Source organism: Pseudonocardia sp. ICBG1142 (assembly GCF_020496255.1).
Taxonomy (GTDB): Bacteria; Actinomycetota; Actinomycetes; order Mycobacteriales; family Pseudonocardiaceae; genus Pseudonocardia.
Genome location: NZ_JAHLJC010000032.1, coordinates 172632 through 396571, shown reverse-complemented (window position 1 = coordinate 396571; position 223940 = coordinate 172632). Strand labels below are relative to the sequence as shown.

Sequence of the window (223940 nt, the reverse complement as noted above, 5' to 3'; positions counted from 1 at the left end):
GCCCCCGGCACATCGGCCACGTGTCCGGCTTCGGTGTGCCCTCCGACGTGTTCGCCCGGTACCGGCGGATGGCGGGGGACCGGGTGCTGATGGTGTCCGGCACCGACGAGCACGGCACCCCGATCCAGGTCCAGGCCGACGCCGAGGGGCTGACCCCGCGCCAGCTCGCCGACAAGTACAACGACGTGATCACCGACGACCTGCAGGGTCTCGGGCTGAGCTACGACCTGTTCACCCGGACCACGACGTCGAACCACTACCGCGTCGTGCAGGACATGTTCACCGCGCTGTACAAGAACGGCTACGTCGTCCCGAAGACCCAGCTGGGCGCGATCAGCCCGTCCACCGGCCGCACCCTGCCCGACCGCTACATCGAGGGCACCTGCCCCATCTGCGGCTACGACGGCGCCCGCGGCGACCAGTGCGACAACTGCGGCAACCAGCTCGACCCGGCCGACCTCAAGAACCCGCGCTCGCGGATCAACGGGGAGACGCCGAAGTTCGTCGAGACCGAGCACTTCTTCCTCGACCTGCCCGCCTTCTCCGAGGCGCTCGGGAGCTGGCTGTCGACCCGCACCGACTGGCGTCCCAACGTGCTCCGGTTCTCCGCCAACCTCGTGGAGAACCTCAAGCCGCGCGCCATCACCCGGGACCTGGAGTGGGGCGTGCCCGTGCCGCTCGACGTCTGGTCGGACAACCCGCTCAAGAAGATCTACGTCTGGTTCGACGCCGTCATCGGCTACCTGTCCGCCTCGGTGGAGTGGGCCCGCCGCGGCCCGGACCCGGACGCGTGGAAGCAGTGGTGGACCGACCCGGCCGCCGAGGCCTTCTACTTCATGGGCAAGGACAACATCACCTTCCACTCGGTGATGTGGCCGGCGATCCTGCTCGGGCAGAACGGCGCGGGTGACCGCGGCGGCGAGCCCGGCCCGTACGGGACGCTGGACCTGCCCAGCGAGGTCGTGTCCTCGGAGTACCTGACGATGAGCGGGTCGAAGTTCTCGACCAGCCGCGGCACCGTCATCTACGTCGGGGACTTCCTGCGCGAGTTCGGACCGGACGCGCTGCGGTACCACATCGCCGTCGCCGGGCCGGAGAACCAGGACGTCGACTTCACCTGGGACGAGTTCGTCCGCCGGGTCAACTTCGAGCTGGCCAACGAGTGGGGCAACCTGGTCAACCGGTCCATCTCGATGGCCCACAAGAACGTGGGGGCGATCCCGACGCCGACGGCGCCGCAGCAGGCCGACGCCGACCTGCTCGCGTACTCGAAGGCGGGGTTCGACACCGTCGGCGGGCTGCTCGCCCGGAACCGGTTCAAGCAGGCCGCGGGCGAGGCGATGCGGGTGGTCACCGCCGCGAACCGGTACCTGTCGGACCAGGAGCCGTGGAAGCGCAAGGACGACCCGGAGCGCCGGGACACGATCCTGCACACCGCGCTGCAGGTCGTGCAGGACGCGAACACCCTGCTCACCCCGTTCCTGCCGCACGCCGCGCAGAAGGTGCACGAGGCGCTCGGCGGCACCGGGGTGTGGGCCGCGCAGCCGGAGAAGACAACCGTGGACGACCTCGGCGACGGTCCCGCCTACCCGGTCCTCACCGGCGACTACGCCGCCGAGCAGGCCCACTGGGGCTCCACACCCATCGAGGTGGGGCGCCCGCTGGCCAAGCCGTCGCCGATCATCGCCAAGCTCGCACCCGAGCTGGGGGAGACCGGGCCGGAGTGGGCTCCGGTCCAGAAGTGAGCTCCGCGACGGGCGGGGACGCGGACCGGCCACCGGCAGGCCGGCGTCCCCGCCCCGAGCCGCCCGAACCGCTCGCCGCACCCACGATCGACAGCCACACCCACCTCGACGCCTGCGGCTGCGAGACCGACGCCGACGTCGTCGCCGCGATGGACCGGGCAGCGGCGGTCGGCGTCGTCGGCGCGGTCACCGTCGCCGACGACCTCGACGGCGCCCGGTCCGCGGTCCGGGCCGCACACGCCGACGACCGGGTGTGGGCGGCCGTCGCGCTGCACCCCACCCGGACGGCGCGGGTCACCGCCGGAGATCTCGCCGAGATCGAGCGGCTGGCCGCCGACGAGCGTGTCGTGTCGATCGGCGAGACCGGCCTGGACTACTACTGGGACCACAGCCCGCCCGCCGCGCAGCAGGACGCGTTCCGCTGGCACATCGGGCTGGCCAAGCGCACCGGCAAGCCGCTGATGATCCACGACCGGGACGCCCACGAGGACGTCCTGCGGATCCTGCGCGAGGAGGGCGCCCCGGAGACGGTGGTCTTCCACTGCTTCTCCGGCGACGCCGCGATGGCACGGGAGTGCACCGACGCCGGGTACGTCCTGTCCTTCGCCGGCCCGGTCACCTTCAAGCGCAACGACGAGCTGCGTGCCGCGGCGGCCCTCGTCCCCGCCGGTCAGTACCTCGTGGAGACCGACGCGCCGTTCCTCACCCCGCACCCGCACCGCGGCCGGGCCAACGAGCCCTACGTGCTGCCGTGGACGGTGCGCGGGGTCGCCGCGACCCGCGGGGAGCCCGAGGCCCTGGTCGCCGAGACGGCCCGCCGCAACGCCGAACGGATCTTCCGGCTGCGCACGACCGATTGACGCCGTCCGCCGTGATGAGCGGCGGGGTTGTCGTCACTCACCGTCGATCCCCGGCCGCTCGTCGCCACGCGCGCGTCGGACACGCTGCTCCGGGTCACGGTCCGCTAACGTCCGTCGTCGTACCCGCCGGGACGGGGTCGCTCCCCCGACCCGCGGGACGACGACCGGTCCGCTCCCCAGCGACGGTTCCGCTCCCCGGCACCGCGCCGGTCGTCGTTCCCGCAGGTCATGACTCCTTCCCGGACAGCCGAGACCCCGGGAAGTCATGTCTTCGCGTCACGCCGCACCGCTCGCCGACGACGAGCTCACGCGACCGCTCCCCGCCGTCGCGCCCGCCGGTCTCGCCGGCGACGAGGCCGGGTTCGTCACCTACGAGGGCCGTCACCGCACGGCCGCCGCCCGCTCCCGGGCCGGGGTCCGGACCGCCGCCGCGGCCGCGCTGTTCTCGGTCCCGACCGGTGGGCTCGCCGCCGCGGTGCTCTCCGCCCCCGCCGAGCAGCCCGCCCAGGAGCTCCACGCGGGGCTCGCCGCGAACGCCACCGATCTCGGCACGGCGTCGATGAACCTCGACCGGGCGTCCTCCCCGGCGTCGTTCGCCCCGGTCGCCGCTCCGACCACCGGCTCGGACATCGTGAACGCCCAGATCGTCGAGTCCCAGAAGCTCCCGGTGCCGGAGCAGGAGGTGCAGGACCCGTCGCTCGACGAGGGCACCCGCACCGTCGTCGACCCGGGCCGCGAGGGCGCCCGCAGCATCATCTGGCGGGTCACCTACGACCAGGGCCGCGAGGTCGCCCGCGAGCGCATCGGCGCCGGTCAGGACACCCCGGCCCTGCCGCGCGTGGTGAAGGTCGGCACCAAGAAGAAGGTCGAGGAGATCGTCGAGAAGGCCGGCGCGAAGGCGACGTCCTCGGCGCCCGCCGTCTCCAACGGCGCGACCTGGGACAAGCTCGCCAAGTGCGAGTCCGGCGGGAACTGGAGCATCAACACCGGCAACGGCTACCAGGGCGGGCTGCAGTTCAACAAGCAGACCTGGCAGGCCTACGGCGGCGGGCAGTACGCCCCGACCGCGGACAAGGCCTCCCGCGAGGAGCAGATCGCGGTCGCCGAGAAGGTCAAGGACGACCGGGGCGGGTACAGCGCCTGGCCGTCCTGCTCGTCCAAGCTCGGCCTGAGCTGATCCCGCACGCACCCCGCCCGGGGTGCCCCGCGAGAATGGTTCCGTGAGCGACCACGGGACCGACGGCGGCCGGAGCCGCAGCATCGACGCCGACGGCGACCGGAGCACCACCACCGCACGCCTGCTGGGCCCGGCCGACGTCCGGGTGCTGGCCGAGCGGCTCGGTCTGCGTCCCACCAAGAAGCTCGGTCAGAACTTCGTCCACGACGCCAACACGGTCCGCCGGATCGTGAAGTCCGCCGGCGTCGACGGTGACGACGTGGTCCTCGAGGTCGGCCCCGGGCTGGGGTCGCTCACCCTGGCGCTGCTGCCGGTCGCGGCCCGGGTGCACGTCGTCGAGATCGACCCGGTGCTGGCGGGGCTGCTGCCCGAGACCGTCGCCGAGCGTGCCCCCGGGCTGGCCGATCGCCTCACCGTGACCGGGGCCGACGCCATGCGGGTCGGCGCGGACCGGCTGGCGGCCGACGCCGGGCCCGGGGCGTCGCCGCCCACCGCGATCGTCGCGAACCTGCCCTACAACGTCGCGGTGCCGGTGATCCTGCACCTGCTCGCCGAGCTGCCGTCGCTGCGGACCGGGCTGGTCATGGTGCAGGCCGAGGTCGCCGACCGGCTCGCGGCGGGACCCGGCTCGCGCGAGTACGGCGCCCCCAGCGCCAAGCTCGCCTGGTACGCGGCGGCCCGCCGCGCCGGGCCGGTGCCGCGCGCGGTGTTCTGGCCGGTCCCCGGCGTCGACTCCGGACTGCTGGCCTTCACCCGGCACGACCCGCCCGCCGACGCCGACCGGGCGGCGACCTTCGCGGTCGTCGACGCGGCGTTCGCCCAGCGTCGCAAGGTGCTGCGCGGGGCGCTGTCGGGCTGGGCGGGTTCGGCCGCGGCGGCCGAGCAGGCCCTGCGCGCCGCCGGCGTCGACCCCACCGCGCGCGCCGAGACCCTCGCGGTGTCCGACTTCGCCCGGATCGCCCGGAACCGCCCCGCAGGGGACCCTCCCGCCTGAACCGACCGGCCCCGGGGCAGCGCATGATGGCGTGGTGACACGGTCGAGGGAACAGGTGGTCAGCGCCGACGGGACGAGCCCGTGGCCCGCGTTGTGGGCCCTGGTGATCGGGTTCTTCATGATCCTGGTCGACGCCACGATCGTCACCGTCGCGACGCCCGCGCTGCTGACGTCGCTGGACGCCGACGTCAACTCCGTGGTCTGGGTGACCAGCGCCTACCTGCTCGCCTATGTCGTCCCGCTGCTGGTCACCGGCCGGCTGGGGGACCGGTTCGGGCCCAAGCGCGTCTACCTGTGCGGGCTCGCGGTCTTCACCCTGGCCTCGCTGTGGTGCGGGCTCACGTCGACCGTCGGCGCCCTGATCGTCGCGCGGATCGCCCAGGGGCTCGGCGCCGCGATGATGACGCCGCAGACCATGGCCGTCATCACCCGGACCTTCCCGGCGGCCCAGCGCGGACGCGCGATGAGCCTGTGGGGCGCCGTCGCCGGCGTCGCGACCCTCACCGGGCCGATCGTCGGCGGGCTCCTCGTCGGCGGCCTCGGCTGGGAGTGGATCTTCTTCGTGAACGTGCCGGTCGGGGTGATCGCCTTCGTCGCCGCGTGGCGGCTGGTCCCCTCGCTCGAGACCTCGCGCCGCCGGTTCGACGTGGTCGGCGTGGTGTTGTCCGCCGTGGGCATGTTCCTGCTGGTCTTCGGCATCCAGGAGGGGCAGAAGTTCGGCTGGAGCGTCGGCATCTGGGCGCTGATCGGCAGCGGGGTCGTCGTGCTGGTCGCGTTCGTGTGGTGGCAGCGGGTCACCACCAGCGAGCCGCTGGTCACGCTGCGCCTGTTCCGGGACCGGAACTTCTCGCTGGCCAACATCGCGATCTGCACCGTCGGCTTCGCGATCACCGCGCAGGGCTTCCCGCTGATGATCTACGCGCAGAGCGTGCGCGGCTTCACCCCCACCGAGGCGGCGCTGCTGCTCGCACCGCTGGCGATCTTCTCCGGCGCACTCGCCCCGTACACCGGGCGGTTGACCGACCGCGTCCACCCGCGGCTGATCGGCGGATTCGGGATGTCGACGTTCGTCATCGCGCTGGTCTGGCTGGCGGGGGTGATGGGCCCGGACACCCCGGTCTGGCAGCTGCTGCTGCCGCTCACCCTGCTCGGGATCTCCAACTCCTGCGTCTGGGCGCCGATCTCCACCAGCGCCACCCGCAACCTGCCGATGGACCAGGCCGGATCCGGGTCGGGCGTCTACAACACGACCCGTCAGGTCGGCGCGGTGCTCGGCAGCGCGGGCATCGCCGTGCTCATGGAGTCGCGGATCGCCGCGCTCGTCCCGGGCACGTCGACGACCGGCGGTTCCCCGGAGGTCGCCGCGGCCGGCGGGCCGCTGCCCGAGGCGCTGCGCGATCCCTTCGCGACGGCGATGGCCCAGTCGATGCTGTTGCCCGCGGCCGTGCTGGTCATCGGTGTCGTGGCCGTCGCCTGCTTCGCGACGCCGCGCCACCTGTCCGAGCGCCGTGCCGCCGCCGCGGAGCGTGCTGTCTCGGAGGACTCCCTCACCCGGTAGGCGCAGGCAGCACCGTCGTGCCACTCGCCGGGAACGGGCGTCGGCGTGGGCCGGGCGTCGGTCCTACCGGGTGCCGGTCGTACGGATTCGCTTACCCGGTAAGCGAGTTCGCAGGAGAGACGGTGTCGGTGTCGGGGGCGTCAGGTGGGGCGGTGGCCGGCCTCCCGGTCGTCGCGGGTGCCGGTCCTCCGAGTTCGCTTACCGGGTAAGCGAGTTCGCGGGAAAGGGGGTGCTCGTGGCGGGCCGGCCCGCCCCTGCCGCCTGGTCGGGGGCGCGTCGCCCGGAACCGGTGAGCCCGGCCACCCCGAGCGCCGGGCGGCGGCGGTCCGTCCCGTGCTGCCCGTAGGGTTGAGCAGTGCTGTCCGCCGTGCCGCGACCGGTCACCGTCCGGGTTCCCGCGAAGATCAACCTGCACCTCGCCGTGGGCGGGGTGCGGCCGGACGGCTTCCACGACCTGGTGACGCTCTTCCACGCCGTCAGCCTGTTCGACGAGATCTCGGTCGAGCCGGCGCAGGAGCCCGCGTTGGAGGTGCACGGCGACGGGGTGGCCGAGGTGCCGCTGGACGCCACCAACCTGGCCTGGCGGGCGGTCGAGCTGCTCGCGGAGCGGGCCGGGCGGGCCCCGGACGTGCGGGTGACCCTGCGCAAGGGCATCCCGGTCGCGGGTGGGATGGCGGGCGGCTCCGCCGACGCTGCGGGCACGCTCGTCGCGCTGTCGTCGCTGTGGCGGTTGGAGCTGGGCCGCGACGATCTGTCCGAGCTGGCCGCCGAGCTCGGATCGGACGTCACGTTCGGTCTGCACGGCGGCACCGCGCTCGGCACCGGCCGTGGCGAGAAGATCATCCCGGTGCTCGCCCGGCACCGGCTGCACTGGGTGATCGCGCTGGCCCGCGGTGGGCTGTCCACCCCGGCGGTGTTCGCCGAGCTGGACCGGCTGCGTGGCGACGGCCCGATCACCGAGCGGCCGGTCGAGCCCGTCCTGGAGGCACTGTCCTCGGGCGACCCGCGCCGGCTCGCGCTGAACCTGGGCAACGACCTGCAGGTCGCCGCCGTCTCGATGGCCCCGGATCTGCGCCGCACCCTGCGCGCCGGGGTCAACGCCGGAGCGCTCGCCGGTCTGGTGTCCGGCTCCGGGCCGACGTGCGCGTTCCTGTGCGCCGACGCCGACTCCGCCGTCGAGGTGGCGACCGAGCTCGCCGGCATGGGGGTGTGCCGCACGGTGCGGGTCGCCCACGGCCCGGCCGGCGGCGCCCGCATCGTCGACACCTCGGAGACGGGCGGCGACCACCCCCCCGACCGCGGCGGCCCCTCGAGCTCCGGCTCATGGCCCCCGGTCCGTGCCTGACCTTCCCGACGGTGGAGACGTAGTTGCCCGAGAACCTGCTCAACCTGGAGAACGTCACCGCGCACGTGCCCGGTGACGCCTCCCGCGTCCTGCTCGACGGCGTCTCGCTCGGCGTCGAGCGCGGCGACCGGATCGGCGTCGTCGGCCTCAACGGCGGCGGGAAGTCGACCCTGCTCGACGTGATCACCGGCGACCGCCCGGTCGAGGGCGGCCGGGTCAGCCGCCTCGGTGGCCTGCGGATGGCGCACCTGGTGCAGCACGACCGCTTCCCGGCCGGGTCGACGGTGCGTGACATCGTCCTCGCCGAGTACGGCGCCGACCACGAGTGGGCCGCCGACGCCCGGGTCCGCGACGTCCTCGACGGGCTCGCCATCTCCGACATCGAGCGGCCCGCCGACGGCCTGTCCGGTGGCGAGAAGCGCCGGGTCGCGCTCGCCGCGGCGCTGATCGGGGAGCTCGACCTCGTCGTCCTCGACGAGCCCACCAACCACCTCGACGTCGAGGGCATCGGCTGGCTCGCGACGCACCTGACGTCGCGGCGGATCGCACTCGTCGTCGTCACCCACGACCGCTGGTTCCTCGACACCGTCTGCACCCGCACCTGGGAGGTCGCGAACGGCCGGGTCGAGTCCTACACCGGTGGCTACGCGGACTGGGTCTATGCCCGGGCCGAGCGCGGCAGGCAGGCCGACGCCGCCGAGCAGCGCCGCCGCAACCTGGCCCGCAAGGAGCTGGCCTGGCTGCGCCGTGGCCCGCCCGCCCGGACGTCGAAGCCCCGGTACCGGATCGAGGCCGCCGAGGCCCTGATCGCCGACGTGCCCGCGCCGCGCGACACCGTCGAGTTGATGGCGTTCGCGACCAACCGGCTCGGCCGCACCGTGCTGGAGCTGGAGGACGCGACCGTCTCCGTCGCCGGGCGCACCCTGCTCGACGGCGTGACCTGGCGGCTCGGCCCGGGCGACCGGGTCGGCATCGTCGGGATCAACGGCTCCGGCAAGACGACGCTGCTGCGCGCCCTGTCCGGGGAACGCGCGCTCGACTCGGGCAGGCGCATCCAGGGCAGCACCGTGAAGATGGCGCAGCTGTCCCAGGAGCTCGTCGACCTGCCCGCCGAGATGCGCGTGCTGGAGGCCACCGAGGCCGTCGCCAAGTACGTGCGGTTCGGCAAGCAGGAGATGACCGCGTCGCAGGTGCTGGAGCGGCTCGGCTTCCCCGCGGCCCGCCAGTGGACCCCGGTCGGACGCCTGTCCGGTGGCGAGCGACGGCGGCTGCAGCTGACCCGGCTGCTGATGGACGAGCCCAACGTCCTGCTGCTCGACGAGCCCACCAACGACCTCGACGTCGACACCCTCGCCGGGCTGGAGGACCTCCTCGACGGCTGGCCGGGCACGCTGGTGGTCGTCAGCCACGACCGGTATCTCACCGAGCGTGTCTGCGACCAGGTCGTCGCCCTGTTCGGCGACGGCCGGCTCACCCACCTGCCCGGCGGGATCGGTGAGTACCTGACCCGCCGCGCCGCCATGGGGCGTGGGCCGGCCGGGGCCGCACCGACCGCGCCGGTGCCGGCGGGAGCGCCCGTCGCGCAGGCGGCAGGGCCGAAGGCGAGCGCCGCGGAGCAGCGGGCCGCCCGCAAGGACGCCCAGCGCCTGGAGCGGCGGATGGGGCAGCTCACCGCGCAGGAGGAGAAGCTGCACGCCAAGCTCGCCGAGGCCGCGACCGAGCCCGGCCGGCTGATGGAGCTGGACCGGGAGCTGAAGGCCGTCGTCGCCGAGCGCGAGAGCGTCGAGCTGGAGTGGCTCGAGGCCGCCGAGCGCGCCGAGGGGTGAGGGGTCTCTCCTACCCTGGTAGGAGAGACCCCGGGTAAGAGATCGGTAGTTCGACCGATCCGCGGCCCCTGGCGTGCCGATACCGTCGTACTCGCGTCACGGCGGGCTGGGGAGCCTCGCCGGAGGCGCGGGGGGATGGACGGGCCGGTTCCGTCGCCACGGTCGGGGGGTGGCGACGGGACCGGGCCCGTGCCGACACCACCCGCAGCCCAGGGTCCGCGGCCGTCGCCGCGATGCCACGGTTCTCTGCCGTCGCCTCTCTGCCGCCGACGCGGTGCCACAGCCGTGCCAGCGCCGTGCCAGCGCCGTGCCAGCGCCGTGCCAGGGCCGTGTCAGCGCCCGGGCGCACGCTCGGCGGCATGAACACCCCCGCAATCGAGGTCGACGGCCTGGTCCGGACCTTCGGTGAGGTCCGCGCCGTCGACGGGATCTCCTTCTCCGCCGGGCGCGGACAGGTCCTGGGCCTGCTCGGCCCCAACGGCTCCGGCAAGACGACGACCGTCCGCATGCTGGCCACGCTGCTCCCGCCGTCGGCCGGCCGGGCCGCGGTGCTCGGCCGCGACGTCGTCGGCGACGCCGCCGGGGTCCGCTCCCTGATCGGCCTCACCGGCCAGTGCGCCGCCGTCGACGAGGCCCTGACCGGCCGCGACAACCTCTACCTGATCGGCAGGCTGCTCGACCTGCCGCGGTCGGCCGCCCGGGCCCGCGCCGCCGAGCTGATCGACCGCTTCGGGCTCACCGACGCCGCCGGGCGCCGCGCCGGCACCTACTCCGGCGGCATGCGCCGCCGGCTCGACCTGGCAGCGAGCCTCGTCGGACGCCCCGAGGTGCTGTTCCTCGACGAGCCCACCACCGGGCTGGACCCGCTGCACCGCAACGAGGTGTGGGACGCCGTGCGGCGACTCGCCGAGGACGGTGTCACCGTCCTGCTCACCACCCAGTACCTGGAGGAGGCCGACCAGCTCGCGCACGACCTCGTCGTCCTGGACCACGGGCGGGTCATCGCCTCCGGCACGGCCGCCCAGCTGAAGTCCCGGGCCGGCGGCCGACGCCTGCACGTCCGTGCCGAGCTGCCGCGCGAGGTGCCGCTGGTCGCCGCCGTCGTCGCCCAGGAGACCGGCGCCGAGCCGACGGTCGAGCCGTCCGGGGAGGTCACCGCGGCCGTCGCCGACCACGGCGCGCTGCGCCGCACCGAGGACCGGCTGGTCGCCGAGGGCGTCGCCGTCGCCGAGATCGGCCTGCGGCTCCCCAGCCTCGACGACGTCTTCCTCTCCCTCACCGGCCACGCGGCCGAGACCACCTCCGGAGGCCCCCGATGACCGCCACCCTCGACACCCCGCCCACCACCCCGAGCTCCGGCCGGGCGTCCACCTCGGCCCCGCTGCTGCCCTCGACGCTGCGGCACGGGCTGTCGCTGGCCCGCCGCGGGATCGTGAAGACGATCCACTCGCCGGAGGCACTGATCGACGTCACCCTGCAGCCGGTGATCTTCCTGCTGCTGTTCGTCTACGTCTTCGGCGGCGCGATCGCCGGCAACAGCACGGAGTACCTGCACTACGCCCTGCCCGGTGTGCTGCTCCAGACGGTGGTGTTCGCCTCCGCGGGCACCGGCGTGGGATTGGCCGAGGACCTCAAGACCGGGATCTTCGACCGCTTCCGCAGCCTGCCGATCTCCCGCGCCGCCCCACTGGTCGGTGCGATCGGCGCGGACCTCGTCCGCTACCTGACCTCCGGGGTGATCATGCTGGCGTTCGGGTTCGCGCTCGGCTACCGCACCCCGGCGGGTCCGCTCGGGATCCTGGCCGCGTTCGGGCTGGTCGTCGCGTTCGCGTTCGGCCTCTGCTGGGTGTTCACCGCACTCGCGATGGTCGTGAAGCAGCCCCGCTCGGTGCAGGGCCTGTCCGCGCTGATCATGCTGCCGCTGACCTTCGCCAGCTCGGTGTTCGTCCCGACGCAGACGATGCCCGGCTGGCTGCAGGGCTTCGTCGCGGTCAACCCGGTCTCGCGGACCGCGGACGCCGTGCGCGCCCTGCTCGACGGCGCGCCGGCGGGAGGCGCGGCGACGGTGTCGCTGCTGACCTCCGCGGGCCTGGTCGTGGTCTTCGCGCCGCTGGCCGTGGCGCTCTACCGGCGCCGCACCTGAGCGCTCACGGCACCGGGGGTGCGTCCCGGCTCCAGGCCCGGCCACGGTCGAGCGCAGCGTCGGCCGCGGCCGGGCCCAGCCGCGCGCGGACGCCCTCCAGCGTCGCCACGACCTCGGGCAGCCCCAGGTGCAGCGCCCCACGGCGGGCCAGGGCGACGCCGAGCAGCTCACCGGCCCGCTCCGCGTCCCCCGCGTCCAGGGCCCACCGGGCGGAGGTCTCGGCGACCACACCGAGGACCGGCCCGTCGTCGGCGGCGACGGCGGCCTTCCCGGCCTGCTCCAGCCGCTCGCGGGCCTCGTCCGGGCGGCCGAGGGCCATCAGTGCCGACGCGATGAGCGTGTGGGTCGCGGCCTCCCGCTGGAACCGTCCGGGGCCGGGCAGGACCGGCACGTCGCACTCACGGAGCAGCTCCAGGGCCTCGTCCGGGTTCCCGAGCCGCAGCTCGACCTCGGCCCGTCCCCACCGCAGGCCGAAGCTCGCGCGGATGTCGTCGGGGATGTCCTGGGCGAAGGCCAGGCGCAGGTGCTCGCGGGCCACGATCTCGTCGCCGCGGCGGGCGGCGAGCCGGGCCAGCTGCAGGTGGAACTGCGGGACGTCGTCGGCGTTGCCGAGCTCCGCGGACAGCGCCACCGCCTCGGACCAGGCCCGGCGGGCGGCATCGGTGTCCCCGGCGTAGTCCTCCAGCTCGCCGAGTGCGAACGTCGTCATCCCGAGCCCGAAGCGGTCCCCGGCCCGGGCGAACAGGTCGCGTGCGGCCCGCAGCCGGACTCGCTGCACCCCGAGGTCGCCGGCGTTCTCGGCGTGCGCGGCGATGATCTGTGACGCCGCCGCCCGCAGCCAGGTGTCGCCGTCGCCGTCGGCGATGGCCGCGAGCGCGGAGCGGTCCCCCTCGCCGAACAGCAGCCCGGTGGGCGGGGCGAGCTCGACCACCGGGTGCCGTGGTTCGGGCAGCTCCGGCCACAGCGCGACGACGGCGTCCAGCTCCGCCTGGGCGGCACCCTGATCGTCGCCGAACCCGATGTGGACCATCGCCCGGATCGTGCGGGTGAGCGCGACCGCGGCGGCCGGCGCGGCCGCCGGGAGCGTCGCGATCCGGTCGGACCAGGGTTTCAGCGAGCCGAGGTCGCCGCGGACCATCCAGCTCCAGGCCAGGGCCGCGAACAACCGGTGCGCCCGGGGGCCGTCGCCGGCGTCGACGGCGCGGTCCAGCGCGCGGACGGCCTCGCCCTCCACCCGCCGCACGACGGCGAGCTGGTCGAGCTGGTCACCGCCGCGCAGCCGCGGCTCCCCGGGCTCCAGCACCGCGAGCAGGTGGTCGGCGTGCGCCGCGGTCACGGCGTCGTGGTCCGGCGCGTCGGCCAGCCGCGCGGCCGCGTACTCGCGGATCGTCTCCAGCATCCGGTAGCGGGTCGCACCGTCCTCCGCCCCGTCCACCGGGACGACCAGCGACTTCTCCACCAGCGCCGGGAGCAGGTCGAACGCGTCGTCGCCGCAGACGGCCTCGACGGTGCCGGCGTCGACCGGGCCGGCGAACACCCCGAACCGGGTCGCGAGCGCACGCTCGGCGGGGGAGAGCAGATCCCAGCTCCAGTCGACGACCGCCCGCAGCGTCTGGTGGCGGGGCAGCACGGTCCGGGCACCGGACACCAGCAACCGGAAGCGGTCGGCGAGCCGGTCGGCGATCTCGGCCGGGCTCATGCTGCGCACCCGGGCCGCCGCGAGCTCGATGGGCAGCGGCTGACCGTCGAGACGACGGCAGATCTCGGCGACGGCCGGGGCGTGGTCGGCCGGGTCGAAGTCCGGCCGGACGGCGACGGCGCGCTCGGCGAACAGCCGCGTCGCCTGCGCCGGATCCAGCGACCCGAGCGGGTGCAGGATCTCGCCCGGTACGCCGAGGGGCTCCCGGCTGGTCGTCAGCACCCGCAGCCCGGGAAGCCGGGCGAGCAGCTCGTGGACCAGGCCCGCGACGTCGTCGACCAGGTGCTCGCAGTTGTCCAGCAGCAGCACCAGCTCGCGACCGGTCAGCGAGGACACCATCCGCGCCAGGGCGTCCGGCCCGTCCCGGTCCGCGACCGACAGCTCCGGCCCGCCGACGGCGTGCAGCGCGGCCGGAACGACCTGGTCCCCGCCGGTCAGCGCGGCCAGCTCGACCACGGCGACGGCCGGGCCGACGTCGCGGACGGCCTCCTGCGACAGGCGGGTCTTCCCGGCCCCGCCCGGCCCGACCACGGTGACCAGCCGCGCCGAGCCGAGCAGCGACCGTACCCGGGCCAGGTCCGTCTCGCGGCCGACGAACGAGGTGAGCGCCACCGGCCGGGGCCGGTCCGGCAGGGGAGCCGGTCGCCGTACGGGGATCGCGGTGGCGGGCGGGTCGTCGCGCAGCAGCTCGGTGCGGGTCCGCAGCAGCTCCGGGCCCGGGTCGACGCCGAGCTCCTCGGCCAGCGCGGCCCGGGTCCGGTCCAGCACGGTCAGCGCGTCGGCCCGCCGCCCGGACCCGTGCAGCCCGCGGGCGAGCGCGACGGCGGTGGTCTCCCGCAGCGGCTGCTCGGCGAGGACCGCGGTCAGCGCGTCCAGACCCGCGGTGGGGGTCCCTGCCGCGAGCCCGCGGGCGGCCAGCTCCTCGGCGGCGCCCGCGCGGGCGTCGGCGAGCCGGGTGGCGGCCGGCCCGGTGAACGCGAGCCCGTTCAGCCCGCCCAGCGGCGGACCGTGCCACAGGCCCAGGGCCTCGGTGAGCAGGGCGCCGGCGCGGCCGTCGTCGGGCTCGGCCGCCGCGGCCCGGCGGAGCGCGGCGAACCGCAGCGCGTCGACCTCGTCCGGGTCGACGGCGAGCAGGTAGCCGCCGGTCGCGGTCCGCACCCGATCGGCGCCGATCGCGCGGCGCAGCCGGGTCGCCAGCGACTGGAGCGCGTTCGCCGTCGACGGTGGGTCGTCGCCCCACAGCGCGTCGACCAGCGTCGCGGTGTCGACGGGGTGCCCGGCGTCGAGCGCGAGCCGGGCGAGCAGGCCCCGTACCCGGGCACCGGCGGGCAGCAGGTCGCGCCCGTCGGTGTCGGTGACGGAGACGGGGCCGAGCAGCCGGATCGACATCACCGGCCATTCTGCCCCGCGACGGCTACCGGTTTCGGCCGACCGTGGTCAGCCCGACCGCCGGACCACCTGCGCCAGCTCGTCGAGCTTCGTGAGGGTCTCGGACTCCGGCAGGGTCGGGAGCAGGAAGGTGACCCGCTCGACGCCTGCCTCGGCGTACCCGGCGACGACGTCGGGGTCGGGCTTCCCGCCGAACACCGTCGTCGGCACGTCCGGCTTGCCACGCTCGGCCAGGTCGGCGCGGACCCGGCGGATCTCGTCGACGGAGGTGTGGGAGCGCGGCAGCCAGGCGTCGCCGACCTCGGCGAGCCGGTTCAGCGCGGCCTCGCTCTCGCCGCCCAGGTAGATCGGCGGGGTCCGGACCGGCTTCGGCCAGCAGTACGAGCGCGCGATGTCGACGTGCTCGCCGTGGAACTCGGCCTCGTCCTCGGTCCACAGTGCTCGCAGCGCGTGGAGCTGCTCGGTCATGAGCGGCCCGCGGACCCGGGGGTCGACGCCGTGGTTGCGCATCTCCTCGCGGTTCCACCCGGCCCCGACGCCGAACAGCAGCCGTCCACCGGACACCAGGTCCAGGCTCGCGGTCTGCTTGGCGGTGTGGATGACGTCGCGCTGGGGCAGCAGCGCGATGCCGGTGCCGAGGAGCAGGTCGGTGGTCGTCCCGGCCATCGCGGTGAGCGCGACGAACGGGTCGAGCGTGCGGTAGCAGACCCGCGGCAGGTCACCCCCGCCGGGGTAGGGGGACTCGCGGCTGGTGGGGATGTGCGAGTGCTCGGCGAGGAACACCGAGTCGAAGCCGCGCTCCTCCAGCGCACGGCCCAGCGGTCCGGGGCGGATGCCCTCGTCGGTCACGAACGTGGCGATGCCGAACTTCATGACCGCGGGTACCCGCCCGGCGCGGCCCGCACGCGGGGCGCGCGCCTCAGCCCGACGACACGGCAGGCGGACCGCTCCCGCCGAGCCGGGCGGAGAGCTCGTCGGACGCCTCGCGGAGCATCGGGACGAACCCGACGAGCTCGTCGCGCCCGGCCCGCACGGCCGGCACCGACACCGACAGCGCGGCGACCGCACCGGTGTGGTCGAAGACCGGCACGGCCACGGCCACGACCCCGGGGACGCGCTCCTCCAGCGAGATCGCGTAGCCGTCGTGGCGCACCTGCTCGATCTGCCTGTCCAGCCGTTCCTGCGCGGACGGGTCCCCGGCGAGCCGGCCGCGGGCCGCGGCGAGCCGGCCGGGGTCGACGTGGGCGAGCAGCGCCTTGCCGGGCGCGCCTTCGTGTGGGGGCCGCGGAGCACCGAGGTCGGTGTAGATGCGGCGCAGCGGTTGCTGGGACTCCACCTGGGCGATGGTCCGGCGGCTGGGCTCGGCGTCGAGCACGTGCAGCCCGACGGTCTCGCCGGTCCGGTCGCGGAGCCTCGTCATGATCGGGACGGCCTGTGACTCCAGCGACAGCTGCTCGCGGGCGACCTCGCCGAGTCCGAGCAGCCTCGGGCCGAGGGAGTAGGCGGTCGACCCCGGCGCCTGGGCCATGAAGCCGTGGCTGGCGAGCGCGCTCACCAGGCGGTGGGTCGTGCCCCGGGTCAGTCCCGTGAGCCGGGCGATCTCGGTGATCCCGGCGATCGGCCGGGCACGGGAGAAGACGGACAGGATCGCGACGGCCCGGTCGATCGACTGGACCCCGCCCCCGGTGGCCTGCTCCCCGGCGTCGTCGCGTCGTGCCTCCACGGTGCCGGAGCTTAACGACGTCCCGCAGGGCCGACCGTTGCCCGGGCGCCCACCCGTCGTCTACGGTGCCCGTATTACGAGACATCGTTCCGGAAGGTGGGCACTATGGCAGTGCAGTCAGGGCCTCGCGCCGATGCGGCGGAGGCACCCGAGGCGGACCGGTCGACCGGGACCAGCCGTTTCGACACCGTGCGCGCCCGGATCGGGCTGCCCGTCGGGCCGCTCGGGTTCCTCGCGGTCCTCCTGCTCGCGGACGGGCTCGTCTGGCCCCAGCGGGCACTCGCGGCGGTGTTCGTGCTGGTCATGGTCTGGTGGGTCACCGAGGCGCTGCCGCTGGCGGTGACGGCCGTCTTCGCTGTCCTGCTGTGCGTCTTCCTCGGCGTCGCCGACGAGGAGACCGTGCTCGGGGCCTTCGGGACCGACACGATCTTCGTGTTCCTCGGCGGCTTCGTGATCGCCCGGGCGATGAGCGTGCACGGGCTCGACCGCCGGATCGCCCTCCGTGCGCTCTCGGTCCCGGGCATCGCCGGGTCCCCGGTGCGGACCATGATCGCGTTCGGCGTGCTGGCGGCGGCGATCTCGGCGTTCGTGTCCAACACCGCGACGGTGGCGATGCTGCTGCCGATCGGGATCGGCATCGTCCGCTCGGTGAGCACGGTCAGCACCCGCGAGGGCGGCCCGGACCTGTCGCGCTCGCGCTGGGCGACGTCGGTGATGCTGATGATCGCCTACGGGGCGTCGATCGGGGGTCTCATCACGCCGGTGGGTGCGCCGCACCAGCTGATCGGCCGCGACCTGATCGAGTCGCAGACCGGCCGCACCATCGGCTTCGTCGAGTGGGTGACGATGTTCCTGCCCATCGTGCTGGTCATGTTCGTGGTGCTGGCCGTGCTGTTGCTCCTGCTCAACCGGCCCGAGGTCACCCGGCTGGAGGGCGCCGCCGAGTTCGTCGCCGAGCAGCGGGCGTCGCTGGGCGGTGTGACCCGCGGGGAGAAGAACACCGTCGTCGCGTTCCTCGTCGCCGTCGTGCTCTGGACCACCCCGGGTGTCCTCGGGGCCGTGATCGGCGAGGACACCGCGCCCGTGCTCTGGCTCACCGAGCACGTGACCGAGGGGGTCGCGGCCGTCTTCGCGGCCACCCTGCTGTTCCTCCTGCCGGCGCGGTCCGCGCACGGTGGTGGCCTCGTCCCGACGCTCACCTGGGCCGAGGCGGTGAAGATCGACTGGGGCGTGATCCTGCTCTTCGGCGCCGGCACCGTGCTCGGGTCGATGTCCTCGGAGACCGGCCTCGCGCGGACCTTCGGCGACGGCATCGCCACCGGGCTCGGGGTGTCGTCGCTGGTGGCGGTGACGGTGCTGGCGGCCGTCATGGCCCTGCTGGTGTCCGAGACGACCAGCAACACCGCGAGCGCCGGGATCGTCGTGCCGATCGTGGTCCCGATCGCGGTCGCCATCGGCGTCGACCCGCTGATCCCCGGGCTCGTCGCGGCCGCGGCGGCCGGGTACGGGTTCATGCTCCCGGTCTCGACCCCGCCCAACGCCATCGTCTACGGCTCCGGCCTCGTCCCCCTCACGAAGATGATCCGCAGCGGCGTCGTCTTCGACATCGTCGGCGTGGCGGTGCTCGTCGTCGGAGTCCTGCTCATGGCCCCGCTGGTCGGACTGTGACCGGCCGCCCCACCCCGCACCCCACGACCCAGGAGAGAACCGTGTCCCACCCCCTGCAGACCCTCGTCCGGCGGATCCTCGACCGGACCGGTCCGCTGCCGGACGAGGTGCTCGCCGCCGCCCGGCGCACCGTCGCCAACGTCGTCGCCACCGCCGTCGGCGCGGCCGGCGCCCCGGCCGTGGACGCGGTCGTCGCGGCGTCCACCGCGATGGCGCCGGGCGGCGACGCGGTCGTCCCCGGCCGTCCCGAGCGGCTCCACCCGCTCGACGCCGCCCTGGCCACCGGGCTCGCCGCGCACCTCGACGACTTCGACGACACCCACCTGCGCACCGTGATCCACCCCGGCGCCGTCGAGCTGGCGACGCTGGTCGCCCTGCAGGACGGGCCGGCAGCCGGCGACGCCGACGAGGTGCTCACCGCCGTCGCCTGGGGCGTCGAGGCGCAGCTGCGGCTGGGCAACGCGATCTCGCCCGAGCACTACGCCGCCGGCTGGCACATCACCGGCACCTGCGGCCCGGTCGGCGCCGCGGTCACGGCGGGCCTGCTGCGGGGGCTCGACGCGGACCGCCTCGCCGTCGCGGTGGCGCTCGCGGCGGGCGGCCCCGTCGGCAACCGGGAGGGCTTCGGGTCGATGACCAAGCCGTTCCACCCCGGGCAGGCGGCCGTCGTCGGGCTGCGTGCGGTGCAGGCCGCCCTCGACGACGCACCGTGGCCGGGTGACGTCCTCACCGGCCCGGCGGGACTCGCGACCCGGCTCGCCGCCGGGGTGTTCCGGCCCGGCGAGCTCCTCGACGACCTCGGCACCCGGTGGGAGCTGTGCGCGAACACCTTCAAGCCCTACCCCTGCGGCATCGTGACCCACCCGGCGATCGAGGCCGCCGAGGCCCTGCACGCCGGGCTCCCGGGCGGCGCCACCCGAGCGATCGAGGAGATCGAGCTCGTCTGCCACCCGCTCGTCCCCGAGCTCACCGGCAACCCCGACCCCGCCGACGGGCTGCAGGCCCGCTTCTCCACCGCGCACGGCATCGCGGCCGGTCTCCTCCTCGGGCAGGTCGGCCTCCCCGCCTACGACGACGACCTGGTGCGCAGCGACGAGGCCGTCCGGCTCCGCTCGCTGGTCCGCTTCGACGCCGTCGACGACTGCGCCCGCGACGCCGCCCGCCTGCGGATCCGGATCGGGGACGCATGGCGCCACCACGACGTCGAGCACGTCCGGGGGAGCCTGGCCCGCCCGATGACCGACGACGACCTGGCGGCGAAGGCCAGGGCGCTGGTCGAGCCGGTTCTGCCCGGGCGCGCCGCGGAGCTGGAGCGGGCGTGCGGGGCCACCGGCCCCGGCTGGGTGCCCGCGCTGCTGGCCGCGACCACGCCCGACCGGGAGCTGCCCCGCCGGGCACCGGAGTCCGTGGTCCCGGTCGTCGGGGCCGACCCGGCGCTGGCGCAGCTCGTCGCGGAGCGCGCGGTCCGGCCCGGTCCGCGGGCCGCGGAGCTGCTGGGTCACCTGGCCGACCGGGGACGGTCCGCCCTGGACGACACCCCGCACGAGGCCGACCCGCGCCGCCGGGCCCTGGTGGTAGCGCGTGCGCTGGGGAGCGAGCACGACCCGGCGGTCACCGCGGCGGTGGCCGCCGCCCTGGCCTGCGGGGACGGCACCGACGCGGTGGCGCCCGCCGTCGCCGGGGCCGGCGTCGCCCTCGACCTGGCGCGGGTGCTGGAGGTGCCCTCCCGCGCGGTCGTCCGGGTGGCCGCGGCGCTGGCCGCCGCCGTCGCGGCGGGCTCGTCGCCCCGGGTGGTGCTGCACGCCCTGGGGCTGTCCGCCACCCAGGTCACCGGGGTGGCGGGCGACGCCGGGGGCGACGTGCTGCACGCACGGTCCCAGGCCGACGCGGTGGTCGACGGCGTCGCCGCGGCCAGGCTGGCCGCGGCCGGGGTCACCGGCCCGGCGCAGCCGTTGCACGGCAGGCGCGGCGTGCTCGCCCTGCTGGGCGCCGGGGACGCGGGGCGGTGGGAGGCGACCGCGTCGGCGGCGCTGGAGGCGGCGGCGTCGCCGGTCGCGGCCCCGCTGTGACGGGTCCGGGCGCGGCTCTCAGCCGCGCCCGCCCAGCCGCGCCAGCAGCAGCGCCTCGGCCAGCACCCCGCGCCCGAACATGCCCAGGTGCAGGCTCTCGTCGATCCCGTGCCAGCGGCTGGCCGGGTCCCCGACGCCGGTGACCAGCACCGCCGCGCCCGGGAACGTCCTGGCGAACTCGGCGATGAACGGGATGGACCCGCCGATGCCGGTCTCGACCGCGTCGTTGCCGTAGGCGGCCGAGAACGCGGCTCGGGCGTGGTCGTAGACCTCACCGGTCGAGGACAGGCTGAACGGCTCCGCGACCCCGCCGCCCGGGGTCACCGACACGTGCGCGCCCCACGGCACGTTGCGCTCCAGGTGCCCGGCGAGGGCCTGCTGTGCCTCGCGGGCGTCCTGGCCGGGGGCCAGCCGCATGCTGACCATCGCCCGGGCCCGGGGGAGCAGCACGTTGGAGGCCTCGGCGACCTTCGGCGCGTCGATCCCCAGCACCGCGACGGCGGGGGCGTGGTTCACCCGGTCCGGGATCGAGCCGGTGCCGAGCAGCTCGACACCGTCGAGCAGGCCGGCGTCGGAACGGTAGGTGGCCTCGTCCGGGTCGGGGGCGTCGGAGCTGCCGCGCACCAGGCCGGGGACGGCGACCTCGCCCTTGTCGTCGTGCAGGGTGGCCAGGGTGCGGCACAGCGCGGTGAGCGCGTCGCCGATCGGGCCGCCGTAGACACCGGAGTGCACCGGTCGTTCCAGCATCGACACCTCGACGACGACGTCGACCAGGCCGCGCAGGCTCGTGGTCAGTGCCGGGACGTCGACGGCCGGGTTCGCGGCGTCGGCGATCACGATGACGTCGGCGGCGAGCTTCGCGTGGTGCTCGGCGAGCAGCGCGGTCAGGGTGGGGGAGCCGGACTCCTCCTCGCCCTCGATGAACAGCACGACCCCGACCGGGGGCTTCCCGTCGTAGGCGCGCAGCACGGCGAGGTGGGTCATCACGCCGGCCTTGTCGTCGGCGGCGCCGCGACCGTAGAGCCGGCCGTCGCGCTCGGCCGGGGTGAACGGCGGGCTGGTCCACTCGTCGTCGCCGCCGGTGGGCTGCACGTCGTGGTGGGCGTAGAGCATGACCGTGGGCGCGCCCTCGGGTGCTGGCCAGTGCGCGACGACGGCCGGGGCCCCGCCGTCGGCGGACAGGATCTCGACCGAGGCGGCACCGGCGTCACGGGCCAGCGCGGCGACCGCGTCCGCCGAGCGCCGGGTGTCCTCGGCGTGCGCCGGGTCGGCCCAGATGCTCGGGATGCGGACCAGCGCCTCGAGATCCGTGCGCGCGCCCGGCAGGACGGCGTCGACGGCAGCGGAGAGCGCTGCGGGAGCGGGGTCGGTCTGCGGCTCGGCCATGCGTTCGGATGCTACGCGGGCCCGGCGGGGCCGCACCGGTCGCCGATCGTGCCGCCACGCACGGGCGGTTCGTCGCTACATTCGGGCGCATGTCCCGATTCCTGGCGACGTTGCTGGAGTCCGCGACCGGTCCCGACGGGTCCGCCCGCGGGATGACGACGGGGGAGCCGCGCGAACCCGTGCGGCGTTCCTGGGCGGAGGTGCACGGGACGGCCCGCGGGATCGCGGACGCCCTGCGACGCCCCGGCGACGACGGTGGCCCGGCCCTCCCGTTCGGCGGCGCGGTCGGGGTGCTGGCCGGGGAGCCCGCGGCGATCGCCCCGGCCGCGCAGGCGGTGTGGCTGTGCGGCGGCAGCGTGACGATGCTGCACCAGCCGACCCCGCGCACCGATCTGGCCGAGTGGGCCGCCGACACCGTCGCCACGCTGACGATGATCGACGCCGCGATGGTGCTGCTCGGCCCGCCCTTCGACGCCCTCGCCCCGGTCCTGACCGAGCGCGGCATCCCGTTCCGGATGCTCGACTCGCTGACCGGCGACCCGGCGGCGTTCGTCGCGGACGCCGCCGTCGCCGACGAGGGCGACACCGCGTTGCTGCAGCTCACGAGCGGTTCCACCGCGGCCCCGAAGGCCGTGCGGATCACCCACGCGAACCTGCACGCCAACATCGGGGCGATGGTGACCGCGTCGGCGCTGGACGTCGCGACCGACCGGATGGTGTCGTGGCTGCCGCTGTTCCACGACATGGGCATGGTCGGGTTCCTGACCGTCCCGATGACGGTCGGGCTGGACCTGGTCACCGTCACACCCGCGGACTTCCTGGGTCGCCCGCGACTGTGGGCCGAGCTGATCTCGTCCTACGGCGGCACCGTCACCGCGGCCCCGAACTTCGCCTACGCCGTGCTGGCCCGCCAGCTCGCCCGGGTCGACGACGGCGCGCTCGACCTGTCCACGTTGCGCATCGCCCTCAACGGCGCCGAGCCGGTCGACCCGGCCGCGGTCGCGGCGTTCACCGACGCCGGCGCCCGCTTCGGGCTCCGGCCGGAGTCGGTGCTCTGCGCCTACGGGATGGCCGAGACCGCGCTCGGGGTGTCCTTCGCGCCCGTCCACACCGGACTGACAGTCGACCGGGTCGACGCCGAGTCGCTGGAGGCGCACCGGCGTGCCGAGCCCGCGGGCGCCGGTCCGGTGCGGGAGTTCCCCGAGCTCGGACCGCCGCTGCCCGGGATCGAGGTGAAGGTCGTCGGCAGCGGTGGTCGCGTGCTGGGACCCCGGGAGGTCGGGGTCCTGCACCTGCGCGGCGACGCCGTGACACCCGGCTACCTCACCGTCGACGGCCCGGTGCCCACCCAGGACCGGGACGGCTGGTTCGACACCGGCGACGAGGGCTACCTGACACCCGAGGGCGCCGTCGTCGTGTGCGGCCGCACCAAGGACGTGATCATCATGGGTGGGCGCAACATCTACCCGACCGACATCGAACGGGCCGCCGGTGCGGCCGAGGGCGTGCGCGCGGGCAACGTCGTCGCGGTCCGGATGGCCGCGGGGCAGGGGCGGCACCGGGAGTCGTTCGCCGTCGCCGTCGAGGCCCGTGGGGACACCGATGCCGACACCGTGCGCGGGATCCGCGACGACGTGATCCGCCGTGTCGTCTCCGCGGTGGGGGTGCGACCCGCCGAGGTCGCGGTCCTGGCCCCGGGGAGCCTGCCCAAGACCCCGTCCGGGAAGCTCCGCCGCGCCGCGACGGCGGACCTGCTCACCGCCCGTCGCTGACCCGGACGCACGAGAGCCCCGATCCCATCGGGACCGGGGCTCTCGTGGAGGACGGGCTCAGCCCGACAGCGGGTGGAACCGGTTCTGCGCCGGCTCCAGGCCCTCGGACAGCAGGGCCTCGGCGGCGTCCGCGGCGAGGTCCAGGCCGAGGTCGAGCTCCTTGTTCTCCACACCGGAGAACCGCTTGAGCACGTAGTCCGCCGGGTCCTGACGACCCGGTGGCCGACCGATGCCGAACCGCACGCGCAGGTAGTCCTTCGTGCCGAGCGCCTTGCTGATCGAGCGCAGGCCGTTGTGCCCGCCCTCGCCGCCGCCGCGCTTGAGGCGGATCACGCCGAAGTCGAGGTCCAGCTCGTCGTGGACGACGATCACCTCGGTCGGCGGGATCGAGAAGTACTGCACCAGCCCGGCGACCGGGCCCCCGGAGAGGTTCATGTACGTCCGGGGGACGGCCACGGTCACCGGGCGACCGGCCAGCCGGCCCTGCGCGATGTCGGCGTTCGACCGCTTGTGCGCGGAGAACCGGCCGGCGCCGGCCCGCGTCGCCAGCAGCGCGGCGACGCGGGTACCGACGTTGTGCCGGGTGCCCTCGTACTCCGGACCGGGGTTCCCGAGTCCGACGACGAGGGCCGGCCCCGGCACGGGGCTCACTTGTCGGAGGACTCGGAGTCGCCCTCGGAGTCCGCGGAGCCCTCGGCGGAGTCGCTCTCGCCCTCGGCGGCCTGCTCCTCGTCCGACGGCTCCTCGACCACGCCGGCACCCTCGGTGTCGACCTCGGCCTCGAGGTCCTCCTCGGTCGGGGCCGCGACGACCTGCACGACGAGGTACTCCTCGTCGGTGCGCAGCTCGACGCCGCCGGGGAGCTTCAGGTCCTTGGCGAAGTACTGGGTGCCGATCTCGGCGTCCTCGACGGAGATCTCGATGTTCTCCGGGATGTTCAGCACGTCGGCCTCGACCAGGACGGTGTTGAGGTCCTGGGTGACCAGCGAGCCGGGGGCGGCCTCACCGGTGACGACGACGTCGAGCTCGACCTCGACCTTCTCGCCACGCTTGATGACGAGCAGGTCGACGTGCTCGATGTAGGGGCGCAGCGGGTGCACGACCACGGTCTTGGTCAGCGCGAGCTGCGGCTGCGCACCGTCGACGTCGAGCTCCAGCACGGCGTTGCGGCCCTGCTCGCGGACGACCGCGGCGAACTGCAGCGACGGCAGCGACAGGTGGACGGGGTCGGTCCCGTGGCCGTAGAGGACGGCGGGGATCTTGCCGGCACGACGGGTGCGACGGGCGGCGCCCTTGCCGAACTCGGTCCGGGTCTCGGCGGGAATACGGGTCTGGGCCACGGCTGCTTGCTCCTCGAAAGACGTTCTGCGACAGGTGCGCGCGGCGAGGAGCCGACCGGGATCGGCCCACGTCGATCACGGCGGGTCTAGGTGCACCCGCCCTCGCCGCGGAGATGCCGAGAAGAGTACGCCAGGCCCGTGGGCGTCCCGGGGTCAGCCCCCCGCGACGACCACGGGCCCCGCTGGTCAGGCCACCGAGTGGGGGACTCCCGGACCCGGGTCGATGCGGTGTGGGCCGTTCTTGCCGGGCTTGACGTCGAAGTCGAAGATCCCGGTCGGGAGGTAGACCGTGGAGCAGGAGTTCGGGATGTCGACGACGCCGGAGAGCCTGCCCTCGATCGGTGCGGCCCCGAGGATCATGTAGGCCTGGATCGGGGAGTAGCCGAAGTTCGTCAGGTAGTCGATCGCGTGCAGGCAGGCCCGCTGGTAGGACAGGTGCGAGTCGAGGTAGCGCTGCTCGCCGTCGAGGGTGACCGAGGTGCCGGAGAACGCGATCCACTCGCTGTACTGCGGGTCGGTGTTGCCGGGCACGAAGATCGCGTTCTCGCTCACGCCGTAGGTCGCCATCCCGCCCTTGATGACGTCGACGTGCAGGTCGATGAAGCCGCCCATCTCGATGGCGCCGCAGAAAGTGATCTCACCGTCGCCCTGGGAGAAGTGCAGGTCGCCCATCGACAGGTCCGCGCCGTCGACGAACACCGGGTAGAAGACCCGGCTGCCCTTGGTGAGGTTCTTGATGTCCTGGTTGCCGCCGTTCTCCCGGGGCGGTGCGGTGCGCGCGGCCTCCGCGGCGGCCCGGTCGAAGTCGGCTCCGGTCAACGAGCCGAGGATCGCCGAGCCGGGGTTGGGCGGCAGGGCCAGCGGCGGCACCCGGTCCGGGTCGGTGTCGATCAGCGCCTGCTCGCGGGCGTTCCAGCGGCCGAGCAGCTCGGGCGAGGGCGCGGTCCCCATCAGTCCGGGGTGGACGATCCCGGTGAACGACACCCCCGGGACGTGCCGGGAGGTGGCCGTCCCGCCCCGGAAGTCCCAGATGACCTTGTAGGCGTCGGGGAACTGCTCGGTGAGGAAGCCGCCGCCGTTGCGGGTGGCGAACACGCCGGTGTAGCCCCAGCCCTGCCCGGCCAGCGGTCCGGAGTCCTCCTGGGGGATCGGGCCGACGTCGAGGATGTCGACGATCAGCAGGTCACCCGGCTGAGCCCCCTCGACGGCGATCGGCCCGGACAGCACGTGCACCCCGTCGAGCGGGGCGTCGAGGATGTCGTCGGCGGAGTCGTCGTTGTGGATGGCGCCGTCGAACCACTCGCGGCAGTCGACGCGGAAGGTGTCCCCGGGCTTGACGTGGACCTGCGCCGGGATGTCGGGGTGCCATCGGTTGTGGCCGGTCAGCTGCTGGTCGGTGAAGGACCTGGTGCTGTCGAGGGGGAAGACGTTCCTGGGCATCGGGCACTCCCGGGGTCGGTGCGGACGCGGGCGGGGCGGTCAGGGTCGCGGCAGGCCGCGGGTGGCGGGGTGCAGCGGTGGCCCGCCGGGGCGCAGCGGGCGCGGCGGCGGGGCGGAGACGACCTGGGGCTCGTGGGCCGTCGCCGTCGTGCGGTCGATCAGGGCGACGCGGCCGCGGTCGGCGAGGCCGAGCATCGGCGCGGTGATGACGCGCGGGGACGCCTCCCCGCAGGTGGGGCAGCGCGCCGTCGCGGGGGCGCTGCCGATCGGGTGCCGTTCCTCGACGGGGCCGTCGGCCCCGCACCGGTAGACGTAGAGCGCCGCGGTCGTACCTCCCGGCACGTCGGGCGACCCGACATGCATCCGAGGAAATAGTTTCCTGGGAAAGTACGACCGACGGGCCGGGGTGTCAACGCGGGCGTCAGAGTTGCTCGACGACGTCCCACGCCACCCCGTCGGCGACGGCGAGGAACACCTGCTGGCGCAGGTGCCGGCCGTGCACCTCGACGGTCCCGCGCGGGCTCTCGTAGGCCAGCCCCTCGGCGACCGCGGTCATCGCCGGCACCTCCGGCGACCCGGCCCGGCGCATGAGCTCGGTCAGCAGCCGGACCCCCTCGTAGCAGGACTCGCCGAGGCTGTTGAGCACCGGTGCGTCCGGGCCGAAGCGGTGGGCGTGCGCGGCCGCGAAGTCCAACCCCGACGCCGTCGCCAGGTCCTCGAAGTAGCCGGCCGAGGTGAGCAGGCCGCGGGTGTTCTCCGGGCCCGAGGCGAGCAGCACGTTCTCCTCGATCAGCGAGCTGAAGCGCAGGATCTCCCGGTCCAGCCCGACGGCGCCGAAGGCCCGGTTGAACTCGACGGCGTCGTTGCCGATCAGGAGCATCAGGACCGCGTCGCAGCCGCTCGCCTCGACCCGGTGCAGCACACGGGAGAAGTCCTCGGTGCCGAGCGGGACGTACATCTCGTCGCAGACCGTCCCGCCGATCCGGCGCAGGTGCTCGGTCGCGACCCGCGCGGACCGGCGGGGCCACACGTAGTCGTCGCCGACGATCGTCCAGCGGCGCACCCCGGCGGCCTCGGCGAACCAGCTCAGCGACGGGCCCAGCTGCAGGTCCGGGGTCTCCCCGGTCAGGAACAGCCCCGGCCGCTGCTCGCCGCCCTCGTACAGCGCGGTGTAGGCGTAGGGCACGCGCCCGCGGATCCGGGGTGCGACGGCCTCGCGGACCGCCGAGATGTGCCAGCCGGTGACCGCGTCCACGGCCCCCGCGCTGACCAGTGCGTCGAGCTCCGCGGCGACGACGGCGGGTGGCGCACCGCCGTCGACCGGCACCAGGTTCAGCTCCCGGCCGAGCACCCCGCCCGCGGCGTTGACCTCCTCGGCCGCGAGTGTCGCGCAGGACTCGCACGACGGGCCGAAGATGCCGGCCGGACCCTGGAGCGGGACGACCAGCGCCACGTTGAGCACCTCGCTCCCGCGCGCCGGCACCGCCGTCGCGCGCCCGGGGGCCGGGGTCGGAGTCATGCAGGTGACGCTATCCATCGTGGCCTGGCCCACCCACCCCCTCGGGCGAAAACGTCCGGTTACGATGCGCTCATGGCGGAGCCCGCGGAGCACGTGCGGCCGTCCGGGGACGAGTCGCTGCGGCTGCTCTGCGCGGTGGGCCGGGCCCTGGACCAGGAGCTCGACGACGCGCTGCAGGCCTGTGGCTCCGAGGTCGAGCAGTGGCGGGTCCTGGGCTTCGTGGCGCGGGGCGGCGCGACGATGAGCGCGCTCGCCGAGCACGCACTGCTGCTGGCGCCGCGGGCGACCAAGCTCGTGGACCGGATGACCGCGGCGAACCTCGTGCACCGCAGGCCGGACGCCGTCGACCGGCGCCGGGTGCTGGTCGTCGCCACCGAGCGGGGCCGCGCGGCGCTCGCGGAGTGGGACGCGGCGGCGGCCGGTGTGCTGGAGCGCTACCGGGACCTGCTGGGCCCCGACGCCGCCCTGTTCGACGACGTCCTGGGCCGCCTGCAGGGCGCGACCGGTCGGCCCGGTGCGCCGGGGCAGGCCGGGCTCGTCGCGACCGAGCGCTGACCCGGACGACCGACGGCGCCCCACCCGGAGGCGGAGCGCCGTCGGCGGACGTGCGGGGTGCTCAGGCGTTGCCGTCGAACAGGCTCGTGACCGAGCCGTCCTCGAACACCTGGTGGATCGCCTCGGCCAGCAGCGGGGCGATCGGGAGCACGGTCATGCTGTCGAAGCGCTTCTCGTCCGGGATCGGCAGCGAGTCGGTGAAGATGACCTCCGACGCGCCGCAGTTGGCCAGGCGCTCGGTGGCCGGGCCGGACAGCACACCGTGGGTGGCGGCCACGATCACGTCCGAGGCGCCCTCCTTGAGCAGCACCTCGACCGCCTTCGCGACGGTGCCACCGGTGTCGATCATGTCGTCGATGACCACGCAGCAGCGGCCCTCGATCTCACCGACCACCCGGTTCGCGACGGCCTCGTTCGGCTTGCGCGGGTCCCGGGTCTTGTGGATGAACGCCAGCGGGGTCCCGCCGAGGGTCTCGGCCCAGCGCTCGGCCAGGCGCACCCGGCCGGAGTCGGGGGAGACGACGGCGAAGTTCCCGTTCGGCCGGGTGCTCTTGATGTGCTGGGCGAGCACCGGCAGCGCGAACAGGTGGTCGACGGGGCCGTCGAAGAAGCCCTGGATCTGCGACGTGTGCAGGTCCACGGTCAGGATCCGGTCGGCACCGGCGGTCTTGAACATGTCCGCGACGAGGCGGGCCGAGATGGGCTCGCGACCGCGGTGCTTCTTGTCCTGACGGGCGTAGCCCCAGAACGGCATGACCGCGGTGATCCGCTTGGCCGACCCGCGCTTGAGCGCGTCGACCATGATCAGCTGCTCCATGATCGCGTCGTTGATCGGGGCGGAGTGCGCCTGGATCACGAACGCGTCGCTCCCGCGGACCGACTCCTCGAAGCGGCAGAAGATCTCACCGTTCGCGAAGGAGTAGGCGGACTGCGGGGTGACCGTGACGTCGAGCTCCTTCGCCACGTGCTCGGCGAGCTCCGGGTGCGCCCTCCCCGAGAACAGCATCATGTTCTTCTTGGGAGTGCCTGCGATCGCGCTCACCGTGCGGTGCCTCCTCGGCTGAGGTCTCTCGGGTCTGTCGTACCGGCGGAGGTGGTGTGACCTGCGCCGTCGCTGCTGGTCGTGCCGTTCGTGGACGGGTCGCTGCCCGCCCGCTGTGCCGCCTCGGCGGCGGGGGTGCCGGGCCGCTTGCGCGGCACCCACCCCTCGATGGTGCGCTGTGGCCCACCGGACACCGCGAGCGCCCCCGGTGGGACGTCGGCGCGGAGCACGGTCCCGGCGCCGGTGTAGGCGCCGTCCCCGACCGTGACGGGGGCGATGAACATGGTGTCCGACCCCGTCCGCACGTGGGATCCGATGACGGTCCGCTGCTTGCGGACGCCGTCGTAGTTGACGAACACCGACGAGGCGCCGATGTTGCTCATCTCGCCGATCGTGGCGTCGCCGACGTAGGTCAGGTGCGGGACCTTGGTGCCCGCGCCGATGTCGGAGTTCTTGACCTCGACGAACGTGCCGATCTTGCCGCGCTCGCCGAGGACGGCGCCCGGGCGGAGGTAGGCGAACGGCCCGACCGAGGCGCCGGGGCCGATCCGGGCCTCCGACCCGTGGGTGCGGACGACGCTCGCGCCGGCCCCGACGACGGTGTCGGTGAGCGTCGTGTCGGGACCGATGACCGCGGCCTCGCCGACCTCGCACGCACCGTGCAGCTGGGTGCACGGGTGCAGCACGACGTCGGGCGCCAGCCGCACGTCGACGTCGACCCGGGTGGTGGCGGGGTCGACCACGGTGACCCCGGCCAGCATCCACTCGCGCAGCACGCGGCGGTTCAGCTCGGCGCCGAGCTCGGCGAGCTGGACGCGGTCGTTCACGCCGCGCACGCGCCACTCGTCGTCGCAGCGGAGGGCGTGCACCGTCCGGCCCGCGGCGACGGCGGCGGCGGCCAGGTCGGTGAGGTAGAGCTCCTGCTGGGCGTTGTGCGCGGCCAGGCCCGTGATGCCCGCGCGCAGGAACTCTGCGTCGAAGGCGTAGACCCCGGAGTTGATCTCGCTGATCGCGCGCTGTTCCGGGGTCGCGTCGGCGTGCTCGACGATGCCGGTGACGGAGTCCCCGCTCCCGCGCACGATCCGGCCGTAGCCGGTGGGGTCGGGGACCTCACAGGTCAGCAGGGTGACCGCGGCGCCGTGGTCGGTGTGCTCGGTGACCAGCGCGGACAGGGTCGCGGTGTCGAGCAGCGGGACGTCGCCGTAGGTGACCAGGACGGTGCCGGCCAGGTCCGCGGGGAGCGGGGTGAGGCCGCTGCGGACAGCGTCGCCGGTGCCGAGGCGCTGCTCCTGGACGGCGGTGGTGGCGGTGCGTCCGAGGGTGGCGGAGATGTCGCCGACGGCCCGCTCCACCCGTTCGCGCTCGTGTCCGACGACCACGACGAGGTGCTCGGGGGCGGTACAGGCCAGTGCGTGCACCGCGTGGCCGAGCATACTGCGCCCGCCCAGCTCGTGGAGCACCTTCGGCGTCGACGACCGCATCCGCGAACCCGCACCCGCCGCGAGGACGATGCCGGCCGCGACCGCCGCCGTTCCGGGGGCCGGTCGGTCACCGGTGCCGGCCCGGTCGGGTTCGGGCATGTTCGGTTCCTCCTGCCGGACTCGCCGCCCGTGCCGGGCGGAGGACGCGGGACGCGCCGTGCCGGTACGGCATCGTACGGGGACGGCCCCGGGGAACCCGGCGGGCCCGTCGCGCCGGTGGTGACGGCGTCCAAACCCAAGATCAACCCTTCGGGTGGTAACCGGTCGGCGATGCGGATGAGCGGAGTGCGATGACGCGCGAGGTCGAGGGACGCCGTCGGCGGCCCCGGGTGATGACGGTCCTGGCCACGGTGGTGGCCCTGGTGCTGGCCGGGCTGACCGCCGGAATGATCGGGACCGCGTCCGCGGCGCCGACGGAGTCCGACGCCGGGCCGGGCCGCACCGAGGGCACGCCGTGCTCGGCGGCCGCGCGTGCCTGCGTCGACCTCGCGAACAGCACGGCATGGCTGATCCGCGACGGGAAGATCGAGGCGGGACCGGTGCCCGCGTCGTTCGGCAAGAAGGGGCAGCGCACCCCGGCGGGGGTCTTCCAGGTCCAGTGGAAGAACAAGGACCACCGCAGCAGGGAGTTCAACAACGCGCCGATGCCGTTCGCGGTCTTCTTCGCCCCCGGCGGCATCGCCTTCCACGAGGGCAACACCGAGACCGAGTCCGCGGGCTGCGTCCGGCTGTCGCGGGAGAACGCCGAGCGCTGGTTCAACTCGCTGCAGGTCGGCGACCGCGTCGAGGTCACCAACATTCCGCAGTGACGTGTGGTGTTGTTTCCGCCCCAGGGGTGGCGGGAACGGCTCGGGCGGAGAACACTTCCGACTGATCGGTTGTGCAAAACCGATTCTGACGACACGGAGGACTCATGCCCACGCGCAGCGCCCGCACCGCCTGGAACGGCACCCTGGAGCAGGGATCCGGCCAGGTGGAGCTGTCCAGCTCCAAGGTCGGCACCTACGAGGTCAGCTTCCCGAAGCGTGCCGCCGACGAGGCCGGCGGCACGACCAGCCCGGAGGAGCTCATCGCGGCGGCCCACTCGGCCTGCTTCGCGATGCAGCTCTCGGCGAACATCGCCGAGGCCGGCGGGACCCCGGAGTCGCTGGAGGTGTCGGCCGACGTCTCGCTCGGCCCGGACAAGGACAACGGCGGCTTCAAGCTGACCGGCATCACCCTGAAGGTGCGCGGTGAGGTCTCCGGCCTCGACGCCGACGGCTTCGCCAAGGCCGCCGACGCCGCGAAGGCCGGCTGCCCGGTCTCCAAGGCACTGACCGGCGTCGACATCACGCTGGACGCCGCTCTCGAGAGCTGAGAACACCCCCGCGACGTCCCCGCCCGGACCTCGGACGGGGGCGTCGTCGTGCCCCGGGCGGTCGCCGTCGAACATCCGCCGCAGCACGGCGACCGCGCCGGCGGGCTCCCCGGGGCGGGCTCAGCGACTACGCAGCAGTCGGCCCAGAGTGCGCAGGCCCAACCTGCTCAGCGCCGGGGCGGAGGTCCGGTAGTACCAGCCCAGGCCCATCGCCTGCGCGAACGCCCAGGCCCGTCCCCGCGCCCACTCGACGGGGCCGCAGCCCAGCTCCGCGCGCAGCAGCTCCCGCGGCCCGTCGTCGAGCAGGTGCCACGCCGCGACGAGGTCGAGTGCCGGGTCGGCCGGGCCGAATCCGCCGCCGTCGAGGAGGCCGGTGAGCCGGCCGTCGGCGACGACCACGTTGCCGGGGATCAGGTCGCCGTGGGACATCACGTCCGGCCCGGCGCGGGGCAGCACCCGGAACTTCGCCCACATCCGACGGAGCGGGCCGACGTCGAGCAGGTCGGCGGACTCGGCGAGACACGTCGCCATCCAGGCGTCCTGGTCCGGAAGGTGCCCGCCGCGGCCGTCACCCGCGAACCGGCGCCCGCGGGTGTCGGTGGCGCGCAGGCGGCGCAGCAGACCGGCCAGGTCGACGGCGAATGCGGCCGACCGGCCGGGGTCGTCGGCGTCGGCGGTGCGGCCCGGCACCCAGGTCTGGACCGACCACGGCAGCGGGTAGCCGTGTCCGGGGTTGCCGATCCCGACCGGCTCGGGCGTCGGGACCGGGCTGCAGGCGGCGAGCTCCCGTGCTGCGGTCGCCTCGGCCACCAGACGCTCGCGCACCGCCGCGGTGTCGTGGCCCTGCAGCGGGAACCGGGCCGCGAGGCCGTCCCCGACCCGGTGTATGGCGTGCACGGTGCCGCGGCCGGGGGCCGGGCGCACGGGCAGGTGGCGCAGCGTGGGGAAGGAGTCGTCGACCAGGCGGCGGGCGGTGGCGGCGTCCACCCGCATCTCGTCGATGTGCATCATCGCGGGGGAGTGCACCACCGGGACGGTGCTTCGGGCGAGCGGATTGCGTCCGCGAGCGGAGGCGTGGGGGTGCGGCTGCTCCGCCGCCAGGATTCGAACCTGGACCATCGGAACCAAAATCCTGGCTGTGCTCGACGCTGATGCACGTCGGGGCAGGTCAGGGCGTGGGGTTCGTCCGGGGCAGTCCGCGGCGGACCGGCTCAGGACTCGGCGACTGATGTCGGTCGGTGATGTCAGCCTGCGCCTGCCCCGCTTGCCAGTGCCATCCCGTCGACCTGCTGCAAGCCGACCGCGCGGGCGGCCGTGGGCGGCCCTCGACGCAACCGCTGGCCGACGTCGTCAGGCTCCGCCCACGGTCGTCCGTGTGGTAGCCCGGAGGGAGGTCGGCGGGATGGAGGCTTATTCAGGCTCCGTCAGGTAAGTGTGTAGAAGATGAGTCCGATGACTGCCGAGATTGTCGTTTTAAATGTGGCGTAGGGCCGCCGGTAGTCTGTGTGGAGAACTTTCCACGTTTTGATATGGGCGATGACTCGTTCGATGGTGGCGCGTGTGTGGTTGAGGCTCTTGTTGAATGTTTTTTGCCAGTCGAGAAGTTCCCGGCCGGGTGGTTTTTTGAACGGGGTGAGCATGCCGCGCCCGATGTATCCTTTATCGCCGATCGGGGGGTATGTGGCGAGGTGGTCGAGGGCGCCGGATTGGTCGAGGCAATATAGGTCGTGTCGGGAGCCTGGGGTCGGGTCGGAGATCCACGACAGCTGCCCTTCCAGGGTGGCTGCGACCTGGACGACGACGCCGGTGGTGCGATGCTTGCCCGACCACAGACCCGGCACCGCGGCCCATGACCAGCAGGGCAGCAAGGTTCCATCGATGATGTACTGCCGATCGGCACGAAGCTCCTCTGCCGTCGGAACGACACTCCGCAGCGCCTGTGCCAGCAACGGTGTCACCCCCGTGATCGCTCGACTAACCGTCGACTGCGACACCCCATAGGTTTCCGCCAACTCCCACTGCACACGATTCCCGCGCAGATACGCCAACGTGATCACCACCGACCAGAACAACCCCAGAACCGGCGGCCAAGACAAACGTGCCTCCGTCGCGTCCCGCTGATCCTGCTCATACACTATAGCGACAAGATCCTGAATTTCATCACGCCGGAAACCAGTGGTATAGTACATACTGCGGCAGCCCGTTCATCTCGGATTGATTCGGCAAACCAATATTCGCGATGGACGGGCTGTCGCCCAACCCGACACGCCGGGCTAGATCGTTATTTCACGGGGCCTGAATAAGCCTCATGGCATGTCCACCATCCCGGAGACCTGCCCGCCCGGCGAGGGCCCAGTCGTAGACGCTCTTTCGCCAGGAACTGGCATGGGTCTAGCTGGACCGAGGCCGGCTTACCTACGGGGTCAGATACTCATGACTGAGTCGTCTCCGTTCGTCCGGTATAGCAGACGTGGAAATACGTCGTGCAGTCCGTAGCTAAGCGGGTCAGTCGTAGGTACGTCACTCCTGGCCAAGCGTGCGGCGAATGCACTCGCTCAAGCAGCTAGGTACCTGATGGCACGTTACGCGAAGACTGTACTATTGAATCCCAGTGAGCAACAATAGTTCGTTGCGACAGTACAGTGTGGGGAGATCGTATGGCTGATACGCCAGTTAATCCGGCTTCCTCGGTTCGTGCTAATGTTTTTTTGAGTTATGCATCCGCAGACTACGGGATTGCCTCCGAAATAAGGGCGGCACTTCGGAAGCGCGGCGTTAGCGTGTTCGACGACAAGAATCTTAGGGCGGGGGGCTATTGGGCCGGTCAGCTTCAATCTGCTTTGGCTGCGGCTGACGTTGTCTTAGTTGTAGTATCGGCCAACCTCGTCAACTCGTCGTCTGTGAACCAAGAATGGATCACTGCCCTGGCGCAAAGAAAGCCAGTTGTGCCGATTGTTGTTGAACAAGGAGTAGAGGTCCCTGCCATACTTGCGTCTTACGTCGGAATGGATATCAGCGATCCGGGAACGCGAGGTGGCAAGCTTGAACAGCTCGCGCAGCAGCTGTCGGTCGTGCCGTCGCACACGGCCGATACGCAAGCCGAAGCGGTTGATTCTGCCGAACGTCTTCTAATCGAGTCGCGAGCGGCGTGGAACGCGGAGTTGAAGATGCGCTCTCTGTAGATATCAGAGTCCTTCGCCTATAGGCGTTTGGTGGCAGTGCTAGTTGCAATTTGCTTGCTAACGGCCATCGTCGTTATCGCAGTATACGGGTCTGCGCAGAACGCCTTTAGTTTGATTGCAGTAGTATTGCCGATAGCGACCGGGGTCCTTGGTTGGGTCGTTGGGGCACGATCCGCAGCGTCAGTAAGACCGAAAGATCGCAAGGGCTACACGAACAGAAACGGTACCCCGAAGAAGTCGCAGCGATGACATCTGAAGACGCGTCGCAAGCTGACGCGGTAGCGCGTTTCAGTGACGAGGCCGCAATCCGGCTCGGACAGGCAAATCAGCGACTGCAACAAGAGCAGCGCATTTTCGAGCATCAGCTAGAGAAGCAGAAGGAGATCGCCAAACTCCAGCAGTATATGGGTTGGGTGATTCTGGTGATGCTTCCGTTGGTTGCAGTGGTGTGCGTTGTGATCTTTTTCAACCACAGTGCTCTGCCGACCCAGGTGGTTGTCGCAGCAAGCGGAGCATTCTTTGTGGATGTAGTTGGCGCGACACTCGCCGGCTATAAGGCATTGCTGCCAGCCCAAATACACTCCGCGTTGACAGCGACGACTCGTGACCCGTTTGAACCGGTCGATGTCTCAGGTGATCCGGCACCAAGCGGCGATCCGTAGTCTGAAGATCCTGAGATGCAGAAATCGGTAAGTGGTGAAGGCTGGTACTGCTGGTGCTGCCCATCGCCTCCATGGCCTGACCCAGTCAAGAAACGCGGTTCCGAGCCGGTCCTCAGATCCAGATTTCTCCGGCCGGTTAGTGATTCTGTTCGGGAACTGGGCATGTGCCGCCGTGCGGGAGACTCGCAGTGGCCTGAGTGCGCTGTCGACGCGTGTCTATCTGCTGACGTACTATCTGCCTCGTAGTGCTAATCCTAACCGTCGAGGACGTGACACTCGGGCCACTCTATGGCTTGCTCTACGGTGGGTGCATCTTGTTCAGGCAAAGTTGGCTGGATCGGATATGATGCTGTTGCCTTAGCTGCCGAACCGAGTAGTGAGACCTCAGTGGATTACACAAAGTACGATCTTGGTCGCTTAGAGTCTGGTGCGACTGTTGTCGTCACGCTAAAGGGAAATGCTGCGAATGTTCGGTTAATGGACTCGTCGAACTTCTCTTCCTACAAGAACGGTCGCAAGCATAAGTATCTTGGGGGTCTCGTAAAGCGATCGCCAATCCGACTGCAGGTTCCTAAGAGTGGCCACTGGTATGTGACTGTGGACATGGCGGGAATGAAAGGAACTACGAGGTCATCGGTTAATGTTGAGCCGCCACCTCTGCCAGTCGCTAGGCAGGGCCCAATGCGAGCGCCTCTTGACGGTGTCGCTCATGAACCCCCGCCTGCCATTTATGGCAGCGCCAAGACCTGGGATGTGTTCGTCTCCCATGCTAGCGAGGACAAGGAGGCTTATTCAGGGTGATCATGAAGTGCGGTGTTTCTCCAGGTCGGGACCGCAGCGAGGTAGCCCGCCAGGCGGCCCTGAATAAGCCTCAAGGTAACGGTGGTAACCCCACTTGTGAGTGCACTTATGGGCTACGGGCTCGAAGTATGGGTTGATGAGCGGGAGCTGAAGATTGGAGACAGTCTCCGCCAGCGAATCGATCACGGATTGGCTCAGAGTTCATTCGGCGTCGTCATCCTGTCGCGGTCGTTTCTGAGGAAAGGGTGGACAAACTACGAGCTAGATGGAATTGTCAGCAAGACGATCGCTGGAAAGCAGCGAATGCTGCCGATCTGGCACGAGATCACGAAAGACGAGATTGTTGAGTACTCGCCCACTTTGGTGGATCGAATTGCTCGGAGTACCGCGACCTATACGCTCGATGAGATTGCGACTGAAATCGCTAGCGTTGTGCGCGGCGACGTTGCCCAGGATGAATGAAACTTTTGGGTTTTGGCCGTTGGTGAGGCGGGGCCGTGCAGGTTGACCTCCTCTGCCTCGGCGTCGGTCGACGCCTCGTTCTGCGAAGCGCTGAACCAGATTGAGTGCTAGGCGATGCAACGTGCCCTGAAGATAATTATGAGCAACTCTGTTATCTACTTTAAGGGCGAAGGGATTGTGTATGCCTGCTAGTGAGTCCTAGTGGAACCGCATCGTTTCGGGCACATCGCAGGCATTGGCCATCGCCGTCACGAATTCTCGCATGCTGACCTGGAGCTCGGCGAGAGCTTCCCTGAACTCGAGATCTCGCTCCCAGCTTCTTTCGTGATCTCGGATTGACACGTCAAGGGCTCGGCGGGTCTCCCAGCTCGCTAGCTCTGGGTGCCAGGAGGCTTATTCAGGCCCCGTGAAATAACGATCTAGCCCGGCGTGTCGGGTTGGGCGACAGCCCGTCCATCGCGAATATTGGTTTGCCGAATCAATCCGAGATGAACGGGCTGCCGCAGTATGTACTATACCACTGGTTTCCGGCGTGATGAAATTCAGGATCTTGTCGCTATAGTGTATGAGCAGGATCAGCGGGACGCGACGGAGGCACGTTTGTCTTGGCCGCCGGTTCTGGGGTTGTTCTGGTCGGTGGTGATCACGTTGGCGTATCTGCGCGGGAATCGTGTGCAGTGGGAGTTGGCGGAAACCTATGGGGTGTCGCAGTCGACGGTTAGTCGAGCGATCACGGGGGTGACACCGTTGCTGGCACAGGCGCTGCGGAGTGTCGTTCCGACGGCAGAGGAGCTTCGTGCCGATCGGCAGTACATCATCGATGGAACCTTGCTGCCCTGCTGGTCATGGGCCGCGGTGCCGGGTCTGTGGTCGGGCAAGCATCGCACCACCGGCGTCGTCGTCCAGGTCGCAGCCACCCTGGAAGGGCAGCTGTCGTGGATCTCCGACCCGACCCCAGGCTCCCGACACGACCTATATTGCCTCGACCAATCCGGCGCCCTCGACCACCTCGCCACATACCCCCCGATCGGCGATAAAGGATACATCGGGCGCGGCATGCTCACCCCGTTCAAAAAACCACCCGGCCGGGAACTTCTCAACTGGCAAAAAACATTCAACAAGAGCCTCAACCACACACGCGCCACCATCGAACGAGTCATCGCCCATATCAAAACGTGGAAAGTTCTCCACACAGACTACCGGCGGCCCTACGCCACATTTAAAACGACAATCTCGGCAGTCATCGGACTCATCTTCTACACACTTACCTGCCGGAGCCTGAATAAGCCTCCAGTAAGACAGAAATGGACGCAGCAGTACATTGAGCATTCCGACAGCAAGGTAGCCAAAGCTGAGTCTATTGTCGTTTTTTGGACGAGCGACTGTCGGACCGTTGCGCACGAGGATCTCGCGAGTGACGCGGAATAGTGAGTACAGGCTATCTAGCGCTTCTCGGGACAGGCCATTGAATAACGGAGCCACGCCCACTCGCGTAACGAGTTCGACGTAAAGTTCCCAAGCTGCAGTCCGCTCGGCGGTATCTGGCTCCCAGGTGCCGGCCACCTTTAGAATCTTGAGGTCAACGGTGGCCTGTATCAATTTCGGGGTATTCACTCGAAAGCTCCGTTCGGGCAGATGCGGTAACGGCGAGGATAGAACAAGGCCGTGGTCGTGGGCGGTTCAAAACTAGGTGGGCACGCAGCGGCGCCGTAGGCGCCATCTTGATACTGAGTGGAGAATCTAGACACAGGGAGCGCTGTGGCCGCCCGACGGTGCGGTTAATGCAGGTAAAGCGGGATGAGCGATGGGTCCGTCGTGGACCCGTGAACGGCGTTCTGTGGTGAGCATGTCGAGGGCTCGGACAGCGTAAGCGGGCATCATGCGCTCTTCGACTTCGCTGGCCATGAGCTGCTCGGCTCGCTGTGATTGCGCGGTCGCCGTCGGTGCGCCGGAGACGAAGCGGCAGCGGTAGACGATCTCGACGACGACGCCGACGGTTGTGTTCTTGTAGACCCCGCCGAGGTCGTCAACGACGGCAGTCACGCCGGTCTCTTCGCAGATCCCTCCGACGACGCCTTGCTCGAAGGTCTCGTCCGGTTCGAGGAGTCCAGCAGGTGCTTCCCGGCGGCCATTGCGCCGGTGCAGCTTGGCCAGGTGCTGGCGATCATGGTGGTCTGCACTGCCGCGACGCGCCCTTGCCCGTCGTGTCCGGGCTAGGGCGGATCGGGCGCAGATCCACCCGTCGAGGATCACGAATGCCGTCCAGTCTGCGACATCGATTGCCCGGGCGAGGGGCGGGGCCATCGCCCAGAAGAACCAGAGCTGCTTAGCGTAGGAGCTCACGTAAAGTCGACAACTATAGCTCACATGGTTGACGTCACTAGCCCGTATAGGTAATGAGCATTCTGCCTCTATTGCGCCGGTTACTGAAACCGGTCCAATGTCGTCGTCGCAACGACATCCCTCCCAGCCAGGGAACGGGCTCCTGAAGACCCGCTTGCAGGCAGGGGCCCGTCCAGGGCCAGTAATCTCGGGCCGAAGGATTGGTAACGATGCGCAAGTGCACCGGAATTCTGCTGACACTGACCTCATCAATGGTGCTGGGCTTTTCAGTGCCAGCTCAGGGAGATGAGCCCCAGCCTCCCAGTGAACAGGTAGAACTGACCAAGCCGGACGGCACAACGTTCATCGCCACACCCCGGGGTGATCGGTATATCGTGGACAAGTCGGTCGATCCTGACGGCTTCATCATGAATCGGAACCCCTCCGGCAAGCAGGCTCGGACAGAGCAAGCGCCTCCACCTGCGTGCGTCGACGTTTCCCTCGACAAGGAGGGACTCGTAACACAGACGTCCGGGCCACCAACAACTGCGCGGTAACTCAACGCGTCAAGTTCCTGATTGCGTTCGCTCCGGACAGCGAGTGTCTTATCGCCAAACCCGGACAGCAGGTTTCTCACGCCTTCCCAATCCAGGGGACTCCGGGCCGCTTCGATGGCGTCGAATCCTGTTAACGCAGCCCGATCTCATGAACCACATTCCGAGCAGCAGGCCGATCAGATGGATTAGTCGAACTGGAGGAGTTTCATGAAGACGACAACTTTGAAGCACAAGCTTTCCTTGTCAGCAGCTGTTATCGTGCTCATGACGTCCGGCCTGCTTGTAAATGCATCGAATGCTATGGCAGCCGCTAATGACGCCGTCGTCGCCTGTGGTGCAACCAACGTTGCCCCGGGGCAGGGAGCCACTGTTCCCCGAGACGTGCAGGATAAGTTCTTTCAGTATGTGCCGGCCCGGCGAGACCCTGCTCCGATCTTGAGGCTTATTCAGGCTCCGTCAGGTAAGTGTGTAGAAGATGAGTCCGATGACTGCCGAGATTGTCGTTTTAAATGTGGCGTAGGGCCGCCGGTAGTCTGTGTGGAGAACTTTCCACGTTTTGATATGGGCGATGACTCGTTCGATGGTGGCGCGTGTGTGGTTGAGGCTCTTGTTGAATGTTTTTTGCCAGTCGAGAAGTTCCCGGCCGGGTGGTTTTTTGAACGGGGTGAGCATGCCGCGCCCGATGTATCCTTTATCGCCGATCGGGGAGTATGTGGCGAGGTGGTCGAGGGCGCCGGATTGGTCGAGGCAATGAGGCTTATTCAGGGACGCTCAACAGACTGCTGCGTTGAGACGCTGGCCTGGGGAAGCGCCTTGCTTCATGATCATCCTGAATAAGCCTCAATATAGGTCGTGTCGGGAGCCTGGGGTCGGGTCGGAGATCCACGACAGCTGCCCTTCCAGGGTGGCTGCGACCTGGACGACGACGCCGGTGGTGCGATGCTTGCCCGACCACAGACCCGGCACCGCGGCCCATGACCAGCAGGGCAGCAAGGTTCCATCGATGATGTACTGCCGATCGGCACGAAGCTCCTCTGCCGTCGGAACGACACTCCGCAGCGCCTGTGCCAGCAACGGTGTCACCCCCGTGATCGCTCGACTAACCGTCGACTGCGACACCCCATAGGTTTCCGCCAACTCCCACTGCACACGATTCCCGCGCAGATACGCCAACGTGATCACCACCGACCAGAACAACCCCAGAACCGGCGGCCAAGGCAAACGTGCCTCCGTCGCGTCCCGCTGATCCTGCTCATACACTATAGCGACAAGATCCTGAATTTCATCACGCCGGAAACCAGTGGTATAGTACATACTGCGGCAGCCCGTTCATCTCGGATTGATTCGGCAAACCAATATTCGCGATGGACGGGCTGTCGCCCAACCCGACACGCCGGGCTAGATCGTTATTTCACGGGGCCTGAATAAGCCTCCTGCTACCCGACACACAGAGGCTTATTCAGGGCCGCCTGGCGGGCTACCTCGCTGCGGTCCCGACCTGGCTGCGGTCCCGACCTGGAGAAACACCGCACTTCATGATCACCCTGAATAAGCCTCACAATCTCGTGAGGACTGGTAGCAGTGAACAAGCGTAGTAGCTCTGCAACTCGTATGAACGGCCCGGCTCGGACCCATGTGGGTCGTGCGTCTCGGCCGCCGGGGCGGGAGTTCCAGGCGCTGGCCTGGACTGCGCGGCATCCTGGGTTCGTCGCCGTCCCGCTGGTCGTCCTGGGGCTGGCGCTGATGCTCGGCCCGATTGTCACCGCGGTCTTCCTGACCGTCCTGGTCGTCTCTGTGGCGGTGTGGGGCCGTGCCCACCCGGCCAGCTTCGACCGGTTCGCCGCACCGGCTCTACGGGCGACCTGGCGCCGTTGGACGGTCTACCGCGGCCGTCGCTGGGCGCAGCTCATGTCCGACTGCGGACTCACGAAGGAGCACCGCCACACCTGCGACCTGCTCGTCCCGCGGGTGCTGCGGGTCCGGTCGTCGTCGCGATCGATCGACACCGTCTACGTGCGCATGGTCCGCGGGCAGGACGTCGCCTACTGGCAGGAACGCTCCTCGATCCTCTGGGAGGCCCTGATCGCGCACCGGGTCGCGATCACCCGCCACCGACCGGGCGTGGTCGCGATCGTCATCGAGTGGGAGCTGCCGTTCACCCGCACCATCCCCGCCCCGGACATCCCCGAGCAGGTCGACGACGTGGACCTGGGTGCGGTGGAGATCGGGGACAACGAGCGCGGCGAACCCTTCACCGCACCCGTCATCGGCGGACACCGTCTGGTCGCCGGCGCCTCCGGAGCAGGCAAGGGCTCAGTCCTGTGGTCGACCCTGCGCGGGGTCGGGCCGTGCATCCGCGACGGCATCGTCCGCGTGTGGATGGTCGATCTCAAGGGTGGGGTGGAGACCGAGCAGGGCGCGCCGCTGTTCCACCGCTACGCCACCACCATGCCCGCCGCCCTGGAGCTGCTGACCGAGTTCCGGGACGCGATGCGGGACCGGCAGGACGACATGCGCGACCAGAACATCCGCGCCTGCACCCCCAGCCCGGCGACGCCGGTAGAGCTGCTGGTCATCGACGAGATGGCCATGCTCACCGCCTACGGCGACCGGTCGAGTGTGCGGGATGCGCTGCGACTGTTGGCGGAGGTGATGACGCAGGGGCGGGCGTCGCTGTTCGCCGTCCACGGCTACCTACAGGAGCCCTCCAAGGACGTCGTGGACGTGCGGGAGCTGTTCACCCAGCGGATCTGCCTCGGCGTCACCGCCGCCTCCCACGTCGACATGGTCCTCGGGGAGGGGGCTCGGGAGCGGGGTGCGCTGGCCGAGGAGATCCCCGGCGACGCCCGGCATGCGGGGATCGGGTTCGTCATCGACAAGGGGTCGCGCCTCCCGGTCCGGTTTCGGGCTGCGTTCGTCTCCGACGACGACATCACCGAGCTGGTCCAGCGCTGCACGCCCCCGCCGGACGCGGACGTGATCGACCTCGACACCGAGCGGGGGGCCGCCTGATGGGCACCACCACCGCATGGGTACTGCGGACCTGGCTCAGGTTCACCCTTCTCTTCGCTCTGATCGTCGGCGGGACCTGGCTCTATCTCGGGTCGGCGTCGGGCTGGTTCTGGGTCGTCCTCGCCGGGGCGGCCGTGGCGGAGTGGTACGTCGTGCGTCAGCTCGCCCGGGAATGGTCATGGGAGGCCCGAGCCACCTGGTGGTGGTCGGCATGACCGCCCACACCGAGACCGTGCAGGGCGCGTTGTTCGGGGACCCGGCCGTCATCGAGACCACCGACCACGGGCCCGTCGCGACGCAGGACCCGCGGGAGGTCGCCCGGGTCGTCGCCCTGGCCCAGGATCCGGGCCTGTTCGTCATTGAGCGCACCGGCCTGGTCCTGCGGGCGGACCCGGCCCGTCCGGGCTGCGCCGATGGACTGGCCCGGCATGACGGGGACACCGTGACACAGCTCCTCGACACCGGACACCTGCGCCTCGGCGGCACCCACCACGTCCACCACGCCGGTTCCGAGGGCCCGGCTCGCTCCGTGCTCGTGCCCAAGGCGACCCGGGACATGGTGTCGCGCTGGGACCACCTGCGGCCCATCCCGGAATCCACTCGGGCACCAGAGCCCACCAAGGCCCCGCAGCGCTCCACCGGGCTGATCGGCGTCGACGTGGTCGAGCCCGGTAAGGCGCTGGTCTGCCTGGGCACGACCGGGCAGGGCGGGACTGTGCTGCGCGATGGCGGCCGCTACCGGGTCGAGAACGACCACGGCGCACTCGTCGGCCACGCCTCCAGCTACCGGGCCGCCGCCCGCCTTCTGGCCCGCTACCACGGCTACACACCCGGCCCGGTCGAGATCGAGCACGAACACCGCCTCCACCGCCGCTGACCCCGGTGATCCGGCCCGGCTCCGCCGTTGTGAGTCCAGCTCCCGGCGGGGCCGGCGCCACCCCACACCCACTCACTCGTCCCTCGGAGGGGTGCCGTGATGACGGCTGCCACCAGCACCCCACACGACCACGACCTGTCCCACCTGCTGCGCTCGGAGAACTTCCAGACCTGGCGCCGGGAGGTCACCGCCATCGGCGGATGCGCCGCCCCCATCCACCTCACCGGCTCATCCCGCATCTACGACCGGGCCACCGGCACCGTTTTGGCCGAGCGGGAAGGCGAGATCCTCGCCCCGTGCGGCAACCGACGGGCGTCGGTGTGCCCGGCGTGCTCGGACCGCTACGCCTCCGACGCCTACCACCTCCTGCGCTCCGGAATGGCCGGCGGAAAGGGCGTCCCCGACACCGCGGCAGCGCACCCGCGGCTGTTCGTCACGCTGACCGCGCCCTCGTTCGGGCCGGTCCACACCCGCCGGGTCACCGCCCGCGGCCTCGTCATCCCCTGCCGCTGCGGCGACAAGCACCACCGCGACGACCCCCGCATCGGCTGCGCCCTCGACCCCGACACCCACGACTACATCGGCGCCGTGCTCTGGCAGGCCCACTCCGGAGTCCTGTGGAACCGCTTCGCCATCCGCCTCCGCCGCCTGCTCGCCCAGGTCCTCGGCGTCCGGGTCCGCGACTTCCGGGATCACGCCCGGCTGTCCTACGCCAAGGTCGCCGAGTACCAACGCCGCGGACTGGTCCACTTCCACGCCGTCGTCCGCCTCGACGGCCCCGACGGCCCCTGGACCGCACCACCAGCCGGGATCACCGCCGACGCGCTCCACGCGGCCATCCGGGACGCAGCACACGACGTGTCGCTCACCGTCGACCGGCCCGACGGCACCCGGCAGGTGCTCGCGTGGGGCACGCAGGTCGACATCCGCCCCATCACCAGCACGACCGCGGCCGCGCTGGAGAACGACGCCGGCGAGATCACCGACTCAGCCCTGGCCTCCTACGTCGCCAAGTACGCCACCAAGGGCACCGGCAAGTCCGAGGCCACCGACCGACCGATCCGCGACATCGCGCACGTGAAGCACCTCGACATCACAGCGCACCACCGGCGCCTGATCGAGACGGCGTGGGAGCTCGGCGGCCGGGAGGAGTACGAGGGGCTGAACCTGCGCCGGTGGGCGCACATGCTCGGGTTCCGCGGCCACTTCCTCACCAAATCCCGCGCCTACTCCACGACCTTCGGCGCGATCCGCGGCGACCGGCGCACCTACCGCCTCGGCGAAACCCTCGCCGCCCTCGACACCCCCACCGACGCGGATGCGGTGCTAGTGGTCAACGACTGGGCCGTCGTGCACATCGGCCACCGCAACGACGCCGAACGGGAGATCGCACTCGGCATCGCCGAACGACGACGCGAGCAGAGGCAGAGCCGGACGACACGAGCGGGGGAGGGGGCGTGATGGAACGCGTGCTGCTGACCGTCCAGGAGGTGGCGGAGGCGCTGCACGTCGGCCGCTCGAAGGTCTTCGACCTGATCATCGCCGGGGAGATCGACTCGGTGAAGATCGGGAAGCTGCGTCGCATCCCGGTGAGCGCCGTGCACGAGTACGCCCTCCGGCTGGTCCAGGAGAGCCGGGAGGCGTCCTGATGGCCGGCCGCGAGCGGCAACGGCATGGGCACCGTGGTCAAGCGCTCGGACGGGCGCTACCAGGCCGCGGTGTACGTCCTCACCCCGACGGGACAACGTCGCCGGAAGTTCGTCTACGGCCGGACCTGGGACGAGGCCAACGACAAGCGGCTGGAGCTGCTGGACAACAACCGCAAGGGGGTCCCGTCGGAGTCCTCGGCGATGCGGCTGGACGAGTACCTGACGTACTGGCTGGACCACATCGCGGTGCACGACCTGCGCCCGTCGACCTTCGCCCGGTACCGGGTTCTGGTCAGGGACTACATCACCCCGCACCTCGGCCGGAAGAAGCTCAACCGGCTCAGCCCGTCCGACGTCCGCGGCCTGATGGCCACGCTCGCACGGACCAAGGGCAAGAGCGGCCGTGTGCTCTCGCCTCGGACGATCCAGTTCATCCACGCCGTGCTGCGCAGCGCGCTGCAACACGCCGTCCGGGACGAGCTGATCGGCCGCAACGTCGCCAAGCTGGTCAGCCCGCCGCGGGCGACCCCGCCGGAGATCACGCCGCTCTCACCTGAGGTCGCGCGGAAGTTCCTGCGGGTCGCCAACACCCACTGGCTCGCGGCGCTCTGGCTGATCCTGCTGACGACCGGCCTGCGGCGCGGCGAGGTGCTGGGGCTGTGCTGGTCGGATGTCGACCTGGACGCGGGAACGCTACGGGTCCGGCGCACGGTGCAGAAGCTCGACGGCGTGTTCGTCTTCGGTGAGCCCAAGAGCGCCCGGTCGCGGCGTGTCCTTACGTTGCCGTCCGTGTGCGTGGCGGCCCTGCGTCGGCAGCCCGACATCAACCGGGGGAGGGCTGCCGGTGAGCAGCGTCGGGTGGCCGGTCAGCCCAAGGACCTGGTCTTCGTGTCGACGTCCGGCCAGCCCGTGGACCCCCGCTCGGTGAACCGGGCGTTCGACCGGCTGCTGACCAAGGCGGAGGTGCCGCACTCGCGCGTGCACGACCTCCGGCACACCTGCGCGACCCTGCTGCTGGCGGAGGGTGCGTCGGACCGGGAGGTCATGGAGCTGCTGGGACACAGCTCGATCGGCATCACGATGAACACCTACGCCCACGTCCTCGACGACTCGAAGCGCCGGATGGCCTCGCGGATGGACGGCCTGTTCGGCGAGGGCGGTTGATGTCAGAACCGGATGTCAGGGGCGGACCGCGGCCCGGACGGGGGAGACCCTGCCGGGCCGTTTCGCATGTCAGCGGCTTGCTCCGCCGCCAGGATTCGAACCTGGACCATCGGAACCAAAATCCGAGGTGCTGCCGTTACACCACGGCGGATCGTGGGGCCCCGCCATCGTGACACGTGGGCGACGGCGTCCTCGCAGCGCACCCGCCCCGCGCGCCGCGCGCAGGTGGTCCTGATCACGGACAAACACCCACGAATGGGTGACATTCACCCCGGGCGTGCCGCCCGCGCGTCGAGTTGTCAGACTCGCTGCGTGCTGAACACGGATGCTTCCGGGACAACGTCGTCGATCGGGTCCGGAACCGCGTTGTCGTGCCGCCTCTGCGGCACGACCGACCTGCGCAGCTTCTGCGACCTGGGTGCGACGCCGCCCTGCGAGCTGTTCCTCACCGAGGAGACGGCACAGCAGCCCGAGCAAACCTTCCCGCTGCACGTGCGGGTGTGCAACTCGTGTCTGCTCGCCCAGCTGCCGCCGGAGATCAGCCCGGAGGAGACGTTCTCCGAGTACGCGTACTTCTCCTCGTTCAGCTCGTCGTGGGTGGAGCACGCCCGGCGCTTCGTCGACTCCGCGCAGCAGCGGGCCGGGCTGGACTCGGGTTCGTTCGTCGTCGAGGTCGCGTCGAACGACGGCTACCTGCTGCAGCACGTCGTCGCGAAGGGCATCCGCTGCCTGGGGGTCGAGCCGAGCGTGAACGTCGGGGAGGCCGCCCGGGAGAAGGGCGTGCCGACGCTCACCGCGTTCCTCACCCCGGAGACCGGCGCCCGGGTGCGTGCCGAGCACGGCCCGGCCAACCTGGTCTGCGGCAACAACGTGTTCGCCCACATCCCCGACGTCGTCGGCTTCGCGCAGGGCCTGCGCGCCATGGTCGCCGACGACGGCTGGGTCTCCATCGAGGTCCAGCACCTGCTCACGCTCGTCGAGCGCAAGCAGTTCGACACGATCTACCACGAGCACTTCCAGTACTACACGCTGCTCACCGGGCAGCGGGCGCTCGCCGCGGGCAGGCTGGCCCTGGTCGACGTCGAGCTGCTCGACACCCACGGCGGCTCGATCCGCATGTGGGCGCGCCCGACCGAGATCGCCGGCGAGCCGAGCGCGAAGGTCCGCGAGGTCCTGGCCGCCGAGGCGGCGGCCGGGCTGCACACGCCGGAGGGCCACGACGGGTTCGCCGAGGCCGTCTCCACCATCCGCGACGACCTCGTCGCCTTCCTCATCGACGCCCGCCGCCAGGGCAAGCGCGTCGTCGGCTACGGCGCCCCGGGCAAGGGGAACACCCTGCTCAACTACTGCGGCATCCGGCCCGACCTGCTCGAGTACACCGTCGACCGCAACCCGTACAAGCACGGGCGGCTAACGCCGGGGACCCGGATTCCGATCTCTGCCCCGGAGCGGATCGCGCAGGACCGCCCCGACCACGTCCTGATCCTGCCCTGGAACCTGCGCACCGAGCTGATCGAGCAGCTGTCCTACGTCCGTGAGTGGGGCGGCACGCTGGTCTTCCCGATCCCGTCGCTCGAGGTGGTCTGACGTGAAGGTCGTCCTGTTCTGCGGTGGCTACGGCATGCGGATGCGTGACGGCGCCTCCGACCTCCCGAAGCCGATGCACCCGGTGGGCCCGCGGCCGCTGATCTGGCACGTGATGCGCTACTACGCCCACTTCGGCTACACGGACTTCGTCCTGTGCCTGGGCTACGGCGCGCACCACATCAAGAACTACTTCCTCCACTACGACGAGACCGAGTCCAACGACTTCGTGCTGCACCAGGGCGAGGTCGAGCTCATGGGCAGCGACGTCCAGGACTGGAACATCACGTTCGTCCACACCGGTCTGGACTCGCCGATCGGTGAGCGCCTGCGCCGGGTGAAGGCGCTGGTCAAGGACGAGGAGATGTTCCACGCGAACTACGCCGACGTCCTCACCGACGCCCCGCTGGACCGGATGGTCGAGCAGTTCGCCGGCACCGACGCCGTCGGGCAGCTGATGGCGGTGCCGCCGCAGTCGGCGTTCCACTGCGTCGACGTCGACGACAACGGCAGGCTCGAGTCGATCACCACGCTGCAGGAGATGCCGATCTGGGAGAACGGCGGCTATCTCATGTTCCGGCCGGAGGTCTTCGACTACCTGGAGAAGGACTGCGACCTGATCGCCGACGCCGCCGCCCCGCTCGCGCGCAAGGGCCGCATGTCGGCCTACCGGCACCGCGGCTTCTGGCAGCCCGCCGACACCGTCAAGGAGCGCAACGCGCTGGAGGCGGCGTACCAGAGCGGTGCGCGGCCGTGGATGCTGTGGGAGTCCCACGAGGCCGACCAGGACCCGCTGCAGGCAGCCATCGCCCAGATGCACCGCAGCAGCCACCAGCGCGACTGAGCGAGACGTCGGTACGAACGACCACTGCTCGCGGAACTCCGGGGGGAACGAGAGACCGTGCTGAACCTGCTGCCCGAGCGGTTGGACCGCATCCTGCTGCTCGGCGCCCACTGTGACGACATCCCGATCGGGGCCGGCGGGATGCTCCTGGAGCTGTGCCGTGCCTACCCGGGTGTGCACGTCACCGCGCTGGTCCTGACCGGTGCGGGGTCGCTGCGCGAGGAGGAGGAGCGGGCCGCGCTGGCCGCGTTCACCCCCGGCGCGCACCTCGACGTCATCGTCATGGACCTGCCCGACGGCCGCGTCCCGCAGCACTGGGAGCGGGCGAAGATGGCGCTGGAGGACCTGCGCAGCCGCAGCGAGCCGGACCTGGTGATCGGCCCGTCGCCGCACGACGCCCACCAGGACCACCGGACGCTGTCGCAGATGATCCCGACCGCGTTCCGCGACCACCTGACGCTCGGCTACGAGATCCTCAAGTGGGAGGGTGACCTCGCCCAGCCGACGGTCTTCCTCCCGCTGTCGGAGCCGGTGCTCACCGAGAAGATCGCCAAGCTCCACGAGCACTACGGCAGCCAGCGCGCCCGGACCTGGTTCGACGACGAGACCTTCCGCGGCCTGGCCAGGGTGCGTGGCGTGCAGTGCCACGCCCGCTACGCCGAGGGCTTCCACGTCCAGAAGCTGACGCTGTCGCCGGCGCCGATGGTCGGCTCCGAACCCGGCGGCTTCTGACCCCGCACACACTCCGAGAAAGGGACATACATGCGCGTACTGCTCACCGGGCACCAGGGCTACCTCGGGACCGTGATGGCGCCCCTGCTGGCGGCCGCGGGTCACGAGGTGACCGGCCTGGACTCCGGGCTGTTCGCCGACTGCGTGCTGGGTTCGCTGGACACCCCCGACGTCGAGGGCTTCAGCACCGACCTCCGTGACGTGACCGTGGAGCAGCTCTCCGGGTTCGACGCCGTCGTCCACATGGCCGCGCTGTCGAACGACCCGCTGGGCTCGCTCGCGCCGGAGATCACCTACGACATCAACCACCACGCGTCGACCCGGCTGGCCCGGCTGTCGAAGGAGGCCGGCGTCGGCCGCTTCGTCTACGCCTCCACCTGCTCGGTCTACGGCGCCCAGTCCGGCGACGACCTCGTCGACGAGGACGCCCCGCTCAAGCCGGTCACCCCGTACGCGATCTCCAAGGTCCGCGTCGAGGACGACCTGGCCGAGCTCGCCGACGCCGACTTCGTGCCGGTCTCGATGCGCAACGCGACCGCGTTCGGGTTCTCGCCGCGGCTGCGCGCCGACATCGTGCTGAACAACCTGGTCGGCCGCGCGATCCTGACGAACGAGGTCACGGTGCTCTCCGACGGCACCCCGTGGCGCCCGCTGGCGCACGCCGAGGACATCGCCGGCGCCGTGGTCGCCGCGCTGGCGGCTCCGGCGGACGTCGTCCGGGCCCGGGCCTACAACGTCGGCACCGAGCGGAACAACCGGACCGTCGCCGAGATCGCGCAGGCCGTGATCGACGCCGTCCCCGGCTCGACGCTCAACATCACCGGCGAGGCCGGCAACGACCCGCGCAGCTACCGGGTCGACTTCGCCCGGGCCCGCAAGGAGCTCGGCTTCGAGGCGTCCTGGACGATCCCGGCCGGTGCGGAGCAGCTCGCCACCGAGTACCGGAACCGCGGACTCACCCAGGACGCGTTCGACAACTCCTTCACCCGGCTCGCGGTGCTCAACCGCCGTCAGGCGGCGGGGGAGCTCGACGGGTCGATGCACGTCGTGAAGTAGGACCGCTCGGCCGACGGCCCGTTCCGCGCTACGGTCGCGGGGCGGGCCGTCGACGTCTCCAGGGGGAGCCATGTGCCGCAACATCCGGACCCTGCACAACTTCGAGCCGCCGGCCACGCCCGACGAGGTGGATGCCGCCGCGCTGCAGTACGTCCGCAAGATCTCGGGGGCGGCGAAGCCCTCGCAGGCCAACGCCGAGGCGTTCGAGAAGGCGGTCGCCGCCGTCGCCGAGGCGACCAGGGAGCTGCTCGACGGGCTCACCACCAGCGCCCCGCCGAAAGACCGCGAGGTGGAGGCGGCGAAGGCCCGGGCGCGGGCGGAGCTGCGCTACGCGCGCTGATCCAGCGCGAGGTCGAGCAGCAGGCCCGTCTCTGGGGCACGACCACGCCGGCCGTCGTGTTCCCGTGGTCGTCGGCACGGGTTCGCAACGCTCGACGCACGCGAGACGCACGTTTCCGCCCTGCCGGGGGCGAGAACGTGCGTCTCGACGAGCACTACGCGGCGGGAGCGGCCAGGGCGTCGATCTCCACCAGCATCTCGGCGTGGGGCAGGCCCACGAAGACCGTCGTCCGCGCGGGGAGCGCGGCGCCCTCCGGGACGTAGCGGGAGACGAACTCGCCGTAGGCCTCGTTCATCGCGGTGAAGTGCTCCCGCTCGGTGAGGTACACCCGGAACATCAGGACGTCGCCGACGGACGCGCCGCCCGCCTCCAGGATGGCACGGACGTTCTCCAGGGTGCGCAAGGTCTGGGCGTGCACGTCGCCGGGCGCGATGTACTGCTTCGTGGCCGGGTCCATCGGGCCCTGGCCGGAGACCTGCAGCAGCCCGCCCCGGCGGACGCCCTGGCTGAAGGTGTGCGCCGGCGCGGGCGCGTCGGGGGTGGAGACGGCGCCGTCGGCGGTCGTGCTCATACGGGGGGTTCCTCTCGGGTCGGGCGCCAGCCGAGGTCGCGGGAGATCGTCCCGGTGACGGCCAGCAGTGACGGGACCAGCTCCATCAGCTGGTCGTAGCCGGCGACGATGGTCGGTACGGACACCGACACCGCCGCGACGACGGTTCCGGCCGGTCCGCGGACCGGCGCCCCGATGCAGTTGATCGAGGCCTCGTTCTCCTCGCGGTCCTGCGCCCAGCCCTGCTCGCGCACGCGGGCGAGTTCGGCCAGGTAGGTCTCGCGGTCGGTGATCGTGTTCGGGGTGCGGGTGGGGAAGTCGATCTCGTCGAGCACCCGGTTCCGCTCGGCGGCGGACAGGTCGGCGAGCAGCACCTTCCCGGCGGCGGTGGAGTGCACGGGTCCGCGCAGACCGACCCGCGACGCCATGCGCACGTTGTCGAGGGACTCCAGCTTGTCGATGTAGACGATCTCGTCGCCGTCGCGCTCGGACAGGTGCACGGTGTGGCCGTGGGCCCGGTTGAACGCCTGCAGGTGCGGTGCGGCGACCGTGCGCACCTCGCGCTGGTCCAGCCCGCGCGAGGACAGCTCGAACAGCCGCGAGCCGAGCCGGTAGCGGTGGTGGTCGTCGCGGTGCACGAAGTGCTCGTCGGCCAGGGTGCGCAGCAGGCGCAGGACGGTCGTCTTGTGCACCTCGAGCGCCGTGGCGAGCTCGTCGAGCGAGGCCGGGCCCTCGCCGAGGAGCACCAGGATCCGCAGCGCCTTGGTCAGGCTGGTGCTCACCCGGCCCACCGGTCGGCGGTCACGCGCAGGGCCGCCCAGGCGTCGTCGTCGAGGTCGAGCAGATGCTCGGGCAGCGGAGCGGCGGAGTCCCCGGGGACGACGAGCACCGCGGCGGCGCCGAGGTGGCCGCGGCGCAGGCAGCGGCCCACGTCCTCGCCGCGGACCAGGCCGGTGAGCAGACCGGCGGCGAACGCGTCGCCCGCCCCCACCGGCTCGACGACGTCGACGACCAGCGCCGCGCGCTCGGTGACCGCGCCGTCGCGGTGCACGGCCAGCGCGCGCCGAGGACCGTCCTTGACCACGACCAGCTCCGGATCGGGCAGCAGTGCGCGCAGCCGCGCCGGGTCGTCGGTGCCGAACACCCGTTGCGCCTCGTCCGCGCCGACCAGGACGACGTCGGCCCGGCCGGCCAGCGCGACCACCGGGGCGGGGTCGCCGTCGGGCCACATCTGCTCGCGCCAGTTCACGTCGAACGACACCCGGTACCGGCGCGGGTGGGCCAGCAGCGTCTCCAGCGTCGCGGCACAGGACGGCGACACGGCCGCGGTGATCCCGCCGACGTGCACCCAGTCCGCGTCGGCGATCCGGTCGCGCACCGCGGGCGTCTCCAGCAGCTCGGGGCCGGCCGCCGAGGCCGCCGACCCGGCCCGCCGGTAGGTCATGACGGTGCTGCCGTCGGGGCCGGGGGACTTGGCGTAGCGGCCGGTCGGGTGGTCCGGGTCGACGCCGATCCCGCCGGTGTCGACCCCGGCGGCGGCGAGCGTGCGCGCCACCAGGTCGCCGTGCGGGTCGGCGCCGAGGCGACCGACCCATGCCACCGTGACTCCGGCGGCGGCCAGGTCGAGCGCGACGTTGACCTCCGCGCCCGCGGCCTGTGCGGGGGCCCGTGGGTCGTCGACGGCGGCCGCGTCGGGGACCAGGGCGAGGGCCTCGCCGAAGCACACCACGGCGCTCCGGCCCGGGATGTCCACTGCTGGGTTCTCCTCCGCCGTCGTTGACCGATCTGTCGCGGCGATGCTAGAACAGCCCGACCAGAATACGCAACTAGCGCTGCGAAATACGCAACGCTACTGCTCGTAGGGGGAGAACGGGATGCTCCGGTACGCGTCGCTCGGCGCCGAACGGCCCGGACCGTACGCCAAGTCCGTCCCGCCGCTGCCCGGCACCGTCGACGAGTGGCTCGCCGGTGGGCCGCGGCTGTCGGACCTGGCGACACCCGTCCTCACCCTCGACCGGGCGGCCCTGCACGCCAACGCCGAGCGGATGGCCGGCTGGTGTGCCGCGCACGGCGTCGACCTCGCCCCGCACGGCAAGACGACGATGGCCCCGGCCCTGTGGGACCTGCAGCTGCGCCACGGCGCCTGGGGGATCACCGTCGCCACGCCGTGGCAGGCGCGGATCGCGATCGACGCCGGCGTGCGACGGGTGCTGCTGGCGAACGCGCTCGTCGACCCGGCCGGGGTGCGCGCCGTCGCCGCCGCCCGTGACGCGGACCCGGACCTGGAGGTCCTCAGCTGGGTCGACTCGGTCGACGCCGTCGCCGCGATGACCGCCGCGGCGGGATCACCGGCACGGCCGCTCGCGGTCGCCGTCGAGCTGGGGGCCCCTGGCGGGCGGACCGGTGCGCGGACCCTCGACGAGGCCGAGCGGGTCGCCGCGGCCGTCGTCGCGAGCCCGGCGCTGGTGCTGGCCGGGGTCGGCGGCTACGAGGGGGCACTCGCGCACGACCCGTCCGCGGAGTCGCTGGCGACCGTCCGCGCCTACCTCGACGACCTCGCCGCGCTGCACCGGCGGCTCACCCCGTCCTACGGGACCGACGAGGCCGTGGTCACCGCGGGCGGCAGCGCCTACTTCGACCAGGTCGTCGCCGCGCTTGCCGGGCTCGCCGACGCGCGCACCCGGGTCGTGCTGCGCTCGGGCGCCTACCTCGTCCACGACGACGGCTTCTACCGCGGCATCTCCCCGCTGGCCCGCGACGACGAGCAGCGCCCGTTCCGCTCGGCGATGCACGTGACCGCCCGGGTGGTGTCCACCCCCGAGCCCGGCCTGGCGCTGCTCGACGCGGGCAAGCGCGACGTCCCGTTCGACGAGGGGCTGCCCGAGCCGCAACGCATCGCCGACGACCTCGGGGCGCCGTCGCGGCCGCTGACCGGCACCGTCACCGCCGTCAACGACCAGCACGCGTTCCTGCGCACCGAGGAGCCGGTCCGGATCGGGCAGGTCGTCCGGCTCGGGCTCTCGCACCCGTGCACCGCGTTCGACAAGTGGCGCTGGATCCCGGTGCTGGACGGTGCGGATCCGGACCCGCAGGTCGTCGAGCTCGTCCGGACATTCTTCTGATGGGCACACTGCTGCGCGGCGGCACCGTCGTCGACGGGACGGGTGGGCCCCGGTACACCGCGGACGTGCTCGTCGAGGGCGACCGGATCGCCGCCGTCGGACCGGACGCGGCCGGGCGGGCCGACCGGGTCGTCGACGTGGCCGGACTGGTCGTCGCCCCCGGGTTCGTCGACATGCACGCCCACTCCGACCTGCGCCTGCTCACCGAGCCCGCGCACCTCGCGAAGGTCTCGCAGGGCGTGACCACCGAGGTCCTCGGCCAGGACGGGCTGTCCTACGCCCCCGTCGACGACGCCGTGCTGCCCGTGCTGCGCCGCGCGATCGCCGGCTGGAACGGCGATCCCGGCGCGGACTTCCTCACCTGGCGCACCGTCGCCGAGTACCTGGACCGGCTCGACGAGGGCATCGCCGGCAACGCCGCCTACCTGGTCCCGCACGGCACGGTCCGCGCGCTGGTCTGCGGCTGGGACGACCGGCCCGCCACGCAGGCGGAGATCGCCCGGATGGCCGACGTCGTCCGCACCGGCATGGCCCAGGGCGCGGTCGGTCTCTCGGCCGGGCTCACCTACACCCCCGGCATGTACGCCGACGGCGCCGAGCTCGCCGCCCTGTGCGCGGCGGTGGGGGAGCTGGGCGGCTTCTTCTCCCCGCACCACCGCAGCTACGGCGCGGGCGCGCTGGAGGCCTACGCCGAGATGGTCGACGTCGCCGAGCGGTCCGGGTGCGCGCTGCACCTGGCCCACGCCACGCTCAACTTCGGCCCCAACAAGGGCCGGGCCGGGGAGCTGATCGCGCTGCTCGACGCCGCCGTCGCCCGCGGCGTCGACATCACCCTCGACACCTACCCCTACCTGCCCGGCGCGACGACGTTGTCGGCGATCCTGCCCAGCTGGTGCCAGTCCGGTGGTGTCGACGCGGCCCGTGAGCGGCTGCGCGACCCGGCGGCGCTCGCCCGGATCCGGGAGGACCTGGAGGTCCACGGCTCCGACGGCTGCCACGGCGTCGTCGCGGAGTGGGAGACGATCGAGATCAGCGGGGTCACGAATCCCGAGCTCGCCGGGCTGGTCGGGCGGACGATCGCCGACATCGCGGCCGCTGCCGGACGGGACCCCTTCGACACCTGCGTGGACGTCCTGCTCCGCGACGACTTCGGGACCGGGATCCTGCAGCACGTCGGGCACGAGGAGAACGTCCGCGCGATCATGCGCCACCCGCGGCACACCGGCGGCAGCGACGGCCTGCTCGTCGGCGCGAAGCCGCACCCGCGGGCCTGGGGGACCTTCCCCCGCTACCTCGGCCACTACTGCCGCGAGCTGGGGCTGTTCTCCCTGGAGGAGTGCGTCCACCACCTCACCGGACGCGCCGCCGACCGGCTGCGCCTCGCCGACCGCGGCCGCGTCCGGCCGGGCCTGGCCGCCGACCTGGTGGTGTTCGACCCGGACACCGTCACCGACACCGCCACCTTCGCCGAGCCGGCCCAGCAGGCGGCAGGCATCCCGTACGTGCTGGTCAACGGGGCCTTCGCCATCGACGGCGGGGAGCGCACCGCCGCGCTGGCCGGCCGCGCGCTGCGCCGCCGGGCCGACGGCCGGACAGCACCGGGCACCCATCCCACCGGAGGACACCGATGGCCTTCCTGAACTGGCTGCAGAACGACACGGCCGGCCTGCTCACCCTCGCCGCCGTCAGCGTCGCGCTGCTCCTGGTGCTGATCATGCGGCTGCGGCTGGAGCCGTTCATCGCGCTGATCGTGACCGGGGTGCTGGTCGCCCTGGTCGCGGGCGTGTCGGTCACCGAGTTCGTCGGTACCCCGATCAAGGCGTCGGACTCGCTGTTCGAGAAGGGGTTCGCCGGGATCCTCGGCCACATCGCCCCGATCATCGGCCTGGGCACCGTGCTCGGCGCGATCATGGAACGCTCCGGCGGGGCGGACGCCCTGACCGAACGGCTGCTCCGGCTGTTCGGGCCGAAGGGCGCGCCGCTCGCGATGGGCATCACCGGGCTCGTGCTCGGCATCCCGGTGTTCTTCGACATCGGCATCTTCGTGCTCGCGCCGCTGGTCTACGTGGCCGCGCGCCGTGGCGGCCGCTCGCTGGTGCTCTACGCGATGCCCATGCTCGCCGGCCTGTCGATGACCCACGCGTTCCTGCCGCCGCACCCCGGGCCGGTCACCGCGGGCGGGCTGCTCGGCGTCGGCATGGGCTGGGTGATCGCGATGGGCCTGCTCTGCGGCATCCCCGCGTGGCTGGTCAGCGGCGTCTGGTGGGGCTCGTTCATCGGACGGCGGGTCCAGGTCGACGTGCCCGAGGACCTGCCCGGCGGGAGCGGTCCGGCCACCGGCCCGTCCGGTCCCGCCGGTACCGCGGTCGCGGTGACCGCGCCCCCGTCGGTCGCGCTCATCTCCTCGATCATCGCGGTCCCGCTGGTGCTCATCCTCGCCGCGACCGTCGCGGGGGTGGCGCTGCCCGAGGGCACGGTGCTCCGCGACGTGCTCGTGCTGCTCGGCACCCCGGCCATCGCGCTGACGCTGTCGGTGCTGCTCGCGCTGTACCTGCTCGGCATCCGGCGCGGGACGTCGATGGCCGAGCTCGGCCGCATCTCCGGCGAGTCGCTGCGCCCGGTCGGGATGATCCTGCTCGTCGTCGGAGCGGGGGCGTTCTTCGGCAAGGTCCTGCAGACCACCGGCGTCGGCGACGCACTGGCCGGCTCGATGACCGCGATCGGGCTGCCGGTCATCGCCTCGGCGTACCTGATCAGCGCGGCGCTGCGGATCGCCCAGGGCTCGGCGACCGTCGCCATCGTGACGACGGCGGGCATCATCGGCCCGACCGTCGCCGCGGGCGGCTACAGCCAGCCGCAGCTCGCGCTGATCGTCGTCGCCGTGTCGGCCGGGTCGATCATCGCCAGCCACGTCAACAACGGTGGGTTCTGGATCGTCGCCAAGTACTTCAACATGACGGTGAAGCAGACCCTGATGACCTGGACGGTGCTGGAGACGATCCTGTCCGTCGTCGGGTTCGCCGCGGCCGCGCTGGTGTGGGCCCTCGTCTAGGAGCGCAGCGGGTCGGCGTCGAGCGTGACCGGCGCGCCGTGCGGGGTCGCGACGGCGGCGCGCAGCCAGGCGCCGGTCCGCTCGTCGACCGCGCCGCGGTCGGCGACGCCGAGCCCGTCGAGCAGGCGCTCCAGCGCGGCGAGCCAGGCGTCCCAGTAGTCCAGGCCGGTGTCCAGCTCGGCCCCCAGGGTCTCGGCGAACTCCTGCCGGTCCAGCGTTCCGGCGTCCTGCAGGGCCACGGCCAGCGCGAACGCGTTCGCCTGCCAGGGCTCGTCGAAGACCGGGCCGTCAGACGGGCTCAAGGTAGGACTCCCAGGCGTCGACGGAGACGGTCGTGGTGGGGTCGGCGTCCGGGCCCCACAGCTCGGGACCGGTGAACACCACGGTGTAGAGCGGCTCCGGGCACTCGCCGAGGCCGTGCGCGCGGGCGTCGGGCAGCACGTGGGTCCCGCGGTGCGTCTCGACGGTCCCGCTGCGGCCGCGGACGTAGCGGGGGAGCCGGGTGTGCCCGCGCGGGTGCATCACCCGGGCCCGCACCCGGTCGCCGGGGGCGAACCGCGGCGGGCCGGCGGCGTCGCGTTCGGTGGGGGTGCCGGTCGCCAGCACCCGGGCGACGGACCCGGCGTCCAGTGCGGCGGGCGCGTCGGCGCGCGGGCGCAGCGGGCGACCGGCCTCGAGCTCGTCGGCACCGACCAGGCCGTGGGTGACCAGCAACTTCTCGGTCGCCGCGAGCCAGATCTCGTAGTAGGTCAGCGTCAGGTAGATCGGCGGCGGGAGCGACTCGCGGGCGTGCCGGGACTCGTCGATCGACCAGCCGCCCGGGCGGGCCGCGGCGAGGGTCAGCGCGAGCACCAGCGGTTCCCAGCCGGCGTGGAACCGGACGTCCTCCGGCTCGGGCTCGACGGGCCCGAAGCCCATCGCGCCGCCGAGGTCGTGCGCGCCGTTCACGCCGACACCAGCCGGGTTCCGATCATGGCGTCCCGGGAGACGATCGCGGCGAGCTCGTCGACCGACCAGCCGTCGGTCCCGGCCGGGCGCTGCGGGACGACCAGGTAGCGCAGCTCGGAGGTGGAGTCGTGGACCCGAATCGCGACGTCGTCGCCGAGGGTGGTCCCGAAGTCGGCGAGCACCCCGCGCGGGTCCAGCACCGCCCGCGACCGGTAGGCCGGCGACTTGTACCAGACCGGCGGCAGACCGAGGACCGGCCACGGGTAGCAGGAGCACAGCGTGCAGACGACGAGGTGGTGCTCGCCCGGTGCGTTGAACACCGCCGTGAGGTGCTCGCCGCCCCGGCCGCCGTAGCCGAGCTCGGCGACCGCCGCGGTCGCGTCCTCGGCGAGCCGGGCCGCGAAGTCCGGGTCGGTCCACGCCCGGGCGACGACGCGCGCGCCGTTCCGCGGGCCCACCCGGTGCTGGTAGGTCTCGATGATCTCGTCGAGCGCGGCCGGGTCGACGTAGCCCTTCTCGACCAGGATCGACTCCAGGGCCCGGACGCGGGCGTCCACCGGCCGCAGCTCACCGCTCATCGGGCCGACGGTAGCCAGACCCGGTCCGGCCGTCGAGAGCACGACGGCCCGGCACCCACGCGGGGCACCGGGCCGTCGGACGGGCGGGGTCAGGCGTTCGTGAGCGCGTCCTCGAACTCCTCGACCTTCAGCGGGGCCAGGTCGGAGACCCGCAGGAAGTCGCCCAGCGTGGTGCCGGTCGCGCCGGAGTCGACGTTCTTCGGTCCGCGGCCGGCGCGCACGTCGTCGAGGTTGATCGTGCGCAGGTCGTAGGAGAACCGGGTGACGTCGGAGGTGTTCGGAGCCGACGCGTGCAGGTGATTCGAGGAGAACATGAAGACGTCCCCGGACTGCGCGGCGATCCGGATCTCGCCGCGGGACTCGAAGTCCTCCAGCGGGAGGGGGTGCGGACGGGTGTCGGTGGTCTTCTCACCGGCGGCCGCGGTGCGGTGCTTGGCGACCCACTCGTCGTAGTCGTACTGGTTCGAGCCGTTCTTCACCGGGCGGTCGAAGTAGTCGGTGTACATGCTCATGACGTTCTCGCCGACGACGTCGTACACCGGGGTCCAGTAGTTCACGAGCTGCTGCGGGTGGCCGTACCACATGTCGCGGTGCGCCTTGTAGTTGTAGGACACGCCGGCGGTGAGGAACTGGTCGGCCGGGATGACGCGCAGCCGCGGGATGTCGAAGTAGGTCCGCTCGGGGTCGACACCGAAGTCGACGGCGAACTGCTGGCAGAGCGACTTGGTCTTCTCACCGTTGGTGAACTCGTGCTTGAGCGGCTCGACGCGGCGGATGAACTCGTCGACGTCCATCTCGTACTGGGCGCGCTCCGGGTCCATGCCCTCGAAGGCCTGACCGATGAGGTCCTTGGCGTGGTCGGCGAGGGCGTTCGCGCCACCGATCCCGGTGTAGAGATGGAAGTCGCCCCGGAACGGGGACTCGCGGCGCGCGTCGTCGTCGATCCGGCGGTTCAGGTAGACCGTGATCACCGCTTGCTCCTCCGTGCTGACTCGGGTTCGACACCCGTCTGACACCCGCTGACGCTAGCGGACACGATCGGGTGGTTGTCCACTATGCAACGTAGTAGAAGGGACTCTGCGACACCGTGACCGAAAGGTCCGGTTGATGCCACCCTCCTCTCTGTGATTAGGTGAGCCTCACCTATGGGGAGGTGGCGATGTCGGTCGTGACCGAGGACCGCGCGGCGGTCCGTGTGGTGGGCCTGCAGCGGGTCTCGGACGTCTTCGTCCGGGCCCGGCTCGAGGGGGAGGCGTTGGCCGGTCTCGACCTGCCCGGCGTCCCCGACGAGGCCTGCGTCTTCCACTTCCCGCTGCCCGACGGCGGCCGCGACGACCACGGTCGCTGGTACACCCTGCGCGAGGTCAGCCCCTGCCGCACCCGGGCGTCCATCGACCTGGTCTGCCACCCCGGCGGGGTCGGCGCGGGCTGGGCGCGGCGGGCCCGGGTCGGCGACGAGATCGAGGTCTCGCACGCGAACAGTTGGTTCAAGCGCCCGGCCGGGGTCGGCTGGCAGATCCTCGTCGGCGACGCGGCGGCCCTCCCGGCGCTCGCCCGGATCGTCACCGAGACCCCCGAGGACATCGACACCGAGGTCGTCCTGGAGGTCGACGAGGTGCCGGCCGACTTCCCCGCGCGGGCCCGGGTGCGTCGCGAGCCCGCGAGCGAGACCGGCAGCCGGCTGGCGGAGATCGTCGCCGGGCTCGTGCTGCCGGAGGGGCCCGGCTACGTCTACGTCGGCGGTGAGGCGTCCGCGACCCGGGCCGCCCGCAAGCACCTGCGCCACGAGCGCGGCCTGCCGCCCGGCGCCTACGGCGTGCTCGGCTACTGGCGGCGCGACGCCGACACCTTCCGTCGCACCTGGCGGGCCAACCAGGAGCGCTTCGAGAAGGCCTACGCCGACGCGGCCGCCGCCGCCGAGGGCGACGACGAGCGGATGCTCGACCTCTACGAGGCGACCCTGGAGCGCGACGGGCTGATCTGAGCCGGGCTCACCCCTGGGCCGTCGGCCGGACGACGACCTGGTTGACGTCGACCCCGGCGGGCTGTTCGAGCGCGAAGACCACCGCGCGGGCGATCGCGGCCGGGTCGAGGGCGATCTCGTCGCGCTGTGCCCGGTAGTCCGCGCGCAACCGCTCGTCGCCGATGCCCTCGACGAAGTCGGTCGCGACGAACCCCGGCGATACCTCGGTGACCCGCAGCGCGGGTCCCGCCTCCTGGCGCAGCCCCTCGCAGAGGGTCCGGACGGCGTTCTTCGTCGCGGCGTAGACGACCTGACCGGGGACGACCCGCAGGCCGGACGTGGAGGCGACCACGACGAGGTGGCCCGCCTGCTGGGCGCGGAAGACCGGCAGCGCCGCGGCGAGCCCGTACAGGACGCCGCGCAGGTTGACGTCGATCATCTCGTCCCACTCCTCGACCGGGAGCTCGTCGAGCGGACGGACCCGGCCCACCCCCGCGTTCGCCACCAGCACGTCGAGCCTGCCGAACTCGGCCCGTGCGCGGTCGACCAGCGCGGTGTGGTCGGCCCGGTCGCGTACGTCCATCGGCACGGTGACCGCCGTCCCGCCCGCGGCGCGCACCCGGTCGGCAACGGCCTCCAGCCGGTCCGCCCGACGCGCCCCCAGGACCAGGTGCGCCCCGCGGGCCCCGAGCTCGACCGCGGTCGCCGCGCCGATGCCCCCGCTCGCGCCGGTGACGGCGACGACCCTGCCGGTGATGGTGTCCTGCGTGTCCACGGCGTCTCCCGACTCGAAGTGATAACCCACTTACACGCTAATGTGATAGCCCGATCACAGCAAGGAGGGCGCATGGCCCGGCGGGCGAGGTTCCATCACGGCGACCTGCCGGGCGCACTCGTGCGTGCCGGCGTCGACCTGCTGGCCGAGGTGGGCGTGCGCGGGTTCTCGGTCGCGGTGCTGGCCCGCAGGCTGGGGGTGAGCACGGCTGCCCCCTACCGGCACTTCGCCGACCGCGACCGGCTGCTGGCCGCGGTGGTGACCGCGGCGGCCGGCGAGCTGGCGGACCAGATGGAGACCGCGGCCGCGCGGGCCGGGGACGACCCGGTCTCGCGACTCGCCGCCGTCGGCGGGGCCTATGCCGGGTTCCTCACCGGGCGCCGGGTCGGGCTGGACCTCGTCTACGGCGCCGAGCTGCGGGCACTGGGCGACCGCGACCTCGCGGCCGTGGGACGGCGGATCGGGGACGTCCTGCTCGCCCCGGCCCTGGAACTCGCCGACCCGGCCGCGGCGGTGTCGCTGATGGAGCGGGTGGTCACGACCGCCCACGGCTACGGCGCCCTCGACGTCGACGGCTTCCTCGCCGGCGCCGCGGTCGGCGGCGGCACGGTCGCCGAGCGGGCGGAGGCGGCCGTCGCGGCCGTGGTCCGCGGCACGGTGGGCACCCCGGGACCGGCGGCGGGCGGTCCGTGAGGCGGGCCCGTACCGGCGTGCCGTGGCACACCGACGGTGCGGTCGGCGGCCGCGCGGGCCAGGCGTAAAGTCGAGGGTCGGCACCCCGACCGGGTCGGGAGCCCTACCGCGACCCGGGCAGGGGTCTGCCCTGCCCGCGGTCGGCCCCCGCCGCCGCGCGCACCGCCAGCCCACCTCCACCGAGGAGCCAGCGCCGTCGTGGCCATCCTGTCCGGTCTGCTCACCTCCGCCCTGTCCGACGCCGGTCTCCGTGCCGCCGTCGATGCCGCCCGCGCCGCGGACACCCGCGCCGGTGAGACCCCTGCCGTGCAGGTCGAGGGCCCCTCCGCGGTGCGCCCGCTGCTCGCCGCCGGGCTCGCCGAGACCTCCACGGTGCTCGCCGTGACCGCCACCGACCGGGAGGCCGAGGACCTCGCGGCCGCGGTGTCGGACCTGCTCGGCCACGGCGAGGCGCCGGGCGCCGCCGCCGACACCGTGCACGACTGCTCGGGCGCACCCGTCGTCGTGCTGCCGAGCTGGGAGACGCTGCCGCACGAGAAGCTGTCCCCGCGCCCGGACACCGTCGCCCGCCGGCTGACGATCTTCCGCCGGCTCGCCTCGGCCGAGACCGCCCCGCGGGTGGTCGTGACCGCGGCGCGCAGCCTGATCCAGCCCGTCGCGCCCGGGCTGGGCACGCTCGACCCGGTCTCGCTGGCCGTCGGCGAGGAGCACGACTTCGAGCAGCTCCTCGTGCGGCTGGTCGAGCTGGCCTACAGCCGCGCCGAGATGGTGACCACCCGCGGCGAGTTCGCCGTGCGCGGCGGCATCCTCGACATCTTCCCGCCGACCGCCGAGCATCCGGTGCGCGTCGAGTTCTGGGGCGACGAGGTCTCCGAGGTGCGGTCGTTCTCCGTCGCCGACCAGCGTTCGGTCGGCGAGGTCACCCGGATCGACGTCCCGCCGTGTCGCGAGCTGCTGCTCACCACCCCCGTGCGCGAGCGGGCCGCCGAGCTGGCCCTCGAACAGCCCGAGACCGCCGGGCTCAACCGCAACCCGCTGCGCGAGCTGCTGGAGAAGCTGTCCGAGGGCATCCCCGGCGAGGGCATGGAGTCGCTGATCCCGGCGCTGGTCGGCGGGGAGATGCAGACGCTCACCGACCTGCTGCCGGACGGGACGCGGGTGCTGCTCGCCGACCCCGAGCGCATCCGGACCCGCTGCGCCGACCTCGTGCGCACCGGGCAGGAGTTCCTGGAGGCGTCCTGGCTGGCGTCCGGCTCCGGGGGCGAGGCCCCGATCGACGTCTCCGGGTCGGCCTACCGCGACCTGCGCGTCACGCTCGACCACGCGACGGCGACCGGCCGCCCCGTGGTGTCGCTGTCGCCGCTGCTGTCGGGTGCCGACGACGTCGTCGTGGCGGGCGTGCACGAGATCGAGCCCTACCGGGGCGACACCGACCGCGCGCTGACCGACCTGCGCGCCCACGTCGCCACCGGCGGTGCCGCGGTGCTCGTGCTGGCCGGGCAGGGCACCGCGGACCGCTCGCTGGAGCAGCTGCGCGAGGCGGAGGTCCCCGCCGCGGCCGTCCCGGTGCTGGCCGACGCCCCGGAGAAGGGGATCGTCACCGTCACCTGCGGGCGGGTGCTGAACGGGTTCACCGCGCCGGAGGTGGGGCTGGTCGTCGTCTCCGAGCCCGACCTGACCGGCAGTCGCGCCGGTCTCGACACCGCGCCGCGCCGGACCACCCCGCGCAAGCGCAACGCCGTCGACCTGGCGGTGCTGCAGCCCGGCGACTTCGTCGTCCACAACCAGCACGGCATCGGGCGCTTCGTCGAGATGAAGGAGCGCACCGTCCAGGGCGCCACCCGCGAGTACCTGGTGCTGGAGTACGCCAGCTCCAAGCGCGGCCAGCCCGCCGACCGGCTGTTCGTGCCGACCGACGCCCTCGACGAGATCAGCCGCTACGTGGGCGGCGAGCAGCCCGCGGTCAACAAGCTCGGCGGCGGGGACTGGGCCAAGACCAAGAGCCGCGCCCGCAAGGCGGTCAAGGACATCGCGGCCGGTCTGGTGCAGCTCTACGCGGCCCGCCAGGCCTCGCCGGGGCACGCGTTCGGCGCGGACACCCCGTGGCAGCGCGAGCTCGAGGACGCGTTCCCCTACACCGAGACCCCCGACCAGCTGTCGGCGATCGACGAGGTCAAGCGGGACATGGAGCGTCCGGTCCCGATGGACCGCGTCATCTCCGGCGACGTCGGGTTCGGCAAGACCGAGATCGCGGTGCGGGCGGCGTTCAAGGCGGTGCAGGACGGCAAGCAGGTCGCCGTGCTCGTCCCGACGACGCTGCTCGCCACCCAGCACCTGTCGACGTTCTCCGAGCGGATGCGTCAGTTCCCGGTGACCGTGCGCGGGCTGTCGCGGTTCACCGACCCGGCCGAGGCGCGGGAGACGATCGAGAAGCTCGCCGACGGGCAGGTCGACGTAGTCGTGGGCACGCACCGGCTGCTCCAGACCGGCATCCGCTGGAAGGACCTCGGCCTGGTGATCGTCGACGAGGAGCAGCGCTTCGGCGTCGAGCACAAGGAGCACATCACCGCGCTGCGCGCGCACGTCGACGTGCTGACCCTGTCCGCGACGCCGATCCCGCGGACCCTGGAGATGAGCCTGGCCGGCATCCGCGAGATGTCGGCGATCACCACCCCGCCCGAGGAGCGGCACCCGACCCTGACCTACGTCGGCGCCTACGACGACAAGCAGGTCGCCGCCGCCGTGCGCCGCGAGCTGCTGCGCGACGGCCAGGTGTTCTACGTCCACAACCGGGTCAGCTCGATCGACCGCGCGGCCAAGAAGATCCAGGACCTCGTCCCCGAGGCCCGGGTCGCCGTCGCGCACGGGCAGATGAACGAGGACCTGCTGGAGCGGACCGTCAGCGCGTTCTGGCACCGCGAGTTCGACGTGCTGATCTGCACCACGATCGTCGAGAACGGCCTGGACATCTCCAACGCCAACACCCTGATCGTCGAGCGCTCCGACACCCTGGGGCTGTCCCAGCTCCACCAGCTGCGCGGCCGGGTCGGGCGTGGCCGCGACCGCGGCTACGCCTACTTCCTCTACCCGGCCGACCACCCGCTCACCGAGACCGCGCACGACCGGCTCGCCACCATCGCCCAGCACTCCGAGCTGGGCTCCGGCGCGGCCGTCGCGATGAAGGACCTGGAGATCCGCGGAGCGGGCAACATCCTGGGCGCCGAACAGTCCGGCCACATCGCCGGTGTCGGGTTCGACCTCTACATCCGCCTGGTCGGGGAGGCCGTCGCCGCGTTCCGCAAGCAGGCGGGCGGGGAGATCGGGGCCGAGCCGGAGGAGCTGCAGGAGGTCCGGGTCGACCTGCCGGTCGACGCGCACGTCCCGCACGACTACGTCGACGGCGAGCGGCTGCGTCTGGAGGTCTACCGCAAGATCGCCGAGGCGCCCGACGACGCCGCGCTCACCGCGATCGTCGAGGAGCTGACCGACCGCTACGGCGAGCCCCCGACCCCGGTGCGCAACCTGCTGGAGGTCGCCCGGTTCCGCCAGCTGTGCCGCCGCCTCGGCATCCGTGAGGTCGCCTCGGCGGGCACCCAGCTGCGGATCGGGCCGATGCAGCTGCCCGACTCCGCCCAGCTGCGGCTGCGCCGGCTCTACCCGAAGGCGCAGTACAAGGCGGCCGCGCAGATCGTCACGGTGCCCAAGCCGATGCAGGGCAACCGGATCGGCGGGGCGGCGCTGCGCGACGTCGAGCTGCTCGGCTGGTGCGCGGAGCTGCTGCTGCAGATCGTGCCGACCTCCACCCCGGTGCACAGCTCGGCCTCCTCCTGACACGGTCCTGACGCGATCCTGATGAACACCCGGTGTACCGCCGGGGAACTTCGGGTGTCGGCGTCTGTGCTGTTTCCGGGACGTAACGGGACGGACTCCGGCGAACCGGTCGTCGGAGTTGTCGGGATCAATCGCGCGACGTGGGTTCCCATTCTTTCCGGTGATCCACAGCACTTCGCGGACGCGGTCCACACTGTTTTACGATCAGGTCAACGGCGCGTGAGAAGGCCGTTTCCGTCGTGACTCCCCGTTTCTGGGAAAGAGGTGTGTCCGATGTCCGATCGCCGGCCAGACTCCACCGATTCCGCCGATTTCTGCACTCCGTGCCTGGTGTTGGACATGGACGCCGTCCGAGAACGGTATGCCGAATTCGGTGACGCGCTTACCGGCGTGGACCTGTTCTACGCGGTCAAGGCGAATCCGGACCCACGGCTCGTCGCATTCCTGGTCGGTCTCGGCGCACGATTCGACGTCGCCAGTCGGCCGGAGCTGGAACTGTGCCTGGCGGCCGGTGCCCGGCCCGCGGACATCTCCTACGGCAGCACCGTCAAGAAGGAACGCGACATCGCGTTCGCGCACCGCAGCGGCGTGCGCCGGTTCGCCGTCGACTCGGCCGCCGAGCTGGCGAAGATCGCCCGGTGCGCGCCGGGTGCCGAGGTGTTCGTCCGGGTCGCCTGCAGCGGCGCGGGCTCCTGCTTCCCGCTGGACCGCAAGTTCGGGTGCTCGCCCGCCGCGGCCGCGTCGCTGCTGCTCGACGCCGACGCGGCCGGGCTGCTCGCGGCGGGTGTGTCGTTCCACGTCGGCTCCCAGCAGCTCGACCCGGGAGCGTGGCGGGCCGGGATCGCCGACGCCGCGGAGGTGTTCCGCAGGGTCCGCGCCCGTGGTCTGCGGCCGTACCTGCTCAACCTCGGTGGCGGCTTCCCCGCGCACTACGACGCGCACGTCCTCCCCCTGGCGGACTACGGCGTCGCGATCCGGGACGCGGTCGCCGCGGAGTTCGGCGACGACCGGCCGGAGCTGATGATCGAACCGGGCCGGGGCCTCGTCGCCGGCGCGGGGACGCTCTACAGCGAGGTCGTGCTCGTGTCCGACCGGGACGGCGACGCCGGTCCGCGCTGGGTCTACCTCGACATCGGCCGCTTCGGCGGGCTCGCCGAGACCGAGGGCGAGCTGGTGCGCTCCCCGATCCGCACCGCCCACGACGACGGTCCCCGCTCGCCGGTCGTCCTGGCCGGACCGACCTGCGACAGCGCCGACGTGCTCTACCGCAGGCACCCCTACCTGCTCCCCGACGACTTGTGCGCCGGTGACGTGGTCCGGCTGCTGCACACCGGTGCCTACACCACCAGCTACTCCTCGGTCGGCTTCAACGGGTTCGCCCCGCTGCGCTGCGTCTGCACCGGGGACCCCGCCACGGGCGGGTCCGGAACGTCGGTGCGTGCGGCTAACGTCGCCGTGTGAGCTTCCTGCGCCATCCCCACCTGTCGGGTGACACGCTCGTCCTGGTCGCGGAGGACGATCTGTGGACGGCTCCGGTCGCGGGCGGGCGGGCCCACCGCCTGACCGCGGACGGGGTGCCGGTCACCGCGCCGCGCTTCTCACCCGACGGCGGGTCGATCGCCTTCGCGTCCCGGCGAGACGGTGCGCCCGAGGTGTACCGGGTCGACGCCGAGGGCGGCACGCCCACCCGGCTCACCTGGTGGGGCGAGGCGACGACCCGCGCGGCGGGCTGGACCCCCGACGGGGCGGTGGTCGCGTTGTCGGCGCACGGGGACGCGACCTCCCGGCTGTGGGCGTACGCGGTCCCGGCGACCGGCGGCACACCGGAGCTGCTGCCGCACGGCACGCTCTCCGCGCTCGCCCACCAGCCCGGCGGCCCCGCCGTGCTCACCCAGGTCGAGGGCGGGCGGGACGCGGCCCACTGGAAGCGCTACCGCGGCGGGCGCGCGGGCCGGCTCTGGCTCGACGCCACCGGAACCGGGGAGTTCACCCGGGTCCTCGCCGGTCTGGCCGGGCAGCTGGAGTGCCCCATGATCGTCGACGACGGGTCGGGCCCGCGGCTGGCGTTCGTCTCCGACCACGAGGGCTGGGGGAACGTCTACTCCGTCCCGCTCGCCGACCCCGGCACCGACCTGCGCCGGCACACCGACCACGGCTCCGGGGGCGGCACCGACTTCTACGTCCGGCACGCGAGCACCGACGGGCGCCGGGTGGTCTACGAGTCGGCAGGGGAGATCTTCCTGCTCGACGACCTGTCCGCCGCCTCGCAGCCGCGCCGGATCGACGTCCGGCCCGGCGGGCCGCGGCGCGCCCGCGAGCCCTACCGCGCGTCGCTGCCCGCCGACCTGGGCCCGGTCCGGCCGGACCGCACCGGACGGGCGAGCATCGTGTCGGTGCTCGGCACCGTGCACCGGCTCACCCACCGCGACGGCCCCGCCCGCGCACTGCTCGCCGAGCCCGGCGTGCGCGCCCGGCTCGCGCACCCGCTCGGCACGGACCGCGCCGTATGGGTGGACGACGCGACCGGCGAGGACGCCGTGGTCGTGGCCCCGCTCGACGCGCACGCCCCGGCAGCCCCGGAGCGGGCGCGGTACGCCGCGGGCAGGCTCGGCCGGGTGCTGGAGCTGGCCCCTGCGCCGGACGGTTCCGCCGTCGCGCTCACCACGCACGACGGCAGGCTGCTGGTGCTGCACACCGGCGCCGACCCCGTGCCGGACCCGGTGTCCGGTCCCGACGAGCGACCCGACGACGGCGTGGTCGACGAGGCCGTCCCGGCCCGGCCGGCGGGGGAGCTGCGCGAGCTGCACCGCGGCACCGCGGGCGAGCCGTCGGACGTGTCCTGGTCCCCGGACTCCGCCTGGCTGGCGTGGTGCGACCCGACGCCCGAGGGGCTCTCGCGGATCGTGCTCACCCGGGTCGCCGACGGCGAGCACGCCGAGGTCACCCCGGCCCGCTTCCACGACAGCGACCCGGTCTTCACCGCCGACGGCAGGCACCTGGCGTTCCTGTCCCGGCGGGTGTTCGACCCCAGCTACGACGAGCACTCCTTCGACCTGACCTTCGGCACCGGATGGAAGCCGTTCCTGGTGCCGCTGGCCGCGCGGACGCCGTCGCCGTTCGGGGCAGGGCCGGACGGCCGCCCGGTGGACCCGGCCGACGAGGGCCCGGACGACCAGCCCGCCACCCCGCCGACGCCCCCGGCCCCGCCGGAGCCCGGCGACGAGCCCGACCCGCCCGGCGATGCCGCGGTCGGTGCCGCGGTCGACGGGGCGGTCGACGGGGCGGTCGACGGGGCCTCCGACGGCGCGCGCCGCGCGGTGGCCGCGGCGACCGGGGCCGGGGCGCCGGCCCGGGGCGGTGCGCGCGGCGGCCGCCGCGGGTCCGGGCGGGACGCCGACGAGGGGCCGCCGGAGGTCGTGGTCGACGTCGACGGGCTGGCCGACCGGGTCGTCGGTGTGCCGGTCGAGGCCGCCCGCTACACCCGGCTCGCCGCGGTCCGGGGCGGCCTGGTGTGGCTGCGGCTGCCCAGCGGCACCGGCGTGCTCGGCGACAGCCTCCCCGACGACGACGCCGAGCCCGACCGCGCCGTGCTGGAGCGGTTCGACCTGGCCCGGCGCACGGTCACCGTCGTCGCCGACCCGGCGTCGTCGTTCGCGGTGAGCGGTGACGGCACCCGGCTCGTCGTCCGGGACCGGGGCACGGTCCGGCTGCTGCGCGCCGACCGTGGCGGGTCCGCCGCCCCGGAGGACGACGCCGGCGGCGACGAGTTCACGATCGACACCCGTCGGCTCGTGGTCACCGTCGACCCGGTCGCCCAGTGGCGGCAGATGTTCGACGAGACCGCCCGCCTGATGCGCGATCACTTCTGGGTCGAGGACATGGCCGGGGTCGACTGGGCTGCCGAGACCGCCCGGTACCGGCCGCTGGTCGACCGGGTCGGCAGCCACGACGACCTGCTCGACGTGCTGTGGGAGCTACAGGGCGAGCTCGGCACCTCGCACGCCTACGTCATCGGCGGCCGCGCAGGCGGCGACCCGACCGGGCGGCCCGGGCTGCTCGGCGCCGACCTCGAGCCGGAACCCGACGGCGGCCCGGGATGGCGGATCCGGCGCGTCCTGCCGCCGGAGACCTCCGCGCCCGCCGCACGCAGCCCGCTGTCCGGGCCCGGCGTCGACGTGCGGGCCGGTGACGTGCTGCTGGAGGTGAACGGGCGCCCGCTCGACCCGCACTGGGGGCCCGCGCCGCTGCTCGTCGCGACGGCCGGGAGCACGGTGGAGCTCACCGTGCGCTCCGGACCCGACCGGCCCGACGCGGGCACCGTCCGCCGCGTGGCGGTGCGCCCGCTGCACTCCGAGGACGAGCTGCGCTACCAGGACCGGGTGGCCCGGCTGCGCGCCGAGGTCGCCGAGCGGTCCGCGGGGCGGCTGGGCTACCTGCACGTGCCGGACATGATGGGTTACGGCTGGGCCCAGCTGCACCGCGACCTCGCCCGCGAGACCGCGAAGGACGGCCTGCTGCTCGACGTGCGCGGCAACCGTGGCGGACACACCTCGCAGCTGGTGGTGGAGAAGCTCGCCCGCCGCGTCATCGGGTGGGACCTGCCCCGGCACGGCGCACCCGCGACCTACCCCGAGCAGGCGCCGCGCGGCCCGGTGGTGACCCTGGCCGACGAGCGCTCCGGCTCCGACGGCGACATCGTCACCGCCGCGATCAAGCGGCTCGGGGTCGGCCCGGTCGTCGGGACCCGCACCTGGGGCGGGGTGATCGGCATCGACAGCCGCTACCGGCTCGTCGACGGCACCCTGGTCACCCAGCCCCGCTACGCCACCTGGTTCGACGACGTCGGCTGGACGATGGAGAACCACGGAGTGGACCCCGACGTGGAGGTGGTCGTGACCCCGCAGGACCGGGCGGCCGGACGGGACCCGCAGCTGGACCGGGCGATCGAGATCGCCATGGCCCGGCTCGACGAGCACCCGCCCGCACGGCCGCCGGACCTCGCCGGGCGGCCGTCGGTGGCCCGGCCCGCGCTGCCGGGTCGGCCGGGTGGGGGAGATCGGCACCACATCGCGTGAGAGGCTGACCGCCGTGCGCACTCGCAGGATCACCGCCGCCCTGCTGATCGTCGGGGCCGTCGCCGTCACCGGGGCCGGCTGCGGCGCCGGACCGAGCCGGGTCGACTCCGCCGCGATCGTCGGCGAGAGGTCGATCCCGCTCGCCACCGTGCAGCCCGCGATCACCTCCGTGCTCACCCGGCCCGGGCTGGTCGACGGTCTGAAGGCCCAGGGCGGCTCCCAGGCCGACATCGGTCGGGCCGTGGTGTCCCAGCTGGTGATCCGCGACCTGATCGGCCTGACCGCCCCGGAGCAGGGTGTCACCGTGACCGACCAGCAGGTCACCGCGGCGATCGCCCGGCAGGGCGGCGAGCAGGCGGTGCAGGAGTCGTCGCTGGCGGTCGGCGGTGTGCAGGCCGCGACCCGGGACGAGCTGACCCTGACCGAGCTCGCCCGGCGCGAGCTGCCGCGGCTGTCGGTGACCGCGGACGTCGCGGTCGCCCAGGACCGGGCCCAGGCCACGACGCTGGCCCGCGAGGTCGCCGCCGGCGGGCAGCGGGCCGAGGCGGCGCTGGCCGGTGCCGGCACCACCCAGCGCGGGCTCGCGATCCGCCCGGCCGAGACCCCGCAGGCCGCGCTGACCCCGCTGATCGGCATCCCGGCCGGCTGGGTCGCGGCGTTCCCGCTGGGCAGCGGCCAGGGCTGGGTCGTGGTCCGGGTGACCGAGCGCGACCTCGGCGCCCCCGCCCCGGGCAACGCCGTCGGCCAGTTGGACCAGCGGTCGCTGTCCGAGGCCGGGATCCGGATGCTCACCCCCACCGCGCTGCGCACCGGGGTGCAGCTCAACCCCCGCTACGGCGTGTGGGACCCGATCCAGATGCTCGCCGTGCCGACCGCCGAGGACGCCTCCGTGGTGTTCCCGGTCGCCGCCGGCAACCCGACCCCGCCCGCCCCCTGATGGCCGCGACGATCGTCGTCTGTCCCCGTCGCGGGGCCGCACTCCCGGCCGCGGCGCTGCCGGCGCTGCGCTCCGCGACCGAGGTGCTCGCCGTGCCCGGTCTCGACGCCGGTGCCGCCGCCGGGTCCGTCGACTGGACCGGCACCGACCCCGCCGAGCTCGCCGACGGCACGGTGCTGCTCGTGCCGGCGGGCCACCCCGCCGCCGCGCACCCCGGCGCGGTACCGCCTCCCACCGGACATGCGGTGCTGGACGCCGTCGCGGTGATGGACCGGCTCCGCTCACCCGGCGGCTGCCCGTGGGACGCCGAGCAGACCCACACGTCGCTGCTGCGCTACCTCATCGAGGAGTGCTACGAGCTGTACCAGTCCATTGAGGACGGTGACCGCACCGAGCTGCGCGAGGAGCTCGGCGACGTCCTGCTGCAGGTGCTGTTCCACGCCCGCGTCGCCACCGAGCACCCCGACGCCCCGTTCGGGATCGACGAGGTCGCGACCGGGCTGGTCGACAAGCTCGTCGGTCGCCACCCGCACGTGTTCGCCGCGGGGGAGCAGGTCGCCACGGCCGCCGACCAGGACCGCCGCTGGGACGAGCTCAAGCGCGCCGAGAAGCAGCGCGAGTCCAGTGTCGACGGCGTCGCGACGGTCCAGCCGGCCGTCGCGCTCGCCGCGAAGCTGACCTCCCGCACGGCGAAGGCGGGGCTGCCCGTGGACCTGCTGCCCGCCGGCGACGACGCCGGTGCGGCACTGTTCCGGCTGGCCGCGGCCGCGCAGCTCGGCGGCGGCGACCCGGAGGCCGCGCTGCGCACGGCCGCCCGCGAGTTCGAGGCACGGGTGCGGTCGGCGGAGAAGGCCGCCGCCGCGGACGGGCTCGATCCGCACGCGCTGACCGCGCAGGACTGGCGTCGTTACTGGGCAGGCCCCTGACCCAATCCCCGATCGGGTGATACCCGTCGGTAACGTGTGAGCGTGCGCACTCAGTCGCTCCTCGTGGCCATCGGCGGCATCGTGGCCCTGATCGTGGTCGTCTCGCTGGCGACCGGCCCGGACTTCGGGCCGTCGCTGCCCCGGACCCCGGTCGACCGGCAGTCCGCCCCGCCCGCGTCCGCGCCGCTGCCCGCGGGCACCGACGTCGTCGCATGGGCCAGGGCCACCGCGGCCGAGGCGGACATTCCCGAACGGACCCTGCAGGCCTACGCGAACGCCGAGCTGCGCCAGCGCGAGCGCACCCCGGCCTGCCGGTTGAGCTGGGCGACGCTGGCCGGGGTCGGCCGGATCGAGTCCGGGCACGCCACCTTCCGCGGCGCCGAGCCCGGCCCGGACGGCCGCGTCGACCCGCCGATCATCGGCATCCCGCTCGACGGCACCAATGGCACCCGCCGGGTCGCCGACACCGACGGCGGCCGCCTCGACGGCGACCCGGTGCTGGACCGCGCGGTCGGGCCGATGCAGTTCCTGCCCGGGACCTGGGCGCGCTACGGCGCGGACGGCAACGACGACGGCGTCGCCGACCCCCAGCAGGTCGACGACGCCGCGCTCGCCGCGGCCGGCTACCTGTGCGCGAACGGGCGCGACGTCGCCGAGGCGGGGGACTGGTGGCGCGGGGTGCTCGCCTACAACGCCTCCCGCGAGTACGCCGGCGACGTGTGGGCCGCCGCCGCGGACTACGCGCAGCGCACCGCCGCCCCCGCACCGCCCGCCCCCTGACGGGGCCGGCCCCGGCGTCGCAGGGTCAGGCGAGCAGCGCGCGGCCCCAGTGGTCGTCGCCCTCGGCGAGGCCGGGCGGGACCGCGAACAGCGCCGAGCCGCTGTGCTCCAGGTACTCGCTGAGCGCGTCGGAGCGGGCCAGCCTGCGCTGCATCGGCACGTACTGGCGCTGCGGGTCGCGCACGAACGCGATGAAGAACAGGCCGGCGTCGAGGTGCCCGTGCCCGTCGGAGCCGTCGACGAAGTTGTAGCCGCGCCGCAGGATCCGCGCCCCGCCGTTCGCCTGCTCGGAGGCGAGCCGGATGTGCGCGTCGTCCGGGATGACCGGCCCGAAGGCGTCGGTCGCGGCGAGGTCGGCGGTGTCGAACTCGGCCGTCCCGGTCAGCGGCGCGCCCTCGCCCTTGTCCCGTCCGATGGTGCGCTGCTGGTCGTCGAGGTTGGAGCGGTCCCACACCTCGATGTGCATCCGGATCCGGCGCGCCACCAGGTAGGAGCCGCCGCGCAGCCACTCCGGGCCCTCGTCGCCGACCCACACGTGACGGTCCAGCAGGTCCGGTTCCTCGGCCTTGAGGTTGTTGGTGCCGTCCTTGAAGCCGAACAGGTTGCGCGGCGTGGCCTGCCCGGTCGACGTCGACGACGTCCGTCCGAACCCCAGCTGCGACCAGCGCACCTCGGTCACGCCGAAGCCCTCGCGGACCAGGTTGCGCACCGCGTGCACGGCGACCTGCGGGTCGTCGGCGCAGGCCTGGATGCACAGGTCCCCGCCGGAGCGGGCCGGGTCGAGCTGGTCGCGCTGGAACCGCGGCAGCGCGGCGAGCCCGGCCGGCCGCCGGTCGGTGATGCCGAGCTTGTCGAAGAACCCGGAGCCGACGCCGAAGGTCAGCGTCAGCGACGACGGCGGCAGCCCGAGCGCCTCGCCGGTGTCGGCCGGGGCGGTGTAGCGGTTGCCGGGCAGCGCGCCGCCCTCGGCGGTCTCCCGTCCGGCCGTCATCCGCTCGGCCGACGACGTCCACCGGGCCAGCAGGTCGCGCACCGCGTCCCGGTCGGTGGTGGTGAGGTCCAGGGCCACGAAGTGCAGCCGGTCCTGGGCGGGGGTCACGATCCCGGCCTGGTGGGCGCCGCGGAAGGCGACGGTCCCGTCGCCCGCCGCGGCGCCGTTCCCGGACAGGCCGTACCCGGCGGCGACGCCCGCCCCGGCCAGGGCCACACCGGCGCCGGTCAGGCCGAACAGTCCCCGCCGGGAGACGTGCAGCGGGCTCATGCGGTGACGGTGCCCGCGACCTTGCTGACCGGCTCGGCCAGCGCGTCGACGGCCGCGGCCATCTTCTTCGTGTCCTCGGGCGTCAGCTGGGTGTAGAGCTTGTAGCCGTCGCCGACGCGGTAGCCCTGCAGCAGCGTGTCGACGGCCTCGAAGCGCTGGTCGAGCAGCGGGCCCAGCGCCGGGTCCTTCTGGTCGATCACCGGGCGCAGCGCGGCGACGGCGGCCTGCGAGCCCTCCACGTTGGCCTGGAAGTCCCACAGGTCGGTGTGGGAGTAGCGGTCCTCCTCACCGGTGATCTTGCCGGTGGCGACCTCGTCGAGCAGGCTCTTGGCGCCGTTGGCGAGCTCGGCCGGGGTGAGCTCCAGGCCGGGGATGCGGCCCTGCAGGTCCTTGGTGTCGGTGACCAGGGTCGCGGCGATCTGCGGGGAGTCGGCCTTCAGGCCGTCGACCCAGAGGTCCTTCTCGAGCCGGTGGAACCCGGTCCAGGCGACGCCGGGGTCGCGCTCGTCGTCCTCACGGCCGTCCAGCTTCGGGTCGAGGTCGCCGAAGGACTCGGCGATCGGCTCGATCCGCTCGTAGTAGGTGCGGGCGACCGGGAACAAGGTCTTGGCCTTCGCGACGTCGCGGGCCGACACGGCGGCGGCGAACTCGGAGGTCTTGGTGACCAGCGCGTCGGGCTGGGAGGACACGTAGCGCAGGTAGCCGGCGGTGGCGGCGGCGAGCTCGGCGTTGGTGTCGGTGGCGCGCTGTGCGGACCCGGTGACGGTGAACGGGGCGCGGATGCCGTCGCCGGACATGCCGGGCTTGCACGCGGTGGTGTAGGTGCCGCCGTCGGGGACCTCGACGATCAGGTCGCGGGACAGGCCGGGGCCGATGTTCTCGACCTCGCCCATGATCCGGTCGCCGGTGGCGTAGAGGTAGAACTCGGTGACCTTGCTGCCGGCGTTGGTGATCCGGAAGGTGACGTTGCCGGCCGGGGCCTGCGTGGTCGACACCTGGCAGGCGGTGTCGGTGGCGTTCACGGTGATCGGGCCGCCGTCGCCGGGTCCCTGCGCCGCCGGGGCGGTCGAGGTGCAGCCGGCCAGCAGGGCGGCGGCGACGGTGAGCGACGCCAGGCCGGCGGCCGTGCGCGTGACGGGGGACATCGTGCGTACTCCTAGAGGGACGGACACCGTGGACGGTGCAGGGTTCAGGCGCCGGTGGCGGCGGGGGTGCGCCGGCGGGCCGGGCGCAGGAACAGCGCCAGGACCAGCACGACGTAGAGCGACCAGACGACGGCCTGCAGCACGGTCGTCTGCGGGGAGAAGTTGAAGATCCCCTTGAGGAGCGTGCCGTACCAGGAGTCGGCGGGGACGACGTCGCTGACGTCGAAGGCCAGGGTGTTCAGGCCGGGCAGGATCCCGGCCTCCTGCAGGTCGTGGACGCCGTAGGCGAGGATCCCGGCGGCGACGAAGATCAGCAGGAAGCCGGTGACGGTGAAGAACCGCCCCAGGTCGATCTTCAGTGCGCCGCGGTAGATCGCGTACGCCAGCGCGACGGCGACCGCGATGCCGATCAGGAACCCGACCAGCGGTCCGGCGGTCTCGCCCGCGGCCTGCGCGGCGGCGAAGAAGAAGATCGCGGTCTCCAGTCCCTCGCGGCCGACGGCGAGCGCCGCCATCACGACGACGGCCCACGGCCCCATCGACACGGCCCGGTCCAGTGCACCCTCGAGCTCGCGGGACAGGGTCCGGCCGTGCGAGCGCATCCAGAAGATCATCCAGGTGACGAAGCCGACCGCGATGATCGAGAGGGAACCGCCGAGCGCCTCCTGCGCCTGGAACGTCAGCGCCTGCTGGGTCAGGGTCAGCCCGAGCGTGACACCGACGCTGACGGCGACGGCGAGCGCGCCGCCGGCCCACACCCGGGGCAGCTCGGACCGACGCCCGGTGCGGACCAGGAAGGCCACCAGGATCGCCACGACGAGCGCGGCCTCGAGTCCTTCGCGCAGCCCGATGAGCGCGTTTCCCAGCATGCGACCTCCTGCGGCACGGACACCACGAGCAGTCGCCAGGTGAGGGTGAGCTGCCGGGCGGGAAGGCTAACCTCACCCGATCGAGGAGGGAAGTGTCGCGAGGCATTCGCCCCGGAAGATCCGTTTTCGCAGTTCAGGGGCGGTCGGGCGCGAGTGCGATGCGGGCCCGCACCTCACCCAGCGCCTCCTGGTACTCCGGGCGCGGGTCCATCGCCGAGGCGATCTTCAGCTGGGTCTCGGCCTCGCCGAGCCTGCCCTGCCGTTGCAGTGTCTTGCCGAGCGCGAACCGCGCGTAGTGGTCGGCCGGGTCCATCTCGACGACCCGCACGAACGCGGCCTCGGCCTTCCGCAGCTGCGCCGAGTCCAGGTAGGCGCGGCCGGCGAGCAGGTGCACCGAGGCGTCGCCGGGTTCGTCCGGACCGTGCGCGTCGAGGACGGGACGGAGCGCGTCGAGGGCCTCGAGCGGGCGGTGCCGGGAGAGCAGCCGGTCGGCACGGCGGAACGCGGCGACCGGGTCCTGGTGGTTCGCACGGGGACTGCTCATGGTCACCCCCACGTTAGGTGCGATCCGGGCGGGATGCGAGGCCTTGACAGACCACCGGTGCGGAGCAGGGTGACGCAAGCGTCCCCCGCCGGGGGCCGACCGGTGACTACGCTGACGCACCGGACGACACCCGCGATCAGAACAGGAGTCACGGTGGCGGTCATCGAGCAGGTCGGGGCACGCGAGATCCTCGATTCCCGGGGCAATCCCACGGTGGAGGTCGAGGTCGCGCTGGACGACGGCACGCTGGCGCGTGCCGCGGTCCCGTCGGGCGCCTCGACCGGTGAGCACGAGGCCGTCGAGCTCCGGGACGGCGACAAGAACCGCTACGGCGGCAAGGGCGTCGAGAAGGCCGTCGCGGCCGTCCTCGACGAGATCGGGCCGGAGCTCGTCGGCGTCGAGGCGGTGGACCAGCGACTGGTCGACCAGCGCCTCGTCGACCTCGACGGCACCCCGGACAAGTCGAAGTTCGGCGCGAACGCCCTGCTGGGCGTGTCGCTGGCCGTCGCGAAGGCCGGGGCGGAGTCCTCGGGCCTGGAGCTGTTCCGCTACGTCGGCGGCTCCAACGCGCACGTCCTGCCGGTGCCGATGATGAACATCCTGAACGGTGGTGCGCACGCCGACACCTCCGTCGACGTGCAGGAGTTCATGGTCGCGCCGATCGGTGCGGAGACCTTCCGCGAGGCGCTGCGCTGGGGCGCGGAGGTCTACCACGCGCTCAAGTCGGAGCTGAAGGACAAGGGCCTGTCGACCGGCCTCGGCGACGAGGGCGGCTTCGCCCCCGACGTCAAGGGCGGCACCCGCGGCGCGCTCGACCTGATCGCCGCCGCCGTGCAGCGCGCCGGCTACACGCTGGGCACCGACGTCGTGCTGGCGCTCGACGTCGCCGCGACCGAGTTCCACGAGGGCGGCAAGTACTCCTTCGAGGGCAAGAAGATCACCGCGGACAAGCTGTCCGAGGTGTGGGCCGAGCTGGTGGCCGCCTACCCGCTGGTCTCGATCGAGGACCCGTTGGACGAGAACGACTGGGACGGCTGGGTCGCGCTCACCGAGTCCATCGGGGACAAGGTGCAGCTGGTCGGCGACGACCTGTTCGTCACCAACCCGGAGCGGCTCGAGGACGGCATCGCCCGCGGCGCTGCGAACGCGCTGCTGGTGAAGGTCAACCAGATCGGCACCCTGTCCGAGACCCTCGATGCGGTCACGATGGCGCACAACGCGGGCTACCGCTGCATGATGAGCCACCGTTCCGGGGAGACCGAGGACGTCACCATCGCGGACCTCGCCGTCGCGACCGGCTGCGGCCAGATCAAGACCGGCGCCCCGGCCCGGTCCGAGCGGGTGGCGAAGTACAACCAGCTGCTGCGCATCGAGGAGCTGCTCGGTGACGCCGCCCGCTACAACGGCGAGCTGGCGTTCCCGCGCTACCAGGTGCCCGGCCAGGGCTGACGCTCCGGTCGTTCCCCCGTCGGTGACGGCGGTGCCGCCCGGATCGTCTGCGGACGGTTCGGCGCGGCACCGTCACCGGTGCCCGATCGGGCGGCATGCTGGACGGGCCGCCACGCAGCGGCACCGAGCAGCACTGGCGGGTGAGGGAACCCGGTACGGACGGGAGGGTGCATGGCGGACCGTCGGGGACGTGGACGGGACGCCCGCGCCCGCACGACCGGCACGGGGCGTGGCCGGGCCGCGGCGAAGCCACGGAGCACGACCGGGCGCTCGGCGCGGGCCCCCGCGTCGACGGGCGGCTCCGGTGCGCGGTCGCGTCCGGCCGGCCCCCAGGGCGCCCGGCCGCGTCTCACCCGTGCCCGGTCCCGCGCCGGCGAGGTCGTCGCCCGCACGACCGGCCTGCTGGGCCTGTCGTCGACGAAGCGGGCCGCCATCCTGGCGATCGTGGTCTGCGCACTCGCGCTGACCGTCGCGGTGCCGCTGCACAACTTCGTCGCCCAGCGCCAGGAGCTGTCCGACGTCTCGGACCGGCAGCAGGCGCTGGAGGCCGACGTCGCGCGGCTGGCCGCCGACCGTGCCCGGCTCTCGGACCCGGCCGAGGTCGAGGCCCAGGCCCGGGCCCGGCTCGGGATGGTCGAGCCGGGGGAGACGCCCTACGTGCCGCAGTTCCCGGCCCCGCCGGCGCCGGTCGTCGAGGACGGTCAGGCCGAGCCCGGCGTGCCCTGGTTCCACACCCTGTGGAACGACGTCGTGGGCGACCCGCGACGATGAGGGCGTGAGCAGCACTCGTTCCCGTCCGCCCGGTCTGGAGCCGGGCCCGGTCGCCCAGGCCGACCTCGACGCTGTCGCCGACCAGCTCGGTCGCGCCCCGCGCGGGGTCCTCGCGGTCGCCTACCGCTGCCCCTCCGGGCACCCCGCGGTCGTGCAGACCGCCCCGGGGCTGCCCGACGGCACCCCGTTCCCGACGCTGTACTACCTGACGTGTGCCCGGCTCGCCTCGCGGATCGGGACGCTCGAGGCCGAGGGCCGGATGAAGGAGATGGAGGAACGGCTCGCCGTCGACGACGAGCTGGCCGCCGCCTACCGCCGCGCCCACGAGACCTACCTCGCCGAGCGCGACGCGATCGAACCGCTGTCCACGCACCCCGACGTCACCGCCGGGGGCATGCCGGACCGGGTGAAGTGCCTGCACGTGCACGTCGCGCACGCCCTGGCGGCCGGGTCCGGGGTGAACCCGTTCGGCGACGAGGCGCTCGAGGAGATCGGCGAGTGGTGGCGGTCCGGGCCGCCCTGCCTTTAGTTTCCCGTCTCTAGTTCCCCGGCGTCGCCCGGTCCAGCAGCACCCCGACGCTGTCCTTGCCCGGCCGGGTCCCCGCGGTGCGCAGCGGCCCGTCGGCGTCGAGCCGGGTCGCGAGGAAGACGTCCGCGACGGCCGTCGGGGCGTGGCGGACCAGCAGTGACCCCTGCAGCGCCAGCGCGGCCAGCTCCGCGAGACGGCGGGCCCGCCGTTCCTCCGGCGCGGCCAGCTCGGCGCGCAGCGCGGTGACCGTCGCGTCCAGCCGAGGATCGGACCCCGCGGCGAGGTCGATCTCGGCGAGCAGCGCCTCGACGGCGTGCGGCTCGCGGGCGATGGCACGCAGGGCGTCGAGCGCGGTGACGTTGCCCGAGCCCTCCCAGATCGAGTTCAGCGGCGCCTCGCGGTAGAGCCGGGGCAGGTCGGACTCCTCGACGTAGCCGTTGCCGCCCAGGCACTCCAGCGCCTCGACGACGACGGTCGAGGCCCGCTTGCACACCAGGTACTTCGACACGGGCAGGGCCAGGCGCAGCAGCGCCGTCTCACCCCGGTCGACGGCACCGGCCAGGCGCAGCGCCAGGACCGTCGCGGCCTCGGTCTCGGCGGCGAGTTCGGCGAGGACCTCGCGCATCAGCGGCTGGTCGGCCAGCCGGGCGCCGAAGGCAGACCGGTGCGCGACGTGGTGCGCGGCCTCGGTGACCGCGGCCCGCGCGGTCGCCGCGGAGCCGAGCACGCAGTCGAGCCGGGTCATCGAGACCATCTCGATGATCGCGGACGCCCCGGCCCTCGTCGCCGACCCGCCACCCGACGGCGCCGGTGTACTCGATCTCCGACGAGGCGTTGGACCGGTTGCCCAGCTTGTCCTTGAGCCGCTGGAGCCGGATCGCGTTGCGGGTGCCGTCGGGCAGGACCCGGGGCAGGACCAGGCAGGTCAGCCCGCCGGGTGCCTGGGCGAGAGTGAGGAACAGGTCGTTCATCGGGGCGCTGGTGAACCACTTGTGCCCGGTCAGGCGGTAGCTGCCGTCGGGCTGCGGGGTGGCGACCGTGGTGCCCGCGCGGACGTCGGAGCCGCCCTGCTTCTCGGTCATCGACATCCCCGCGAGCAGCCCGTCCTTGTCCGTGGGGACGGCGAGCCCGGGTGCGTAGGTCCGCGCGGTCAGGCCGGGCTCGTAGGCGGCGGCGAGCTCCGGGGCGTGGCGCAGTGCCGGCACCGACGCGTAGGTCATCGAGATCGGGCACAGGTGGCCCTGCTCCACCTGCGAGGTCAGGTAGAAGCCCGCGGCCCGGGTGACGTGCGCGCCGGTGCCGGGTGCCGCGGCCCAGGGGGTGGCGGCGAGACCGTGCTCGACGCTCGTGCGCATCAACGCGTGCCAGGACGGGTGGAAGGCGACCTCGTCGACGCGGTGCCCGGTGCGGTCGTGCGTGCGCAGCTCCGGCTCGTGGGCGTTCGCGGCGCGGGCGTGCTCGCGGTGCTCCGCGGTCCCGACGGCCGCGGCCACCGCCTCCAGCGCCGCCGCGTCCCCGCCTTCGCGCGCGAGCGCCTCGGCGACGGCCGGGTCCGCGGAGAGCAGATCGCCGTCCGAACGCGGCGGGACCTGGTTGAGGACCACGTGGGTGCCGAGGTCCGACACCGGGGCGGGGATGTGCGTCGTCGCCATTACCGGAGGGTAACCCGGACCGGCGGCTCCACCGAGCGATCGCGACTACGGTGAGGACCGACGGTCGCCGAGAACAGGGAGTGCCGATGTCGCGGGTCGCCGCCATCGACTGCGGAACCAATTCGATCCGGCTGCTGGTCGCCGACGTCACGGAGGCGTTCGACGGCCAGAAGGAGCTGCGCGACCTGCACCGCGAGATGCGGATCGTGCGGCTCGGCAAGGGCGTCGACGCGACCGGCCGGCTCGACCCGGAGGCGCTGGAGCGGACCCGGGTGGCACTCGTCGACTACGCGGTCGCCGCCCGCCGCAAGGGCGCCGAGCGGGTCCGGATGGTCGCGACGTCGGCGACCCGGGACGCGTCGAACCGCGAGGACTTCTTCGCGATGGTCCGCGACACCCTCGGCGCCGAGGCGGAGATCATCTCCGGCGACGAGGAGGCGCGCCTGTCGTTCGTCGGAGCCGTCGGCGACCTCGACCCCGACGACGGCCCGTTCGTCGTCACCGACGTCGGCGGCGGGTCCACCGAGGTCGTCGTGGGCGAGCTGCGCGACGGGGTCGCGGTGGTGACCGCGGCGAAGTCGGTCGACATGGGGTCGGTGCGGCTGACCGAGCGCTGCCTGCCCTCCGACCCGCCGTCGGAGGCCGAGATCGACTCCGCGCGTACGGTCGCCGGTGAGGTGCTGGCCGAGGCGTTCGCGTCGGTGCCGGTCGAGACCGCGAAGACCTGGGTCGGGGTGGCCGGGACGATCACCTCGCTCTCCGGGATCGCCCAGGAGCTGCCCGCCTACGACCGCGAGCAGGTGCACGGCTCGACGCTGACCCGCGAGGACCTGCACCGGGTCGCGGACCTGCTGATCCGGTCGTCGCGGTCGGAGCGGGAGAAGCACGGTTCGCTGCACCCGGGCCGCGTCGACGTCATCGGTGCCGGATCGCTGGTCGTGCAGGCCCTCGCCGACGAGCTGCACGCGCGCGCCGGGATCGACCGGGTCGTCGTGTCCGAGCACGACATCCTCGACGGGATCGCGCGATCGATCGCATGAACCTGGCGGTCCTGGACCAGCGGATCACCGAGTGCCGGGCCTGCCCGCGGCTGGTCGAGTGGCGCGAGCAGGTGGCCCGGGAGAAGCGGGCCGCGTTCCGCGACGAGACCTACTGGGGTCGGCCGGTACCCGGCTTCGGCCCGCCCGACGCGCGGATGCTGATCGTCGGCCTGGCTCCGGCCGCGCACGGAGCGAACCGGACCGGGCGCATGTTCACCGGCGACCGCAGCGGCGACGTGCTCTACGCCGCGCTGCACGCCGTCGGGCTGGCCTCGCAGCCGACCGCCTCGCACATCGGCGACGGCCTGGAGCTGTACGGGGTCCGGATCACCGCGCCCGTGCACTGCGCGCCGCCGGCGAACAAGCCGACCCCCGCCGAACGGGACACCTGCCGCGGCTGGCTGGAGCAGGAGCTCGACCTGCTCGCCCCGACGGTCCGCTCGATCATGGTGCTCGGCGGCTTCGGGTGGCAGGCGCTGCTGCCGGTGCTCGCCGGGGCGGGGTGGACGGTCCCGCGGCCGGCCCCGAAGTTCGGGCACGGGGCGTCGGTGACGCTGGCCCCCGCCCGCCCCGACCGGGAGCCGCTTGAGCTGTTCGGCTGCTACCACGTGAGCCAGCAGAACACCTTCACCGGACGACTCACCCCGGCCATGGTGGAGCAGGTCCTGGCCGACACCGCATCTGCCGGCGGATTGACGCCGATCCGACGATAAGTCTCGTCGTCGCTGGTCAGGGGTGAGATCCGGGATGGCTCTGCTCTGCTCACCGCTACGCAGCACCCTCCCCACCGCGCCGCTGCCGTCGTCGAGATGCAGCTCAGCGGGGTTCCGGCGCGCGGCGCCACCCGCTGAGCTGCATCTCGGCGGGTGTCCCGGTACCGGGGCTCAGTCGGTGGTGAAGCGGTGCAGCCGCATCGCGTCCTGCATGGCGGGGACGTGCCCGGCCGCCGACAGCAGCGGACGCAGCCACACCCGCGGCTCGCGCAGGGACACCTCGTCGTAGATCGAGACGTCGTCGCGCTCGGTCAACGACGGGTGCCGGTGCGCGAACTCGGCGGGGTTCCACGACCACCGGAACTCGGTGCCGACCGCGCGGAACGTCGGGGTCCAGCGCGAGGCGCGCACCGTCCACGGGGCGACGGCGTCGAACGCCAGCGTGGCCGCCGGGGTGCCGGCCACGACCCGGTCGACGGTGGCGTGCACGGCCTCGGCCGGGAGGTACATGAACAGCCCCTCGGCGACGACGAGCGTCGGCAGCGCCGGGTCGACGGCGGACCACCAGTCGTCGTCGACGACGGAGCCGGAGACCTGCTCGACGTTGTCGGGGAAGTCGTAGAGCCGACGACGGACGTCCATGACCTCCGGCTGGTCGACGTCGATCCAGCGGCACGTCGACGGCACCCCGACCCGCAACGGCCTGCTGTCCAGCCCGCAGCCCAGGTGCAGGACCTGTCCGGCGGGCTCGGCGGCGAGGAACTCCCGCGTCCAGCCGTCGAGGATCGCGGCGCGACACACGATGGTCGAGACGTCGCCGGTGAACTGCCAGAGGCCGTGGACGTCGTGCTCGACGCGGTCCCAGACGGGCTCCGCCCACTGGTCGCCGAGGATCGGGCGGCGGGACCGAGCGTCCAGGCGTCGCATGTAGAGGGTCATCAGCAGGGTCGCCGCGGCGCCCCGGAGGTCGACCTTCTCGGTGCTCGGCATGAGTTCTTCCCGCCCTGGCTACGCTGTCGCGGCGCCCCCGTAGCCCAACGGCAGAGGCAGGCCCCTTAAAAGGGTCCCAGTGTCGGTTCGAGTCCGACCGGGGGCACCCCGCTTCCACGTCGAGACTACCCCTCTGACCAGCCGTTACGCTCGCCACGGCCACGATGATGTTGTCCTGCGGGAACTGGTGCCGACCGGGGTTCACCGGGTGCCTGCGCTGAAAGGGCGCTGAAAGCTCAGGCACCGGAGTCGTCCCCGAGCGCCTCTGCGATCCGCTCCCGTTCCTCGTCCTCCTCGCCTTGATCCGAGAGGATCCGGTCATGGCGGACGCAGACGCCCGACGGCTCTGGGAACAGGAGCGACCGCAGAACCTCGTCGTCGACGGCGAGCGGTTCACCGTCCGGCCACGCTCGGCCGAGCCAGGCACCTACGACTTCGCCTGGGAGACCGGACCGAACCCGGGCTATGGCTTCTCCCAATTCGGATGGCAAGGCAGACCCGCGACGACCGAGGAACTCCACGTCTGCATCCGCGACTTCCTCGGCATGGTCGACCCCGACACCGGCTACATCGAGGACTGATCTCCAACAGCGCGTCCGGCGGCCGGCTCCGCCCGAACCCGACACCGCTCGGAGATCGGGGAGTCGTGGTGGGCGGTGCTCTCGTCACAGTGCCCGAACCGGCAACCAGGGGTGAACCCACGCCGCGAGGGATCACCTCAGCGGGCGGCAGGAGGGGACAGCCGGCGAACGATCAAGAACGATGACCTCATGACCGACGGGTGGTTCGGGCCGTTGACCTACAACGACGGCGAGGCCGAAGGATCGCCGTTCCTGGAAGCAGTGCGCAGACTCGCGCCAGACAGACTCACCGGCTTGATCGAGCCCGACGCAACGGTCGTCAGCTCCTACCCTGTTGCACCGTTCGTGCTGCTCTGCCTGGACGTCGCCCTCACCGAGGACCCGGGCGAGATCACGCTCAAGGTTCTCTTCGATGGTCGTGGAGGCCTCTCGGGCACCTGGGGCGGCGATGACATCTGGGACGGCTTCGACCGGAAGCACCCCGACAACCTGCTCGTTCACGCTCGATCCTTCTCGGATGAACGGCACGCAGTGATCGCGCTCGATTGGGTCGCCGCCCAACTCAACCGACCTCTTGTCGAGAAGCAATGGGTACGGCGGGGAAAGATTGTTGCGAGAGTCTGGGCTACAGGGGACACCGGGGACGTTCTCGAGGTGTCGGGTCGGCGGCGGTTCCGTGGTGAGGCGGACATCGTAAGAATCGTCCGGACAGGCGCCTCTCGCTGAGCCGGGACCGCCCTCGGTGCGGCTGCCGACCGGACGAGCGCGCTGAATACGCGCCGAAGCTCGGCTGGCGAGACGCCGAGTGCGGGCATCCAAGCAGCTCAGAGGCCATGATCGGCGGGCAAAACGGCTCCCCCCAAATGAGGAGGGGCGTCTGACTCCAGAGGGGGATCGTCAGCGATCGCGAGCCTCGCCAGGACACGTCGACGCAGCAAGAGGTACTCGTCGACGCATCGACGGAGCTCGCTGGTTGGCGGTCGTTTGAGAGCCCCGCGTTCCGCAGTTGATGGGCACATGAGCGGGGTCCGCGGGGAGTAAGGCCTGGTCAGCGTGCTGCGCCTGCGTGAGAGTGCTCGAAAACGTGGGCACACGTTTTGGCGGGTTGAGGCTTGTGTGAGCTGCCCGGAGTGTGATCGGCTGCGGTCATGTATCTGCGGACGACCGAGCGGCGGAACAAGGACGGCTCGGTCGTGCGCTACCTGGCCCTGGCCCACAACCAACGCGTCGGTGCCACCACGAAGGCGAACGTGCTGCTCAACCTCGGCCGGGAGGACCGCCTGGACCCCGACGGGCTGCGCCGGCTGGTCCGCTCGATCAACCGCTACCTGGGCGAACCCGGCACCGACGCCGGCACGGACGCCGCTGAGTCCGCGGGCGCCGGTACCGCGGCCGAGGGGCTGCGGTTGATCGCCTCCCGCCCGGCCGGGGCGGCGTGGTTGCTGAACGGGCTGTGGAAGGCCCTGGACGTCGAGGCCGCCCTGCGCAAGGTGCTGGGTGGGCGCCGGTTCACCACCGATGTCGAGCGGGTGCTGTTCGCGCTGGTGGCGAACCGGGCGATCGACCCGTCCTCGAAGCTGGCCGCGGCCGAGTGGGTCGGCCACGACGTGGCGATCCCCGGCCTGGACGCGCTCAGCGAGGATCAGGCGTATCGGGCGATGGACCTGCTGATCGAGGCCGACACCGACGCGAAGGTGCAGGAGGCGGTGTTCTTCGCGGTCGCGGACCTGCTCAACCTCGAGGTCGACCTGCTGTTCTTCGACACGACCAGCACCTACTTCGAGCGCGACACCGAGGACCCCGACCCCGCCGAGGGCACCGACAGCAGCACCGACAGCAGCGTCGACGGATCAGACGCAGTGGCAAGCCCAGGCGGCCCGGGCGGGTTCCGGCGCTACGGGCACTCCAAGGACCACCGCCGGGACCTGCCGCAGATCGTCATCGGGCTGGCCGTCACCCGGGAAGGCATCCCGGTCCGGTGCTGGTGCTGGCCCGGCAACACCAACGACCAGGCGATCCTGCCGCAGGTCAAGGACGACCTACGGGGGTGGCGACTGGGCCGCGTGGTCACCGTGGTCGACCGCGGGTTCTCCTCCCGGGACAACCTGGCCTACCTTCAGCGCGCGGGCGGGCACTACATCGCCGGCGAACGGATGCGCGACGGCAGCCCGCACGCCGCCCAGGCACTGTCCCGCCAGGGCCGCTACCAGCAGGTTCGGGACAACCTGCGCGTCAAGGAAGTCCGGATCGACTCCACCCCCGGCGTCCGGTGGATCATCTGCCACAACCCCGACGAGGCCGAACGCGACCAGGCCGCCCGCGAAGCCGCGATCGCCAGGATCTCCGCCGAGCTCGACCGCATCGCGTCCGCCCGCACCCGAGCCCGCGAGGCCGCCCGCACCCGCCGCGCCGCCACCACAACCAGCAAGGCCGCGTGGCGGCACGCCGCCCGGGCCGCCGAACGTGAGGAGGCCGCGCACGTCAAGGCCGAATGCGCGCTGCGTGAACACCCGGCCCTGGGCCGGTGGCTGCGCCAGACACCGTCCGGGCGGCTGCAACTGGACCGGACCAAGATCGCCGCCGAAGCGAAGCTGGACGGGAAGTACCTGCTGTCCACCTCCGACCCGGACCTCTCGGCCGAGGACGTCGCCCTGGGCTACAAGAACCTGCTGGAGGCCGAGCGCGGGTTCCGCGACTTGAAATCCACCATCGAGCTGCGGCCGGTGTTCCACCGCCTCGAACTCCGCATCCGCGCCCACGTCCTGCTCTGCTGGCTGGCGCTGCTGCTGATCCGGGTCGCCGAACGCCGCACCGGCCGCACCTGGCGCACCATCTCCCGCGAGCTGGGCCGGCTGCACACGATCACCCTCACCGGCCCGGCCGGCACCGTCGTGCAGACCACCGAGCTCACCACCACCCAGGCCGGCATTCTTCGGGCCTGCGGGGTCACCCCACCACCCCGGATCACCACCCTCGACCCCGCCTAACCAGCCCAAACAGCGCCAACAGGCACCGCGGCGGGCATGGACACACGCCCACCCCGCTCCCACACCAGCGGTCCTGCAGGTCAACCCCCGAATTCAGCCCTCACATCTGCCCACGAACTGCGGAATCCGGGAGAGCCTCTCCGCCCACAACGACCTCATGGGCGGTGAACTGTTCGCGAGTCAGGTCGACGTCCACGAGGCCAAAGCGGTTCCACCAGTGGTAGTCGACGTGCGTGCCGTCTTTGTGTACTTCGCCGACGACCAGGTCTCCGCCGAGCAGATCGTTGACCACCAAGGCAGTGACGCCGCACTGATCGCGAGAGGGATTGCTGGGGTCCCATTCAGCCTGACACTCGGGAGGCCGCGTCTCGTCGCACCAGCTCTCACGTACCGCGCGCTCGACGTCGGCAAGGGTGTAGGTGGGCATGAGGCGAACGTGCCACGAAGCACCGACAACTTGGCCGACAAGCCCCGGACTCCGCCAGACCCGGTACCGCTCGATGACCGGGGGAGAGTGCGGTGGAGCTGGTGAACTCCTCGCGGCGCGCCGAGACGGCAGCCGGTCTGGCAGGGACGAGCCCACGTCGCGAGAAGATCCCAGCGGGACCGGACGTGGAGAAAGCGGTCAGGACGGCAGCAGGACGAGACCGTCGTGTCCGGCGACGTCGGCGAAGTCTCTGGTGTTCAGCGTCGCGAGCGGGACGTCGTTCGCGATGCAGGTGGCGGCGATCCATGAGTCGTCGCCGGGCGTGCGCGTCCGCGGAGCCGCGCGGCAGCGTTGATCCGCTCCCGGACCGGGAGACCGTCTCGTCGGAGTCCAAGACGACGACGTGGGCGAGCCAGTCGTCGAGCTGGTCGTGGGTCCGGCTACCCCAGCGTCGGATCTCGGCCCGCTGCCACAGCTTGGCGCCGGTCACGAAGGTGACGCACCACGTGGCCCCGATCAGCTTGGTGTCCACTGGTCCGGCGAGCCGGTTCTTGATGGCTCGGGAGGCGACGTCGGTGCCCAGAACGACGGGCCGCATCGGTTACCCGAGCCCCGTTTGTCGGTCGGTGTGGACGAAGGTGAGGAACTCGTCGAGGTCGTCGTCGGAGGCGAACACGTCGCGGGCCATGTCATCGAGGGACTCAACGGGGTGCACGCCTTGCGTCGGGCCAGCTCCTCGATCGAGACGCCGGGGATGGACGGGGCGCCGGCGTGTCTTCGTCTGCGCTGTCGGGCGACATGATCGCCTCCTCTTGCGCTCGGGACCGAGTCCCGCATCCTTCTCGGTCGAGCAGGTGTTGCGACCCGATGCGGACGATACTCGGACGTGGATGGCACACGGACAACGAAATCGCAGTTCAGGGGGATTTTCGTCAGCGGACTGTGAATCCGTCGGCCCGGTAACGGAATACTCGTCCGATGGATGACATCGACGCGTTGGTGCGACGTCGACTGCGCGACGCTGAGATTGCGTGGCTGACGACTGTGCGCTCCGATCGGACCCCTCATGTCACCCCGGTCTGGTTCATCTTCGACGGCGGAGTCTGGTGGATCGGTTGCCGCGCAGGGTCGGCCAAAGCCCGGAACTGCCGGGTGCACTCGGCCGTCGCGGTGGCCCTCGACGGCGGTCGCGCTCCTGTCGTGGCTGAGGGCGACGCATCCGTCGTGGCCGCGGAGTTCCCTCCTGAGGTCGTCGCGATGTTCGGTGAGAAGTACCGATGGGATGTAGAGGCGGATGACGGCTCAGGTCCTCGCGCTCTCATCAAGGTGACGACCACTCGGTGGCTTTTATGGGGGACGGCTCAGTAGGGCTGCACCGAATACGCGTCGAAGCCTCGATCGACTAATGCCCAGGTACCAGCGGGCGCGCGGTTCCCCTTAGAAGGGTCCCGGAAGGAAAGCGTGAACGAGAGGCTTCAGATTCCTACAGCGTTGCTGCGATGACGTCCGCAGCCGGTGTCACCAGGCATTCCGACGCCGCTCGACCGGTCTGCGCGAGATAGGCGTCCACGAGCTTGTTCCCAGCTGCGTAGCCTGCACCCGTCGGAAGCCCGACCGGCTCACCGCCGAATCTCTTTGCGTGCGCATCCCCGAGCACCCAGGCAGTGAAGTTCTGCATCCCGGTGACATCGAGCCCGGTGAGAACTCGACCGATCGCCTCATCGTCGTCAAGCGCGGCCACCCCGATCCGGGTCCGGCCGTGTTCCTCGCCGTAGAGCTCGCGTGCGAAGGCGTCCGCCAGGCCCTCGGAGACCACGTACTCGCCGACGGTGACCGTGGCCGGGTCCCACACGACGTTGCCGGGTGCGTACCGGACATTGTGGTGCAACTCGTGCACGGCGGTGGCCTCCAGGCGGGCCAGGTTCTCCAGTGACGGCCAGACGTTGAGGTAGATGTAGCCGGGTACCGAACCGTTCGCGTTCATCCCCAAGCTGGTGGTCTGGAAGAACTCGTTAGTCGGGTCGCCCACGACCAGGAGCACCGTCGCGTCGGGAACCTGGACCCCGGGGTTGGCCCGCTCCAGAACCTTGGTCGCCTCTCGCAGGGCGTCTACGGATCTCTGACACTTATGGACACCCGAGTGGATGTCTGTCGGTGTGAGTGATCGGTAGTCACACGGGTGTTTCGGCAGGTCAGGGTGACTTGCTTCTTCTGGTCCGTGCCCCGCGGCGACGCTTCAGCGCGGGTGATCGTCGGCGTTGTGGCTGGTGTAGTGCGGCGAACTCTGCGGTGTCGCCGTCGCTTGGGAGTGGGAGTTGTTTTATCCCGGCACCGGATGACTGGCCTGTGTTGTTGCCGGGTTACCCGTTGACGCTGAGATCCTCGGCGCCGCGTAACCCGCTCGGCAGCTAATGCGCGTTTCGCAGTGTTCACCGCGCCGACGTCATCTCGATTGACCGTAAACATGCACGTGGCGCATGCTGCGCTGTGGTATCCCCCTGGTCGACTAACGAGGTTATCACATGTTGGGCAATTTGCCGATGTTCCTCGGGGTGGGACATCCACGACAGTGAGACCATCGCGGGTCGCGATGTGTTCGATCGCGTTTGCGGCGACGCGACGCGCTGATTGAGCTACTGTGTTGTTGACATCTTTACCCAACCCTCGGGCCTCTAGAGTGGCAAGATCTTCCAGTGCAATGATCGATGCACCGGAGGCTCGGGCGATTACCGTGACATACTGCGCGGCCAGATAAGCTAAATCTCGATTGATGCGTGCCCGTTTCTGCCCACAGGAGAGCATTTCTGCCTGCAGCGCAGACATCTTCCCCTCAAGGCGCTGTCGCGTGGGTATCGAGGCTTGAGGAATAAGCTGTTCAAGGCGAGCGATTTTACGGCGGAGGAACTGTCCTTGTCGCTGAAGTCGAGCTAACTTGACGGAGAGTCCATGGTCATCGAAACGGCGCCCGCGAAAATCGCTGCACATGGCGTTGCTCTGAGTGTCACGAACTACAGTCGCCGCAACGACCATATCCTTAGGTGACCAATCAACCCCGACTGCAGACGCTGCGTCCGCAACGGTCGGTGGCCGAGGCACTGTTTCAGCGAAAGCGAAACGGAATAGTGCCCCGCGCCGATCAAGGGTCACCTCGGGGAGATGCCATCCGGTGATTGACCGATGATGTAAATGTTGAGGAATCGGGATATCGAGTTGAACCCAACGCCAATCGGTCCGAGAATCTGGATGTTGACGTACAGGAAGTTTGATCCGCAGTGTCAGCTCGGTGGCCGTACTGGTAACAAGCGTCGCCAGCTGGGCGTCAACGGCTCCGAGACGGACCCGGCGAGCGACAGATGGAACGGGTTGGAGCGTCGTGATCCGCAAGCCTGCCGGATCGACCCCGGGATGCAAGCGCACCCACCGAGCGATCTGCCTATGCACATTCCTCGCGAACGCACCCCCGAGGCCCGCAGTGCCGTCTGACGCACCACCGGACACCTCTGCTGCAATGGCGGCATCCCGAGAAGCCAAGGTTCGCAACGTTGATATCACCTGTGCCGTCACGATCCGCATCACACGAGATGGAACGTACATATCCTGCGGAAACTGAGGTCGCCATCCGCAACGCTGCCCCACTACCGCTGCAGCCGCAGGCAATCGACGGCCGCCCCCATCCACACCGGAATGTATACGGTCAAAAGTTTCCGGAACCCACAACTCGGAGAGCAGATCGCGTGCGGCGCCCTCCACAATGTCGAGCAGCCAACGCACCCGCTCCGTCAAGTCATCTCGCGACACGACAGCACCAGACACTTCACACACTGCTCGTGAAGCTCGAGATGTCGTTGAAGACGTCAATACATTGGATTTCTGCCAACCCGTCACGTCGGAGGTCCCTGCTCCTGCAGGCGTGCCTGCGCGGCATCAAGCAGTCGTTTCTGATTCGTCTTTGACCGCAACTGATAGAACCGACCAGAAAAGGACGCAAGTAACGCCATGAAGTCATCCATCAGCTCTTCAAGCAGCGACTTGTCCGCATGAGCATGAACAGTCTCAACTGCAACTCCGACCTGCGCCAGATACCGCTCAATTATAGGCGACACCAAACCGAGCCAGTCGGTCACGCCACACTACGCGAACTACCGTGAACCGCCCAGCAGCGGCGTCATCAAGTAGCCGAGTCAACCCCTTCCGATTTTCTCGCAAACCGGACGCGCGATCACGATACACTCGGAATACTGTCCCCCTGGACGTCTCCCGCAACACCGATTCCTGGTTCGCCAACGACGACTCCTGACCCGTCGAACCAGAAACACGGCAATACAACGCCTCAACCCGCTCCGCCGCTTCCGGCTGAATCGGTTCGCGCCCAAGGAAGACATCAAGATCAGCACGATCAAACAAACGCTGACCAGAGGCTGAAACTCGACACGGCAGCCGACCCTCTCGGGCAGCCTTCCGAACACCCACCACCGACATGCCCATGTACTCGGCAGCTCGCGCTATACGCATCTAAAGCAGTATGAGCTAGTACCGGATACTTTGTCAACAGTCGATGAGCCTCGCCGATCCGCTCCCAGGCCCGTGCTTCCTCCAGCCGTCGAAGCCCTTCCAGGGAAAGGTCGATATCGCGGTCAAGGGGGAAGCCGGAGCCCATCGTGTGCATGTGAACCAGATCGGGCTTCCCGGGGAAATAGCTGTACATCCCGGCCGCCGGTTCCAGCGCCCTACGCAGCAGCTCGGCTCTGTCCGGCTCGGCCGCCTGCAGGATCTCCCGCATCGCCGGCCCGGTGTTCAGCACAGTGAAAGTCATGGGCCCGACCCTGCTGTCTCCAGTGGGTGGAGGTGCAAATGAGATCACCAGCAGACCGGACGTATGGGGGAGGAACCTCTTTTCGGCACAGCTCACGGGCGATACGCGGCCGCGGGTGGGGTACTGGCTGCCTCGCAGGTCAGAGCCGGTCTGGCAGCTCTCTGTAGAACCGCCACCCGCTTGCGCGCGTGGCACGTACGCGACTCGGTCGCCTACCGTTGACCTGTGGAAGAGGTGGCTGCCCGTCTCGGTGTTCGTGAGGTCGACCTGACGGACTGGCGGTGGCTGCTGGGAGCGCTGCACGCCCGCTTCGACACTCGTTCGTTCGGCGACGGGGCAGCGTTCATCGATGCGGTTGCGCAGGCCGCCGGTGCGGACGATGACCATCTCAATGTGGACCTGCGTGTCGGACACGTCCGAATCGCGCTGCGCACGACCGACGTGGGTGGGGTCACCCAGCAGGACGTCCTCCTGGCCGAGTCGATCAGTTTCCTCGCTCGTGACCGGTGTCTGGTAGCGCGCCCACAGCGTGTGCAGGTGGTGGAGTTGGCTTTGGACACTCCCGTCGCCGACTCGGTGCGACCGTTCTGGGCCGCGGTTCTTTCCAGGCGCGACGGGGGAGGTGACGTTGTCGATCCCGCCCAGGAGTTCCCGTCGTTGTGGTTCCAGGCAACGGACTCGACTGCCCGCGATCGGCAGCGCTTCCATCTCGACGTCACCGTCCCTCCGGAGGTCGCCGAGGAGCGGATCGCTGCGGCGATGGCGGCGGGTGGACGCATTGTCGACGACGGTCGTTCTCCGGCCTTCGTCGTGCTCGCAGATCCCGACGACAACGCTGTCTGCATCTGTACCGAAATGGGCCGAGAGTGAGCCTTCCCGATGGAGCTCCCGTCGCCGACGTTCATTGCCCATCGAGCTCGGCGAGCTGAGCGGCAGCGCCCTCGACAGCCCATGGACGCTCGTTCTCGTCGACCAGGCGCAGCGTCGGGGTCGGGTCATCGAAGATCTCCAGGATCGAGCTGAGTACCTCGTCGACGATCAACTCGGGGTGCCGTGGTCTCGGTCGAGAACGTGCCGAGGGGACCCTCGATGACCGCGATCCAGCGAGTCGGTTCGATCGGGAAGACCTCGATGTCGTACGCGGTTACGAGATAAGAGCTTGCCTGGCCACGGTCGCGATGAACAAGCACGGCTCCGCCCGGACTCGACACCGCTTGGAAACCCGAGGTGCACCGCTTCCAGTGACGACGCCCGTCTCGGGCACCGGCGCCGTCGTCGAGCGCTCCGGCAGCCAAGGGCCGGTCGTGAGGGGGCATGTTCTCCTGCTGTCCGGCAGGCTGGCGCCGTGATCGACCTCAGCCCGTGGCCCGGTCTCAGCGTGACTGCACCACTCGGTGGTGGCCATCGGAACGATGTCTACGAGGTGCGCGGTCGGGACCGCCTGGTCGCGCGGCGCACCAGGCGAACAGCGCCGGCCCTGGACTGGGAACTCGATCTACGGGAGTTCCTGGAACACCACGGGTTCGTCGTGCCGCACACCGTCCCCACAGCGGACGGCCGACGCTCGGCGGGCGGCGTGATAGTGCAAACCTGGCTGCACGGGCGGGAGCCCCTGGACGGTGACTGGGCCCTTGTCGCTTCCGAGCTGGAGCGGCTGCACCGACTGACTGCGGGGTGGGCGAACCAGCGCCCCGGCTTCCGGTCGACCCGGGAACTCCAGCTAGAGTCACGCGGAGGAGACGTCGACCTTGAGGCCATGCCCGATCACGCCGTCCACCTCTGCCGGCAGGCCTGGGTAGCACTCTCGGCCGGCCCGGACTGCGTCATCCACGGGGACCCCGGCCCCGGCAACGTCCGGATGACTGGCGGCCGTGTCGGCTTCCTCGACTGGGACGAATCGCGGGTCGATCACCCCGACCTCGACCTGGCCGAGATCCCCGGAGGGCCACTGCGAGGTCACCGTGCCGCCATCGCGAGCAACGCGATCGACGCGTGGGAGGCTGCCTGCGGATGGGCCAGTGAACCCGCCTACGCCCGCCGACGCCTCGATCGACTTCGTCAGAAGCTCAGCTAGACCTCCTGGATCCGTCGCGATCCGACGAATCCGGGACAGAAGCGACGCGACGAGGGCCGGAATCGATCGTCAGCGACCCCGATCACGCTGACGGACATTCCCAGCCCGAACCGGGCTCGACGTTCTGTTGCCATCACCTCGCTGCGATCCGCGGGTTTGGCGGGGGTTGCCAACTTCTCGAGGCTGGACGGCGACCACTACCGCGAAGCCTGCCGCGCCGCCGACTCGATCCGGCTGACGTACTGCTCCCACCACACACGGTCCCCGGGAGGCAGCGACGACGAACCTTCCTGATGCCCGGTCGCGCCGTCGAAGCCCTCACGGATGACGTCCGCCTGGCCCGCATGACGGTTGGTCTCCGCGATCATCCGGATGAGGATGTGGTGGAGCGTCACGGTTGCCAGGTCCTCGGGCCAGTGAAGGACACGCCCCGTGTCGTCCAGCGACAGCTCGGTGACGACGTCGTTCGAGTGCGCACAGACGCGGCGGTAGCGCTCGACCAGGTCTGCCCGGTCCTCGTCCGCCCGGGCCCACATGTCCTCGTTCTCCCACGGGGCGAAGGTGTCGAGGTAGGCGAGGTCCCTGGTCGGGCGGTCGAAGGTCTGGGCGAAGTAGGTCAGCTCGCAGCTGGTCAGGTGCTTCACCAGACCGAGAAGATTGGTGCCGGTGTCGGTCGCCGGCCGGCGAGCGGTGTACTCGTCGAGCCCGTCGACCTTCCACACGACGGCATTGCGCGCCTCGTCGAGGTAGCGGACCAGATCGTCCTTCGGGCTGCTCATGCTCGGGATGCTGACAGGGGCCACCGACAGCTTGGCCCGCTGTGCCTCGACCCGGCCGGTTCCGGCCACAGGGTCTCTACCCTCGGACCGTGACCGACGGATTCCGCATCATCTGCGAGATCGAGCCGCCGACCAGGCCCGACCTGACGCACGCCCGCCACCAGATCGGCGTCCTGACTCCGGTGTCGGATGCGTTCCTGATCCCCGACAACCACATCGGACGGGCCACGGTGTCCAGCATCGCGGTGGCCAACGAGGTCCGGGCGATGGGCGGGGCCAGCATCGCCTGCGTGAACTCCCGTGACCGCAACCTGTTGGGCTTCCGCCGGGATCTCCTGACCGCCGCCGCCTACGGCGTGGACCAGTTCCTGTTCGTCCAGGGGGACAAGCCGTCGGTCGGAGATCGCACCGGCGAGCTGACCGTGCGGACCATGATCGAGGAAGCGCGTGCGGCGACCGGTCAGGATGCGTTCGCGGGGGTCGCGCCCTTCCGCCTCGGCGTGACGGCCGGCCACCGTCGTCGGATGGCGGCCTGGAAGCAGACGGCCGACTTCGTGTTCGTCCAGGTCGGCTACTCGGTGGAGGCGTTCCTGCGGTGGCGCGAGGCCAACCCGACGGACCTGCCCGTCTACGCCGGTGTGATGGTCCTCGCGAGCGCCGGAATGGCGACCAGGCTGCGGGCGTCGATCCCGGACATCGACATTCCCGACGAGCTCGTCCACCGGGTCTCGGACGAGCCGGCCGCGGGGGTCGACGCGGCGTGTGAGCAGATCCGGGCCCTGCGCGACACGGGAGCCTTCGCCGGGGTGCATCTCGTCCCGGTCAGCCGGTTCCGTGAGGTGGCCGCCCGCCTGGAGCGCGAGCGACGGTGACCGGCCGAGCGTGACGAAGCCCCGTGAGTCGGGCTGTTCCTCGCGCACGGTCTGGCCGTCCAGGAACGGCTGCTGGCCGAGCGTGCTGCCGACCGGGCCGGACCAGTTCCCCGGCTGGACCGCGGACACCCGAAGCGGCGGGTCGTGTAGATCCGCACACCACACGGGGTGCTGCTCGGGGATCGTCAGGCTGAGTCCGTCGTTGGTCAGGTGGTAGATCGCCGCGGCGGCCGCCCGGCCTGCGGCGTCGCCACGCGGTGGCTGCGCCACGCCGGCCCCGGTCACCACGACGAGCGTGTCCCGAGCGCCCCGGCCGCGATCCACGCCGGGGGACCGGTCGGTGCCTGCTGTCGCGATACTCCGGGGATGGACGAGCTGGATGCGACGGCCCGACGTCCCCGACGCGCGGTTTCCCGGCCGGCGTCGTCGCGTTGTTCGACCGGAGGTACGAGTGGGACGTCGAGGTCGACGACGGCACAGGACCTCGTGCCCTCTTCGAGGTGACCATCACCCGGTGGCTGTACCGGGGACCGCCCGGTAGCAGTACGTCGCAGCGTCGCTCGGATGTGAGCTCCGGAGCGGCCCGGCTTGTACGTGACCGCGTCGGCGATGTCCTGCTCCGGTCGGCGACGCCGGCCCAGGACGGACAGGTCGGTGTCACCCCGGCGGTCCGGTAGGCCGGTCGGGCTCGGGCGCCGGGACACAGAAGCGTCGGCAGGGCCCGGCTGCCCGCTCAGCGGGACGAGACGACGAGCCGGTAGCCCACGTCGAGGTGCTCCAGCCCGTCGAGGTCGGTGTGGCGTTCCTGCCACCGTCCCGTGTCGAGGTCGTCGGCGAGTCGGGCCATCGCGGGCCCGACGACGTCGAGGGGGAGGCCGGCAAGTCCCGAGGCCGCTGCGCGGACTGCAGGGTCGAGGTACGCGCGCGGACGCTTCCAGTGCGCGGCGAGCAGACCGTCGACGCAGTCGGCGGGCACCGGGACGGGAACGATCTCGATCGTGGTGCCGTGCCGCCGGAGAAGCCGGGTGACCGTGTCCAGGCAGGCCAGGTGCCGTTCCCGGTGACCGATCTCGGGGAGGTACTCCGCCACCAGCCAGAAGGTGCGTGCGAACAGCACCGGGTCCCAGGTCAGGACGACCTGCCGCCGCGCGATGCGGACGAGCTCGGCGACGCCTGCCGCCGGGTCCCGCCAGTGGTGGGTGGTGAGTACCGCCAGCGCCGCGTCGGCCGCGTCGTCCCGGAGGGGCAGGGCCTCGGCCGCCGCGAGCACCGCGGGCGCGGCGCCGGCGGGTCGCTGGGCGAGCATCGTGGCGGACGGGTCGATCGCCAGCACGGTGCCGGGTTGCTCGTAGGAACCGGCGCCCGCACCGACGTCGACGACACGACCGCACCCACGCAACGCCTCCCGGATACGGCGGTCGATGTGCGGGTCGGTGCGACGCTGCAGGGAGTAGCCGGTCCCGAGATTGGCGTAGGGGTCCGTGCTCATCGCCGACCGCCTCCCGTGTGATCGGGTCCAGCATCGCGCTGACGGCGTCGACGGGGAAGGGGCGCGTCATCCGGTCGCCGCCGTGCATGGTCGTGCCCAGGACGTTCGCGATGTCGCCAGTGTGGATCCGGCACTCGGCGGTCCGCGTCGTCGCGAGGGTTCGGGAGGGCGACGCCGGCAGGCAACCGGACCCGCGTCGACCGATGAGTTCCGCCGCCCCCGCCGGTCGACCATCTGAGCCACGTCCACCGAGGAGCCCCCATGTCCCGCACCCGGGTGCACAACCTGTTCGTCTCCCTCGACGGCTACGCCGCCGGCCACCACGTGAGCCTCGACGCCCCGATCGGCGACGCCGGGGCGCTCTTCGCCGGCTTCGACGGGCGGTTCATCCACGGGATCGGCGGTGTGGACGCCCCCGTCACCCTGGACCGCGCCCTGACCAGCACGTGGGCCCAGGGGATCGGCGCCGAGATCATGGGGCGGCGCAAGTTCGGCCCGCAGACCGGCCCCTGGACCGACGACGGCTGGCAGGGCTGGTGGGACGACGAGCCCCCGTTCCACGCCCCGGTGTTCGTGATGACCCACCATCCGCGGCCGTCGATCGAGTTCGTGAACGGCACGAGCTTCCACTTCGTCGACGGGTCGGCGCAGGAGGTGCTGACGGTCGCGCGTGCGGCCGCGGGCGAGCTGGACGTCCGGCTCGGCGGGGGACCCTCGACGATCCGGCAGTTCCTCGACGCCGACCTGGTCGACGTCATGCACGTGGTGATCCTGCCGATCGTCCTCGGCCGTGGGGTGTCCCCGTGGGAGGGGCTGATCGGTGTCGAGGACCGGTTCACCGTCGAGTCGGTCGCCTCGCCGAGCGGGCGCATCCACCAGTTCTGGAACCGGAAGGGCTGACACCCATGGGCCTGGTCACCTACTCCATGAGCATGTCCCTCGACGGCTTCGTCGAGGACCCCATGGGCAGCATCGCCTTCGGCGACCCCGACGAGGAGGTGCACCGCCTGTCCAACGACCAGACCCGCGCGACGTCGGTGTTCCTGTTCGGCCGTGGGCTCTACGAGATCATGGAGGACTTCTGGACCGCCCCCGAGCGGGCCGACGGGCATCCGGTGGAGGCGGAGTTCGCCCAGCTCTACACCGCCATCCCGCGGGTCGTGTTCTCCGACTCGCTGACCTCGGTCGCGCCCGGGTGCCGCCTCGTCCGCCGAGCCGGCGCGCTGGACGAGGTGTCCCGGCTGAAGGCGGAGAGCGACGGCGAGCTGGCCGTCGGCGGGCCGGGGCTGGCGGCGTCGTTGCTGGACCTGATCGACGAGTTCCGCCCGCGGGTGGTGCCGGTCGTCCTCGGCGGCGGGAAGCCGTTCCTCCCGCCCGGTGCGGACCTGCGGCTGCGGTTGGTCGAGCAACGCGTGTTCGACGGCGGGACCGTGCACCTGCGCTACGAGCGCGTCCGCTGACCCCGGTCGGCGCGCGACCCCGGGCGTGGTCGCCGGGCGGCCGGACGCCGTCGCGCGGATCCGGCTCGTGGCGATCGCCGACCGGATGCCCTGATCCGGACGCCGGAGATCCGCACTCGGACCTGTCGTCGACAGATACGCGACGCCACGTCGGTTGTCTGTAGTGTTTCCGCGGCGGATGGACGACGGAGGGCGCGACGATGCGGATCCCGGTGCACGGCACGACCCTGGCCTGCGACGAGTACGGCAGCGGCGCGCCACTCGTGCTCGTGCACGGGACAGGGGCGCAGGCGTCGTCCTGGGGCGGGACGGTGCACGACCTCGCCGCGGGCGGCCACCGGGTCCTCGCCTACGACCGTCGCGGTTACGGCCGCTCGACCCACCCGCCGGTGCGCGACTACCGCGTCCACGTCGCCGACCTGGCCGCGGTGATCGAGCACGTCGGCGCGCCCGTGCACGTGCTCGGCTGGAGCTCCGGTGGCAACACCGCGCTCGCCTGTGCCGTGGAGCGGCCCGAGCTGTTCCGGTCGCTGGTGGTCGCCGAGGCGCCATGGCACGGGCTGCGCGGGGCGACGCCGTCGCTGCTCGCGGCGCTCGCCCGCGCGAAGGTCGACCAGGCCCGCGGACGTCGACCGGAGGCGGCGGCGGCCTTCTTCCGCTGGGCGGCGGGCTGGGCCGACGGCGGCAACGGCTTCGACCCGCTCCCGCCCGAGGCGAAGGGGGAGCTGTACGCGAACGCGCCGAGCGTCCTCGCCGAGCTGGGCGTCCACCCCTACGGGCTGATGATGGAGCACGTCCCGACCGCACGGCTCGCCCGGATCCCGGTCCCGGTGACCTGGTTGCTCGGCGGGCGGAGCATCGGGTGGTACGCCGCCCTGCACCGGCGCGTCGCCGCGGTCGTCCCCGGACTGCAGACCGAGATCGTCGACGGCGCCGGGCACCTTCTGCACATCGAGCAGCCGGAGGCGTTCGCGAAGGCGGTGCTCGCGGGGGTGGCCCGCGGGGCGTGATCGTCAGGCGTCGCCGTGGGGCCCCGGACTCATCGGTCGCGCAGCGCGTCGTCCAGTGCGGTCGTCAGCGCGGCGACCCGGCTGCGACCGGGAGCCGCGCGCGGGTAGCGGCGCAGGACGTCGACCAGCTCCGGGGTGGCGCGCCGCCGGGCCCGGTCGAGCTGCGCATCCCCGCTGCGGGGAGCGTCGCCGTCGGCCAGCTCGACGGCGTGGGCGGCGTGCGCGGCCGCCCGCAGGATGTGGCCGACCTGGGTGGCCTTCGCCAGTGGGTGCAGGTAGGCGGACGCGGCGGCGTCGGCGGCGGCCAGCGCGGCGTGCCTGCCGGCCGGGGTGCGGGCGTCCTTCGCCGCCCGCGCCGCGTCGACGGCGGTCACCCGCTGCAGCCGGGACCGCTCGGCGCCGTCGACGAAGGCCCGTGCCGCGTCGAGCGCCGCGCGGGGGCGGGTGTCGTCCGGGGCGTCGAACAGGGGCAGGACCTCGGCGGCGCACTCCGCGGCGAACCGGGTCACGACCCGCAGGTCGGCCATGGTGAGGGCGACGTCCCCCGGTCCGATCCGTGCCACCCCGGCACCTTCCCGCAGCGGGCGCGTCTGCGCCAGGACTGCCTGCGCACCCGGCGGCGGCCCGTCGCCGGCGCGTGCCCGTTCAGACCGGCCGGTACCGGTAACGCCCCAGGTACACGCAGTACCCGACGATCCCGACGACCAGCAGGACGAGCACCACCCAGACCGGCCCGACCGGCAGCCGCGGCGGGTCGCTGCGGGTGGCGTACACCGCCGCCACCGGGACGGCGGCGAGCAGCAGCAGCGTCCCGCCGAAGGTCCGTCCCATGTCCTCGGCGAGCATGTGGCGCAGCCTCCCGACCCGCTGTGGCGCCGTCCAGTAGTCGCGGTGCGGCACCGACACCCGCGCCAGCGACCCCGTCGTGACCAGGCGGTAGAGCCCCGCCCCGATCCCGGCGACGAGCAGCCCGAACAGCGTGCCGAGCGCCAGGAACCCGGCGCGGGTGCCGAACGCGGTCGGCACGCCCGCGGGGTCGAAGTGCAGCGGCACCCCGTCCTCCGGCAGCTCCCCGGCCGCCCACACCAGGGCGAACGCGTAGAACACCGAGCCGACGAGGAGCGGGAACCAGGGTCGCACCGCTCGGATCATTCCGGGTCGTCGGCCGGTGCGCGCGCCGTGGCGGGGGCGAGCCGGTCGAGCATCGCGGTCAGGGTGCGCCGGGCGCGGTCGACGGGAGCGCCGTGCAGCGCGACCTCGGTGCTGAGCCCCGAGGTCAGGGCGAGCAGCGCGTGCGCGTCGGTGTCCGGATCGGCCGATCCGGCGTCGGCGACGACCCGGACGGCGAGAGCGCGGATCTCGTCGTCGCCGTCGGTGAGGATCGCCCGCGCCCGCTCGTCGACCTCGCGGGTGGCGAAGGCGGCGTGGATGCGCAGCGCGTCGCGGGTCCGCGGGTGCTCGCCGAGCAGCTCGTCGAGGATCGTCGCGAGGACGGTCCGTTCCCCGCCGCCCACGGCCCGGGCCCTGGCCTCGATCCGTTCCTCCATCTGCCGGTGCGACCGGTCCAGGGCGTGCAGCAGCAGCGCGTCCTTGCTGGCGAAGTAGTGCTGCACGCGGCCCATCGAGATGCCCGCCTCGGCTGCGACCGAGCGCAGCGAGACCGCCTCGGTGCCCGACCGCGCGACGAGCGCGAGCACGGCGTCGGCGATCTCGGAGCGTCGGGCGTCGTGGTCGACGGAACGGGGCACGACGCCATCGTAGCAATGCGGTCGCATTGACAAGACCTGGTGGGGCTGTTGCAATGCGAGTGCATTGCTACAGGGGAGGGCATGTGAGGACAGCACAGAACATCGCCGGGATCCTCGGGGTGCTCCTCGGAGCGATCCCGTTGCTGCAGTACCTGATCACCGGCGGGATCGGCCTGTGGACGGTCCTGCTCGGCGACGCACCGGCGCTGCCGTGGGCCTACCCGGCGGTCGTGCTCGTGGTCACCGGGGTCGTGGTCGTCGCGCTGGACCGGCGGGAGAGAGCGGGCTGAGCGCGTCAGTCCTGCAGCGGCGAGCCGTAGCGCAGCAGGTTGTTGTCCGGGTCGTGGTGCGCGCCCTCGCGCAGCCCGTAGGGGGTGTCGACCGGGGCCACCTCGCGGCCGCCGGCCACGGCCGACCAGCGGGCGTGCAGTGCGTCGGCGTCGTCGACGTGCAGGTAGGCGCAGCCCGCGGTGCGGGCCGGGTCGTGGTCGGGCAGCACCGAGACGTGCAGCTCCACACCGCCGAGGGCGGCGAAGCCGTAGCCGTCGTCGTAGCGCTCGACGGTGAACCCGAGCGCCCGGTAGTGGTCCAGCCACCGGTCGAGATCGGTGGTGGCGAAGACCGGGGCGACCGAGCGCAGCGTGGACACCGAGGCAGTCTGCCCGCATGCTCGGCGCCGTGACCAGTCGCCACGACGAGCTGAACCGGGCACTCGTGCACGGGATGCGTCCGGTCGTCGTCGAGCTCGCCGAGCCCGACCCGGCCTGGCCCGCGGCCTTCGACGCGGCGGCGGCCCGCCTGCGCGCGACGCTGGGGGAGCGTGCGCACCGCATCGAGCACATCGGCTCCACCTCGGTGCCCGGGCTCGCGGCGAAGCCCGTGATCGACATCGTCGTGGCGCTCGACGACCCCGACGACGAGCCGGCCTACCTGCCCGACCTGCTCGCCGACGGCTACGACCTGCGGGTGCGCGAGCCCGGGCACCGCTGCCTGCGCGGCGCCGTCGGGGACCTGCCCGTGAACCTGCACTGCTACCCGCGGGGCAGCCCGGAGATCACCCGCTACCTGGTGTTCCGCGACCGGCTCCGCGCCCACGACGACGAGCGGGCGCGCTACGAGGCGCACAAGCGCGGGCTCGCCGGTCGAGAGTGGGCCGACATGAACCTCTACGCCGACGCCAAGGGCCCGGTCGTCGAGGAGATCATCGGCCGGGCCGGTGGCCCGCCCCGGCCCTGACCCGGTCGGCTCAGCCGCCGGGGCGCTCCGCCCGCTCGGCGAGCATCCGCTCGGTCGCGGCCCGGACCTCGTCGACGCCGATCTCCTCGACGCCGTCGGCGGTCACCGTGATCAGGTTCGGGAAGATCGCGCGGGTGAGGTCGGGCCCCGCGGTGGCGGTGTCGTCGTCGGCGGCGTCCCACAGCGCGTTGACCGCGAGCGCGATCGCGCCGGCCCGGTCGACGCCCGGGTCGTGCCGCTTCTTCAGCGACGCCTCGGCGAACTGCGAGCCGGACCCGATGCCGACGTAGCCGGACCGGGCGCGCTTGACGCTGCCGGTCGGGTCGTAGGTGACGATGCGGGCCGGGTCGGGGTCGGTCGGGTCGTAGCCGACGAACAGCGGCAGCGCGACGAAGCCCTGCATCGCCGCGCCCAGGTTCTCCCGCACGATGCTCGACAGCCTGCGGATCTTGCCGTCCTGGCTGATCGGGGCGCCCTCGATCTTCTCGTACTGCTCCACCTCGGCCGCGAACATCGTCAGCATCTGCAACGCGTGACCGACCGACCCGGCGAACCCGGCGGCGGAGGTGTCGTCGATGCCGGCGACCTTCACCAGGTCCTTCTGCGCGATCAGGTTGCCGGAGGTCGCTCGCCGGTCGCCGGCCAGCAGCACCCCGTCGGCCCAGGTCAGCGCGATGATCGTGGTGCCGTGCGGGACGTCCATGTCGGCGGGGACCCGCTGGGCGGGGTCACGCGGGAGACGCGAGGGCAGCAGCTCGGGGGCGTGCGCACGCAGCTGCTCGAGGAACGAGGGTCCGGTCATGAGGGGGAGCGGGCTCCTTCGCACTGCGGGACGGGGTCGGGGTCCGATCCTTCCTGTCCGCGCCGCCCCGGCCCACCCGCGGTGCAGTGGCACACTCGCGACGGTGAGCGCACGGAGCCGGGCCGAGTCCTTCTGCACACGCCACGGGCTGCGGGTCCCGGTCCTGGAGGCCCCGATGGCCGGGGCCTGCCCGCCGGAGCTGGCGGCCGCGGTGGCCGCGGCGGGCGGTATGGGTGCGGCGGGCGTCGTCAACGACACCCCGGAGGCGATCGCCGACTGGGCCGCCCGCTTCCGCGTCCTCGCCGGGACCGCTCCGTTCCAGCTCAACCTGTGGATCCCCGACCCGCCCACCGACGACGACGTGGGCCTCCAGACCGCCTATCTCGACTCCCTGGGCGGTGCGCCGGCTCCGCCCGGCGGCCCCGGACCGGCGTTCTCCGACCAGCTCGCCGCCGTCCTGGCGGCCCGGCCGGCCGTCGTCTCGACGATCATGGGGCTGCTCACGGCCGAGCAGGTCGCCGCGGTGCACGGTGCGGGCTGCGCCTGGTTCGCGACGGTCACGACCCGCGCCGAGGCCCTCGCGGCGGAGCGGGCGGGGGCCGACGCCGTCGTCGCGCAGGGGATGGAGGCGGGCGGGCACCGTGGCACCACCGATCCCGCCGACGCCGAGGCGGTCTCGGTCGGGCTGCTCGCGCTCGTCCCGTGGGTGGCCGACGCCGTCGATGTCCCGGTGGTCGCCGCCGGGGCGATCGGCGACGGCCGGGCCCTGGCCGCCGCGCTCACCCTCGGCGCGAGCGCGGTGCAGGTGGGGACGGCACTGCTGCGCAGTCCCGAGGCCGGGATCGACGACGGCTGGTCCGCCCGGCTCGACGGCCTGGACCCCACCGGTACGACGACCACCCGCGCCTACACCGGCCGGCTGGCCCGCGGCATCGCCACCGACTTCGTCCGGGCCTGGACCGTGCCGGGCGCCCCGGCGCCGGCGCCCTACCCCCACCAGCGACGCCTGGTGGCCCGCTACCGCGCGGGTGAGCCCGGCGCGGTCGACCGGGTGAACCACTGGGCGGGCCAGGCCGCCGGACGCGCGACGACCGACCCCGCGTCCGAGGTGGTCGCCCGGCTGTGGCGCGAGGCGGACCCGCTGCTGCCGTGAGCCCGGCTCAGTCGCGGAAGGGGTCGACCATGTCGTCGAACTCGCCCTTCTTGGCGCCGTCGACGAACGCGGAGATCTCGGCCGGGGTGTAGACGAGGACCGGGCCCTCGGGGTCGCGGGCGTTGCGGACGGCGACCTGGCCGTCGTCGAGGACGGCGAACTCCACGTTCTGCCCCTCGGCGGCCCCGCCGGCCGGGCGACGCCACGTCACCGGGCCGAGATCTGCTGCGCGCGTGCCGTTCGAGTGGGACATGGGGGACCTCCGGATGTGTCCGCGGCGTCCGTTTGACTGCGGAGAGTGTCGAAAGACTGTGGAAGGGATCTTGCATCCGCAAGTGTGATCCGTGACGATGGAACAACTGACACGCTGAGGGGGCCAGAGAAATGCGCCGGTCGACGCACGGATCTGCCGTCGTGTGGGCGTCGTCGTGACCGCCGGACGGACGAACGACGCCGGCTGCCCCGATGTCCTGACGCTGACGTCGGTTCTCGACGGTCGTGCACACAAGGTGACCGACGCAGAACTCTGTGCGCCGCACTCGGTGCGGACCGGCCGCTACGCGGCGCTGTGCGGCCACCTGGTGTCCCCGGCCCCGCTGATCGACGTCGCCGGGGTGCCGTGCGGCCGCTGCGGACAGCTCGACCCGACGCCCCCGGCGGACGAGGCACCGCGGCGGCGCCCCGCCCGCCGGCGCGGCTGGGGTCTGCGCCGGTTGCTGCCGGCCTGAGCCTGCGGCGCCGGCGCGGGAGTCGTCAGCGGGCGAGCCGCTCGGGGTCGGTCTGCTCGTGGCGGCGCAGCGGTCCCCGGCTGCGCCGCTCCAGGTAGCGGCGGCCCGAACGGATCAGCTTGGTCAGGGTGTTGGGGCCGCGGCGGCGCTCGACGGCGTCGCCGATCTTGCCCAGGAGCCAGGCCAGCAGCGGTGCACCGACCGCCAGCAGCAGCCACACGCGCAGGTGCCGGGAGAGCAGGGCCCACATATCCGGACCGTCCTTTCACTGGAGGGGCGACGGAGGCGCCGTCGCGAACGCGCCGACAGTAGTGCGGCCCGCCCGGGTCCGCCCGCTGCACGGTGACGGCCCGTGACCGACCCGCCACAGGATCGTTGTACGACGCGAGGGTGGGTCCGGCTGCCCCCGGCCGGGCGCCCGCTTCTGCGAGGAGGTACGCCCGTGTTCGCTCCGGGTTCCAGCGGCGTGGTCGTCGCCGTCGCGTTGGTCGTCGTGGTCGCCGTGCTGGTCAGCCCGGCGGGACGCCGCGCCGCGGTGGCCGCGCTCGGTTCGGTCGGGCGCTGGCCGGCGTTGATCCGCGCCGAGATGCGTGGTGACGCGCCGCTGGCCGACGGGCGTGCCGACTCCGTCGACACCGTCGACTCCCTCGGCACCGTGGACGACCGGCACGACGACACCACGCCCGAGATGCCGGCGGTGCGTGCCGAACCGCTGCCGGTGACGTCGACGTTCCCGCAGGTGAGACTCCCGGGGCGGTGATCACCGCCCGTTGTGGGGGACAGGACTGACGCCGGACCCCCGGACGCGGTAAATTTTCTTTTACCAGCGGGAACCCCCGGCTCTCCCTCGGCGTTGCACACGTGTGAGGGCCTGCCAGAGGTGGGCCCCGCACACGTCCGTCGAGGAGGATCCAGGTGCGCTCCACGAGCAACCCGGCGTTCCGCAACCTGCCCACACAGCAGCAGGGCGGCTACGCCACGTTCGACCGCTCGGGTGGCGGCATGATGGGCGGGGGCGCCGCCATGGCCGGCTCCCAGCCGTCCTACGTCGACCCGACCCAGGCCACGCAGGAGACGGGTCGCCCGATCACGGTCGACGACGTCGTCCAGAAGACCGCGATCAGCGCGGGTCTCGCGCTGGTCGCCGGCATCCTGACCGTGATGTCGGGGCTCTACATCCTGGCCCTGCCGGCGTTCCTCGTCGGCCTGGTCGTCTCGCTGATCGTCATCTTCAAGCAGAAGCCCAGCGCCCCGCTGACACTGATCTACTCCGGCGCGATGGGGGTCGCCCTCGGCGGCATCACCGGGATGATGCAGCAGAGCCCGGCCCTGCAGGGGATCGGCATCCAGGCCGTCATCGGCACCGCCGGTGTCTTCTTCGGCATGCTGGTCGTCTACAAGACCGGTGCCGTCCGGGTCACGCCGCGCTTCACCAAGTGGATGATGGGCGCCCTGATCGGCGTCGTCGTCCTCATGCTGGCCAACCTGGTCGCGAGCTTCTTCATGGAGGGCGGCTTCGGCCTCCGTGACGGCGGCCCGCTGGCCATCCTGTTCAGCATCGTCGTGATCGGTGTGGCGGCGTTCAGCCTGCTGATGGACTTCGACGCCGCGGACAACGCGGTCAAGGCCGGTGTCCCGGCGAAGTACTCCTGGTACCTCGCCTTCGGCCTCATGACCACGATCGTCTGGCTCTACATCGAGATCCTGCGCCTGCTGAGCTACCTGCGCCAGGACTGACCGGTCACCCACGACCCGGCCCGTGAGGGCCGGGTGCGGCCGGAATCGCCCCCTCCGGTCGCGCGCGCCGCGGACACCTCCGGTGTCCGCGGCGTCGTCGTGTCGGGGGTGGTCGGGCGGAGCCGGGAGCCGTAGCGTCGGTGCCGTGCCCGGGAACGACCCGGTCGTCACCGGGATCACCGTCTTCCTGGCCATCGCCTTCGGCCCCGTGGTGCTGGTGGGACTGCTGGTGCATCTGTCCCGGCTGGCGCGCCGGGCCGCCGCGCGGCGAGGCCGTCCGACGCCGCGCCCGATCGGGCCGCCACTGGAACGGCTCGTCGCCGACCTGCGCCGGCTCGACCGGCTGCGCCGCGGGCCCCGGCAGGCCACCCGGGTCCGGCGGCTGGCGCTGCTGGCCGCGTACGACGACGTGCTGCTCGACGTCTGCCGGGCCGTCGGCGTCGAGGACCCGCCGCTGCGCGCCCACGTCGAGGCGGGTGGCACCCAGGGCGCGCTCGACGCCGACCGGGAGTTCGCCCGGTTGCGGACCGAGGCCGCGATCGAGATCACGGGTGTGCGCATCGACCCGCCCGGCCACGCGGCCTGACCTCGTCGCGCGGACGGGCCGGCCCGCGCGGGTCGGGCCGGCCCGTCCTGAGGACGCCGTGGGATCAGGCGAGGTTCTCGATCACCAGCGCCATGCCCTGGCCGCCGCCGACGCACATCGTCTCCAGCCCGTAGCGGCCGCCGGTGCTGCGCAGACCGTTCATCAGGGTCGTGGTGATCCGGGCGCCGGTCATGCCGAACGGGTGGCCCAGCGCGATCGCGCCGCCGTGCACGTTCAGCTTCGCCTCGTCGATGCCGAGGTCGCGCGCACTGGGCAGGACCTGGGCGGCGAACGCCTCGTTGATCTCGACGAGGTCGATGTCGTCGATCGTGAGTCCCGCGCGCCGCAGTGCCTGCTGCGACGCCTCGACCGGGCCGTAGCCCATGATCTCCGGCGAGAGCCCGGTGACGCCGGTGGACACGACCCGTGCGAGCGGGGTGACCCCGAGCTGCTCGGCCTTGGTGTCGGACATGATCACCAGGGCGGCGGCGCCGTCGTTGAGCGGACAGGCGTTGCCCGCGGTGATCCGCCCGTCCGGACGGAAGACCGGCTTGAGCTGCGAGATCTTGTCGTAGGTGGTGCCCGGACGCGGGCCGTCGTCGGTGTCGACGACCGTGCCGTCGGGCAGCGTCACCGGGGTGATCTCACGGGCGAAGAATCCGTCGGCGATGGCCTGCTCGGCGCGGTTCTGCGACTGCACCGCGAAGCGGTCCATGTCCTCGCGGGACACGTCCTTGTACCGGGCCAGGTTCTCCGCCGTCTGCCCCATCGCGATGTAGGCGTCGGGCAGCAGGTTCTGGTCGCGGGGGTCGGTCCAGGTCTCGGCGCCCTTCTCCGCGGTCTCGGCGGTACGGGCCTCCGCGTCGGCGAACAGCGGGTTGTGCGTGTCCGGCCAGGAGTCCGACGTGCCGCGGGAGAAGCGCGAGACGGTCTCGACGCCGGCGGAGACGAAGACGTCGCCCTCGCCCGCCTTGATCGCGTGCAGCGCCATCCGGGTCGTCTGCAGCGACGACGAGCAGTACCGGGTGATGGTGGTGCCGGGCAGCGAGTCGTAGCCGAGCTGGATCGCGACGATCCGGGCCAGGTTGTTGCCCTGCTCGCCGCCGGGCAGGCCGCAGCCGAGCATCAGGTCGTCGATCTCGGCCGGGTCCAGCTGCGGGACCTGGCCGAGGGCGGCGCGGATCATCTGCACGGTCAGGTCGTCCGGGCGCATCCCGGCGAGGGAGCCCTTGTTGGCGCGGCCGATCGGGGACCGGGCCGCGGCGACGATCACGGCTTCGGGCATGGGACGTCCTCCTCCATCGCAGGTACCACTCCCATCGACCCTACTTGCCGGTAACCGATGATCGGGAGACGGCGTGACGAAACCGTCAGGGGTGCGCGGCATGCTCTCGTCCATGACGACGTGGGGAGACTTCCGGCGGGCCGAGCCCGCGTTCGCCGAGCTGTCCGAGCGGATCCTGCGGCGGGGGATCGCGCTCGTGATCGCGACGCTGCGGGCCGACGGGTCACCGCGCGTCTCCGGGATCGAGGTGGTGCTGGACGACGCGGCCGGTGACACCGAGCTCTCCTTCGGATCGATGCCGGGCGCCCGGAAGGGCTCCGACCTGCGGCGGGACCCGCGGTTCGCGCTGCACGCCGCGCCTGCCGACCAGTCTGGCGGGGATCTCGGCGACGGTGACCTGAAGGTGTCGGGCCGGGCGGTGCTGCAGGGCCCGCTCTCCGGGCCGGTCACCGGCGACGCGTTCCGCGTCGACCTGACCGAGGTCGTCTGGACCGGGCTGAACGACGCGCGGAACCGTCTCGTGGTCCGGTGGTGGACCCCGGCAGGCGGGATGCACGAGGTCTCGCGCGAGTGAACGGTGCGAGGATGCATGCATGCGTTACGTCGAGCACGTCGTCGACCTGGTCGGGAACACGCCCCTCGTCCGGCTGGGAGCGACGGCGGAGGGCATCGCCCCGCCGGTCCTGGCCAAGGTCGAGTACCTGAACCCCGGTGGATCGGTGAAGGACCGCATCGCCCTGCGGATGGTCGAGGCCGCCGAGGCCTCCGGTGAGCTGCGTCCCGGCGGCACGATCGTCGAGCCGACCTCGGGCAACACCGGCGTGGGGCTGGCGATGGTCGCCCAGCGCAAGGGCTACCACTGCGTGTTCGTGTGCCCGGACAAGGTCGGGGAGGACAAGCGCAACGTCCTCAAGGCCTACGGCGCCGAGGTCGTGGTGTGCCCGACGGCTGTCGAGCCGGACCACCCGGACTCCTACTACCAGACCTCCGACCGCCTGGTCCGCGAGATCGAGGGCGCCTGGAAGCCCAACCAGTACGCGAACCCGGCCAACCCGGAGTCGCACTACCACTCGACGGGCCCGGAGATCTGGGAGCAGACCGAGGGCCGGATCACGCACTTCGTGGCGGGGATCGGCACCGGCGGCACCATCTCGGGCATCGGGCGGTACCTCAAGGAGAAGTCGAACGGCGCCGTGCGGATCATCGGTGCCGACCCGGAGGGCTCGGTCTACTCCGGCGGGACCGGCCGTCCCTACCTGGTCGAGGGCGTCGGCGAGGACTTCTGGCCGACCACCTACGACCGCGACGTCTGCGACGAGATCGTCGCCGTCTCCGACGGCGACTCCTTCGAGATGACCCGCCGTCTCGCCCGCGAGGAGGCGCTGCTCGTCGGCGGTTCCTGCGGGATGGCGACCGTCGCCGCGCTGCGGGTGGCCGCGACGCTGCCCGCGGACGCGGTGGTCGTCGTGCTGCTGCCCGACGGCGGCCGCGGCTACCTCGGCAAGGTCTTCAACGACCGCTGGATGGCCAGCTACGGCTTCCTCCCCCCGTCGCAGGGCACGACCATCGGCGACGTGCTGCGGCGCAAGGACGGCGCACTGCCCTCGCTGGTGCACGCCCACCCCAATGAGACCGTCGCCGACGCCGCGCTCTACCTGCGCGAGTTCGGCGTCTCCCAGATGCCGGTGGTCAAGGCGGAGCCGCCGGTCATGGCGGCCGAGGTCGCCGGCTCGGTCAGCGAACGCGACCTGCTCGACGCGCTGTTCACCGGGCGGGCCAAGCTCTCGGACCGGCTCGAGGACCACATGTCCCCGCCGCTGCCGACCCTCGGCGCCGGCGAGTCGGTGCAGGACGCGATGGAGGCCTTCGCCAAGGCCGACGCCGCGCTGGTCCTGGAGGACGGCAAGCCAGCGGGCGTCGTCACCCGTTCCGACGTGATTGCCTTCCTCGGCGGCAACGCCTGATCCGGCCCGCACGGGCGCCGGGAGTAGCCTCGGCGCCCATGCAGGGCTTCTCCACGCGCGCGATCCACGCCGGCCAGGTCCCGGACCCGACGACCGGCGCAGTGACGACGTCGATCCACACCAGCTCGACCTACGCCCAGGACGGCGTCGGCGGGACCCGCGGGGGGTACGAGTACTCCCGCAGCGCCAACCCGACCAGGACCGTGCTGCAGGACCAGCTCGCCGCCCTGGAGGGCGGCCGGCACGCGCACGCGTTCGGCTCCGGGATGGGGGCGACGGACACGCTGCTGCGGATCCTGCTGGGGCCCGGTGACCACCTGGTCATCCCGCACGACGCCTACGGCGGCACCTTCCGCCTGGTCGACAAGGTGCTGTCCGGGTTCGGTGTCGAGCACACCCCGGTCGACCTCGCCGACCACGACGCCCTGCGCGCGGCGTTGCGCCCCACGACGAAGGTCGTGTGGTGCGAGACCCCGACCAACCCGCTGCTCGGCATCGCCGACATCGCGGCGCTGGCCGGGGTGGCGCACGAGGTGGGCGCGCGGCTCGTCGTCGACAACACCTTCGCCTCGCCCTACCTGCAGACGCCGCTGGCGCTGGGCGCCGACGTCGTCGTGCACTCCACGACCAAGTACGTCGGCGGCCACTCCGACGTCGTCGGCGGCGCGCTGGTCACCGACGACGACGCGCTGTCCGAGCAGATCGCGTTCGTCCAGAACTCCACCGGCTCGGTGCCCGGCCCGTTCGACGCCTGGCTGACCCTGCGCGGCGCGAAGACCCTCGCGGTGCGCATGGAGCGCCACTGCGACAACGCCGAGCGCGTCGCGGAGATGCTCTCCGCGCACCCCGCGGTGGCCTCGGTGCTCTACCCGGGCCTGCCCGAGCACCCCGGCCACGAGGTCGCGGCCAAGCAGATGCGTCGGTTCGGCGGGATGGTGTCGTTCCTCGCTGCGGGCGGGCGCGACGCGGCGCTGCGGATCTGCGCGGGCACCCGGCTGTTCACCCTCGCCGAGTCGCTCGGCGGGGTCGAGTCGCTGATCGAGCACCCGGGCGAGATGACCCACGCCTCGACCGCGGGCTCGATGCTCGAGGTGCCGGACTCGCTGGTCCGGCTCTCGGTCGGCATCGAGGACGCCGACGACCTGCTCGACGACCTGCGGTCCGCGCTCGACGCGGTCCGGTAGCGCCGCACGGGCTCAGCTGCGCGACTGCTCCGGCGACGGCGCGGGGGGCTGGACCACCGGCGGAGGCGGAACGACCAGGTCACCCGGGTCCACGCAGCCACCGACCAGCGACCACGTGCCGTCGCCGCGGGCCTCGTAGCGGCCCGGGTCGGCGCAGCCCGCGTCGTGCACGGTCGCCACCGCGAGCGCCGCCAGTCCGGCGGCCAGCAGCAGCGGTGCCGTCGTGCGCAGACGCGTCATTCCCGAGTCCCTCCCGACACCGGGCGCGCAGGGGACGTCACGCCCGGTGAGACACCGGCGAGGTTACCCGGGGCGGTGCGAGACTGCCGGTATGGCCGCCCCCGTCATCCCCCCGGTCACCGCCGACGACGTGCTCTCCGCCCGCGAACTGCTGTCCGGCGTCGTGCGCACCACGCCCGTCGCCGGTGCCCGTGCCCTGTCCGACCTGACCGGCTCCCGGGTCGGTCTGAAGTGCGAGAACCTGCAGCGCACCGGGTCGTTCAAGATCCGCGGCGCCTACACGCGCATCGCCCGCCTCTCCGACGACGAGCGCGCGGGCGGTGTCGTCGCGGCGTCGGCAGGCAACCACGCCCAGGGCGTCGCGCTCGCCGCGCGGCTGCTGGGCGTGCGCGCCACCGTGTACATGCCCGAGCGGGCGGCGCTGCCCAAGGTCGACGCGACCCGCGGCTACGGCGCCGAGGTCGTGCTCACCGGCCGCACCGTCGACGAGGCCGTCACGGCCGCCACCGAGGCCGCCGAGCGGTCGGGCGCGGTGTTCGTGCACCCCTTCGACCACCCCGACATCATCGCCGGGCAGGGCACCGTCGGCTGCGAGATCCTCGACCAGGTCCCCGACGCCGGCACGGTGCTGATCTCCGCGGGCGGTGGTGGGCTGCTCGGTGGGACCGCCGCGGTCCTGCGCGCCGCGCGGCCGGACATCCGGATCGTCGGGGTGCAGGCCGCGGGTGCCGCGGCCTGGCCGTCGTCGCTCGCGGCGGGGGCTCCGATGCCGGTCGGCGGGATGCGCACGATGGCCGACGGGATCGCCGTCGGCCGCCCGGGTGACGTCACGTTCGCCCAGGTCAGTGCCCTGATAGACGAGATGGTCACGGTGTCGGAGGACGCGTTGTCCGCGGCGCTGCTGCACTGTCTGGAACGGGCGAAGATGCTCGTCGAGCCTGCCGGGGCCGCGTCCGTCGCCGCGCTGATGGAGCACCCCGACCGGTGGCCGGGGCCGGTCGTGTGCGTGCTGTCCGGCGGCAACGTCGACCCGCTCGTGCTGCTGCAGGTCATCCGGCACGGCCTGGTCGCCTCGTCCCGCTACCTCACCCTGCACCTGCGGATGCCCGACCGGCCCGGCGCGCTCGCCGAGCTGCTGGCCCGGGTCGGGCGGCTCGGGGCCAACGTCACCGACGTCGCGCACTCGCGGATCAGGGGTGCGCTCGCGGTCGGGGAGGTCGACGTCGAGCTCAGCGTGGAGACGCGTGGGCCCGAGCACCGCGACGCCATCGTCGCCGACCTGCGCGAGGCAGGGCACGCGGTCGCCACGCCGTGACCCGCCCGGACACGCGAACGGGCCCGGCCGACCGGCCGGGCCCGTTCCGCGGGTGGGTGTGGATCAGCCGGTGAAGGCCTCCACCGACACCAGCGTCACCTTCATGGTCCCGCCGTCGGGCAGCTGGTACTCGCGGGTGTCACCCGGCTTCGCACCGAGCAGCGCCGCGCCGAGCGGGGAGTGCGGCGAGATGACCTGCAGGTCGCCGTGGCTGCCCTCCTCGCGGGAGCCGAGCAGGACCCGCTCGGCCTCGTCGTCGTCCTCGTAGCGGATCTCGAGCACGGTGCCGGGGGAGGCCTCGTCGGAGCTGGACGGCGCGGTGCCGACCTGGGCGGTGCGCAGCAGCTCCTGCAGCTGACGGATCCGGGCCTCCTGCTGGCCCTGCTCCTCGCGGGCGGCGTGGTAGCCGCCGTTCTCCTTCAGGTCACCCTCCTCGCGGCGGGCGTTGATCTCCGCGGCGATGACGGGCCGGTTCTCGATCAACCCGTCCAGCTCGGCCTTCAGCCGGTCGTAGGCGTCCTGGGTCAGCCAGGTGGCCTGGGTGTCCGTCACCGTCATCAACTCCTCCAGGAAAGCAGGACGTGTCGCCGCCGGGACGCCTGGCGCCCGGCGGGCACACGGGGGTGGCGGCTCCGAGCAGCACGCCCCGAGTAAGGAAAAACACGACCCGCCTGCGGGTCGTGTGGGGCTCACCTTACCACGGAGCGTGCCGCTCGTCGCAGCCTTTCGGTGAACGGGTGCGGGTCCCGGATAGTTCCCGCGGGAGGAGTATTCGCAGGTAGTGGGGTCGACGACGGCAGGGCCGCCGTACCGTCCCCACCGGCGGCAACCGCCCGTCGCAGACGGGTCCACCGGCGGGAACAGATGGCGCCGGCGACGGCGTTGCGGATTCCGGTGCCCGTGCTCGGCGCGGTTCCTGTCGGTCCTCTCTGCCAGGATCGTCCCTGAGCACGCCTCGCCGCCCGCCGCCGGCAGACCACCGGCGCGGGACCCGAGTCCGGTGACCGTGGAGGAACCCGCCCCGATGGCTACGCAGTACACCCCGTCCGCCCCGCGCCCGGTCCAGCTGCCGGCGCCCGGCGAGCGTCCCCGGCTGATGACGGTGCACGCCCACCCCGATGACGAGTCCTCGAAGGGCGCGGCGACCACCGCCCGGTACGTCGACGAGGGGCACGAGGTCATGGTCGTGACCTGCACCGGTGGCGAGCGGGGCAGCATCCTGAACCCCGCGATGGAACGGCCGGACGTCCTGGAGAACATGACCGCGGTCCGCAGGGACGAGATGGCCCGTGCCGCCGAGATCCTCGGCGTGCAGCACGTCTGGCTCGGCTTCGTCGACTCCGGCCTGCCCGAGGGCGACCCGAAGCCCCCGCTGCCCGAGGGCTGCTTCGCCCTGGGTGACGTCGAGGAGCAGACCGCGGCACTGGTGAAGGTCATCCGCGAGTTCCGCCCGCACGTCCTCGTCACCTACGACGAGAACGGCGGCTACCCGCACCCGGACCACATCCGCACCCACGTGATCTCGATGGCCGCGTGGGAGGCCGCCGGCGACCCGGCGCGTTTCCCGGAGGCGGGCGCCCCGTGGCAGCCGCTGAAGCTCTACTACGGCCACGGCTTCTCCAAGGCCCGGCTGGAGGCCTTCCACAACGCGATCGTCGAGTCCGGCCAGGAGTCGCCGTACGCGGAGTGGCTGGAGAACTGGACCAGCGACCGGCCCGACCCCGGCACCCGGGTGACCACCAGGGTCCCGTGCTCGGACTGGTTCGGCCGGCGGGACGACGCGCTGCGCGCGCACGCCACCCAGATCGACCCGAACAGCAGGTTCTTCTTCACCCCGCTCGAGGTGCAGGCCCGGGTCTGGCCCACCGAGGACTACGAGCTGGTCCACTCCCTGGTCGACACCGAGATCCCGGAGGACGACCTGTTCGCCGGCATCCCCGTCGAGGTCGGCGGGGAGCGCCGCCGCGCCGGCTGAGGGCGCGGGCCCCGCGGGTAGCCTGGCCACCGGACCGTCCCGCAGCTCCGGGACGGTGCCGGTGACCCGGGAACCGGAGTACGGAGGCGCGTGGCGGTGCAGGTCGAGAACGTGACGGCTGTGGTGAACCAGGTCGTGATGGGCCTGCTCGTCCCGATGCAGGACCGTCCCCCGCCCCCCGGGCAGCTGCCGGAGTTCGGCAACGCGGCGCCGGCCGGGCTGGCGATCGTGCTGCTCCTGCTGCTCGCGACGGTCTTCCTCATCCGCAACATGAGCAAGCGCATCACCCGCCTCCCGGAGTCCTTCGACGGCGAGGGGACCGCCGAGGGCGGATCCGACCCGGCCGCGACCGACCGGGGCGAGCCCGGACCGGCCCGCTCCTGAGTCGCCGACCCGCGGGAGCGCGGGTCAGCGCAGCAGGACCAGCCAGATCGCGACGTGGTGGCACGCCCAGGCCAGGACCGTCGCGGCGTGGAAGAACTCGTGGTAACCGAACGTCGCGGGCCACGGGTCGGGCCGTCGTAGCGCGTACATGACCGCGCCGACGGTGTAGAGCGCCCCGCCGGCGAGCAGCAGGACGAGTGCGGCGACCCCGCCTCCGGCCAGCAGCCCGGGCAGCACGAACACCGCGACCCACCCGAGCGCGATGTAGATCGGCACCCCCACCCAGGCCGGCGCGGTCGGCCAGGCGAGCTTGAGTGCGACCCCGGCGAGTGCCCCGCCCCAGACGACGGCGAGCACCCAGGTGGCGGTCGCCGCGGGGAGCGCCAGCACCGAGACCGGCGTGTAGGTGCCCGCGATGAACAGGAAGATCATCGAGTGGTCGAGGCGCTTCATCAGCCGTCGCCGGGCCGGGTCGGCCCAGGTGTGCCGGTGGTACAGCGCGCTGATCCCGAACAGGCCGAACGTGGTCAGCGTGTAGACGGCCGTGGCCACGGCCGCGGAGGTCCCGACGAGTGCCCCCGCGACGCTGATCAGTGCGGCGCACGCGAAGACGGAACCGACGAGGCTCCACAGGTGCAGCCAGCCCCGCATACGGGGCTTGAGCGGGACGGACGGGGCGATGCTCACGCGCCCCGACGTTACGGGCCGAGACGGCGGGGGTCCCGTCCGGCGGACGAACGCCACACGCGGGACTAGGCTCCGTGTACGTGGCCCTCCGAGACCTGCTCTACACGGTGTACGAGCGCAGGATCCTGCGTCAGATCGCCGGGGCCGAGCGGCCCAGGCACGTCGCGCTCATTCTCGACGGCAACCGCCGCTGGGCGCGGGAGGCCGGCCTGGTCGACCCCGCGGAGGGGCACCGCGCCGGCGCGGCCAAGATCGCGGAGATGCTCGGCTGGTGCTCCGAGGCCGGCGTCGAGGTCGTCACGGTGTTCCTGCTGTCCACCGACAACCTGGACACCCGCTCCCCGGAGGAGCTCAAGGACCTCCTGGAGATCATCGCCGGGGTCGTCGACGACCTTTCCGGCCCGGACACGCCGTGGCGGCTGCGGGTGGTCGGCGCGATGGAGCTGCTGCCGAGCAGCCTGGCCGACCGGCTGACCGCGGCGGTCGCCCGTACCAGCGACCGCGGGGGCATCCAGCTGAACGTCGCCGTCGGCTACGGCGGCCGGCAGGAGATCGCGGACGCCGTCCGCAAGATGCTGCTGACCCAGGCGGAGGCGGGACGGACGATCGAGGAGCTCGCGGAGTCGCTCGACGTCGACCACATCGCGGAGCACCTCTACACCTCCGGTCAGCCCGACCCGGACCTCGTCATCCGGACCAGCGGTGAGCAACGTCTGTCGGGGTTCCTGCTGTGGCAGTCGGCCCATTCGGAGTTCTGGTTCTGCGAGGCCTACTGGCCCGAGTTCCGCCGCGTCGACTTCCTGCGCGCCCTGCGCGACTTCGGCGCGCGACACCGACGTTTCGGCGGATGAACTCGGATCGACCGTGCTCACCCGCGAACGCGAGCGGGCTCAGCGCACCGCCCTGCTCCGGCTCGGCTTGTTCCACCTGTCGGGCGTGTCCGGTGTCCGGCGTGCGGCGTGCGTGGCCCGGTGTCCGGCACGTCCGGCACCGTCGTGCGCTCGGGAGCGTGTCGGGAGGAGGACGGCCGCCGCATGTACGGAGCGTGATCACGCCACTGGTGAATCGGATCGGTATCGGTGGCCTCGACACGACGGAGTGAACACGGCCGCGCGGACGCGGTGAACGGTGACCCGGCGGAATTCCGGTCACTCCGGCGGGTGTCCGGGGGTGACACACGAGAATGCCTCGGAGCAGAAGCTCCGGGGCATTCTCAGATCTGCGAGGAGATCAGCCGATCGAGTCGCCGGCGCCGGCCTCCTGGCCGCAGTTGTCGGACTGGTCGGTGACCGAGTCGCCGGACTTCGCCTTGGCGTCGCCCAGGATGCCCAGGGCACCGGTGAGGCCGTTGAGGGCGGAGGCGTCCTCGACCGGGACCTGCACGCCCAGCACGTTGACCGGGATGTTGTTGTTGCAGGCCTGGATCGGCACGTTGAGGTTGTTGCCGTTCAGGCCGGCGATGAGGCCCTTGGCGTCCTTGTCGATGACGTTCTCGGCACCGTGGTGGCCGCCCTTGTGGCCGTGGTCGCCGTCCTTGTCGCCGGCGAAGGCGAGCGGGGACAGGGCGAGCAGGGACGCGGCGGAGGCCGCAACCACGATTCCAGCCTTCTTCAGCACAGTTTTCTCCTGTTGAGTCTCGAGTCCGCCCGAAGCCGGTCTCACGCGTGCCGGCACGCTGACGAGGGGGAGCCCGTACCGACTGCCTGAAAAGCTACCGGTGTTATTCCGACGAAACAAATCTCGTGACCCTATCGAGGTACACTTTCACTGACGGTTCCGATACTCCCCAAATAGGTTGTTCTGGCCCCGCGCGTCTGAGCCGTCGCCGTCCGCGGATTGTGCACCCTGCGTGGCCGGATACGTCCGAACGGACGCGTTACCGGCCGCCCTCGCGGTCGTTCGGTTCCGGGCCGCCTACGCTCCGGGGGTGGACCTGCTGCACGCGACGGCGGAGCTCGCGTCGCGGCTGGACCGGCTGCGGCCGGGGGTGCTGGACGGGCCGCCGCCGTACCCGTCGATCGCCCGGCGGGTGGCCGCGGAGCCGCTCCAGGACCCGGCGGCCCTGGTCGTCACGGCCGGACGGCTGCGTGCGGAGGTCGCGGCCGCGGAACTCCCGGCCGGCCGTCGCCGGTACCTCGAGGCGCTGCTGGTCGCGCTGCGGTGCCGGGCCCGGCTGCTCGCCGGCGACGACGTCGGCTACCTCGAGCAGGTCCGCGACCTGTTCGGGGTGGTCCCGCGCCGCAGCGAGCCGGACGAGCTGTACGAGGCGCACCGCAGGCTGGCAGCGGTGCTGCCCGGGCGCGGACCGCTGGCCGCCCGGATGCGGGACCACCGGGCCGCCGACGTCGTCCCCGCCGACCGGCTGGCCGACGCGGTCGCCGCCGTCGTCGCGGAGCTGCGCGGCCGCACCCGCGACACGCTGGGGCTCCCGGCCGGCGAGCACGCCGACGTCGGCCTCGTCGGCGCGCGTCCCTGGACGGCGTTCACCCGCTACCGCGGCGGGCTGCACAGCCGGGTCTCGGTCGCGACGACCGGCCGGGTGCGCGCCGGGTCGCTGCTGCCGTTGCTCGCCCACGAGGTCTACCCCGGCCACCACCTGCAGTACTGCCGGGCCGAGATCGCGTCGGCGCGGCACCCGGAGCTGGCGCTGCGACTGGTCCACAGCCCGCAGGGGCTCGTCGCGGAGGGTGCGGCGGAGGCCGCCGTCGACGTGGTGCCCGGCCCCGGCTGGGGCCCGGTCGCCGAACGTGTCCTCGCGGGCGTCGGCGTGCACCTCGACGGCCCGGCCGCCGAGCGGATCGAACGGGAGCTGGACCTGCTCGGCCGGGTCCGGCTCGACGCCGCACTCATGCGCCACGTCGACGGCGCCGGCCCCGCCGCGGTGCTCGCCCACCTGGCCCGATGGTTGCTGGTCGACGACGACCGGGCGCGGCGGATGCTCGACTTCCTCGACCATCCCCAGTGGCGCACCTACCCGGTCACCTACGCCGAGGGCGGCCCGCTCGTGCGCGCCCGGCTCGCCGCGGCCCCGGACGGTCCGGCCGCTGCGCTGGCGGCCCTGCTCGACACCCCGGTCCTGCCGTCGGATCTGGTCACCGACGGTGGCAGCGGACGCGGTCCGGATCGAGTCGGACCACCCCCGGCAGCGGTCGGATTGCTCCGTACGCCGGTCCCTGACTGAGCCGAACGGCTCGCAGCCGAACGAGGTGTCTCTACCCGACTCGACGCCGGACGGTACTGATCACACGATGAACGGCACGTTACGACTGTTCCATCAGGGGTCAACGTCGCGATCCGACGGAGCGTTGCTATTGACCGCACGAGGGTGACCACTAGTAGCGTCCATGTCGACGGGCTGTACCCGATGCGGCCCGTTCGGGAGGCCCTGGAGTGGTGTCACACGCACCCGAGAGGGCCGGCACCCGGCCCTCGCGGGCGTGCCGGCCGGAGGACCGCCATGGTCCCTCCGCGTCGTCGCGGCCCGCACCAGGGCCGGCCGGCCCGACGCAGAGCAGGTGCGGTGCCGCGCCTGCGAGGGAGCACCCGTGACCGATCGTCGTCCCGCCCTCACCGACCCGACCCCCGCACCGCAGGGGTCCGTCGGGGACGCACCGGCAGGTACCACCCGCTGCTACGTGCTCGACACGTCCGTGCTGCTGTCCGACCCGTGGTCGCTGCAGCGCTTCGACGAGCACCAGGTCGTCCTGCCGCTCGTCGTCATCAGTGAGCTGGAGGCCAAGCGTCACCACCCCGAACTGGGCTGGTTCGCCCGGACCGCGCTGCGCCAGCTCGACGAGCTGCGCGTCAGGTACGGCCGTCTCGACGCACCCGTGCCGATCGGGGAGTCCGGCGGCACGTTGCACGTCGAGCTGAACCACTCCGACCCCACGGTCCTGCCGGCCGGGTTCCGCACCGACTCCAACGACTCGCGGATCCTGGCCTGTGCGCTGAACCTGAAGGCGGACCCGTCCGTGCCGCCGGACGTCACGCTGGTCACCAAGGACATGCCGTTGCGGGTCAAGGCCGCCGCGGTCGGTCTGGACGCCGACGAGTACCACGGCCAGGACGTGCTGTTCTCGGGCTGGACCGGCATGACCGACCTGGAGGTGACCGCCGAGGACGTCGACGCGCTGTTCCGCGACGGCGTCATCGACCACGACGAGGCCCGCGACCTGCCCTGCAACACGGGGTTGCGGCTGATCGGGGCGTCGAACGCGCTCGGGCGGGTCACCGCGGACAAGCGGGTCAAGCTGGTGCGCGGGGACCGGGAGGCGTTCGGGCTGCACGGCCGTTCCGCCGAGCAGCGGATCGCGCTGGACCTGCTGCTGGACAACGAGGTCGGGATCGTGTCCCTCGGCGGACGCGCCGGGACGGGCAAGTCGGCGCTCGCGTTGTGCGCGGGCCTGGAGGCGGTGCTGGAGCGACGGCAGCACCGCAAGATCGTGGTCTTCCGGCCGCTCTACGCCGTCGGCGGACAGGATCTCGGCTACCTCCCGGGCAGCGAGGTCGAGAAGATGCAGCCCTGGGCGCAGGCCGTCTTCGACACCCTGGGGGCGATGGTCAGCCAGGACGTGATCGACGAGGTCATCGCCCGCGGCCTGCTCGAGGTCCTGCCGCTGACCCACATCCGCGGTCGGTCGCTGCACGACACGTTCGTGATCGTCGACGAGGCACAGTCGCTGGAGCGCAACGTGCTGCTCACGGTGCTGTCCCGGCTCGGGACGGCGTCGCGCGTCGTGCTCACCCACGACGTCGCGCAGCGCGACAACCTGCGCGTCGGACGGCACGACGGCGTCAACGCCGTCATCGAGAAGCTGAAGGGCCACCCGCTGTTCGCGCACGTCACGCTGACCCGCAGCGAGCGCTCGCCGATCGCGGCGCTGGTCACCGAGATGCTGGAGGGACCCAACTCCTGACGACGGCACACGGCCCCCGTCGGCAGTCGCCGACGGGGGCCGTGGTGTGTCTCAGTCGAACAGGTCCGGGTCGGTACGCACGACCTCGTCCCACAGCGGCTGGTAGGAGAACCAGCCGGCGTAGGGCGTGCCGGTCTGCTCGGCGGTGAACCGCGCGTTGGCGTGGTCGACGAGTGTCGGCGTCCCCGCGGCCTCGGCCAGCAGCTGCGCCTGGCAGTTGCGCTCGGTCGAGATGAACCACCAGGCGGCCTCCGCGACCGTCTCGCCGACGGAGAAGATCCCGTGGTTCTGGTGGAAGACCATCCGCCGGCCGGTCAGACCGCGGGCCAGGGCCCGGCCCGCCTCCGGGTCGAGCACGACCGCGCCGGCACCCTCGTGGACGACGCCGTGGTTCTCGTAGAGGGCGCAGGCGTCCTGGGTGATGGGGTCCAGCGGCCGGCCCAGCGACGACCACGCCTTGCCGTACACCGAGTGGGCGTGCGCGGCCGCGACCACGTGCGGGTGCGCCTCGTGGACGGCCGAGTGGATGATGAACCCGGCCTGGTTCACCGGGCGGTTCCCGTGCCGGACCGTGCCGTGGTGGTCGACCATGATCAGGTCCGAGACCCGGATGTGCCGGAAGCTCATGCCGAACGGGTTGACCCAGAACATGTCCGGGTCCTCCGGGTCGCGCACGGTGATGTGCCCGGCGACGCCCTCGCCGAAGCCGAAGCGGCCGAAGATCCGGAACGCCCCCGCGAGCTGCTGCTTGCGGTGCAGGCGCTCCTCGGCGGAGGTGGCGAACGTCGGTGGGACCGGCAGACCGCCGGTACCGCCGCCGCCGAGGGCGGCGGTACCGGAGCTGCTGGTGGTGGTGTCCTGCGTGGGGGCGGCCATGACCCGACCGTGCGCCGGATCACGCGCCGGGTCAAGGGGTGGCTCAGAGGCCGTGCGGGGTGCCCTCGGTGAACCCGGCGGTGGTCTGCACCCCGACGACGGAGCGCTCGTGCAGCTCGTCGACCGAGCGGGCGCCGGCGTAGGTGCACGCGGAGCGGACGCCCGAGCAGATCTCGTCGAGCACGTCCTCCACACCGGGGCGGTCCGGGTCCAGCCGCTGACGCGAGGACGAGATGCCCTCCTCGAACAGCGCCTTGCGGGCCCGGTCGAACGCGTTGTCGCCCCGGGTGCGTGCGCTGACCGCGCGCTTGGACGCCATCCCGAACGACTCCTTGTACGCGCGGCCGTGCTCGTCGCGCAGCAGGTCTCCGGGGGACTCGTAGGTGCCCGCCAGCCAGGAGCCGATCATCACCGACGCCGCGCCGGCGGCCAGGGCGAGTGCCACGTCGCGCGGGTGGCGCACCCCGCCGTCGGCCCAGATCACGGCGCCGCGCTCGCGGGCCGCGGCGGCGCACTCGGCGACCGCGGAGAACTGCGGGCGCCCGACGCCGGTCATCATCCGGGTCGTGCACATCGCGCCGGGGCCGACGCCGACCTTGACGATGTCGGCGCCCGCCTCGACCAGGTCGGCGACACCCTCGGCGGTGACCACGTTGCCGGCGGCGACCGGGACCGTGGCCCCGGCCTCGTCGACCACACGGCGGACCGCGCCGAGCGCGTCGGCCATCTTCTCCTGGTGGCCGTGCGCGGTGTTGACGACGAGCACGTCCACCCCGGCGTCGAGCAGGGCCTTCGCCTTCACCGCGACGTCGCCGTTGATGCCGATCGCGGCCGCGGTGCGCAGCCGGCCGGCGCCGTCGAGTGCGGGGGAGTAGATCCCGGCGCGGATCGCGCCGAGCGGGGTGAGCAGGCCGGCGAGGCGGCCGTCGCCGTCGAGGCCGAGCGCGACGGCCTTGCGGCGGGCGTCGAGCTGCTCGAACACCTCGCGCGGCTCGGTGCCCAGCGGCAGCGCCAGCGGGTCCGGGTCGAGGACGTCGGCGAGGCGGGTGAAGCGGTCCACCCCGGCGCAGTGCGCCTCGGACACGGTGCCGACCGGGCGGCCGCCGTCGTCGACGACCACGACGGCGTCGTGGGCCCGCTTGGGCAGCAGGTTCAGCGCGTCGGCGACCGCGTCGGAGGTGCGCAGCACCAACGGGGTGTCCCACACCGGGTGCCGGGACTTGATCCAGGACACGATCTCGGCGACGGCATCGGTCGCCACGTCCTGCGGGAGCACGGTCAGCGCGCCGCGCCGGGCGAGCGTCTCGGCCATCCGGCGTCCGGCGACGGCGGTCATGTTCGCCGCCACCACGGGCACCGTGGCCCCGGAACGGTCCGGGGCGGTGAGGTCCACGTCGAAGCGGGACGTCACGGTGGAACGGCGTGGGACGAGGAAGACGTCGTCGTAGGTCAGGTCGTGCTCGGGCCGGCGGTCGTCGAGGAAGCGCACGATATCGGGATGCTACGCCCCGGGGCGTTGTCACGCGTCCGTCATGTGAGGGGAACCGCCGGGCAACCCCGTGTGCCTACCGTCGGGTACATGCCGGTGCCGTCGCCGAACCCTCGTGTGCGTGCCGCAGACGTGCGCCGGCTCCGTGACCTCCTGCGCATCGCGGTGGCCGGGGGCGGGCGCCCCGGGGGCCTGCTGCCCGGCGAGGACGAGCTGATGGTGCGCCACGCCGTGCCGCGCGCCGTCGTCCGGGCCGCCCTGGGTCTGCTGGGCGAGGAGGGGCTGCTGCGGCCGGGGCCGACCGGGTACCGGATCGTCGCCCGCCCGCACTACCCCGGACGGGCCGCCGTCACGGGCACGGGCACCCGCCTCCCGCGCTGGCTGGAGCGCACCGGGATCGCCGCGCCCGACGTGCTCGCCGAGTGGCTCGGTGTGCCGGTCGGGGCGCCGTGCCTGCGCACCGAGTGCGTCTCGGCGACGGCCGGCGGCGGCGCGGTGCTGGAGACCCACTACGTGACGACCACGGCCGCGGCGCGGCTGCTCGCGGTGCCCGGGACCGGCCCTTTCGACCTGCAGCTGACCGAGGCAGGACTGCACCCGGTGTGGGCGGACACCCGCTCCGGCCCGGTGCCCGCCGACCCGGACTCCGCGGCGCTGCTCGGCGTCGCCGCCGGTGCCCCGCTGCTCGGCGCCGAACGCACCCTGACCGGCGGCGACGGTCGGGTCCTCGCCGTCAGTGTGCTGCGTGCCGACCCGACCGGGACGGTGACCGCGGCCCGCGACGGCGCCGGGTCGGCTCAGTCGGACAGCAGCGCCCGCACCGCGTCGAGGGAGTCGGCCTCGGCCGGGGTCTTGTCCGGCCGGTAGCGCAGCACCCGGGCGAAGCGCAGCGCCACACCGCCCGGGTAGCGGGTGCTGCGCTGCGCGCCGTCGAGCGCGATCTCCACGACCAGCTCCGGGCGCAGGTGCACCACCCCCGGCTCCCGGGACGTCTCGTAGTCGGGGAAGGTCGCGGTCTGCCAGGCCAGCAGCTCGTCGGTCATGCCCTTGAACGTCTTGCCGACCATCACCGGCTCCCCGCCGTCCGGGTCGCGGGCGCCGAGATGGATGTTCGACAGCGACCCGGTGCGCCGCCCGTAGCCCCACTCGGCGCCCAGCACCACCAGGTCCAGGGTGTGCACCGGCTTCACCTTCTGCCAGGCCTTGCCCCGCCGACCGGCCGCGTACGGCGCGGCCAGGTCCTTCACGACGACGCCCTCGTGCCCCGCCGTCAGCGCCTCCTCGAGGACCGCGGCCGCCTGCTCCGGCGACGGCCGCCGGACCCCCGGCATCCGCAGCGCGGCGTGCACGTCGGCGGCCAGCAGCCCGGCGAGCGCGTCGAGCCGCACCTCGGTGGGCTCGTCGACGAGGTCGCGGCCGTCGAGGTGGAGCAGGTCGAAGAAGAACGGCGACAGCATCACCTCGCCGCCGGACTCCTCGGTCCCGAACCGGCTCATCGTGTCCTGGAACGGGCGGGGGCGGCCGTCGTCGTCGAGGGCGAGGGTCTCGCCGTCGAGCACCGCGGTGTCACACGGCAGGCCACGGACCAGATCCACCATCTCGGGCACGCGGGCGGTGATCTCGCGCAGCGTCCGGGTCCACACCCGCACCTCGTCGCCGTGGCGGTGCACCTGGATGCGGGCGCCGTCCAGCTTGTGCTCGACGGTCACGTCGGCGCCGAGCCCGGCCAGCGCGGCGTCGAGCGAGTCACCGGGGGAGGCGAGCATCGGCCGGACGGGCCTGCCCACCTCCAGCGCCACCCCGGCGAGTGCATCCTCGCCGCCGGTCAGCGCGGTCGCCGCCGTCTCGGGGAGCCGTCCGGACAGCATGAACGCCCGCCGCACCGACGCCGCCGACACCTCGGCCGCGGCGGCGACGGCGTCGACCATCAGCCCCTCCAGCGCGCCCTGGCGCAGCTCGCCGGTGAGCAGGCGGTGCAGGAACCGCTGCTCCTCGGCGGTGGCGGCGCCGTACAGCTCGGTGAGCAGCTCACGGCGCCGGGTCGCCGAGCCCGCCCCCGCGGTGCCGGCCAGCTCGTCGAGGAGGGCGTCGACCCGCTCCACCGTCAGCGACGGCTCCGCCGCGGCCGGCACGTCGACGCCCGACAGGGTCCGCCAGCCGGTGCCGATCCGGCCCTGCCGGGGCACCCCGGACAGCCAGGCGACGACCGGCACGACCTCGGCCGGCGCGGCGGCGCGCAGCAGCCCCGCGAGCGCGGCGGTCTTCTCCTTGCGCGCGCGGGTCGCCCCGACCGCGGCCGAGGTGGTGACGACGTCGGTGAACAGCACCGGGCCAGTGAAGCAGCGACCCCCGACAGCCCGCGCGTCGTCGGGTCAGGCGGTGCGCACGACCTGCGGTGCCGGGGTGGGACGCGGGCCGCCCGCGGGCGGCAGGATCGCGCGGCGCCACAGCTCGGCGACCGGGACGACCCCGCGGCAGGTGCCGTCCGGTGCGACGACGACCAGGTCGTCGTAGCCGCGGGCCGGGTCGCCGGCCAGACCGATCTCCATCGCGCGGTGCAGCGGGGTCCGCTCGTCGACGGTCCGCGGCGGGTCCGCCAGCTCGGCCGCCGGCTTCTCGGCCCACAGCGCGTGGCCGAACCTGCCTGCCAATTGGAGCAGGACGCGGCTGCGGTCGAGGTAGCCGACCGGCCGGTGCGCCCGGTCGACCAGGACGATCCCGGCCGACTCGGGGCGGGCGCGCAGCACCTCGCGGGCGGTGTCGCCGACGGCGTCGTCGGGCAGGGTCACGGCCGGGACGGCGAGCCCGCGCACGGGGGGACCGGCCGGCCGGGGTGTCGCGGGGTGCTCGGGGACCGACGGCGTGACCCCGGGCGGTGCGGCCACGGGCGGTGTGGACCCTGGCGTGAACGGCTGCGGCACCGCGCTCAGCAGGCCGAGGAGCTCCGCACGGGTCGCCGGGTCGGCCTCGGGGACGGCGCGCGCCCCGCCCAGCAGCGGGCCCTGGGCGAGGGCGACGCCGGTCACGAACAACCCGACCAGCCGGCCCGCGTCGTGGACCCCGGTCGCGGCGACCGGTGCCCCGGCCGTGCGGGACACCTCGAGCACCGCGCGGACGGCCGCCCCCGTGCCCGCGTCGAGCACCCCGCCGCAGAGGTCGGGCTCCAGCTTCACCACGTCCGGCCGGACGGCGGCCACCACCTCGGGCCCGAATGCGCGCCCGGCCCCGTCGAGCCCGATCCGGAATCCCCACCGCCGCAGTTCGGCCAGTGCCGGGACGAGGTGCTCGGCCGGCGCCGCGGCGGCGATCGGCGGCCCCACCTCCAGCAGCGGGGCCACCGGGTCGGTGGCGTCGCCGAGCATCCCGCGCAGCCGCTCCCGCGCGTGCAGGACGGTGTCCGCGGCGACGTCGACCTGGATCGGGACCGTGCCGCCGTGCGCGCGGGCCGACGCGACCGCCGAGACCGCGGTACCCGCGTCGAGCTCGGCGATCCGGCGGGCGTCCCAGCCGCGGTCGCGGGCCACGACGGCCACCGCGTCGTGCTGCTGGCGCGGCACCACCTCGACCCCGGCGACGCGACCGGTGCGCAGATCGTGCACGGGGACGTACGCGAAGCGCTGGTCGGCCATGATGCGGTCCGTTCGAGTGAAAGTGATCGACTGGCGCTCACACAGTGTCACGTCGATGTGGACCGAACGGGGACCGGAGATGAACAGCGGGTGGACTGACCCGGCTGCGCCCGGCCGGTGACCGGGCGCAGCCGGGTCAGGAGCGCTTCTCGCCGCGGGTCATCGCCAGCACGTCCAGGGCGCGGTCCAGCTCGGCCTCGGTGAGCGTCCCGTTCGCCACGTGCCCGCGCTCGATCACGACCTCGCGGATGGTCCGTCGCTCCTTCAGCGCCTGCTTCGCGATGGCCGCCGCCTCCTCGTAGCCGATCTTCGAGTTCAGCGGGGTGACGATCGACGGCGAGGACTCGGCGTACTCGCGGGTGCGCTCGAGGTCGGCCTCCATCCCGTCGACGACCTTGTCGGCGAGCAGCCGCGCCACGTTCGCGATCAGTCGCGCGGACTCCAGCACGTTGCGCGCCATCACCGGCATCATCACGTTCAGCTCCAGGTTGCCCTGGCTGCCGGAGAAGCCGACGCACGCGTCGTTGCCCATGACCTGGGCGCAGACCATCATCGTGGCCTCGCAGATCACCGGGTTGACCTTGCCCGGCATGATCGAGCTGCCCGGCTGCAGGTCCGGCAGGTGGATCTCGGCCAGCCCGGTCCGCGGTCCGGACGACAGCCAGCGCAGGTCGTTGGCGATCTTGTAGAGCGACACGGCGACGGTGCGCAGCGCGCCGGAGGCCTCGACCAGGCCGTCACGCGAGCCCTGGGCCTCGATGTGGTCGGCGGCCTCGGCGAGCTGCTCCAGACCGGTGGTCTCGCGCAGCTTCGCGACGACGGCGGCGCCGAACCCGTCCGGCGCGTTCAGCCCGGTGCCGACCGCGGTCCCGCCGATCGGCAGGACGGCGAGGCGGGGCAGCGCGTCGCGGACGCGGTCCGCGCCGTAGCCGGCCTGGCTGGCCCAGCCACCCGCCTCCTGGCCGAGGGTGATCGGGACGGCGTCCATCAGGTGGGTGCGGCCGGCCTTCACGACCTCCGACCAGTCCGCGGCGCGGCGGCGCAGCGCGGCCTCGAGGTGCTCCAGCGCCGGGACGACCTCGGTCGCCAGCGCCTCGGTGGCGGCGAGGTGGATGGTCGTCGGGAAGACGTCGTTCGACGACTGCGAGGCGTTGACGTGGTCGTTCGGGTGCACGTCCGTGCCGGCGCGGGCGGCCAGCGAGGCGATCACCTCGTTGGCGTTCATGTTCGACGACGTGCCGGAGCCCGTCTGGAAGACGTCGACCGGGAAGTGGTCGTCGTGCCCGCCCGCGGCCACCTCGTCGGCGGCCGCGGCGATCGCGCGGGCCCGGTCGTCGTCCAGTACGCCCAGCTCGCCGTTCACCCGGGCCGCGGCCGCCTTGACCAGGCCGAGCGCGCGGATCTGGGCGCGCTCCAGGCCGCGGCCGGAGATCGGGAAGTTCTCCACCGCGCGCTGGGTCTGGGCCCGCCACAGCGCGTCGGCGGGGACCCGGACCTCGCCCATGGTGTCGTGCTCGATGCGGAAGTCCTCGCTCATGGGCGAAGGTCTACTCCTCCGCGACCCGTCCCGCAGTGTTAAGTGAGCCTAACCTCACGGCAGCGGCGGGGCCTCGCCCTCGACGCCGTCGAAGTCGACGGAGGAGAACTCGCGCAGCTTGGTGAGGCGGTGGTAGCCGTCGATCAGCCGCACCGTGCCGGACTTGGACCGCATCACGATCGACTGGGTGGTCGCGCCGCCGCCCCGGTAGTGGACGCCGCGCAGCAGCGGGCCGTCGGTGATGCCGGTGGCGCAGAAGAAGACGTTCTCGCCGCGCACGAGCTCGGCGGTGGTCAGGACCTTGTCGAGGTCGTGGCCCGCGGCGAGGGCCTTCTCCCGCTCGGCGTCGTCGGTGGGCCAGAGGCGGCCCTGGATCTCGCCGCCCATGCACTTGAGCGCGGCCGCGGTGATGATCCCCTCCGGGGTGCCGCCGACGCCGTAGAGCATGTCCACGCCCGAGTTGGGACGTGCCGCGGCGATGGCACCGGCGACGTCGCCGTCGGAGATGAAGGAGATCCGGGCGCCGGCCTCGCGGATCTCGGCGACGATCTGCTCGTGTCGCGGGCGGTCGAGCACGCAGACCGTCACGTCGGCGACGTCGGTCTCCTTGGCCCGCGCGACCCGGCGGATGTTCTCCGCGACCGGCGCGGTGATGTCGATGACGTCGGCCGAGTCCGGGCCGACCGCGATCTTCTCCATGTAGAACACCGCGGACGGGTCGAACATCGCGTCGCGCTCGGCGACGGCGAGCACCGCGAGCGCGTTCGGCATGCCCTTGGCCATCAGCGTGGTGCCGTCGATGGGGTCGACGGCGACGTCGCAGAACGGGCCCTCGCCGTTCCCGACCTCCTCGCCGTTGAACAGCATCGGGGCCTCGTCCTTCTCGCCCTCGCCGATGACGACGACACCGCGCATCGACACCGACGAGATGAGCTGGCGCATGGCGTCGACGGCGGCGCCGTCGCCACCGTTCTTGTCGCCCTTGCCGACCCAGCGCCCCGCGGCCATGGCGGCGGCCTCGGTGACCCGGACCAGCTCCATCGCCAGGTTGCGGTCGGGCGCCTCACGACGGCGGGGGGCGGCGGGGCTGGCGGACTGGCTCACGGATACGTCTCCATTCACGGGCGGCGTGCTCGTCGGCGACGTCCCCTCGCCCGGGTGGTGACCGGCGTACGGGGAGGCGCCCGGCGATCCTCGCACGTGGGGCGCCGGGGGAGCAGTGATGAGCGACCGACGCCATGCCTGGGACGATGGACACGTGAGCGCCCGACCTGACCCGGGAACGCCGTCCTCGGAGCGCCCGGAGGCCTCGGAGCCCGGCGGGTCCCCGGCGGCCCCGAACCCGGCGGCCCCTGACCCGGCGGCCCCTGACCCGGCCGCGCCTGTTTCCCCAGCCGCGGACCCGGCTGCGGCTGCGGACTCGGACCCGGCTCCCGCTGCGGCCCGGGCTCCGGCCGCCGCGCCCGCGGGTGCGGCCCGGGCCGGACGGCCGCAGCCGCCGCCGGTGACCCGCCGGATCCCGGAGGCCGGCCCGCAGGCGATGCACAAGCCCGGCCGCGGCGACGCGTCGGTGCGCGACCTGATCTGGGCCTGTCTGATCCTCGTCCCGGTCGCCCTGCTGATCTTCTCGGTCGGCGGGTCGTGCTCGTTCTCGCCCGGCGGCCCGGCCGAGGACGCCGCGTCGGCGCCCAGCGTCGACGCCCCGGCCCGGATCGCCGAGTACGCCCGCGGCTCGACCTTCCCGCTGCGGCTGCCGGACGTGCCGTTCCGGGCCAACTCCACCGATCGTGGCCCGGTCGAGGGCGGCGGCACCGCCGTGCGCATCGGCTTCGTCACCCCCGACGCGGACTTCCTGAGCCTGGTCCAGACCGACGGGTCGGTCGAGGGCGTCCTCGCCACCGAGTCCGGCTCCGCGGGCCGCGGCGACGGCCCCCCGACGATGCGCGGCACCGTGCAGGCGGGCGGCCTGACCTGGGAGGTCTACGGCGCCGAGGGCGGCGAGCCCTTCCGGGTCGCGACGCTGCCCGGCCGTCCCGAGGTCCGCGTCCTGGTGACCGGCTCGGCGTCGGAGGACCAGTTCCGAACCCTCGCCGATGCCCTCACCACCGCCCGAGTCTTCCCACCCGGTTCCTGACCCCGGTCCCACACGGAGTCCGACGTCCCACACGGGATCCGATCCCGTGTGGGACGCCGGAACCCCTGTGGGACGTGGTTGTCCACATTGCGGGGAGTTATCCACAGGGTTCGGTTCGGGGGCGTCGGCCGGGGTGTTGCGGGGCAGGGTCGGGGCATGGACCTTCTGCCCGGTACGACGCCCGTGCGGCGCTCTGAGCTGCTCGCCGCGAGGATGAGCGAGGCCGAGATCCGCCACGCCGTCGGCTCGGGGGCGATCGTGCGGGTCTGCCGTGGGATGTACCGCGGTGCCGTGCCGCCGGGGCCGCCGGGCCCGCCGGGGCCGCGGGGGACACCGGGGCCGTCGGGGGCACCGGGGCCGCCGGGTTCGCTGGGGCCGCGGGGGGATCCCGGTCGGCACTGGGAGGAGCTCGTCGCCGGGCACGAGCGCGCCGTGCGCGGGGTGGTGCGTCGGCTCGAGTCGCCCGCGGTCGTCAGCCACGTCTCCGCCGCGGTCGTGCACGGCACCGAGATCTGGGACGTGCCGCTGGACCGCGTCCACGTCACGCGGTCGGCGCCGACCGGGGCTCGCCGGGGACACGACCTCGTCCTCCACACGGTGCCCCTCGATCCCGCGGAGACGCTGTGGGTGCGCGGGATCCTGGTGACCGCGCCCGCCCGCACCGTCGCCGACGTGGCCAGGACGGTGCCGTTCGGTCAGGCGGTCGTCGTCGCGGACGGTCTGGCCCGGCGGTACGGGCTCCGGACCGCGGAGCTCCTGACCGCGGCGCGCCCGGAGCGTCGTCGCCGGGGGACGGCGGCCGCGGTGCGCGTCGCGCGGTTCGCCGACGGGCGCGCCGCGAGCCCCGGCGAGTCACGGAGCCGCGTGCTGTTCCACGCGGCCGGGCTCCCGGCCCCCGACCTGCAGCGCGAGGTCCGGGACGCCGGCGGCCGGTGGTGCGCGACCGTCGACTTCTGGTGGGACGGCAGCCCGCCCGTCGTCGGGGAGTTCGACGGCGAGGTGAAGTACGGGCGTCTGCTCCCGCCGGGGAGGACGGCGGGTCAGGTGATCACCGAGGAGAAGATCCGCGAGGACCGGCTCCGTGACCTGGGCCTGCACGTCGTCCGGTGGACCTGGCGCGACCTGGACGCCCCCGCTGCCCTCCTGACCCGCCTCCGCACGAGGCTGCCGCCCCGGTGACCTCCCACACCGGATGCGGCGTCCCACACGGGTTCGGAATCCGTGTGGGACGCCGCATCCCGTGTCGGAAGCTCAGGCGTCGTCGGGGTCGGCGTCGGCGTCGGCGAGCTTTTCCTCGATGCGGGTGCGGGCGCCGGCGAGCTGGGCGTCGCAGCGCTTGGCCAGGGCCTCGCCGCGCTCCCACAGCGCGACGGACTCGTCCAGGCCGAGGCCGCCGACCTCCAGCGCGCGCACGACCTCCATGAGCTCGTCGCGGGCCTGCTCGTAGCCCAGGGTCTCCACTGCCGGTCGGTCGCTCATCGGGTCTCCGGGTCGGGGGTGGTGGTCACGGCGCCGTCGGCGACCCGGATCCGCAGGCCGGTGCCGGCGGGCGCGTCGGCGACCGACCGCAGGAGCGGGGGCACGTCGTCGGTGCGGTCGGCGAGCTGCACGATCGCGTAGCCGCGCGCCAGGGTCGCGGTCGGGCCGAGCGCGGCGAGTCGGGCGCCCAGGTGCTCCAGCTCCGACGACGCCCGGTCCAGCCGGCGCAGCACCGCGCGGTGGGCGGCGGCGCGGGCGTCGGCGATCTCGGCCTCCCGGGCGGTGACCATGCGCAGCGGGTCGGCGAGCACCGGCCGCCGTCGCAGGTCGTCGAGGCGGTGCTGCTCGCGGTCGACCCAGCCGTGCAGGGCTCGGCGGGCCCGGTCGCGCAGCCCGGAGATCCGCGCGGTCTCCTCGGCGAGGTCGGGGACCAGGCTGCGTCCGGCCTCGGTCGGGGTGGAGCAGCGCACGTCGGCGACGTGGTCGACCAGCGGGGTGTCCGGCTCGTGCCCGATGGCCGACACGACCGGGGTCCGGCAGGCGGCGACGGCGCGGCACAGCGTCTCGTCGGAGAAGGGCAGCAGGTCCTCGACGCTGCCGCCGCCGCGGGCGAGCACGATGACCTCGACGTCCGGGTCGCGGTCGAGCGCCCGCAGCGCGCCGACGACCTGCTCCACGGCCAGCCCGCCCTGTACGGCGACGTTCTCGATCCGGAACCGCACCGCGGGCCAGCGCGCGGTCGCGTTGCGGACCACGTCGTGCTCGGCCGCGGAGTCGCGCCCGGTGACCAGGCCGATGGTGTGCGGGAGCAGTGGCGGGCGCCGCTTGAGGGACGGGTCGAACAGTCCCTCGGCGGCGAGCAGCCTGCGCAGCCGCTCGATGCGGGCCAGCAGCTCGCCGAGACCGACCGCGCGGATCCGGTCGACGCGCAGCGACAGCGTGCCGCGGCCCAGGTAGAACGACGGCTTGCCGTGCACGATCACCCGGCTGCCCTCGGTCACGGCGGCGCCGGCGTCGCGCACCAGCGACGACGGCGCCGTCAGCTGCAGGGAGATGTCGGCGGCCGGGTCACGCAGGGTCAGGAACGCGGTCCCGGAGCGGGCGTTGACCTGGGCGAGCTGGCCCTCGACCCACACCGCGCCGAGCCGGTCGACCCACTCGGCGATCTTGCGGGCGACCGTGCGGACCGGCCACGGGTCCTCCTCGGAGGTCGTGGCGCTCAACGGTTCTCGGACACCGTCGCGATCCGGTTCGTCAGCATCGTGACGTACGGCGGCCGGTTCTCGTGTGCGGTCTCCCAGGCGAGGAGGTCCGCGAGGTCGTCGAGGCTCAGCGTGCGGAGCTTGCCGCGCAGCTGGGGCACGGTCATCGTCGGGTACTCGGGCAGCACGGCCGGCACGGTCGCGCTCGCCTCGGCCCGGTTCGACGCCGCCGCCGGCCGGGACGACGGGGACCGGTCGATCGGGATGCCGGTGCGGGCGGGCCGCAGCGACGACACGGTGCCGTTGCGGCCGGCCGGGGCGGCGGGCGGCAGCGGCGGGGCGATCGGCTCCGGGTCGGGCAGCGAGAGGTCGGCGCCGTCGGCCAGGTCGTCGTCGAAGGTCGCCCAGCTGGGGACGTCGTCGGCGGGACGCAGGGTGCCCAGCGCGCGGTCACCCTTGATCGCCAGCTCGGTGATCCGCTGCTGGACCCGCATGGACACCTGCAACGCCTGGCTGACCGCGGTCACCGGCAGCTCGACGGCGTGCCGCGGCAGCTCTCGGGCCTGCTCGACGGCGGTCACGACGAGGCCGGCGGCGATCCGCACGGGGAACGGCAGCGGAGACATGCACGCCATTGTCCCCTGATCCGCGGTCGCCTGTCGCGCCGGGCGCCCGGTCGGGCCGGTCACGTGCGGCTGCCCGTTCCCGGGGTGGTCCGTACCCTGGGGGCATGTCCGGTTCTGCCAAGCAGGTCCTGCTCGCCAAGCCCCGCGGCTACTGCGCGGGCGTCGACCGTGCCGTCGAGGCGGTGGAGCAGGCACTCGACCAGTACGGCGCCCCCGTGTACGTCCGCAAGGAGATCGTGCACAACAAGCACGTGGTGGAGACGCTGCGCGAGCGCGGCGCGATCTTCGTCGACGAGGCGTCGGAGGTCCCGGAGGGTGCGCACGTCGTGTTCTCCGCGCACGGCGTCTCGCCCGCGGTCCGCGCCGAGGCCTCGGGCCGGAACCTGCAGACCATCGACGCGACCTGCCCGCTGGTGACCAAGGTCCACCAGGAGGCGAAGCGGTTCGCCCGCGAGGACTACGACATCCTGCTCGTCGGGCACGCCGGGCACGAGGAGGTCGAGGGGACCTCCGGTGAGGCGCCCCAGCACATCCAGCTCGTCGAGTCCGCCGCCGACGTCGACTCCGTGACCGTCCGCGACCCGGAGAAGGTCGTGTGGCTCTCGCAGACCACGCTCAGCGTCGACGAGACGATGGACACCGTGCGCGCGCTGCGCGAGCGGTTCCCGAAGCTGCAGAACCCCCCGTCGGACGACATCTGCTACGCCACGCAGAACCGTCAGGTGGCGGTGAAGACGATGGCGCCGCGCTGCGACCTCGTGCTGGTCGTCGGGTCGCGGAACTCGTCGAACTCGGTGCGTCTGGTCGAGGTCGCCCTCGGCGCCGGGGCCGGTGCCTCGTACCTGATCGACTACGCCCGTGAGATCGACGAGTCGTGGCTCGACGGCGTCACGACGGTCGGGATCACCAGCGGCGCGTCGGTGCCGGAGATCCTGGTGCAGGGCGTCGTCGAGTACCTGGCCGAGCGCGGCTTCGGCTCGGTCGAGGAGGTCGACACCGCCGAGGAGACGCTGACCTTCTCGCTGCCCCGTGAGCTGCGCCCGCCGCGTGGCCGGTCGCTGGGCCTGACCCCGGTGAACTGAGCCCGTCACGCACGACGCAGGCCCCGGACCGACTCGGTCCGGGGCCTGCGTCGTACAGGGGGTGGGGCGGTCAGCCCGCCGCGCGGTCCGCCTGGACCTGCTTCGCCGACACGACCTGCACCTGGTCACCGATCTGCAGGGTGTCGAACCAGAGCTTCGCGTTCTCCGGCGCGAGCCGGACGCAGCCCGCCGACGGGGTGTCGGTGCGGCCCTCGTGGAAGGCGATGCCGCCGTCCTGGAAGAACACCGCCCACGGCATCGGGGCGGGCTCGCCGTTGGTCATCGTGTACTCGCCACTCTTGTGGAGCTGCTCCTTGCGGTACACCCGCAGGGAGTGGCCGATCGGGGTCTCCTTGCCCGGGCCGCCGATGGCGACCGGGACGGGCCCGTGGGTGATCTTCCCGTCGGTGAACAGCCAGGAGCGCTGCGAGTCGAGGTCGACACAGGCGCGGGCCGTGACGGTGCACGGGGTGCCCGCGACGAGCGGCTGGTCCCGGAAGGCCTGGGCGGCCGGGGTCCCGGCGATCGCGGTGCCGACGCCGATCAGCGCGACGGCCGCGGTGACCAGCGCGACGACGATCGCGGGTCGCGTCCTGCGGGGGCTGCGGGTGGTCGACATGGCTCTCCAGTGGTTCCGGCGTGCGTCGGGGGGAGCGGCGGGGTCACGCCGTGCCCCCGATGGGGAAGACGTTCGGGAGGGCAGTGGGTTGCTCCCATTGTCCGGTCCGTCGTCACTCGGGCGGTCTGCGGGGTACGTTCCGGCCGTCCACCTGGGCGGATGCATGCGGGGCGCCGGTTCCGTCGTCAGCGGGTGTCGCGGCGTGTCCGGCCGGTCGCCCCGCGCGTCGACCCGCGGGTGGGCTCGGAGCGGGACGGATCGACACGGGGGGACTCCGCGCGGGAGGAGCCGGAGCGTGCGGACCCGGTGGAGCGTGCCGCCGAGCCGGTGCGCGAGATCCCGGTGGATCGCGCTGCGGAGCCGGTGCGCGAGACCCCGGTGCCGGTGGAACCGGCGCGCGCGGTGGACCCGGTGCGGGCCGCGTCGCGTCGGGCGGAGCCGGTCGGGGTCGACCCGGTGGCCGACCCGGTGCGGGCGGTGCCGGACGTGCGGGACCGGGCCGCGGTCGCCGTGCCGGGCGTACCCGCACCGCGCGGCGCCCGGGTCCGCCCGCCGGGCCCGTCCGGGTCGTACCCGCCCGGGTCGCGGCCCAGGCGCTGCCGCAGCCGGCCGACCGCGTCGTCCGGGCTGAGCCGCTGGCGCAGCACCCGCAGGCCGGCGACGAGCAGCACGACCAGCGTGGTCACCGCCATCGCCGGGAACGCGTTGATGAGCGGTGCGCCCGCCATGAGCAGGCTCTGCGCCGCGCCGCCACCGGACGGCGCGCCGATGAGCACCGCGACCAGCGGGACGACGACGGCGAGCAGCAGCGGCGGCTGCACGGCCGGCAGGAACAGGCTGCGCCGGCGGACCCAGGACACCGCGAGCACGCAACCGAGCAGGTAGCAGACCTCGAACACCCGGCCGACGGTGCCGATCCGCAGCAGGTCCACCAGGACCCCGAGAGCTGTGGTGCCGACGGCCAGGCCGGTCGCCGCCAGCGGCGGGATCCCGAGGACCGGGGGGAGCAGGGACCGCTCGCGCACCGGCCAGCCACCGCGCGCGGGGGCGGACCCCCGGCCGGGCCGGCGGGCCGAACTCGATCGGGCCGTGGTCACCCGGTCAGCCTAACCCCTCCCGCCACGGTGTCCCGGCCGCCTCGTCGTGTTCCGTGTCGCCGTCGCCGAACGTGCCCGGATGTGCGCCGTCGGGTCGGCCACCGCCGGATCGGGTGCCGTCCGTCCGGTTGTGGTCGGGCCGCCCGAGGTCCTCCAGGGACACCAGCGAGTCCCCGGCGGAGGCGACCAGCTCGGGTGCGGAGACACCGCGCGGGGTCCGGTCGACCGTCGCGGGGGTCTCCAGCTCGGTGTCGGACACCTGCAGCTCGGTGAACTTCCGGGCGCTCACCAGGACCCGGGCCTCCAGCGAGGAGACGGTCCGGTTGTAGCTGTCCACGACCGCGTCGAGGCTGCGGCCGAGCTTCGCGACGTGGGTGCCCATCGTCGCGAGGCGCCCGTGCAGCTCGCGCCCGAGCCGGTGCACCTGGGCGGCGTTGCGGGCCAGCGCCTCCTGCTTCCAGCCGTAGGCGACGGTGCGCAGCAGCGCGACGAGGGTGGTCGGCGTCGAGAGCACGACGTTGCGGCCGAAGGCGTACTCCAGCAGCCCCGGGTCCGAGCGGAGTGCGGCCTCCAGGAACGGATCGCCGGGCACGAACAGCACCACGAACTCCGGTGTCGGCTCGAACGACTCCCAGTAGGCCTTGGCGGAGAGCTGGTCCACGTGGGTGCGCAGCTGCCGGGCGTGCGCGGCGAGCCGCTCGGTGTGCACGTCCGGGTCGGAGGCCTCGACCGCCTGCAGGTAGGCCGCGAACGGCACCTTCGCGTCGACGACGACCTGCTTGCCGCCCGCGAGCCGGACCAGCATGTCCGGGCGGACCCCGCCGTCCTCCCCGGCGGCGGACACCTGGGTGGAGAAGTCGCAGTGCTCGAGCATCCCGGCCATCTCGGCGACCCGCTGCAGCTGCATCTCACCCCAGCGGCCCCGCACCTGCGGCGCCCGCAGCGCGTTGACCAGCGCTTTCGTCTCGGTGCCGAGCCTGTCCGAGCTCGCCGCCATCGCCCTGACCTGCTCGCGGAGCCCGGCATAGGCGGACTCGCGTTCCTTCTCCACCGTCCGCAGCTGCCCCTCGACCCGGCCCAGCGCCGCCGAGACCGGGTCGAGCAGCTGTTCGACGGCCTTCGCGCGGGCCGCCTGGTCGCCGTCGGCCCTGGCCGCGAGCGCGGCGGTCGCCTCCTTGATCCGGCTCTCCGCCAGCGCCACGAACGCCTCGTTGTTGCGGGCCAGCGCGTCCTGCGACAGCGCGGCGAAGGAGTCCTTCAGCTCGGCCTCACGGCGCGTCGTCGCGGCCTCGGCCTGCGCCCGGGCCTCCCGCTCGGCGCGCAGCGCGGCGGTGGCCCCGGCGGCCTCGGACTCGGCGCGCCGGGCCCGGTTCGTCGCGTCGTCGAGCGACTCGTGCAGCTCCTCGACCCGCTCGAGCAGCGCGGTGCGCTCGGCGCGCAGGCCTGCTGCGTCCGCCCGGGTGGTGGCGGCGGTGTTCGCGGCGGCGCGGGCCGCCTCGGCCGCCTCGGCACGGAACCGGGCGGCGGCCACCGACCAGACCACGGCGGCGGCAACCGCCGCACCGAGCATCGATCCGAGGAGCAGGCTGAGGACGTCCACCCCCGCAGCGTGCACCGCACCCCCGACAGTTCCGCGTCGCCGCAGGTCGGCGGCGTGTCCGGAGTCCGGTGTGGCGCACCGGATCGCAGGGGGAGGCCTGCGGCCGGGCGGGTTGCCCCGGCGAGACGGATGCCACGCGGGGCGAACCGGTTCGCTATGCACACGTCTTCTCCGGTGTCGGACCTTCGGGGGCCGACGGTCCGGGCCGGGGGGCCCGGGCGCCGCGAGAGTGAGAGAGGTACCTGTGATGACCACCCGACTCGCCCGCACCATCGGCCGTACGGCCGCCACGACCACCGCCGCCCTGGCCGTCGCCGCCGCGGCCGTGCTCGTCCCGGCCGGGGTCGCCTCGGCCGCACCCGCGACGCCGGCGGGGGACCCGGCGCCCAGCGCCTGCCGACCGGCGAACCAGCAGGCGACCATCCACCCGGCGCCGGCGAGCGCCGGGCACCGTCACTACTCGGTCGTGCTCAGCGCGGCCCCGGGCACCGCGCCGTGCCTGCTGTCCGGATCGCCGTCGGACCTGGTGTTCAGCCTGAACGGCTCGCCGCGCGCCTCCGAGGTCGCGGTGCCCTACGGCGACCAGACCCGCGCCGTCGAGTTCGGGCCGGGGGAGCCCGTGCAGTTCGACGTGCAGATCCGCAACTCCGCCGGGCCCGCCCCGGCGAACGAGCTGGAGTTCTCGCTGCACGGTCCCGGCGGTGACATCCCGGGCAGCTTCCTGGCCCGGGGACCGATCGGCGTCGACGCCGGGATCCAGGTCGGACCGGTCACCGAGGGCTGACCCGGGGCACCGGTGCCGGGGCACCCGGCGACCGCGGTGCGCGATCCGCGGTCGCCGGGGACGGTCTCAGACCGCCTCGTGCTCCAGCAGCCACCGCTTCACGGCCAGGCCGTAGCGGAACCCGCCCAGGGTCCCGTCGCTGCGCAGCACCCGGTGACACGGGACGAACAGCGCCGCCGCGTTGGACGCGCAGGCGCCGGCCGCGGCACGCACCGCCGCGGGGCGGCCGGTCTTCTCGGCGTAGCCGGTGTAGGTGACCGGCGCCCCCGCGGGCACGGTCCGCAGCACGTCCCACGCCAGCTCCCGGTAGGGGCCGGACCGCTGGCGGACGGGCACGTCGGCGATCACCGACAGCTCGCCGTCGTGGTAACGGTCGACCGCCTCGCCGACCGCGCCGAGGTCGCCCTCGACCACGGTCGTCGGGGCCAGTGAGCGGTGCACCAGGGCGAGCAGCTCGTCGACCGAGGCGGTCCAGCCGGAGGCGAGGACGTGGCCGTCGTCGTCGACGACCGCGGTGAACGGCCCGGCCGGGGTGTCCCGTGTGGACCACGTTGCTGTGCTCATGCGCTCCTCCGAGCGGTGGTGGTGGCGGACGTCGCGGCCCGCCAGAGATGGGTGGCGGCGTAGGACCGCCAGGGGGCCCAGGCGCGGGCGCGCGCGGTGAGCGCGGCCCCGTCGCCGGGCAGTCCGAGCGCCTCGGCGCCGCGGCGCACCGCGAGGTCGGAGGCGAGCAGCTCGTCGGGGTCGCCCAGGACCCGCATGGCCAGGTAGCCGGCGCTCCAGGGTCCGATCCCGGGCAGCGCGCACAGCTCGGCGCGCAGGTCGTCCGGGTCGCGCCCGGGGTCGAGGGCGAGCGTGCCGTCGGCGAGCGCGGCACACAGCCCGCGCAGCGACGACGCCCGTCGGGCCGGGCCCGCGAGGTCGGCGTCGACGAGGGTTCCCGGCTCGGGGAACAGCAGGTGCGGTCCGCCGTCGTCGCACAGCTCCGCGGGCAGCGGCGTCCCGTAGGTGGCCGCGAGACGGGCCGCGGCGGTGCGGGCGGCGGTGACCGACACCTGCTGGCCCAGCACCGTGCGGACCGCCGTCTCGGCCGGGTCGACGGTGCCCGCCAGCCGGATCCCGGGCGTCGCGGCGACCAGGGGGGCGAGTGCGTCGTCGGCTCCCAGCACGGCGTCGACGGCGAGCGGGTCGGCGTCGAGGTCGAGCAATCGGCGCAGCCGGTACACCGCGGGGCCGACGTCCCGCGGGTCGGACGCCCGCAGCGTCGCCACCACGGCCCCGGGCCGCGCGGTCAGGTCCAGCACGACGGCGGCCGGTCCGTGCGGGAGCCGCAGCGTGCGGCGGTAGGTGCCGCCGTCGACGGTCTCGACACCGTCGACCGCGCGGGCCGCGAGGTGGTCGAGCAGACCGTGCGGGTCGAACGGGGACCGGTAGGGCAGCCGCAGCACGAGCGCCCCGGGCGGGCCGGGTTCGCGGTTGCGCGTGCGGCGGGCGGCCTCGGCGCGCAGCTGGGAGGGCGGGACGCCGTAGACGGCTCGGACGGTGTCGTTGAACTGCCGGACGCTGCCGAACCCGGCGGCGAACGCGACGTCGGCCAGCCCGAGCGGGGTGGTCTCGACCAGGATGCGGGCGGTGTGCGCGCGCTGCGCGCGGGTCAGGGCCAGCGGCCCGGCACCCACCTCGGAGGTGAGGATCCGGCCGAGCTGGCGGGGCGAGTAGCCCAGCCGCGACGCGAGCCCGGGGACCCCGTCGCGCTCGACGACGCCGTCGGCGATCAGGCGCATGGCCCGCCCCGCGGCGTCGGCACGCAGGTTCCACTCCGGCGAGCCGGGGACGGCGTCGGGCAGGCACCGCCGGCAGGCCCGGTAACCCGCGGTCTGCGCGGCGGCCGCGGTCCGCAGGAACTCGACGTTGCGCGAGCGCGGGGGCGGTACCGGGCAGGACGGACGGCAGTAGATGCCGGTGGTGCGCACGGCCGTGACGAACTGGCCGTCGAACCGCGCGTCCTTGGCGGCGACGGCGCGGTAGCAGGAGTCGTGGTCGAGCAGCACGGTGCCGACGATGCCACTGGGCGGCCGTCGCCACTGGCGGGAATCGGTCACCGGTGTCCGGGGCCGGTCCAGGGCAGGCGCACGACGTCCCCTCGGTCCCGGTCGTCGGAGCTCGGCCCGGACGGGTGTGGTGCTCGGCCGTCCGGGTGGTGGCAGCCGTTCGACGATGTCCGTGTGTCACCTGTGCGCCGTACGGCGGAGCGTGCCTTACTCCCAACGGAGCTGTATCGACGACCGACGGTGCTCATCCGTGCCGGGTGTCGGCACGAGAGCGCTGCCCACGGTGCGCCCGTCCCGCAGCGGGTACGGGATCATGGTCACCGGCACGGACGAACTGGAGGCGATCATCGCGACCGAGGCCGTCGGGTCCGGCCCCGGGCCCCGCCGCGTCGGTCGGGCGATCGGGGCCCGCACCCGCATCGTCGGGTGGGTCGTGCTGCTGGGGCTGGCCTCGCTGGGCGTCGTCACGCTGCTGACCTGGATGCTGCTGATCGACGAGACCGACCGTCGGATCGACGGGGCGCTGAACTCCGAGATCGCCGAGTTCGCTCGCGTCACCGAGACCGGCATCAACCCGACGACCGGCCGGCCGTACTCCTCGGTCGACGAGATCCTGCGGTCGGTGATCGCCGCGAACGTCGCGCGGCCGAACGAGAAGTTCCTCGGCTACCTCGACGGGCGCTTCCGCTGGGAGTCCCGGCGGACCAGCCCGCGGGTGCTGCTGCGCGAGGACCCGGCGTTCACCGCGCTGGTCGCCGACGTCCGTCGTCCCACCCGCGGGTCCTACGAGAGCTCGGCGGGCGAGGTGCGCTGGTCGGCGTTGCCGGTCGGGCTCGCCGGCGACCCGCAGCGCGGCGTCATCGTGATCGGCTACTTCACCGACCGCGAGCACGACTTCGCCCACGAGGCCGCGCGGTTGATGGGGCTGGTCGGGTTCGGTACGGCGCTGCTGTCCGCGGTCGGGGCGTGGCTGGTGGCCGGGCGCATCCTGCGCCCGCTGCGCGACGTCGCCGCGACCGCGAACACCATCACCGGGCGGGACCTGTCGCGCCGGGTGCCGCAGCGCGCGCAGGCCCGCGACGAGATCGCCGAGCTGGCCATCACGCTGAACGCGATGCTCGACCGGGTGCAGAGCGGGATGGAGTCCCAGCGGCGGTTCGTCGACGACGCCGGCCACGAGCTGCGCACCCCGATCACCATCGTGCGGGGGCACCTCGGGGTGCTCGACCCGCACGACCCCGACGACGTCGTCGAGACCGTCGCCCTGGTCGACGACGAGCTGGAGCGGATGAACCGGCTGGTGTCGGAGATGCTCGCGCTGACCCGGGCCGAACAGCCGTCGCTGCTCCGGACCGAGCTCGTCGACGTCGGCGCACTGACCCGGGAGCTGTTCGAGAAGCTGACCGGCCTCGCCGACCGGGACTGGCGGCTGGAGGCGGTGGCCGCGGTGTGGTGCCGGATGGACCCGCAGCGGATCACCCAGGCCGTCGTCGCGCTGGCCGACAACGCGACCCGCTTCACCGGCGACGGCGACCGGATCGCGCTCGGCTCGGAGGCGGTCGACGGGCGGGTGCGGATCTGGGTGGCCGACACCGGACCGGGCGTCGCGCCGGAGGACCGGCAGCGGGTGTTCCGACGCTTCGCGCGCGGCGACGACGCACCCCGCTCCGACGGCGCCGGGCTCGGGCTGTCCATCGTCGAGGCCATCGCGACGACGCACGGCGGTCGCGTGCTGCTCGAGAGCACGCCCGGGCACGGGGCGACCTTCACGCTGGACCTGCCGAGGAGCGAGACGTGACCAGCCGGATCCTGGTGGCCGAGGACGAGCCGCGCATCGCGTCCTTCGTGAAGAAGGGCCTGGTAGGAGCCGGGTTCGAGGTCACGGTCGTCGCCGACGGGGCCGGCGTGCACGACCACGCCGTGTCCGGGGGGTTCGACCTGCTGGTGCTCGACATCGGGCTGCCCGGGATGGACGGCTTCGAGGTCCTGCGACGACTGCGGGCGGCCGGCAGCAGCCTCCCGGTGATCATCCTGACCGCGCGCGACAGCGTGCACGACACCGTCGCCGGGCTGACCGGCGGCGCCGACGACTACATGGCCAAACCGTTCCGGTTCGAGGAGCTGGTGGCCCGGATCCGGCTGCGGCTGGAGCGCGCCCGCCCGGTCCCGGACCCGGATCTGCTGACCTTCCACGGACTCGAGCTCGACCCCCGCACCCGGCACGTGAGCGTGCACGGCCGCACCGTCGAGCTGTCCACGCGCGAGTGCGCGCTGGCCGAGACGTTCCTGCGCCACCCGGGCCAGGTGCTGTCCCGCGACCAGCTGCTCCGGCTGGTCTGGGGGCCCGCCGAGTCGGGGGCCTCGTCCAACGTCGTCGACGTCTACGTGCGCTACCTGCGTCGTAAGCTCGGCGCCGGTTGGATCGCGACGGTGCGCGGCGCGGGCTACCGGCTCGAACCGGGCTGAGGAGTCCCGACTACCCTGGTCGTCCGTGTCCCTCACCCTCGGCATCGTCGGCCTGCCCAACGTCGGCAAGTCGACCCTGTTCAACGCGCTGACCCGCAACGACGTGCTCGCCGCGAACTACCCGTTCGCGACGATCGAGCCCAACGTCGGCGTCGTCCCGCTCCCCGACGAGCGCCTGGGGAAGCTGGCCGAGATCTTCTCGTCGGAGAAGATCATCCCGGCGACGGTGTCGTTCGTCGACATCGCCGGCATCGTCAAGGGCGCGTCCGAGGGCGCGGGCCTGGGCAACAAGTTCCTCGCGAACATCCGCGAGTCCGACGCGATCTGCCAGGTCGTCCGCGTCTTCGACGACCCGGACGTGGTGCACGTCGACGGCCGCATCGACGCCGCGAGCGACATCGAGACGATCGCGACCGAGCTGGTCCTGGCCGACCTCCAGACGCTGGAGAAGGCGGTGCCGCGGCTGGAGAAGGAGGCCCGCACGCAGAAGGACCGCAAGCCGGTCCTCGACGCCGCGAACGCCGCCGTCGCGATCCTCAACGAGGGCAGGACGCTGTTCCAGGCCGAGGCCGACACCGAGCTGCTGCGCGAGCTGACGCTGCTCACGACGAAGCCGTTCCTCTACGTCTTCAACGCCGACGAGGCCGTCCTCACCGACGACGCCCGGCGCAAGGAGCTCACCGAGCTGGTCGCCCCCGCCCGGGCCGTGTTCCTCGACGCCAAGGTCGAGGCCGAGCTGCTGGAGCTCGACGACGAGTCCGCCGCCGAGCTGCTGGAGTCGATCGGGCAGGACGAGCCGGGACTGGCCCAGCTGGCCCGCGCCGGGTTCGCCACCCTCGGGCTGCAGACCTACCTGACCGCCGGGCCCAAGGAGTCGCGGGCCTGGACGATCCCGCAGGGCGCCACCGCGCCGCAGGCGGCCGGGGTCATCCACACCGACTTCGAGCGGGGCTTCATCAAGGCCGAGATCGTCTCCTTCGACGACCTGGTCGCCGCGGGGTCGATGAACGCCGCGAAGGCCGCGGGGAAGGTGCGGATGGAGGGGAAGGACTACGTCATGCACGACGGCGACGTGGTCGAGTTCCGCTTCAACGTCTGACCCGGCCCGCCGTCGCCACCGCACTGCGCCCGTGACCCCGCTGCATCCCGACCTCGCCCGAGCCGTACACGCGCGATGGCCCGACCGCGCACCCGCCTGGATCGAGGCGCTCCCCGTCGAGCTGGCCGAGGTCTGCGCCGCACTCTCGGTCACACCGACCGGCACGACGTTCGCCGCCGGGTCGGCCCACGTGGTGGAGGCGACGACCAGCGCCGGTGCTCGGGTGGTCCTGCGGTCGAGCCCCGACCCGGACGCCGTTCACCAGGCCGCGGTGCTGGAGCAGCTCTCGCGTGCTGGTCTGGCGCCTGCGGTCCATCTCCTGCGGAACACGCCCACGAGCACGTGGACCGCACTGGACGCGGTCGAGCCCGGGGCATCGTTCGCCGAGCGGGAGCCGCGGCCGCGCGACCTCGAGGGCGCAGCCACGATGCTGCGCACCCTCGCCGACGAGGACGGCGTGCCCTCGGCGCCGAGCATCGTCCCGTGGCTCCGGGCACGGCTCACCGATCCGGCCGCCGACGTGGTTCTCGACCAGCTCGCCACCGACATGCCGGCCGGACTGTGCCACGCCGACCTCTCACCGCCCCACGTCCTCCACGGCCGCGGTCGGCTGTGGTTCATCGGCCCGCGCGGGATGAACGGCGAGGCCGCCTACGACGTCGCCGTGCTCGCTCTGAAACTCAGCTACGACGACCTGGAGACGGCTCACCTCCTCGGTCGGAGTATCGCCCGATCGGCCGGTGTCGACGCCGATCGCGCGGCCGCCTGGGTGACGGTGGCCGACGCAGCGGCCGTCTGATCATCGCCGCTCGACCGCATCGCAACACTCTGCTACGTGCTCATGCCCACCGTCAGCTGAGAGGCTGAGGCATCCAGCCGGCGAGAGCAGGGGAGCCTCGGCACGATGAGCACACGCCAGCTCAAGATCGGCCTGCGCGTCTCCGATCTCGCCCGATCCACCGAGCTGTACCGCGCAGCAGGCTTCCGCGAGATCCCCAACCACGAACAACCGAACCTGCGGTACCTGACGTTCGGGCACACCTGGCTGATCCTCAGCGACCTCCACGCTCACGGGTTCCACTCACGGGAGAGCGCCCTGGCTGCGCAACAGGGGCCTCGTGGCGCCGGTGTCGTCATCGCGATTCCTACGACCGTCCTCGACGAGATGTACCGGCTGTGGACCTCTCACGGCCTGCCGATCACGCTCGAACGAGAGGACACCGGCTGGGCGAGGATCTTCTACGGGGCCGACCCGGACGGTTACGAAGTCATGTTCGAGCAGTTCCATGACCAGCGAACAGCCTGACCACCTGCGTCCCCGCTCATCAGAAGGGGTGACGATCCGGCGCCCACACTGACCGTCGTCGCGCCAGCCACGACACTGTGCGCGAGGCCTCGGCGAGCGGGGCCGGTGTGACCGGCTGGGGGAACGACGATGGGCATGGGCCGCTTCGCCGTGGCAGCCGTCGTCGCCGCCGTGTTCGCCACCAGTGCGTGCGCCGCGGCGTCCGGGGCCGAGCCGAGCACCGTCCCGGAACCCGCGGTCGCTCCGGTGTCCGCCCGGTTCGCACCCGCCACCGGTGTTCTGCTCCGCGTCGGTCCGGCGGCGTCCGTGCCGGGCGCGGCGGTGGACGGCGCGATCACCGCGGCCCGCCGGGCGATGGACCGGGCTGCGGCGGCCGAGGCGCGGGAGGCCGAGCGGAGCAGGGCGACGACCTCCGGTGCCGACTGCGCGGAGCGGGCGATGGCGGCCGGCCGGTTCGACCCGTCGTGCTCCGCCTACCAGGGGTACCTCGACCCGGGTACGTCCGCGGGTCGGGCGCCGACCAGCGGCGAGACCCAGATGCAGTACCTGTGCGAGCGGGGCCTGGTGCCCCGGAGCGACTGCTGACCTGCTCTGACCGCCCCGTCGCGACACGGGCGGCGCCGGCCGCCCGCGGCTACGCTGGCGGAGCGTGAACCTCCTCCAGCGCATGGCCCGGGTCGTCAACACCGTCGTCGCGCCCCTCGCGCGCTCGGGCAGGCTCGGTCCGTTGACGGAGATCAGCTACCACGGACGCCGATCCGGCACGGAGTTCCGGCTCCCCGTGGCCTTCCAGCCCGCCGGCGACGGCGGCGTCATCCGTGTCGAGCTGCCGGACCGGAAGAACTGGTGGCGCAACTTCACCGGCGAGGGCGCACCGCTGCGGGTCCGGGTCGACGGCGAGGAACGGCCGGGCCACGGTGTGGCGGTGCGGGACGGACGACAGGTCCGGGTGGACGTCCGGTTCGACGGGGCCCGGTAGCGACCGATCTTCCGACAGGTTGTCTCATATCGCGACGTCGGAGTGTGTCGTACGCCACTACCGGCCGGGTCGGCCGTGACGATCACCCGGGATCCGGGTCCGTGACGGTTCCGCGCCCGTCTCCGGTGAGGCGGCCCGACCGACACGGGGGAACCACATGGCCGAGCAGGTCCACAGGCTGATCTACCGCAGCCACAGCACCGTGCCCAGCGACCGCCGCGACGAGGTCCTCGCCGAGATCTTCGACGTGGCCCGCTCGAAGAACAAGAAGGCCGGCGTGACCGGTGCGCTGCTGATCTCGGACAACTGGTTCGTCCAGACCCTGGAGGGCGACGAGGCAGTGGTCACCGGGCTGTTCGAGAAGATCGAGGCAGACGACCGGCACACCGACGTGTCGGTCCTCGAGTCGACGACGGTGGACTCCCGGGTGTTCTCCCGCTGGTCGATGGCCCGGATCTCCGCGATCGGGCGCTCGGACATCCCGCTGCACGACGTCGACGGCCGCATCCGGCCCGCGGCGCCGGACCAGCCCGGGCGGGAGCAGCAGGATCTGCTCACCCGGATGCGGAACACCATCGGCGCGGACACGGTCTGACGTCGCTCACTGCAGCGGGATGTCGACACCCCGCTCGGAGTCGGGGCGCGGGCCGTGGATCCGCCGCTCCGCCTCGGTGATCGGGACGTCGTTGATGCTGGCCTCCCGCCGCCGCATGAGCCCCAGCTCGTCGAACTCCCACAGCTCGTTGCCGTAGCTGCGCCACCACTGGCCGTCGGCGTCGCGGGACTCGTACTGGAACCGGACGGCGATGCGGTTGTCGTCGAACGCCCACAGGCTCTTGCGCAGCGCGTAGTCCTGCTCGCGCTGCCACTTCGCGGTCAGCAGCTCGACGATCTCCTGCCGGCCGGTGGCGAAGGTGTCGCGGTTGCGCCACACCGAGTCCGGTGTGTACGCGCCCGCGACCCGCTCCGGGTCACGGGTGTTCCAGGCGTCCTCGGCGGCCTGCACCTTCTGTCGCGCGGTCTCCGACGTGAACGGCGGGTAGGGCGGACGGCCTTCGGCCACGGCTGCCTCCTCGATGGGTCGAGAACCATCGTTCTCGATGCGTTCCGGTAACGTAGGGAACGACCGTTCTCGATGTCAAGGAGGTCATCGGTGCCTGCGGCCATCACCGAGGAACAGGCCCGTCTCGACCGGGACGGCCTGCTGGAGGCGGCGGAGCTGCTGTTCTACGAGCGCGGCATCCGGGCCGTCGGGATGGACCAGGTCAGGTCGGCGTCGGGGCTCCCGCTCAAGCGGATCTACCGGGACTTCGCCACCAAGGAGGACCTCGTCGTCGCGGTGCTCCGCCGGCGCGACGAGCGGTGGCGCGCCGACCTGGCGGCGTACGTGACCCGGGTCGAGGACCCGCGGCAGCGGCTCCTCGCCGCCTTCGACTGGCTGGGGGAGTGGTTCGCCCGGCCGGGGTTCCGCGGCTGCGCCTGGATCAACGCCTACGGCGAGCTCGGCAGTACCTCGGTGCCGGTGCTGCGTGAGGTGCGCAGGCACAAGGAGCTGTTCCACCGGGAACTCGGGGAGTGGGCGTCGGCGGCCGGGGTGGACCCCGTCGAGCCGGTCTGCCTGCTCGCGGAGGGGGCGATGGTGACCGCGGCGATCGGCGGTAGCCCGGAGCCGGCGCGGCAGGCGCGGGCGGCGGTGGCGGCACTGCTGCTCTGACCGACGGTCACTGCGACCAGGCCGCCGTCATCACCGTGGACAGCGGCTCCAGCTCCGCGACCAGCTCGTCGAGCTCCGCGTCGGACAGGACCGCGTACGGCGGTGCGGCGAGCTCGTCGGTCAGCGCCTCCACGCGTGCCTTGACCTCCCGGCCCGGGTCGGTGAGCCACCCGTCGTCGTCGATCAGGCCGCGTCGCCGCAGCCCGGCCATGACCTCGGCCAGCCGGGCCGCCGGCAGGTGGTGCACGCGCCCGAACGTCTCCGGCGGGTGGATGCCCATGTCCAGCGCGGACAGCAGATGGGCCTCGGTGCCCCCGACCCGCTCGGCGAGCAGGGCGGTCACGTGCCCGTCGCCGCGGTGCTCGCGCAGCGTCGTCGCGGACTGCCACAACCGGGTCAGCGGGTCGGCGGGGACCTCCAGGGCGCGCATCCCGGCGTACATCACCCGGCCCTCGACGGGCGCGCCCGTCGAGGCGGTGGTGAGCAGGTCGGCGGCGCGGGCCACGCCGGGGGAGTCGGACACCTCGGCGCCGAGGATCCGGCGCAGCGCCGCGACGCTTCCCCGTCGCCACGCGGCGAAGGACTCCTCCGGCGGGGCCGTCGCCCAGGCGCTCGGGATGTGCCGGGCGGCCTCGCCGTCGGCGAAGCTGTAGAACGCCGCGTGCACGACCTCGGCCGGGACCCGGCCCAGCGGCGCGGCGCGGCTCGCGAAGTAGCCGTCCCAGTAGGTGCGGTGGCCGAGTGCGGCCAGCTCCTCGTTCGGCTCGTCGGCGAGGTAGGTGGCCAGGCAGATCGGCTCGAGCAGCTCGAACATGCGGCGGGCGGTGTGTGCAGCGGACATGACCGGTACGACCCGGCGGGCGTCGGGAACTGAGCGGTCACCCGGGCCCGGGTGGTGAGCACCGGCCGCCGCTCGATCCCGGTGTGCCGACGGCGAGGGTCCAGCCGTCGACGTCGCAGCGGCCGCCGGTGCGGTCGCCCGCGGCGACGACGGTCCCGTCGGCCCGCAGCCCGAGCGTGTGCGCCGATCCGGCGGCGACGGCCACCACGTCCCGCCAGGTCCCGACGGCGCACTGCCCGAGGTCGTCGTCCCCGGCGGCGACGACCGTCCCGTCCGCGAGCAGTCCCACCGTGTGACCGCTGCCCGCGGACACGGCGGTGACGTCGTGCCACCCCGCGACGTCGCCGCCGCCTCGACCGGTCGATACGACCGTGCCGTCGGCGCGCAGCCCCACGGTGTGCAGGTATCCGGCGGACACCGCGACCAGGTCGTGCCATCGGTCGACCGCGCACTGGCCGTACCGGTCGTTGCCGGTCGCGACCGCGGTGCCGTCGTCACACACGCCGACGGAGTGCCAGTCGCCGCAGCTCAGGGCTCGGATCCCGCGCCACCCGGCCGCCGCGCACGCGCCCTCGGCGGCGCGGCCGGCGGCGAGCACGGTGCCCTCGGCGCACAGCCCCAGCGTGCGACGCCAGCCCGCGGCGACCGCGACGACCCCACGCCAGCCGCCGACGGCGCACTCGCCGTCGTTGTCGCGGCCGGTGGCCAGGACCGTGCCGTCGGCGCGCAGCCCGACGGTGTGGGAGCGGCCGGTGTTGCGGGCGGTGTGGACGTTCCCCACCGCGACGGCGACGACACCGGTCCAGCCGTCGACGGCGCACTCACCCGCGCGGCCGTCCCCGACCGCGACGACGGTCCCGTCGGCCCGCAGCCCGGCCGAGTGCCGTCGGCCCGCGGCGAGGACCGCCCTGCCCGCGTCGCTGCCCGGCCGCCCGTCGGCCCGGCCCCACCGGGCGTGCACGGCGTCGCCCTCGACGGTCACGCACGCCCCGAGTCCGCGCAGCACCGCGACCGCCGCGCCGTTGTCCGCGATGGTCTCCGCGACGACCGGTCCGTGGGCGCGTTCCACGAGCATCCGCAGCACGGTGGCACCGACGCCGCGGCCCCGCCACGGCCGGGCCAGCCAGATCCCGGCCTCCTCCCCGCCGTCGACCGGTTCCAGCCGCGCCGCCCCGGCCACCTCCCCGTCGACGACGACCGCCCAGGTCCGTTCGACCGGCCTCGGCGCCGCGACCGACCGCTCCCGGTGGAACGCGACGAACGCCGCGCGCCGCCGCACCGTCCACCCCGGCGGACCGGGCGCCGGCGGCATCACCTCGAGCGGGTCCGCCCCGGCGGCCGCCGTGTCGCACAACGCCGCCAGCAGGGGCTCGTCGAGGCGCCGCAGTCCGATGTGCACCCGCCCAGAATCGCGGTCGTCCGTCCCGCGCGACACCGGGTTTCCGGCCCACGACGGCCGGGCGCCGCCGGTCCCCGCCGACAACGACCCTGGCTCCGGGGGCGACGTCGTCCCCCGGACAACCCGTCCGGGTGTGGATCCACCCCGACAGCGTTACTCCGGACGGACCACGTCGTTGACCATCCTGAGGGAGCCGGCCGCCCCGCGACAGTCTGGTGCGAAGCGCTGTCCAGTCCCGTTCCGGGCCGCCGTTCGGCGATCGATACACACCCCGCACCCGTTCCCCGCGCGACGAACGGTCGAGTCCCGTCCCGCCGTCCGGCCCATTCCTGCAGGTGGATGCGGGTATCTCGAGGTGTCCGCCCGGTCCGGGCGGCGACTCCGGGAGCTAGAGACGCTCGTTCGCCCTCCTCGTTGCGCATCTGTGATTCATGCCACTTCCAGGACGCTTTCCGTAACGATCGGCGAGCTGCCGATTCTGTACGGAGAGTAGCTAAACGACACCTGGCGGATAGCACTGTGTGTAGCTGGTCGGCGACGAGCGGTCGGTTCGGGTGCAGCGAAACGGACATAACGCCGCCCGAACGAGGGGGTGCTCTCGCTTGAGGGATCAGGCTCCGTACGTTCTGCGGCACCGGCCAGTGACGGAGTGTCAGTAGGACGGCCGGATCACATCGCCACAGAAGGAGTGCCATGAACGCCCCCGAGACGACTCCCGCCCGTCGCAACGCCCGGCGGATCGCCGCCGCCGGCGCCCTGTCCGTCCCGCTGGTCCTGGGCTCGGCCGGCATGGCCTTCGCCGGTGACTACGGCGACGGCGGCAAGCACCACGACAAGGGTCGCGACTGCGCGCCGTCCTCGGCGTACCAGAAGGGCGGTTTGCTCGGCCTCGACGCCGCGGTCGACCCGCAGCTGAACGTCGGCGGCATCCTGAACCAGGGTGCGGTCTCCCAGCAGACCACCAAGCTCGACCGGTCCAACTCCGGCATCGTGCAGAGCGGCTGCGGCGCGGGCGACGCCGTGCAGGTCGACGACCTGGTCGGGCTGGGTCTGGACGTCAGCCCGTCGGCCAACATCGGCGGCATCCTGAACTCCGGCCCGGTGCAGCAGTCGACCACCACCGTCGACGACTCCAACAGCGGGATCCTGCAGTCCGGCGGCAAGCACGGCGGTGGCGGGCACGCCTCGCAGCGCGGCGGCCTGATCGACATCGCGGCCACCGTCAACCCGTCGATCAACATCGGCGGCCTGCTGTCCGGCGGCCCGGTGTCGCAGTCGACCACCACGGTCGACCAGGGCAACTCCGGCATCGTGCAGGGCTGAGCGCCGCGGGACACCCGTGAGGCGCGTACCGCCCGGGCCGCTTGACCCGGCCCGGGCGGTACGGCCGACCGGTTCCTCCGAGCGGAGCTCAGAAGTCCCGGCGGACCAGCATCCGCCACGCCCACCCGGCGGCGACCTCGGGTGGGGGCAGCGGATCGCGTTCCAGCCAGCTCGCCGCGACGCCGAGCAGCGTCCAGGTCAGGCCGGCGGCGAACACGTCCAGCGGCATGCCGAACGCGTCCTTGGAGACGCCGAGCCCCACCGTCGTGTCGGCGACGACCGACTGCATCCGCCGGCGCATCCCGGCCGCCGCGTCCGGCGCCGCGGCACCGCCGAGCGCCTGCCGGTACAACGGCGCGTGCTCCGCGAGGTGGTGGAACCAGCGCAGCAGCGCCGCCGGCGGCTCGGGCCCGATGTCGTCGATCGACAGGTCCGACAGGTCCGCCCCGGCGTCCGCCGCCCGGTTGGCGAGCGCGTCGGCCAGCAACATCTCCTTGTCGGTGTAGTGCTGGTAGAAGCTGCTGCGGTTCACCGACGCGTGCTCCGCGACGTCCGCGATCGTGATCGACTCGAGGGAGCGCTCCCTGGCCAGCGCGAGCAGCGCGTCCTGGAGACGCCGTCGCGTGCGCACCGCCCGGGGATCCACGCTCACCATTCTGCCGAACGGGTGACACCCGGTTGCGGCGACCCGGCATCGCGTCGCCCGCCGGGCGGGATCAGGGACATCCGGCCGCGGTCCAGGCTGCGGAGCAGTCCGTGCCGGCGGAGGCGGGCCCGGCGACCACGGTCCCGAACAGGGCGATCACGAGGACGGCCCCGGCCAGCAGCAGGCGGGGCCCGGCGGGACGGGTACGGCGGTGCGGCGCGGTCATGCCGGTCCTCTCGCCGGACGGCGGGTCGATGTTGCGCCGTGCGGACCAGGCTCATCAGGATCGACGATCGCCGGACGGGCGGCGGGAGCGCTCCGGGGCGCTGCTAGGTTCGGCGCCTCCGTCCGTCCGGGAGGCCATGCGTGATCACCGTCCGGGAGCTGGGCCCCGACGACTGGGAGACCTGGCGCGACCTGCGCCTCGCCGCCCTGGCCGAGGCCCCCGACGCGTTCCACAGCCGGCTCACCGACTGGCTCGGCGCGGGCGAGCAGGAATGGCGCGACCGGCTGGCCGCGCCCGGTCGGTACCTGGTGGTCGAGGTCGGCGGCCGACCCGCCGGGCAGGTCGTGGCCGTCCCGCCGGACGACGACGGGGTCGCCGACCTCATCGCCCTGTGGGTCGCCCCGCACGCGCGCGGGGGCGATGCCGCGACCGCGCTCGTCGACGCGGTCCTCGACCGCACCGCCGTGTGGGGCGCGCGGACGCTGGCGCTGCACGTGGTGGTCGGCAACGACCGCGCCGCGGCGTTCTACCGGCGGCTCGGGTTCGTCGACCGGGGCGTCGTCGAGCGCCCCGACGGCATCAGCGAGACCCGGATGGACCGGCCCGTCGGCCGTCCGGTCTCGCGGTGCTGACCGTCCGGCCCGCGGCGCCCGCCGACGACCCCGAGCTGACCCGGATCGATGCCCTGACCTGGACGGCCGAGGTCAGCCCCGCCCCGCCGCGGCCCGAACCGTTCCTCGACCGGACCCCGGTCGGGGACGTGCTCGTCGCCGACGACGACGGCGCCGTGGTCGGGTACGTGATCGTCGGGCCCGCGCCGCCCGCCGTCCCGGCGCACGACCACGTCCACTACATCGGGGGTCTGGCGGTGCACCCCGGTCACGCCGGTCGCGGCGTCGGCCGCGCGCTGGTGGACGCCGCGGTGGCCCGGGCCCGTGGCACCGGCGGCCGCAAGGTCACGCTACGGGTCCTCGGTCCGAACACCCGGGCCCGGGAGCTGTACCGCCGCTGCGGCTTCGTCGAGGAGGGCGTGCTGCGCGCCGAGTTCGTGGTCGACGGGGTCGCCGTCGACGACGTCCTGATGGCCCGGCACCTCGGCCTGCCGGACCGCTGAGCTGCGGCGACGCGGAACTGTCGGGGGTCGCTCGTAGCGTCGGAGCCATGACCACCGCCCCGCCGTCGCCCCCGGCCTCGCCACCCGTCCCGTCGCGGGTGGTGGCCGCGCTGCGCGCCTCCTGGAGCCGCGACACCTGCGACGTCGCGGACGTCGGCGCCTGGACGCCGGACCGTCCGTCGCGGGGCCAGTGCGGGGCGACCGCACTGGTCCTGCACGACCTGTTCGGCGGTGACCTGCTGCTCGCCGAGGTGTGGCACGCCGACGGCACGCTGCAGGGCTACCACTGGTGGAACCGGCTGCCCGGCGGCGCCGAGGTGGACCTGACCCGGGACCAGTTCGGCCCGGGCGAGACGGTCCACCCGCCCCGGGTGGTCGTGCGGCCGACAGGCCCGCCGCGCCGTTGCCGCGCGCAGTACGAGCTGCTGCGCCGTCGGGTCCTCGACCGGCTGGACGGCCCGGGGTGAGCGGCCCGGGCTCAGCGGCGGCCGCGGCGCACGGCGTCGGCGAGCGTGCCCAACAGCTCGTCGGTGGTGGGCCAGGACATGCAGGCGTCGGTCACCGAGCGGCCGCGGACCATGTCCGGGCCCAGCTCCTGGCGTCCCGCCTCCAGGAAGCTCTCCATCATCAGCCCGGTCACCGCGCGCTCGCCGCCCGCGATCCGCTCGGCCAGCTCGGTGACGACGCCGGCCTGCCGCACGTGGTCCTTGCCGCTGTTGCCGTGGCTGGCGTCGACGACGATCCGCTCCGGCAGGCCCGCCGCGCGCAGGGCGTCGGCGGTCGCGGTGACGTCGGAGGCCGAGTAGTTCGGGGTGGCACCGCCGCGGAGGATGACGTGGGTGTCCGGGTTGCCGATGGTGGTGACCAGGCCGGCGAGCCCGTCGGCGTTGACCCCCATGAACACGTGCGACGCCGCGGCCGCCCGCATTCCGTCGATCGCCGCGCGGATGTCGCCGTCGGTGGCGTTCTTGATCCCGACCGGCATCGACAGGCCGCTGACCAGCTGGCGGTGCACCTGGCTCTCCGCGGTGCGGGCACCGATCGAGCCCCAGGTGACCACGTCGGCGATGTACTGCGGGGTGATCGGGTCGAGGAACTCGCAGCCGACCGGCAGCCCGAGCGCGGAGATGTCGAGCAGCAGCGTGCGCGCGGTCCGGAGCCCGCGGTTCACGTCGAAGGTGCCGTCCAGGCCCGGGTCGTTGATCAGGCCCTTCCAGCCGACGGTCGTGCGCGGCTTCTCGAAGTAGGTCCGCATGACCACGCACAGCTCGCCGGACAGCTCCTCGGCACGGGCGGCGAGGCGGTGGGCGTAGTCCAGGGCGGCCTCGGGGTCGTGCACCGAGCACGGCCCGACGACGACGAGCAGCCGGTCGTCGTCGCCGTCGAGGATGTCGGTGACCGCGGCGCGGCCACGGGTGACGGTCTCGGCGACCCGGGGATCGCAGGGCAGGTCGTGGCGCAGCAGCGCGGGCGAGATCAGCGGGCTGATCCGCTCGATGCGGCGGTCGTCGGTCGGGGCGACCTGCAGGGGGGTGGTGCTCGCACTCATCGGAGACGGTGGTCCTTACCCGGCGGACCGCCCCGGATCACCTCGACCGAGCCGGTCTGGAATGCCGGCTCGAGGGGATGGAGGTCAGCGCGCTACGGCACCTGCCAGCCCATCCCGGGCCGGCCGGCGAAACCAGTAGTACGCGTTCAGCACGCCCAGACCGTACCCCACGCGCGGGACCGGCGTGGTACGACCGGCACATGCGGATCGCCCTGGCCCAGATCGTGTCCACCCCGGATCCCGAGGAGAACCTCGCGGAGGTGGAGCGCAACACCCGCGCCGCCGCCGACGCCGGCGCGCAGCTGGTGCTGTTCCCCGAGGCCACCATGTGTTGTTTCGGGGTCCGGCTCGGCCCGGTGGCGCAGCCGCTGGACGGACCGTGGGCGACCCGGGTCCGGGAGCTCGCCGCGGCGGCCGGGACCACCGTCGTCGCGGGGATGTTCACCCCGTCCGGGGACGGCCGGGTCCGCAACACGCTGCTGGCCACCGGCGGCGGTGTCGACACCCACTACGACAAGATCCACATGTTCGACGCGTTCGGCTTCGCCGAGTCCGACACCGTCGAGCCCGGGAACGATCCGGTCGTGGTCGGGGTGGGCGGGGACGATCCGGTCACGGTCGGCCTGTCCACCTGCTACGACGTGCGTTTCCCCGGGCTGTACCAGCGCCTCGCCGACGACGGCGCCACCGTGCTGCTGGTCCCCGCCTCCTGGGGCACGGGCCCGGGCAAGCGTGAGCAGTGGGAGCTGCTCGTGCGCGCCCGTGCGGTGGACACCGGCTCGTTCGTCGTGGCGTGCGACCAGGCCGATCCGACCACGGTCGGCCGCGAGCACGGCAAGGCCCCGACCGGGATCGGGTACAGCCTGGTCGCCGGCCCGCGCGGCGAGGTCGTCGACGCGCTCGGTGCCGAGCCCGGGCTGCTTGTGGTCGACGTGGACCCGGCGGAGGCCGCGACCGTCCGCGAGCAGATCCCGGTGTTGGCCAACCGGCGGTTCTGAGCCGCGCGCGGCCGCGTCCGGTGGCTCGGCGGTCGGGCGCCGCGTCGGGGCGCTGCGCCGGCGGGCATCGCGGTGGGGGAGCGGCGCGTGGCCCGGCCCGGCCGTGGGCGGTTCAGCCGCCGGCGGTGCTGAGACGGTCGGAGATCTGCGCGGCGAGGTCGACGTCCTTCGCGGTCAGTCCGCCCTCGGAGTGCGTCGACAGCCGGAAGGTCAGCGTGGCGTAGCGGATGTCGATGTCGGGGTGGTGGTCGGCGGCCTCGGCGTCCTCGGCGACCCGGTCCACCACCGCGATCGCGGACTCGAAGTCGGGCAGGGTGGCGGTGCGGACGATCGAGTCGCCGTCGCGGTCCCAACCGGGCAGCTTCTGCAGGGCGTCGGCGATCTCGGCGTCGGTCAGCGTCGGGGTGGGCATCGGCCCATCGTGGCGCAGACGGTGCACCCCGTCGCGATGGAGGGTGTCCGGATCGTCCCGGAGCGCTCAGCCGTCGCGGCGGGTCAGGGCGAACACCACGACCCCCGCCCCGGCGACGGCGAAGCCGGCCGCCCGCGCCGTGGTCGCCCACAGCGCCGACGGGTCGGCGGGCACCGCGAGGATCCCGGCCAGGACCTCGTGCCAGTGTCCGGACGGCAGGACCGGCGCGACCGGCTCCCACAGCACGGTCGCCAGCGGAGCGACGGTCAGCGCGGCCAGACCGGTCGCGACGACCCCGGCGGGCCGCCGGACCAGCGCCGACATCGCCAGCAGGAGCATCCCGAGCCCGCACAGCTGCGCCGCGGCCCAGCCGGTGAGCACCACCGCGCGGAGCAGGGTGTCGCCCACCCCGAACGGGCCCGCGCCCAGGGCGAGCCCGCCGCAGACCAGGGCGGACACGACCGTCGTCGTCGCGGCGAGCAGCGAGGTCACCGCGACCGCGGCGGCCTTGAGCCCGAGCAGTCGTCCCGGGCCGACGGGAGAGAGCCGCAAGGCGTCGAGGGTGCCGCGGGCCCGCTCCGCGGCGAACGCGTCGGCCGCCACGAGCACGACGGGCATCCCGAGCGCGAACGCCGCGGGCTCGGACAGCGCGACCGTCAGGGTCCCGAGCGCGAAGGACAGCCGGCCGTCGTCGGTGGCCAGCGCGATCGTCGCCAGCAGTGGGACGAGCGCCGCCGACGCGAGGACGACCGCGGTGCGCGGACGGAGCAGGGCGAGTTCCAGCTCCGAGCGGAGCAGCCGGCCGAAGGGGGCCGCGGTGGGGCGGCGCGCCGGGCGACCGGTCCTCGGCCCGGAGCGCGGGCGGGGGGAGCCGGCGGACCGCGGCCGTACCGGTGCCTGCGAGTAGGCCGCCCCGTGGGGGATGACCGCCCGGGCCCCGGTCGTCGCCGGGGAGCCGCCGGTCCGGTCGCGCGGCGCGGGAGCGACCGCCGGGTCGCCCGGGACGGCGCCGGGGGAGCCGTGGGGTGCGGCGGCCCAGTCGTCGCCGGGGCGGGGGTCCGGGGCGCCCCAGGTGTGCTCGGGACGCACGATCGCGCTCACCGCCCCGCCCCGTACCCGGCGCCCGTCGGGGCCGGTTCCTCGGTGAGCCGGGCGAAGAACTCCTCCAGCCGGGCCGCGGGCCGCGTCACCCCGTGCACGGCGACGCCCGCGTGCACCAGCGTCGCGACGACGTCCGGCGTGGCGGGCCCGGCCGGCACGAACACCCGGTCCCGGGTTCCCTGCTCGGCGTCGATGCCCCGGGCCAGCAGGGCCGTGACGGCGCGCTCGCCGTCCGGCGTCGTCACCACCAGCGCCGACGGGCCCGAGTCGACGAGCTCGTCGAGCGGGCCCGCGCACAGCAGCCGCCCGGCCCGGAGCACCGCGACGTGGCTGCAGGTCGCCTCGATCTCCCCGAGCAGGTGCGAGTTGACGATCACCGTCGCGCCCGCGGCGTTCATCTCCGCGATCAGCCGGCGCACCTCCCGGGTGCCGGCCGGGTCGAGCCCGTCGGTCGGCTCGTCGAGGACGACGAGGCGCCGCCGGGTCAGCAGCGGCACGGCCAGCCCGAGGCGGCGGCGCATCCCGGAGGAGTACTCGCCGGCGCGGCGGTCGGCCGCCTCGGCGAGCCCGACCCGGCGCAGCACGGCGTCGACGGCGGCCGGGATCCGCGCCGAGTCCAGCAGAGGCTCGGCGGCCGCGGCCCGCAGCAGGTTCTGCCGACCGGTGCGGTGCGGGTGCAGCGCGGGCGCGTCGACCAGGGCGCCGACGTGCGGCAACACCTCCGACGCGCGGTGCGGCAGCCGCCGTCCGAGCAGCTCGACCTCGCCGTCGCTGGGGGCGAGGAGCCCGAGCAGCATCCGCATCAGCGTCGTCTTGCCCGCGCCGTTGGGGCCGAGTAGCCCGAGGACCGCGCCCATCGGCACATCCAGGTCCACCCCGTCGACCGCGCGCACCGCGCCGAAACCGCGGGACAGGCCGATCGCGCGCACCGCCGGTGGGCGCGGCGCCGGGGGCGGCTCGGGAGGGTCGAGGGGAGCGGACGTCGGGTACACGGCACCCAGCGTGACCGTGCGGCGGCGCGAGCGGGCCGTTTTCGCCGAGTTCGGCCACTCCGGCCGGGTGCGGGGCCGGCGATCGGCCGCCCCGGGCGGCTGCGGGACCGGCTGCGAGGATCGACGGCGTGCCGGTGTTGAGCCTGGACCATCACGTGGACGGACCGCCCCGACTCGTCGCGGGGGTGCTGCGCGAGTCGGCCCCGTCGGCCCGCGCGGTGGCGCGGGTGGGAGCCCGGTTCACCGCGCCGTCGGCGTTGCTCGTGGCCGGGGACGAGGTCCGGGTCGCGCTGCCCGGCGGGTTCCTCGCCTGCCGGACACGGATCACCCGCGCCGGCGCCGGTGGGGTGTGGTCGGAGCTGGCGGCGGGGCCTGCGGCGGTGCTGCGGCACTCGACCCGGGTCGTGGCCGCCGCCGGGGGTGGCAGCCATGTCCGCGACGAGCTCACCTGGCAGCCGCTCCTCGGTGTGCTCGGCCGGATCTCCGACCCGGTGCTGCGCCGGTTCGGTGCGCGCCTGCTCCGGGCCCGCCGCGAGGTGCTCGCCGAGCGGGTCGCGGAGCTGGGCCGGGCCGGGGTGGTCGTCGGGGCGGCGATCGTCCGGGACGGCAGGCTGCTCGTCGCCCAGCGTTCCTACCCGGCCGAACTGGCCGGCCGCTGGGAGCTGCCCGGCGGCGGCGTCGAGGACGGCGAGAGCGGGCCCCGGGCCCTGGTCCGGGAGTGCGCCGAGGAGCTGGGTGCGCGGGTGGTGGTCGGGGAGCGGCTGGGCACCGACCTGCCGCTCGGGCGACGTGTGCTGCAGATCCACACCGCCCGGCTGGAACCCGGCTCCCCGGAGCCGGAGGCCCGCGAGCACCGGGCGCTGCGCTGGGTGGGGCGCCGCGAGGTGGCGGCCCTGGGCTGGCTCGACGCCGACCGGGCCGTCGTCGCCGAGCTGGTGGAGCTGCTGCGGACCTGACGCGCGGTCCCCGGTGCCGGAACGACGATCACCGACGGATCCGGTGGAACCGATCCGGGTCGGGCGTCGTCCAAGCCACATGAACCGGAACGCCGCCGCGCCCCTCCCGTCCGTCATCCCGACCGCTGCGCACGGGTCGGCCCGCCGCTCCCGGACCGCGCGGGGCACCGACCCGCTCGCCCGACTGTTCGCCGCGCAGGACGGCCTGGTCACCCGGGCCCAGGCGCTCGCCCACGGCCTGTCCACCGACCAGGTCGACCGCAGGCTGGCCGCCCGGCGCTGGATCCCCGTGCACCCCCGCGTCTACCGGCACGCCGCCCACCGGCCGAGCGAGCGGTCCCGGGTCCGGGCCGCCGTGCTCTGGGCGGGGGGGGGGGGGGGGGGAGGAGGACGCCGTGCTGACCGGGGCCGCCGCGGCCTGGTGGTGGGGGCTGCTGCCCGGCGCTCCCGCGGTCGTCACGGTGACCGTGCCGCGCCGGCGGGCGCCGCGCTCGCGTGCGGGGGTCCTCGTCCGGCGCCGCGACCTGGACCCGCTCGACGTCACCACCCACGACGGGGTGGTCGTCGCCCGGCCGGCGGCCGCGGTGCTGGACGGTGCGGCCGATCCGGCGGTGCCCGGGGACGCGCTGCTCGACCACGTCCTCTCCACGGGCTCGGTCGGCGTGGCCGAGCTGCTCGAGGCGCATGCGCGCAACCTCGGGGCGCACGGGTCGGGTGTGGTCGGCCGGATGCTGGCCGGGGCGTCGCGCCGGATCGCCGTCCGTGCCCGGCACGGGCTGCGGGCGTTGCTCGCCGCCCGGGGGGTGCGGGCCTGGCGCACCGACGTCACCGTGGCCGGGGTCCTGCTCGACCTCGCGTTCCCCGCAGCCCGGCTGGCCGTCGAGGTGCACGACCCGGTCGACGCCGGAACGGGCGCCGACGGCTGCGGCTCCGCGTGGCGCCGGGCCGTGCTGCGCCGGCACGGGTGGCGGACACTCGTCGTCGAACCGGCGGAACTCCGGTGCCCCGAGGACCTCCTGGCGCGCCTCCACGAGGCCGTCACCGGGCATCCGGCCGGCCCCGGCGGTTCCGCGGGGCGGGCCGCGGGGTGAACGACCGGCGAACCCCACCACACACGGGGGCGTCGGGCCGCTCGGACGACTGTGATTCCGGCCATGTCGGGTCCGGGTGCCGGACGCGTCGTCACGGCCCACGGGGTGATCACGAAGGCCGGTCCGGGGTCCGGGCACACGAAGGACCGGACCTGTCGGACCACGTCGACCGACCTTCCGCCGCATTACCTGAACGGCGGTGCACACGCAACCCGGACCGCGACGTCGTCGCAGGTCAGCGGGTCATACGTCCGTTCAGTAGATACGCGCGATCTTGATCGCGCGCGCGAGTGCCTTGCCGCTCAGATCGTCGGCACCCGCCTTGCGCAACCGCAGCGCGACGACCGGACAGCTCTTGCACCGCTTCGGCTTGGACCGGCAGCACTTCTTCTTGACCTTGCCCATGATGAGGTCAGGCTAACCTGCGCCCGGGGCGTGGTGAAGGACTTGCAGCGGATACCGTTGAGGTGTGACCATCCCTCGTTCCGCCTCGGCCCTCGATGCCCGTTCCTCGATCGAGAGCGACGCCGTCCCCGATCGGGCCGGCCGACCCGAGCTGCGCAACGTCGCGATCGTCGCGCACGTCGACCACGGCAAGACCACGCTCGTGGACGCGATGCTCCGCCAGTCCGGCGCCTTCGCCGAGCGCGCCGAGCTCGTCGACCGGGTCATGGACTCCAACGACCTGGAGCGCGAGAAGGGCATCACCATTCTCGCCAAGCACACGGCGGTGAACTGGCACGGCACGACGATCAACGTCGTCGACACCCCCGGCCACGCCGACTTCGGCGGTGAGGTCGAGCGCGGCCTGTCCATGGTCGACGGCGTGGTGCTGCTCGTCGACGCCTCCGAGGGGCCGCTGCCGCAGACCCGGTTCGTGCTCCGCAAGACCCTGACCGCCGGGCTGCCCGTCATGCTCGTGGTCAACAAGACCGACCGTGGCGACGCCCGGATCGCCGAGGTCGTCGACGAGTCCCTCGAGCTGCTGCTGGAGCTGGCCGACGAGCTGGAGCTCGACGAGTCGGTCACCTCGCACCTGCTCGACCTCCCGGTCGTCTACGCCTCCGGCCGCGCGGGCAAGGCCTCCCGGATCCGGCCCGCCGACGGCGAGCTCCCGGACTCCGACGACCTCCAGCCGCTCATCGAGACCCTGCTCGACGTCGTCCCGCCGCCCGCCGACGACGTCGACGCCCCGCTGCAGGCCCACGTCACCAACCTCGACGCGTCCAGCTTCCTGGGCCGCATCGCGCTCTGCCGCGTCCGCGCCGGTGTGCTGCGCCGAGGGCAGCAGGTCGCGTGGTGCCGCGAGGACGGCACCACGCCGCGCGTCAAGATCACCGAGCTGCTGCGCACCGAGGCGCTGACCCGCGTCCCCGCCGACGAGGCGCGCGCCGGTGACCTGGTCGCCGTTGCGGGCATCGCCGACGTCACCATCGGCGACACCCTCGCCGACCCGGAGAACCCGGTCGCCCTGCCGCGCATCCACGTCGACGAGCCCGCCATCTCGATGACGATCGGCACCAACACCTCGCCGCTGGCCGGCCGGGACCCGCACCCGGGCAAGAAGCTGACCGCCCGCCTGGTGAAGGGCCGGCTCGACGCCGAGCTGGTCGGCAACGTGTCCATCCGCGTCCTGCCGACCGAGCGCCCCGACGCCTGGGAGGTCCAGGGTCGTGGCGAGCTCGCGCTGGCGATCCTGGTCGAGACCATGCGTCGCGAGGGCTTCGAGCTGACCGTCGGCCGCCCGCAGGTGGTCACCAAGACCATCGACGGCAAGCTCCACGAGCCGTTCGAACAGCTGTCGGTCGACGTGCCCGAGGACAGCCTCGGCGCCGTCACCCAGCTGCTCGCCGCCCGCAAGGGCGAGATGGGCGACATGGTGCACGGCGACGGCCGGGTCCGGATGGAGTTCCGCGTCCCGTCCCGCGGCCTGATCGGCTTCCGCACCGAGTTCCTGACGATCACCCGCGGCGCGGGCATCGCCAGCCACGTCTTCGACGGCTACGGCCCCTGGGTCGGCGAGATCCGCACCCGGAACAAGGGGTCGCTGATCTCGGACCGTTCCGGGCCCGTCACCCCGTACGCGATCGACCAGCTCGCCGACCGCGGCACGCTGTTCGTCGGCCCGACCACCCTGGTCTACGGCGGCATGGTCGTCGGCGAGTACACCCGCAACGAGGACCTCGAGGTCAACATCACGCGGGAGAAGAAGCTGACCAACATCCGCTCGTCGACCTCCGACGTGCTGGTCAAGCTGATCCCGCCGACGATCCTGAGCCTCGAGCAGTCGCTGGAGTTCTGCGCGACGGACGAGTGCGTCGAGATCACCCCGGAGAACGTCCGGATCCGCAAGATCGAGCTGGACCCGAACCTGCGGGCCCGCGCCCGGTCCCGTGCGAAGGCCGCGGCCAACGCCACGAAGTGACCCGCACGGCTCGTGCGCTGCGGTGTTGCGTATCGGTGAGCAGAGCAAAGCCTCGCCGACACCCGGTACCGCTGCGTATCGGTGAGCAGAGCGCAGGCGCCCGCCGGACCCCGTCCGGCGGGCGCCTCCGCGGCGGTGGGGATACTGCGGACGTGAGAGCACGTCGACGCTTCCGGGCGCTCCCGGCGCTCCTGCTGGTCGCCCTGCTGGCGCTGACGGGCTGCGCGGCGGACCCGCAGCCGGCACCCCCGCCGGAGACGAACCGCCCGACCGAGCCGGTCACCGCACCCCCCCGGGTGGTGGTCGGTGTCGACGACCTGGGGCCCGGGTTCAACCCGCACCTGCGGTCGGACCAGTCGCCGGTCACCACGGCGATCGCGTCGATGACCCTGCCGTCGGTGTTCCGGCCCGACGACCGGGGTGTGCCGCAGCTCGACACGACCGTCGCCACGTCCGCGACGGTCACGTCGCAGAGCCCGTTCACCGTCAGCTACGAGCTCAACCGCGATGCCGGGTGGTCCACCGGCGCCCCGATCGCCGCCGAGGACTTCGTCTACCTCTGGCAGCAGATGCGCAGCCAGCCCAACACGATCGGCGCCGCGGGCTACCGCGAGATCACCGACGTGCGCTCGCGCGCCGCGGGCAAGGCCGTCGACGTGGTGTTCCGCGAGCCCTATCCGCACTGGCGGGAGCTGTTCGGCGATCTGCTCCCCGCGCACCTGCTCAAGGACGCGCCGGGTGGCTGGACGGCCCCGTTCGCGGGCGGCGTGCCCGCCTCGGGCGGTCCGTTCCGGCTGATGCAGGTCGACCGTCTCCGCGGCGAGGTCCTGCTCGCCCGCAACGACCCGTACTGGGCGACCGCCGCGGTCGTCGACGAGATCATCCTGCGTCGCACCCCGGCGAACACCCTGCCGACGGCGCTGGAGAGCCAGGGCGTCGACCTCGCCCTGCCCGACGCCCGGCCGGAGATCACCCAGGCTCTCGATGTCCTGGCCCGGGGTCCGAAGCCCCCGACGGTGCAGCGCGGGCCGCGACCGGCCGTCGAACAGCTGGAGTTCCGCACCGCCGACGGCCCGCTGGCCGATCCCCGGGTCCGCGAGGGCATCGCGGCGCTGCTGGACCGCGACGCGATCCGGGAGCGCGTCAACCCCGACGCCGTGGCCGTGAACGCCTTCGGCGCCGCCCCGTCGGACCCCGGCTACGTGGCGACCGCGCCGGCCGGTGCACCCGGCAGTCCCGACGCTGCAGCGGCTGCGGCCGCGTTCACCGAGGCGGGATACGTCCGTGGTCAGGACGGCCGGTGGACCCTCGGCGGGCGCCCGCTCAGCGTGGTCATCGGTGCCGGGGCCGAGCGGACCGAGGACGTGAACGTCGCCCGCGTCGTGGCCGAGCAGCTCAAGGCCGGCGGGATCGGCGCCACGATCGTCGCCCCGCCGGCACCGGACCTGCTGACCGACCCGAGCGTCGCTCCGACGACGCCGACCCCCACCAGCACGCCCGCCCCGGGCGCGGGCCCGGTCGGCGGTGGCGCCGCGCCGGTCACCACACCTCCGCCCGCGACGACCACCGTTCCGACGACGTCCGGTGCCCCGGGGTCCGGTGCTCCGGTCGCGGTCGACGTGCTCGTCGCACCCCGGGCCGCCTACGGCGCGATCGGGCCGCGACTGGACTCCGACTACGGCTGCCCCCCGGACGCGGTGTCCGGCGAGCTGCCGGGCGTGGCCTGCTTCCCCGCGCTGCAGCCGTTGCTCGACGAGCTGTTGGTCGCCGACAGCCCGGACCCGGCCGTCGTCGCCGAGGCCGAGCGGGTGCTGTGGCGTCAGCTGCCCGCGCTGCCGCTCTACCAGGCGCAGGGTCTGGTCATCAGCAACCCGCAGACCGACGCGGCCACCCGGGTCACCCCCGGCCCGATCGCGACCGGTCCGATGTCGAGTGCCCGGACCTGGGCCGAGCCGGAGGGCTCGGGCGAGCGCCCGACCGGCGAGGACGACCCGAACTGACACCGTCGGATGCGCCCGTTCGGGCGCACTCCGCTGCTGCATGGTGACGCCGAGTGGTACGTAAGTACCAACTATGTTTCGGCGTGCATCGAGGGCTGTGCGACGCAACGCTCCGTTGTTACTGTCCGGTTCGGCTGCGAGCCCGTCACGTCGTTCAAATGGTCACCGTTTCGCCACGATCGGCGTCGGACCTCGCTGCTGGAGGGCCGCGATTCCTAGCGTGCCTTCCTGACGGGCCCCGGCACACATCCGGTGGTCCGTCGCGTCCCGGACGGGTGCGACAACGGCGTGCACCCACGACATCTCGAGAGGCACGGCAGATGAGGGGAAGAAGGGCGGCCGCTTCGGCCATCGCCCTGACCGCGGTCGTGGGGCTGGTCCTCACGGGTTGCAGCCAGCAGAGCAACACGGGAGGCAGCGGCAACACCGCCGCCGGGTTCGAGGAGACCCCTGACCAGCCGGAGGTGCCCGGCAAGCCGGGCGGCACGTTCCGGCTGGCGATCACCGAGCCGACCGCGATCGACCCGTACAACACCCAGGAGTCCGAGGGCACCCTCGTGAACCGGGCGCTGTTCACGGGCCTGATCCGGGTCAAGCCGAACGGTGACGTCTACGACGGCGTGGCCTCGAAGTGGACGCCGAACCAGAACTGCACGCAGTGGGTGTTCGACCTCAAGCCGGACCAGAAGTTCTCCAACGGCGAGGCGCTGAACTCCACCTCGTTCAAGCGGGGCTGGGAGCGCACCGCGGCGAAGGCCTCGGCGTCGGAGGTCTCGTACCACCTGGACGAGGTGCAGGGGTACGACCAGATGCAGGCCGGGACCGCCAATGCGCTGTCCGGCGTGGACGCGACCAACCCGAACCAGCTCAAGGTGACGCTGTCCAAGCCCGACTGCGAGTTCGAGCTGCGGACCTACCACCCGGCGCTGAGCCCGGTCCCCTCGACCGCGGGCGCGGCGGACAACAAGACCTACAACGACCTGCCGATCGGCAACGGCCCGTTCAAGATGGACGGCCCCTGGCAGCACGACCGCGGCATCCGGCTGGTCCGCAACGACACCTACACCGCGGGGACCAAGGCGAACCTCGACGCCGTCGAGATCACCATCGTCCCGTCCGGTGAGGGCGGCGGCGTCACCGCCGAGTACAACGGTTTCCAGAACGGCCAGTTCGACTGGGCGCGCATGCCCACCCCCGTCCTGAACCAGGCCAAGTCGACCTACGAGCCCCAGGGCAAGTGGCTGAACAAGAAGACCAACGGCAACAACTACCTGCTGGTCTCGGTCACCACCAAGCCGCTGAACAGCGCGGATGCCCGCAAGGCCGTCTCGATGGCGATCGACCGCAACGCGATCGTGCAGGGCGTGCTGCAGAACTCGACCTCGCCGGCCGACGCGCTGATCCCGCCGAACTTCCCGGACGCCTACACCCCCGGTGTCTGCACCGCGTGCACCTACAACCCGGACGAGGCGAAGCGGCTCGTGCAGCAGGCCGGTCTCACCCCCGGCACCGAGGTGAAGCTGCAGTACAACACCGGCGCCGGTCACGAGGAGTGGACCGCGGCGGTCAAGCAGCAGCTCGAGCAGAACCTCGGGTTGAAGGTCACCTACACCGGTGTGCCGTTCCGTGACCTGCTCGACAACGAGCAGCAGCCCGAGGCTTCCGGCCTGTGGCGTGCGGCGTGGAGCGCCGACTACCCGACCCCGGGCAACTATCTGTTCCCGCTGCTCGCCACCCAGTCGATCGGTGCCGCCTCGCCGAGCGAGCCGGCCCAGGGCGACAACCGTGGCCGCTACTCCAACCCGGAGTTCGACAAGCTGCTCGCGCAGGCCGCGCAGACCCAGGACGAGGCCGCCCGCAACGACCTCTACAAGCGGGCCGAGAAGATCGCCATCGGCGACGACCTCGCGCTGATCCCGCTCTGGTTCCGCCAGCAGTCCCGCCTGGTCAACACCGAGAAGTTCGGCAACGTGAACATGGACTTCTCCGAGGACCCGACGTTCGACACGATCACCCTCAAGTGACGTCCCGCTGACGCGGCCCGCGTCCCGGCGACCCCGGGACGCGGGCCGTCGTGCGGCGTTCCCACCACACGAAAGTCCGTGCATCCATGGGCCGATTCATCCTTCGGCGGCTGCTCCAGGGGATCCTGGTCGTCGTCGTCACCGCTTTCCTGATCTTCATCGCGACGTTCTCGCTCGGGGACCCCTTCGCCTCCACCGGGGAGAAGGTCGTCCCGCCGGAGGTCGCCGCGATCAACCGCGCCAAGTTTGGTCTCGACCAGCCGCTGCCGGTCCAGTTCGTGAACTACCTCGGCAACATGGTCACCGGCGACTTCGGCCTCGACTTCGACCAGCGGCGTCCGGTCTCCCAGCTCCTCGCCGAGACCGTCCCCAACACGATCCTGCTCGCCGTCGTCGCGCTGCTGTTCCTCGTCCTGTTCGGGGTGACGGCCGGTGTGATCGCCGCGGTGCGCCGCTACTCGTTCTGGGACGTGTTCGTCACCGTCGTCTCCACCATCGGCATCGGTGTCCCGGTGTTCGTCGTCGCGATCTTCCTGGTCGCGAACGTCTCCGGAGTCGGGCCGTTCCCGCCGGTACCGCGCAGCTTCCTCGAGGAGGTGCCCTGGTACTGGGACGTGATCCTGTCCGCGTTCACCCTCGCGATCATCGAGTCGGCGTTCGTCGCCCGGCTGATGCGGGGGTCGATGTTGGAGGTTCTGCAGGCCGACTACATCCGCACCGCGCGCGCCAAGGGCCTGTCCGAGCGGACGGTCATCGGCAAACACGCCATGCGGACGTCGCTGCTGCCCGTCGTCACCTTCGTCGGGCTCACCCTGGGCACCTACATCGGTGGCGCGATCGTCACCGAGACGGTGTTCCAGTACAACGGCGCCGGGTTCCTGCTGGCCCGCGCGATCACGAACAACAACGCGCCGGTCATCATGGCGGTGGTCGTCTACAGCGTGGTGGCCTACGTGCTGCTCTCCATGCTCGTCGACATCCTCTACGCCTACCTCGACCCGCGCATCCGCCTGAGCTGACTGAGTGAGGCGATCCCTCGCATGAACCCACCACCCACCCCCGGCGCGCCGGCCACCGATCCGGCCGCCGCGCTCGGACTGCCCGGCGGCGACCCCGCCGAGGCCGTCACGCCGGTCCCCGACGGCCGCCGCCGTGGACGGTCCAATGGCCAGTTCGCCGAGATCTGGCGGCGCTACCGCCGCAACAAGCTCGCCATGGCCGGGCTTGTCATCGTCGCGTTCGAGATCGTCATGGCGATCATCTCGCCGTTCTCGACGCCCTACGACCCGTTCGAGCAGAACCTGCTCAACACGCTGCAGCCGCCGTCGTCGGCGCACTTCTTCGGCACCGACGTCCTCGGCCGAGACCTGTACTCCGGGATCATCTACGGCGTCCGGCTGGCGATGATCGTCGGTCTGTCCGTGGTCTTCTTCTCCCTCGTCCTCGGGCTGACGCTCGGTGCGCTCGCCGGGTTCAAGGGCGGCGCGTGGGACGCGGTCATTGCCCGGATCATCGACATCTTCCTTGCGTTCCCACCACTGGTGGGTGCCCTGGTGATCGTCCGCGCGGTCGGCGGTGGGACGCTCCCGGTCGTCATCGCACTCGTCGCGCTGGGCTGGATGACGACCGCCCGGCTGATGCGTGGCCAGGTGCTGGCCCTGCGGGAGGCCGAGTACGTCGAGGCGGCCCGCTCGATCGGGGCGGGCACCCGGCGGATCCTGACCCGGCACATCCTGCCCAACGCCGTGGCACCGGTGCTCGTGTACTCGTTCACCTCGATCGGCGTGGTCGTGGTCGCGATGGCGACCCTGTCCTACCTCGGTGTCGGTGTCCCGCCGGACGTCCCGGAGTGGGGCCGGTTGATCTCGCAGGCCTCCCAGTACCTGTCGGTGCCGGGCAAGAGCTTCCTGTGGATCTTCCCGTCCGCCGCCATCGCGATCACCACGCTGGGCTTCGCGTTCGTGGCCGACGGCCTGCGCGACGCCCTCGACCCCAAGCTGCGCGGGAGGAACTGACCCGTGACCGAGAACCGAAGCGAGCACATGCTCGAGGTGCGCGATCTGCGGGTGCACTTCTCCACCGACGCCGGCGTGGTCAAGGCCGTCGACGGCGTCAGCTGGCACGTCGACCGGGGCGAGACCCTGGCGATCGTCGGTGAGTCCGGCTCCGGGAAGTCGGTGTCGGCGATGAGCCTGATGGGCCTCGTCCCGACCCCGCCCGCGACGTTCCCCAGCGGCGAGGTGCTGCTGGAGGGTCGCTCGCTGCTGACGATGTCGGAGTCCGAGCAGCGCAAGCTGCGCGGCAAGGACATCGCGATGATCTTCCAGGATCCGCTGACCGCGCTGAACCCGGTCTACAAGGTGGGCGACCAGATCGCCGAGATGATCCGGGCCCACGACCGGCAGGCGGGCAAGGTGACCGCCCGCCGTCGCGCCGTCGACCTGCTCGGCGAGGTCGGCATCCCGAACCCGGCCGCGCGGGCGTCGCAGTACCCGCACGAGTTCTCCGGCGGGATGCGCCAGCGCGCGATGATCGCGATGGCGCTCGCGAACGACCCGAAGGTCCTGCTGGCCGACGAGCCGACAACCGCGCTCGACGTCACCGTGCAGGCCCAGATCATGAACCTGCTCGAGAAGCTCCAGGAGCAGCGTGAGACGGCGATCGTCCTGATCACCCACGACCTGGGCCTGGTTGCGGCGCACGCCGACCGGATCATGGTCATGTACGCGGGCAAGGTCGTCGAGACCGGGACCAACGACGAGATCTTCGCCGAGCCGCGGCACGCCTACACCTACGGGCTGCTGTCGTCGCTGGCGCGGATGGACCAGGCCCGGCCGGAGAAGCTGGAGCCGATCCCCGGGCAGCCGCCGAACCTCGCGCACGTCCCGTCGGGCTGCGCGTTCCACCCGCGCTGCCGGTTCGCCACGTCGTCGTGCGCGGAGAAGACCCCGGAGCTGGTCCAGATCTCCGACCGGCCCGGCCACCTCCACGCCTGCCTGCACCCCGACGAGGTGGGCCAGGCCGCCGCCACGCCGCGGGAGCCGGCCGTCCCGGGATCCGAGGCGCGCGTCGCGGAGACGTCGGACGGCGAGCCGATGCTGCGCACCGCGGGGCTGACCAAGTCCTTCCCGATCCGCTCCGGGGTGCTGTTCCAGCGCACGGTCGGCGTGGTGCAGGCCGTCGACGGCATCGACCTGGAGATCCCCGAGGGGCAGACGCTGTCGCTGGTCGGCGAGTCCGGCTGTGGCAAGTCCACCGCGGCCCGGGCGATCCTGCGGCTGCACGAGCCCACCGCGGGCAGCGTGCACGTCAACGGCCGCGACGTAACCGCGCTCGGACAGGGGGAGCTGCGCGCGGCCCGGGAGGACATGCAGATCGTCTTCCAGGACCCGTACGCGTCCCTGAACCCACGCATGACCGTCCGGTCGATCCTGTCGGAGAAGTACGAGCTCCTCGGCGGTGAGCTCACCGACTCCACGATCCCGGAGCTGCTCGAGACCGTGGGGCTCTCGGCCGAGTACGCCGAGCGCTACCCGCACGAGTTCTCCGGTGGGCAGCGCCAGCGTGTCGGCATCGCCCGGGCGATCGCGCTGAACCCGAAGTTCGTGGTGCTCGACGAGCCGGTCTCGGCCCTGGACGTGTCCATCCAGGCCCAGGTGCTCAACCTGCTCGAGCAGCTGCAGCGCGACTTCGGGCTGACCTACCTGTTCATCGCCCACGACCTGTCGGTGGTACGCCACATCTCCGACCGCGTCGCGGTGATGTACCTGGGCAACGTCGTCGAGGTCGCCGACCGCGACGACCTGTTCGACCGGCCGCAGCACCCCTACACCCAGGCGCTGATCTCGGCGGTGCCCGTCCCGGACCCGCAGGTCGAGCGGGTGCGGGAGCGGATCGTGCTGACCGGGGACGTGCCCAACCCGGCCGACCCGCCGTCGGGCTGCCGGTTCCGCACCCGGTGCTGGAAGCACCTGGAGCTGTCCGACACCGACAAGGCGCGCTGCATCGACGAGAAGCCGGTCCTGGAGATCGCGTCCGGGCCGGGGCACCGGGTGGCCTGCCACTTCGCCGAGGAACGCGCGCTGCTGCGGACCTGACCGAGCGGTCCCGCCGGACCAGGGCCCCACGGCCACGACACGCCACCCGGTGCGAAACTGGGTGGCGTGTCGCTGGTTCTGGGGATCGAGACGTCGTGCGACGAGACCGGTGCCGGTCTCGTCCGGGACGGGGTGCTGCTCGGCGAGGGGCTGGCGTCGTCGGCGGACGAGCACGCCCGGTTCGGTGGTGTCGTCCCGGAGGTCGCGGCCCGTGCCCACGTGAGCGCGGTGACCCCGATGGTGCGCGCGGCCGTCGAGGCGGCCGGGGTGTCGCTGTCCGACGTCGACGCCGTCGCCGTCACCGCGGGGCCGGGGCTGTCGCCGGCGCTGCACGTCGGTGTCGCGGCGGCGAAGGCGTACGCGGCGGCCCTGGACGTGCCGCTCTACGGAGTGCACCACCTCGCCGGGCACGCCGCCGTCGACGTCCTGGAGCACGGGTCGCTGCCCGACCGCTGCGTCTGCCTGATCGTCTCCGGCGGGCACACCTCGCTGCTGGCGCTGGGCGACCTGGCCCGCGATCCCGTCGAGCACCTCGGCGACACCGTCGACGACGCCGCGGGGGAGGCCTTCGACAAGGTCGCCCGGCTGCTCGGCCTGCCCTACCCGGGCGGCCCGTCGGTGTCGCGGGCCGCCCTCGACGGGGACCCGGCCGCGATCGCGTTCCCGCGCCCGATGACCGGCCCGCGCGACGCCGCGTTCGGCTTCTCCTTCTCCGGGCTCAAGACCGCCGTGGCCCGGCACGTCGAGGCCGCCCAGGACGCGGGCCGCGCGGTCCCCGTTCCCGACGTCGCCGCATCGTTCCAGATGGCCGTCGTGGACGTCCTGGTCCGCAAGGCGCTGCGGGCGTGTGCCGAACGCGGCGCGGACACCCTGCTCATGGTCGGCGGGGTCGCGGCGAACCGGGTGCTGCGCACCGAGATGGAGCGTGCTTGCGCCGTCGCCGGGATCACCCTGCGGGTACCCGCGCCCCGGCTGTGCACCGACAACGGCGCGATGATCGCGGCCCTGGGCGACCTGCTGGTCCGCGACGGCGTCGCACCCGCAGGGCTGGCCGGAACCGCCGTCCCGACCGTCCCGCTGACCGGCGCGACGATCACGTTCCCCCCGGCGACGGGCGAGGCGGCGGAGTACCCGCTGCCCGTGGTGCCCCACGCCGCGGCGGGGCCGATCATCGACCCGTAGGCTCCCCGGGTGCCTGCTCGTCGCCTCCTGCTCGTCCACGCCCACCCGGACGACGAGACCCTGACCACCGGCGGGACCATCGCCCGCTACACCGCCGACCCCGACTGCGAGGTCACGGTGGTGACCTGCACCCTCGGTGAGGAGGGCGAGGTGATCGGACCGGAGCTGGCCGAGCTCGCCCCGGACCGCGGTGACCAGCTCGGCGGTTACCGCATCCGCGAGCTCGACGCGGCGCTGGCCGCCCTCGGCGGGCCCCGGCACCGCTGGCTCGGGGGCCCCGGGCGCTGGCGCGACTCCGGCATGGTGCTCGCCGGGCACGGCACCCGCGCGGCGCTGCCGCCGCAGCTGCACCCGCGGGCGTTCGCCGCCCCGGAGCCGTTCGGCACCCAGCTCGCGCAGCTGCTGGAGATCATCGACGAGGTCCGCCCGCAGGTGCTGGTCTCCTACGCCTCCGACGGCAGCTACGGCCACCCCGACCACGTCCGCGCGCACGAGCTGGTCGCCGCCGCCGCCGGGGCGCGCCCGGACGTCGTCGCCAAGCTGTACTTCGCGGTCCGGTCGAGCGCGCTGCTCGACGCCGGGCTCGCCGAGCTGCACTCCGCCCTCGGCGGGGACCCGGACCGCACCGGGCTGCGCTGGCCGGAGCCCGACGAGCACCCCGGCCACGACGTCGGCGCCGTCACGACCCGGGTCGACGTCGACGCCCACGACGACGCACGCGTCGCCGCGATGCGGGCACACGCCACCCAGATCGACGTCCGCACCGGCGACGGCTGGGTCGCGTTCGCGATGAGCAACGGCATCGTGCAGCCGCTGCTGGGGGTCGAGGAGTACGTGCTCGCCGGTGCGCCGCCCGGCACGACGGAGTCGGACCTGTTCGAGGGGGTCGACGGATGAGCGACGTGACGAGGCTCCCGCTCGCGCTGGTGCTGCTGGTGATCTCGGTGCTGTTGGTGGCCTTCGAGCTGATGTTCCAGATGCTCTACATCGGGCCGGTCCCGGTCCCGGTGCCGCTGGGCACGCTGATCGTGGTCGTCTCGCTGCCGTGGCTGATCCACACCACGGCCACCGAGATCCTCCCGAGCCCGGCGGGTGCCGCCGCCCCGCTGGTCGTGTGGTTCGCGGCGGTGCTCGTGCTCGGCTTCTTCGGACCGGGCGGGGACCTCCTGCTCCCGGTGAACTGGGAGTCGCTGCTGCTGCTCGTCGCCGGGGCCGTGACCGGTGTCGTGTCGTTCCGCAGGGCGCTCGACCGGCTGGCGGACGGCCGCGACCGTAGGGTCAGCTGATGACGATCTCCGACGACGACCTGGTGCGGGTCCTGCGCCCGTTCGTGCGGGCGACCCGGCCGGTGCTCGACGGGCTGCGCGAGTCCGACCCGTTCGGCCTGCGTGCCCGGGTGACGCCCGGCTCGGACCGCGCGGCGGACACGAGCGACGAGGAACGCTCGTTGGCCGACAAGATCCTCGACGCGCTGGCCTCGGTGAAAGTTCCCGGCACCTCGGCCTGGGCGGCGATGGACGTCCCCGCCCGCAGCGACTGGTGGGTCTACCGGGTCGGCCGGTTCACGACGCTGATCGCCGCGATCCCGGGCCTGGGCGGGGCGCTGGCGCGCACCCTGCCGGTGTCCGACGCCGTCGGCGCGGCGGGGGAGGGGCTGCTGCTCGTCGCGATCGCGGGCGAGCACGGCGTGCGCTCGGAGGACCGGCTCGTCGAGTTGCTGGCGTCGGTGCTGTTCCAGCGCGAACTCGACCTCGCCGCCCGGGAGCTCACCGCGGCCGAGGACGCCGCGGCCGACGCCCGCGCCGAGGAGCTCACCGGTGACCTCGCCGGCGACGGCGGCAAGCGGGCCACGCTCAAGCGCGTGGGCAGCGCCGTCTGGCGCCTCGGACGGGCCCTGTGGGGTGTGGAGGACGAGCTCGACAAGCGCCCGCACGGCCGCTTCTACCACCAGTGGCTCGGGCTGCTGCCGGTCGTCGGCGTCGTCGGGAAGTACCTGGGGGAGTGGTCGGGGCTCAAGCGTGCCGCCAAGCAGGCCCGCGCCTGGCTGCTCGACCGCGGGTTCGCCTGACCTGTTGATCCTCCGGTCAGGCAGGCTCCGGGGGAACCAGGTAGTGGTAGCGGTGGTGGTCGGTCCAGCCGGTGCCGCGGTAGAGGGCGAGCGCGGCGGTGTTGTCGTCGGCGACGTCGAGCATCCCGTGCCGCGCACCGTGCGCCGCGCCCCAGGCCAGAGCCTGTCCGGTGAGCCGGGACGCGAGCCCGCCCCGCCGCGCGGCCGGGACGACCCACAGCCGTGACACGTAGACGTGCTCGTCGACGACGGCGGCGCGCACCGACGCGACCGGCGTCCCGTCGGCGTCGGCGAGCGTGCCGAACCCGACCTCGACGGGGTCCGTGCTCGTCGCTCTGCTCTGCTCACCGGGACGCAGCACCCCGGCAGACGCCCCGGTCAGCACCGCCCACGCGGGCGCGCCGGGCGCGGGTTCCGGCTCGCCCTGCGCGGCCCACCAGTCGGGTCCGGGCGTCGCGGGCCATCGCGGTGCCGGGGCGTCGGACGCGGCGCGGGTGACGAGCACGCTGCAGGTCCCGGGGCCCTCGTCCCGCATCCAGCCCCCCTCGATCACCCGGTTCGACCAGGGCGCGTCCACCGGTGCCTGCACCACCGGGACGATGCCGTGCCGCCCGGCGAACTCCCGCACCCGTTCCAGGGCGCGTTCCACCGGCATCCCCGGGTCCCCGAGCGCGAGCGCGGAGTTCGCCCGCCGGGTCCAGCCGCCCGCCGCGCGCAGCAGCCAGCCGCCCAGCTCCTCGACGACCGGTGCCGGCCAGGCCGTCGCCCGCACGCGTTCCAGCCGGTCCACCGCCGCACGCGACGCCCGCCGGGCCGGGGCGGGCGGCACCTCCCGGACGGCGACGACGGCGTCGCGCCGCACGTGGACCGGCCCCGACCGGGTGTGGACGACGACGGCGTCGGGCCCGTCGGGCTCCAGCTCACCGACCGCGTCGGTCAGTCCGGGGCCCGGCGCGTCCTCCGGCGCGATGCGGTGGCGCAGGGCCACTCGCCGTCCTGCCAGCTCGTCGAGCATGAAGCCGACCACCTCACTCCTGCCCCGCCGGGGGCCGCGGGTTAACCTGCGAGCGTCCCAGTTTGACCGGGCACCCCACCACCACATGATCGCCGGGTGCCCGCTGCTCCGAGTGGAGGACCACCGAAGTGACCTACGTGATCGCCGAACCCTGCGTCGACCTGCTCGACAAGGCGTGTATCGAGGAATGCCCGGTGGACTGCATCTACGAGGGTGGACGGATGCTCTACATCCACCCCGACGAGTGCGTCGACTGCGGTGCGTGCGAGCCGGTCTGCCCGGTCGAGGCCATCTACTACGAGGACGACGTCCCCGACCAGTGGGCCGCCTACACCAAGGCCAATGTGGACTTCTTCGAGGAGCTGGGCTCGCCCGGCGGGGCGTCGAAGCTCGGCAAGGTCGACCGTGACGTGGAGCCGGCCAAGAGCCTGCCCCCGCAGGAACACGACGAGTGAGCAGGCTCGACCTCCCCGACTTCCCGTGGGACTCGCTGACCGGCGCGCGCGAGCGCGCGGCGGCGCACCCCGACGGCATCGTCGACCTGTCGGTCGGCACCCCGGTGGACCCGGTCCCCGGGGTGCTGCGGGAGGCGTTGGCCGGACCGGCCGCCGCAGAGCCCGGCTACCCGACGACGCACGGCCCGGCGTCGCTGCGTGAGGCGGTCGTCGCCTCGTTGCAGCGGCGCTTCGGCGTGCCCGGGGTCGACCCGGCCGCGGTGGTTCCCACGATCGGCTCGAAGGAGCTGGTCGCCTGGTTGCCGACGCTGCTGGGACTCGGCGCGGGCGACACGGTCGTCATCCCGGAGCTCGCGTACCCGACCTACGAGGTCGGGGCCCGGTTGGCGGGGGCCGAGCACGTCCGTTCCGACGGCCTCACCGCCGCCGGTCCGGCACGGGTCCGGCTCGTCTGGCTGAACTCGCCGTCGAACCCGACCGGCCGGGTCCTGCCGGTCGAGCACCTGCGCAAGGTCGTGACCTGGGCCCGGGAGCGGGGCGCGGTCGTCGCCTCCGACGAGTGCTACCTCGGTCTGCCCGGCGACGCCGAGCCGGCGCCGCGCTCGGTGCTGCACCCCGACGTCTGCGACGGCGACACCACCGGCCTGCTGGCGGTCCACTCGCTGTCGAAGGTGTCGAACCTGGCCGGGTACCGCGCCGGGTTCGTCGCCGGGGACCCGGCGCTGGTGTCGGGGCTGCTGGAGGTCCGCAAGCACGCGGGCATGATCGTGCCGCGTCCGGTGCAGGCCGCGCTGGAGGCGGCCGTCTCCGACGACGCGCACGTCGCCGAGCAGGCTGCCCGCTACGACGCCCGTCGCACCCGTCTGCGTGCCGGGCTGGAGAAGGCCGGGCTCACGATCGAGCACTCGCAGGCCGGGCTCTACCTGTGGGCGAGCGCGGACGAGCCGTGCCGCGACACCGTGGACCGGCTCGCCGGTCTGGGGATCCTCGTCGCTCCCGGCGAGTTCTACGGGCCGGCGGGCTCCCGGCACGTCCGGGTGGGGCTGACCGCGCCGGACGAGCGCATCGACGCCGCCGTGGATCGGCTCGGGACCGCCTGAACCCCCGACTGTCGTTGCGATAGGCAAGGACCCGGGAGAGGATCGGCGGATCAGTCACGACGCCGGTGGAGCGATCCGGCAGGCGAAGGAGCCGTCGAATGCAGGCACCGCGTCCCGGCAACCCCGGTGGCGCCGACCCGTCCGCGTCGTCCGGTCCCGGCACGCCCTCCGGGCCGGCCGCGCACCGCGACCCGGGTCCGGGGTCGGGGCGACCGGCCGGGAGGCACTCGGCCGTGCGACCGGCACTGGTCCTGTTCGGGGTGCTCGCCCTCGCGGTGAACCTGCGGGCCGGGCTCGCCGGCTACCCGCCGCTGCTGGAGACCGCCCGCGCCGACCTCGGGATCGGGGCGGGCGCGGCGGGTCTGGTCCAGGCCGGTGCGGTGCTGATGATGTCGGCGGGCTCGTTCGGCGCGGCCGCCGTCGCCACCCGGGTCGGCCGTGAACGGCTGCTGGGTGTCGCCGTGGCGACGATCGGGGTCGGCAGCCTGCTGCGGTCGGTGGCGGCACTGCCGGCCCTGGTCGGCGGCTCGGTGCTGGTCGGGCTCGGCATCGGGGTGTCCGGGGTGCTGCTCACCGGGGTCGTGAAGGAGCACCTGGCCGAGCGGGCCGGCGCGGTGACCGGCGCCTACGTCGTCTCGATGATGATCGGCGCAACGGTCGCCTCCGCCGTCGCGGTGCCCCTGGGCGTCGCGCTGGGCGGATGGTCCTTCTCGCTCGCGGTGTGGGCGGTGCCCGCGGTGCTCGCCGTCGCGGTGTGGGCACCGGTGGCGAGCCGGATCGGTCGTGCCCGTCCGGACACCTCGGACGCGCGGGGAACGTCCGACGACGGCCCGTCGGTCGCCGAGGAGGTCCGGGTCCGCCACGACCCGTTCGCCCGGCGCATCGCCTGCTACCTGGCGGGCTCGTCGACGATCTTCTACGGCTGGCTGACCTGGCTGTCCCCGTTCTACGAGTCCCAGGGCTGGTCACCGCAGGCAGCAGGGCTCCTCCTCGCGGTGTGGAGCATCGCGCAGATCCCGGCGGCCCTGCTGTTCCCGGCCGCGGCCGAGCGACGACGCCGGTGGCGGTTCTGGGCGGCCCTGACCGTCCTCAGCTCCGCCGCGGGGACGCTCGGGGTGCTGCTCGCCCCCGCGCCGGGCTCACCGCTGCCGTGGCTGTGGGCGGTCCTGATCGGCGTCGGGGTCGGCGCGGGGTTCCCGCTGGGGCTGACGGTGATCGCCTGGCGGACGCCGACCCCGGCCCGCAGCGCCGCCGTCAGCGGGTTCGGCCTCGGGATCGGCTACTTCTGCGCCGGGATCGGGCCGCTGGTGATGGGGGTGGTCATCGACGCCGCCGGGTTCCCGCCCGCGATCGGGCTGCTCCTGATCGGTGCCGTGCTGCAGGGCGTCGCGGTGGTCCGGATCGGGGACCGCCCGCGCTGAGCGGTCGGCTCAGAGGGCCTCGGCCTGCTCGGCCAGGTGCTCCCATGCGGCCCACCACTGCTCGCGCAGCGCCTCGGCGCGGGTCCGTTCGCGCTCGACCAGCCGGCCGCCGACGAAGACCTCGTGGGCGTCGGGTCCGGGGCCCAGCTCGTCGAGCAGGGCGCGGATGCGGTGCTCGGCGACGCAGGCGTCCTGGTGGTCTCCCAGGACCTCCTGCAGCCCGGCGGCGGCCTTGAGCATCCGCCGGACCTGGCGGGCGTCCTCGGTGCGGGACCCGTCCTCGTCGCGCATCGCCGGCTCGACGAGCTCACCGGTGTAGCGCAACCGCTTGGTGCGGATCCGCAGGTCGTGCAAGGTCATGTCCGGCGGGTTCGGCCCGGCGCGACGCACCGCCTTCACGAGCTTGCGGGTCTCGGCCCGGACCAGCTCGATCAGCTCGGGGCGGGCGACCTCCGCCGGCGGCTCCGGCAGCGGCGCCGAGACGGCCTCGACCAGCGAGCGACGCAGTGCGGCGTACCGGTCGGAGTCGAGCTCGTCCAGCATCTCGGCGCGGGCACCGACCCGCTCGGCCTCCAGTACCGCGACCAGCCGCTCACCGGCGGCCAGCTCGGCCGGGGGCAGCGTGGACACCTCGCCGCGCAGGCGGTCGATCATCACGTCGAGGTCGCGCACCGGGCCGAGCGCCCGGCCGAGCCGGCCGAGCTCGGCCCGCAGCAGGTCCGCCCAGGTCTGATCGAGCAGGGGGCGGGCGGCCTTGAGCGCCGCCCGCATCCGCCGCACCGAGACCCGCATCTGGTGCAGGTCCTCGATGTCGGACCCGTCGCGCACACCGGGCTCGTGCCGCAGCATCGCGCGCAGCCGCTTGTCCAGCAGCGCACGGACGTGCGCCACCGCCGGGTCCTGCGGCCCCGCGGTCAGCGGCTCACCGAGGTCCGCGGCGCCGTAGAGGTCGTTCCCCGGAGGCTGCGCAGCCCCGTCCGTACCCACCATGTCCCTGCCGTCCTGCTTCTGTGGGTGTTCCGCCGTGAACCGCTGCCGGGCCGTCAGTTGGCGTGCAGCGCGGCGTTGAGGGCGATGCCGTCGCCGGTGCGGGCCAGCACCTCGACCGCGCCGGACACCGAGTTGCGACGCAGCAGCAGCCCGTTGCGGCCGGACAGCTCGCGTGCCGCGGTGGTGCTGCCGTCGGGCAGCGTGACCTTGGTGCCCGCGGTGAGGTAGAGGCCGGCCTCGACCACGCAGTCGTCGCCGAGGGAGATGCCCAGGCCGGCGTTCGCGCCGAGCAGGCAGCGGCGGCCGATCGAGATGACCTCCTTGCCGCCCCCGGACAGCGTCCCCATGATCGAGGCACCGCCGCCGACGTCCGAGCCGTCCCCGACGACGACCCCGGCCGAGATCCGGCCCTCGACCATCGACGCGCCGAGGGTGCCGGCGTTGAAGTTGACGAAGCCCTCGTGCATGACGGTCGTGCCCTCGGCCAGGTGCGCGCCGAGCCGGACGCGGTCGGCGTCACCGATCCGCACGCCGGCGGGGATCACGTAGTCGACCATCCGCGGGAACTTGTCGACGTGGGTGACGGTCACCGGTCCGCGGCCGCGCAACTTCGCCCGGGTGAGCTCGAACCCGGGGACCGGGCACGGGCCGTGGTTGGTCCAGACGACGTTGGCGAGCAGCCCGAACTGGCCCTCGAGGTTCACCTGGTGGGGCTGGACGAGGCGGTGGCTGAGCAGGTGCAGCCGCAGGTAGACGTCGGCGGCGTCGGCCGGTGCGTCGGCGAGCGAGCCGATCTCGGTGCGCACGACCTCGGTGCGGACCCCACGCAGCTTGTCCGTCCCGACGAGGGGCTGCAGCTCGGCACCGTCGTCGGACGCGTCCCCGCCCAGCACCGGAGCCGGGTACCAGACGTCGAGGACGGTGCCGTCGGTCGTGACCGTGGCCAGGCCGGTTCCGGAAGCGCCTTCGCGGCGGTACTCGGTGCTCACGGGCCCCGAACCTACCGTCCCGCCGTCGCCCACGGCACGCCGCGGTGGGTGCGCCGGGACACGTCGGCATGCTCGGCGGCCCGCACCGCGAGCAGCACCGCGGCGGCCTGCAGGTAGCGGAGCACCGCGGCCGGCGCGAACGGCGGCGGTGGTGGGTCCGGGAGCCGCCCGCACGCCCGGCACCGGGCCTGCAGCACCATCCAGTGCTCGACCGTCGGCGGTGGCGGCGCGGTGCGGAACTGCGCGACCCGCACCTCCCACACACTGCGCCGACGCATCGCGTCGCGCAGCGCCCGATCCCGGTGGAACGTCTCCGGCGGGCGCGCGCAGCCGTACCGGTCGCCCCACCACTCACCGGGCAGCGGATCGAGGATCACGTCCAGATGCGACGGGAACCGGCGGCCCGCCCCGTCACGCAGGTCACCCGGCGGGTCCTCCATCGGCGGCACTCGCCGGTTCTCCGCGTCCACGACGACCATCCGCAGCCCCGCGACCGCCAGGATCGCCGCCAGCGTGTCCAGCGCCGGCGCGAGCGACCGGCTCTCGATCCGAGCGATGGTCGACGGCGCCAGCCCCGTCCGCTCCGCGAGCTCCCGCTGTGACAGGTCCGCGCTGCGCCGCACCCGCCGGACGAGCCCGGACAGATCGGGCACGACGACGTCGACCGGCGCCGGCGGCGGCTCCTCGGGCAACCGGTCGCCCTCGATGATGTCCATGCCTCGACCCTGCGCCCACGAGCCCGGGATGCACCGGTGACCTGCGAACCTGTGGACAACTCGCCCGCTTGTGGACAACCGCCCGTCAGCGGTTCCGGCCACGGGCGACGCAGCGCCCGCGGCCCGGGCGGCCGTCCCGGCGGTGGTCGTCCGTGCCTCGCTTTGCTCTGCTCACCGATACGCAGCGGGCGCCCCCGGGGACGCCCCTGGAGGCGGCCGGAGACCGTTCGCAACCCCGGTCGTGCCCGGCGACGGTAGGGGCGTGCGAAGCGCTCGTGGGCCCGTGCTGCGTATCGGTGAGCAGAGCAAAGCGACGACCGAGGAGCCCTCCCCGGCGGCGCGCCGGCGGGCCGGACCGCCGACCCGGCGACGCGCGGGACCGGTCCGGGGCTCCCGGGTGCGGGCGGGTCGCGGGTGAGGGCTGTCCTGGTGGAGGGCTGTCCTGGTGGGTCGGTAGCGTCGGGCCGGTGACGACGACGCTGCCCGCGCTGGACCTCACGTCCGACCCGGTGACCCTGACCGCTGCGATGGTAGACATCGCCAGTGTGTCCGGGGACGAGCGGCGGCTCGCCGACGCGCTCGAGGTCGCGCTGCGGTCCCAGGCGCCGCATCTGGAGGTGCTGCGGTCCGGTGACGCGGTGCTCGCGCGCACGAACCTGGGGCGTCCGCACCGCGTGCTGCTGGCCGGGCACATCGACACGGTGCCGATCGCGGACAACGTGCCGTCGCGCCGTGCCGACGGGATCGTGCACGGCTGCGGCACCTCGGACATGAAGTCCGGCGACGCGGTGTTCGCGCACCTCGCGGCCACGCTGGCCGCGCCGCGCCACGACCTCACGCTGATCTTCTACGACTGCGAGGAGATCGAGGCGGAGCGCAACGGGCTCGGCCGCATCGAGCGCGAGCACCGGGACTGGCTCGACGCCGACCTCGCGATCCTCGGCGAGCCCACCGACGGCGCGCTCGAGGCCGGCTGCCAGGGCACCCTGCGCGTCGAGCTGCGGACCGCGGGGCGGCGCTCGCACTCGGCGCGCTCGTGGCTGGGGGACAACGCGATCCACCGGGCCGCGGAGATCCTGTCGCGGCTGGCGGCCTACCGGCCGCGGTGGGTGGACATCGACGGCTGCGAGTACCGCGAGGGGCTGCAGGCGGTGCGGATCGGCGGCGGGGTCGCGGGCAACGTCGTCCCCGACGAGTGCGTCGTCACGGTGAACTTCCGGTTCGCTCCGGACCGGTCGGCCGAGCAGGCCGTTGCGCACGTCCGGGAGGTGTTCGACGGGTTCCCGCTCGTCGTGACCGACCTCTCGCCGGGTGCGCTGCCGGGCCTGTCCGCACCGGCGGCCGCGGAGTTCGTCGCCGCGACCGGGGCGGTGCCGCGGGCGAAGTACGGCTGGACCGATGTATCGCGCTTCGCCGCGCTAGGCATCCCGGCGGTCAACTACGGGCCCGGCGACCCGAATCTCGCCCACACCCGCGAGGAGCACGTCGCCGAGGACGCGATCACCGCCTGCACCGCGGTGCTGCGCCGCTACCTCGCGGGCGACTCCGCCTGATCGGAGCTTGCCTGATCGGAGCTCGTCTGACCGGAGCTCCTCTCGCGGGAGCCCCTCTGGCCGGAGCCCTCTGGCCGGAGACCGTCTGACCGAAGGCGCCGGACGGCCCGCACCGGGCGACACCGCCGCCGACACTGCTGCGGGCACCCCGTCGGGCCGGCCGACACCGCCCACGACCCCACCGGCGCGGCCCAGTCGTCGCGGCCCGAATACCGTGATCACCATGGCCGACGAGAACGCCGATCCCCGGACGCTGCACGAGAAGCAGCCCGAGAAGCAGCGAGGCCCGGTGGTGCTGCGCGGCGAACGCAGCATCGAGCCGACCACCACCGACCAGCGGCTGCTCGACTCGCGCGGCCCGGCGGACTGGGTGCACACCGACCCGTGGCGGGTGCTGCGCATTCAGGCCGAGTTCGTCGAGGGGTTCGGGATGCTCGCCGAGCTCCCGCGCGCGGCGACCGTGTTCGGCTCGGCCCGCACGAAGGTCGGCTCCCCGGAGTACGAGCTGGGGCGCGAGCTCGGGGCGCGGCTCGCCGGAGCCGGGTTCGCCGTGATCACCGGCGGCGGTCCGGGCGCGATGGAGGCCGCGAACCGCGGCGCCTCCGAGGCGGGTGGGCTCTCGGTCGGGCTCGGCATCGAGCTGCCGTTCGAGCAGGGCCTGAACCCGTGGGTCGACCTCGGGATCAACTTCCGCTACTTCTTCGCCCGCAAGACGATGTTCGTCAAGTACTCGCAGGCGTTCGTCTGTCTGCCCGGCGGGTTCGGCACGCTCGACGAGCTGTTCGAGGCGCTCGTCCTCGTCCAGACCAAGAAGGTCACCAAGTTCCCGGTCGTCCTGCTCGGCAGCGACTACTGGGGCGGTCTCTACGACTGGATCGCCAGTACCGTCCTGGTCGACGGCAAGATCAGCGAGAAGGACCTGGACCTGCTGCACGTCACCGACGACATCGACGACGCCGTCGACGTGGTCAACGAGGCCTACCACGCCTGGGAGGAGACGCACTGATGGCCGGTCCGGAGCCCGGGTTCGCCGTCTGCGTCTACTGCGCCAGCTCCGACGGCGTCGCCCCGCACTACCTCGACCTCGCCCGCGAGGTCGGCCGCGCCGTCGCCGCCCGCGGCTGGACGCTCGTCTCCGGTGGGGGCCGCAAGTCGATGATGGGCGCGGTCGCGGCCGGCGCCCGGGCCGGCGGCGGCCGCACCGTCGGGGTCATCCCGCGGTCCATGGTCGAGCGCGAGTGGGCCGACCACGACAGCGACGAGCTGCTCGTCGTCGAGAGCATGCGTGAGCGCAAGCAGCAGATGGAGGACCGCGCGGACGCGTTCCTCGCGCTGCCCGGCGGCATCGGGACCTGCGAGGAGCTGTTCGAGGTCTGGACGGCCGGGACGCTCGGCCTGCACGGCAAACCGGTCGTGCTGCTCGACCCCGACGGCCACTGGGACGGCCTCGTCGAGTGGGTCGCCGGGCTCGTCGACCGCGGGTTCGCCTCGCGGGCCCCGATCGAGCGGCTGCGGCAGGTCCGCGGTGACGACGCCGCCCCGGCCGACCCCGCGGGGCTGGCCGGCGTGGCGCTCGACGAGTGCGCCCGTCCGCTCGTCTGAGCACGTGACCCTCGCCGCCCGGCTCGCCGCCCGCAAGGACGGCCGTCGCGTCGCCGTCGTCCTGCCCGCCCTGGACGAGGAGGCGACGGTCGGTCCGCTCGTCGCGGGGCTGACCCGGCTGTGCGAGGGCGACCCCCCGCTGGTCGACGACCTCGTCGTCCTCGACTCCGGCAGCACCGACCGCACCGGGGAACGCGCCGCCGCGGCCGGGGCTCGGGTGCTCGGCCGGGAACGGGCGGTGCCCGGTGTCCCGGTGCTGCCGGGCAAGGGCGAGGCGATGTGGCGCGCCGTGGTCGCGCTGGGGAGCGGGCCACGCCCCGCCGACCTGGTCTGCTTCGTCGACGCCGACCTCGTCGACCCGCACCCCGAGCTCGTCGAACGGCTCCTCGCCCCGCTGCTCACCCGGCCCGGGACAGCGCTGGTCAAGGGCTACCACCGGCGGCCGCTGACCGGCCCCGGCGGCTCCGTAGGCCCCGGCGGCAGCGACGACGCGGGCGGGCACGAGGGCGGCCGTGTCACCGAGCTGCTCGCCCGCCCCCTGCTCGCCGCGCTCCGGCCCGGGCTGCGGCACGTCCGCCAGCCCATCGGCGGTGAGTACGCCGCGACCCGGGAGCTGCTCGACCGGCTCCCGTTCGCGACCGGCTACGGCGTCGACATCGGCCTGCTGCTCGACACCGACGCCGACACCGTCGTCGGCGGGACCGCGGCCATCGCACAGGCCGACCTGGGCGTGCGCCGGCACCGCAACCGTCCGCTGCACGAGCTCGGCCGCACCTCCCGGGAGGTCCTCGCCACGGCCCTGTCCCGGTGCGGGGTCGACGACTCCGGTGCAGGCCTGACCGCGTTCCTCCCCGACGACGTCTGCTCCGACGACGCCCGTCCCGGCCACGGCGTGGAGACGGGATGGCGCGCCGAGACCCGTCCGCTGCGCCAGGTGGACCGGCCCCCACCAGGGCGGGTGCGCGACGGAGGGTCCGCCGAGCCGGTGGTCGCGCCCGCCGCCCGCGTGGGGTGGGACCCGTCGTCGGACCGGCGTGATGTGATGGCGGCATGGGGACCGCCCTCGCGTACGTGATCGTCCTGGCCGGCGTCGCCGCGCTGGTCTTCGTGTTGGCGGCCGCGGTCTTCGGCCGTGGGGAGGAGCTCGCCCCGCTCGCCCCGGACGCGACGCCCACCCGGCTGCCCGCCCGCGAGGTGTCCGGCGCCGACGTCCGCGACCTGCGTTTCCAGCAGGTGCTGCGCGGATATCGGATGGCCGAGGTGGACTGGGTACTCGACCGGCTGGCCGGCGAGCTGGACCGGGTCCGGTCCGACCGGCACGAGCTCGCCGACCGGGTGGCCCGGTTGGAGGCGACGATCGCGCGGATGCGCGCCGAGGAGGACCCCGGTGACGGGCAACGACAGCAGTGGTGACCGCGGGACCGCAGGCGGGGTCGGCGACCGGACCCCGGGCGTGCGGCCGGCCGGCGGCGGCCGGGTGGAGCTGACCGTCCCGGTCGACGTCAACGTCCCCGCCGACGTCCTGTGGGAGGTCGTGTCCGACCTCGAGGGCCAGTCGGACTGGATGCTCGGCACCACCGTCGAGATCACCGCGGGAGACGGTCGCTCGGTCGGCACCGAGCTGCGCGCGGTCACCGGGGTCGGGCCGCTCGGCGTCGCCGACACGATGCGGGTCACCGAGTGGACCGAACCGCCTGTGGGGACGACGGGGGAGCGGCGGATCGTCGTGACCCACACCGGCACCGTGATCCGCGGCGACGGCGTGTTCGTCGTCGTCGAGCTCGGCCCGGCCCGGTCGCGGTTCCTGTGGACCGAGCTGCTCGACCTGCCGCTGGGGGCGCTCGGCCGGTTCGGCTGGCCGCTGGTGCGTCCCGCGTTCCGGGCCGGGGTCGCGCACTCGCTGCGGCGGATGGCCGAGGCGACCGAGGACCGCTACCGGGCTGGCCGGTGACCCGATGACGACGCCGGCGATCACGCCCCCCGACGACCGCGGCCGCTGCGACTGGGCGCTCTCGGCCCCCGACTACGTCGCCTACCACGACGACGAGTGGGGCCGGCCCGTCCATGGCACCGCGGCGTGGTTCGAGCGCCTCACCCTCGAGGGTTTCCAGTCCGGCCTGTCCTGGATCGTCGTGCTGCGCAAGCGCCCCGCGTTCCGGGAGGTCTTCGCCGGTTTCGACCCGGAGACCGTCGCCCGCTTCGGCGACGACGACGTGGCCCGCCTGCTCGGCGACGCCCGGATCGTGCGCAACCGGCAGAAGATCGAGGCCACCGTGGCGAACGCACGCGCCGTGCTCGACATGGCCGACGCCGGCGACGACCTCGGCGCGTTCCTCGCGTCCTACGCGCCGGACCCGGCCGCGCGCCCGCGTCCGGCGACGCTGTCCGAGGTCCCCGGGTCCACCCGGGAGTCCACGGCGCTGTCGAAGGCACTGAAGAAGCGCGGCTTCCGGTTCGTCGGCCCCACCACCTGTTACGCGCTCATGCAGGCGACCGGTCTGGTCGACGACCACGTCGCGTACTGCTGGCGGGCCGGGGCCGTCCCGGAGGGCCCGCGGGGTACCGGACCGGGGTCGTCGTAGGGTCGCCGGGCCGTTGCGCTGCGTGAACGCCGCGGGTATCGCTCCCGAGCCGTGATCGCCTCGGTTGCACCTCGACGCCGGTGATGAGGGACAATGTGGTCTCACGGGTCGGCGCGCGCCCCGAGCGCGCACCCGGGGAAACGACAGTTGTGGATGTTGACGGAGGACGGACGAATGGCCGCGATGAAGCCCCGCACCGGCGACGGGCCCATGGAAGTCACCAAGGAGGGCCGGGGCATCGTCATGCGCGTCCCGCTCGAGGGTGGCGGGCGTCTCGTCGTCGAGATGACCCCGGACGAGGCCACCGACCTCAGTGAGGCGCTGAAGTCGACCGTCGGCTGACGGTGGACGACACGGACACGACGCGGCGGGGCCGGGGGACCGGCCCCGCCGTCGGCGTCTCCGGGGGTCCCGGCGACGGGCCTCAGGCCACCGACTCGTAGATCTCCAGCGTCCGACGGGCCATCTCGGCCCAGGCGAACTCGGCGACCGCGCGCTCCCGGCCCCGCTCGCCCATCGTCGCGGCCCGCTGGGGGTCCGCGATCAGCGCGTTGACCCCGTCGGCCAGCGCCGCTTCGAACGCGGCGGTGTCGGCCGGGTCGTAGTGCGCGAGCAGGCCGGTCACGCCGTCGTCGACGACCTCCGGGATCCCGCCGACGTCGGAGGCGACCACCGCCGTGCCGCAGGCCATCGCCTCCAGGTTCACGATGCCCAGCGGCTCGTAGACCGAGGGACACACGAACACCGTCGCCGCCGACAACAGCTGGCGGACCTCGGCGGTGGCGAGCATCCGCTGGATCCACACGACGCCCTCGCGCGAGGCGGACAGCTCCGCCACCGCCCGCTCGGTCTCGGCCGCGATCTCCTTCGTGTCCGGGGCGCCCGCGCACAGCACGACCTGCGCCGACGGGTCGAACCGGTGCGCCGCCGCGACCAGGTGCCCGAGGCCCTTCTGCCGGGTGATCCGCCCGACGAACACCACCAGCGGCCGGTCCGGGTCGACGCCGTGCGCCAGCAGCGCGTCGCGCGCCGGGTCGGGCGCGTAGAACTGCGTGTCGATGCCGTTGTGCACCACGTGCACCAGCTCCGGGTCGATCGCCGGGTAGGCGTTCAGCACGTCGCGGCGCATGCCGTGCGACACCGCGATGACGGCGTCCGCCGCCTCGTAGGCGGTCCGCTCCACCCACGACGACAGCCGGTACCCGCCGCCGAGCTGCTCGGCCTTCCACGGCCGCAGCGGCTCCAGCGAGTGCGCCGTGACCACGTGCGGGCGCCCGTGCAGCAGGCCGCCGATGTGGCCGGCCATGTTGGCGTACCAGGTGTGGGAGTGCAGCACGTCGCAGCGCTCCAGCTCGGCGGCCATCGACAGGTCCACGCCGAGCGTGGTCAGCGCGGCGTTCGCCCCGTCCGGCAGCGGCGGCGCGGAGTGTGCGCGGGCGTCGGCCGGGGCGTCGCTGCCCGGCTCGGCGAAGCAGTGCACGTCGACGTCGACGAGCTCCCGCAGGGCGGGGACGAGATGTCCCACGTGGACTCCGGCACCGCCGTAGACGGCGGGCGGGTATTCACGGGTGAGAAGGCCGACGCGCACGGGCCGGGACGCTACCGGGGCGCCCGGACGCCGCGCGAGGAGTTCGTGCGCCCGATCCGGTCCGGTCGTGTCCGGGGTCGCGCACGGCGCGAGCGGCGCACCCGGCGCGGCCGGACGTATGGCCCCACCACCGAGCGGCCACTAGTGTTCACGCCATGCGACCGACCGCGCCCGGACGTCTTCCCGGCAGGGTTCTCGGCATCGTGCTGGCGGGCGGTGAGGGGAAGCGGCTCTGGCCGCTCACTGCGGACCGCGCCAAACCGGCGGTGCCGTTCGGTGGCAACTACCGGCTCATCGACTTCGTGCTGTCCAACCTCGTGAACTGCGGGATGGACCGGCTGTGCGTGCTGACCCAGTACAAGTCGCACTCGCTGGACCGGCACATCTCGACGACGTGGCGGTTGTCGTCGGTGCTCGACCAGTACATCACCACCGTCCCGGCCCAGCAGCGGCTCGGCCGGCGGTGGTACACCGGCTCGGCGGACGCGATCTTCCAGAGCCTCAACCTGGTCTACGACGACCAGCCCGAGTACATCGCCGTGTTCGGCGCCGACCACGTCTACCGGATGGATCCGGCGCAGATGATCGCCCAGCACGCCGAGTCCGGCGCGGGCGTCACCGTCGCGGGGATCCGGGTGCCGCGGGCCGAGGCGAAGGCCTTCGGCTGCATCGCCTCCGACGAGTCCGGTCGCATCACCGAGTTCCTCGAGAAACCGTCCGACCCGCCGCACGTGCCCGACGACCCGGACGTCACGTTCGCCTCGATGGGCAACTACGTGTTCACCACCGAGGCCCTGCTCGACGCGCTGAAGGCCGACGCGGCGAACGCCGACTCCGACCACGACATGGGCGGGGACATCATCCCGGCGCTGGTCGCCAAGGGTGACGCGCACGTCTACGACTTCGCCGACAACGTCGTGCCCGGTGCCACCGAACGGGACGCCGGCTACTGGCGTGACGTCGGGACCATCGACGCCTACTACGACGCGCACACCGACCTCGTCTCGGTGCACCCGATCTTCAACCTCTACAACCAGCGCTGGCCGATCCGCACCGCGGTGCCCGCACTGCCGCCGGCGAAGTTCGTCGAGGGCGGCATCGCGCAGGACTCGATCGTCGGCGCGGGCACGATCATCTCCGGGGCGATCGTGCGCCGGTCGGTGATCAGCCCGAACGTGTCGGTGTCGGGCGGCGCGGAGGTCTCGGACTCGGTCGTGCTGCCAGGCGCCCGCATCGGCCGGGGCGCGGTGGTGCGGCGGGCGATCCTCGACAAGAACGTCGTCGTCCCCGACGGTGCCCTGATCGGGGTCGACCTGAACCTGGACCGCAGCCGCTACACGGTCTCCAACGGCGGCGTCGTGGTCCTGGGCAAGGGCGTCACCGCCCACTGAGCTACCTGCGGTGTGGATGCCGCGTTCGCTCCGCTCACCTGCGGTGTGGATGCCGCGTTCGCTCCGCTCACCTGCGGTGTGGATGCCGCGTTCGCTCCGCTCACCTGCGGTGTGGATGCCGCGTTCGCTCCGCTCACCTGCGGTGTGGATGCCGCGTTCGCTCCGCTCACCTGCGGTGTGGATGCCGCGTTCGCTCCGCTCACCTGCGGTGTGGATGCCGCGTTCGCTCCGCTCACCTGCGGTGTGGATGCCGCGTTCGCTCCGCTCACCTGCGGTGTGGATGCCGCGTTCGCTCCGCTCACCTGCGGTGTCGATGCCGCGTTCGCTCCGCTCACCTGCGGACCGCGCAGAGCATCCCGTCCGCGACCGGCAGCAGCGCCGACAGCAGGCGCTCGTCGTCGCGGACCAGGGCGGCGGTCTCGCGCAGCGCGGCCGTGCCCGGACCGTGCTCGGCGCCGGGCTCGGCGACCCGGCCGCCGTCGAGCACCCCCTCCAGCACGAGCACCCCGCCGGGGCGCAGCAGCCGGATCGCCTCGGCCAGGTAGCCGGGGTACTCGGCCGGGACGGCGTCGGCGACGACGAGGTCGTAGCCGCCGTCGGTCAGCCGCGGCAGCACCTCCAGCGCCATCCCGTTGATCAGCCGGGCCCGCCCCGGCCCGTACCCGGCGGCGAGGAAGGTCCGCCGGGCCGAGCGCTGCAGCTCCGGGTCGACGTCGATGGTGGTCAGCGTCCCGTCACCGGCCATGCCGCGCAGCAGGTACAGCCCGCTCACCCCGGCCCCGGTCCCGATCTCCACCACGGCCCGCGCGGAGATCGTCGCGGCCAGCACCGACAGTGCCGCCCCGCCCGCCGCGGAGATGGGGTGCGCGCCCGCCGCCGTGCCCAGTGCGCGGGCCTCGCCGCACGCGTCGTCCTCGGCGAGGTAGCCATCGGCGTACGCGGCCGCCCCCGCGGGTGTGCTCATGGAACAAGATTATCGCCGGACGATTTCACAGACTTCTCTCAGACGGGTTTCACATCCTCCTCATGGGTGGCAGGCAGGCTGTGCTGCAACGAACGAAGCCTCGCGGCCGATCGACTCCACGACACGGTCGCGACTCACGGAGGTGCCCCGCCCCGATGTCCGCCCCTCGCGCAACCGACGACGCCCCGTTCCGGGACGCCGCCGCCGGTACCCGCCCCGGTGAGGGTGCCGACTGGACCCCGCCCACCTGGGACGAGGTCGTCCGGGAGCACGCCGACCGCGTCTACCGCCTCGCCTACCGCCTGTCCGGCAACCAGCACGACGCCGAGGACCTCACCCAGGAGACGTTCATCCGGGTGTTCCGGTCCCTGGCGTCCTACAAGCCGGGCACCTTCGAGGGCTGGCTGCACCGCATCACCACGAACCTGTTCCTCGACATGGTCCGCCGCCGCGCCCGGCTGCGGATGGAGGGCCTGCCCGAGGACACCGACCGCCTGCCGGGCGGTGGCCCCGAGCCCGAGACCGTCTTCGCGATCAACCACCTCGACCCGCACCTGCAGGCCGCACTGGACGAGCTGCCCCCGGACTTCCGGGTCGCCGTCGTCCTGTGCGACGTCGAGGGCCTGTCCTACGAGGAGATCGGCGCGACCCTCGGGGTGAAGCTCGGCACCGTCCGCAGCCGTATCCACCGGGGCCGGACCGCGCTGCGGGCGTCGCTGGAGCGGCACCGTGCGGCGGCTGCGGAGGAGCAGCCGGTGGCATCCGACCGTGGTCCGGTGGCAGAGTTGGTGCCGTGACCGAGCGACGGCGTTTCCAGGTCGTCCCCCCGGACTGGGGGGAGACGCATCTGACGCTCGAGGCGGTCGTCGCCTTCGTGGACGACGAGTTGGCCGCCGGTCCGCACGACCGTGCCGCCCGCCACCTCGAGCGCTGCCCCGACTGCGCGGTGGAGGTCGCCGAGCAGCGGCGGGCCCGCACCGCGCTGCGAGCGGCCGACGCCCCCACGCTCCCGCCGTCGCTGATGTCGGCGCTGCGCGCCATCCCGCAGGACCCCGAGCTGCCCCCGCCGCCGGCGGGCCTGTCGCTCACCCCGGACGGCCAGCTCGTGTCCGTGCTGCGCCCGGCACCGGTCGAGGGCGACCACGGCCGTCGCGCCAGCCGGTCGCGACGCGTACGCCTCGGCACCGGAGCCGCCGTGTCCGGGCTGGCGCTCGGCGCACTCGCGCTCGGTCTGCCCCCCACCACGACCGGCACCCCGACCGCGCCGACCGTGCCCGGCCCGGGTGCCGCGGCCGTCGCCCGGTTCGCGGCCACCCCGGTGCCCGCCTCGTCGCGGCGGACGGCCGTCCCGGCGGTCAGCACGACGACGGGCTCGACCGGCGCGTCGCTGTCGCCGACGACCTCGGCCACCCCGACCGGCGACGCCGGCATCTCCCCGACGCCCTGACCCGTCACCGATACACCGACTTCACCGCGCGCCGAGCAGGCTGTACGGGTGTACTGGGTGGACGCCGTGCCGGCTGATCGATCGTCGGGAGCAGTCTCCCCGGGCTCCGGGGTGACCCGGTGAGCGACGACCGCGGCGCACGCCCGGACGGCGCGGCCGACCCGGACGCGCCCGGCTCCGCCCCGCCGCGACTGCGCCCCCGCCCGCTGGACCGTCCCGCGACCGACCCCGGCGAACGGGCGGCGTTCGGCCGCCCGGACGGCGTCGACAGCTCGTTCGCGCCGCCGTCGTCGCACCTCGGGGCGAACGGGTCGCTGCCGAGCGCGCCCCCGCCGACCGCCGCCGTCGCCCGCGCGTTCGGCCGGCCGGACCGCACACCCGACGGCGAGCCCGCCGGCGGCCTGCAACGCCCGCCCGGTGCGTCGGGCGACGCGCTGCGCGGAGGTGAGCAGAGCGCCGAGCAGGACCCGTTCTGGCCCGGCGGCTCGGCCGGCGACCCGTGGCGCGACCCGGGCACGCCGGTCGTCGCCGCCCCGCCCCCCGGCGACGGCGACGACCCCGCGGAGGCCCCCCGGCCCGACGGCCCCCGCCTCAGCGTCCGCGAGGTCCTGTTCGACAGGCGGGTGCAGCCGCGCGCGCTGGCGCTGCTCGGTGTCCTGGCGCTGCTCGTCGGCGCGGCGGGCGGACTGGTCGGGTACTGGTCCGCGACCGCGGCGGGTGCCCTGACCAGCCCCGGAGCGGTGCTGAGCGCGACCGAGCCGGCCCGTGAACGACCGCCCGGCTCGGTGTCGGAGGTCGCCTCGCGGGTGCTGCCCGCGGTCGTCTCGCTGGAGGTGACCGTCGGCAACCAGGCGGGCAACGGCTCCGGCGTCGTGATCGACCCCGCGGGCTACGTACTCACCAACGACCACGTCGTCGCGCCCGCCACCGGGCCGGGCCAGGGCACCATCGAGGCCCTGTTCTCCGACGGGTCCCGGGTCCCGGCCACCGTGGTCGGGGCGGACCCGATGACCGACCTCGCGGTGGTGAAGGTGCCCGTCGCGAACCCGACGGTCGCCGCGATCGGCCGCTCCGGCGAGCTCGCCGTCGGCGACGCGGTGATCGCGATCGGGTCGCCGTTCGGCCTGGCCGGCACGGTGACGACCGGGATCGTGTCGGCCGTCGATCGCCCGGTGCGGCTCGACCCGGAGGGCAGCGCGGGCGACGCGGTGATCGACGCGGTGCAGACCGACGCCGCGATCAACCCCGGCAACTCCGGCGGCCCGCTGGTGGACGCGACCGGCGCCGTCGTCGGCATCAACACGGCGATCCGCAGCGCGGACAGCGCCCAGTCCGGCGGGCAGGGCGGCTCGATCGGCCTCGGCTTCGCCATCCCGATCGACGACGCCCGCGCCATCGCCGAGGAGCTCATCCGCACCGGCCGCGTCGCGCACGCCGACCTCGGTGTCAACTCCCGCTCGGTCACCGACGGCGCCACCGACGGCGCCCAGGTGCAGAACGTCGTCGCCGGGGGACCGGCGGCCGCGGCCGGGATCGCCGACGGCGACGTCGTCGTCGATGTCGCCGGGCGCCCCATCGCCAGTGCCGACGAGCTCGTCGTCGCCGTCCGCGAACACTCGCCCGGCGAGCAGGTCCCGGTCCGACTCATCCGTCAGGGACGACCGCTCACCGTGACCGTGACGCTCGGGCAGCGCTAGAACCCGTACGCTGGCGTCGTGTTCGAGAACATCGGCATGGCGGAGATCCTCGTCCTGGTCGTGGCGGGGCTCTTCATCCTGGGCCCGGAACGGCTGCCCGAGGCGGCGGCCTGGGTCGGTCGCGCGGTCCGCCAGGTCAAGGAGTTCGCGACCGGCGCCCAGAACCACCTGAAGAAGGAACTGGGCCCGGAGTTCGACCAGATCCAGCAGCCGCTCAACGACCTGCGCAGCCTGCGCTCGCTCAACCCGCGGACCGCGATCACCCGGAGCCTGTTCTCCGACGACGCCGCCACCCCGCCGGTCAAGCCCAACGGGTTCGCCCCGGGCCCGGGTGCCGGTGCCGCCGGGGCCGCAGCCCTGGGCGGAGCAGCGGCGAGCACCCCGGCCCCGGTCCGTCCGCCGCAGCCACCGCTGGCCGCCGACGAGCGCCCCCCGGTGGACCCGGACGCGACCTGACCCCGGCCCCCTACGACGACGGCGCCGCACCCCGGCCGGGGTGCGGCGCCGTCGTCGTGGACGGGGTCGGTTCAGCCCAGCAACGGCGGCCGGCGCAGGTGGTGCGTGGTCGCGCGCTGGTAGGCGTGCGCGGCGGCCAGCACCGTGGCGTCGGCGTGCCGCGGTCCGACGACCTGCAGACCCACCGGCAGACCGGCGGAGGTGAAGCCGCACGGCACCGAGGTCGCGGGCTGCTGGGTCATGTTGAACGGGTAGGTGAACGGCGTCCACGACGTCCAGCGCGGGTCGTGCCAGCCCTCGGGGACCTCCCGGCCGCCCTCGAACGCGGTGATCGGGAGGGTCGGGGTGAGCAGCAGGTCGTACTCGGAGTGGAAGGCGCCCATCAGCGTCCCCAGCTCGTTGCGCACGGCCATCGCGCCCAGGTAGTCCAGCGCCGAGACCCGGGCCCCCTGCTCGGCGATCTCCACCAGCGCCGGGTCCATGGCCTTCCTGGCCTCGGCGCCGATGGGCTCCAGGGACTTTGCGGCGGCGGCGAACCAGAGCGTGTGGAACGGCTCGATCGGGTCGGCGAAACCGGGGTCGGCGTTCTCGACGGTCGCACCGAGCTCACGGGCGAACACCGCGACCGCCTCGGCGACGAGCGCCGCCACCTCCGGGTCGACGTCGACGAACCCGAGAGTGGGGGAGAACGCGATCCGCAGACCCGCCGCGCCGCCGGCGAGCCGCTCGACGGCCGACTCACGGGGCACGTCGAACACCCACGGGTCCCGCGTGTCGGGCTGGGCGACGACGTCGTACAGCAGCGCGGCGTCCTCGACGGTGCGGGTCATCGGACCGACGTGGGCCAGCGTCCCGAACGCCGAGCCCGGGTAGTGCGCGATGCGGCCGTAGGTGGGCTTGTGCGCGACGGTCCCGGTGAACGCGGCCGGGATGCGGACCGAGCCACCCGCGTCGGTGCCCAGCGACAGCGGTCCCATCCCCAGACCGACGGCCGACGCCGAGCCGCCGGACGAGCCGCCGGCCGTCCTCGTCGGGTCCCACGGGTTGGTGGTGACGCCGGTCAGCGGCGAGTCGGTCACGCCCTTCCACGCCAGCTCCGGCGTGGTGTTCTTCCCGATCAGCACCGCTCCCGCGGCGCGGACCCTGGCCACCGGCGGGCCGTCGACCTCGAACGGCCCGTCCGGTGACGTCGTCGTCGAGCCGCGGCGGGTGGGCCAGCCGATCGTCAGGAGCATGTCCTTGATCGAGGTGGGGACGCCGTCGAGCGGCCCGACCGGCTCCCCGGCCTGCCAGCGCGCCTCGGAGTCCTTGGCCTGCGACAGTGCCGAGTCGGGGTCGACCAGGCAGAACGCGTTCACCGCGCCGTCGTGCGCCTCGATCCGCTCCAGCGCGTCCCGGGTGGCCTGCACCGGCGAGATCTCGCCGCTCCGGTAGCCCGCCAGCAGCTCGGTCGCGCTGAGGTCTGCAGTCGTCACAGCAGTCACACCTTTCCTGCGGATGAGCTCACGTACCCGCGCTCGGGGTCCACCACGTTGCGCAGCTCCCGGCCGTCCCGGAAGCGTGCGAGGTTGTCGGCGAACAGCTCGACGAGCATGTCCTTCCAGCCGACGACGTCGCCGGACATGTGCGGGGAGAGCAGCACGTGCTCCATCGCCCACAGCGGCGAGGTCGCGGGCAGCGGCTCGACCTCGAACACGTCCAGCGCCGCGCCGGCGAGCCGCCCGGTCGCGAGCGCGTCGGTCAGGTCGTCCTGCACGACGAGCGCGCCCCGGCCCACGTTGACGACCCTGGCCCGCTCGGGCAGCAGGGCGATCGTGCCGGAGTGCAGCATCCCGCGGGTCGCGTCGGTCAGCGGGGCGGCGAGCACCAGGTGGTCGGTGTCGGGCAGCAGGCCGGGCAGCTCGTCGAAGGCGTGCACACCGTCCGCGGCGCGCCGGCCGACCAGCCGCACCCGCATCCCGACCGCACCCAGCAGGTCGGCGACGGCGCGCCCGATCGGACCGCTCCCGACGACCGTCGCGACCTTCCCGGCGACGGTCTCGGTCTCGCGGTGGCGCCAGGTCCGCTCCCGCTGCAGCGCGAGCGAGCGGGCGGTGTCCTTGGCGAACGCGATCACCGCGCCGAGCACGAACTCGGCGATCGGCCGGTCGAACACCCCGCGGGAGTTCGTCAGCGTCGCGCCCGAGGCGAGCAGGGCGGGGAACGCGACCCGGTCGACGCCGGCGCTGGCGGTGTGGACCCAGCGCAGCGCGGAGGTGTCGGTGGCGTCCCAGACGTCCTTGACGGCGTCGGAGGTGAAGTCCCACGTGAGCAGCACGTCGCTGCCGGGCAGTACGGCGGCGAGCCCGTCGGCGTCGGCGGCGAAGCGGAGACGTGCGTCACCGGCGTGGCGCTCGAGGCCGGGCGGGGTCTCCCCGCCGTGCAGCACGGCGACGGTGATCGGGTCCTGACCAGCGGAAACCGGCAACGGGAGATCCTGTCGGTAGGGAGGTCGGGCGGCGTTGACACGCTAGGAAGCGCACCTACGATTGTCAACAATCCGCGTATCGGACAGGGGGATCGGATGACGAAGCTGATCAGGATCGAGCTCGCGAAGCGGGGCGTCGCCTGCACCGCGGCACTGCTGGAGACCGAGGCGCCCCGCACCGCTGCGGCGGTCTGGGAGGCGCTGGCCGACGGCCCGCAGGGCGGCGACGCACAGCACGCCAAGTACGCCCGCAACGAGGTCTACACGATCGTCCCGCGGTTCGGCCCGCGGATCGGGCAGGAGAACCCGACGGTCACCCCCATCCCGGGCGACGTCTGCTACTTCGACTTCCACGGCGGGATGCTCGACAGCGCGTTCAAGGACGACCAGGGCATCGACGCCGCCGAGGGCGGGATCGACCTCGCGATCTTCTACGGGCGCAACAACCTGCTGCTCAACGGCGACGTCGGCTGGGTGCCGGGCAACGTCTTCGCCACCATCGTCGACGGTCTCGACGCGATGGCGACCGCCTGTCACGACGTGTGGCGCGCGGGCAGTGTGGGGGAGCGGCTCGTCTACTCGCGGGCGTCCTGACCCTTGCGGTCACCCCGGTCTCTGTAGGATTGTCGACAACATGAGCACGGTCGGATTCCTCTACCCGGGCTACTCGGCCGAGGACGACTACCCGCGCGCCGAGAAGCTGCTGGCCGACGGCAGCCGGCTCGCCCTCGTCCACACCGAGATGGCCACCGACGCCCACCGCGAGGACGCGTTGCTCGCCATCGGCGGCGACGAGGTCCTCGCCGAGGGGGCACGCCGGGTCGCCGCGGAGGCGGGCCCGCTGGACGCGGTCGTCTGGGCCTGCACCTCGGGGTCGTTCATCTTCGGCCCCGACGGTGCCGCCCGGCAGGTCGCGGCGCTGGAACGGGTGTCGGGGGTGCCGACGTCGAGCACGTCGTTCGCCTTCGTCGACGCCTGCCGACGGCTCGGGATCGGCTCGGTGGCGGTCGGGGCGACCTACCCGCCCGACGTCGCCGGCGCCTTCGTGCACTTCCTGACCCACCACGACATCTCCGTGCACACGCTGTCCGCCCGCGACATCATCACCGCCGCCGAGGTCGGGACGCTGCCGCCGGAGACGGTGCTGGAGTTCGCCGCCGCGGTGGCCTCGGACGCACCCGGCGCCGACGCGGTGCTGCTACCCGACACCGCCCTGCACACCGTGGACGTGCTCGACGCGCTGGAGGCGCGGGTGGGCAGGCCGGTGCTGACCGCGAACCAGGTGAGCATCTGGCAGGGCCTGCGCCTGGCCGGGGCCGACATCGACCGTCCCGGCCTGGGGACACTGTTCCGGAGGGGGTGAGTCGTGGGCCTGGACGTCTCGGATCTCGAGCCGGTGAGCCGGCGCTCCACCGCAGAGATCGTCGCCGACCGGATCCGTGCCGCGATCATGCGCGGCACGTTCGCGCCGGGCACCCAGCTCGGCGAGGTGGACCTCGCGAACCGGCTCGGGGTGAGCCGCGGCCCGCTGCGGGAGGCGATGCAGCGGCTGGTCGCCGAGGGACTGCTGCGCAGTGAACGCCATCGCGGCCTGTTCGTGCGCGAGCTCGGTCCCGACGACGTCCGCGACGTCTACCTGGCGCGCACCGCCGTCGAGCGGGCCGCGGCGCTGAAGGTACTGGAGGGTGACCGGGCCGCCGCCGTCGTCGCGCTGGAGATCCCGCTCGGGGTGATGGCCGCCGCAGCCGAGGCGGGTGACGCCGTCGCGCTCGCCGACGCCGACCACGACTTCCACGCCGCCCTCGTCGCCGCCTCGGGGAGCCCGCGGCTGCGCCGGATGACCGAGGGGCTCCTCGTCGAGACCCGGATGTGTCTCGCCGCGTTCCAGCAGACCGCCCCGCCCGCCCGCGCGCTGCTCGCCGAGCACGAACTGCTGCGCGACGCCCTGCGCGACGGCCGCACCGAGCTGCTGCTCGACCGGCTGGCCGCGCACATGGACGACGCCGTCAGCCGGATCCTCGCCGCGATGCCCGGCGCGGCCTGAGTGCACCTGTGAACCGCGCCGCCGGACACCCCGGGGACTAGTTCGCATACGTAACATGTCGGGACGTGGTGGGCGTCCTCGAGGGTTTCCTGGTCATCGGCGTCGTCGTGACCGTCGGGTACGTCCTCGGCCGCGGCCGGCTGCTCGGTGACCAGGGCTCGAAGGTCCTCGCCCGCACCGCCTTCTTCGTCGCGACGCCCGCGCTGCTGTTCACCACGCTCGGCCACTCCGACGTCGGTGCCGTACTGTCCTCGGGGCTGGTCGTCACCGCGGTCACCAGCACCGCGGCCTGCCTGCTCTTCGTCCCGCTCGCGCTGCTCCGTCGGCGCCCGGCCGGCGAGGTCGTCGTCGGGTCGATGGCGTCCGGCTACGTCAACGCGGGCAACCTCGGCATCCCGATCGCGACCTACGTGCTCGGCGACTCCGCCGCCGTCGCCCCCGTGCTGCTGTTCCAGCTCGCGATCCTGACCCCGCTGTTCACGACCCTGATGGACGTCCTGCCCGGCGACGGCCGCGGCGAGCGGCCCGGGTGGGTCCGGGTCGCCTTCGCCCCGCTGCGCAACCCGATCGCGATCGCCACCGCCGCCGGGTTGACCGTCTCCGCGACGGGCGTCGTCCTGCCGGAGCCGGTGACCGCCCCGATCGAGCTGCTCGCCGACCTCGCGGTGCCCGCCATGCTGCTCGCGTTCGGCATCTCCCTGCACGGCGCCCGCCGCCCCGGGACGGGGGAGACCGCGGTCTCGGTGTGGATCGCCGTCGCGATCAAGAACGTGGCGCACCCGGTGATCGCCTGGGCCTTCGCCGCGGGGGTGCTCGGCCTGACCGGCCCGGCGCTGCTCGCCGCGGTGGTGCTGGCCGCGCTGCCCACCGCGCAGAACGTCTTCGGCTACGCCGTGCGGTACGACCGCGCCGTCCCGCTGGCCCGCGACGTGGCGCTGGCCTCGACGGTCGTCGCCGTCCCGGTGCTGCTGGTGATCGCCGCCCTGCTGGCCTGAACAGGGCTTTCCTCTTTGCTGCGTCCGGGATGAGGGGTCCTTCGCTCGTCCCTTTGCTCTGCTCACCGATACGCAGCACCGGGTCCGCGCCGGCGCCGGGTGGCGTCACGGCGGGCCGGCCACCCGTGTCGCGCGTGCGCCGAGATGCAGCCCAGCGGGCGGTGGAGATCGACAACTCCCGCTGAGCTGCATCTCGACGCCGCCGCCGACGGCTGTCCGCCCGCGACGCGGGCTCGCCCGCGACCGCAGCGCCGGGTCGCCCCGGGTGCCTGATGCGTATCGGTGAGCAGAGCAAAGGCGGGCCCGGACGACCCTTGCCCGGACCCACCCACCCGTGTTTCCCTAGGATTGTCGACAACTCGACAACCTGAGACGCACCACCCTCGACGCACCAGGAGCTGCGAACCCATGGCACAGCTGTCCCCGCTGCTCAAGCAGGCCACCCCGGTCCAGGCCGCCCGCGGTGAGGGCGTCTACCTGTACGACACCGATGGGCGCCGCCACCTCGACTTCACCGCCGGCATCGGCGTCACCTCCACCGGGCACTGCCACCCGAGGGTCGTCGCGGCGGCGCAGGAGCAGGTGGCCACGCTGATCCACGGGCAGTACACGACCGTGATGCACCAGCCACTGCTGGCGCTGGTCGAGCGGATGGGCGAGGTGCTCCCCGAGGGCATCGACTCGGTGTTCTTCACCAACTCCGGTTCCGAGGCCGTCGAGGCGTCGGTGCGGCTGGCCCGCCAGGCCACCGGCCGGCAGCTGATCGTCGCGTTCGACGGCGGCTTCCACGGCCGCACCATGGGTGCCGCGGCGCTCACCACCTCCGGGGCGAAGATCCGGGCCGGGATCGGCCCGATGATGGGTGGGGTCGCGTTCGCGCCCTTCCCCTACGCCTACCGCTACGGCTGGTCCGAGGAGCAGGCCGTCGCGTTCGCCCTGTCCGAGCTCGACCGCCAGCTGGCGAGCACCGCGCCGGCGTCCGACGTCGCCGCGTTCATCGTCGAGCCGGTGCTCGGCGAGGGCGGCTACGTCCCGACCCCGCCCGCGTTCCTCCAGGGGCTGCGCGAGCGCGCCGACCGGCACGGCATCCTGCTGATCGCCGACGAGGTGCAGACCGGCTACGGCCGCACCGGGAAGTTCTGGGGGCACCAGCACGCCGAGGGCCTCGTCCCGGACATCATCGTCACGGCCAAGGGGCTCGCGTCCGGCTTCCCGCTCTCGGCCATCGCCGCGCCCAAGGCCCTGATGGAGAAGGCGTGGCCCGGCTCGCAGGGCGGCACCTACGGCGGCAACGCCGTCGCCTGCGCCGCCGCGCTCGCGACCCTCGAGGTCGTGCAGGGCGAGGGGCTGGTCGAGAACGCCCGGGTGCAGGGCGAGAAGCTCCTCGCCGGGGTCCGGGACGCCGCGCAGGGGATCGCCGCCATCGGCGACGTCCGCGGCCGCGGACTCATGATCGGGATCGAGTTCGTCGACGCCGACGGCAAGCCCGACGGCGCCACCGCCGCGACGGTGCACGCCGCGGCCGCCGCGCAGGGTCTGCTGCTGCTGACCTGCGGTGTGTACGGCAACGTCGTACGGATGATCCCGGCGCTGGTCGTGACCTCCGAGCAGGTTGACGAGGGCCTCGCGCTCTGGACCAAGGCGCTGAACGACGCGCTGTCCTGAGACCCGCCCCGGGGGACGGACGAGGCCCCGCACACCGGTCGGGTGTGCGGGGCCTCGTGGTGTCGGGGTGTGCGGTTCAGCGCCCGACGGGGGAGATGTTCAGGCTCATCCCGGCCAGGCCGCGGGCCTTCACGGTCAGCTTCTCCGCGATCGCGTCGAGGGCCTGCGCCGCCGCCGACTCCGGCTTCCCGAGCACGATCGGGGTGCCGGCGTCGCCGCCCTCGCGCAGCGCGACGTCGAGCGGGATCTGACCCAGCAGCGGCACCGTGGTGCCGACCGTGCGGCTCAGCGAGTCCGCGACGGTCTGCCCGCCGCCCGAGCCGAAGATCTCGTTGCGCGAGTCGTCGGGCATCTCCATCCAGGACATGTTCTCCACGACCCCGGCCAGGCGCTGGCGGGTCTGGGTGGAGATCGACCCGGCCCGCTCGGCGACCTCGGCGGCGGCCTGCTGCGGGGTGGTGACGACCAGCAGCTCGGCGTTCGGCACGAGCTGGGCGGTCGAGATGGCGACGTCGCCGGTGCCCGGGGGCAGGTCGAGCAGCAGCACGTCCAGGTCGCCCCAGAACACGTCGGCCAGGAACTGCTGCAGCGCGCGGTGCAGCATCGGACCGCGCCAGACGACGGGGGTGTTGCCGTCGGTGAACATGCCGATCGAGATGACCTTCACGCCGTGCGACTGCGGCGGCATGATCATGTTCTCGATCTTGGTGGGCCGGTCCGCGGCGCCGATCATGCGCGGGACCGAGTGGCCGTAGATGTCGGCGTCGACCACACCGACCTTCAGCCCGCGCCGTGCCATGGCCGCGGCCAGGTTGACGGTGACCGAGGACTTGCCGACGCCGCCCTTGCCGGACGCCACGCAGAACACGCGGGTCAGCGAGCCGGGCTGGGCGAAGGGGATCACGGGCTCGTCGGCGTCGCCGCGCAGCGAACGACGCAGCTGGGTGCGCTGCTCGTCGCTCATGACGTCGAGCTCGACCTCGACCCGCTCGACGCCGGGGACCTTCGAGACGGCCTCGGTGACGCGGGAGGTGATCGTCTCCCGCATCGGGCAGCCCGCGACGGTCAGGTAGACCCCGACGTGGGCGAGGCCGTCGGCGGAGACGTCGACGCTCTTGACCATCCCCAGCTCGGTGATCGGCTTGTGGATCTCCGGGTCCTCGACGGTGCCGAGGGCGGCGCGCACGGCCTCGACGACGGTGCTGGTGCTGCTGGTGACGGACATGAGCTCCTACGACCTCTTTCCTCTCGCGTCACCCCATGCTACGTGGGCTGTTCCGGGGTCTCCGGGTCACCGGCGGTGTCACGCGGCACCTCCGCGCTGACGGGGCGGTCCGGGTGTCTCTAGCATCCTTGCGATGGACGACACGACCGGCACCCCGACGCGCGAGCACCCGGTGCGCCGGCGCGTGGTCCCGACCCCGGCCGAGCTCGCGTCGTGGCGCAGCTTCCTGCGCGCGCACGCCGGCATCACCCGACGGCTCGAGGCCGAGCTGGAGAGCGAGCAGGAGCTCTCCCTGGCCGCCTACGACGTGCTCGTCCAGCTGTCCGAGGCCCCCGACCGCCGGCTGCGGATGACCGAGCTGGCCGACGCCGTGCTGCTCTCGCGTTCCGGGGTGACCCGGCTCGTCGACCGCCTGGAGCGGGTCAGGCTCGTCGCCAGGGCCAAGGTCGCCGACGACGGCCGCGGGGTCACCGCCCGGCTCACCGACACCGGCTACGAGCGCCTGCGCACCGCCGCGGTCACCCACCTGCGCGGAGTCCGCGCGCACTTCGTGGAGCGGCTCGACGCCGATGACCTCGCCGCGCTCGAGCGCATCATGGGCCGCCTGATCCCCTGAGCGCTCAGCGTTCCTTCTTGCGCATCTTCTTCCGGGCACCCGGCTCGACCGGGGGCTCCTCGCCGCGGCTGCGGGCCACGGCGTCGTCGAGCCGGTCACCCAGCTTCTCCAGCTCACCGCGCAGGTAGTCCCGGCTCGCGGTCTCCCCGACGGCCAGGCGCAGCGCCGCCAGCTCCCGGGCGAGGAACTCGGTGTCGGCCTTCGTCCGCTCGGCACGCCTGCGGTCCTCGTCCAGCGCGATCCGGTCCCGGTCGTCCTGCCGGTTCTGGGCCAGCAGGATCAGCGGTGCGGCGTACGCGGCCTGGGTGGAGAACGCCAGGTTGAGCAGGATGAACGGGTACGGGTCCCACCGGCCCGCCCAGGCGAACCCGTTCAGCGCGATCCACACGGTGACGATCACCGTCTGGATGGCGAGGAAGCGGCCCGTCCCGAGGAACCGGGCAATCCGCTCGGAGAACCGGGCGAAGCCGTCCGGGTCCACCTCGAACCGCCGGCGCCCGACGCGCGGCTGGTCCAGCCGCCGACCGATCCCCGGCTCAGCCACCGTGCACCTCCCCGTCGCGCGAGCGGCCGACTGTGCCGTTGCCGCCGTTCGCGGTAGCGGCCAGCGGGCCGCCGTGCACCTCGCCCGGGGCGAGGTCGCGGTCGCGCCAGCCCTGCGGCAGCAGGTGGTCCAGCACGTCGTCGACGGTGACCGCGCCCAGCAGGTGGTCCTCGGCGTCGACGACCGGGCCCGCCACCAGGTTGTAGCTGGCGAAATAGCGAGTCACCTCGCCGAGCCCCGCCTCGGGGCCCAGCTGCGGCAGGTCGGCGTCGACCATGCCCGCGACCAGCTCGAACGGCGCCGCCCGCAGCAGCTGCTGGGCGTGCACGCAGCCCAGGTAGCGCCCGGTCGGGGTCGCCGTCGGCGGGCGGACGACGAACACCATCGACGCCAGGGCCGGCGGCACCTCCGGGTTGCGCACCCGGGCGAGCGCCTCCGCGACGGTCACGTCCGGCGCCAGGGTGATCGGCTCCGGGGTCATCAGGCCGCCCGCGGTGTCTCACTCGTAGCGCATCAGGCGGCGCACGGGTTCGGACTCGTCGGGCTCCATGAGCTCCAGCAGCCGCCCGGCCTCGTCGTCGTCGAGCTCGCCGAGCAGGTCCGCCGCGTCGTCCGGGCTCATCGCCTCCAGGACGTCGGCGGCGCGGTCGTCGTCGAGGTAGCCGAGCAGCTCGCGCTGGTCGGACTCGGACAGCTCCTCGAACACGTCGGCGAGCCGCTCGTCGTCCAGGGCGTCGACGACGTGCCGCTGCCGGTCGTCGGGCAGCCGCGACAGCGCCGCGGCGACGTCGGCCGGGCGCATCGAGTCGAACACCGCGAGCAGCCGGTCCGCACCCTGCGCGGCGGCGACGTCCAACCCGGACACGGCCTCCCAGCCGTACACCTCGACCCGCGGCCTGCGCGCCAGCCGGGTCCGCCGGAACCGCAGCGCCACCTTGGTGATCACCCAGTCCCGGGTCCGGCTCGGTTCGATCGCGACGTCGACCACCGAGCCCTCGGCCCCGTTCTCGCGCACCGTCGCGGGGGAGTTCAGCAGCTGGCCGAGCACCCGGGTCTCGTTGGGGCGCTGGTCGAACGAGCGCAGGCTCACCGAGCCGCTGGCCAGCGTCACCGCGGTCGGGGCGATGTCGGCGACCCGCAGCATCGGCACGAAGATGCTGCGGCGCGCGGACAGGTCCACGACCAGGCCCAGCACCCGCGGCGGATGGCTGTCCACGCGCAGCGACACCACGACGTCGCGGACCTTGCCGATCCGCTCACCGTCCGGGCCGTAGACGGCCAGGCCGGCCATCCGCGCGACGAACACCCGTACCGAGGCCATGGCGCCGAGACTAGGACCCCCGGCGGTCCCGCGGCCGCCCCGGCCGTGTGACTAGGCTCGCCCGCCGTGAACGACCCGCAGCACGATCCCGGCCGGGACCCCGAACCCCTCCGCTACGACATCGTCGACGTGTTCACCGACCGTCCGTACGCCGGCAATCCGCTGGCCGTCGTCCACGGCGCCGAGGCGCTGTCCACGGCCCGGATGCAGGCCATCGCGCGGGAGTTCAACCTGTCGGAGACGACGTTCCCGCTGGCCCCGACCGGCGACGCCGAGGGCGGCGCGGACTACCGGGTGCGGATCTTCACCCCGCTCGCCGAGCTCCCCTTCGCCGGGCACCCCAGTGTCGGCACCGCCTGGGTGCTGGCCCGCGACGGCGTCATCGGCGAGGGCGACCGCGTGCAGGAGTGCGGCGCCGGTCTGCTGCCGGTGCGGGTCGACGGGACCGGCGCCCGGGTGTGGGGCGGCACGCCGTCGGTCGGTGCCGAGCTGGACGCCGTCCGCCTCGCCGCCGCGCTCGGCCTCGGCCCCGACGACGTCGACGGCGCCGCCGTGCCGGGGGTGGCCGGTGCCGGGACCGACTTCGCGATCCTGCTCGTCGTCGCCGGTGCGGTCGCCCGCGCGGTGCCCGACCCCGCGGCGCTGGCCGCCGCGGTCGCCGGCAGCGGCGCGACCGGGGTGCTCGTCGCCGCCGTCGACGCCACCGCCGAGCGGGTCCACGCCCGCATGTTCGGCATCGGTATCGGGGTGCCCGAGGACCCGGCGACGGGTTCGGCCGCCGTCGCGCTCGGGATCTTCCTCGCCGACCGCGGTCTGGTCACCGACGACGGCGAGCACTCCTTCGTCGTGACGCAGGGTGTGGAGATGGGCCGTCCGTCCACGCTCTACGCCGGCGTCCGCACCGAGGGCGGACGGGCCGTCGGCAGCTGGGTCGGCGGGACCGTCGTCGCGGTGGCCAGGGGCTCCCTGACCCCACCTCCCGAACAGGGGTGACCGACGGGTAACCCCATCTGACCACCGGCGGGTGAGAAACCAATCACCTGCACGGGGCGCCGCGGCCGTCGTCGTGCCAGCATCAGTCCCCAGCCCGAGCGCCCGGGTCGTGACGACGTCGTCGCCGCGACGCGGGCGAGGACGAACTCGACGAGGAGCCCGCCTGTGAGCACCACCCTCCGCGCCCGCCGGTCCTGCCTGGCCGTGCCCGGATCGAGCCAGAAGTTCATCGACAAGGCGCGCACGCTGAACTCCGACCAGGTCTTCCTCGACCTGGAGGACGCCTGTGCCCCGCTGGCCAAGCCCGGTGCGCGGAAGACGATCGTGGAGGCCCTCAACGAGGGCGGCTGGGGCGAGAAGATCCGCGTCGTCCGGGTCAACGACTGGACCACCGAGTGGACCTACCGCGACGTGATCGAGGTCGTCGAGGGCGCCGGCGCGAACCTCGACGCGATCATGCTGCCGAAGGTGCAGACCCCCCAGCAGGTCGTCGCGCTGGACCTGCTGCTCACCCAGATCGAGAAGACGAACGGTCTCGAGGTCGGGAAGATCGGCATCGAGGCGCAGATCGAGAACGCGCTGGGCCTGACGAACGTCAATGCGATCGCCACCGCGTCCCCGCGCGTCGAGACGATCATCTTCGGCCCGGCCGACTTCATGGCCTCGATCAACATGAAGTCCCTGGTCGTCGGCGAGCAGCCCCCCGGTTACGACGTGGGCGACGCCTACCACCACATCCTCATGTCGATCCTGATGGCGGCCCGCGCGCACGACAAGCAGGCCATCGACGGGCCGTACCTGCAGATCAAGGACGTGGACGGATTCCGCCGGGTCGCCGGCCGCTCGGCCGCGCTGGGCTTCGACGGCAAGTGGGTGCTGCACCCCGGCCAGATCGACGCCGCCAACGAGACCTTCTCCCCGGCGCAGAGCGACTACGACCACGCCGAGAACATCCTCGACGCCTACGAGTACTTCACCTCCGAGGCCGGCGGCAAGCGCGGCGCGGCGATGATCGGCGACGAGATGATCGACGAGGCCAGCCGCAAGATGGCACTGGTCATCTCGGGCAAGGGGCGCGCGGCGGGCATGACCCGCACCGACAAGTGGACCCCGCCGGAGTCCTGAGGCCCGGCCCCGCCGACCGACGACGCTCACCGAGGAGTAACCAGCATGGCCCGGCTCGCCCAGACCGCCGGTCTGACCGACATCCAGACCGAGATCCTGTCCACCGTCCGCTCCTTCGTGGACAAGGAGATCATCCCGCACGCGACCGCCCTGGAGCACGCGGACACCTACCCGCAGGACATCGTCGACGGGATGAAGGAGATGGGGCTGTTCGGCCTCATGATCCCGGAGGAGTACGGCGGTCTCGGCGAGTCGCTGCTCACCTACGCCCTGGTGGTCGAGGAGATCGCCCGCGGCTGGATGAGCGTCTCCGGCGTGATCAACACCCACTTCATCGTTGCGTACATGCTCCGCCAGCACGGCACGCAGGCGCAGAAGGAGAAGTACCTGCCGAAGATGGCCACGGGGGAGACCCGCGGCTCGTTCTCCATGTCCGAGCCGGACCTGGGCTCCGACGTGGCGGCGATCAAGACCAAGGCCGTGCAGGACGGCGACGAGTACGTCATCGACGGCGCCAAGATGTGGCTGACCAACGGTGGCACGTCGAACCTGACCGCGGTGCTGGTGAGGACCGACGAGGGCGCCGAGCGCCCGCACCAGAACCTCACCACCTTCCTCGTCGAGAAGCCCACCGGCTACGGCGAGGTCGCCCCCGGCCTGGTCGTCCCCGGCAAGATCGACAAGATGGGCTACAAGGGGGTCGACACCACCGAGCTGGTGTTCAAGGGCCACCGGATCTCCGGTGACCAGATCCTCGGCGGGGAGCGCGGCAAGGGCTTCGCGCACATGATGGACGGCGTCGAGGTCGGCCGGGTGAACGTCGCCGCTCGCGCCTGCGGCATCGCGATCCGGGCCTTCGAGCTCGGTGTCGAGTACGCCCAGCAGCGCTCCACCTTCGGCAAGCCGATCGTCCAGCACCAGGCCATCGCGTTCAAGATCGCCGAGATGGCGACCAAGGTCGAGGCCGCGCACTTGATGATGGTCAACGCCGCACGTCTGAAGGACCGCGGCGAGCGCAACGACGTCGAGGCCGGCATGGCCAAGATGCTCGCCTCGGAGTACTGCAAGGAGGTCACCGAGGAGGCGTTCCGCATCCACGGCGGCTACGGCTACTCCAAGGAGTACGAGATCGAGCGCCTCATGCGCGAGGCGCCGTTCCTGCTCATCGGCGAGGGCACCTCGGAGATCCAGAAGACGATCATCTCCCGGGGGCTGCTGCGCGACTACAAGCTGCGCTGACCGCACCCGCGTCCACGGCCCCGTACCCCGTCCCGGGGGTGCGGGGCCGTGTCGTCCGGTCGGTGGGGTGTGACCTGCGGCTCCGCGACTAGTCTTCGGGGCACGTCGCGGTCCGGTCGAACGTTGCACCGACGACGAGACAGGACATCTTCCACGAGGAGCACGCCATGACCAATCCCTTCGGCGGCCAGACTCGTCCGGCTCCGGGCCTGCCGCAGCTGCCCACTCCGCCGACCGGGTGGCCGGTGGGTTCCTACGCCACCTACGAGGAGGCGCAGCGGGCCGTCGACCACCTCGCCGACTCCGACTTCCCGGTCGCCGACGTGACGATCGTCGGCGTCGACCTGATGCTCGTCGAGCGGGTCATCGCCCGCCTGACCTGGGGCCGGGTACTCGCCTCCGGCGCGGCGCAGGGTGCCTGGCTGGGTCTGTTCGTCGGGCTCCTGCTGTTCATGTTCTCCCCGGACGGCAACTTCCTGCCCATCCTCGTCGGCCTGGTGTCCGGCGCGGTGTTCTTCATGGCCTTCGCCGCGGTCAGCTACAGCGCGAGCAAGGGTCGCCGGGACTTCCAGTCCGCCAGCCAGATGGTGGCGGGCCGCTACGACGTGCTGTGCGAGCCGCGCAACGCGGAGCGGGCCCGCGAGATGCTGGCCAAGCTGGCGATGGGCAGCCCCGGCGGGGGTTTCTGACCGGCTCCGGCGTCCGCACGACCCCACGGCCGTCGTCACCCGACCGGGTGGCGGCGGCCGTCCTGCGTCGGCGGTCGGACATCTGTTCCCACAGGCCGCATCGCCTCCTATAGTTCGCGCGTCGGACATATCGGAGGGGCGCGATGACACAGGTGTCAGGCGGACCGGCGGAGCGCGAGCTCCCGCCGGCGGCGGTGGACGACGAGGTGCTCCTCGCCGAACAGCGGGCGTGGACCCCGTGGAAGAGCGCGGTGTGGGTGGGGATCGCCCTGCTGGGCGGTCTGGCGTGGGTGATGCTCGCGCTGGTCCGCGGGGAGACGGTCAACGCGATCTGGTTCGTGTTCGCCGCGGTGAGCACCTACGCGATCGCGTACCGGTTCTACTCCCGCTACATCGAGAACAAGCTGCTGCGCCCGGACGACCGGCGCGCCACCCCGGCCGAGTACAAGGAGAACGGACAGGACTTCCTGCCGACCGACCGGCGGGTCCTCTACGGCCACCACTTCGCCGCGATCGCCGGTGCCGGTCCGCTGGTCGGCCCGGTCCTGGCCGCGCAGATGGGGTACCTGCCCGGCACGATCTGGATCATCGTCGGGGTCATCGTCGCCGGTGCGGTCCAGGACTACCTGGTGCTGTTCTTCTCGATGCGCCGCGGCGGGCGCTCGCTGGGCCAGATGGCCCGCGAGGAGCTCGGCCGGGTCGGCGGCATCGCCGCGCTGATCGCGACCCTCGCCATCATGATCATCCTGATCGCGGTGCTCACCCTGGTCGTCGTCAACGCCCTCGGCGAGAGCCCCTGGGGTGTCTTCTCGGTCGCGCTGACCATCCCGATCGCCCTGTTCATGGGCGTCTACCTGCGCTTCCTGCGACCGGGGAAGGTCTCCGAGGTCTCCTGGATCGGCTTCGCGCTGCTGATCGGCGCGATCGTCGCCGGCGGCTGGGTCGCCGAGACCGGCTGGGGCCAGGCACTGTTCACCCTGGACCGCACCACCATCGCCTGGGGCGTGATCATCTACGGCTTCGTGGCCGCGGTGCTCCCGGTCTGGCTGCTGCTCGCGCCGCGCGACTACCTGTCGACGTTCATGAAGATCGGCACGATCGTGCTGCTCGCCGTGGCGATCATCGTCGTCCGCCCGGAGCTGGCCGCGCCCGCGTTCAGCGAGTTCGCCGGCCGCGACGACGGCCCGGTCGTCGCCGGGTCGCTGTTCCCGTTCCTGTTCGTGACGATCGCCTGCGGCGCGCTGTCGGGCTTCCACGCCCTGATCTCCTCGGGGACCAGCCCGAAGCTGATCGAGAAGGAGCGCCAGACCCGCCTGATCGGCTACGGCGGCATGCTCATGGAGTCCTTCGTGGCGATCATGGCGCTGGTCGCGGCGCTGTCGATCGACCGCGGGCTCTACTTCGCGATGAACTCGCCCGCGTCGCTGACGCTCGGGACGGTCGAGGGCGCTGCCGCGTTCGTGAACCAGCTCGGGCTGATGGGTGTCAACATCACCCCCGACCAGCTCGCGACGACCGCGGCCCTGGTCGGCGAGGAGTCCGTCGTCTCGCGCACCGGTGGCGCCCCGACCCTCGCGGTCGGCCTGGCGAACATCATGGCGCAGTTCATCGGCGGGCCGGCGATGATGAGCTTCTGGTACCACTTCGCGATCATGTTCGAGGCGCTGTTCATCCTCACGGCCGTCGACGCGGGCACCCGGGTGGCGCGCTTCATGCTGCAGGACGCCATCGGCACCGTGGTCCCGCGGTTCGCCGACACCTCGTGGAAGCCGGCCGCCTGGATCTGCACCGCGCTGATGGTCGGTGGCTGGGGCGCGATCCTGGTGATGGGGGTGACCGACCCGCTCGGCGGGATCAACACGCTCTTCCCGCTGTTCGGCATCGCGAACCAGCTGCTGGCGGCGATCGCGCTCGCGGTCTGTCTGGCCATCGCGGCCCGGCGCGGACACGTGCGCTACCTGTGGATCATCGTCGTGCCGCTGGCGTTCGCCGCCGTCGTGACGGTCACGGCGTCGATGTACAAGATCTTCTCCGCTAACCCCAAGATCGGGTACTGGGCGCAGCACTTCGCGTTCCGGGAGGCCATCGCGTCCGGGCAGACGAGCTTCGGCACCGCGGGCACCCCGCAGGCGATGGCGGCGGTCGTCCGCAACACCTTCGTGCAGGGCACGCTGTCGATCCTGTTCGTGACGCTCGCGCTCGTCGTGATCGTCGCCGCGGTCCTGGCCGCCTGGAGGTCGATCGCGATGGGCGGCCGCCCGGACAACGAGGACGACCCGGTGCCCTCGCGGCTCTACGCCCCGGCCGGGATCATCGCGACCCCGGCGGAGAAGGAGCTGGAGAAGGAGTGGACCGAGGCGGTCGGGACCCCGGCCCGGTCGGGGCACTGACCGTGGCGGCCAGGACGCTCACCCGGCTGCGGGCGCTGCACGACTGGTGGCGTGGGGTGATCGGGGCGGACCTGTACGACCGCTACCTCGACCACCACCGTCGCAGCGGGCACGACCACCCGCCGATGACCGAGCGGGAGTACTGGCGGGCCCGCACCGCGTACCAGGAGAGCAACCCACAGGGTCGCTGCTGCTGAGGTGGCGCCGTTCCGGCCGGTCCCGTTGCGCCGCACGGGTGGCCGGGCATCCACGTTCGGCCCAGTGCGCCCTCCCGGGTGGGTGTCACACTCCACCGGGGAGGGCGCGTCGGGTTCCGGACTCGGGTCGGTGCGGGCAGGATCAGGCCCCGTGAGCGGCGAGGCGTGGCAGGAGAGCGACCAGATCCGCCCGGCCACGGTGCACCGTGCCTACGGGCGAGGCGCCGCGGGCTACGACGCCTTCGTCGCGACCCTGCCCGGCTACCGCACCCACCTGCGGGTGTCGGCGTCGCGGATGGGGCTGGGCGACGGCCACGGTCTGCGGCTGCTCGACGTCGGCTGCGGTACCGGGGTGTCCACCGAGGCGCTGTTGACCAGCGTCGGGGGTGCCGAGGTGGTCGCGGTCGACGCGTCCGCGGAGATGCTCGCCGTCGCCCGGCGGAAGAACTGGTCGCCCCGGGTGACGTTCGTGCACTCCCGGCTGGAGACCCTCGCCGAGGCCGGTGTCGAGGGCCCGTTCGACGGGATCCTCGCGTCCTTCCTGGTGTCCAACCTGCCCGACGCCGAACACGGCCTGCGCCGACTGCTGAGTCTGCTCGCCCCCGGCGCCCCGCTGGCGGTGCACGACTACGCCGTCAGCGGCCGGAGCCGGATGCGGTGGACCGCGGCGAACTGGGCCTGGATGCTCCCGATGGCCTCGCTGCGCTGGGGGGCGGCGGATCTCGCGCGCTACCGGGCCCGGCGGATCGCGACGGCCGGTGGGCCCGAGCAGATGGTGCACCGGATGGAGCGCGCCGGGTTCGACGACGTGCGCGTCCAGACCGTCGGCGGGGTCCAGCAGCACCTCGTGCACACGTTCCTGGGGCGGCGTCCCGACGAGCCCGACGTGGTGGGGGAGCGGCAGGAACGCCGCGCCCGCGGTTCGGCCATCGCCGCGGCCGGGTGGCGGCCGCGGCGGGACGAGCCCGTCCCCGCCCACCGGGACACGACCGGGCCCGTCGACGAGGGCGGCCCCGAGGACCCCGGCTACGCCGAGACGCTCCCGGACCAGGTGCTCGACGGCGACGACGTCGAGCTGGGCGAGGGGGACGCCGCCGTGGTCCCCGTGTCTCCTCCTGGTGCGCCCGCCGGCCCCGCGGGGCGCACCGGCGACGCCGACCGGGACGACACCGGCGACGGGCCGGACGACCACGACCGGGGTGGGTCGGGCGCCCCCGACGACCCCACCCCCGACGAGGACCCGGACACCCGTCCGCGTGGGCACGGCGTCGCCCGGGCGCTGCGGTACGGCCTGCCGGGCTCCCGGCCCGACTCCTCCGGCCCCGGCGCGCGACCCGGCCCCGGCCCCGTCGCAGGACCCGGCCCCGGCGATGCGGGACCCGGCCCCGCTGCCGCAGGGCCCGACTCCGCAGGGCCCGACTCCGCAGGATTCGACTCCGCGGACCCTGGCGCGGCCGGATCAGACCCCGCTGCCGCGGGATCCGGCCCTGGAGAGCCCGACCCCGGCGCCACGGGCCCCCGGCGCCCCGCACCCGGTCCTCGTCCGCGCCGCCCGGTCGGACTCCGCCGCCCCGGCCCCCCGCGGCCGCGCCCCGGCGAGGCGCCCCCGCCCGCCGAGGACGACGAGCCGCCGACCCCGCCGACGGGTACCCGCCGGGTCTGACCGGCGGGCTCCCCGGTCCAGGGCCGGCCCGGCCCACGGCCGGCCCGGTCTACAGCCAGCCGTTGCGGCGGAAGTTGCGGTACAGCAGCCCGCACAGCGTCGCGATGACGAGCAGGACCATCGGGTAGCCGAAGTCCCAGTGCAGCTCGGGCATCGAGTCGAAGTTCATGCCGTAGACACCGGCGATCATCGTCGGCACCGAGATCAGGCCCGCGTAGGCGGTGATCTTCCGCATGTCGTTGTTCTGTCGCATGCTGATCTTCGCGAGGACCGCGTCGACCAGGGTGGTCAGCAGCTCGTTGAAGCCCGCCACCTGCTCGGCGACGCCACCGAGGTGGTCGTCGACGTCGCGGAAGTAGGACCGCACGTCGTGCGGGACCAGGGCACTGTAGCCCTCGGCGAGCTTGCGCATCGGCCCGACCAGCGGCATCACGGCGCGGCGCAGGTCGAGGATCTCGCGCTTCATGACGTAGATCTGCTCGGGGTTCATCGTCGAGCGGGGGGAGAACACCTCGGCCTCGACGGCGTCGATGTCGTCCTCGATCTGCCGGCAGACCTCGATGTAGGAGTCCACGACGTGGTCGGCGATCGCGTGCAGCACCGCGGCCGGGCCGAGGGACAGCTGCTCGGGGTCGTCCTCCAGGCGTCGTCGCACCTCGCGCAGGCCGGTGTGGCGGCCGTGCCGGACGGTCACGACGAAGTCGCGCCCGAGGAACGCCATGACCTCGCCGGTCTCGACGATCTCGTTCGACGTCGTCGGGTCGGCGTGCCCGACGTAGCGGACGGTCTTGAGCACCATGAACAGTGTGTCGTCGTAGCGCTCGAGCTTGGGGCGGTTGTGCGCGTGCACCGCGTCCTCGACGGCGAGCTCGTGCAGCCCGTAGGTCTCGGCGATGCCGGAGATCTGCTCCTCGTCGGGCTCGTGCAGCCCGATCCAGACGAAGCCCTCGCCGCGCTCGCGCACCTCGGCGATGGCCTCGTCGTGGGTCCAGCGGCCGGGGAGCCGGTGGCCGTCGAGGTAGACGCCGCAGTCGACGACGTAGGCGGACAGGGGGACACGCAGCCGGCCGGGCGGGCTCGCGGCGGCCCGCGCCGCCGCGCGCTCGGCGCGCCGGGACGGGCGGATGGTGGGGCGCAGCTGGGAGAGCGAGGGCATCACGAGGACCACCTCCGGGCGTGCCGGTGCGGCTCGGGGGACGAGCGGCACCGGATGACGGTGCGACCGCGCAGGGCGGCCGCCGGGCCGGAACTCGCCTCCCGCCGGGATCAGCCCCGGACGTACCTCGGGGCCGTGCGCAGCGGGAGGCGGCACCTACTGCTCGCCGGTGTCTGGGACGCGGACACCGCACTCACCTCCCTGCTGTTCGGCGGACCGTCCTGTGTCTCGTCCGTACGCCGGCCGACGTCACCGTGATGTGACATCCCCGACCGCGCACGTGTGAGCCGGACCGCCCTTCCTCGCGCGGGCCACCGGATAGATTACTCCCGCAACGAATCGACGGCGTGATGGGAGCGTGAACGGTGCAGTTCGGGCGCTACTACGAGGAGTTCGAGGTCGGTGCCGTCTACAAGCACTGGCCCGGCAAGACGGTCACCGAGTACGACGACCACTTGTTCTGCCTCCTCACCATGAACCACCACCCGCTGCACATGGATGCGCACTACGCGGAGGAGACGACCGACTTCGGCAAGAACGTCGTGGTCGGCAACTACATCTACTCGCTGCTGCTGGGCATGTCGGTGCCGGACGTGTCGGGCAAGGCGATCGCGAACCTCGAGGTCGAGTCGCTCAAGCACACGAAGCCGACCTTCCACGGCGACACGATCTACGGCGAGACCGAGGTCCTCGACAAGACCCCGTCGAAGTCCAAGGACGACCGCGGCGTGGTGTACGTCGAGACCCGCGGCTACAAGCAGGACGGCACCGTCGTCTGCACCTTCCGCCGCAAGGTGATGGTGCCGAAGCGGTCCTACGGCGACAGCCGCGGCGGCGAGCAGCCCGGCCGTCCCACGCCGCAGGTCTGACCCGGCGGCCGCACCCCGGCGCACCGGCCCCCGACTCCCACCGGAGCGGGGGCCGTCGTGTGTCACCCACACGCATACCGCCGGGGCGGTCGGGCACCCGCTGTGGTGGTCAGGTCCGGGGCAGACAGTCCCAGCCGTCGAGCGTCTCGGTGAGGCCCTCGACGACGGACAGCGCCGCGTAGCCCGCCCGGTCGACGAACCGGGCGTCGGTGGCGTCGTCGCCGGCCCGCGGCGCACCCGCGTCCGCCGCGAGGGCGCAGACGTAGTCGGCGATCCGGTACGGGCCTCGGAACACCACCCCGGCGAGCCGGCCGGGGACCACCGTCAGACCGGTCTCCTCGGCGAGCTCGCGGACCACCGCGTCGTGCTCGCTCTCGCCGGCCTCGACCCGCCCACCGGGGACCGACCACAGCCCCCGACCAGGCTCGTTGGCCCGGCGGACGAGCAGCAATCGTCCGTCCGGGTCGAACACGATTCCACCCACGCAGGCGACGTGTCGGCTACTGTCGGTCATCCGAAACGACGGTACGCTGCTCGGGTGCCGGTACCGGGGCCAGCCGGCCCTCCGGTACCAATGACATGTCTGTGTGTCCGACACACCGAGAAACGGGTGGGCAGGGAACGTGAAGAAGATCCTGATCCTGGTTGCGGTGGCGCTGGGGATCTTCCTGGTGATCACCAATCCCAATGGTGCAGCCGGTTCGGTCACCAACGTCGGCAACATCCTCTACGACGCCGCGCAGTCCGTCTCGGTGTTCGTCACCAACCTGATCTGAGCCCGTGCTCGCGCCCCGGGAGATCGACGAGTACCTGCTCCCCACGGAGCGGCGCGTCATCCGTGTGCGCCAGCACTGGGCGGTGATGGTCAAGCACATCTGGCAGACCGCGCTGTTCATCATCGTGGTCGTCGGGATCGAGCAGCTGCTCGACCGCCCCGGGACCGACCCGGTCCTGGACGTCGTCGTCGACAACCTGGCGTTCTACCTGGTCGTCGTCGCGGTCCTGCGCTACACGGCGCTGTCGATCCTCTGGTGGATCGAGCGGATCGTGATCACCGACAAGCGGGTGATGATCGCCCAGGGGATCATCGTGCACAACGTCGGCATGATGCCCCTGGGCAAGGTCACCGACCTCACGTTCCAGCGTTCGCTGTCCGGGCGCATGCTCGGCTACGGGACCATGGTCGTCGAGTCCGCGGGGCAGATCCAGGCGCTCAACCGCATCGACTACATGCCGCGGCCCGAGGAGATCTACGAGGCGCTCTCCGAGCTGGTCTTCGGGGAGAAGGGCAAGACCCGCGCGACGGGCATGCTCGCCAAACCACGCTGGCGGCGCTGACCCCGCCGCCACCCCTCCGGGGCGCCGCACCGGCGCCGCCGGACAGCCGTCCCGACGCGGGGTCGCGCACCGTGCGCGGCCCCGCGTCGTCGTGCGCGCGCCCGTGCTCCGGAGCGCGGCCCGGAGCACGGGGCCCTTGACGTATGCCGGCGGCGGCTTATCGTTCACCGAACGAATCAATCGTTCGGTGAACGAGAAGAGGTGTGTGCGTGCCGGTGACAGTGACCCGCCGGGCCGCCCTGCGTGGCGGCCTGGCAGGGCTGGGCCTGGCCGGGCTCGGCGCCGCCGGGCTCACCGGCTGCGGCGGCGCACCCGCGTCGACGGCGATCCCGGAGGCGGGACCGGCCGGACCGGCCCGTCGCGGCGGGCGCATGGTCGTCGCCCGGCCGCCCGCGTCCGGGGCCGAGACACTGGACCCCGCGAGCGCGCTGTCGGCCTACGAGTACCTCGGCGCGCTCTACGACCGCCTCGTCGTGCTCGACGACACCGGCGCCGCCGTCCCGGGGCTCGCCGAGTCCTGGGAGTCGAGCCCGGACGCGCGGACCTGGCGGTTCCGGCTGCGCCGCGGCGTCACCTTCCACCACGGTCGCGAGCTCACCGCCGCCGACGCCGTCCACACACTGCGGCGCATCCTGGATCCCGCGACGTCGTCGCCGATGGCCGGGGTGTTCGCCGGGCTCCTGGAGCCGGCGGGGCTGTCGGCCCCGGACCCGTACACGTTGCAGGTCGCGCTGGCCAAGCCCGCGGCCGAGCTCCCGTCGCTGCTGTCGGGCTACCAGTGCGGGGTGCTGCCGGCGTCGGGGGAGATCGGGGTCGGCACCGGCCCGTTCGCGCTCGGGGGGTTCACCCCGGCCGGGCGGGGCAGTGTCACCGCCCACGACGACCACTGGGCAGGCCGCCCGCGGCTCGACGAGATCGCGTTCGCCTCCGTCGCCGACGCTCAGGCCCGCACCAACGCGCTGCTCGCCGGGCAGGTGCACCTGCTCATGCAGACGAACCTCGACACCGCGACCGCCCGGGTGGTGGCGTCCTCGCCGCGCACGACGGTGGCGCGTTCGCGCAACGCCCAGTGGTACACGGTCCCGATGCTCGCGACGGCAGCGCCGTTCACCGACCCCATGGTCCGCGACGCCGTCCGGCTGGCCTACGACCCGCAGGCCGTGCTGGACACCGCCGCGCGCGACGCGGGCGTCGTCGGCGGGGACAACCCGGTCCCGCCCGGACAGCGGGACTGGGTCTCGACGCTGCGCCCGCGCGACCCCGACCGGGCCCGGTCGCTGCTGCGCCGCGCCGGTGCCGACGGCCTGGAGCTCGACGTCTACACCTCGGCCTACGACCCGCTGTTCACCCCGGTCGCGGTCGCGTTCGCCGACTCCCTCGCCGACGCCGGGATCCGCGCCCGGCTGGTCACCGCACCGGCCGACTCGTACTACACCCAGGTGTGGATGACCCGCCCGCTGTGCGTGTCGTACTGGTTCACCGGCCGCCCGATCGACCAGCTACTCAACCAGATCTTCCGGTCCGGGTCGTCCTACAACGAGTCCGCCTGGGCCGACCCCCGGTTCGACGCGATGCTCGACGCCGCCAGGGCCGAGACCGACGCGGCCCGCCGTCGCACGCTCTACCAGGATGCCCAGCGCTACGTCGCCGTCCACGGCTCCGCGCTCACCCCGATGTTCGCCGACCGCCTGGTCGGCATGTCCCGCGACGTCCGCGGCTACCGCGAGCACGGGTTCGAGTTCGACTACCGCGGGCTGGGGTTCGCATGACCGGCTACGTGCTGCGCCGGCTCGGCGTCTCGGTGCTGACCCTGCTGCTGGCCTCGGTGCTGGTCTTCGTCGCGCTCCAGGCGCTGCCCGGGGACCTCGCCACCCAGCTGCTCGGCCGCGACGCGACGCCCGACGCGGTCGCGGCGCTGCGCGAGCAGCTCGGCCTCGACCGGCCCGCCTGGGAGCGCTACCTCGGCTGGCTGGGTGCCGCGCTCACCGGCGACCTCGGGACGTCGCTGGTCAGCGGGGACCCGGTCACGGCCGACCTGGCGGTGCACCTGCGCAACACCCTGCTCGTCGCCGGGCCCGCGGTGCTCGTCGGCATCCCGCTCGCGGTGGGGCTCGGCGTCGTCGCGGGGCTGTACCGCGACCGCGGCCCGGACCTGGTGATCTCCACCGTCTGCCTGGTCGGGATGAGCGTGCCGGAGTTCGTCGTCGCGACCGTGCTGGTCCTGCTGTTCGCGATCACGGTCCCGCTCGCGCCCGCCGTCGTGCTGGACGGGCCGACCGCACCCGTCGCCGACCTGGCCGGGGCGATCTGGCTGCCCGCGATCGCGCTCACCACGGTCATGGCCGCCTACATCGTGCGGATGGCCAGGGCCGGGGTGATCGACACGATGGGCTCGGAGTTCGTCACGACCGCGACGCTCAAGGGCGTCGGGCGCGGCCGGATCGTCCTCGCCCACGTGCTGCCCTCGGCGCTGCTGCCGACGCTCAACGTCATCGCCGTGAACCTGGCCTGGCTGATCGGAGGAGCCGTCGTGGTCGAGGCGGTGTTCAACTACCCCGGCGTCGGGACGCTGATGCTGCGCGCGGTGCAGAACCGCGACGTCCCGACCCTGCAGGCGGTCGCGGTGCTCGGCGCGGTCGTCTACGTCGTGGTCAACCTGGCCGCCGACCTCGCGGCGATGGCCCTGGACCCGCGGCTGCGGAGCACCCGGTGAGCCGGGCGCCGCTGCTCGTCGGGGCCGCACTGGTCGGGCTACACCTGCTGCTCGCGCTGGCCGCGCCGCTGCTGACGCAGTACTCCCCGGTCGTGAGCGACCCGGTGTCCGCGCTGCAGGACCCGTCCTGGGCGCACTGGGCGGGCACCGACGCCTACGGCCGCGACGTGCTGGCCCGGGTCCTGTACGGCGGCCGGTACGCGCTCGCGGTGTCGGTCGCCGCGACCGTCGCTGCGGTCGGGCTCGGGACCCTGCTCGGCTGCCTGGTCGCCCTGCGCGGCGGGTGGCTCGACGACGCCGTCATGCGCGTCCTGGACGCGGTGCTGGCCGTCCCGCCGGTGCTGGCGCTGCTCGTGGTCGTGTCGGTCCTCGGCGCCGGCCCGGCGGTCGTCGTGCTCGCGGTGACGGTGACCTACGCCCCGGCGGTGGTCCGAGTCGTTCGCGCCGCCGCGATGTCGGTGGTCCGGCTCGACTTCGTCGCCGCGGCCCGGATGCGCGGCGAACGCACCGGGTCGGTGCTGGTCCGCGAGGTCCTGCCGAACGTCGTCGGTGTCG

General features: G+C 73.0%; 225 protein-coding genes, 2 tRNA genes and 2 pseudogenes (2 of these 229 cut by a window edge). 140 read left to right on the top strand and 89 right to left on the bottom strand.

Annotated elements, in window-relative coordinates; translation table 11 throughout:
• The 9 genes from metG to KPL59_RS32215 form a co-directional block, all read left to right on the top strand.
• On the top strand, nt 1–1745 hold the 3' portion of the coding sequence (gene metG, locus KPL59_RS32260; RefSeq protein ID WP_043281815.1) for a methionine--tRNA ligase. Its footprint begins 46 nt before the window's first position; the window shows 1745 of its 1791 coding nt (coding positions 47–1791); the start codon falls outside the window, past its left edge; the stop codon is at nt 1743–1745.
• A complete protein-coding gene (locus KPL59_RS32255; protein WP_374111688.1) occupies nt 1742–2605 on the top strand; it encodes a TatD family hydrolase in 864 nt (287 codons plus the stop codon). Before metG ends, KPL59_RS32255 begins: the two co-directional genes overlap by 4 nt.
• A gap of 265 nt (nt 2606–2870) precedes the next feature.
• The gene (locus KPL59_RS36605; protein WP_305080600.1) at nt 2871–3782 is read left to right on the top strand and encodes a resuscitation-promoting factor; all 912 of its coding nucleotides are present in this window, start codon (nt 2871–2873) and stop codon (nt 3780–3782) included.
• Nucleotides 3783–3903: 121 nt separating this feature from the next.
• Nucleotides 3904–4776: a 16S rRNA (adenine(1518)-N(6)/adenine(1519)-N(6))-dimethyltransferase RsmA gene (gene rsmA, locus KPL59_RS32240; RefSeq protein ID WP_226363095.1), complete on the top strand. Its 873-nt coding sequence runs from the start codon at nt 3904–3906 to the stop codon at nt 4774–4776.
• Between the two features lie 34 nt (nt 4777–4810).
• Nucleotides 4811–6334 (top strand): DHA2 family efflux MFS transporter permease subunit, encoded by a 1524-nt coding sequence (locus KPL59_RS32235; RefSeq protein WP_226350725.1) that lies wholly within the window; start codon nt 4811–4813, stop codon nt 6332–6334.
• Between the two features lie 355 nt (nt 6335–6689).
• Nucleotides 6690–7679 (top strand): 4-(cytidine 5'-diphospho)-2-C-methyl-D-erythritol kinase, encoded by a 990-nt coding sequence (locus KPL59_RS32230; protein WP_226363072.1) that lies wholly within the window; start codon nt 6690–6692, stop codon nt 7677–7679.
• A 23-nt stretch (nt 7680–7702) separates the two neighbouring features.
• Nucleotides 7703–9505: an ABC-F family ATP-binding cassette domain-containing protein gene (locus tag KPL59_RS32225; RefSeq protein WP_226363071.1), complete on the top strand. Its 1803-nt coding sequence runs from the start codon at nt 7703–7705 to the stop codon at nt 9503–9505.
• Nucleotides 9506–9864: 359 nt separating this feature from the next.
• On the top strand, nt 9865–10824 hold the full coding sequence (locus KPL59_RS32220; protein WP_226363070.1) for an ATP-binding cassette domain-containing protein: 960 nt from the start codon (nt 9865–9867) through the stop codon (nt 10822–10824).
• Nucleotides 10821–11648 (top strand): ABC transporter permease, encoded by an 828-nt coding sequence (locus KPL59_RS32215; protein ID WP_020623369.1) that lies wholly within the window; start codon nt 10821–10823, stop codon nt 11646–11648. Before KPL59_RS32220 ends, KPL59_RS32215 begins: the two co-directional genes overlap by 4 nt.
• A gap of 4 nt (nt 11649–11652) precedes the next feature.
• On the opposite strand, the gene KPL59_RS32210 is transcribed toward KPL59_RS32215, so the two are convergent.
• The 3 genes from KPL59_RS32210 to KPL59_RS37315 are packed head-to-tail and all read right to left on the bottom strand — an operon-like array spanning nt 11653 to nt 16459.
• On the bottom strand, nt 11653–14736 hold the full coding sequence (locus KPL59_RS32210) for a BTAD domain-containing putative transcriptional regulator (protein WP_226363069.1): 3084 nt from the start codon (nt 14734–14736) through the stop codon (nt 11653–11655).
• A 48-nt stretch (nt 14737–14784) separates the two neighbouring features.
• The gene (locus KPL59_RS32205) at nt 14785–15609 is read right to left on the bottom strand and encodes an LLM class F420-dependent oxidoreductase (protein WP_226363068.1); all 825 of its coding nucleotides are present in this window, start codon (nt 15607–15609) and stop codon (nt 14785–14787) included.
• Between the two features lie 46 nt (nt 15610–15655).
• Nucleotides 15656–16459, bottom strand: a complete 804-nt coding sequence (locus KPL59_RS37315) for an IclR family transcriptional regulator (RefSeq protein ID WP_226363067.1) — start codon at nt 16457–16459, stop codon at nt 15656–15658.
• Nucleotides 16460–16564: 105 nt separating this feature from the next.
• Between KPL59_RS37315 and KPL59_RS32195 the strand changes: the two genes are divergently transcribed.
• Complete coding sequence (locus tag KPL59_RS32195; protein ID WP_226363066.1) at nt 16565–18127, top strand: DASS family sodium-coupled anion symporter; 1563 nt, start codon at nt 16565–16567, stop codon at nt 18125–18127.
• A gap of 41 nt (nt 18128–18168) precedes the next feature.
• Entirely contained in the window at nt 18169–20196 is a 2028-nt protein-coding gene (locus tag KPL59_RS32190) for an MmgE/PrpD family protein (RefSeq protein WP_226363065.1), read from the top strand.
• Between the two features lie 18 nt (nt 20197–20214).
• Here KPL59_RS32190 and KPL59_RS32185 read toward each other — a convergent pair whose 3' ends face one another.
• Nucleotides 20215–21582, bottom strand: coding sequence for a dipeptidase (locus KPL59_RS32185; RefSeq protein ID WP_226363064.1), 1368 nt, complete (start codon nt 21580–21582; stop codon nt 20215–20217).
• An 89-nt stretch (nt 21583–21671) separates the two neighbouring features.
• Here KPL59_RS32185 and KPL59_RS32180 point away from each other — a divergent pair, with 89 nt between their 5' ends.
• Entirely contained in the window at nt 21672–23354 is a 1683-nt protein-coding gene (locus tag KPL59_RS32180; protein ID WP_226363063.1) for a fatty acyl-AMP ligase, read from the top strand.
• A gap of 57 nt (nt 23355–23411) precedes the next feature.
• Here the strand turns inward: KPL59_RS32180 and pth are convergent, their stop codons facing one another.
• From pth to KPL59_RS32155, 5 genes are all read right to left on the bottom strand, one after another.
• A complete protein-coding gene (gene pth / locus KPL59_RS32175; RefSeq protein WP_020623872.1) occupies nt 23412–24005 on the bottom strand; it encodes an aminoacyl-tRNA hydrolase in 594 nt (197 codons plus the stop codon).
• Nucleotides 24002–24694 carry a 50S ribosomal protein L25/general stress protein Ctc gene (locus KPL59_RS32170; RefSeq protein ID WP_020623871.1) on the bottom strand — a complete coding sequence of 231 codons (693 nt, stop codon included), beginning with the start codon at nt 24692–24694 and terminating at the stop codon, nt 24002–24004. Before KPL59_RS32170 ends, pth begins: the two co-directional genes overlap by 4 nt.
• 186 nt (nt 24695–24880) lie before the next feature.
• Nucleotides 24881–26134, bottom strand: a complete 1254-nt coding sequence (fmdA, locus tag KPL59_RS32165) for a formamidase (RefSeq protein WP_226363062.1) — start codon at nt 26132–26134, stop codon at nt 24881–24883.
• A gap of 39 nt (nt 26135–26173) precedes the next feature.
• Nucleotides 26174–26476: a zinc ribbon domain-containing protein gene (locus KPL59_RS32160; RefSeq protein ID WP_226363061.1), complete on the bottom strand. Its 303-nt coding sequence runs from the start codon at nt 26474–26476 to the stop codon at nt 26174–26176.
• Between the two features lie 79 nt (nt 26477–26555).
• Complete coding sequence (locus KPL59_RS32155) at nt 26556–27653, bottom strand: substrate-binding domain-containing protein (RefSeq protein ID WP_226363060.1); 1098 nt, start codon at nt 27651–27653, stop codon at nt 26556–26558.
• Between the two features lie 72 nt (nt 27654–27725).
• On the opposite strand from KPL59_RS32155, the gene KPL59_RS32150 reads away from it, so the two are divergent.
• The gene (locus KPL59_RS32150; protein WP_226363059.1) at nt 27726–28208 is read left to right on the top strand and encodes a MarR family winged helix-turn-helix transcriptional regulator; all 483 of its coding nucleotides are present in this window, start codon (nt 27726–27728) and stop codon (nt 28206–28208) included.
• Between the two features lie 61 nt (nt 28209–28269).
• Here KPL59_RS32150 and KPL59_RS32145 read toward each other — a convergent pair whose 3' ends face one another.
• Together KPL59_RS32145 and glmU are read right to left on the bottom strand one after the other, a co-directional pair.
• The gene (locus KPL59_RS32145) at nt 28270–29250 is read right to left on the bottom strand and encodes a ribose-phosphate diphosphokinase (RefSeq protein WP_020623866.1); all 981 of its coding nucleotides are present in this window, start codon (nt 29248–29250) and stop codon (nt 28270–28272) included.
• Nucleotides 29247–30731, bottom strand: coding sequence for a bifunctional UDP-N-acetylglucosamine diphosphorylase/glucosamine-1-phosphate N-acetyltransferase GlmU (gene glmU / locus KPL59_RS32140; protein ID WP_374111692.1), 1485 nt, complete (start codon nt 30729–30731; stop codon nt 29247–29249). The genes KPL59_RS32145 and glmU overlap by 4 nt, the downstream gene beginning before the upstream one ends.
• A gap of 290 nt (nt 30732–31021) precedes the next feature.
• Here glmU and KPL59_RS32135 point away from each other — a divergent pair, with 290 nt between their 5' ends.
• Together KPL59_RS32135 and KPL59_RS32130 are read left to right on the top strand one after the other, a co-directional pair.
• Nucleotides 31022–31540: a L,D-transpeptidase gene (locus KPL59_RS32135; RefSeq protein ID WP_226363057.1), complete on the top strand. Its 519-nt coding sequence runs from the start codon at nt 31022–31024 to the stop codon at nt 31538–31540.
• A 104-nt stretch (nt 31541–31644) separates the two neighbouring features.
• Nucleotides 31645–32088 (top strand): OsmC family peroxiredoxin, encoded by a 444-nt coding sequence (locus tag KPL59_RS32130; RefSeq protein WP_075308353.1) that lies wholly within the window; start codon nt 31645–31647, stop codon nt 32086–32088.
• A 120-nt stretch (nt 32089–32208) separates the two neighbouring features.
• Here KPL59_RS32130 and KPL59_RS32125 read toward each other — a convergent pair whose 3' ends face one another.
• Together KPL59_RS32125 and KPL59_RS32120 are read right to left on the bottom strand one after the other, a co-directional pair.
• A complete protein-coding gene (locus tag KPL59_RS32125) occupies nt 32209–33114 on the bottom strand; it encodes an aminoglycoside phosphotransferase family protein (RefSeq protein ID WP_226350738.1) in 906 nt (301 codons plus the stop codon).
• Between the two features lie 398 nt (nt 33115–33512).
• Entirely contained in the window at nt 33513–34277 is a 765-nt protein-coding gene (locus tag KPL59_RS32120) for a transposase (RefSeq protein WP_226359944.1), read from the bottom strand.
• Nucleotides 34278–34745: 468 nt separating this feature from the next.
• Here KPL59_RS32120 and KPL59_RS32115 point away from each other — a divergent pair, with 468 nt between their 5' ends.
• The 5 genes from KPL59_RS32115 (at nt 34746) to KPL59_RS32095 (ending at nt 38623) form a co-directional block, all read left to right on the top strand.
• The gene (locus tag KPL59_RS32115) at nt 34746–35270 is read left to right on the top strand and encodes a toll/interleukin-1 receptor domain-containing protein (protein ID WP_226363056.1); all 525 of its coding nucleotides are present in this window, start codon (nt 34746–34748) and stop codon (nt 35268–35270) included.
• A gap of 245 nt (nt 35271–35515) precedes the next feature.
• Nucleotides 35516–35932 carry a hypothetical protein gene (locus KPL59_RS32110; protein ID WP_226363055.1) on the top strand — a complete coding sequence of 139 codons (417 nt, stop codon included), beginning with the start codon at nt 35516–35518 and terminating at the stop codon, nt 35930–35932.
• Between the two features lie 288 nt (nt 35933–36220).
• On the top strand, nt 36221–36733 hold the full coding sequence (locus tag KPL59_RS37910; RefSeq protein WP_226363054.1) for a DUF1883 domain-containing protein: 513 nt from the start codon (nt 36221–36223) through the stop codon (nt 36731–36733).
• A gap of 81 nt (nt 36734–36814) precedes the next feature.
• Complete coding sequence (locus tag KPL59_RS32100; RefSeq protein WP_226363053.1) at nt 36815–37195, top strand: toll/interleukin-1 receptor domain-containing protein; 381 nt, start codon at nt 36815–36817, stop codon at nt 37193–37195.
• Between the two features lie 507 nt (nt 37196–37702).
• Nucleotides 37703–38623, top strand: a complete 921-nt coding sequence (locus KPL59_RS32095; protein WP_226363052.1) for a transposase — start codon at nt 37703–37705, stop codon at nt 38621–38623.
• Nucleotides 38624–38935: 312 nt separating this feature from the next.
• On the opposite strand, the gene KPL59_RS32090 is transcribed toward KPL59_RS32095, so the two are convergent.
• The 3 genes from KPL59_RS32090 to KPL59_RS32080 all read right to left on the bottom strand — a co-directional run bounded on the left by KPL59_RS32090 (nt 38936) and on the right by KPL59_RS32080 (nt 41388).
• Complete coding sequence (locus tag KPL59_RS32090; protein WP_226363051.1) at nt 38936–39538, bottom strand: NUDIX hydrolase; 603 nt, start codon at nt 39536–39538, stop codon at nt 38936–38938.
• Nucleotides 39539–40530: 992 nt separating this feature from the next.
• Entirely contained in the window at nt 40531–40839 is a 309-nt protein-coding gene (locus tag KPL59_RS32085) for a transposase family protein (protein WP_226363094.1), read from the bottom strand.
• Nucleotides 40840–40914: 75 nt separating this feature from the next.
• The gene (locus KPL59_RS32080) at nt 40915–41388 is read right to left on the bottom strand and encodes a transposase family protein (RefSeq protein ID WP_226363050.1); all 474 of its coding nucleotides are present in this window, start codon (nt 41386–41388) and stop codon (nt 40915–40917) included.
• Nucleotides 41389–41709: 321 nt separating this feature from the next.
• Here KPL59_RS32080 and KPL59_RS32075 point away from each other — a divergent pair, with 321 nt between their 5' ends.
• The 6 genes from KPL59_RS32075 (at nt 41710) to KPL59_RS32050 (ending at nt 46776) form a co-directional block, all read left to right on the top strand.
• Complete coding sequence (locus tag KPL59_RS32075; protein WP_226358553.1) at nt 41710–43086, top strand: FtsK/SpoIIIE domain-containing protein; 1377 nt, start codon at nt 41710–41712, stop codon at nt 43084–43086.
• Nucleotides 43086–43301 carry a hypothetical protein gene (locus tag KPL59_RS32070; RefSeq protein WP_226358554.1) on the top strand — a complete coding sequence of 72 codons (216 nt, stop codon included), beginning with the start codon at nt 43086–43088 and terminating at the stop codon, nt 43299–43301. The genes KPL59_RS32075 and KPL59_RS32070 overlap by 1 nt, the downstream gene beginning before the upstream one ends.
• Complete coding sequence (locus tag KPL59_RS32065; RefSeq protein WP_226363049.1) at nt 43298–43963, top strand: hypothetical protein; 666 nt, start codon at nt 43298–43300, stop codon at nt 43961–43963. Before KPL59_RS32070 ends, KPL59_RS32065 begins: the two co-directional genes overlap by 4 nt.
• A gap of 99 nt (nt 43964–44062) precedes the next feature.
• Nucleotides 44063–45424 carry a replication initiator gene (locus KPL59_RS32060; RefSeq protein ID WP_226363048.1) on the top strand — a complete coding sequence of 454 codons (1362 nt, stop codon included), beginning with the start codon at nt 44063–44065 and terminating at the stop codon, nt 45422–45424.
• Nucleotides 45424–45612: an excisionase family DNA-binding protein gene (locus KPL59_RS32055; protein ID WP_062404163.1), complete on the top strand. Its 189-nt coding sequence runs from the start codon at nt 45424–45426 to the stop codon at nt 45610–45612. The genes KPL59_RS32060 and KPL59_RS32055 overlap by 1 nt, the downstream gene beginning before the upstream one ends.
• 24 nt (nt 45613–45636) lie before the next feature.
• A complete protein-coding gene (locus tag KPL59_RS32050) occupies nt 45637–46776 on the top strand; it encodes a site-specific integrase (protein WP_226363047.1) in 1140 nt (379 codons plus the stop codon).
• Between the two features lie 80 nt (nt 46777–46856).
• Here the strand turns inward: KPL59_RS32050 and KPL59_RS32045 are convergent.
• Nucleotides 46857–46927: transfer RNA gene (locus KPL59_RS32045), tRNA-Gln, on the bottom strand.
• 215 nt (nt 46928–47142) lie between these two features.
• Here KPL59_RS32045 and KPL59_RS32040 point away from each other — a divergent pair.
• From KPL59_RS32040 to KPL59_RS32020, 5 genes are all read left to right on the top strand, one after another.
• Nucleotides 47143–48363, top strand: coding sequence for a class I SAM-dependent methyltransferase (locus tag KPL59_RS32040; protein WP_226363046.1), 1221 nt, complete (start codon nt 47143–47145; stop codon nt 48361–48363).
• Between the two features lies 1 nt (nt 48364).
• Nucleotides 48365–49204, top strand: a complete 840-nt coding sequence (locus KPL59_RS32035) for a sugar phosphate nucleotidyltransferase (RefSeq protein WP_226358559.1) — start codon at nt 48365–48367, stop codon at nt 49202–49204.
• A 57-nt stretch (nt 49205–49261) separates the two neighbouring features.
• Nucleotides 49262–49936 (top strand): PIG-L deacetylase family protein, encoded by a 675-nt coding sequence (locus KPL59_RS32030; protein ID WP_226363045.1) that lies wholly within the window; start codon nt 49262–49264, stop codon nt 49934–49936.
• A gap of 30 nt (nt 49937–49966) precedes the next feature.
• Nucleotides 49967–50992 carry an NAD(P)-dependent oxidoreductase gene (locus KPL59_RS32025; RefSeq protein WP_060713297.1) on the top strand — a complete coding sequence of 342 codons (1026 nt, stop codon included), beginning with the start codon at nt 49967–49969 and terminating at the stop codon, nt 50990–50992.
• 70 nt (nt 50993–51062) lie between these two features.
• Nucleotides 51063–51332 carry a DUF2277 domain-containing protein gene (locus KPL59_RS32020; protein ID WP_020623858.1) on the top strand — a complete coding sequence of 90 codons (270 nt, stop codon included), beginning with the start codon at nt 51063–51065 and terminating at the stop codon, nt 51330–51332.
• Between the two features lie 154 nt (nt 51333–51486).
• Here KPL59_RS32020 and KPL59_RS32015 read toward each other — a convergent pair whose 3' ends face one another.
• From KPL59_RS32015 to KPL59_RS32005, 3 genes are read right to left on the bottom strand one after another with little or no spacing between them, the layout of a single operon-like run.
• Nucleotides 51487–51903 (bottom strand): RidA family protein, encoded by a 417-nt coding sequence (locus KPL59_RS32015; RefSeq protein ID WP_075308339.1) that lies wholly within the window; start codon nt 51901–51903, stop codon nt 51487–51489.
• A complete protein-coding gene (locus tag KPL59_RS32010; RefSeq protein WP_226358561.1) occupies nt 51900–52664 on the bottom strand; it encodes an IclR family transcriptional regulator in 765 nt (254 codons plus the stop codon). Before KPL59_RS32010 ends, KPL59_RS32015 begins: the two co-directional genes overlap by 4 nt.
• Complete coding sequence (locus KPL59_RS32005) at nt 52661–53635, bottom strand: sugar kinase (RefSeq protein ID WP_226363044.1); 975 nt, start codon at nt 53633–53635, stop codon at nt 52661–52663. The genes KPL59_RS32010 and KPL59_RS32005 overlap by 4 nt, the downstream gene beginning before the upstream one ends.
• Before the next feature lie 121 nt (nt 53636–53756).
• On the opposite strand from KPL59_RS32005, the gene KPL59_RS32000 reads away from it, so the two are divergent.
• From KPL59_RS32000 to KPL59_RS31990, 3 genes are read left to right on the top strand one after another with little or no spacing between them, the layout of a single operon-like run.
• Complete coding sequence (locus KPL59_RS32000; RefSeq protein ID WP_226363043.1) at nt 53757–55004, top strand: alanine racemase; 1248 nt, start codon at nt 53757–53759, stop codon at nt 55002–55004.
• On the top strand, nt 55004–56644 hold the full coding sequence (locus KPL59_RS31995) for an amidohydrolase family protein (protein ID WP_226363042.1): 1641 nt from the start codon (nt 55004–55006) through the stop codon (nt 56642–56644). The genes KPL59_RS32000 and KPL59_RS31995 overlap by 1 nt, the downstream gene beginning before the upstream one ends.
• Nucleotides 56632–58056, top strand: a complete 1425-nt coding sequence (locus KPL59_RS31990) for a GntP family permease (RefSeq protein ID WP_226363041.1) — start codon at nt 56632–56634, stop codon at nt 58054–58056. Before KPL59_RS31995 ends, KPL59_RS31990 begins: the two co-directional genes overlap by 13 nt.
• Here KPL59_RS31990 and KPL59_RS31985 read toward each other — a convergent pair.
• The 4 genes from KPL59_RS31985 to KPL59_RS31970 form a co-directional block, all read right to left on the bottom strand.
• Nucleotides 58053–58358, bottom strand: coding sequence for a nitrile hydratase accessory protein (locus KPL59_RS31985; RefSeq protein WP_226363040.1), 306 nt, complete (start codon nt 58356–58358; stop codon nt 58053–58055). The genes KPL59_RS31990 and KPL59_RS31985 overlap by 4 nt on opposite strands.
• Nucleotides 58345–59004, bottom strand: coding sequence for a nitrile hydratase subunit beta (gene nthB / locus KPL59_RS31980; protein ID WP_226363039.1), 660 nt, complete (start codon nt 59002–59004; stop codon nt 58345–58347). Before nthB ends, KPL59_RS31985 begins: the two co-directional genes overlap by 14 nt.
• On the bottom strand, nt 59001–59582 hold the full coding sequence (gene nthA / locus KPL59_RS31975; RefSeq protein ID WP_226363038.1) for a nitrile hydratase subunit alpha: 582 nt from the start codon (nt 59580–59582) through the stop codon (nt 59001–59003). Before nthA ends, nthB begins: the two co-directional genes overlap by 4 nt.
• An 89-nt stretch (nt 59583–59671) precedes the next feature.
• A complete protein-coding gene (locus KPL59_RS31970; protein WP_226363037.1) occupies nt 59672–60553 on the bottom strand; it encodes a hypothetical protein in 882 nt (293 codons plus the stop codon).
• Nucleotides 60554–60741: 188 nt separating this feature from the next.
• On the opposite strand from KPL59_RS31970, the gene KPL59_RS31965 reads away from it, so the two are divergent.
• Nucleotides 60742–61566: a siderophore-interacting protein gene (locus KPL59_RS31965; RefSeq protein ID WP_226358567.1), complete on the top strand. Its 825-nt coding sequence runs from the start codon at nt 60742–60744 to the stop codon at nt 61564–61566.
• A gap of 7 nt (nt 61567–61573) precedes the next feature.
• On the opposite strand, the gene KPL59_RS31960 is transcribed toward KPL59_RS31965, so the two are convergent.
• Nucleotides 61574–62320 carry an SDR family oxidoreductase gene (locus KPL59_RS31960; RefSeq protein WP_226363036.1) on the bottom strand — a complete coding sequence of 249 codons (747 nt, stop codon included), beginning with the start codon at nt 62318–62320 and terminating at the stop codon, nt 61574–61576.
• A 72-nt stretch (nt 62321–62392) separates the two neighbouring features.
• On the opposite strand from KPL59_RS31960, the gene KPL59_RS31955 reads away from it, so the two are divergent.
• The 7 genes from KPL59_RS31955 to KPL59_RS31925 all read left to right on the top strand — a co-directional run bounded on the left by KPL59_RS31955 (nt 62393) and on the right by KPL59_RS31925 (nt 74562).
• Complete coding sequence (locus KPL59_RS31955; protein WP_226358568.1) at nt 62393–63013, top strand: TetR/AcrR family transcriptional regulator; 621 nt, start codon at nt 62393–62395, stop codon at nt 63011–63013.
• A 207-nt stretch (nt 63014–63220) separates the two neighbouring features.
• The gene (mfd, locus tag KPL59_RS31950) at nt 63221–66844 is read left to right on the top strand and encodes a transcription-repair coupling factor (RefSeq protein ID WP_226358599.1); all 3624 of its coding nucleotides are present in this window, start codon (nt 63221–63223) and stop codon (nt 66842–66844) included.
• Between the two features lie 273 nt (nt 66845–67117).
• Nucleotides 67118–68305, top strand: coding sequence for a type III PLP-dependent enzyme (locus KPL59_RS31945; protein WP_226363035.1), 1188 nt, complete (start codon nt 67118–67120; stop codon nt 68303–68305).
• A complete protein-coding gene (locus KPL59_RS31940; protein WP_226363034.1) occupies nt 68302–71919 on the top strand; it encodes a S41 family peptidase in 3618 nt (1205 codons plus the stop codon). Before KPL59_RS31945 ends, KPL59_RS31940 begins: the two co-directional genes overlap by 4 nt.
• Before the next feature lie 13 nt (nt 71920–71932).
• Complete coding sequence (locus KPL59_RS31935; RefSeq protein ID WP_158071447.1) at nt 71933–72856, top strand: SurA N-terminal domain-containing protein; 924 nt, start codon at nt 71933–71935, stop codon at nt 72854–72856.
• Nucleotides 72856–73782 (top strand): MazG family protein, encoded by a 927-nt coding sequence (locus tag KPL59_RS31930; protein ID WP_226363033.1) that lies wholly within the window; start codon nt 72856–72858, stop codon nt 73780–73782. Before KPL59_RS31935 ends, KPL59_RS31930 begins: the two co-directional genes overlap by 1 nt.
• Before the next feature lie 42 nt (nt 73783–73824).
• On the top strand, nt 73825–74562 hold the full coding sequence (locus tag KPL59_RS31925) for a lytic transglycosylase domain-containing protein (RefSeq protein ID WP_020625115.1): 738 nt from the start codon (nt 73825–73827) through the stop codon (nt 74560–74562).
• Between the two features lie 25 nt (nt 74563–74587).
• Here KPL59_RS31925 and efeB read toward each other — a convergent pair whose 3' ends face one another.
• The 4 genes from efeB to KPL59_RS31905 form a co-directional block, all read right to left on the bottom strand.
• On the bottom strand, nt 74588–75823 hold the full coding sequence (gene efeB / locus KPL59_RS31920; RefSeq protein WP_226363032.1) for an iron uptake transporter deferrochelatase/peroxidase subunit: 1236 nt from the start codon (nt 75821–75823) through the stop codon (nt 74588–74590).
• Nucleotides 75820–76968: an iron uptake system protein EfeO gene (gene efeO, locus KPL59_RS31915; protein WP_226363031.1), complete on the bottom strand. Its 1149-nt coding sequence runs from the start codon at nt 76966–76968 to the stop codon at nt 75820–75822. Before efeO ends, efeB begins: the two co-directional genes overlap by 4 nt.
• A gap of 44 nt (nt 76969–77012) precedes the next feature.
• Nucleotides 77013–77837, bottom strand: a complete 825-nt coding sequence (efeU, locus tag KPL59_RS31910) for an iron uptake transporter permease EfeU (protein WP_226363030.1) — start codon at nt 77835–77837, stop codon at nt 77013–77015.
• A gap of 133 nt (nt 77838–77970) precedes the next feature.
• Nucleotides 77971–78381 (bottom strand): tetratricopeptide repeat protein, encoded by a 411-nt coding sequence (locus KPL59_RS31905; RefSeq protein WP_043279643.1) that lies wholly within the window; start codon nt 78379–78381, stop codon nt 77971–77973.
• Between the two features lie 153 nt (nt 78382–78534).
• Between KPL59_RS31905 and eno the strand changes: the two genes are divergently transcribed.
• The 3 genes from eno (at nt 78535) to KPL59_RS31890 (ending at nt 81130) form a co-directional block, all read left to right on the top strand.
• Nucleotides 78535–79830 carry a phosphopyruvate hydratase gene (gene eno, locus KPL59_RS31900; protein ID WP_060713277.1) on the top strand — a complete coding sequence of 432 codons (1296 nt, stop codon included), beginning with the start codon at nt 78535–78537 and terminating at the stop codon, nt 79828–79830.
• A 171-nt stretch (nt 79831–80001) separates the two neighbouring features.
• Nucleotides 80002–80601 carry a septum formation initiator family protein gene (locus KPL59_RS31895; protein WP_075308307.1) on the top strand — a complete coding sequence of 200 codons (600 nt, stop codon included), beginning with the start codon at nt 80002–80004 and terminating at the stop codon, nt 80599–80601.
• Between the two features lie 4 nt (nt 80602–80605).
• Nucleotides 80606–81130, top strand: a complete 525-nt coding sequence (locus tag KPL59_RS31890; protein WP_226363029.1) for a DUF501 domain-containing protein — start codon at nt 80606–80608, stop codon at nt 81128–81130.
• A 10-nt stretch (nt 81131–81140) separates the two neighbouring features.
• On the opposite strand, the pseudogene KPL59_RS31885 reads toward KPL59_RS31890, so the two are convergent.
• Nucleotides 81141–82782: pseudogene (locus tag KPL59_RS31885) on the bottom strand (acyl-CoA dehydrogenase family protein).
• A gap of 86 nt (nt 82783–82868) precedes the next feature.
• On the opposite strand from KPL59_RS31885, the gene KPL59_RS31880 reads away from it, so the two are divergent.
• Both KPL59_RS31880 and KPL59_RS31875 read left to right on the top strand, forming a co-directional pair.
• Nucleotides 82869–83822 (top strand): Ppx/GppA phosphatase family protein, encoded by a 954-nt coding sequence (locus KPL59_RS31880; RefSeq protein ID WP_226363028.1) that lies wholly within the window; start codon nt 82869–82871, stop codon nt 83820–83822.
• Entirely contained in the window at nt 83819–84535 is a 717-nt protein-coding gene (locus KPL59_RS31875) for a uracil-DNA glycosylase (RefSeq protein ID WP_226352437.1), read from the top strand. Before KPL59_RS31880 ends, KPL59_RS31875 begins: the two co-directional genes overlap by 4 nt.
• Before the next feature lie 171 nt (nt 84536–84706).
• On the opposite strand, the gene KPL59_RS31870 is transcribed toward KPL59_RS31875, so the two are convergent.
• Entirely contained in the window at nt 84707–85525 is an 819-nt protein-coding gene (locus KPL59_RS31870) for a class I SAM-dependent methyltransferase (protein WP_226352438.1), read from the bottom strand.
• A 33-nt stretch (nt 85526–85558) separates the two neighbouring features.
• Between KPL59_RS31870 and KPL59_RS31865 the strand changes: the two genes are divergently transcribed.
• The 4 genes from KPL59_RS31865 to KPL59_RS31850 all read left to right on the top strand — a co-directional run bounded on the left by KPL59_RS31865 (nt 85559) and on the right by KPL59_RS31850 (nt 89093).
• Nucleotides 85559–85631: transfer RNA gene (locus KPL59_RS31865), tRNA-Leu, on the top strand.
• A gap of 214 nt (nt 85632–85845) precedes the next feature.
• The gene (locus tag KPL59_RS31860; RefSeq protein ID WP_226352439.1) at nt 85846–86106 is read left to right on the top strand and encodes a hypothetical protein; all 261 of its coding nucleotides are present in this window, start codon (nt 85846–85848) and stop codon (nt 86104–86106) included.
• A 189-nt stretch (nt 86107–86295) separates the two neighbouring features.
• The gene (locus KPL59_RS31855) at nt 86296–86832 is read left to right on the top strand and encodes a hypothetical protein (protein WP_226363027.1); all 537 of its coding nucleotides are present in this window, start codon (nt 86296–86298) and stop codon (nt 86830–86832) included.
• A gap of 422 nt (nt 86833–87254) precedes the next feature.
• On the top strand, nt 87255–89093 hold the full coding sequence (locus KPL59_RS31850; RefSeq protein WP_226359530.1) for an IS1634 family transposase: 1839 nt from the start codon (nt 87255–87257) through the stop codon (nt 89091–89093).
• A gap of 100 nt (nt 89094–89193) precedes the next feature.
• Here the strand turns inward: KPL59_RS31850 and KPL59_RS31845 are convergent, their stop codons facing one another.
• A complete protein-coding gene (locus tag KPL59_RS31845; protein WP_226363026.1) occupies nt 89194–89520 on the bottom strand; it encodes a hypothetical protein in 327 nt (108 codons plus the stop codon).
• Nucleotides 89521–90498: 978 nt separating this feature from the next.
• On the opposite strand from KPL59_RS31845, the gene KPL59_RS37905 reads away from it, so the two are divergent.
• On the top strand, nt 90499–90888 hold the full coding sequence (locus tag KPL59_RS37905; protein WP_226352442.1) for a pyridoxamine 5'-phosphate oxidase family protein: 390 nt from the start codon (nt 90499–90501) through the stop codon (nt 90886–90888).
• Nucleotides 90889–91003: 115 nt separating this feature from the next.
• Here KPL59_RS37905 and KPL59_RS31835 read toward each other — a convergent pair whose 3' ends face one another.
• The 5 genes from KPL59_RS31835 to KPL59_RS31815 form a co-directional block, all read right to left on the bottom strand.
• Nucleotides 91004–91561: a DUF2268 domain-containing protein gene (locus tag KPL59_RS31835; RefSeq protein ID WP_374111687.1), complete on the bottom strand. Its 558-nt coding sequence runs from the start codon at nt 91559–91561 to the stop codon at nt 91004–91006.
• Between the two features lie 68 nt (nt 91562–91629).
• The gene (locus tag KPL59_RS37900) at nt 91630–92322 is read right to left on the bottom strand and encodes a zinc ribbon domain-containing protein (protein ID WP_226359788.1); all 693 of its coding nucleotides are present in this window, start codon (nt 92320–92322) and stop codon (nt 91630–91632) included.
• 1079 nt (nt 92323–93401) lie between these two features.
• Nucleotides 93402–93644 carry a hypothetical protein gene (locus tag KPL59_RS31825; protein ID WP_226359636.1) on the bottom strand — a complete coding sequence of 81 codons (243 nt, stop codon included), beginning with the start codon at nt 93642–93644 and terminating at the stop codon, nt 93402–93404.
• Nucleotides 93607–93999 (bottom strand): recombinase family protein, encoded by a 393-nt coding sequence (locus tag KPL59_RS37895; RefSeq protein WP_374111691.1) that lies wholly within the window; start codon nt 93997–93999, stop codon nt 93607–93609. The genes KPL59_RS31825 and KPL59_RS37895 overlap by 38 nt, the downstream gene beginning before the upstream one ends.
• Nucleotides 93917–94333: a hypothetical protein gene (locus KPL59_RS31815; RefSeq protein ID WP_226363097.1), complete on the bottom strand. Its 417-nt coding sequence runs from the start codon at nt 94331–94333 to the stop codon at nt 93917–93919. The genes KPL59_RS37895 and KPL59_RS31815 overlap by 83 nt, the downstream gene beginning before the upstream one ends.
• A 225-nt stretch (nt 94334–94558) precedes the next feature.
• Between KPL59_RS31815 and KPL59_RS31810 the strand changes: the two genes are divergently transcribed.
• Nucleotides 94559–95203 carry a VOC family protein gene (locus tag KPL59_RS31810; protein WP_226363025.1) on the top strand — a complete coding sequence of 215 codons (645 nt, stop codon included), beginning with the start codon at nt 94559–94561 and terminating at the stop codon, nt 95201–95203.
• A gap of 31 nt (nt 95204–95234) precedes the next feature.
• Here the strand turns inward: KPL59_RS31810 and KPL59_RS31805 are convergent, their stop codons facing one another.
• Nucleotides 95235–95375, bottom strand: a complete 141-nt coding sequence (locus KPL59_RS31805; protein ID WP_226352445.1) for a hypothetical protein — start codon at nt 95373–95375, stop codon at nt 95235–95237.
• A gap of 303 nt (nt 95376–95678) precedes the next feature.
• Here KPL59_RS31805 and KPL59_RS31800 point away from each other — a divergent pair, with 303 nt between their 5' ends.
• Nucleotides 95679–96407, top strand: a complete 729-nt coding sequence (locus KPL59_RS31800) for a phosphotransferase (RefSeq protein WP_226363024.1) — start codon at nt 95679–95681, stop codon at nt 96405–96407.
• A 197-nt stretch (nt 96408–96604) separates the two neighbouring features.
• On the opposite strand, the gene KPL59_RS31795 is transcribed toward KPL59_RS31800, so the two are convergent.
• Nucleotides 96605–97186, bottom strand: coding sequence for a DinB family protein (locus KPL59_RS31795; RefSeq protein WP_226352460.1), 582 nt, complete (start codon nt 97184–97186; stop codon nt 96605–96607).
• Between the two features lie 89 nt (nt 97187–97275).
• Here KPL59_RS31795 and KPL59_RS31790 point away from each other — a divergent pair, with 89 nt between their 5' ends.
• Nucleotides 97276–98058 carry a methylenetetrahydrofolate reductase gene (locus tag KPL59_RS31790; RefSeq protein ID WP_226363023.1) on the top strand — a complete coding sequence of 261 codons (783 nt, stop codon included), beginning with the start codon at nt 97276–97278 and terminating at the stop codon, nt 98056–98058.
• 733 nt (nt 98059–98791) lie between these two features.
• On the opposite strand, the gene KPL59_RS31785 is transcribed toward KPL59_RS31790, so the two are convergent.
• Entirely contained in the window at nt 98792–99547 is a 756-nt protein-coding gene (locus KPL59_RS31785; RefSeq protein ID WP_226363022.1) for a methyltransferase domain-containing protein, read from the bottom strand.
• Between the two features lie 261 nt (nt 99548–99808).
• Between KPL59_RS31785 and KPL59_RS31780 the strand changes: the two genes are divergently transcribed.
• The 3 genes from KPL59_RS31780 (at nt 99809) to KPL59_RS31770 (ending at nt 102017) form a co-directional block, all read left to right on the top strand.
• Nucleotides 99809–100447: a dihydrofolate reductase family protein gene (locus KPL59_RS31780; RefSeq protein ID WP_226363021.1), complete on the top strand. Its 639-nt coding sequence runs from the start codon at nt 99809–99811 to the stop codon at nt 100445–100447.
• A gap of 5 nt (nt 100448–100452) precedes the next feature.
• Nucleotides 100453–101007: a dihydrofolate reductase family protein gene (locus KPL59_RS31775; protein ID WP_226352450.1), complete on the top strand. Its 555-nt coding sequence runs from the start codon at nt 100453–100455 to the stop codon at nt 101005–101007.
• A 200-nt stretch (nt 101008–101207) separates the two neighbouring features.
• The gene (locus tag KPL59_RS31770) at nt 101208–102017 is read left to right on the top strand and encodes an alpha/beta fold hydrolase (protein WP_226352451.1); all 810 of its coding nucleotides are present in this window, start codon (nt 101208–101210) and stop codon (nt 102015–102017) included.
• A 29-nt stretch (nt 102018–102046) separates the two neighbouring features.
• On the opposite strand, the gene KPL59_RS31765 is transcribed toward KPL59_RS31770, so the two are convergent.
• The 3 genes from KPL59_RS31765 to KPL59_RS31755 all read right to left on the bottom strand — a co-directional run bounded on the left by KPL59_RS31765 (nt 102047) and on the right by KPL59_RS31755 (nt 103765).
• Nucleotides 102047–102580, bottom strand: coding sequence for a putative immunity protein (locus KPL59_RS31765; protein ID WP_308187989.1), 534 nt, complete (start codon nt 102578–102580; stop codon nt 102047–102049).
• Between the two features lie 82 nt (nt 102581–102662).
• Nucleotides 102663–103157, bottom strand: a complete 495-nt coding sequence (locus KPL59_RS31760; protein WP_226352452.1) for a hypothetical protein — start codon at nt 103155–103157, stop codon at nt 102663–102665.
• An 8-nt stretch (nt 103158–103165) separates the two neighbouring features.
• Entirely contained in the window at nt 103166–103765 is a 600-nt protein-coding gene (locus tag KPL59_RS31755) for a TetR/AcrR family transcriptional regulator (protein ID WP_226352453.1), read from the bottom strand.
• An 83-nt stretch (nt 103766–103848) separates the two neighbouring features.
• On the opposite strand from KPL59_RS31755, the gene KPL59_RS31750 reads away from it, so the two are divergent.
• Entirely contained in the window at nt 103849–104055 is a 207-nt protein-coding gene (locus KPL59_RS31750; RefSeq protein ID WP_226352454.1) for a hypothetical protein, read from the top strand.
• A gap of 5 nt (nt 104056–104060) precedes the next feature.
• On the opposite strand, the gene KPL59_RS31745 is transcribed toward KPL59_RS31750, so the two are convergent.
• Nucleotides 104061–104414 (bottom strand): VOC family protein, encoded by a 354-nt coding sequence (locus tag KPL59_RS31745; protein WP_075308286.1) that lies wholly within the window; start codon nt 104412–104414, stop codon nt 104061–104063.
• Nucleotides 104415–104443: 29 nt separating this feature from the next.
• Between KPL59_RS31745 and KPL59_RS31740 the strand changes: the two genes are divergently transcribed.
• The gene (locus KPL59_RS31740) at nt 104444–105001 is read left to right on the top strand and encodes a GrpB family protein (RefSeq protein ID WP_226352455.1); all 558 of its coding nucleotides are present in this window, start codon (nt 104444–104446) and stop codon (nt 104999–105001) included.
• Nucleotides 105002–105011: 10 nt separating this feature from the next.
• On the opposite strand, the gene prcB is transcribed toward KPL59_RS31740, so the two are convergent.
• Nucleotides 105012–105803, bottom strand: a complete 792-nt coding sequence (prcB, locus tag KPL59_RS31735) for a proteasome subunit beta (RefSeq protein WP_226363020.1) — start codon at nt 105801–105803, stop codon at nt 105012–105014.
• A 103-nt stretch (nt 105804–105906) separates the two neighbouring features.
• Here prcB and KPL59_RS31730 point away from each other — a divergent pair, with 103 nt between their 5' ends.
• A complete protein-coding gene (locus KPL59_RS31730) occupies nt 105907–106956 on the top strand; it encodes a nitronate monooxygenase family protein (protein WP_226363019.1) in 1050 nt (349 codons plus the stop codon).
• 7 nt (nt 106957–106963) lie between these two features.
• Here KPL59_RS31730 and KPL59_RS31725 read toward each other — a convergent pair whose 3' ends face one another.
• Nucleotides 106964–107209 carry a DUF397 domain-containing protein gene (locus tag KPL59_RS31725; RefSeq protein ID WP_060713255.1) on the bottom strand — a complete coding sequence of 82 codons (246 nt, stop codon included), beginning with the start codon at nt 107207–107209 and terminating at the stop codon, nt 106964–106966.
• A gap of 256 nt (nt 107210–107465) precedes the next feature.
• Here KPL59_RS31725 and KPL59_RS31720 point away from each other — a divergent pair, with 256 nt between their 5' ends.
• Nucleotides 107466–107684: a hypothetical protein gene (locus tag KPL59_RS31720; RefSeq protein ID WP_226352458.1), complete on the top strand. Its 219-nt coding sequence runs from the start codon at nt 107466–107468 to the stop codon at nt 107682–107684.
• Nucleotides 107685–107709: 25 nt separating this feature from the next.
• Here KPL59_RS31720 and KPL59_RS31715 read toward each other — a convergent pair whose 3' ends face one another.
• Nucleotides 107710–107934 (bottom strand): hypothetical protein, encoded by a 225-nt coding sequence (locus KPL59_RS31715; protein WP_020621950.1) that lies wholly within the window; start codon nt 107932–107934, stop codon nt 107710–107712.
• 192 nt (nt 107935–108126) lie between these two features.
• On the opposite strand from KPL59_RS31715, the gene KPL59_RS31710 reads away from it, so the two are divergent.
• From KPL59_RS31710 to KPL59_RS31700, 3 genes are all read left to right on the top strand, one after another.
• Complete coding sequence (locus KPL59_RS31710; RefSeq protein WP_226363018.1) at nt 108127–108444, top strand: hypothetical protein; 318 nt, start codon at nt 108127–108129, stop codon at nt 108442–108444.
• Between the two features lie 155 nt (nt 108445–108599).
• Entirely contained in the window at nt 108600–109421 is an 822-nt protein-coding gene (locus KPL59_RS31705) for a Bax inhibitor-1/YccA family protein (RefSeq protein WP_226363017.1), read from the top strand.
• Between the two features lie 145 nt (nt 109422–109566).
• Nucleotides 109567–110007 carry a hypothetical protein gene (locus KPL59_RS31700; protein ID WP_226363016.1) on the top strand — a complete coding sequence of 147 codons (441 nt, stop codon included), beginning with the start codon at nt 109567–109569 and terminating at the stop codon, nt 110005–110007.
• A gap of 64 nt (nt 110008–110071) precedes the next feature.
• Here the strand turns inward: KPL59_RS31700 and KPL59_RS31695 are convergent, their stop codons facing one another.
• Nucleotides 110072–111292 carry an acetyl-CoA C-acetyltransferase gene (locus KPL59_RS31695; RefSeq protein WP_226363015.1) on the bottom strand — a complete coding sequence of 407 codons (1221 nt, stop codon included), beginning with the start codon at nt 111290–111292 and terminating at the stop codon, nt 110072–110074.
• A gap of 112 nt (nt 111293–111404) precedes the next feature.
• On the opposite strand from KPL59_RS31695, the gene KPL59_RS31690 reads away from it, so the two are divergent.
• From KPL59_RS31690 to KPL59_RS31680, 3 genes are read left to right on the top strand one after another with little or no spacing between them, the layout of a single operon-like run.
• Nucleotides 111405–111866, top strand: a complete 462-nt coding sequence (locus tag KPL59_RS31690; protein ID WP_043276228.1) for a pyridoxamine 5'-phosphate oxidase family protein — start codon at nt 111405–111407, stop codon at nt 111864–111866.
• Between the two features lie 19 nt (nt 111867–111885).
• Entirely contained in the window at nt 111886–113256 is a 1371-nt protein-coding gene (locus KPL59_RS31685) for a cystathionine beta-synthase (protein WP_020621956.1), read from the top strand.
• 38 nt (nt 113257–113294) lie between these two features.
• A complete protein-coding gene (locus tag KPL59_RS31680) occupies nt 113295–114440 on the top strand; it encodes a cystathionine gamma-synthase (protein ID WP_226363014.1) in 1146 nt (381 codons plus the stop codon).
• A gap of 12 nt (nt 114441–114452) precedes the next feature.
• Here KPL59_RS31680 and KPL59_RS31675 read toward each other — a convergent pair whose 3' ends face one another.
• Nucleotides 114453–114680 (bottom strand): hypothetical protein, encoded by a 228-nt coding sequence (locus KPL59_RS31675; RefSeq protein ID WP_020621958.1) that lies wholly within the window; start codon nt 114678–114680, stop codon nt 114453–114455.
• A 91-nt stretch (nt 114681–114771) separates the two neighbouring features.
• Here KPL59_RS31675 and ilvA point away from each other — a divergent pair, with 91 nt between their 5' ends.
• Nucleotides 114772–115995 (top strand): threonine ammonia-lyase, encoded by a 1224-nt coding sequence (ilvA, locus tag KPL59_RS31670; protein WP_226363013.1) that lies wholly within the window; start codon nt 114772–114774, stop codon nt 115993–115995.
• Between the two features lie 63 nt (nt 115996–116058).
• Here the strand turns inward: ilvA and greA are convergent, their stop codons facing one another.
• Nucleotides 116059–116547 (bottom strand): transcription elongation factor GreA, encoded by a 489-nt coding sequence (greA, locus tag KPL59_RS31665; RefSeq protein ID WP_170917035.1) that lies wholly within the window; start codon nt 116545–116547, stop codon nt 116059–116061.
• Nucleotides 116548–117091: 544 nt separating this feature from the next.
• Between greA and mca the strand changes: the two genes are divergently transcribed.
• Nucleotides 117092–117970: a mycothiol conjugate amidase Mca gene (gene mca, locus KPL59_RS31660; protein ID WP_226363092.1), complete on the top strand. Its 879-nt coding sequence runs from the start codon at nt 117092–117094 to the stop codon at nt 117968–117970.
• A 90-nt stretch (nt 117971–118060) separates the two neighbouring features.
• Complete coding sequence (locus KPL59_RS31655; protein ID WP_226353685.1) at nt 118061–118354, top strand: hypothetical protein; 294 nt, start codon at nt 118061–118063, stop codon at nt 118352–118354.
• A gap of 24 nt (nt 118355–118378) precedes the next feature.
• On the opposite strand, the gene KPL59_RS31650 is transcribed toward KPL59_RS31655, so the two are convergent.
• Complete coding sequence (locus KPL59_RS31650; RefSeq protein WP_075312370.1) at nt 118379–119005, bottom strand: hemolysin III family protein; 627 nt, start codon at nt 119003–119005, stop codon at nt 118379–118381.
• Nucleotides 119006–119121: 116 nt separating this feature from the next.
• Between KPL59_RS31650 and KPL59_RS31645 the strand changes: the two genes are divergently transcribed.
• Entirely contained in the window at nt 119122–119892 is a 771-nt protein-coding gene (locus KPL59_RS31645) for an isoprenyl transferase (RefSeq protein WP_060714866.1), read from the top strand.
• A 379-nt stretch (nt 119893–120271) separates the two neighbouring features.
• Here the strand turns inward: KPL59_RS31645 and KPL59_RS31640 are convergent, their stop codons facing one another.
• Nucleotides 120272–120658, bottom strand: coding sequence for a hypothetical protein (locus tag KPL59_RS31640; protein ID WP_020624483.1), 387 nt, complete (start codon nt 120656–120658; stop codon nt 120272–120274).
• A 310-nt stretch (nt 120659–120968) separates the two neighbouring features.
• On the opposite strand from KPL59_RS31640, the gene KPL59_RS31635 reads away from it, so the two are divergent.
• Together KPL59_RS31635 and KPL59_RS31630 are read left to right on the top strand one after the other, a co-directional pair.
• Nucleotides 120969–122222 (top strand): DUF885 domain-containing protein, encoded by a 1254-nt coding sequence (locus KPL59_RS31635; RefSeq protein WP_226363012.1) that lies wholly within the window; start codon nt 120969–120971, stop codon nt 122220–122222.
• Between the two features lie 454 nt (nt 122223–122676).
• A complete protein-coding gene (locus KPL59_RS31630) occupies nt 122677–123957 on the top strand; it encodes a PhoH family protein (protein WP_043278933.1) in 1281 nt (426 codons plus the stop codon).
• A 51-nt stretch (nt 123958–124008) separates the two neighbouring features.
• Here the strand turns inward: KPL59_RS31630 and KPL59_RS31625 are convergent, their stop codons facing one another.
• Complete coding sequence (locus KPL59_RS31625; RefSeq protein ID WP_226363011.1) at nt 124009–124833, bottom strand: class II aldolase/adducin family protein; 825 nt, start codon at nt 124831–124833, stop codon at nt 124009–124011.
• A gap of 43 nt (nt 124834–124876) precedes the next feature.
• Nucleotides 124877–126322 carry a GuaB1 family IMP dehydrogenase-related protein gene (locus KPL59_RS31620; protein WP_226363010.1) on the bottom strand — a complete coding sequence of 482 codons (1446 nt, stop codon included), beginning with the start codon at nt 126320–126322 and terminating at the stop codon, nt 124877–124879.
• 117 nt (nt 126323–126439) lie between these two features.
• On the opposite strand from KPL59_RS31620, the gene KPL59_RS31615 reads away from it, so the two are divergent.
• Nucleotides 126440–127189 carry a UTRA domain-containing protein gene (locus tag KPL59_RS31615; RefSeq protein WP_226363009.1) on the top strand — a complete coding sequence of 250 codons (750 nt, stop codon included), beginning with the start codon at nt 126440–126442 and terminating at the stop codon, nt 127187–127189.
• On the opposite strand, the gene KPL59_RS31610 is transcribed toward KPL59_RS31615, so the two are convergent.
• From KPL59_RS31610 to glpX, 4 genes are all read right to left on the bottom strand, one after another.
• A complete protein-coding gene (locus KPL59_RS31610) occupies nt 127120–128649 on the bottom strand; it encodes an ATP-dependent DNA ligase (protein ID WP_226363008.1) in 1530 nt (509 codons plus the stop codon). The genes KPL59_RS31615 and KPL59_RS31610 overlap by 70 nt on opposite strands.
• Before the next feature lie 45 nt (nt 128650–128694).
• A complete protein-coding gene (locus KPL59_RS31605) occupies nt 128695–129951 on the bottom strand; it encodes an EAL domain-containing protein (RefSeq protein ID WP_226363007.1) in 1257 nt (418 codons plus the stop codon).
• 136 nt (nt 129952–130087) lie between these two features.
• Entirely contained in the window at nt 130088–131488 is a 1401-nt protein-coding gene (locus tag KPL59_RS31600; protein ID WP_226363006.1) for an aspartate ammonia-lyase, read from the bottom strand.
• 54 nt (nt 131489–131542) lie between these two features.
• Nucleotides 131543–132529: a class II fructose-bisphosphatase gene (gene glpX / locus KPL59_RS31595; RefSeq protein ID WP_226363091.1), complete on the bottom strand. Its 987-nt coding sequence runs from the start codon at nt 132527–132529 to the stop codon at nt 131543–131545.
• Between the two features lie 217 nt (nt 132530–132746).
• On the opposite strand from glpX, the gene KPL59_RS31590 reads away from it, so the two are divergent.
• Nucleotides 132747–133622 carry a DUF4245 domain-containing protein gene (locus tag KPL59_RS31590; RefSeq protein ID WP_226363005.1) on the top strand — a complete coding sequence of 292 codons (876 nt, stop codon included), beginning with the start codon at nt 132747–132749 and terminating at the stop codon, nt 133620–133622.
• Between the two features lie 156 nt (nt 133623–133778).
• Nucleotides 133779–134801: a type IV toxin-antitoxin system AbiEi family antitoxin domain-containing protein gene (locus KPL59_RS31585; RefSeq protein WP_226363004.1), complete on the top strand. Its 1023-nt coding sequence runs from the start codon at nt 133779–133781 to the stop codon at nt 134799–134801.
• Between the two features lie 72 nt (nt 134802–134873).
• Here KPL59_RS31585 and KPL59_RS31580 read toward each other — a convergent pair whose 3' ends face one another.
• From KPL59_RS31580 to KPL59_RS31570, 3 genes are read right to left on the bottom strand one after another with little or no spacing between them, the layout of a single operon-like run.
• A complete protein-coding gene (locus KPL59_RS31580; RefSeq protein WP_226363003.1) occupies nt 134874–135101 on the bottom strand; it encodes an exodeoxyribonuclease VII small subunit in 228 nt (75 codons plus the stop codon).
• A complete protein-coding gene (xseA, locus tag KPL59_RS31575) occupies nt 135098–136324 on the bottom strand; it encodes an exodeoxyribonuclease VII large subunit (protein ID WP_226363002.1) in 1227 nt (408 codons plus the stop codon). Before xseA ends, KPL59_RS31580 begins: the two co-directional genes overlap by 4 nt.
• On the bottom strand, nt 136321–136929 hold the full coding sequence (locus KPL59_RS31570; RefSeq protein WP_226363001.1) for a lipid droplet-associated protein: 609 nt from the start codon (nt 136927–136929) through the stop codon (nt 136321–136323). Before KPL59_RS31570 ends, xseA begins: the two co-directional genes overlap by 4 nt.
• A 104-nt stretch (nt 136930–137033) precedes the next feature.
• Between KPL59_RS31570 and KPL59_RS31565 the strand changes: the two genes are divergently transcribed.
• Complete coding sequence (locus tag KPL59_RS31565) at nt 137034–138011, top strand: 4-hydroxy-3-methylbut-2-enyl diphosphate reductase (RefSeq protein WP_060713231.1); 978 nt, start codon at nt 137034–137036, stop codon at nt 138009–138011.
• A 70-nt stretch (nt 138012–138081) separates the two neighbouring features.
• Here the strand turns inward: KPL59_RS31565 and KPL59_RS31560 are convergent, their stop codons facing one another.
• From KPL59_RS31560 to KPL59_RS31550, 3 genes are all read right to left on the bottom strand, one after another.
• The gene (locus KPL59_RS31560; protein ID WP_060713230.1) at nt 138082–138630 is read right to left on the bottom strand and encodes a L,D-transpeptidase; all 549 of its coding nucleotides are present in this window, start codon (nt 138628–138630) and stop codon (nt 138082–138084) included.
• A gap of 185 nt (nt 138631–138815) precedes the next feature.
• Entirely contained in the window at nt 138816–139727 is a 912-nt protein-coding gene (locus tag KPL59_RS31555; RefSeq protein WP_226363000.1) for a DUF6542 domain-containing protein, read from the bottom strand.
• A 4-nt stretch (nt 139728–139731) separates the two neighbouring features.
• Nucleotides 139732–141327, bottom strand: coding sequence for a DNA recombination protein RmuC (locus tag KPL59_RS31550; protein WP_226359155.1), 1596 nt, complete (start codon nt 141325–141327; stop codon nt 139732–139734).
• A 247-nt stretch (nt 141328–141574) separates the two neighbouring features.
• On the opposite strand from KPL59_RS31550, the gene KPL59_RS31545 reads away from it, so the two are divergent.
• A complete protein-coding gene (locus tag KPL59_RS31545; protein WP_075308235.1) occupies nt 141575–142111 on the top strand; it encodes a hypothetical protein in 537 nt (178 codons plus the stop codon).
• Between the two features lie 66 nt (nt 142112–142177).
• On the opposite strand, the gene KPL59_RS31540 is transcribed toward KPL59_RS31545, so the two are convergent.
• Both KPL59_RS31540 and KPL59_RS31535 read right to left on the bottom strand, forming a co-directional pair.
• A complete protein-coding gene (locus KPL59_RS31540) occupies nt 142178–142675 on the bottom strand; it encodes a methylated-DNA--[protein]-cysteine S-methyltransferase (protein WP_226362999.1) in 498 nt (165 codons plus the stop codon).
• Nucleotides 142672–144162, bottom strand: a complete 1491-nt coding sequence (locus KPL59_RS31535; RefSeq protein WP_226362998.1) for an AlkA N-terminal domain-containing protein — start codon at nt 144160–144162, stop codon at nt 142672–142674. The genes KPL59_RS31540 and KPL59_RS31535 overlap by 4 nt, the downstream gene beginning before the upstream one ends.
• 313 nt (nt 144163–144475) lie before the next feature.
• Between KPL59_RS31535 and KPL59_RS31530 the strand changes: the two genes are divergently transcribed.
• The 8 genes from KPL59_RS31530 to KPL59_RS31495 all read left to right on the top strand — a co-directional run bounded on the left by KPL59_RS31530 (nt 144476) and on the right by KPL59_RS31495 (nt 150607).
• Entirely contained in the window at nt 144476–145960 is a 1485-nt protein-coding gene (locus KPL59_RS31530; protein ID WP_226362997.1) for a cell wall metabolism sensor histidine kinase WalK, read from the top strand.
• The gene (locus tag KPL59_RS31525; protein ID WP_226362996.1) at nt 145957–146628 is read left to right on the top strand and encodes a response regulator transcription factor; all 672 of its coding nucleotides are present in this window, start codon (nt 145957–145959) and stop codon (nt 146626–146628) included. The genes KPL59_RS31530 and KPL59_RS31525 overlap by 4 nt, the downstream gene beginning before the upstream one ends.
• Nucleotides 146629–146653: 25 nt before the next feature.
• Nucleotides 146654–147727 carry a redox-regulated ATPase YchF gene (gene ychF, locus KPL59_RS31520; protein ID WP_075308229.1) on the top strand — a complete coding sequence of 358 codons (1074 nt, stop codon included), beginning with the start codon at nt 146654–146656 and terminating at the stop codon, nt 147725–147727.
• Between the two features lie 31 nt (nt 147728–147758).
• Nucleotides 147759–148526, top strand: coding sequence for an aminoglycoside phosphotransferase family protein (locus KPL59_RS31515; RefSeq protein WP_226359158.1), 768 nt, complete (start codon nt 147759–147761; stop codon nt 148524–148526).
• Nucleotides 148527–148631: 105 nt separating this feature from the next.
• Nucleotides 148632–149033 (top strand): VOC family protein, encoded by a 402-nt coding sequence (locus KPL59_RS31510; protein WP_226359159.1) that lies wholly within the window; start codon nt 148632–148634, stop codon nt 149031–149033.
• 135 nt (nt 149034–149168) lie between these two features.
• Nucleotides 149169–149618 (top strand): hypothetical protein, encoded by a 450-nt coding sequence (locus KPL59_RS31505; RefSeq protein ID WP_226359160.1) that lies wholly within the window; start codon nt 149169–149171, stop codon nt 149616–149618.
• A gap of 64 nt (nt 149619–149682) precedes the next feature.
• Nucleotides 149683–150012 carry a hypothetical protein gene (locus tag KPL59_RS31500; RefSeq protein ID WP_198932129.1) on the top strand — a complete coding sequence of 110 codons (330 nt, stop codon included), beginning with the start codon at nt 149683–149685 and terminating at the stop codon, nt 150010–150012.
• Between the two features lie 157 nt (nt 150013–150169).
• Nucleotides 150170–150607: a BLUF domain-containing protein gene (locus KPL59_RS31495; RefSeq protein WP_226359161.1), complete on the top strand. Its 438-nt coding sequence runs from the start codon at nt 150170–150172 to the stop codon at nt 150605–150607.
• Between the two features lie 6 nt (nt 150608–150613).
• Here KPL59_RS31495 and KPL59_RS31490 read toward each other — a convergent pair whose 3' ends face one another.
• Nucleotides 150614–151075 (bottom strand): nuclear transport factor 2 family protein, encoded by a 462-nt coding sequence (locus KPL59_RS31490; RefSeq protein WP_226362995.1) that lies wholly within the window; start codon nt 151073–151075, stop codon nt 150614–150616.
• A 90-nt stretch (nt 151076–151165) separates the two neighbouring features.
• Here KPL59_RS31490 and KPL59_RS31485 point away from each other — a divergent pair, with 90 nt between their 5' ends.
• A complete protein-coding gene (locus tag KPL59_RS31485) occupies nt 151166–151726 on the top strand; it encodes a TetR/AcrR family transcriptional regulator (protein WP_226359163.1) in 561 nt (186 codons plus the stop codon).
• Between the two features lie 7 nt (nt 151727–151733).
• On the opposite strand, the gene KPL59_RS31480 is transcribed toward KPL59_RS31485, so the two are convergent.
• The gene (locus KPL59_RS31480; protein WP_226362994.1) at nt 151734–152567 is read right to left on the bottom strand and encodes a MarR family transcriptional regulator; all 834 of its coding nucleotides are present in this window, start codon (nt 152565–152567) and stop codon (nt 151734–151736) included.
• Between the two features lie 37 nt (nt 152568–152604).
• Nucleotides 152605–153966: a GNAT family N-acetyltransferase gene (locus tag KPL59_RS31475; protein ID WP_226362993.1), complete on the bottom strand. Its 1362-nt coding sequence runs from the start codon at nt 153964–153966 to the stop codon at nt 152605–152607.
• 693 nt (nt 153967–154659) lie between these two features.
• Between KPL59_RS31475 and KPL59_RS31470 the strand changes: the two genes are divergently transcribed.
• Nucleotides 154660–155289 (top strand): hypothetical protein, encoded by a 630-nt coding sequence (locus tag KPL59_RS31470; protein WP_226359166.1) that lies wholly within the window; start codon nt 154660–154662, stop codon nt 155287–155289.
• An 88-nt stretch (nt 155290–155377) separates the two neighbouring features.
• On the opposite strand, the gene KPL59_RS31465 is transcribed toward KPL59_RS31470, so the two are convergent.
• Together KPL59_RS31465 and KPL59_RS31460 are read right to left on the bottom strand one after the other, a co-directional pair.
• A complete protein-coding gene (locus KPL59_RS31465) occupies nt 155378–155920 on the bottom strand; it encodes a TetR/AcrR family transcriptional regulator (protein ID WP_226362992.1) in 543 nt (180 codons plus the stop codon).
• An 85-nt stretch (nt 155921–156005) separates the two neighbouring features.
• Complete coding sequence (locus KPL59_RS31460) at nt 156006–156161, bottom strand: hypothetical protein (protein WP_226359167.1); 156 nt, start codon at nt 156159–156161, stop codon at nt 156006–156008.
• Between the two features lie 140 nt (nt 156162–156301).
• Between KPL59_RS31460 and KPL59_RS31455 the strand changes: the two genes are divergently transcribed.
• The 3 genes from KPL59_RS31455 to KPL59_RS31445 are packed head-to-tail and all read left to right on the top strand — an operon-like array spanning nt 156302 to nt 157742.
• Nucleotides 156302–156793: a GNAT family N-acetyltransferase gene (locus tag KPL59_RS31455; RefSeq protein ID WP_226362991.1), complete on the top strand. Its 492-nt coding sequence runs from the start codon at nt 156302–156304 to the stop codon at nt 156791–156793.
• Complete coding sequence (locus KPL59_RS31450) at nt 156787–157275, top strand: GNAT family N-acetyltransferase (RefSeq protein ID WP_226359169.1); 489 nt, start codon at nt 156787–156789, stop codon at nt 157273–157275. Before KPL59_RS31455 ends, KPL59_RS31450 begins: the two co-directional genes overlap by 7 nt.
• Nucleotides 157276–157322: 47 nt before the next feature.
• Complete coding sequence (locus KPL59_RS31445) at nt 157323–157742, top strand: hypothetical protein (protein ID WP_226362990.1); 420 nt, start codon at nt 157323–157325, stop codon at nt 157740–157742.
• Nucleotides 157743–157753: 11 nt separating this feature from the next.
• Here the strand turns inward: KPL59_RS31445 and KPL59_RS31440 are convergent, their stop codons facing one another.
• The gene (locus tag KPL59_RS31440) at nt 157754–158824 is read right to left on the bottom strand and encodes a 3-deoxy-7-phosphoheptulonate synthase (protein ID WP_226362989.1); all 1071 of its coding nucleotides are present in this window, start codon (nt 158822–158824) and stop codon (nt 157754–157756) included.
• A gap of 200 nt (nt 158825–159024) precedes the next feature.
• Between KPL59_RS31440 and KPL59_RS31435 the strand changes: the two genes are divergently transcribed.
• Nucleotides 159025–159822, top strand: a complete 798-nt coding sequence (locus tag KPL59_RS31435; protein WP_020622673.1) for a carbon-nitrogen hydrolase family protein — start codon at nt 159025–159027, stop codon at nt 159820–159822.
• A 112-nt stretch (nt 159823–159934) separates the two neighbouring features.
• Here the strand turns inward: KPL59_RS31435 and KPL59_RS31430 are convergent, their stop codons facing one another.
• From KPL59_RS31430 to KPL59_RS31420, 3 genes are all read right to left on the bottom strand, one after another.
• Entirely contained in the window at nt 159935–160234 is a 300-nt protein-coding gene (locus KPL59_RS31430) for a 4a-hydroxytetrahydrobiopterin dehydratase (RefSeq protein ID WP_060713209.1), read from the bottom strand.
• Nucleotides 160235–160300: 66 nt separating this feature from the next.
• Nucleotides 160301–161335: an ABC transporter permease gene (locus KPL59_RS37310; RefSeq protein ID WP_226362988.1), complete on the bottom strand. Its 1035-nt coding sequence runs from the start codon at nt 161333–161335 to the stop codon at nt 160301–160303.
• Complete coding sequence (locus tag KPL59_RS31420) at nt 161332–162327, bottom strand: ABC transporter ATP-binding protein (protein WP_226362987.1); 996 nt, start codon at nt 162325–162327, stop codon at nt 161332–161334. Before KPL59_RS31420 ends, KPL59_RS37310 begins: the two co-directional genes overlap by 4 nt.
• Nucleotides 162328–162482: 155 nt before the next feature.
• Here KPL59_RS31420 and KPL59_RS37305 point away from each other — a divergent pair, with 155 nt between their 5' ends.
• Nucleotides 162483–163283, top strand: a complete 801-nt coding sequence (locus KPL59_RS37305) for an NUDIX domain-containing protein (protein WP_308187988.1) — start codon at nt 162483–162485, stop codon at nt 163281–163283.
• A gap of 395 nt (nt 163284–163678) precedes the next feature.
• Complete coding sequence (locus KPL59_RS31410; RefSeq protein WP_226362986.1) at nt 163679–164374, top strand: hypothetical protein; 696 nt, start codon at nt 163679–163681, stop codon at nt 164372–164374.
• Between the two features lie 255 nt (nt 164375–164629).
• On the opposite strand, the gene KPL59_RS31405 is transcribed toward KPL59_RS31410, so the two are convergent.
• Nucleotides 164630–164779 carry a hypothetical protein gene (locus tag KPL59_RS31405; protein WP_226353457.1) on the bottom strand — a complete coding sequence of 50 codons (150 nt, stop codon included), beginning with the start codon at nt 164777–164779 and terminating at the stop codon, nt 164630–164632.
• Nucleotides 164780–164888: 109 nt separating this feature from the next.
• Between KPL59_RS31405 and typA the strand changes: the two genes are divergently transcribed.
• The 10 genes from typA (at nt 164889) to KPL59_RS31355 (ending at nt 178170) form a co-directional block, all read left to right on the top strand.
• Nucleotides 164889–166799: a translational GTPase TypA gene (gene typA / locus KPL59_RS31400; RefSeq protein WP_075312348.1), complete on the top strand. Its 1911-nt coding sequence runs from the start codon at nt 164889–164891 to the stop codon at nt 166797–166799.
• A 152-nt stretch (nt 166800–166951) separates the two neighbouring features.
• On the top strand, nt 166952–168799 hold the full coding sequence (locus KPL59_RS31395) for an ABC transporter family substrate-binding protein (RefSeq protein ID WP_226362985.1): 1848 nt from the start codon (nt 166952–166954) through the stop codon (nt 168797–168799).
• 320 nt (nt 168800–169119) lie between these two features.
• Nucleotides 169120–170823, top strand: coding sequence for an ABC transporter substrate-binding protein (locus tag KPL59_RS31390; protein ID WP_226362984.1), 1704 nt, complete (start codon nt 169120–169122; stop codon nt 170821–170823).
• 86 nt (nt 170824–170909) lie between these two features.
• On the top strand, nt 170910–171842 hold the full coding sequence (locus tag KPL59_RS31385) for an ABC transporter permease (RefSeq protein WP_226362983.1): 933 nt from the start codon (nt 170910–170912) through the stop codon (nt 171840–171842).
• 21 nt (nt 171843–171863) lie between these two features.
• The gene (locus tag KPL59_RS31380) at nt 171864–172838 is read left to right on the top strand and encodes an ABC transporter permease (RefSeq protein WP_083695573.1); all 975 of its coding nucleotides are present in this window, start codon (nt 171864–171866) and stop codon (nt 172836–172838) included.
• 3 nt (nt 172839–172841) lie between these two features.
• A complete protein-coding gene (locus KPL59_RS31375) occupies nt 172842–174920 on the top strand; it encodes an ABC transporter ATP-binding protein (RefSeq protein WP_226362982.1) in 2079 nt (692 codons plus the stop codon).
• A 66-nt stretch (nt 174921–174986) separates the two neighbouring features.
• Nucleotides 174987–176102, top strand: coding sequence for a tRNA (adenosine(37)-N6)-threonylcarbamoyltransferase complex transferase subunit TsaD (gene tsaD, locus KPL59_RS31370; RefSeq protein ID WP_226362981.1), 1116 nt, complete (start codon nt 174987–174989; stop codon nt 176100–176102).
• A 9-nt stretch (nt 176103–176111) separates the two neighbouring features.
• Nucleotides 176112–176999, top strand: a complete 888-nt coding sequence (gene mshB / locus KPL59_RS31365; protein ID WP_226362980.1) for an N-acetyl-1-D-myo-inositol-2-amino-2-deoxy-alpha-D-glucopyranoside deacetylase — start codon at nt 176112–176114, stop codon at nt 176997–176999.
• Complete coding sequence (locus tag KPL59_RS31360) at nt 176996–177388, top strand: hypothetical protein (RefSeq protein ID WP_226362979.1); 393 nt, start codon at nt 176996–176998, stop codon at nt 177386–177388. The genes mshB and KPL59_RS31360 overlap by 4 nt, the downstream gene beginning before the upstream one ends.
• The gene (locus KPL59_RS31355; RefSeq protein WP_226362978.1) at nt 177388–178170 is read left to right on the top strand and encodes a hypothetical protein; all 783 of its coding nucleotides are present in this window, start codon (nt 177388–177390) and stop codon (nt 178168–178170) included. The genes KPL59_RS31360 and KPL59_RS31355 overlap by 1 nt, the downstream gene beginning before the upstream one ends.
• 16 nt (nt 178171–178186) lie before the next feature.
• Here KPL59_RS31355 and KPL59_RS31350 read toward each other — a convergent pair whose 3' ends face one another.
• The gene (locus KPL59_RS31350; protein WP_226362977.1) at nt 178187–179185 is read right to left on the bottom strand and encodes an N-acetyltransferase; all 999 of its coding nucleotides are present in this window, start codon (nt 179183–179185) and stop codon (nt 178187–178189) included.
• Nucleotides 179186–179313: 128 nt separating this feature from the next.
• Between KPL59_RS31350 and fdxA the strand changes: the two genes are divergently transcribed.
• The 3 genes from fdxA to KPL59_RS31335 all read left to right on the top strand — a co-directional run bounded on the left by fdxA (nt 179314) and on the right by KPL59_RS31335 (nt 182161).
• Entirely contained in the window at nt 179314–179640 is a 327-nt protein-coding gene (gene fdxA, locus KPL59_RS31345) for a ferredoxin (RefSeq protein ID WP_075308199.1), read from the top strand.
• A complete protein-coding gene (gene dapC / locus KPL59_RS31340; protein WP_226362976.1) occupies nt 179637–180740 on the top strand; it encodes a succinyldiaminopimelate transaminase in 1104 nt (367 codons plus the stop codon). The genes fdxA and dapC overlap by 4 nt, the downstream gene beginning before the upstream one ends.
• Before the next feature lie 98 nt (nt 180741–180838).
• Nucleotides 180839–182161 carry a CynX/NimT family MFS transporter gene (locus KPL59_RS31335; RefSeq protein ID WP_226353557.1) on the top strand — a complete coding sequence of 441 codons (1323 nt, stop codon included), beginning with the start codon at nt 180839–180841 and terminating at the stop codon, nt 182159–182161.
• Between the two features lie 9 nt (nt 182162–182170).
• Here KPL59_RS31335 and KPL59_RS31330 read toward each other — a convergent pair whose 3' ends face one another.
• Genes KPL59_RS31330 through KPL59_RS31320 form a run of 3 tightly spaced genes read right to left on the bottom strand, consistent with a single transcriptional unit; the run spans nt 182171 to nt 184856 of the window.
• Nucleotides 182171–183151 carry a CHAD domain-containing protein gene (locus KPL59_RS31330; RefSeq protein WP_226353556.1) on the bottom strand — a complete coding sequence of 327 codons (981 nt, stop codon included), beginning with the start codon at nt 183149–183151 and terminating at the stop codon, nt 182171–182173.
• Between the two features lie 53 nt (nt 183152–183204).
• Nucleotides 183205–184140: a 2,3,4,5-tetrahydropyridine-2,6-dicarboxylate N-succinyltransferase gene (gene dapD / locus KPL59_RS31325; RefSeq protein ID WP_226353555.1), complete on the bottom strand. Its 936-nt coding sequence runs from the start codon at nt 184138–184140 to the stop codon at nt 183205–183207.
• An 11-nt stretch (nt 184141–184151) separates the two neighbouring features.
• On the bottom strand, nt 184152–184856 hold the full coding sequence (locus KPL59_RS31320; protein WP_226353554.1) for a helix-turn-helix transcriptional regulator: 705 nt from the start codon (nt 184854–184856) through the stop codon (nt 184152–184154).
• A 479-nt stretch (nt 184857–185335) separates the two neighbouring features.
• Between KPL59_RS31320 and dapE the strand changes: the two genes are divergently transcribed.
• The 8 genes from dapE to KPL59_RS31280 all read left to right on the top strand — a co-directional run bounded on the left by dapE (nt 185336) and on the right by KPL59_RS31280 (nt 190935).
• Entirely contained in the window at nt 185336–186409 is a 1074-nt protein-coding gene (gene dapE, locus KPL59_RS31315) for a succinyl-diaminopimelate desuccinylase (RefSeq protein ID WP_226363090.1), read from the top strand.
• 223 nt (nt 186410–186632) lie between these two features.
• On the top strand, nt 186633–187415 hold the full coding sequence (locus tag KPL59_RS31310) for a TIGR00730 family Rossman fold protein (protein WP_226362975.1): 783 nt from the start codon (nt 186633–186635) through the stop codon (nt 187413–187415).
• Nucleotides 187415–188011 carry a TIGR00730 family Rossman fold protein gene (locus KPL59_RS31305; protein WP_020626072.1) on the top strand — a complete coding sequence of 199 codons (597 nt, stop codon included), beginning with the start codon at nt 187415–187417 and terminating at the stop codon, nt 188009–188011. The genes KPL59_RS31310 and KPL59_RS31305 overlap by 1 nt, the downstream gene beginning before the upstream one ends.
• A 4-nt stretch (nt 188012–188015) precedes the next feature.
• Complete coding sequence (locus tag KPL59_RS31300) at nt 188016–189086, top strand: glucosyl-3-phosphoglycerate synthase (protein ID WP_226362974.1); 1071 nt, start codon at nt 188016–188018, stop codon at nt 189084–189086.
• The gene (locus KPL59_RS31295) at nt 189062–189424 is read left to right on the top strand and encodes a DivIVA domain-containing protein (protein ID WP_020626070.1); all 363 of its coding nucleotides are present in this window, start codon (nt 189062–189064) and stop codon (nt 189422–189424) included. Before KPL59_RS31300 ends, KPL59_RS31295 begins: the two co-directional genes overlap by 25 nt.
• The gene (locus KPL59_RS31290) at nt 189399–189962 is read left to right on the top strand and encodes an SRPBCC family protein (RefSeq protein WP_374111686.1); all 564 of its coding nucleotides are present in this window, start codon (nt 189399–189401) and stop codon (nt 189960–189962) included. Before KPL59_RS31295 ends, KPL59_RS31290 begins: the two co-directional genes overlap by 26 nt.
• 4 nt (nt 189963–189966) lie before the next feature.
• The gene (locus tag KPL59_RS31285; protein ID WP_226362973.1) at nt 189967–190593 is read left to right on the top strand and encodes a DNA-3-methyladenine glycosylase I; all 627 of its coding nucleotides are present in this window, start codon (nt 189967–189969) and stop codon (nt 190591–190593) included.
• A gap of 174 nt (nt 190594–190767) precedes the next feature.
• Complete coding sequence (locus KPL59_RS31280) at nt 190768–190935, top strand: DUF3117 domain-containing protein (protein ID WP_010241564.1); 168 nt, start codon at nt 190768–190770, stop codon at nt 190933–190935.
• 82 nt (nt 190936–191017) lie between these two features.
• On the opposite strand, the gene glgA is transcribed toward KPL59_RS31280, so the two are convergent.
• Complete coding sequence (glgA, locus tag KPL59_RS31275; protein WP_226362972.1) at nt 191018–192181, bottom strand: glycogen synthase; 1164 nt, start codon at nt 192179–192181, stop codon at nt 191018–191020.
• Nucleotides 192182–192336: 155 nt separating this feature from the next.
• Between glgA and glgC the strand changes: the two genes are divergently transcribed.
• Complete coding sequence (gene glgC / locus KPL59_RS31270; protein WP_149663674.1) at nt 192337–193572, top strand: glucose-1-phosphate adenylyltransferase; 1236 nt, start codon at nt 192337–192339, stop codon at nt 193570–193572.
• 331 nt (nt 193573–193903) lie between these two features.
• Here the strand turns inward: glgC and KPL59_RS31265 are convergent, their stop codons facing one another.
• Nucleotides 193904–194536: an O-methyltransferase gene (locus KPL59_RS31265; protein ID WP_226362971.1), complete on the bottom strand. Its 633-nt coding sequence runs from the start codon at nt 194534–194536 to the stop codon at nt 193904–193906.
• A gap of 155 nt (nt 194537–194691) precedes the next feature.
• Here KPL59_RS31265 and sigE point away from each other — a divergent pair, with 155 nt between their 5' ends.
• The 4 genes from sigE (at nt 194692) to tatB (ending at nt 198136) form a co-directional block, all read left to right on the top strand.
• Entirely contained in the window at nt 194692–195333 is a 642-nt protein-coding gene (gene sigE / locus KPL59_RS31260; RefSeq protein ID WP_020626064.1) for an RNA polymerase sigma factor SigE, read from the top strand.
• A complete protein-coding gene (locus KPL59_RS31255; RefSeq protein ID WP_226362970.1) occupies nt 195330–195983 on the top strand; it encodes a zf-HC2 domain-containing protein in 654 nt (217 codons plus the stop codon). The genes sigE and KPL59_RS31255 overlap by 4 nt, the downstream gene beginning before the upstream one ends.
• A gap of 119 nt (nt 195984–196102) precedes the next feature.
• Complete coding sequence (locus KPL59_RS31250; protein ID WP_226362969.1) at nt 196103–197680, top strand: S1C family serine protease; 1578 nt, start codon at nt 196103–196105, stop codon at nt 197678–197680.
• Nucleotides 197681–197698: 18 nt separating this feature from the next.
• Complete coding sequence (gene tatB / locus KPL59_RS31245; protein ID WP_226362968.1) at nt 197699–198136, top strand: Sec-independent protein translocase protein TatB; 438 nt, start codon at nt 197699–197701, stop codon at nt 198134–198136.
• Between the two features lie 71 nt (nt 198137–198207).
• Here the strand turns inward: tatB and KPL59_RS31240 are convergent, their stop codons facing one another.
• Both KPL59_RS31240 and KPL59_RS31235 read right to left on the bottom strand, forming a co-directional pair.
• Nucleotides 198208–199620 carry an amidase gene (locus KPL59_RS31240; RefSeq protein WP_086002320.1) on the bottom strand — a complete coding sequence of 471 codons (1413 nt, stop codon included), beginning with the start codon at nt 199618–199620 and terminating at the stop codon, nt 198208–198210.
• Nucleotides 199617–200603, bottom strand: a complete 987-nt coding sequence (locus tag KPL59_RS31235) for a D-2-hydroxyacid dehydrogenase (protein WP_226362967.1) — start codon at nt 200601–200603, stop codon at nt 199617–199619. Before KPL59_RS31235 ends, KPL59_RS31240 begins: the two co-directional genes overlap by 4 nt.
• Before the next feature lie 96 nt (nt 200604–200699).
• Between KPL59_RS31235 and KPL59_RS31230 the strand changes: the two genes are divergently transcribed.
• The 5 genes from KPL59_RS31230 (at nt 200700) to KPL59_RS31210 (ending at nt 205307) form a co-directional block, all read left to right on the top strand.
• On the top strand, nt 200700–201197 hold the full coding sequence (locus tag KPL59_RS31230) for a DUF3830 family protein (protein WP_020624324.1): 498 nt from the start codon (nt 200700–200702) through the stop codon (nt 201195–201197).
• 40 nt (nt 201198–201237) lie between these two features.
• A complete protein-coding gene (locus KPL59_RS31225) occupies nt 201238–201966 on the top strand; it encodes a maleate cis-trans isomerase (RefSeq protein WP_020624325.1) in 729 nt (242 codons plus the stop codon).
• A 3-nt stretch (nt 201967–201969) separates the two neighbouring features.
• Nucleotides 201970–202647: a GntR family transcriptional regulator gene (locus tag KPL59_RS31220; protein WP_226362966.1), complete on the top strand. Its 678-nt coding sequence runs from the start codon at nt 201970–201972 to the stop codon at nt 202645–202647.
• Between the two features lie 65 nt (nt 202648–202712).
• Entirely contained in the window at nt 202713–203642 is a 930-nt protein-coding gene (locus tag KPL59_RS31215; protein ID WP_226362965.1) for an AEC family transporter, read from the top strand.
• A gap of 408 nt (nt 203643–204050) precedes the next feature.
• Nucleotides 204051–205307 carry an aspartate aminotransferase family protein gene (locus KPL59_RS31210; protein WP_020624328.1) on the top strand — a complete coding sequence of 419 codons (1257 nt, stop codon included), beginning with the start codon at nt 204051–204053 and terminating at the stop codon, nt 205305–205307.
• A 76-nt stretch (nt 205308–205383) separates the two neighbouring features.
• Here KPL59_RS31210 and KPL59_RS31205 read toward each other — a convergent pair whose 3' ends face one another.
• Nucleotides 205384–206532 (bottom strand): Mrp/NBP35 family ATP-binding protein, encoded by a 1149-nt coding sequence (locus KPL59_RS31205; RefSeq protein ID WP_226362964.1) that lies wholly within the window; start codon nt 206530–206532, stop codon nt 205384–205386.
• A gap of 133 nt (nt 206533–206665) precedes the next feature.
• Between KPL59_RS31205 and KPL59_RS31200 the strand changes: the two genes are divergently transcribed.
• Entirely contained in the window at nt 206666–207148 is a 483-nt protein-coding gene (locus KPL59_RS31200) for a MarR family winged helix-turn-helix transcriptional regulator (protein WP_226362963.1), read from the top strand.
• A gap of 4 nt (nt 207149–207152) precedes the next feature.
• Here the strand turns inward: KPL59_RS31200 and KPL59_RS31195 are convergent, their stop codons facing one another.
• Nucleotides 207153–207692, bottom strand: a complete 540-nt coding sequence (locus KPL59_RS31195; protein ID WP_020624331.1) for a DUF1003 domain-containing protein — start codon at nt 207690–207692, stop codon at nt 207153–207155.
• Nucleotides 207685–209013: pseudogene (locus tag KPL59_RS31190) on the bottom strand (magnesium transporter MgtE N-terminal domain-containing protein). Before KPL59_RS31190 ends, KPL59_RS31195 begins: the two are co-directional and overlap by 8 nt.
• A gap of 66 nt (nt 209014–209079) precedes the next feature.
• On the opposite strand from KPL59_RS31190, the gene KPL59_RS31185 reads away from it, so the two are divergent.
• The 7 genes from KPL59_RS31185 to KPL59_RS31155 all read left to right on the top strand — a co-directional run bounded on the left by KPL59_RS31185 (nt 209080) and on the right by KPL59_RS31155 (nt 217309).
• A complete protein-coding gene (locus tag KPL59_RS31185; protein WP_226362962.1) occupies nt 209080–210006 on the top strand; it encodes a PhzF family phenazine biosynthesis protein in 927 nt (308 codons plus the stop codon).
• A 165-nt stretch (nt 210007–210171) separates the two neighbouring features.
• Entirely contained in the window at nt 210172–211131 is a 960-nt protein-coding gene (locus KPL59_RS31180; protein WP_060713175.1) for a CoA ester lyase, read from the top strand.
• Nucleotides 211132–211176: 45 nt separating this feature from the next.
• Nucleotides 211177–212370, top strand: coding sequence for an acyl-CoA dehydrogenase family protein (locus KPL59_RS31175; RefSeq protein ID WP_060713174.1), 1194 nt, complete (start codon nt 211177–211179; stop codon nt 212368–212370).
• 167 nt (nt 212371–212537) lie between these two features.
• Nucleotides 212538–213059 carry a general stress protein gene (locus KPL59_RS31170; protein ID WP_020623571.1) on the top strand — a complete coding sequence of 174 codons (522 nt, stop codon included), beginning with the start codon at nt 212538–212540 and terminating at the stop codon, nt 213057–213059.
• Nucleotides 213060–213202: 143 nt separating this feature from the next.
• Entirely contained in the window at nt 213203–215449 is a 2247-nt protein-coding gene (locus KPL59_RS31165) for a carbon starvation CstA family protein (RefSeq protein WP_226362961.1), read from the top strand.
• A complete protein-coding gene (locus KPL59_RS31160; RefSeq protein WP_226362960.1) occupies nt 215407–215646 on the top strand; it encodes a YbdD/YjiX family protein in 240 nt (79 codons plus the stop codon). Before KPL59_RS31165 ends, KPL59_RS31160 begins: the two co-directional genes overlap by 43 nt.
• Before the next feature lie 151 nt (nt 215647–215797).
• Nucleotides 215798–217309, top strand: a complete 1512-nt coding sequence (locus KPL59_RS31155) for a trans-aconitate 2-methyltransferase (protein ID WP_226350711.1) — start codon at nt 215798–215800, stop codon at nt 217307–217309.
• A gap of 49 nt (nt 217310–217358) precedes the next feature.
• Here the strand turns inward: KPL59_RS31155 and corA are convergent, their stop codons facing one another.
• Complete coding sequence (corA, locus tag KPL59_RS31150; protein WP_226363089.1) at nt 217359–218465, bottom strand: magnesium/cobalt transporter CorA; 1107 nt, start codon at nt 218463–218465, stop codon at nt 217359–217361.
• Between the two features lie 365 nt (nt 218466–218830).
• Here corA and KPL59_RS31145 point away from each other — a divergent pair, with 365 nt between their 5' ends.
• A complete protein-coding gene (locus KPL59_RS31145; RefSeq protein WP_020623563.1) occupies nt 218831–219334 on the top strand; it encodes a MaoC family dehydratase in 504 nt (167 codons plus the stop codon).
• 109 nt (nt 219335–219443) lie between these two features.
• Here KPL59_RS31145 and KPL59_RS31140 read toward each other — a convergent pair whose 3' ends face one another.
• Nucleotides 219444–219848, bottom strand: a complete 405-nt coding sequence (locus KPL59_RS31140; protein ID WP_226350709.1) for an NUDIX hydrolase — start codon at nt 219846–219848, stop codon at nt 219444–219446.
• A gap of 109 nt (nt 219849–219957) precedes the next feature.
• On the opposite strand from KPL59_RS31140, the gene KPL59_RS31135 reads away from it, so the two are divergent.
• The 5 genes from KPL59_RS31135 to KPL59_RS31115 all read left to right on the top strand — a co-directional run.
• The gene (locus KPL59_RS31135; RefSeq protein ID WP_020623561.1) at nt 219958–220110 is read left to right on the top strand and encodes a hypothetical protein; all 153 of its coding nucleotides are present in this window, start codon (nt 219958–219960) and stop codon (nt 220108–220110) included.
• A 4-nt stretch (nt 220111–220114) separates the two neighbouring features.
• A complete protein-coding gene (locus tag KPL59_RS31130; RefSeq protein WP_020623560.1) occupies nt 220115–220672 on the top strand; it encodes a PH domain-containing protein in 558 nt (185 codons plus the stop codon).
• Nucleotides 220673–220881: 209 nt separating this feature from the next.
• Nucleotides 220882–222441, top strand: a complete 1560-nt coding sequence (locus tag KPL59_RS31125; protein WP_226362959.1) for an ABC transporter substrate-binding protein — start codon at nt 220882–220884, stop codon at nt 222439–222441.
• A complete protein-coding gene (locus tag KPL59_RS31120; protein WP_020623558.1) occupies nt 222438–223385 on the top strand; it encodes an ABC transporter permease in 948 nt (315 codons plus the stop codon). The genes KPL59_RS31125 and KPL59_RS31120 overlap by 4 nt, the downstream gene beginning before the upstream one ends.
• On the top strand, nt 223382–223940 hold the 5' portion of the coding sequence (locus KPL59_RS31115) for an ABC transporter permease (protein WP_020623557.1). Its footprint extends 263 nt past the window's final position; 559 of the gene's 822 nt are visible here — the first part of the coding sequence; it begins with the start codon at nt 223382–223384; its stop codon lies beyond the right edge, outside the window. The genes KPL59_RS31120 and KPL59_RS31115 overlap by 4 nt, the downstream gene beginning before the upstream one ends.

Excerpts from the sequence above, each read along its gene's own strand:
- KPL59_RS31780 (WP_226363021.1), top strand. The coding sequence starts at position 99,809 with ATGTCCCGCACCCGGGTGCACAACCTGTTCGTCTCCCTCGACGGCTAC.
- KPL59_RS31360 (WP_226362979.1), top strand. The coding sequence starts at position 176,996 with ATGAGCGACGTGACGAGGCTCCCGCTCGCGCTGGTGCTGCTGGTGATC.
- KPL59_RS31600 (WP_226363006.1), bottom strand. The coding sequence starts at position 131,488 with ATGAGCGAGGACTTCCGCATCGAGCACGACACCATGGGCGAGGTCCGG.
- KPL59_RS31505 (WP_226359160.1), top strand. The coding sequence starts at position 149,169 with ATGGGCCGCTTCGCCGTGGCAGCCGTCGTCGCCGCCGTGTTCGCCACC.
- KPL59_RS31570 (WP_226363001.1), bottom strand. The coding sequence starts at position 136,929 with ATGTCTCCGCTGCCGTTCCCCGTGCGGATCGCCGCCGGCCTCGTCGTG.
- prcB (WP_226363020.1), bottom strand. The coding sequence starts at position 105,803 with ATGACCGGACCCTCGTTCCTCGAGCAGCTGCGTGCGCACGCCCCCGAG.
- KPL59_RS32205 (WP_226363068.1), bottom strand. The coding sequence starts at position 15,609 with ATGAAGTTCGGCATCGCCACGTTCGTGACCGACGAGGGCATCCGCCCC.
- KPL59_RS36605 (WP_305080600.1), top strand. The coding sequence starts at position 2,871 with ATGTCTTCGCGTCACGCCGCACCGCTCGCCGACGACGAGCTCACGCGA.
- KPL59_RS31265 (WP_226362971.1), bottom strand. The coding sequence starts at position 194,536 with ATGAGCACACCCGCGGGGGCGGCCGCGTACGCCGATGGCTACCTCGCC.
- KPL59_RS31605 (WP_226363007.1), bottom strand. The coding sequence starts at position 129,951 with ATGGCCGACCAGCGCTTCGCGTACGTCCCCGTGCACGATCTGCGCACC.
- efeU (WP_226363030.1), bottom strand. The coding sequence starts at position 77,837 with ATGCTGGGAAACGCGCTCATCGGGCTGCGCGAAGGACTCGAGGCCGCG.
- KPL59_RS31310 (WP_226362975.1), top strand. The coding sequence starts at position 186,633 with ATGGCCGACGAGAACGCCGATCCCCGGACGCTGCACGAGAAGCAGCCC.
- KPL59_RS31495 (WP_226359161.1), top strand. The coding sequence starts at position 150,170 with ATGGCCGAGCAGGTCCACAGGCTGATCTACCGCAGCCACAGCACCGTG.
- KPL59_RS31690 (WP_043276228.1), top strand. The coding sequence starts at position 111,405 with ATGACGACGTGGGGAGACTTCCGGCGGGCCGAGCCCGCGTTCGCCGAG.
- KPL59_RS31170 (WP_020623571.1), top strand. The coding sequence starts at position 212,538 with ATGACCAATCCCTTCGGCGGCCAGACTCGTCCGGCTCCGGGCCTGCCG.
- KPL59_RS31330 (WP_226353556.1), bottom strand. The coding sequence starts at position 183,151 with ATGGTGGGTACGGACGGGGCTGCGCAGCCTCCGGGGAACGACCTCTAC.
- KPL59_RS31545 (WP_075308235.1), top strand. The coding sequence starts at position 141,575 with ATGACCACCCGACTCGCCCGCACCATCGGCCGTACGGCCGCCACGACC.
- KPL59_RS32120 (WP_226359944.1), bottom strand. The coding sequence starts at position 34,277 with ATGTACTATACCACTGGTTTCCGGCGTGATGAAATTCAGGATCTTGTC.
- KPL59_RS32180 (WP_226363063.1), top strand. The coding sequence starts at position 21,672 with ATGTCCCGATTCCTGGCGACGTTGCTGGAGTCCGCGACCGGTCCCGAC.
- KPL59_RS31440 (WP_226362989.1), bottom strand. The coding sequence starts at position 158,824 with ATGAGTGCGAGCACCACCCCCCTGCAGGTCGCCCCGACCGACGACCGC.
- fmdA (WP_226363062.1), bottom strand. The coding sequence starts at position 26,134 with ATGCCCAGGAACGTCTTCCCCCTCGACAGCACCAGGTCCTTCACCGAC.
- KPL59_RS31390 (WP_226362984.1), top strand. The coding sequence starts at position 169,120 with ATGAGGGGAAGAAGGGCGGCCGCTTCGGCCATCGCCCTGACCGCGGTC.
- KPL59_RS31540 (WP_226362999.1), bottom strand. The coding sequence starts at position 142,675 with ATGAGCACAGCAACGTGGTCCACACGGGACACCCCGGCCGGGCCGTTC.
- KPL59_RS32070 (WP_226358554.1), top strand. The coding sequence starts at position 43,086 with ATGGGCACCACCACCGCATGGGTACTGCGGACCTGGCTCAGGTTCACC.
- KPL59_RS31785 (WP_226363022.1), bottom strand. The coding sequence starts at position 99,547 with ATGAGCACGGACCCCTACGCCAATCTCGGGACCGGCTACTCCCTGCAG.
- KPL59_RS31905 (WP_043279643.1), bottom strand. The coding sequence starts at position 78,381 with ATGAGCAGTCCCCGTGCGAACCACCAGGACCCGGTCGCCGCGTTCCGC.
- KPL59_RS31775 (WP_226352450.1), top strand. The coding sequence starts at position 100,453 with ATGGGCCTGGTCACCTACTCCATGAGCATGTCCCTCGACGGCTTCGTC.
- KPL59_RS32135 (WP_226363057.1), top strand. The coding sequence starts at position 31,022 with ATGACGCGCGAGGTCGAGGGACGCCGTCGGCGGCCCCGGGTGATGACG.
- KPL59_RS31845 (WP_226363026.1), bottom strand. The coding sequence starts at position 89,520 with ATGCCCACCTACACCCTTGCCGACGTCGAGCGCGCGGTACGTGAGAGC.
- KPL59_RS31200 (WP_226362963.1), top strand. The coding sequence starts at position 206,666 with ATGGACGACACGACCGGCACCCCGACGCGCGAGCACCCGGTGCGCCGG.
- ilvA (WP_226363013.1), top strand. The coding sequence starts at position 114,772 with ATGGCCGCCCCCGTCATCCCCCCGGTCACCGCCGACGACGTGCTCTCC.
- KPL59_RS31855 (WP_226363027.1), top strand. The coding sequence starts at position 86,296 with ATGACCGACGGGTGGTTCGGGCCGTTGACCTACAACGACGGCGAGGCC.
- KPL59_RS31995 (WP_226363042.1), top strand. The coding sequence starts at position 55,004 with ATGGGCACACTGCTGCGCGGCGGCACCGTCGTCGACGGGACGGGTGGG.
- KPL59_RS32000 (WP_226363043.1), top strand. The coding sequence starts at position 53,757 with ATGCTCCGGTACGCGTCGCTCGGCGCCGAACGGCCCGGACCGTACGCC.
- KPL59_RS31945 (WP_226363035.1), top strand. The coding sequence starts at position 67,118 with ATGTCCGATCGCCGGCCAGACTCCACCGATTCCGCCGATTTCTGCACT.
- KPL59_RS32050 (WP_226363047.1), top strand. The coding sequence starts at position 45,637 with ATGGGCACCGTGGTCAAGCGCTCGGACGGGCGCTACCAGGCCGCGGTG.
- KPL59_RS31405 (WP_226353457.1), bottom strand. The coding sequence starts at position 164,779 with ATGGGCAAGGTCAAGAAGAAGTGCTGCCGGTCCAAGCCGAAGCGGTGC.
- mca (WP_226363092.1), top strand. The coding sequence starts at position 117,092 with ATGACGGTGCACGCCCACCCCGATGACGAGTCCTCGAAGGGCGCGGCG.
- KPL59_RS32020 (WP_020623858.1), top strand. The coding sequence starts at position 51,063 with ATGTGCCGCAACATCCGGACCCTGCACAACTTCGAGCCGCCGGCCACG.
- KPL59_RS31120 (WP_020623558.1), top strand. The coding sequence starts at position 222,438 with ATGACCGGCTACGTGCTGCGCCGGCTCGGCGTCTCGGTGCTGACCCTG.
- glgC (WP_149663674.1), top strand. The coding sequence starts at position 192,337 with ATGCGACCGACCGCGCCCGGACGTCTTCCCGGCAGGGTTCTCGGCATC.
- KPL59_RS31205 (WP_226362964.1), bottom strand. The coding sequence starts at position 206,532 with ATGTCCGTCACCAGCAGCACCAGCACCGTCGTCGAGGCCGTGCGCGCC.
- KPL59_RS31860 (WP_226352439.1), top strand. The coding sequence starts at position 85,846 with ATGGCGGACGCAGACGCCCGACGGCTCTGGGAACAGGAGCGACCGCAG.
- KPL59_RS31990 (WP_226363041.1), top strand. The coding sequence starts at position 56,632 with ATGGCCTTCCTGAACTGGCTGCAGAACGACACGGCCGGCCTGCTCACC.
- KPL59_RS31875 (WP_226352437.1), top strand. The coding sequence starts at position 83,819 with ATGAACCTGGCGGTCCTGGACCAGCGGATCACCGAGTGCCGGGCCTGC.
- KPL59_RS31580 (WP_226363003.1), bottom strand. The coding sequence starts at position 135,101 with ATGAGCGACCGACCGGCAGTGGAGACCCTGGGCTACGAGCAGGCCCGC.
- KPL59_RS31965 (WP_226358567.1), top strand. The coding sequence starts at position 60,742 with ATGTCGGTCGTGACCGAGGACCGCGCGGCGGTCCGTGTGGTGGGCCTG.
- KPL59_RS31530 (WP_226362997.1), top strand. The coding sequence starts at position 144,476 with ATGGTCACCGGCACGGACGAACTGGAGGCGATCATCGCGACCGAGGCC.
- KPL59_RS31675 (WP_020621958.1), bottom strand. The coding sequence starts at position 114,680 with ATGACGCGTCTGCGCACGACGGCACCGCTGCTGCTGGCCGCCGGACTG.
- KPL59_RS31850 (WP_226359530.1), top strand. The coding sequence starts at position 87,255 with ATGTATCTGCGGACGACCGAGCGGCGGAACAAGGACGGCTCGGTCGTG.
- KPL59_RS31165 (WP_226362961.1), top strand. The coding sequence starts at position 213,203 with ATGACACAGGTGTCAGGCGGACCGGCGGAGCGCGAGCTCCCGCCGGCG.
- KPL59_RS31895 (WP_075308307.1), top strand. The coding sequence starts at position 80,002 with ATGGCGGACCGTCGGGGACGTGGACGGGACGCCCGCGCCCGCACGACC.
- efeO (WP_226363031.1), bottom strand. The coding sequence starts at position 76,968 with ATGTCCCCCGTCACGCGCACGGCCGCCGGCCTGGCGTCGCTCACCGTC.
- KPL59_RS31305 (WP_020626072.1), top strand. The coding sequence starts at position 187,415 with ATGGCCGGTCCGGAGCCCGGGTTCGCCGTCTGCGTCTACTGCGCCAGC.
- KPL59_RS32155 (WP_226363060.1), bottom strand. The coding sequence starts at position 27,653 with ATGACTCCGACCCCGGCCCCCGGGCGCGCGACGGCGGTGCCGGCGCGC.
- efeB (WP_226363032.1), bottom strand. The coding sequence starts at position 75,823 with ATGAGCCCGCTGCACGTCTCCCGGCGGGGACTGTTCGGCCTGACCGGC.
- KPL59_RS32150 (WP_226363059.1), top strand. The coding sequence starts at position 27,726 with ATGGCGGAGCCCGCGGAGCACGTGCGGCCGTCCGGGGACGAGTCGCTG.
- KPL59_RS31680 (WP_226363014.1), top strand. The coding sequence starts at position 113,295 with ATGCAGGGCTTCTCCACGCGCGCGATCCACGCCGGCCAGGTCCCGGAC.
- KPL59_RS31715 (WP_020621950.1), bottom strand. The coding sequence starts at position 107,934 with ATGTGGGCCCTGCTCTCCCGGCACCTGCGCGTGTGGCTGCTGCTGGCG.
- KPL59_RS32195 (WP_226363066.1), top strand. The coding sequence starts at position 16,565 with ATGGCAGTGCAGTCAGGGCCTCGCGCCGATGCGGCGGAGGCACCCGAG.
- glpX (WP_226363091.1), bottom strand. The coding sequence starts at position 132,529 with ATGGAGCTGGTCCGGGTCACCGAGGCCGCCGCCATGGCCGCGGGGCGC.
- KPL59_RS31510 (WP_226359159.1), top strand. The coding sequence starts at position 148,632 with ATGAGCACACGCCAGCTCAAGATCGGCCTGCGCGTCTCCGATCTCGCC.
- KPL59_RS31285 (WP_226362973.1), top strand. The coding sequence starts at position 189,967 with ATGACGACGCCGGCGATCACGCCCCCCGACGACCGCGGCCGCTGCGAC.
- KPL59_RS31380 (WP_083695573.1), top strand. The coding sequence starts at position 171,864 with ATGAACCCACCACCCACCCCCGGCGCGCCGGCCACCGATCCGGCCGCC.
- KPL59_RS31445 (WP_226362990.1), top strand. The coding sequence starts at position 157,323 with ATGACCACCGCCCCGCCGTCGCCCCCGGCCTCGCCACCCGTCCCGTCG.
- KPL59_RS31725 (WP_060713255.1), bottom strand. The coding sequence starts at position 107,209 with ATGTCCCACTCGAACGGCACGCGCGCAGCAGATCTCGGCCCGGTGACG.
- KPL59_RS31955 (WP_226358568.1), top strand. The coding sequence starts at position 62,393 with ATGGCCCGGCGGGCGAGGTTCCATCACGGCGACCTGCCGGGCGCACTC.
- corA (WP_226363089.1), bottom strand. The coding sequence starts at position 218,465 with ATGCCCTCGCTCTCCCAGCTGCGCCCCACCATCCGCCCGTCCCGGCGC.
- KPL59_RS31880 (WP_226363028.1), top strand. The coding sequence starts at position 82,869 with ATGTCGCGGGTCGCCGCCATCGACTGCGGAACCAATTCGATCCGGCTG.
- KPL59_RS31350 (WP_226362977.1), bottom strand. The coding sequence starts at position 179,185 with ATGCTCGACGAGCTGGCAGGACGGCGAGTGGCCCTGCGCCACCGCATC.
- KPL59_RS32060 (WP_226363048.1), top strand. The coding sequence starts at position 44,063 with ATGACGGCTGCCACCAGCACCCCACACGACCACGACCTGTCCCACCTG.
- KPL59_RS31770 (WP_226352451.1), top strand. The coding sequence starts at position 101,208 with ATGCGGATCCCGGTGCACGGCACGACCCTGGCCTGCGACGAGTACGGC.
- KPL59_RS31625 (WP_226363011.1), bottom strand. The coding sequence starts at position 124,833 with ATGGCCGCCCCCACGCAGGACACCACCACCAGCAGCTCCGGTACCGCC.
- nthA (WP_226363038.1), bottom strand. The coding sequence starts at position 59,582 with ATGAGCGGTGAGCTGCGGCCGGTGGACGCCCGCGTCCGGGCCCTGGAG.
- KPL59_RS31815 (WP_226363097.1), bottom strand. The coding sequence starts at position 94,333 with ATGACTTTCACTGTGCTGAACACCGGGCCGGCGATGCGGGAGATCCTG.
- KPL59_RS31230 (WP_020624324.1), top strand. The coding sequence starts at position 200,700 with ATGACGAAGCTGATCAGGATCGAGCTCGCGAAGCGGGGCGTCGCCTGC.
- KPL59_RS31480 (WP_226362994.1), bottom strand. The coding sequence starts at position 152,567 with ATGTCCGCTGCACACACCGCCCGCCGCATGTTCGAGCTGCTCGAGCCG.
- KPL59_RS32015 (WP_075308339.1), bottom strand. The coding sequence starts at position 51,903 with ATGAGCACGACCGCCGACGGCGCCGTCTCCACCCCCGACGCGCCCGCG.
- KPL59_RS31460 (WP_226359167.1), bottom strand. The coding sequence starts at position 156,161 with ATGACCGCGCCGCACCGCCGTACCCGTCCCGCCGGGCCCCGCCTGCTG.
- KPL59_RS31175 (WP_060713174.1), top strand. The coding sequence starts at position 211,177 with ATGGCCCGGCTCGCCCAGACCGCCGGTCTGACCGACATCCAGACCGAG.
- KPL59_RS37900 (WP_226359788.1), bottom strand. The coding sequence starts at position 92,322 with ATGCTCTCCTGTGGGCAGAAACGGGCACGCATCAATCGAGATTTAGCT.
- KPL59_RS31295 (WP_020626070.1), top strand. The coding sequence starts at position 189,062 with ATGGGGACCGCCCTCGCGTACGTGATCGTCCTGGCCGGCGTCGCCGCG.
- KPL59_RS31650 (WP_075312370.1), bottom strand. The coding sequence starts at position 119,005 with ATGCGGGGCTGGCTGCACCTGTGGAGCCTCGTCGGTTCCGTCTTCGCG.
- KPL59_RS32115 (WP_226363056.1), top strand. The coding sequence starts at position 34,746 with ATGGCTGATACGCCAGTTAATCCGGCTTCCTCGGTTCGTGCTAATGTT.
- KPL59_RS32130 (WP_075308353.1), top strand. The coding sequence starts at position 31,645 with ATGCCCACGCGCAGCGCCCGCACCGCCTGGAACGGCACCCTGGAGCAG.
- KPL59_RS31470 (WP_226359166.1), top strand. The coding sequence starts at position 154,660 with ATGAACGCCCCCGAGACGACTCCCGCCCGTCGCAACGCCCGGCGGATC.
- KPL59_RS31565 (WP_060713231.1), top strand. The coding sequence starts at position 137,034 with ATGTCCGGTTCTGCCAAGCAGGTCCTGCTCGCCAAGCCCCGCGGCTAC.
- KPL59_RS32220 (WP_226363070.1), top strand. The coding sequence starts at position 9,865 with ATGAACACCCCCGCAATCGAGGTCGACGGCCTGGTCCGGACCTTCGGT.
- KPL59_RS32095 (WP_226363052.1), top strand. The coding sequence starts at position 37,703 with ATGTACTATACCACTGGTTTCCGGCGTGATGAAATTCAGGATCTTGTC.
- KPL59_RS37895 (WP_374111691.1), bottom strand. The coding sequence starts at position 93,999 with ATGTCGGTGGTGGGTGTTCGGAAGGCTGCCCGAGAGGGTCGGCTGCCG.
- sigE (WP_020626064.1), top strand. The coding sequence starts at position 194,692 with ATGTCCGCCCCTCGCGCAACCGACGACGCCCCGTTCCGGGACGCCGCC.
- KPL59_RS31560 (WP_060713230.1), bottom strand. The coding sequence starts at position 138,630 with ATGTCGACCACCCGCAGCCCCCGCAGGACGCGACCCGCGATCGTCGTC.
- KPL59_RS31210 (WP_020624328.1), top strand. The coding sequence starts at position 204,051 with ATGGCACAGCTGTCCCCGCTGCTCAAGCAGGCCACCCCGGTCCAGGCC.
- KPL59_RS32055 (WP_062404163.1), top strand. The coding sequence starts at position 45,424 with ATGGAACGCGTGCTGCTGACCGTCCAGGAGGTGGCGGAGGCGCTGCAC.
- KPL59_RS31695 (WP_226363015.1), bottom strand. The coding sequence starts at position 111,292 with ATGCCCGAAGCCGTGATCGTCGCCGCGGCCCGGTCCCCGATCGGCCGC.
- KPL59_RS32185 (WP_226363064.1), bottom strand. The coding sequence starts at position 21,582 with ATGGCCGAGCCGCAGACCGACCCCGCTCCCGCAGCGCTCTCCGCTGCC.
- KPL59_RS31385 (WP_226362983.1), top strand. The coding sequence starts at position 170,910 with ATGGGCCGATTCATCCTTCGGCGGCTGCTCCAGGGGATCCTGGTCGTC.
- KPL59_RS31335 (WP_226353557.1), top strand. The coding sequence starts at position 180,839 with ATGCAGGCACCGCGTCCCGGCAACCCCGGTGGCGCCGACCCGTCCGCG.
- KPL59_RS32215 (WP_020623369.1), top strand. The coding sequence starts at position 10,821 with ATGACCGCCACCCTCGACACCCCGCCCACCACCCCGAGCTCCGGCCGG.
- glmU (WP_374111692.1), bottom strand. The coding sequence starts at position 30,731 with ATGCGGTCGTCGACGCCGAAGGTGCTCCACGAGCTGGGCGGGCGCAGT.
- KPL59_RS31870 (WP_226352438.1), bottom strand. The coding sequence starts at position 85,525 with ATGCCGAGCACCGAGAAGGTCGACCTCCGGGGCGCCGCGGCGACCCTG.
- KPL59_RS32065 (WP_226363049.1), top strand. The coding sequence starts at position 43,298 with ATGACCGCCCACACCGAGACCGTGCAGGGCGCGTTGTTCGGGGACCCG.
- KPL59_RS37905 (WP_226352442.1), top strand. The coding sequence starts at position 90,499 with ATGGATGACATCGACGCGTTGGTGCGACGTCGACTGCGCGACGCTGAG.
- KPL59_RS37910 (WP_226363054.1), top strand. The coding sequence starts at position 36,221 with ATGGCTTGCTCTACGGTGGGTGCATCTTGTTCAGGCAAAGTTGGCTGG.
- KPL59_RS31795 (WP_226352460.1), bottom strand. The coding sequence starts at position 97,186 with ATGAGCAGCCCGAAGGACGATCTGGTCCGCTACCTCGACGAGGCGCGC.
- KPL59_RS32110 (WP_226363055.1), top strand. The coding sequence starts at position 35,516 with ATGACATCTGAAGACGCGTCGCAAGCTGACGCGGTAGCGCGTTTCAGT.
- KPL59_RS31430 (WP_060713209.1), bottom strand. The coding sequence starts at position 160,234 with ATGCCCACCCCGACGCTGACCGACGCCGAGATCGCCGACGCCCTGCAG.
- KPL59_RS31225 (WP_020624325.1), top strand. The coding sequence starts at position 201,238 with ATGAGCACGGTCGGATTCCTCTACCCGGGCTACTCGGCCGAGGACGAC.
- KPL59_RS31435 (WP_020622673.1), top strand. The coding sequence starts at position 159,025 with ATGCGGATCGCCCTGGCCCAGATCGTGTCCACCCCGGATCCCGAGGAG.
- KPL59_RS32025 (WP_060713297.1), top strand. The coding sequence starts at position 49,967 with ATGCGCGTACTGCTCACCGGGCACCAGGGCTACCTCGGGACCGTGATG.
- KPL59_RS31320 (WP_226353554.1), bottom strand. The coding sequence starts at position 184,856 with ATGGACATCATCGAGGGCGACCGGTTGCCCGAGGAGCCGCCGCCGGCG.
- KPL59_RS31140 (WP_226350709.1), bottom strand. The coding sequence starts at position 219,848 with ATGACCGACAGTAGCCGACACGTCGCCTGCGTGGGTGGAATCGTGTTC.
- KPL59_RS32210 (WP_226363069.1), bottom strand. The coding sequence starts at position 14,736 with ATGTCGATCCGGCTGCTCGGCCCCGTCTCCGTCACCGACACCGACGGG.
- KPL59_RS31355 (WP_226362978.1), top strand. The coding sequence starts at position 177,388 with ATGACGATCTCCGACGACGACCTGGTGCGGGTCCTGCGCCCGTTCGTG.
- KPL59_RS31585 (WP_226363004.1), top strand. The coding sequence starts at position 133,779 with ATGGACCTTCTGCCCGGTACGACGCCCGTGCGGCGCTCTGAGCTGCTC.
- KPL59_RS31280 (WP_010241564.1), top strand. The coding sequence starts at position 190,768 with ATGGCCGCGATGAAGCCCCGCACCGGCGACGGGCCCATGGAAGTCACC.
- KPL59_RS31685 (WP_020621956.1), top strand. The coding sequence starts at position 111,886 with ATGCGTTACGTCGAGCACGTCGTCGACCTGGTCGGGAACACGCCCCTC.
- KPL59_RS32080 (WP_226363050.1), bottom strand. The coding sequence starts at position 41,388 with ATGTACTATACCACTGGTTTCCGGCGTGATGAAATTCAGGATCTTGTC.
- KPL59_RS31930 (WP_226363033.1), top strand. The coding sequence starts at position 72,856 with ATGGCCGCGACGATCGTCGTCTGTCCCCGTCGCGGGGCCGCACTCCCG.